Source organism: Variovorax sp. V93 (assembly GCF_041154485.1).
Taxonomy (GTDB): Bacteria; Pseudomonadota; Gammaproteobacteria; order Burkholderiales; family Burkholderiaceae_C; genus Variovorax; species Variovorax beijingensis_A.
On sequence record NZ_AP028669.1, the window covers coordinates 2,391,556 to 2,611,574 of the forward strand.

Annotated in this window: 217 protein-coding genes, 3 tRNA genes, 1 other RNA gene and 1 riboswitch (2 of these 222 only partly in view); of the genes, 119 read left to right on the plus strand and 102 right to left on the minus strand. The window is 66.8% G+C overall.

All coding sequences use genetic code 11. The features are described 5' to 3' along the window. A protein-coding gene (locus ACAM54_RS11295; protein ID WP_369650735.1) for an esterase-like activity of phytase family protein crosses the window boundary here: on the plus strand, positions 1-295 show its final stretch. Its footprint begins 1,814 nt before the window's first position; only the last 295 of its 2,109 coding nucleotides appear in the window; the start codon falls outside the window, past its left edge; the stop codon is at positions 293-295. 30 nt (positions 296-325) lie between these two features. Here ACAM54_RS11295 and ACAM54_RS11300 read toward each other — a convergent pair whose 3' ends face one another. After that, on the minus strand, positions 326-1,204 hold the full coding sequence (locus tag ACAM54_RS11300) for a CoA transferase (RefSeq protein ID WP_369650736.1): 879 nt from the start codon (positions 1,202-1,204) through the stop codon (positions 326-328). A gap of 148 nt (positions 1,205-1,352) precedes the next feature. Here ACAM54_RS11300 and ACAM54_RS11305 point away from each other — a divergent pair, with 148 nt between their 5' ends. Continuing rightward, positions 1,353-2,255, plus strand: a complete 903-nt coding sequence (locus ACAM54_RS11305) for an SDR family oxidoreductase (RefSeq protein WP_145743485.1) — start codon at positions 1,353-1,355, stop codon at positions 2,253-2,255. Between the two features lie 41 nt (positions 2,256-2,296). Further along, complete coding sequence (locus ACAM54_RS11310) at positions 2,297-2,905, plus strand: glutathione S-transferase (protein WP_145743487.1); 609 nt, start codon at positions 2,297-2,299, stop codon at positions 2,903-2,905. Positions 2,906-2,910: 5 nt separating this feature from the next. Here the strand turns inward: ACAM54_RS11310 and ACAM54_RS11315 are convergent, their stop codons facing one another. Together ACAM54_RS11315 and ACAM54_RS11320 are read right to left on the minus strand one after the other, a co-directional pair. Then, the gene (locus ACAM54_RS11315) at positions 2,911-3,300 is read right to left on the minus strand and encodes a DUF488 domain-containing protein (protein ID WP_369650737.1); all 390 of its coding nucleotides are present in this window, start codon (positions 3,298-3,300) and stop codon (positions 2,911-2,913) included. Positions 3,301-3,331: 31 nt separating this feature from the next. Continuing rightward, positions 3,332-5,191 carry a PhoX family phosphatase gene (locus ACAM54_RS11320; RefSeq protein WP_369650738.1) on the minus strand — a complete coding sequence of 620 codons (1,860 nt, stop codon included), beginning with the start codon at positions 5,189-5,191 and terminating at the stop codon, positions 3,332-3,334. Positions 5,192-5,283: 92 nt separating this feature from the next. Between ACAM54_RS11320 and ACAM54_RS11325 the strand changes: the two genes are divergently transcribed. Both ACAM54_RS11325 and ACAM54_RS11330 read left to right on the plus strand, forming a co-directional pair. Then, positions 5,284-6,111, plus strand: a complete 828-nt coding sequence (locus ACAM54_RS11325; RefSeq protein WP_369650739.1) for a crotonase/enoyl-CoA hydratase family protein — start codon at positions 5,284-5,286, stop codon at positions 6,109-6,111. Positions 6,112-6,368: 257 nt separating this feature from the next. After that, positions 6,369-6,680, plus strand: a complete 312-nt coding sequence (locus ACAM54_RS11330; RefSeq protein ID WP_145743494.1) for a hypothetical protein — start codon at positions 6,369-6,371, stop codon at positions 6,678-6,680. Between the two features lie 39 nt (positions 6,681-6,719). Here ACAM54_RS11330 and ACAM54_RS11335 read toward each other — a convergent pair whose 3' ends face one another. The 3 genes from ACAM54_RS11335 to ACAM54_RS11345 form a co-directional block, all read right to left on the minus strand. Then, entirely contained in the window at positions 6,720-7,865 is a 1,146-nt protein-coding gene (locus ACAM54_RS11335; RefSeq protein WP_145743496.1) for a DSD1 family PLP-dependent enzyme, read from the minus strand. Between the two features lie 81 nt (positions 7,866-7,946). Further along, positions 7,947-8,243 (minus strand): hypothetical protein, encoded by a 297-nt coding sequence (locus ACAM54_RS11340; RefSeq protein WP_225613244.1) that lies wholly within the window; start codon positions 8,241-8,243, stop codon positions 7,947-7,949. A gap of 74 nt (positions 8,244-8,317) precedes the next feature. Then, positions 8,318-9,745 (minus strand): amidase family protein, encoded by a 1,428-nt coding sequence (locus ACAM54_RS11345; RefSeq protein WP_369650740.1) that lies wholly within the window; start codon positions 9,743-9,745, stop codon positions 8,318-8,320. Between the two features lie 140 nt (positions 9,746-9,885). Between ACAM54_RS11345 and ACAM54_RS11350 the strand changes: the two genes are divergently transcribed. Genes ACAM54_RS11350 through ACAM54_RS11405 form a run of 12 tightly spaced genes read left to right on the plus strand, consistent with a single transcriptional unit; the run spans position 9,886 to position 20,872 of the window. Next, complete coding sequence (locus ACAM54_RS11350) at positions 9,886-10,893, plus strand: ABC transporter substrate-binding protein (RefSeq protein ID WP_145743500.1); 1,008 nt, start codon at positions 9,886-9,888, stop codon at positions 10,891-10,893. A 14-nt stretch (positions 10,894-10,907) separates the two neighbouring features. Further along, a complete protein-coding gene (locus ACAM54_RS11355) occupies positions 10,908-11,762 on the plus strand; it encodes an ABC transporter ATP-binding protein (RefSeq protein ID WP_192327311.1) in 855 nt (284 codons plus the stop codon). Beyond that, the gene (locus ACAM54_RS11360; RefSeq protein WP_369650741.1) at positions 11,759-12,517 is read left to right on the plus strand and encodes an ABC transporter permease; all 759 of its coding nucleotides are present in this window, start codon (positions 11,759-11,761) and stop codon (positions 12,515-12,517) included. The genes ACAM54_RS11355 and ACAM54_RS11360 overlap by 4 nt, the downstream gene beginning before the upstream one ends. Continuing rightward, a complete protein-coding gene (locus tag ACAM54_RS11365) occupies positions 12,496-13,254 on the plus strand; it encodes an ABC transporter permease (protein WP_369650742.1) in 759 nt (252 codons plus the stop codon). The genes ACAM54_RS11360 and ACAM54_RS11365 overlap by 22 nt, the downstream gene beginning before the upstream one ends. Before the next feature lie 2 nt (positions 13,255-13,256). After that, positions 13,257-14,027 carry a class II aldolase/adducin family protein gene (locus tag ACAM54_RS11370; RefSeq protein WP_369650743.1) on the plus strand — a complete coding sequence of 257 codons (771 nt, stop codon included), beginning with the start codon at positions 13,257-13,259 and terminating at the stop codon, positions 14,025-14,027. Positions 14,028-14,072: 45 nt separating this feature from the next. Continuing rightward, a complete protein-coding gene (locus tag ACAM54_RS11375; protein WP_369650744.1) occupies positions 14,073-14,912 on the plus strand; it encodes a TauD/TfdA dioxygenase family protein in 840 nt (279 codons plus the stop codon). A gap of 59 nt (positions 14,913-14,971) precedes the next feature. Next, the gene (locus ACAM54_RS11380; RefSeq protein ID WP_369650745.1) at positions 14,972-15,718 is read left to right on the plus strand and encodes a GntR family transcriptional regulator; all 747 of its coding nucleotides are present in this window, start codon (positions 14,972-14,974) and stop codon (positions 15,716-15,718) included. Positions 15,719-15,766: 48 nt separating this feature from the next. Next, positions 15,767-16,600 (plus strand): SDR family oxidoreductase, encoded by an 834-nt coding sequence (locus ACAM54_RS11385; protein ID WP_192327305.1) that lies wholly within the window; start codon positions 15,767-15,769, stop codon positions 16,598-16,600. Further along, complete coding sequence (locus ACAM54_RS11390; protein ID WP_369650746.1) at positions 16,597-17,772, plus strand: pyridoxal phosphate-dependent aminotransferase; 1,176 nt, start codon at positions 16,597-16,599, stop codon at positions 17,770-17,772. The genes ACAM54_RS11385 and ACAM54_RS11390 overlap by 4 nt, the downstream gene beginning before the upstream one ends. 9 nt (positions 17,773-17,781) lie before the next feature. Next, a complete protein-coding gene (locus ACAM54_RS11395; protein ID WP_369650747.1) occupies positions 17,782-18,663 on the plus strand; it encodes an alpha/beta fold hydrolase in 882 nt (293 codons plus the stop codon). Beyond that, on the plus strand, positions 18,663-19,937 hold the full coding sequence (locus tag ACAM54_RS11400; RefSeq protein ID WP_369650748.1) for a hydantoinase/carbamoylase family amidase: 1,275 nt from the start codon (positions 18,663-18,665) through the stop codon (positions 19,935-19,937). Before ACAM54_RS11395 ends, ACAM54_RS11400 begins: the two co-directional genes overlap by 1 nt. Before the next feature lie 23 nt (positions 19,938-19,960). Further along, entirely contained in the window at positions 19,961-20,872 is a 912-nt protein-coding gene (locus ACAM54_RS11405; RefSeq protein WP_369650749.1) for a cupin domain-containing protein, read from the plus strand. 27 nt (positions 20,873-20,899) lie between these two features. Here ACAM54_RS11405 and ACAM54_RS11410 read toward each other — a convergent pair whose 3' ends face one another. Then, the gene (locus ACAM54_RS11410) at positions 20,900-21,178 is read right to left on the minus strand and encodes a hypothetical protein (protein WP_369650750.1); all 279 of its coding nucleotides are present in this window, start codon (positions 21,176-21,178) and stop codon (positions 20,900-20,902) included. A gap of 169 nt (positions 21,179-21,347) precedes the next feature. Next, on the minus strand, positions 21,348-21,551 hold the full coding sequence (locus ACAM54_RS11415; RefSeq protein WP_145743522.1) for a hypothetical protein: 204 nt from the start codon (positions 21,549-21,551) through the stop codon (positions 21,348-21,350). Between the two features lie 394 nt (positions 21,552-21,945). On the opposite strand from ACAM54_RS11415, the gene ACAM54_RS11420 reads away from it, so the two are divergent. Further along, positions 21,946-22,773 carry a class I SAM-dependent methyltransferase gene (locus ACAM54_RS11420; protein ID WP_369650751.1) on the plus strand — a complete coding sequence of 276 codons (828 nt, stop codon included), beginning with the start codon at positions 21,946-21,948 and terminating at the stop codon, positions 22,771-22,773. Positions 22,774-22,823: 50 nt separating this feature from the next. On the opposite strand, the gene ACAM54_RS11425 is transcribed toward ACAM54_RS11420, so the two are convergent. Both ACAM54_RS11425 and ACAM54_RS11430 read right to left on the minus strand, forming a co-directional pair. After that, positions 22,824-23,243, minus strand: a complete 420-nt coding sequence (locus ACAM54_RS11425) for a thermonuclease family protein (protein ID WP_369650968.1) — start codon at positions 23,241-23,243, stop codon at positions 22,824-22,826. Further along, positions 23,153-23,371 carry a hypothetical protein gene (locus ACAM54_RS11430; protein ID WP_369651021.1) on the minus strand — a complete coding sequence of 73 codons (219 nt, stop codon included), beginning with the start codon at positions 23,369-23,371 and terminating at the stop codon, positions 23,153-23,155. Before ACAM54_RS11430 ends, ACAM54_RS11425 begins: the two co-directional genes overlap by 91 nt. A gap of 13 nt (positions 23,372-23,384) precedes the next feature. Here ACAM54_RS11430 and ACAM54_RS11435 point away from each other — a divergent pair, with 13 nt between their 5' ends. Further along, positions 23,385-23,807, plus strand: a complete 423-nt coding sequence (locus ACAM54_RS11435) for a hypothetical protein (RefSeq protein ID WP_369650752.1) — start codon at positions 23,385-23,387, stop codon at positions 23,805-23,807. A gap of 81 nt (positions 23,808-23,888) precedes the next feature. Here the strand turns inward: ACAM54_RS11435 and ACAM54_RS11440 are convergent, their stop codons facing one another. Further along, positions 23,889-25,127 carry a tyrosine-type recombinase/integrase gene (locus ACAM54_RS11440; protein WP_369650753.1) on the minus strand — a complete coding sequence of 413 codons (1,239 nt, stop codon included), beginning with the start codon at positions 25,125-25,127 and terminating at the stop codon, positions 23,889-23,891. A 340-nt stretch (positions 25,128-25,467) separates the two neighbouring features. Here ACAM54_RS11440 and ACAM54_RS11445 point away from each other — a divergent pair, with 340 nt between their 5' ends. Together ACAM54_RS11445 and ACAM54_RS11450 are read left to right on the plus strand one after the other, a co-directional pair. Next, positions 25,468-26,625 carry a tyrosine-type recombinase/integrase gene (locus ACAM54_RS11445; RefSeq protein WP_369650754.1) on the plus strand — a complete coding sequence of 386 codons (1,158 nt, stop codon included), beginning with the start codon at positions 25,468-25,470 and terminating at the stop codon, positions 26,623-26,625. A gap of 182 nt (positions 26,626-26,807) precedes the next feature. Further along, positions 26,808-27,230, plus strand: coding sequence for a hypothetical protein (locus tag ACAM54_RS11450; protein ID WP_369650755.1), 423 nt, complete (start codon positions 26,808-26,810; stop codon positions 27,228-27,230). Between the two features lie 254 nt (positions 27,231-27,484). Here the strand turns inward: ACAM54_RS11450 and ACAM54_RS11455 are convergent, their stop codons facing one another. Both ACAM54_RS11455 and ACAM54_RS11460 read right to left on the minus strand, forming a co-directional pair. Beyond that, positions 27,485-28,084 carry an NADPH-dependent F420 reductase gene (locus ACAM54_RS11455; protein WP_369650756.1) on the minus strand — a complete coding sequence of 200 codons (600 nt, stop codon included), beginning with the start codon at positions 28,082-28,084 and terminating at the stop codon, positions 27,485-27,487. 32 nt (positions 28,085-28,116) lie between these two features. Continuing rightward, entirely contained in the window at positions 28,117-28,899 is a 783-nt protein-coding gene (locus tag ACAM54_RS11460) for a 3-oxoacyl-ACP reductase family protein (protein ID WP_369650757.1), read from the minus strand. A gap of 115 nt (positions 28,900-29,014) precedes the next feature. Here ACAM54_RS11460 and ACAM54_RS11465 point away from each other — a divergent pair, with 115 nt between their 5' ends. After that, positions 29,015-29,938, plus strand: coding sequence for a LysR substrate-binding domain-containing protein (locus ACAM54_RS11465; protein ID WP_369650758.1), 924 nt, complete (start codon positions 29,015-29,017; stop codon positions 29,936-29,938). Positions 29,939-30,278: 340 nt separating this feature from the next. Here ACAM54_RS11465 and ACAM54_RS11470 read toward each other — a convergent pair whose 3' ends face one another. Further along, positions 30,279-31,013 (minus strand): helix-turn-helix domain-containing protein, encoded by a 735-nt coding sequence (locus ACAM54_RS11470; RefSeq protein ID WP_369650759.1) that lies wholly within the window; start codon positions 31,011-31,013, stop codon positions 30,279-30,281. A 272-nt stretch (positions 31,014-31,285) separates the two neighbouring features. Here ACAM54_RS11470 and ACAM54_RS11475 point away from each other — a divergent pair, with 272 nt between their 5' ends. The 3 genes from ACAM54_RS11475 to ACAM54_RS11485 are packed head-to-tail and all read left to right on the plus strand — an operon-like array spanning position 31,286 to position 33,047. Beyond that, positions 31,286-32,134, plus strand: coding sequence for a pentapeptide repeat-containing protein (locus ACAM54_RS11475; RefSeq protein ID WP_369650760.1), 849 nt, complete (start codon positions 31,286-31,288; stop codon positions 32,132-32,134). Then, positions 32,131-32,754, plus strand: coding sequence for a hypothetical protein (locus ACAM54_RS11480; RefSeq protein WP_369650761.1), 624 nt, complete (start codon positions 32,131-32,133; stop codon positions 32,752-32,754). Before ACAM54_RS11475 ends, ACAM54_RS11480 begins: the two co-directional genes overlap by 4 nt. Beyond that, positions 32,751-33,047, plus strand: a complete 297-nt coding sequence (locus tag ACAM54_RS11485) for a hypothetical protein (RefSeq protein ID WP_369650762.1) — start codon at positions 32,751-32,753, stop codon at positions 33,045-33,047. The genes ACAM54_RS11480 and ACAM54_RS11485 overlap by 4 nt, the downstream gene beginning before the upstream one ends. A 112-nt stretch (positions 33,048-33,159) precedes the next feature. Here ACAM54_RS11485 and ACAM54_RS11490 read toward each other — a convergent pair whose 3' ends face one another. From ACAM54_RS11490 to ACAM54_RS11555, 14 genes are all read right to left on the minus strand, one after another. After that, positions 33,160-34,383 carry a CAP domain-containing protein gene (locus tag ACAM54_RS11490; protein ID WP_369650763.1) on the minus strand — a complete coding sequence of 408 codons (1,224 nt, stop codon included), beginning with the start codon at positions 34,381-34,383 and terminating at the stop codon, positions 33,160-33,162. 59 nt (positions 34,384-34,442) lie between these two features. Then, on the minus strand, positions 34,443-34,769 hold the full coding sequence (locus ACAM54_RS11495) for a hypothetical protein (RefSeq protein ID WP_369650764.1): 327 nt from the start codon (positions 34,767-34,769) through the stop codon (positions 34,443-34,445). 13 nt (positions 34,770-34,782) lie between these two features. After that, complete coding sequence (locus tag ACAM54_RS11500; protein WP_369650765.1) at positions 34,783-35,028, minus strand: hypothetical protein; 246 nt, start codon at positions 35,026-35,028, stop codon at positions 34,783-34,785. A 34-nt stretch (positions 35,029-35,062) separates the two neighbouring features. Continuing rightward, complete coding sequence (locus ACAM54_RS11505; RefSeq protein ID WP_369650766.1) at positions 35,063-35,770, minus strand: hypothetical protein; 708 nt, start codon at positions 35,768-35,770, stop codon at positions 35,063-35,065. A gap of 765 nt (positions 35,771-36,535) precedes the next feature. After that, positions 36,536-38,836 (minus strand): DotA/TraY family protein, encoded by a 2,301-nt coding sequence (locus ACAM54_RS11510; protein ID WP_369650767.1) that lies wholly within the window; start codon positions 38,834-38,836, stop codon positions 36,536-36,538. Between the two features lie 65 nt (positions 38,837-38,901). After that, positions 38,902-40,218, minus strand: a complete 1,317-nt coding sequence (locus ACAM54_RS11515; protein WP_369650768.1) for a hypothetical protein — start codon at positions 40,216-40,218, stop codon at positions 38,902-38,904. Next, positions 40,215-40,874 (minus strand): hypothetical protein, encoded by a 660-nt coding sequence (locus tag ACAM54_RS11520; protein ID WP_369650769.1) that lies wholly within the window; start codon positions 40,872-40,874, stop codon positions 40,215-40,217. The genes ACAM54_RS11515 and ACAM54_RS11520 overlap by 4 nt, the downstream gene beginning before the upstream one ends. A gap of 826 nt (positions 40,875-41,700) precedes the next feature. Beyond that, the gene (locus ACAM54_RS11525) at positions 41,701-42,114 is read right to left on the minus strand and encodes a hypothetical protein (protein ID WP_369650770.1); all 414 of its coding nucleotides are present in this window, start codon (positions 42,112-42,114) and stop codon (positions 41,701-41,703) included. Between the two features lie 239 nt (positions 42,115-42,353). Next, positions 42,354-44,240 carry a DNA-primase RepB domain-containing protein gene (locus ACAM54_RS11530; RefSeq protein ID WP_369650771.1) on the minus strand — a complete coding sequence of 629 codons (1,887 nt, stop codon included), beginning with the start codon at positions 44,238-44,240 and terminating at the stop codon, positions 42,354-42,356. Positions 44,241-45,448: 1,208 nt separating this feature from the next. Further along, positions 45,449-45,525 (minus strand) — tRNA-Arg (locus ACAM54_RS11535). A gap of 67 nt (positions 45,526-45,592) precedes the next feature. Continuing rightward, a complete protein-coding gene (locus ACAM54_RS11540) occupies positions 45,593-45,841 on the minus strand; it encodes a hypothetical protein (protein WP_192324466.1) in 249 nt (82 codons plus the stop codon). A gap of 133 nt (positions 45,842-45,974) precedes the next feature. Further along, positions 45,975-46,051 (minus strand) — tRNA-Pro (locus ACAM54_RS11545). 35 nt (positions 46,052-46,086) lie between these two features. Then, positions 46,087-46,791 carry a glutathione binding-like protein gene (locus ACAM54_RS11550; protein ID WP_369650772.1) on the minus strand — a complete coding sequence of 235 codons (705 nt, stop codon included), beginning with the start codon at positions 46,789-46,791 and terminating at the stop codon, positions 46,087-46,089. Positions 46,792-46,892: 101 nt separating this feature from the next. Continuing rightward, entirely contained in the window at positions 46,893-48,572 is a 1,680-nt protein-coding gene (locus ACAM54_RS11555; protein WP_369650773.1) for an FAD-dependent oxidoreductase, read from the minus strand. A 144-nt stretch (positions 48,573-48,716) separates the two neighbouring features. On the opposite strand from ACAM54_RS11555, the gene ACAM54_RS11560 reads away from it, so the two are divergent. From ACAM54_RS11560 to ACAM54_RS11580, 5 genes are all read left to right on the plus strand, one after another. Further along, positions 48,717-49,577, plus strand: a complete 861-nt coding sequence (locus tag ACAM54_RS11560; RefSeq protein ID WP_369650774.1) for a GNAT family N-acetyltransferase — start codon at positions 48,717-48,719, stop codon at positions 49,575-49,577. 176 nt (positions 49,578-49,753) lie between these two features. Further along, the gene (gene ppk1 / locus ACAM54_RS11565; protein WP_309933935.1) at positions 49,754-51,892 is read left to right on the plus strand and encodes a polyphosphate kinase 1; all 2,139 of its coding nucleotides are present in this window, start codon (positions 49,754-49,756) and stop codon (positions 51,890-51,892) included. A 19-nt stretch (positions 51,893-51,911) separates the two neighbouring features. Further along, positions 51,912-52,373 carry a histidine phosphatase family protein gene (locus ACAM54_RS11570; protein WP_018906136.1) on the plus strand — a complete coding sequence of 154 codons (462 nt, stop codon included), beginning with the start codon at positions 51,912-51,914 and terminating at the stop codon, positions 52,371-52,373. Positions 52,374-52,518: 145 nt separating this feature from the next. Further along, positions 52,519-53,301, plus strand: a complete 783-nt coding sequence (locus ACAM54_RS11575) for a hypothetical protein (protein WP_369650775.1) — start codon at positions 52,519-52,521, stop codon at positions 53,299-53,301. Between the two features lie 169 nt (positions 53,302-53,470). Continuing rightward, entirely contained in the window at positions 53,471-54,325 is an 855-nt protein-coding gene (locus ACAM54_RS11580; protein WP_369650776.1) for a hypothetical protein, read from the plus strand. Positions 54,326-54,331: 6 nt separating this feature from the next. On the opposite strand, the gene ACAM54_RS11585 is transcribed toward ACAM54_RS11580, so the two are convergent. Then, a complete protein-coding gene (locus tag ACAM54_RS11585) occupies positions 54,332-55,852 on the minus strand; it encodes an exopolyphosphatase (RefSeq protein ID WP_369650777.1) in 1,521 nt (506 codons plus the stop codon). A 255-nt stretch (positions 55,853-56,107) separates the two neighbouring features. Here ACAM54_RS11585 and pstS point away from each other — a divergent pair, with 255 nt between their 5' ends. The 7 genes from pstS to phoR all read left to right on the plus strand — a co-directional run bounded on the left by pstS (position 56,108) and on the right by phoR (position 62,759). Continuing rightward, the gene (gene pstS / locus ACAM54_RS11590; RefSeq protein WP_145743568.1) at positions 56,108-57,145 is read left to right on the plus strand and encodes a phosphate ABC transporter substrate-binding protein PstS; all 1,038 of its coding nucleotides are present in this window, start codon (positions 56,108-56,110) and stop codon (positions 57,143-57,145) included. Positions 57,146-57,176: 31 nt separating this feature from the next. After that, entirely contained in the window at positions 57,177-58,256 is a 1,080-nt protein-coding gene (gene pstC / locus ACAM54_RS11595; protein ID WP_369650778.1) for a phosphate ABC transporter permease subunit PstC, read from the plus strand. After that, on the plus strand, positions 58,253-59,137 hold the full coding sequence (pstA, locus tag ACAM54_RS11600; RefSeq protein WP_192324476.1) for a phosphate ABC transporter permease PstA: 885 nt from the start codon (positions 58,253-58,255) through the stop codon (positions 59,135-59,137). Before pstC ends, pstA begins: the two co-directional genes overlap by 4 nt. A gap of 20 nt (positions 59,138-59,157) precedes the next feature. Beyond that, positions 59,158-59,937, plus strand: coding sequence for a phosphate ABC transporter ATP-binding protein PstB (gene pstB / locus ACAM54_RS11605; protein ID WP_021007056.1), 780 nt, complete (start codon positions 59,158-59,160; stop codon positions 59,935-59,937). A gap of 16 nt (positions 59,938-59,953) precedes the next feature. Beyond that, the gene (phoU, locus tag ACAM54_RS11610) at positions 59,954-60,655 is read left to right on the plus strand and encodes a phosphate signaling complex protein PhoU (RefSeq protein ID WP_012747426.1); all 702 of its coding nucleotides are present in this window, start codon (positions 59,954-59,956) and stop codon (positions 60,653-60,655) included. Between the two features lie 29 nt (positions 60,656-60,684). Beyond that, positions 60,685-61,377 (plus strand): phosphate regulon transcriptional regulator PhoB, encoded by a 693-nt coding sequence (phoB, locus tag ACAM54_RS11615; protein ID WP_012747427.1) that lies wholly within the window; start codon positions 60,685-60,687, stop codon positions 61,375-61,377. Between the two features lie 86 nt (positions 61,378-61,463). Next, positions 61,464-62,759 (plus strand): phosphate regulon sensor histidine kinase PhoR, encoded by a 1,296-nt coding sequence (phoR, locus tag ACAM54_RS11620; protein WP_049809346.1) that lies wholly within the window; start codon positions 61,464-61,466, stop codon positions 62,757-62,759. Here phoR and ACAM54_RS11625 read toward each other — a convergent pair. The 3 genes from ACAM54_RS11625 to ACAM54_RS11635 form a co-directional block, all read right to left on the minus strand. Continuing rightward, the gene (locus ACAM54_RS11625; protein WP_025569353.1) at positions 62,748-64,091 is read right to left on the minus strand and encodes an MATE family efflux transporter; all 1,344 of its coding nucleotides are present in this window, start codon (positions 64,089-64,091) and stop codon (positions 62,748-62,750) included. The two genes, phoR and ACAM54_RS11625, sit on opposite strands and share 12 nt — an antisense overlap. 3 nt (positions 64,092-64,094) lie before the next feature. Continuing rightward, complete coding sequence (locus ACAM54_RS11630) at positions 64,095-65,822, minus strand: hypothetical protein (RefSeq protein WP_025569354.1); 1,728 nt, start codon at positions 65,820-65,822, stop codon at positions 64,095-64,097. An 84-nt stretch (positions 65,823-65,906) separates the two neighbouring features. Next, positions 65,907-66,176: a type B 50S ribosomal protein L31 gene (locus ACAM54_RS11635; protein ID WP_007836661.1), complete on the minus strand. Its 270-nt coding sequence runs from the start codon at positions 66,174-66,176 to the stop codon at positions 65,907-65,909. 158 nt (positions 66,177-66,334) lie between these two features. Between ACAM54_RS11635 and ACAM54_RS11640 the strand changes: the two genes are divergently transcribed. Further along, on the plus strand, positions 66,335-67,408 hold the full coding sequence (locus ACAM54_RS11640) for an oxidoreductase (RefSeq protein ID WP_025569355.1): 1,074 nt from the start codon (positions 66,335-66,337) through the stop codon (positions 67,406-67,408). 54 nt (positions 67,409-67,462) lie between these two features. On the opposite strand, the gene rho is transcribed toward ACAM54_RS11640, so the two are convergent. Both rho and trxA read right to left on the minus strand, forming a co-directional pair. Continuing rightward, on the minus strand, positions 67,463-68,728 hold the full coding sequence (gene rho / locus ACAM54_RS11645) for a transcription termination factor Rho (RefSeq protein WP_021007063.1): 1,266 nt from the start codon (positions 68,726-68,728) through the stop codon (positions 67,463-67,465). 182 nt (positions 68,729-68,910) lie between these two features. Further along, entirely contained in the window at positions 68,911-69,243 is a 333-nt protein-coding gene (gene trxA, locus ACAM54_RS11650) for a thioredoxin TrxA (RefSeq protein WP_012747433.1), read from the minus strand. 158 nt (positions 69,244-69,401) lie between these two features. Between trxA and ACAM54_RS11655 the strand changes: the two genes are divergently transcribed. The 6 genes from ACAM54_RS11655 to ACAM54_RS11680 all read left to right on the plus strand — a co-directional run bounded on the left by ACAM54_RS11655 (position 69,402) and on the right by ACAM54_RS11680 (position 79,562). Next, on the plus strand, positions 69,402-71,996 hold the full coding sequence (locus ACAM54_RS11655) for a PD-(D/E)XK nuclease family protein (RefSeq protein WP_369650779.1): 2,595 nt from the start codon (positions 69,402-69,404) through the stop codon (positions 71,994-71,996). Beyond that, the gene (locus tag ACAM54_RS11660; protein ID WP_369650780.1) at positions 71,993-75,256 is read left to right on the plus strand and encodes a UvrD-helicase domain-containing protein; all 3,264 of its coding nucleotides are present in this window, start codon (positions 71,993-71,995) and stop codon (positions 75,254-75,256) included. The genes ACAM54_RS11655 and ACAM54_RS11660 overlap by 4 nt, the downstream gene beginning before the upstream one ends. Continuing rightward, a complete protein-coding gene (locus ACAM54_RS11665) occupies positions 75,253-76,491 on the plus strand; it encodes a TIGR03862 family flavoprotein (protein WP_025569358.1) in 1,239 nt (412 codons plus the stop codon). The genes ACAM54_RS11660 and ACAM54_RS11665 overlap by 4 nt, the downstream gene beginning before the upstream one ends. An 81-nt stretch (positions 76,492-76,572) precedes the next feature. After that, positions 76,573-78,486, plus strand: a complete 1,914-nt coding sequence (locus tag ACAM54_RS11670) for a galactose oxidase-like domain-containing protein (RefSeq protein WP_369650781.1) — start codon at positions 76,573-76,575, stop codon at positions 78,484-78,486. 6 nt (positions 78,487-78,492) lie between these two features. Continuing rightward, a complete protein-coding gene (locus tag ACAM54_RS11675; protein ID WP_261380292.1) occupies positions 78,493-78,966 on the plus strand; it encodes a hypothetical protein in 474 nt (157 codons plus the stop codon). Further along, positions 78,963-79,562 carry an SCO family protein gene (locus ACAM54_RS11680; protein ID WP_049809347.1) on the plus strand — a complete coding sequence of 200 codons (600 nt, stop codon included), beginning with the start codon at positions 78,963-78,965 and terminating at the stop codon, positions 79,560-79,562. Before ACAM54_RS11675 ends, ACAM54_RS11680 begins: the two co-directional genes overlap by 4 nt. Positions 79,563-79,668: 106 nt before the next feature. On the opposite strand, the gene ffs is transcribed toward ACAM54_RS11680, so the two are convergent. After that, an RNA gene (ffs, locus tag ACAM54_RS11685) (signal recognition particle sRNA small type) lies at positions 79,669-79,765 on the minus strand. A gap of 180 nt (positions 79,766-79,945) precedes the next feature. On the opposite strand from ffs, the gene dnaX reads away from it, so the two are divergent. The 7 genes from dnaX to ACAM54_RS11720 all read left to right on the plus strand — a co-directional run bounded on the left by dnaX (position 79,946) and on the right by ACAM54_RS11720 (position 86,283). Then, a complete protein-coding gene (gene dnaX / locus ACAM54_RS11690) occupies positions 79,946-81,805 on the plus strand; it encodes a DNA polymerase III subunit gamma/tau (protein WP_025569362.1) in 1,860 nt (619 codons plus the stop codon). Between the two features lie 97 nt (positions 81,806-81,902). Beyond that, positions 81,903-82,235, plus strand: coding sequence for a YbaB/EbfC family nucleoid-associated protein (locus ACAM54_RS11695; protein ID WP_012747441.1), 333 nt, complete (start codon positions 81,903-81,905; stop codon positions 82,233-82,235). Between the two features lie 7 nt (positions 82,236-82,242). Continuing rightward, positions 82,243-82,833 (plus strand): recombination mediator RecR, encoded by a 591-nt coding sequence (gene recR, locus ACAM54_RS11700; RefSeq protein WP_025569363.1) that lies wholly within the window; start codon positions 82,243-82,245, stop codon positions 82,831-82,833. A gap of 51 nt (positions 82,834-82,884) precedes the next feature. Then, positions 82,885-83,277, plus strand: coding sequence for an MAPEG family protein (locus ACAM54_RS11705; protein WP_369650782.1), 393 nt, complete (start codon positions 82,885-82,887; stop codon positions 83,275-83,277). 170 nt (positions 83,278-83,447) lie between these two features. Beyond that, entirely contained in the window at positions 83,448-84,482 is a 1,035-nt protein-coding gene (locus ACAM54_RS11710) for an ABC transporter substrate-binding protein (RefSeq protein ID WP_025569365.1), read from the plus strand. A 74-nt stretch (positions 84,483-84,556) separates the two neighbouring features. After that, positions 84,557-85,453, plus strand: coding sequence for an ATP-binding cassette domain-containing protein (locus ACAM54_RS11715; RefSeq protein ID WP_025569366.1), 897 nt, complete (start codon positions 84,557-84,559; stop codon positions 85,451-85,453). Beyond that, the gene (locus ACAM54_RS11720) at positions 85,453-86,283 is read left to right on the plus strand and encodes an ABC transporter permease (RefSeq protein WP_186454177.1); all 831 of its coding nucleotides are present in this window, start codon (positions 85,453-85,455) and stop codon (positions 86,281-86,283) included. The genes ACAM54_RS11715 and ACAM54_RS11720 overlap by 1 nt, the downstream gene beginning before the upstream one ends. Before the next feature lie 37 nt (positions 86,284-86,320). Here ACAM54_RS11720 and ACAM54_RS11725 read toward each other — a convergent pair whose 3' ends face one another. Both ACAM54_RS11725 and gloB read right to left on the minus strand, forming a co-directional pair. After that, positions 86,321-87,931 carry a transglycosylase SLT domain-containing protein gene (locus tag ACAM54_RS11725; RefSeq protein ID WP_025569368.1) on the minus strand — a complete coding sequence of 537 codons (1,611 nt, stop codon included), beginning with the start codon at positions 87,929-87,931 and terminating at the stop codon, positions 86,321-86,323. Continuing rightward, on the minus strand, positions 87,928-88,707 hold the full coding sequence (gene gloB / locus ACAM54_RS11730) for a hydroxyacylglutathione hydrolase (RefSeq protein WP_025569369.1): 780 nt from the start codon (positions 88,705-88,707) through the stop codon (positions 87,928-87,930). The genes ACAM54_RS11725 and gloB overlap by 4 nt, the downstream gene beginning before the upstream one ends. Here gloB and ACAM54_RS11735 point away from each other — a divergent pair. Together ACAM54_RS11735 and rnhA are read left to right on the plus strand one after the other, a co-directional pair. After that, complete coding sequence (locus tag ACAM54_RS11735; protein WP_029689450.1) at positions 88,706-89,482, plus strand: methyltransferase domain-containing protein; 777 nt, start codon at positions 88,706-88,708, stop codon at positions 89,480-89,482. The genes gloB and ACAM54_RS11735 overlap by 2 nt on opposite strands. 35 nt (positions 89,483-89,517) lie before the next feature. After that, positions 89,518-89,967, plus strand: a complete 450-nt coding sequence (rnhA, locus tag ACAM54_RS11740; protein ID WP_012747450.1) for a ribonuclease HI — start codon at positions 89,518-89,520, stop codon at positions 89,965-89,967. A gap of 11 nt (positions 89,968-89,978) precedes the next feature. Here rnhA and glp read toward each other — a convergent pair whose 3' ends face one another. The 5 genes from glp to ACAM54_RS11765 all read right to left on the minus strand — a co-directional run bounded on the left by glp (position 89,979) and on the right by ACAM54_RS11765 (position 95,199). Then, on the minus strand, positions 89,979-91,295 hold the full coding sequence (glp, locus tag ACAM54_RS11745; protein ID WP_025569464.1) for a gephyrin-like molybdotransferase Glp: 1,317 nt from the start codon (positions 91,293-91,295) through the stop codon (positions 89,979-89,981). Next, the gene (mobA, locus tag ACAM54_RS11750) at positions 91,292-91,942 is read right to left on the minus strand and encodes a molybdenum cofactor guanylyltransferase MobA (RefSeq protein ID WP_369650783.1); all 651 of its coding nucleotides are present in this window, start codon (positions 91,940-91,942) and stop codon (positions 91,292-91,294) included. Before mobA ends, glp begins: the two co-directional genes overlap by 4 nt. Next, a complete protein-coding gene (moaA, locus tag ACAM54_RS11755; RefSeq protein WP_025569466.1) occupies positions 91,939-93,090 on the minus strand; it encodes a GTP 3',8-cyclase MoaA in 1,152 nt (383 codons plus the stop codon). The genes mobA and moaA overlap by 4 nt, the downstream gene beginning before the upstream one ends. A gap of 100 nt (positions 93,091-93,190) precedes the next feature. Then, positions 93,191-94,624: an aldehyde dehydrogenase family protein gene (locus ACAM54_RS11760; RefSeq protein ID WP_025569467.1), complete on the minus strand. Its 1,434-nt coding sequence runs from the start codon at positions 94,622-94,624 to the stop codon at positions 93,191-93,193. Between the two features lie 20 nt (positions 94,625-94,644). Beyond that, complete coding sequence (locus ACAM54_RS11765; protein ID WP_025569468.1) at positions 94,645-95,199, minus strand: peroxiredoxin; 555 nt, start codon at positions 95,197-95,199, stop codon at positions 94,645-94,647. A 44-nt stretch (positions 95,200-95,243) separates the two neighbouring features. On the opposite strand from ACAM54_RS11765, the gene ACAM54_RS11770 reads away from it, so the two are divergent. The 8 genes from ACAM54_RS11770 (at position 95,244) to ACAM54_RS11805 (ending at position 102,793) form a co-directional block, all read left to right on the plus strand. Then, positions 95,244-96,818, plus strand: a complete 1,575-nt coding sequence (locus ACAM54_RS11770) for a phospholipase D family protein (RefSeq protein WP_025569469.1) — start codon at positions 95,244-95,246, stop codon at positions 96,816-96,818. A 9-nt stretch (positions 96,819-96,827) separates the two neighbouring features. Beyond that, on the plus strand, positions 96,828-97,616 hold the full coding sequence (locus tag ACAM54_RS11775; protein WP_025569470.1) for a sterol desaturase family protein: 789 nt from the start codon (positions 96,828-96,830) through the stop codon (positions 97,614-97,616). Then, on the plus strand, positions 97,600-98,556 hold the full coding sequence (locus ACAM54_RS11780) for a fatty acid desaturase (protein ID WP_369650784.1): 957 nt from the start codon (positions 97,600-97,602) through the stop codon (positions 98,554-98,556). Before ACAM54_RS11775 ends, ACAM54_RS11780 begins: the two co-directional genes overlap by 17 nt. 3 nt (positions 98,557-98,559) lie before the next feature. Further along, positions 98,560-100,503 (plus strand): beta-ketoacyl-ACP synthase III, encoded by a 1,944-nt coding sequence (locus tag ACAM54_RS11785; protein WP_369650785.1) that lies wholly within the window; start codon positions 98,560-98,562, stop codon positions 100,501-100,503. Further along, positions 100,487-101,386 (plus strand): hypothetical protein, encoded by a 900-nt coding sequence (locus ACAM54_RS11790; protein WP_369650786.1) that lies wholly within the window; start codon positions 100,487-100,489, stop codon positions 101,384-101,386. The genes ACAM54_RS11785 and ACAM54_RS11790 overlap by 17 nt, the downstream gene beginning before the upstream one ends. Positions 101,387-101,403: 17 nt before the next feature. After that, a complete protein-coding gene (locus ACAM54_RS11795; RefSeq protein WP_369650787.1) occupies positions 101,404-101,772 on the plus strand; it encodes a hypothetical protein in 369 nt (122 codons plus the stop codon). After that, complete coding sequence (locus ACAM54_RS11800) at positions 101,759-101,989, plus strand: hypothetical protein (protein WP_012747462.1); 231 nt, start codon at positions 101,759-101,761, stop codon at positions 101,987-101,989. The genes ACAM54_RS11795 and ACAM54_RS11800 overlap by 14 nt, the downstream gene beginning before the upstream one ends. A gap of 222 nt (positions 101,990-102,211) precedes the next feature. Next, the gene (locus tag ACAM54_RS11805; protein WP_369650788.1) at positions 102,212-102,793 is read left to right on the plus strand and encodes a hypothetical protein; all 582 of its coding nucleotides are present in this window, start codon (positions 102,212-102,214) and stop codon (positions 102,791-102,793) included. Here ACAM54_RS11805 and ACAM54_RS11810 read toward each other — a convergent pair. Then, positions 102,787-103,623, minus strand: coding sequence for a metal-dependent hydrolase (locus ACAM54_RS11810; protein WP_369650789.1), 837 nt, complete (start codon positions 103,621-103,623; stop codon positions 102,787-102,789). The two genes, ACAM54_RS11805 and ACAM54_RS11810, sit on opposite strands and share 7 nt — an antisense overlap. Positions 103,624-103,735: 112 nt before the next feature. Here ACAM54_RS11810 and ACAM54_RS11815 point away from each other — a divergent pair, with 112 nt between their 5' ends. Continuing rightward, a complete protein-coding gene (locus tag ACAM54_RS11815) occupies positions 103,736-104,368 on the plus strand; it encodes a TetR/AcrR family transcriptional regulator (RefSeq protein ID WP_369650790.1) in 633 nt (210 codons plus the stop codon). A gap of 8 nt (positions 104,369-104,376) precedes the next feature. Here the strand turns inward: ACAM54_RS11815 and ACAM54_RS11820 are convergent, their stop codons facing one another. Then, on the minus strand, positions 104,377-104,745 hold the full coding sequence (locus tag ACAM54_RS11820; protein ID WP_369650791.1) for a nuclear transport factor 2 family protein: 369 nt from the start codon (positions 104,743-104,745) through the stop codon (positions 104,377-104,379). Then, entirely contained in the window at positions 104,745-107,273 is a 2,529-nt protein-coding gene (locus ACAM54_RS11825; protein WP_369650792.1) for a sodium-translocating pyrophosphatase, read from the minus strand. The genes ACAM54_RS11820 and ACAM54_RS11825 overlap by 1 nt, the downstream gene beginning before the upstream one ends. 254 nt (positions 107,274-107,527) lie before the next feature. On the opposite strand from ACAM54_RS11825, the gene ppa reads away from it, so the two are divergent. After that, positions 107,528-108,055, plus strand: a complete 528-nt coding sequence (gene ppa / locus ACAM54_RS11830; protein WP_021007095.1) for an inorganic diphosphatase — start codon at positions 107,528-107,530, stop codon at positions 108,053-108,055. 9 nt (positions 108,056-108,064) lie between these two features. Here ppa and ACAM54_RS11835 read toward each other — a convergent pair whose 3' ends face one another. Together ACAM54_RS11835 and ACAM54_RS11840 are read right to left on the minus strand one after the other, a co-directional pair. After that, the gene (locus ACAM54_RS11835) at positions 108,065-108,817 is read right to left on the minus strand and encodes a hypothetical protein (RefSeq protein ID WP_369650793.1); all 753 of its coding nucleotides are present in this window, start codon (positions 108,815-108,817) and stop codon (positions 108,065-108,067) included. A 78-nt stretch (positions 108,818-108,895) separates the two neighbouring features. Further along, positions 108,896-110,077 (minus strand): GNAT family N-acetyltransferase, encoded by a 1,182-nt coding sequence (locus tag ACAM54_RS11840; RefSeq protein ID WP_369650794.1) that lies wholly within the window; start codon positions 110,075-110,077, stop codon positions 108,896-108,898. 19 nt (positions 110,078-110,096) lie between these two features. Between ACAM54_RS11840 and ACAM54_RS11845 the strand changes: the two genes are divergently transcribed. Further along, positions 110,097-111,791: an NAD+ synthase gene (locus ACAM54_RS11845; protein ID WP_369650795.1), complete on the plus strand. Its 1,695-nt coding sequence runs from the start codon at positions 110,097-110,099 to the stop codon at positions 111,789-111,791. Further along, positions 111,788-112,126, plus strand: a complete 339-nt coding sequence (locus ACAM54_RS11850) for a P-II family nitrogen regulator (RefSeq protein WP_012747471.1) — start codon at positions 111,788-111,790, stop codon at positions 112,124-112,126. Before ACAM54_RS11845 ends, ACAM54_RS11850 begins: the two co-directional genes overlap by 4 nt. A gap of 121 nt (positions 112,127-112,247) precedes the next feature. Here ACAM54_RS11850 and ACAM54_RS11855 read toward each other — a convergent pair whose 3' ends face one another. From ACAM54_RS11855 to ACAM54_RS11880, 6 genes are read right to left on the minus strand one after another with little or no spacing between them, the layout of a single operon-like run. Beyond that, entirely contained in the window at positions 112,248-112,838 is a 591-nt protein-coding gene (locus tag ACAM54_RS11855; protein ID WP_309933896.1) for a TIGR00730 family Rossman fold protein, read from the minus strand. A 31-nt stretch (positions 112,839-112,869) separates the two neighbouring features. Beyond that, a complete protein-coding gene (locus tag ACAM54_RS11860; protein ID WP_369650796.1) occupies positions 112,870-113,277 on the minus strand; it encodes a diacylglycerol kinase in 408 nt (135 codons plus the stop codon). Next, on the minus strand, positions 113,274-113,840 hold the full coding sequence (locus tag ACAM54_RS11865) for an RDD family protein (RefSeq protein WP_369650797.1): 567 nt from the start codon (positions 113,838-113,840) through the stop codon (positions 113,274-113,276). Before ACAM54_RS11865 ends, ACAM54_RS11860 begins: the two co-directional genes overlap by 4 nt. 14 nt (positions 113,841-113,854) lie before the next feature. Then, positions 113,855-114,751, minus strand: a complete 897-nt coding sequence (locus ACAM54_RS11870; protein ID WP_369650798.1) for a DUF3106 domain-containing protein — start codon at positions 114,749-114,751, stop codon at positions 113,855-113,857. A 20-nt stretch (positions 114,752-114,771) separates the two neighbouring features. Continuing rightward, positions 114,772-115,194 carry a DUF3619 family protein gene (locus ACAM54_RS11875; RefSeq protein ID WP_369650799.1) on the minus strand — a complete coding sequence of 141 codons (423 nt, stop codon included), beginning with the start codon at positions 115,192-115,194 and terminating at the stop codon, positions 114,772-114,774. Then, the gene (locus ACAM54_RS11880) at positions 115,191-115,757 is read right to left on the minus strand and encodes an RNA polymerase sigma factor (protein WP_012747477.1); all 567 of its coding nucleotides are present in this window, start codon (positions 115,755-115,757) and stop codon (positions 115,191-115,193) included. Before ACAM54_RS11880 ends, ACAM54_RS11875 begins: the two co-directional genes overlap by 4 nt. Before the next feature lie 285 nt (positions 115,758-116,042). On the opposite strand from ACAM54_RS11880, the gene ACAM54_RS11885 reads away from it, so the two are divergent. The 8 genes from ACAM54_RS11885 to ACAM54_RS11920 all read left to right on the plus strand — a co-directional run bounded on the left by ACAM54_RS11885 (position 116,043) and on the right by ACAM54_RS11920 (position 125,632). Then, a complete protein-coding gene (locus tag ACAM54_RS11885) occupies positions 116,043-117,827 on the plus strand; it encodes an acetolactate synthase 3 catalytic subunit (RefSeq protein ID WP_145743647.1) in 1,785 nt (594 codons plus the stop codon). Between the two features lie 128 nt (positions 117,828-117,955). Further along, positions 117,956-118,447 (plus strand): acetolactate synthase small subunit, encoded by a 492-nt coding sequence (ilvN, locus tag ACAM54_RS11890; RefSeq protein WP_012747479.1) that lies wholly within the window; start codon positions 117,956-117,958, stop codon positions 118,445-118,447. A gap of 55 nt (positions 118,448-118,502) precedes the next feature. Then, entirely contained in the window at positions 118,503-118,775 is a 273-nt protein-coding gene (locus tag ACAM54_RS11895; protein WP_145743648.1) for a DUF4282 domain-containing protein, read from the plus strand. Positions 118,776-118,828: 53 nt separating this feature from the next. Then, a complete protein-coding gene (gene ilvC, locus ACAM54_RS11900) occupies positions 118,829-119,845 on the plus strand; it encodes a ketol-acid reductoisomerase (protein WP_093054428.1) in 1,017 nt (338 codons plus the stop codon). Positions 119,846-120,029: 184 nt separating this feature from the next. Continuing rightward, positions 120,030-120,854, plus strand: coding sequence for a CDP-diacylglycerol--serine O-phosphatidyltransferase (gene pssA / locus ACAM54_RS11905; protein WP_021007106.1), 825 nt, complete (start codon positions 120,030-120,032; stop codon positions 120,852-120,854). Positions 120,855-121,039: 185 nt separating this feature from the next. Next, positions 121,040-122,743 (plus strand): 2-isopropylmalate synthase, encoded by a 1,704-nt coding sequence (gene leuA, locus ACAM54_RS11910; RefSeq protein ID WP_369650800.1) that lies wholly within the window; start codon positions 121,040-121,042, stop codon positions 122,741-122,743. A gap of 50 nt (positions 122,744-122,793) precedes the next feature. Then, positions 122,794-124,332: a 2-isopropylmalate synthase gene (locus tag ACAM54_RS11915; protein ID WP_369650801.1), complete on the plus strand. Its 1,539-nt coding sequence runs from the start codon at positions 122,794-122,796 to the stop codon at positions 124,330-124,332. 115 nt (positions 124,333-124,447) lie between these two features. After that, on the plus strand, positions 124,448-125,632 hold the full coding sequence (locus ACAM54_RS11920) for a serine hydrolase (RefSeq protein ID WP_369650802.1): 1,185 nt from the start codon (positions 124,448-124,450) through the stop codon (positions 125,630-125,632). A 70-nt stretch (positions 125,633-125,702) separates the two neighbouring features. Here ACAM54_RS11920 and ACAM54_RS11925 read toward each other — a convergent pair whose 3' ends face one another. The 3 genes from ACAM54_RS11925 to aat are packed head-to-tail and all read right to left on the minus strand — an operon-like array spanning position 125,703 to position 128,080. Further along, positions 125,703-126,548, minus strand: coding sequence for an IclR family transcriptional regulator (locus ACAM54_RS11925; protein WP_145743656.1), 846 nt, complete (start codon positions 126,546-126,548; stop codon positions 125,703-125,705). Positions 126,549-126,578: 30 nt separating this feature from the next. Next, entirely contained in the window at positions 126,579-127,328 is a 750-nt protein-coding gene (locus tag ACAM54_RS11930; protein WP_192324529.1) for an arginyltransferase, read from the minus strand. Then, complete coding sequence (gene aat / locus ACAM54_RS11935; protein ID WP_145743660.1) at positions 127,325-128,080, minus strand: leucyl/phenylalanyl-tRNA--protein transferase; 756 nt, start codon at positions 128,078-128,080, stop codon at positions 127,325-127,327. Before aat ends, ACAM54_RS11930 begins: the two co-directional genes overlap by 4 nt. Positions 128,081-128,299: 219 nt before the next feature. Between aat and ACAM54_RS11940 the strand changes: the two genes are divergently transcribed. From ACAM54_RS11940 to ACAM54_RS11955, 4 genes are read left to right on the plus strand one after another with little or no spacing between them, the layout of a single operon-like run. After that, positions 128,300-130,630, plus strand: a complete 2,331-nt coding sequence (locus tag ACAM54_RS11940) for a xanthine dehydrogenase family protein molybdopterin-binding subunit (RefSeq protein WP_369650803.1) — start codon at positions 128,300-128,302, stop codon at positions 130,628-130,630. Between the two features lie 36 nt (positions 130,631-130,666). Continuing rightward, positions 130,667-131,578: a helix-turn-helix transcriptional regulator gene (locus ACAM54_RS11945; RefSeq protein WP_369650804.1), complete on the plus strand. Its 912-nt coding sequence runs from the start codon at positions 130,667-130,669 to the stop codon at positions 131,576-131,578. Next, positions 131,557-131,916, plus strand: a complete 360-nt coding sequence (locus ACAM54_RS11950) for a VOC family protein (protein ID WP_369650805.1) — start codon at positions 131,557-131,559, stop codon at positions 131,914-131,916. Before ACAM54_RS11945 ends, ACAM54_RS11950 begins: the two co-directional genes overlap by 22 nt. Before the next feature lie 15 nt (positions 131,917-131,931). Further along, the gene (locus ACAM54_RS11955; RefSeq protein ID WP_369650806.1) at positions 131,932-132,333 is read left to right on the plus strand and encodes an SRPBCC family protein; all 402 of its coding nucleotides are present in this window, start codon (positions 131,932-131,934) and stop codon (positions 132,331-132,333) included. Here ACAM54_RS11955 and pobA read toward each other — a convergent pair. After that, entirely contained in the window at positions 132,330-133,511 is a 1,182-nt protein-coding gene (gene pobA / locus ACAM54_RS11960) for a 4-hydroxybenzoate 3-monooxygenase (RefSeq protein WP_369650807.1), read from the minus strand. The two genes, ACAM54_RS11955 and pobA, sit on opposite strands and share 4 nt — an antisense overlap. Positions 133,512-133,641: 130 nt before the next feature. On the opposite strand from pobA, the gene ACAM54_RS11965 reads away from it, so the two are divergent. The 5 genes from ACAM54_RS11965 (at position 133,642) to ACAM54_RS11985 (ending at position 138,343) form a co-directional block, all read left to right on the plus strand. After that, the gene (locus tag ACAM54_RS11965; RefSeq protein WP_145743670.1) at positions 133,642-134,412 is read left to right on the plus strand and encodes an IclR family transcriptional regulator C-terminal domain-containing protein; all 771 of its coding nucleotides are present in this window, start codon (positions 133,642-133,644) and stop codon (positions 134,410-134,412) included. A gap of 54 nt (positions 134,413-134,466) precedes the next feature. After that, positions 134,467-135,126, plus strand: a complete 660-nt coding sequence (locus ACAM54_RS11970; RefSeq protein ID WP_028256376.1) for a response regulator — start codon at positions 134,467-134,469, stop codon at positions 135,124-135,126. Continuing rightward, complete coding sequence (locus tag ACAM54_RS11975) at positions 135,123-136,451, plus strand: ATP-binding protein (RefSeq protein WP_369650808.1); 1,329 nt, start codon at positions 135,123-135,125, stop codon at positions 136,449-136,451. Before ACAM54_RS11970 ends, ACAM54_RS11975 begins: the two co-directional genes overlap by 4 nt. 93 nt (positions 136,452-136,544) lie before the next feature. Continuing rightward, positions 136,545-138,020, plus strand: coding sequence for a DegQ family serine endoprotease (locus tag ACAM54_RS11980; RefSeq protein ID WP_369650809.1), 1,476 nt, complete (start codon positions 136,545-136,547; stop codon positions 138,018-138,020). 20 nt (positions 138,021-138,040) lie between these two features. Beyond that, on the plus strand, positions 138,041-138,343 hold the full coding sequence (locus tag ACAM54_RS11985; protein WP_369650810.1) for a hypothetical protein: 303 nt from the start codon (positions 138,041-138,043) through the stop codon (positions 138,341-138,343). A gap of 15 nt (positions 138,344-138,358) precedes the next feature. On the opposite strand, the gene ACAM54_RS11990 is transcribed toward ACAM54_RS11985, so the two are convergent. The 3 genes from ACAM54_RS11990 to ACAM54_RS12000 form a co-directional block, all read right to left on the minus strand. Beyond that, positions 138,359-138,568, minus strand: coding sequence for a hypothetical protein (locus tag ACAM54_RS11990; protein ID WP_145743677.1), 210 nt, complete (start codon positions 138,566-138,568; stop codon positions 138,359-138,361). A gap of 226 nt (positions 138,569-138,794) precedes the next feature. Then, entirely contained in the window at positions 138,795-139,043 is a 249-nt protein-coding gene (locus ACAM54_RS11995) for a hypothetical protein (protein ID WP_369650811.1), read from the minus strand. Positions 139,044-139,148: 105 nt separating this feature from the next. After that, positions 139,149-139,556, minus strand: a complete 408-nt coding sequence (locus ACAM54_RS12000) for a hypothetical protein (RefSeq protein WP_369650812.1) — start codon at positions 139,554-139,556, stop codon at positions 139,149-139,151. A gap of 267 nt (positions 139,557-139,823) precedes the next feature. On the opposite strand from ACAM54_RS12000, the gene ACAM54_RS12005 reads away from it, so the two are divergent. After that, positions 139,824-140,108: a hypothetical protein gene (locus ACAM54_RS12005; protein WP_369650813.1), complete on the plus strand. Its 285-nt coding sequence runs from the start codon at positions 139,824-139,826 to the stop codon at positions 140,106-140,108. Positions 140,109-140,229: 121 nt separating this feature from the next. Here ACAM54_RS12005 and ACAM54_RS12010 read toward each other — a convergent pair whose 3' ends face one another. The 7 genes from ACAM54_RS12010 to ACAM54_RS12040 form a co-directional block, all read right to left on the minus strand. Beyond that, positions 140,230-141,144, minus strand: coding sequence for a hypothetical protein (locus tag ACAM54_RS12010; protein ID WP_369650814.1), 915 nt, complete (start codon positions 141,142-141,144; stop codon positions 140,230-140,232). Positions 141,145-141,847: 703 nt separating this feature from the next. Then, positions 141,848-141,923: transfer RNA gene (locus ACAM54_RS12015), tRNA-Asn, on the minus strand. Positions 141,924-142,013: 90 nt separating this feature from the next. Further along, positions 142,014-144,182, minus strand: a complete 2,169-nt coding sequence (locus ACAM54_RS12020; protein WP_369650815.1) for a TonB-dependent siderophore receptor — start codon at positions 144,180-144,182, stop codon at positions 142,014-142,016. Continuing rightward, positions 144,179-145,123 carry a thiamine phosphate synthase gene (gene thiE, locus ACAM54_RS12025; RefSeq protein ID WP_369650816.1) on the minus strand — a complete coding sequence of 315 codons (945 nt, stop codon included), beginning with the start codon at positions 145,121-145,123 and terminating at the stop codon, positions 144,179-144,181. The genes ACAM54_RS12020 and thiE overlap by 4 nt, the downstream gene beginning before the upstream one ends. Further along, complete coding sequence (locus tag ACAM54_RS12030) at positions 145,120-145,944, minus strand: thiazole synthase (protein ID WP_369650817.1); 825 nt, start codon at positions 145,942-145,944, stop codon at positions 145,120-145,122. Before ACAM54_RS12030 ends, thiE begins: the two co-directional genes overlap by 4 nt. 36 nt (positions 145,945-145,980) lie before the next feature. Further along, positions 145,981-146,184 (minus strand): sulfur carrier protein ThiS, encoded by a 204-nt coding sequence (thiS, locus tag ACAM54_RS12035; RefSeq protein WP_369650818.1) that lies wholly within the window; start codon positions 146,182-146,184, stop codon positions 145,981-145,983. Further along, the gene (locus ACAM54_RS12040) at positions 146,181-147,272 is read right to left on the minus strand and encodes an FAD-dependent oxidoreductase (protein WP_369650819.1); all 1,092 of its coding nucleotides are present in this window, start codon (positions 147,270-147,272) and stop codon (positions 146,181-146,183) included. Before ACAM54_RS12040 ends, thiS begins: the two co-directional genes overlap by 4 nt. A 140-nt stretch (positions 147,273-147,412) precedes the next feature. Between ACAM54_RS12040 and thiD the strand changes: the two genes are divergently transcribed. Continuing rightward, positions 147,413-148,276, plus strand: a complete 864-nt coding sequence (gene thiD / locus ACAM54_RS12045) for a bifunctional hydroxymethylpyrimidine kinase/phosphomethylpyrimidine kinase (RefSeq protein WP_369650820.1) — start codon at positions 147,413-147,415, stop codon at positions 148,274-148,276. Here thiD and ACAM54_RS12050 read toward each other — a convergent pair. Continuing rightward, entirely contained in the window at positions 148,224-149,564 is a 1,341-nt protein-coding gene (locus ACAM54_RS12050) for a cytosine permease (RefSeq protein ID WP_192324543.1), read from the minus strand. The two genes, thiD and ACAM54_RS12050, sit on opposite strands and share 53 nt — an antisense overlap. Before the next feature lie 76 nt (positions 149,565-149,640). After that, a riboswitch (TPP riboswitch) is annotated at positions 149,641-149,748 on the minus strand. A gap of 116 nt (positions 149,749-149,864) precedes the next feature. Between ACAM54_RS12050 and ACAM54_RS12055 the strand changes: the two genes are divergently transcribed. Then, positions 149,865-151,172 carry an aspartate aminotransferase family protein gene (locus ACAM54_RS12055; protein WP_369650821.1) on the plus strand — a complete coding sequence of 436 codons (1,308 nt, stop codon included), beginning with the start codon at positions 149,865-149,867 and terminating at the stop codon, positions 151,170-151,172. On the opposite strand, the gene ACAM54_RS12060 is transcribed toward ACAM54_RS12055, so the two are convergent. The 15 genes from ACAM54_RS12060 to ACAM54_RS12130 all read right to left on the minus strand — a co-directional run bounded on the left by ACAM54_RS12060 (position 151,159) and on the right by ACAM54_RS12130 (position 167,837). Continuing rightward, positions 151,159-152,229, minus strand: coding sequence for an NAD(P)/FAD-dependent oxidoreductase (locus tag ACAM54_RS12060; RefSeq protein WP_369650822.1), 1,071 nt, complete (start codon positions 152,227-152,229; stop codon positions 151,159-151,161). The genes ACAM54_RS12055 and ACAM54_RS12060 overlap by 14 nt on opposite strands. Then, the gene (gene fdxA, locus ACAM54_RS12065; protein WP_021007139.1) at positions 152,187-152,516 is read right to left on the minus strand and encodes a ferredoxin FdxA; all 330 of its coding nucleotides are present in this window, start codon (positions 152,514-152,516) and stop codon (positions 152,187-152,189) included. The genes ACAM54_RS12060 and fdxA overlap by 43 nt, the downstream gene beginning before the upstream one ends. A 43-nt stretch (positions 152,517-152,559) precedes the next feature. Then, positions 152,560-153,897: a sulfate adenylyltransferase subunit 1 gene (locus tag ACAM54_RS12070; protein WP_369650823.1), complete on the minus strand. Its 1,338-nt coding sequence runs from the start codon at positions 153,895-153,897 to the stop codon at positions 152,560-152,562. Further along, positions 153,897-154,850 (minus strand): sulfate adenylyltransferase subunit CysD, encoded by a 954-nt coding sequence (gene cysD / locus ACAM54_RS12075; RefSeq protein WP_021007141.1) that lies wholly within the window; start codon positions 154,848-154,850, stop codon positions 153,897-153,899. The genes ACAM54_RS12070 and cysD overlap by 1 nt, the downstream gene beginning before the upstream one ends. Positions 154,851-154,894: 44 nt before the next feature. Further along, positions 154,895-155,530: a phosphoadenosine phosphosulfate reductase family protein gene (locus tag ACAM54_RS12080; RefSeq protein ID WP_145743885.1), complete on the minus strand. Its 636-nt coding sequence runs from the start codon at positions 155,528-155,530 to the stop codon at positions 154,895-154,897. A gap of 21 nt (positions 155,531-155,551) precedes the next feature. Further along, the gene (locus tag ACAM54_RS12085; protein WP_369650824.1) at positions 155,552-155,947 is read right to left on the minus strand and encodes a DUF934 domain-containing protein; all 396 of its coding nucleotides are present in this window, start codon (positions 155,945-155,947) and stop codon (positions 155,552-155,554) included. Beyond that, positions 155,944-157,722, minus strand: a complete 1,779-nt coding sequence (locus tag ACAM54_RS12090) for a nitrite/sulfite reductase (RefSeq protein WP_369650825.1) — start codon at positions 157,720-157,722, stop codon at positions 155,944-155,946. Before ACAM54_RS12090 ends, ACAM54_RS12085 begins: the two co-directional genes overlap by 4 nt. Positions 157,723-158,552: 830 nt before the next feature. Next, the gene (locus ACAM54_RS12095) at positions 158,553-159,371 is read right to left on the minus strand and encodes a M55 family metallopeptidase (RefSeq protein ID WP_369650826.1); all 819 of its coding nucleotides are present in this window, start codon (positions 159,369-159,371) and stop codon (positions 158,553-158,555) included. Then, a complete protein-coding gene (locus ACAM54_RS12100) occupies positions 159,368-160,444 on the minus strand; it encodes a P1 family peptidase (RefSeq protein WP_369650827.1) in 1,077 nt (358 codons plus the stop codon). Before ACAM54_RS12100 ends, ACAM54_RS12095 begins: the two co-directional genes overlap by 4 nt. A 16-nt stretch (positions 160,445-160,460) precedes the next feature. After that, a complete protein-coding gene (gsiD, locus tag ACAM54_RS12105) occupies positions 160,461-161,381 on the minus strand; it encodes a glutathione ABC transporter permease GsiD (protein WP_027730556.1) in 921 nt (306 codons plus the stop codon). A gap of 10 nt (positions 161,382-161,391) precedes the next feature. Further along, positions 161,392-162,312, minus strand: coding sequence for a glutathione ABC transporter permease GsiC (gsiC, locus tag ACAM54_RS12110; RefSeq protein ID WP_369650828.1), 921 nt, complete (start codon positions 162,310-162,312; stop codon positions 161,392-161,394). An 80-nt stretch (positions 162,313-162,392) separates the two neighbouring features. After that, complete coding sequence (gene gsiB / locus ACAM54_RS12115; RefSeq protein ID WP_369650829.1) at positions 162,393-163,946, minus strand: glutathione ABC transporter substrate-binding protein GsiB; 1,554 nt, start codon at positions 163,944-163,946, stop codon at positions 162,393-162,395. Between the two features lie 70 nt (positions 163,947-164,016). Next, positions 164,017-165,894, minus strand: coding sequence for a dipeptide ABC transporter ATP-binding protein (locus tag ACAM54_RS12120; RefSeq protein WP_369650830.1), 1,878 nt, complete (start codon positions 165,892-165,894; stop codon positions 164,017-164,019). A 24-nt stretch (positions 165,895-165,918) separates the two neighbouring features. Next, positions 165,919-166,875: an isoaspartyl peptidase/L-asparaginase family protein gene (locus ACAM54_RS12125; protein ID WP_369650831.1), complete on the minus strand. Its 957-nt coding sequence runs from the start codon at positions 166,873-166,875 to the stop codon at positions 165,919-165,921. Next, positions 166,872-167,837, minus strand: a complete 966-nt coding sequence (locus tag ACAM54_RS12130) for a MurR/RpiR family transcriptional regulator (protein ID WP_369650832.1) — start codon at positions 167,835-167,837, stop codon at positions 166,872-166,874. The genes ACAM54_RS12125 and ACAM54_RS12130 overlap by 4 nt, the downstream gene beginning before the upstream one ends. A gap of 241 nt (positions 167,838-168,078) precedes the next feature. On the opposite strand from ACAM54_RS12130, the gene ACAM54_RS12135 reads away from it, so the two are divergent. Next, positions 168,079-168,537 (plus strand): MerR family DNA-binding protein, encoded by a 459-nt coding sequence (locus ACAM54_RS12135; RefSeq protein WP_369650833.1) that lies wholly within the window; start codon positions 168,079-168,081, stop codon positions 168,535-168,537. A 2-nt stretch (positions 168,538-168,539) separates the two neighbouring features. Here the strand turns inward: ACAM54_RS12135 and ACAM54_RS12140 are convergent, their stop codons facing one another. The 3 genes from ACAM54_RS12140 to ACAM54_RS12150 all read right to left on the minus strand — a co-directional run bounded on the left by ACAM54_RS12140 (position 168,540) and on the right by ACAM54_RS12150 (position 170,329). After that, positions 168,540-168,998, minus strand: a complete 459-nt coding sequence (locus ACAM54_RS12140; protein ID WP_369650834.1) for a GNAT family N-acetyltransferase — start codon at positions 168,996-168,998, stop codon at positions 168,540-168,542. A 99-nt stretch (positions 168,999-169,097) separates the two neighbouring features. Then, entirely contained in the window at positions 169,098-169,661 is a 564-nt protein-coding gene (locus ACAM54_RS12145; protein ID WP_369650835.1) for a hypothetical protein, read from the minus strand. Then, on the minus strand, positions 169,658-170,329 hold the full coding sequence (locus ACAM54_RS12150) for an N-acetylmuramoyl-L-alanine amidase (RefSeq protein ID WP_369650836.1): 672 nt from the start codon (positions 170,327-170,329) through the stop codon (positions 169,658-169,660). The genes ACAM54_RS12145 and ACAM54_RS12150 overlap by 4 nt, the downstream gene beginning before the upstream one ends. 265 nt (positions 170,330-170,594) lie before the next feature. On the opposite strand from ACAM54_RS12150, the gene ACAM54_RS12155 reads away from it, so the two are divergent. After that, positions 170,595-171,623 carry an aldo/keto reductase gene (locus ACAM54_RS12155; protein ID WP_369650837.1) on the plus strand — a complete coding sequence of 343 codons (1,029 nt, stop codon included), beginning with the start codon at positions 170,595-170,597 and terminating at the stop codon, positions 171,621-171,623. Here ACAM54_RS12155 and ACAM54_RS12160 read toward each other — a convergent pair. Beyond that, positions 171,620-172,513 carry a LysR substrate-binding domain-containing protein gene (locus ACAM54_RS12160; protein WP_369650838.1) on the minus strand — a complete coding sequence of 298 codons (894 nt, stop codon included), beginning with the start codon at positions 172,511-172,513 and terminating at the stop codon, positions 171,620-171,622. The two genes, ACAM54_RS12155 and ACAM54_RS12160, sit on opposite strands and share 4 nt — an antisense overlap. Before the next feature lie 87 nt (positions 172,514-172,600). Between ACAM54_RS12160 and ACAM54_RS12165 the strand changes: the two genes are divergently transcribed. Both ACAM54_RS12165 and ACAM54_RS12170 read left to right on the plus strand, forming a co-directional pair. Continuing rightward, entirely contained in the window at positions 172,601-173,773 is a 1,173-nt protein-coding gene (locus tag ACAM54_RS12165; RefSeq protein ID WP_369650839.1) for an NAD(P)/FAD-dependent oxidoreductase, read from the plus strand. A gap of 57 nt (positions 173,774-173,830) precedes the next feature. Beyond that, entirely contained in the window at positions 173,831-174,862 is a 1,032-nt protein-coding gene (locus ACAM54_RS12170) for a class I fructose-bisphosphate aldolase (RefSeq protein ID WP_369650840.1), read from the plus strand. Position 174,863: 1 nt separating this feature from the next. Here the strand turns inward: ACAM54_RS12170 and msrA are convergent, their stop codons facing one another. The 5 genes from msrA to ACAM54_RS12195 form a co-directional block, all read right to left on the minus strand. Next, positions 174,864-175,568, minus strand: a complete 705-nt coding sequence (gene msrA, locus ACAM54_RS12175) for a peptide-methionine (S)-S-oxide reductase MsrA (protein WP_369650841.1) — start codon at positions 175,566-175,568, stop codon at positions 174,864-174,866. A 274-nt stretch (positions 175,569-175,842) separates the two neighbouring features. After that, positions 175,843-177,357 carry an alpha/beta hydrolase family protein gene (locus ACAM54_RS12180; protein WP_369650842.1) on the minus strand — a complete coding sequence of 505 codons (1,515 nt, stop codon included), beginning with the start codon at positions 177,355-177,357 and terminating at the stop codon, positions 175,843-175,845. A gap of 183 nt (positions 177,358-177,540) precedes the next feature. Further along, entirely contained in the window at positions 177,541-178,449 is a 909-nt protein-coding gene (locus tag ACAM54_RS12185; RefSeq protein ID WP_145743739.1) for a transglutaminase family protein, read from the minus strand. Between the two features lie 24 nt (positions 178,450-178,473). Further along, on the minus strand, positions 178,474-180,333 hold the full coding sequence (gene mnmC, locus ACAM54_RS12190; protein ID WP_369650843.1) for an FAD-dependent 5-carboxymethylaminomethyl-2-thiouridine(34) oxidoreductase MnmC: 1,860 nt from the start codon (positions 180,331-180,333) through the stop codon (positions 178,474-178,476). 7 nt (positions 180,334-180,340) lie between these two features. Beyond that, entirely contained in the window at positions 180,341-180,613 is a 273-nt protein-coding gene (locus ACAM54_RS12195; RefSeq protein WP_012748083.1) for an oxidative damage protection protein, read from the minus strand. 136 nt (positions 180,614-180,749) lie between these two features. On the opposite strand from ACAM54_RS12195, the gene ACAM54_RS12200 reads away from it, so the two are divergent. From ACAM54_RS12200 to ACAM54_RS12260, 13 genes are all read left to right on the plus strand, one after another. Continuing rightward, complete coding sequence (locus tag ACAM54_RS12200; RefSeq protein ID WP_369650844.1) at positions 180,750-181,790, plus strand: sulfate ABC transporter substrate-binding protein; 1,041 nt, start codon at positions 180,750-180,752, stop codon at positions 181,788-181,790. A 51-nt stretch (positions 181,791-181,841) separates the two neighbouring features. Then, a complete protein-coding gene (ssuE, locus tag ACAM54_RS12205; protein ID WP_369650845.1) occupies positions 181,842-182,426 on the plus strand; it encodes an NADPH-dependent FMN reductase in 585 nt (194 codons plus the stop codon). Between the two features lie 120 nt (positions 182,427-182,546). After that, positions 182,547-182,681, plus strand: coding sequence for a hypothetical protein (locus tag ACAM54_RS12210; RefSeq protein WP_012748080.1), 135 nt, complete (start codon positions 182,547-182,549; stop codon positions 182,679-182,681). A gap of 35 nt (positions 182,682-182,716) precedes the next feature. Then, positions 182,717-183,673 carry a sulfonate ABC transporter substrate-binding protein gene (locus tag ACAM54_RS12215; protein ID WP_145743747.1) on the plus strand — a complete coding sequence of 319 codons (957 nt, stop codon included), beginning with the start codon at positions 182,717-182,719 and terminating at the stop codon, positions 183,671-183,673. After that, positions 183,673-183,822 (plus strand): hypothetical protein, encoded by a 150-nt coding sequence (locus ACAM54_RS12220; protein WP_369650846.1) that lies wholly within the window; start codon positions 183,673-183,675, stop codon positions 183,820-183,822. Before ACAM54_RS12215 ends, ACAM54_RS12220 begins: the two co-directional genes overlap by 1 nt. A 22-nt stretch (positions 183,823-183,844) precedes the next feature. Then, on the plus strand, positions 183,845-185,014 hold the full coding sequence (gene ssuD / locus ACAM54_RS12225) for an FMNH2-dependent alkanesulfonate monooxygenase (RefSeq protein ID WP_145743749.1): 1,170 nt from the start codon (positions 183,845-183,847) through the stop codon (positions 185,012-185,014). A gap of 8 nt (positions 185,015-185,022) precedes the next feature. After that, on the plus strand, positions 185,023-185,877 hold the full coding sequence (gene ssuC / locus ACAM54_RS12230) for an aliphatic sulfonate ABC transporter permease SsuC (protein WP_369650847.1): 855 nt from the start codon (positions 185,023-185,025) through the stop codon (positions 185,875-185,877). Between the two features lie 11 nt (positions 185,878-185,888). Continuing rightward, positions 185,889-186,863: an aliphatic sulfonate ABC transporter substrate-binding protein gene (locus ACAM54_RS12235; RefSeq protein ID WP_369650848.1), complete on the plus strand. Its 975-nt coding sequence runs from the start codon at positions 185,889-185,891 to the stop codon at positions 186,861-186,863. Next, positions 186,860-187,690 carry an ATP-binding cassette domain-containing protein gene (locus ACAM54_RS12240; RefSeq protein WP_369650849.1) on the plus strand — a complete coding sequence of 277 codons (831 nt, stop codon included), beginning with the start codon at positions 186,860-186,862 and terminating at the stop codon, positions 187,688-187,690. The genes ACAM54_RS12235 and ACAM54_RS12240 overlap by 4 nt, the downstream gene beginning before the upstream one ends. Positions 187,691-187,729: 39 nt before the next feature. Beyond that, complete coding sequence (locus tag ACAM54_RS12245; protein WP_369650850.1) at positions 187,730-189,016, plus strand: O-acetylhomoserine aminocarboxypropyltransferase/cysteine synthase family protein; 1,287 nt, start codon at positions 187,730-187,732, stop codon at positions 189,014-189,016. A 62-nt stretch (positions 189,017-189,078) separates the two neighbouring features. After that, a complete protein-coding gene (locus tag ACAM54_RS12250; protein ID WP_007829250.1) occupies positions 189,079-189,294 on the plus strand; it encodes a molybdopterin-binding protein in 216 nt (71 codons plus the stop codon). A 114-nt stretch (positions 189,295-189,408) separates the two neighbouring features. Further along, positions 189,409-190,323, plus strand: coding sequence for a serine O-acetyltransferase EpsC (gene epsC / locus ACAM54_RS12255; RefSeq protein ID WP_369650851.1), 915 nt, complete (start codon positions 189,409-189,411; stop codon positions 190,321-190,323). Positions 190,324-190,396: 73 nt separating this feature from the next. After that, positions 190,397-191,764 (plus strand): tryptophan 7-halogenase, encoded by a 1,368-nt coding sequence (locus ACAM54_RS12260; RefSeq protein WP_369650852.1) that lies wholly within the window; start codon positions 190,397-190,399, stop codon positions 191,762-191,764. A gap of 4 nt (positions 191,765-191,768) precedes the next feature. Here the strand turns inward: ACAM54_RS12260 and ACAM54_RS12265 are convergent, their stop codons facing one another. Then, entirely contained in the window at positions 191,769-192,446 is a 678-nt protein-coding gene (locus ACAM54_RS12265) for an Asp/Glu/hydantoin racemase (protein WP_369650853.1), read from the minus strand. A gap of 13 nt (positions 192,447-192,459) precedes the next feature. Continuing rightward, positions 192,460-193,395, minus strand: a complete 936-nt coding sequence (panE, locus tag ACAM54_RS12270; RefSeq protein ID WP_369650854.1) for a 2-dehydropantoate 2-reductase — start codon at positions 193,393-193,395, stop codon at positions 192,460-192,462. Between the two features lie 186 nt (positions 193,396-193,581). On the opposite strand from panE, the gene ACAM54_RS12275 reads away from it, so the two are divergent. Continuing rightward, a complete protein-coding gene (locus ACAM54_RS12275) occupies positions 193,582-194,139 on the plus strand; it encodes an NADPH-dependent FMN reductase (RefSeq protein ID WP_209535447.1) in 558 nt (185 codons plus the stop codon). 69 nt (positions 194,140-194,208) lie between these two features. On the opposite strand, the gene ACAM54_RS12280 is transcribed toward ACAM54_RS12275, so the two are convergent. Then, entirely contained in the window at positions 194,209-194,856 is a 648-nt protein-coding gene (locus tag ACAM54_RS12280) for an FMN-dependent NADH-azoreductase (RefSeq protein ID WP_124957836.1), read from the minus strand. 130 nt (positions 194,857-194,986) lie between these two features. Here ACAM54_RS12280 and ACAM54_RS12285 point away from each other — a divergent pair, with 130 nt between their 5' ends. The 8 genes from ACAM54_RS12285 to ACAM54_RS12320 all read left to right on the plus strand — a co-directional run bounded on the left by ACAM54_RS12285 (position 194,987) and on the right by ACAM54_RS12320 (position 201,802). Next, the gene (locus tag ACAM54_RS12285; RefSeq protein WP_369650855.1) at positions 194,987-195,901 is read left to right on the plus strand and encodes a LysR family transcriptional regulator; all 915 of its coding nucleotides are present in this window, start codon (positions 194,987-194,989) and stop codon (positions 195,899-195,901) included. 113 nt (positions 195,902-196,014) lie between these two features. Continuing rightward, a complete protein-coding gene (locus ACAM54_RS12290; protein ID WP_145743771.1) occupies positions 196,015-196,656 on the plus strand; it encodes a peroxiredoxin in 642 nt (213 codons plus the stop codon). A 20-nt stretch (positions 196,657-196,676) separates the two neighbouring features. Continuing rightward, positions 196,677-197,252, plus strand: coding sequence for an alpha/beta hydrolase (locus tag ACAM54_RS12295; protein WP_012748064.1), 576 nt, complete (start codon positions 196,677-196,679; stop codon positions 197,250-197,252). Continuing rightward, the gene (locus tag ACAM54_RS12300) at positions 197,249-198,265 is read left to right on the plus strand and encodes a sulfate ABC transporter substrate-binding protein (protein WP_192324587.1); all 1,017 of its coding nucleotides are present in this window, start codon (positions 197,249-197,251) and stop codon (positions 198,263-198,265) included. The genes ACAM54_RS12295 and ACAM54_RS12300 overlap by 4 nt, the downstream gene beginning before the upstream one ends. Continuing rightward, on the plus strand, positions 198,266-199,153 hold the full coding sequence (gene cysT / locus ACAM54_RS12305; RefSeq protein WP_145743775.1) for a sulfate ABC transporter permease subunit CysT: 888 nt from the start codon (positions 198,266-198,268) through the stop codon (positions 199,151-199,153). It begins immediately after the preceding gene. A gap of 130 nt (positions 199,154-199,283) precedes the next feature. Beyond that, positions 199,284-200,186 carry a sulfate ABC transporter permease subunit CysW gene (gene cysW / locus ACAM54_RS12310; RefSeq protein ID WP_369650856.1) on the plus strand — a complete coding sequence of 301 codons (903 nt, stop codon included), beginning with the start codon at positions 199,284-199,286 and terminating at the stop codon, positions 200,184-200,186. Positions 200,187-200,204: 18 nt separating this feature from the next. Further along, positions 200,205-201,302 carry a sulfate/molybdate ABC transporter ATP-binding protein gene (locus ACAM54_RS12315; RefSeq protein WP_145743779.1) on the plus strand — a complete coding sequence of 366 codons (1,098 nt, stop codon included), beginning with the start codon at positions 200,205-200,207 and terminating at the stop codon, positions 201,300-201,302. Then, positions 201,299-201,802, plus strand: coding sequence for a disulfide bond formation protein B (locus tag ACAM54_RS12320; RefSeq protein WP_278874385.1), 504 nt, complete (start codon positions 201,299-201,301; stop codon positions 201,800-201,802). The genes ACAM54_RS12315 and ACAM54_RS12320 overlap by 4 nt, the downstream gene beginning before the upstream one ends. Here ACAM54_RS12320 and ACAM54_RS12325 read toward each other — a convergent pair whose 3' ends face one another. The 4 genes from ACAM54_RS12325 to ACAM54_RS12340 form a co-directional block, all read right to left on the minus strand. After that, entirely contained in the window at positions 201,803-202,495 is a 693-nt protein-coding gene (locus tag ACAM54_RS12325; RefSeq protein WP_012748058.1) for a mobilization protein, read from the minus strand. Between the two features lie 65 nt (positions 202,496-202,560). Continuing rightward, positions 202,561-203,859, minus strand: a complete 1,299-nt coding sequence (locus ACAM54_RS12330; protein WP_369650857.1) for a type II toxin-antitoxin system HipA family toxin — start codon at positions 203,857-203,859, stop codon at positions 202,561-202,563. Further along, positions 203,856-204,185 carry a helix-turn-helix domain-containing protein gene (locus ACAM54_RS12335; RefSeq protein ID WP_369650858.1) on the minus strand — a complete coding sequence of 110 codons (330 nt, stop codon included), beginning with the start codon at positions 204,183-204,185 and terminating at the stop codon, positions 203,856-203,858. The genes ACAM54_RS12330 and ACAM54_RS12335 overlap by 4 nt, the downstream gene beginning before the upstream one ends. A 60-nt stretch (positions 204,186-204,245) precedes the next feature. Continuing rightward, positions 204,246-205,007, minus strand: coding sequence for a hypothetical protein (locus tag ACAM54_RS12340; protein WP_369650859.1), 762 nt, complete (start codon positions 205,005-205,007; stop codon positions 204,246-204,248). Between the two features lie 113 nt (positions 205,008-205,120). Between ACAM54_RS12340 and smc the strand changes: the two genes are divergently transcribed. From smc to def, 5 genes are all read left to right on the plus strand, one after another. Then, the gene (gene smc, locus ACAM54_RS12345) at positions 205,121-208,636 is read left to right on the plus strand and encodes a chromosome segregation protein SMC (protein ID WP_145743802.1); all 3,516 of its coding nucleotides are present in this window, start codon (positions 205,121-205,123) and stop codon (positions 208,634-208,636) included. A 12-nt stretch (positions 208,637-208,648) separates the two neighbouring features. Beyond that, positions 208,649-209,758 (plus strand): cell division protein ZipA C-terminal FtsZ-binding domain-containing protein, encoded by a 1,110-nt coding sequence (locus ACAM54_RS12350; protein WP_369650860.1) that lies wholly within the window; start codon positions 208,649-208,651, stop codon positions 209,756-209,758. A gap of 22 nt (positions 209,759-209,780) precedes the next feature. Beyond that, positions 209,781-211,865: an NAD-dependent DNA ligase LigA gene (gene ligA / locus ACAM54_RS12355; protein WP_192324601.1), complete on the plus strand. Its 2,085-nt coding sequence runs from the start codon at positions 209,781-209,783 to the stop codon at positions 211,863-211,865. A 106-nt stretch (positions 211,866-211,971) separates the two neighbouring features. Further along, entirely contained in the window at positions 211,972-212,403 is a 432-nt protein-coding gene (locus ACAM54_RS12360) for a hypothetical protein (protein ID WP_192324603.1), read from the plus strand. Between the two features lie 34 nt (positions 212,404-212,437). Beyond that, positions 212,438-212,977: a peptide deformylase gene (gene def, locus ACAM54_RS12365; protein ID WP_145743809.1), complete on the plus strand. Its 540-nt coding sequence runs from the start codon at positions 212,438-212,440 to the stop codon at positions 212,975-212,977. A gap of 48 nt (positions 212,978-213,025) precedes the next feature. Here the strand turns inward: def and ACAM54_RS12370 are convergent, their stop codons facing one another. Next, positions 213,026-213,421, minus strand: a complete 396-nt coding sequence (locus ACAM54_RS12370) for a DoxX family protein (protein ID WP_209535453.1) — start codon at positions 213,419-213,421, stop codon at positions 213,026-213,028. A gap of 172 nt (positions 213,422-213,593) precedes the next feature. Here ACAM54_RS12370 and ACAM54_RS12375 point away from each other — a divergent pair, with 172 nt between their 5' ends. From ACAM54_RS12375 to ACAM54_RS12385, 3 genes are read left to right on the plus strand one after another with little or no spacing between them, the layout of a single operon-like run. Continuing rightward, positions 213,594-214,628 carry an amino acid ABC transporter substrate-binding protein gene (locus tag ACAM54_RS12375; protein ID WP_369650861.1) on the plus strand — a complete coding sequence of 345 codons (1,035 nt, stop codon included), beginning with the start codon at positions 213,594-213,596 and terminating at the stop codon, positions 214,626-214,628. Beyond that, entirely contained in the window at positions 214,625-215,626 is a 1,002-nt protein-coding gene (locus ACAM54_RS12380) for an amino acid ABC transporter permease (protein ID WP_369650862.1), read from the plus strand. The genes ACAM54_RS12375 and ACAM54_RS12380 overlap by 4 nt, the downstream gene beginning before the upstream one ends. After that, positions 215,623-216,681, plus strand: a complete 1,059-nt coding sequence (locus tag ACAM54_RS12385) for an amino acid ABC transporter permease (RefSeq protein WP_369650863.1) — start codon at positions 215,623-215,625, stop codon at positions 216,679-216,681. The genes ACAM54_RS12380 and ACAM54_RS12385 overlap by 4 nt, the downstream gene beginning before the upstream one ends. A gap of 15 nt (positions 216,682-216,696) precedes the next feature. Here ACAM54_RS12385 and pgm read toward each other — a convergent pair whose 3' ends face one another. Both pgm and ACAM54_RS12395 read right to left on the minus strand, forming a co-directional pair. Continuing rightward, a complete protein-coding gene (gene pgm / locus ACAM54_RS12390) occupies positions 216,697-218,349 on the minus strand; it encodes a phosphoglucomutase (alpha-D-glucose-1,6-bisphosphate-dependent) (RefSeq protein ID WP_369650864.1) in 1,653 nt (550 codons plus the stop codon). 102 nt (positions 218,350-218,451) lie between these two features. Further along, a protein-coding gene (locus tag ACAM54_RS12395) for a [protein-PII] uridylyltransferase (RefSeq protein ID WP_145743822.1) crosses the window boundary here: on the minus strand, positions 218,452-220,019 show its 3' portion. 1,039 nt of this gene lie beyond the right edge of the window; 1,568 of the gene's 2,607 nt are visible here — the last part of the coding sequence; the start codon falls outside the window, past its right edge — the gene reads right to left on this strand; the stop codon is at positions 218,452-218,454.

Here is a 220,019-nt window from a genome sequence, read left to right on the forward strand (position 1 = left end):
ACTGGGCTGGCTGGCCGAGAAGGCGGAGGGCCTGACGATCGTGGACGACCGGACACTGGCGCTGGTGAACGACAACGACTTCGGCCTGGGTACGGTGCTGCTCGATGCCGACGGCAAGGCCCTGGCCGGCAGCGTCGAGGACTGCACGGCCGATGCCAGCGGCGTGCTCAGCGGCTGCCCCGCGGGCGCCACCGGCGCGCGCATCACGCGCGGCTCCGATCAGGAGCGGCCGACCCGCATCTGGCTCATCAGGCTCGACCGCAAGCTCGGCGAGCTGCGCCTGCCGGCGTCCTGAGGACGCAGGCCGCGCTGGCCGGCCGCTGCGTCAGCCGGCCAGCGTGAGCAGCGGTACGTCGCGCTCGCGGCCCATGGCGTCGAGCTCGGCGCGCGTGCGCGTTGCGAGCCAGGCGGCCAGCGCGGTGTGCGTGGCCGGCGCCATCATGTCGGGCGGCGACACGCCCGCGGCCTCGCAGAGCCGGGCCGCGAAATGCGGCTCCAGCGCCGCCACCGCCACGCGGCCGTCGGCGCAGGTATAGACGCGGTAGCCCGCGTGCGCGCCGCCCACTGCGCCCGTGGGCTGCGTGAGGCCCCAGGTGCGCGGCAGCGCCAGCCAGTCGGCCGAGGCGTTGAGCGCCACTTCGAGGTACAGCCCGTTCGCGCCGGGCGCCGTTCGCGCGTGCAGGGTGGCCTGCAGCACGGCCTCGCTCGCGAGCAGCGCGCCGCCCATGTCGGCAAAGAGCGTGGGCGGCAGCTCGGTGCCGGTGACGAGGCCGCTTTCGGCGAGGTAGGTCAGGTCGTGGCCCGGTTCCTCGGCGCGTGCGCCGGGCGCGCCGACGATCGCGACCTGCGACAGCCGCGAATGCCGCTCCTGCAACTCGGCCCAGCCGAGTCCGAGCTTGGCCAGCGCCGAGGGGCGGAACGAGGTCAGCAGCACGTCCGTCTGCGCGAGTTCCGCGTGCAGCTGCTGCCGTCCCGCCTCGGTCTTGAGGTCGGCGGTGCGGACCGCGATGCCTTCGTGCAGCGCGGCATAGGCAAGCTTGTTGTAGTGCGCCATCGGGTCGCCGGCAGGCGGCTCGAGCTTCACGCAGATAGCCCCCATGGCCCGGCAGCGCAGCAGCGCCGCGGGTCCAGGAAGGTTGAGCGCAAGGCTCAGCACGCGCACGCCCGCAAGCGGCTGGAAGGGGGAGGCTTTGGAAGTTGGCATGGGCGGATTTCCAGGGAACAGGTCGGCTGCCATTCTGACTCGGCGCGGGGAGCCGGATTTCGCAAGCCGCAGCACGGCAGCGCGCGTAGCATGTGCGATGGCGGCGCTCCCTGCCTTGGCGCTGCCGCAACGACCAAGGAGACCCACCATGTTCGAACCTTCCCTCATGAGCGGCCAGCGCATTCTCGTGACCGGCGGCGGCACCGGCCTGGGCCGGGCCATGGCCGAGCGCTTTCTGGGCCTGGGCGCCGACGTGGCCATCTGCGGCCGGCGCCAGTCGGTCTGCGAGGAAACCGCGGCCGAGTGGCGCCAGCAGTTTCCCGGGCGCCGCATCGACACCTTCGGCGTGGACATCCGCGTGGCCCAGAGCGTCGACGAGATGGTCGAGAGCCTGTTCCAGAGCGGCGGGCTCACGGGGCTCGTCAACAACGCCGCCGGCAACTTCGTCGCGCCGACCGAGAGCCTTTCGCCGCGCGCCTTCGATGCCATTGCGAACATCGTCTTCCATGGCAGCTTCTACGTCACGCAGGCCGTGGGCAAGCGCTGGGTGGCCGAGGCCAAGGCCGGCAAGTGGAAGCAGGGCGATGCGATGCGCAGCGTCATGAGCATCATCGTGACATGGGTCGACAACGGCAGCCCCTACGTCGTGCCGTCGGCCATGAGCAAGGCCGGCATCGAGGTCATGACCAAGTCGCTCGCGGTGGAGTGGGCGCGCCATGGCATTCGCCTGAACGCCGTCGGGCCGGGCGAGATCCCGACCGAGGGCATGAGCAAGCGCCTCAATCCCGGCGAGGAGCCCGGCGCGCGCAGCAAGAAGAGCAACCCGATGGCGCGCACCGGCCGCATGAGCGAGCTGCAGAACCTCGCGGCCTTCCTCATGGCGCCCGGCCAGTGCGACTGGCTCACCGGCCAGAGCATCATGATGGACGGCGGCAACGCGTTGGCCACGGGCGGCAACTTCTACGAGCTGCGGCAATGGAGCGACGACGACTGGCAGGCCGCGCGCGAGCGCATCGAGGCGCAGAACCAGAAGGACAAGGCGCAGCGCTGATTGGCGTTATCGTTGCGCCTCATCTCCCAGGAAAAAACAAGATGCAACTCATCGGCATGCTCGATTCCCCCTACGTGCGCCGCGCGGCCATTTCGCTGCGTTTGCTGGGGCTTGCGTTCGAACACCGGTCGATCTCGGTCTTCAGCACTTTCGAACAGTTCCGGGCGATCAATCCCGTGGTCAAGGCGCCGACGCTGGTGTGCGACGACGGCACGCTGCTGATGGATTCCACGCTGATCATCGACCATGCGGAAACCATCGCGGGCCGCAGCCTCATGCCCGCGGGCGGCGCCGAGCGGCTGCGTGCGCTGCGGGTGCTGGGGCTCGCGCTCGCGGCCTGCGAGAAGACGGTGCAGATCGTCTACGAGCGCAAGCTGCGCCCGCCAGAGAAGCAGCATGCGCCCTGGGTCGACAGGGTGCGGGGCCAGCTGGCCGCCGCCTATGCGGGGCTCGAGGCCGAGATTGCGAAGCTGCCCGCGGTGGCCGATGAAGCCGCCCTTGGCCAGGCCGGGCTGACCAGCGCCGTGGCATGGGGCTTCACGCAAATGATGCTTCCCGAACTGGTCGCGCCAGCCGACTGCCCGTCGCTCGCAGCCTTTGCAGCCGCTGCGGAAAAACTGCCGGCCTTCGTGGCCCTGCCGCCGGTCTGAACGGATCAGTTCGCGATGTCCGCCCCGCGCTCGGCCAGCAGGCCGCGCAGCAGCGAGCGGTGGCAGCGCGATTCGTCCTCGCAGTAGCAGCCGACCGAAAACGCCGCCGTGTGCGACAGGGCGGCCAGCAGGTCGATGCTGCGGCTCGCGTCGGCCTCGGCCATCTCGGCCTTGTACTTGCGCATGAAGGCGTTCCATTGCGCAGGGGTTTCCGCTTCCTGGCCCAGCTTCATGGTCTCCGCGGAAGGCGCGAGGTTCGGGTACCACACGTCGTACCAGTCCTGCGATGCGAACTCGGTCTTCGGAACGCCGCGCGGCGGGCGGCGCACGGTGCCGATGCGCAGGCCCTCGCCGGCCGTGCGCGGCGTGCCCAGGCGAACGATGCGGATGCTCATGCAGGGTCTCCTTTCTCTCTCTCAGTTGGCTTCAGGTGCCGACGATAGCGCCATCGCGCCGGCGGATCGCAAGCGTGGCCGAGCGCGGCCGCGCGCTGCCGGGCACGGTGCCGTCGGGCCAGGCGCTGTTGGGTGCGGCGCTGCCATCGTCGCGCGATTCGCCCGGGTGCTGGATGTTGACGAACAGCGTGCGCCGGTCGGGCGTCACCACGCAGCCCGTGACCTCGCTGCCACTCGGCGCCGTGAGGAAGCGCTTGATGCGGCCCGTGGCCGGATCGGCGCACAGCATCTGGTTGTTGCCCAGCGCGGCATAAGGCGGCTTGCCGATGAGCTGGCCGCTCATGTCGGTCTGGATCCAGAGCAGGCCGCCGCTGTCGAAATGCAGGCCGTCGGGGCTGCCGAAGACATCGGCGTCGTCCGATGGATAGCGCGCGCCGCTGCCCGCCTGCGCGGGATCGCCGGCCAGCGCGAAGTGGTCCCAGCCGAAGCTCGCGCTGCCGGCATCGCCGCCGTCCTCGCGCCAGCGCAGGATGCCACCGAAGAGGTTGCCGGCACGCGGGTTGGCCGCATCGGGCGCGGGCTTGCCCGGCTCGCCGCGCTGGCTGTTGTTGGTGAGCGTGACGTACACCTCGCCGGTCTGCGGATGCACTGCGATCCATTCGGGGCGGTCCATCTTGGTGGCGCCCACTGCGTCGGCGGCCAGCCTGGTGTGGATCAGCACCTCGGCCTGGCCGGCGAAGCCGCTGTCCGCGTCGAGGCCGTTGCGGCCGTGCACGAGTTCGAGCCACTGGCCGCGGCCGCCGGCATCGAAGCGTGCGGCGTAGAGCGTGCCTTCGTCGAGCAGGCGGCTGTTGGCGGAAGCCCGGGAGCCGTCGCCGGCCATCGAGACCTTGCCGTGGCTCACGAACTTGTAGATGTATTCGAACCTGGCGTCGTCGCCCATGTAGACGACGACGCGTCCGTCCCTGGCGAGCGTGCAGGTCGCGCTTTCCTGGCGCTTGCGTCCGAGCGCGGTGCGCTTGACCGGTTTGGCCGCGGGGTCGAAGGGATCGATTTCCACCACCCAGCCGAAGCGGTGGGGCTCGTTCGGATGCCGGCTCATGTCGAAGCGTTCCTCGAAGCGCCAGTACTCCACCCACTGCGAGCCCGGCACCGTGCCGTAGCGGCGCTGCGCGGACGTGGCGTCCTTTGCCGCTTCCTTCGGCCCGCCGAAGTAGCCGTGGAAGTTTTCTTCGCAGCTCAGGTAGGTGCCCCAGGGCGTGACGCCCATCGCGCAGTTGGCGAAGGTGCCGAGCACTTCGTCGCCGGCCGGATTGGCGGCGGTGCGCATCGGCGCCGCGCCCGCGGCGGGGCCGGCGATGCGCATGGGCGTCTGCCCGTGCACGCGCCGCGCGTAGGGCGAGGGCCGCACCTGGCGCCAGCCATCGCGCGTGCGGCGGATCTCGATGACCGAGACGCCCATCGCATGCAGCGACTTGCGCACCTTCTCGGCGGTCCACTCCTTGCTGCCGTCGGCATGGAGCAGTTGCTCGTCGGTGTACTCGTGGTTCATCACGAGCAGGCCGCGGTCCGATGACGCGAGCGGAAAGAAGTGCATGCCATCGTGATGCATGCCGGCCTGCAGCGCCTGGTCGGCGGCGCTGTTGCTGCCGTCGGGCGCGAAGGCCGGCATGGGATGCCCCGCGATGCCGGTGGGCGTGCCCCAGGGATAGAGCAGCTGCCATTCGTATTCGGGCGGCACCACCACCGCATCGCGCAGCGACGCCGGCACCGCGGTGAAGCCGAGCACGGGCCGGGCCGGGCCGGCGGGCGCGCTGGCACCGTGAGAGTGAAGCAGCGCCACCATGGCGGCGGCACCCGATTGCAGAAAGATCCGGCGGTCCAGGGGCATGGGTCCAGGGGTGTTGGGTAGGCGACAGGCGCCATCATCGCCGAGCGCCCGTGCCGGGCGATACTGGCGCGAAGACCGAAGGAGACATTGCCATGGCCGAACGAATCGAATGGACCCGCCACCCCGACGGCGTGGTGCAACTGCAGCTTGCACGTGCGGACAAGATGAACGCGCTCGATCCCGCGATGTTCGACGCGCTGATCGAAGCGGGCGAGGCCCTGCGCGGCGACGCCGCGGCGCGCGCGGTGGTCATCTCGGGCCAGGGCAAGGCGTTCTGCGCGGGGCTGGACATGGCCTCCTTCGAACGCATGGGGCAGGGGGCCGCCAGCGCGGTGCTGGGCGCGGCCGCGGGTGGCACCGACCTGTCCGCGCGCACGCACGGCATCTCGAACGCGGCGCAGTACGTGGCCATGGCCTGGCGCGAGGTGCCGGTGCCCGTCATTGCCGCCGTGCACGGCGTGGCTTTCGGCGGCGGCCTCCAGGTGGCGCTGGGGGCCGACATCCGCATCGTGGCGCCCGACACCAAGCTGTCGGTGATGGAAATCAAGTGGGGCCTGGTGCCCGACATGGGCGGCATGGTGCTGATGCGCGAACTCGCGCGCAGCGACGTGGTGCGCGAACTCACCTTCACGGGCCGCATCTTCTCGGGCGAGGAAGCCCTGCAGCTCGGCTTTGCCACGCGGCTGGCGGCCGATCCGCTCGCCGAGGCGCTTCAGATGGCGCACGGCATCGCGGTCAAGAGCCCCGACGCCATCCGGGCGGGCAAGCGCCTGCTCAATGCGGCGCTGTCGCACAGCGCGGCCGAGCTGCTGATCGCCGAATCGGTGGAGCAGCAGGCCTTGATCGGAAGCGCGAACCAGAAGGAGGCCGTGCAGGCCAACATCGAGCGGCGGCCGCCGCGATTCAGCTCGCCGGCCTGAGCCCCGCCCCAGGGAGGACCCCCAAAGGCCGGATTCCGGTCTTTTTTTTGCCTTTTTGGTGCAGAAAACAAGCAAATCGACACACCCAGCCGGCGATATGTAAGAATTAAGTATCCTTGTAGGTGTGCGATCTTCACCACAAAGCTTCACTTTGTGTGAGGAAGGTCACGTCTCGCAAAGGAAAAAGGGCCGGGAAAGGTGGATGTCTTGGTCACATTCCCTAACAATTAATCCTTTTGATTGCGACGGCGCTCTGCATGTCGACCACTTTTTTCTGCAACCTCAGTTTGCCTGTGCTGGTGGGCGAGGATCGCTACAGGTACTTGCCCGTCGTCGCGGTGTTCCGCAGCATTCCGTTCGACCAGGTGGACGAGTGGGTGATGCATCCCGACGGCCAGCCGCGCAGCGATCGCGAATTGGCGGCAGAAGTGCTGGTGGAAATCCGCGAGCCGGCCGGCGGGAGCGTACGCAATGCGCCGCACTCCTTGGAGGTGGCCGATGTCCTCCAGTTGGACCGTGCGGCCGCCATCGTCGTAGCGACCTTTCTTGCAGCCTTGCCGCGCGCCTGACGAGCGCGGGAAACCGGCCGCACGCCCCGGATGCGGGCTTCAGTGCCTGCCGCGCGCATCCACCGGCCAGATGGCGACCAGCGTGTCGCCGTCGACCACATGGTAGGCATCGTGCAGGTTGACGGTCGGGTCGCAATGCGGCGTGATGAACTCCACCCGGTCGCCGAGCGCGGGCCGCTGCCCGGCGCAAAACAGCTTGCCGTGCTCGTCGCCGAAGAAGGCGTAGCGGCTCGCCGGATCGGCACCGCGTGCCACCAGCGGCACGCCGCAGTCGGTGGCAAAGCACTTGGTGCCGCCGTCCACGGTGACCCATTCCGCCGCATTGGTGCTCACCACCGCCGTCTGCACGAACAGCGACACCTCGAACGGTGAAGGCTGCCCCGGGCTGCCCTGCAGCACCTGCGCATATTCCGCGTCCATGAACACATAGGAGCCGGCCTGCAATTCGGTGAAGGCGTCCCGCTGCGCGTCGAGGTCGTGCGTGCCGGTACCCGCGCCCGTGACGATCTCGAAGTGAATGCCGCTGCGCTCGGCGTCCGCGACGATGCGCGCGATGGCTTCGCGCAGGCCGGCCGCGGCGGCGCTGCGCTGCTGCCGGTCGACGATGTGCTGCAGGTTGCCGGCGTAGGCCTGCAGCCCGCGCAGCTTCAGGCGCGGCTCGGCCGCAATGCAGCGCGCGAGCTCGAGCACCTGCGCCTCGCTGGCCGCGCCCGTGCGGTTGTAGCCGGCGCCGTAGTCGACCAGCACTTCGAGAGGATGCGGCAGGCCGAGCGTGGCGGCGGCCAGGTCGGCGGCATTGCGCGGGTCGTCCACCACCACCATCATTCCGCCGGGGCCGGCCAGCCTGGCCAGCCTGACCACGCGCGCGATCTTGCTCGGCGTGACGGCCGGCGAGGTGATCAGCACGTCCGGAATGCCGGCCTTGACCATGACCTCGGCCTCGCCCAGCGTGACGCAGCTCACGCCGATGGCACCCGCGGCCACCTGGCGGCGCGCGATCTCCACCGACTTGTGCGTTTTCACATGCGGCCGCAGGCCGACGCCGCGCGCCTTGGCAAAGGCGGCCATGCGCTCGATGTTGCGCGTCAGCGCGCCAAGATCGAGCAGCAGCGCCGGCGTGTCGAGCGACTGCCGACCGCCGGCAATTCCGATCAGCGGTTTGTTGACTTGTGAATCAGGAAGCATGGGAAACCTTTGCGGGGCGCGCGTCGGCGCGATGAACGAATGGCGAAATGATCGCACCGAAAGGCCTTCGGCGATGCGTCGTCAGTCGTCCTGCGCCGGCAGCCGATGCGCCGGGCGCCGCAGCGCCAGCCACCAGAAGAGTCCCGCGTTGACGGCCCAGCCTCCGGTCAGCAGGAGCAGTGCGGTCCGCGCCACGCCCGGCGCAAGGTCGAGCGTCAGCAGGGCGAGCGACCATGGCAGGGCCCCGGCGATCGCCACCAGCATGGCCATCTCGCTGTCCGGAAAGGCCGCGCTCGAAACAACGCACACCACGCCCGCGGCCGTATAGGCGAGCGCGCCGACGCGCCACCAGGAAGGAAAGATCGGTCGGGTGTCCATGGTGTGCATGGTGCAACGATTGCAGAGGGCGCAGGCATGCCGCGACAGCCGCCCGCGCGAAGCGATGTAAGCCTTCAGGCGATGGCGGGCGCTACCGGCGCGGGTGGAAGAACGGCTTCGATGGCGAGCGCCAGCGCGAGCAGCGCACTGTCCGATCCGGCCGGGCCTGTCAGTTCCATTCCCGCGGGCAGGCTGCCGCGCGCGAGGCCCATCGGCAGGCTCAGCGCGGGCAGTCCCGCCATGCCGGCCGGACCCGTGTTGCGGATGTAGGCGGAGAAGGCCGATACCGGCCGGCCGCACAGCATGACCTCCACGTCTTCGCCGATGCGCGCCGCGCAGAGCGGGCTGGTCGGGAACACCAGCGCGGCGATGGCGTTCTGCGCGAAGCAGCGGCGATACGCCTCCTGCATGCGCGGGCGCAGCACGCCGAGCGCGTGGCGGTAGGCCGGCGTGCCGATCGCACCCGGTCCGAACAGGCGCCCGAACAGCGGCCGGACGTCGGGGCTCACGACGGCATCGGCGAGTGCGCGGGCATCGAAGGGGCGCTCGTGGCGCGCGAAGTAGGCCTGCAGCGCAGGCAGGATCTCGTAGAGAGAGATCGACATGGAGCCCTGCTGGAACAGCGCGCCGGCTTCGCCCAGATCGCAGGGCACCAGCACCGCGCCAGCGCTGCGCAGCCGCTCGAGCGCGTCCTGCGCCAGTGCAGCCACCGGCGGATCGATCTCGTCCCAGAAGTAGCGCTGCGGCACGCCCAGGCGCACGCCAGCGAGCGGCGCCGGCGCCAGCCGGAGCGGGCCATCGGCGATGGCATGGTCGATCAGCACGCAGTCGTCCACGTTGCGCGCCATGGCGCCTGCGGTGTCGAAGGTGGGCGAGATCGGCACAAGTCCGTCCCCAGGCCAGCGGCCGATGGTGGGCCTGAAGCCGACCAGGCCGCACAGCGCGGCGGGCACCCGGACCGAGCCGCCCGTGTCCGTGCCGATGGCCGCGGGAACGGCGCGCATGCCGAGCAACGTTGCGTTGCCACCGCTCGAGCCGCCTGAAATGCGCGAGGGATCGAAGGGGTTGCGCGACGGGCCGAACGCGTGGTTGTGGCCGGTGACGCCTTGCGACCACTCGTGCAGATTCGTCTTGCCAAGCACCAGCGCACCCGCAGCCAGCAGGCGCTGCGTCACGCCCGCCGCGCGGCGCGGACGGTGGTCCGCCATCCACGGGCTGCCGGCGGTGGTGGGAAAGCCGACCACGTCGATGTTGTCCTTGAACGCGAGCGGCACGCCATGCAGAGGGCGCGCGCCGGCGGCAGGCCGGGGCGCTGCGTCGAGCGCCAAGGCCTCACTGCGAAGGCGCTGCGCGTCCTGGTGCAGCAGGCCACCGAGGGAGGCGGCTGCGGCACCGCGTCGCAGCAGCGCATCCACATAGTCTGCGGCGCGGAGCTCGCCTCGCGCCATCTGCTCTGCGGCTTCGCGGGCGGAGAGATCGGTGAGCGCATGGATCCGGTTCATGGAGGATTCAAATTGGGGCGGAGGCCATGCGGGAGTGCATGTTCCGGGCCAATTCGCCGCTCCGGAGGCCGTAAAACCGCCTGAAATTACATGGCATGGATACTGCTTAACGAGTTTTTTGTATCCATGAGGCCTTCCACATGTCTTTCAAGTCCTTGCGTTTCCTGACTCTCGCCGCAGCGTCGATGGCGCTTCTTGCGAGCCTGCCGGCATCCGCTGCGGAGAAGGTGTCGCTGCGCCTCAAATGGCTGGCGCAGGCGCAGTTCGCCGGCTTCTACGTGGCCAAGGCCAAGGGCTTCTACGACCAGGGTGGCCTCGACCTGACGATCAATCCGGGCGGGCCCAACCTCAACGTGGAGACCCTCGTCGCCTCGGGCAACGACACCTTCGGCCTCGCCGGCGGCACGGAGACGGTGCTGCTGGCGCGCGAGAAAGGCCTGCCGCTGGTGTGCATCGGCGTCACGGTGCAGACCACGCCCTTCACCTATGTCACCTACAAGGATTCGGGCATCACCCAGGTGAAGGACTTCGCGGGCAAGAAGGTGGCCACGTGGTTCACCGGCACGCAGTACACGCTCTATTCGATGCTCGCTTCGGCCGGCATGAAGCAGGGCGACCTGACCATCGTGCCGCAGTCGGGCTCGATGGCGCCTTTCGTCGAGAAGCAGTTCGACGTGGCCGCCGCCACCTACTACAACGAACTCAACGTGCTCAAGGCGCAGGGCCTGGGCGACAAGCTCACGCTCATCAAGCCCGATGACTACGGCGTGATCGTGCAGCAGGACACGGTGCTCGTGTCCGAGAAATACCGCAACGAAAAGCCGCAGCAGGTGCAGGCCTTCATGAACGCGACCATCAAGGGCTGGAAGTACGCGCTGCAGAACAAGAAGGAAGCCATCGACATCGTCATGGCCGCATCGCCCAGCCTGAACCGCGCGCACCAGGAAGCGATGCTCGACGAGTTCGAGAAGCTCGTGAAGGCCGGCAAGGGCACGACCGACGGCATCCTCGCCATCGACCTGCCGACGGTCGAGAAGATGCAGACCCAGTTGGTGGGCTACAAGGCGCTGAAGGCGCCGGCCGACCTGTCGAAGGCCTACGACCCGAGCTTCTGGACGCAGGTGCCGGCCACCGACAAGAAGTTCTGAGCCGCCGCACGATCATGAAGTTCATGCCTCACGAAGTGATGCCGCCCGCCGCCGCAGGCACGGCCGCACCGCCGATGCTCGAGCTCGTCAACGTGTGGAAGCGCTTCGGCGACGGCCAGGCGCAGACGGTGGCGGTGTCCGGCGTCGACCTGCGGATCGCGAAGAGCGAGTTCGTCACGCTCGTGGGCCCTTCAGGTTGCGGCAAGTCGACGCTCTTCAACATGATTGCGGGGCTGCTGCCGCCCGACGACGACGGATCTCTGCTGTTCGGCGGCACGCCGCAGCGCGACGGCCAGTTGCTGGGCAAGGTGTCGTTCATGCCGCAGCGCGACCTGCTGTTTCCGTGGCGCACCGTGCTGGACAACGCCATCCTCGCGCTCGAAGTGGAGGGCGTGCCGCGCAAGGAGGCGCGCGAGCGTGCGCGCGCCATGCTGCCGGAGTTCGGCCTCACCGGTTTTGCCGACCACTACCCGCACCAGCTCTCGGGCGGCATGCGCCAGCGCGTGGCGCTGATGCGCACCTTCCTGTTCGAGCGCGATCTGCTGCTGCTCGACGAGCCCTTCGGTGCGCTCGACGCGCTCACGCGCAGCCGCATGCAGCACTGGCTGCTCGAGATCTGGGCGCGCCATCGCCGCACGGTGCTCTTCATCACGCACGACATCGACGAAGCCATCGTGCTCGGCGACAGGGTGCTGGTGATGACGGCGCGGCCCGGCACGGTCAAGAGCGAGACGGTGGTCGACCTGCCGCGCCCGCGCGATCCGTCGATCGTGCTGTCGCCGGAGTTCATCGGCCTCAAGCAGCGCCTGCTCGCGGAGATCGAGGAGGAAAGCCGCAAGACCTTCGCCCAGGAGGAGCGCGCCTCGTGAGCTTGCCGATGCAACGCATGCTGCGCTCGCCCGTGCTGGCCTTCGTCGGGCTCGCCGTCGTCTGGGAGATTGCGGTGCATGCCTTCGCGCCTTCGCCTCGCTACCTGCCGGCGCTGAGCGCGATTGCGCAGGACGCGTGGTCGGTGTGGCCGCAGCTCCTGCGCGGCTTTGGCCGCACGCTGCTCGAAACCGTGCTGGGCTTCGCGATGGGCGCGGTGTTCGGCTGCCTCTGCGGCACCGTGTTCACCTACTCGCGCTGGATGGAGCGTTCGGTGTTTCCGCTGTTCGTGGTGTCGCAGACCGTGCCGGTGGTGGCCTTCGGTGCGTTGATCGTCATCTGGTTCGGCAACTCGCTGCTTGCCAAGGTGATGACCGCGTTCTTCCTCACCTTCTTCCCGGTGACGGTGAACACCTTGCGCGGCCTCAAGTCGTGCGACCCGCAGCGCATTGCGCTGATGAAGAGTTTTGGCGCCGGTCGCTTCGTCATGTTCTTCAAGCTGGCCGTGCCCTCGGCGCTGCCGAAGATCATGGTGGGCCTGCGCGTGGCCATCGGCCTGAGCCTGATCGGCTCGGTGGTGGGCGAATGGTTCGGCGAGACCGTGGGCCTGGGCGTGATGCTGATGGAGGCGATGAACGCCGACCTGGTGCTGCGCCTGTGGGTCGTGATGTTTGCCTGCGGGCTGATGGGGGCGCTGCTCTACGGCGCGCTCACTTTCGTGGAAAGGAGGCTCGTATGGTGGCGCAGCGAAAGCTGAGCGCATCGCCCGTGGTGCCGGTGGTGCTGAGCGTCATCGTGCTGCTCGCGGTGTGGGAAGGCGCGATCCTGCTCTTCAGGATTCCGCCCTTCGTGCTGCCGAGCCTGGGCGCGATCGTGCAGCATGCCTTCACCGACACCGGCCGTCTCATGGCGGCGTTGCTGGCCACGCTCGGCGAGGCGCTTGGCGGCTATGCGCTGGGCAGCGTGCTCGGCCTGCTGGTGGCGGTGGCGCTGCTGCTCGCGCCGCCGCTCGAGCGCGTCGTGATGCCGCTGGCCGTGGCCGTGAACGCGGTGCCGACGGTGGCCTATGCGCCGCTGTTCCTGATCTGGTTCGGCCTTGGCGCCGCATCGAAGATCGCACTGGTGGCGCTGGCCGTCGGCTTCACGATGCTGGTCAACGCGCTGCATGGACTCAAGCAGGCCGACCTGGCCGCCGTGAACCTGATGCGCAGCTTCGGCGCGGGGCCGCTCAAGATCGTGTGGCGGCTGCGCCTGCCGGTGGCGATGCCGTCGGTGGTCACGGCGCTGCGCATCGGCGTGCCGCGCAGCATGATCGTGGCCATCGTCGGCGAGATGCTCGGCGCCTATGCGGGGCTCGGGCGAATGATCTATGAATCGACCCAGCAGGTCGACCTGCTGAGCGTGTGGTCGGCGGTGCTGGTCGCTTCGGTGGCGAGCATGGTGTTCTACGGCGTGCTCGTTTGGATCGATCAGAAACTGGTGTGGTGGCGTTGATGATGACGAAGACGAATCCCGCGGCCTATCCGGCGACCGAAGCCGCGCTGCGCGTGCAGCTCGCGGCCTGCTACCGGCTGGTGGCGCACTTCGGCATGGACGACCTCATCTACAACCACATCTCGGCGCGCGTGCCGGGGCCGGCGCATCACTTTCTCATCAATCCTTACGGGCTGCTGTTCGCGGAAGTGACCGCTTCGTCATTGGTGAAGATCGATCTCGACGGCAACAAGGTGGACGATACCGATGCAGAGGTCAACCAGGCCGGCTTCGTGATCCACAGCGCCATCCACGCGGGACGGCCCGACGCGCTGTGCGTGCTGCACACCCACTCCGAGGCCGGCACCGCGATCGCGGCGATGCCCAACGGCCTGGCACCGCTGAGTCAGTTCGCGATGCGCTACCAGGGCCACACGGCCTTCCACGACTACGAAGGCGTGGCGCTGGAGACCGGAGAGCGCGAGCGGCTGGTACGCGACCTGGGCCCGCACAACACGCTGGTGCTGCGCAACCACGGCATCCTGACCGTGGGCCGCACGATCCCGGAGGCCTTCATCCTCATGTACTACTTCGAGAAGGCGGCCAAGGTGCAGCTGCTGGCCCAGGGCGGACTCGCGCCCGGCGAAGCGCTGGTGCTTCCGCAGCCCGAGGCGAGCGCGCTGGCCGCGCGCCAGTTCACCGAATTTGCCGGCGACATCCTGCCGCCCGGCACGCGCGAATGGCCTGCGTTCCTGCGCATGCTGGAGCGCACCCAGCCGGACTACAAGCTCTGAGGCTTGCTTCATTTTTTCTTCAATCCCGCAGACACGTTTCCTCCCATGCAACTCGAGAATCTCACCTCATTCATCGGCACCGAAGTGAAGGGCATCGACCTGCGCGAGCCGATGGGCGACAGCGACTTTGCCGTGCTGCGCGATGCGCTCAACCAGCGCTCGCTGCTGCTGTTCCGCGGCCAGCGAATCAACGAATCGCAGCACGTCGCGTTCTCGCGCCGCTTCGGTCCGCTGCTGGGCCATGTGCTCACCCAGTTCCTGAAGAAGGAGCATCCCGAGGTGTACGTGCTGTCCAACGTGTCGGAGAACGGCAAGCCCATCGGCAACCACAAGGAGGGCTGGAACTGGCATTCCGACCTCTCGTACAAGGCCGAGCCCTCGATGGGTGCGCTGCTCTACGCGCTCGAAGTGCCGCCCGTGGAAGGCGACACCTTCTTCGCCTCGATGCATGCCGCCTACGACGCGCTCGACGACGGCATGAAGGCGCGCATCCGCCACCTCACGGCCACGCACAGCTACGCCAACTACTACGGCAAGGCCTTTGCAGACCGCAACCCGCTCACGCCCGAGCAGCTCGCCGCCACGCCCGACGTGGTGCATCCGCTGGTGCGCACCCATCCCGAGACGGGCCGCCTGTCGCTCTACGTGGGCGAGGACGTCGTCAAGCAGATCGACGGCTTGCCCCCGGAAGAAAGCGCCGCGCTGCTGGCCGAGCTCAATGCCCACGCCATCTCGCCCGAGTTCAGCTATCGCCACAAGTGGCTCGCCGGCGACCTGCTGATCTGGGACAACCGCTGCACCATGCACCGCGCCACGCCCTACGACGACACGGCCTACCGCCGCGTGATGCACCGCACCACCGTGGCTGGCGACCGTCCCTTCTGAAGCCGGCGATGGCAAGCGGTCCGGCGGCATCTCCCGACGACAACCACAAGAAAGATGACATGAGCAGCATGGAACCCGACGAATCCGATACCACCCAGCCCGCGGCGCTGCGCGGCCGCGACCGGCAGCGCGTGAAGGGCGGCGCCACGCTGTCCGACGAGCTCAAGGACACGCTCGAAGACCTGATCGTGAGCGGCGTGCTCAAGCCCGGAACGCGGCTCGACGAGGCCGAACTGTCGGAGCGCTTCAAGGTGTCGCGCACACCGGTGCGCGAGGCGCTCAAGGCGCTGGCCGCCACCGGCCTGGTGGACCTGCGCAGCCGGCAAGGCGGCGTGTGCGTCGCGCGCATCTCGCTGCCGATGCTGATCGAGATGTTCCAGATGATGGCCGTGATGGAAGGCCTGTGCGCCAAGTTCGCGGCGCGCCGCGCCACCGAGGCGCAGAAGGCGCGCATGGGCGGGCTGCACGACGAGCTCACGAGCATTCTTGCTTCGGGCGACCACTCGCGCTTCTACGACGTGAACCAGGATTTCCACGATGCGCTGTACGAGGCTTCCAACACCCACTACCTGGCCGAGCAGACGCGCGCACTGAGAAAGCGCGTGCGCGTCTACCGGCGCTACGTGACCTTCCAGCCCGGCCGCATGACGGCCACCATCGGCGAGCACGGCGCCATCCTCGACGCGATCCGCCGCAACGATCCGAAGGCCGCATTCAACGCCGCCATCGATCACGTGAGCCTGCTCGAGGACGACATCGTCGACCTGATCGCGGCGCTGTCCGAGCAGGACGCCGGCGCGAGCTGACCCACCTCTCCAACCTATTTCTCCGATCGCATCCCAGGACCCGAATCCATGAAACTCGAACTCGAAGGCAAGACCGTTCTCATCACCGGCGCCTCCAAGGGCATTGGCCTTGCAGCCGCGCACGCATTTGCCGCCGAAGGCTGCCACCTGCACCTGGCGGCGCGCGACGGCGTCGCGCTCGCGGCCGCGAAGGAAGAAATCGAGAAGATCTATCCGATCAACGTGAAGGTCCATCCCATGGACCTGGCGGCGGCCGGCGCCATGAACCAGCTCGCCGAGGCGGCAGGCCACGTTGACATTCTCGTGAACAATGCGGGCGACATTCCCTCGGGCCCGATCGAGTCGCTCGACTTCGCGGCCGTGCGGCGCGGCTTCCAGCTCAAGGTGCTGGGCTACATGGAATTGAGCCAGATCTACTACGCACGCATGAAGGCCGCGGGCGGCGGCGTCATCGTCAACGACATCGGAAACTCCGGCGAGAACTGGGACGCCAACTACATCGCCGGCTCCACCGGCAATGCCGCGGTCATGGCCTTCACGCGCGCGCTCGGCGGCGTGAGCCTGGACGACGGCATCCGCGTGGTGGGCGTGAACCCCGGCCCGGTGGCGACCGACCGCATGGTCAAGCTCATGAAGCGCCGCGCGCTCGACACCCATGGCGACGAAGGCCGCTGGGAAGAGCTGTTCGACAACTACCCCGGCGGCCGCCCGGCCACGCCCGAGGAAGTCGCGGAACTGATGGTGTTCCTGGCTTCGCCGCGCGCGGGTTACATCACCGGCACGGTGGTGACCATCGACGGCGGCATTGCGGCGCGCGGCTCGATCATCAAGACCAGCAAGAAGGTGATCGAGGCCGAGCAGGCCCGGAGGATTGCGGCATGAATGCGGCGCTGAACCCCGTGGCGGTCGTGCCTTCGGTGACCAGCGATGCGGAAACCCGCAACCAGTACTTCGACCGCCTGTTCACCAACCCGGACCTGATGTGGCTGGGCCAGAACACCAACCACTTTCCGCTGCATCCCGCCGTGCGCAAGGCGCTGCACGACGCCATCGACGACGAGAGTTTTCACGCCTATGCGCCGCCGCTGGGCATGGAAGCGCTGCGCGCCGCCATCGTGGCCGACCTGGGCGTGCCGGATCAATCGGCGGTGGTGACCGACGGTGCGGTGTCTGCGCTGGCGCTGGCCTGCCGTGCCTTTTGCAAGGAAGGCAAGGGCTTTATCACCACCGACCCCGGCTGGAAATGGCCGCTGCAGTTTGCGGCCAGGGCCGGTTCGGTGGTGACCGAGATTCCGATCTACGGGCCCGAGTACGGCTTCAAGCTCTCGGCCGACGCGCTCGCCGCATCGACCGACGAGAACACCGCGGTCATCTACCTGGTGGACCCGAACAACCCGCTCGGCACCACCTACACCGAGGACGAGATCCGTGCGTTTGCAATGCGTGCGCGAGAAGTCGGCGCCGTGCTGATCCACGACTGCACCTACCGCGACTTTGCCGACAGCCACACGCTGGCTTCGCGCTTCTATCCCGAAGGCACGGTGACCATCGTGAGCTTCTCGAAGTGGCTGGGCCTGGCCGGACTGCGGCTGGGCGCGCTCGTCGCCTCGCCCGAATTGCTCGCACGCATCCTGCCGCACTCGCAGGCGCCGCTGGGCGCCAGCGTGCTCGCGCAGCACGCGGCCATCGCAGGCCTTGCCGTGAAGGATGAGTGGATGGCCGATGTCATTGCGCAGCAGCGCGAGAACCAGCGGATGATCGTCGACGCTTTTGCAAGACTGCCGGGCTTCGAGGTGCCGGTGTTCCCGTCGCAGGCCAACTTCATCGTGGTCGAGTGCAGCGGCGCAGGCGTGACGCCCGAGGCGCTGGTCACCGCGCTGGGCGAGCACGACATCATGGTGCGCCAAGGCACGTACCACACGCCGCGCTTCGGCCATCGCTTCGTGAAGATCTCGACCACCGTGCCCAAGGCCTGGGCGCAGGCCTTGTGCGACGTGCTGCCGCAAGCCGTGGAGCGTGCGCGCAGCCTGCCCGCCACCGCGGCGCTTTTCTGAGGGGACGCCATGAGCTTCGCCACCACCGCGGACGGTCTCCGCCTGTACTACGAAACCGCCGGCAGCGGCACACCCATCGTGTTCGTGCACGAGTTCGGCGGCGACCATCGCAGCTGGGAGCCGCAGATGCGCTACTTCTCGCGCCGCCACCAGTGCGTGACCTTCGGCGCGCGCGGCTATCCGCCCTCGGACGTGCCGAAGGACATGGAACGCTACTCGCAGGCCATTGCCGCGGACGACATCGCAGCCGTCATGGATGCGCTGCAACTGCCGCGCGCGCACATCGTCGGCCTTTCGATGGGCGGCTTCGCGACGCTGCACTTCGGCCTGCGCCACAGCGGGCGCGCGGCGTCGCTGGTGATTGCCGGCGCGGGCTACGGCGCCGAGAAGGAACACGAAGAATATTTCCGCGGCGTCTCGCTGGAAGTGGCGAAGCAGTTCGAACTGCAGGGCGCGGAGCGTTTTGCACGCACCTATTCGCTCGGCGCGAGCCGCGTGCAGTTCCAGAACAAGGACCCGCGCGGCTGGCAGGAATTTGCGACCTGGCTCGGCCAGCATGACGCGGTCGGTGCGGCCAACACCATGCGCGGCGTGCAGGCGCGGCGTCCGTCGATCTACGACCTGGAGGCCGAGCTGCGCGCAATGGGCGCGCCTTCGCTGGTGGTCGTCGGTGACGAGGACGATCACTGCCTGCAGCCCGGCATCTTCCTCAAGAAGACCATTCCGGCCTGCGGCCTGGCCGTGATGCCGAAGACCGGCCACACGCTCAACCTCGAGGAGCCGGCCGCGTTCAACGGCTTGCTGGCGGAGTTCTTCGCGCAGGTCGAGGCCGGCCAGTGGAAGCCGCGCGATCCGCGCGCTCTGCCCAGCCAGATCATGAAGACCGACTGATGGCGCAGGCAACGTCGCAGCAGGCACCGGCCGCGTGCCGCGTCAATGCCGACCGTCTCTGGCAGCGGCTCATGGCGCTCGCGCGCTGTGGCGCCACCGCCGGAGGCGGCGTCGATCGGCAGGCGCTCAGCGCGGAAGAGATCGAGTCCTGGCACGTGATGATCGGCTGGGCCCGCGCGGCGGGACTGGAACCCGCGACCGATGCGGCGGGCAATCTCTTCATTGCGCTGCCCGGCCTCGATCGAGAGGCGCCGCCGGTGCTCGCGGGCAGCCATCTCGACAGCCAGCCCGGCGGCGGCCGTTTCGATGGCGTGTACGGCGTGCTCGCGGCGCTCGAGGTGCTGACCGTGCTCGCGGAGCAGGGCGTGCGCCCGCCGGTGGACATCGCCTGCGTGGCGTGGATGAACGAAGAGGGTTCGCGCTTCGCGCCCGGCATGATGGGCTCCGAAGCTTTCGCTGGCGTCCGCACCCTCGAGGCCGTGCGCGCGGCGCGCGATGCCGACGGCGTCCCGGTGGCCGAGGCACTCGATGCCTTGCATGCCGCGTTCCCGTCGCTGCGACGCAGGCCGCTCGGCTTTCCGTTGAAGGCCTATTTGGAAGCGCACATCGAGCAGGGCCCCATGCTCGAGGCGGAAGGCCGGGTGATCGGCATCGTCACCGGCATCCAGGGCAAGAAGACATTCGACGTCGTGATCGATGGCGAGCGGGGCCATGCGGGCACGCTCGCCATGGCCGGCCGGCGCGACGCGCTCGCCGCCTTCGCGCGCATCGCAGCGGCGTGCTACAGCGAGATCGGCGGGCATGACGATGCGGTGAAGTTCACCATCGGACGGCTCCAGGTCGAGCCGAATGCGCCCTCGGTGGTGCCCGAGCGCGTCACGCTGCGCATCGATCTGCGCCACCCCGACAACGGCGTACTCGAGTTGCTGAGCCAGCGGCTGGCCGCGCTCTGCGGCATGCATGCCGCGCCTTGCACGGCCACGGCGACGCGGCTGGTCGATGCGCCATCCAATGCCTTCGATCCCGCGCTGCAGGCGGCCATTGCAGCCGCGGCGCAACAGCTTGGGGAACCGCACATGCCCATTCTTTCCGCCGCGGGCCACGACGCGCGCCATATGGCGGCGCTGTGCCCGAGCGCGATGATCTTCATTCCCTGCCGCGGCGGCGTGAGCCATGCGGAGCACGAGTGGGCCGAGCCGGCGCATGTGGCGGCCGGTGCCGATGTGCTGCTGCGCGTGCTGCTGCCGTTTGCGGGTTGCGGGGAGGGCGCTTGAAGAGGAACGAGCCGATCACCGACATGGCAGACCTGCCGGCGCAGCGGCCCTCGGCGCCCGCGACCGCTGCGCAGGCCCGGGCACGCTACTTCAACTCCGGCAATGCATTCAACGTGAAGCTGCCCGAAGTGCCCGCACGGCTCTTCGCGCCACCGCGCGCAGATGCGTTCGGCGTTTTCGATTGCGACCAGTCCGAAGCGATGGGCTGTGGGTTTGCGGCCACCACGCCGCTCATGCTCGCGCGCTACATGCGCGTTGCGCCCGGCGGGGTGCTGCCGCTCGATGTGGACGCCACCGGCTCGGTCTGGTACGTGATTTCAGGGAGCGGGGAGCTTGGCGGCATGGCCGAAGATCTTGCATTCGGCGCGGGCGACGTCTTCCTGCTGCCCGCGGCACTGGGCTCTCGGCTCAGCGCCGGTTCTGCAGGCGCATTGCTGTGGACCGTGGGCAACGAGCCGCAGCTGGCCTTCGACGGGTCGCAGCCACCTGCGACTTCGAGCGCGCCTATCGATACAGTGCACTATCCCGCCGACGAGATCGAACGGCAGTTCGAGCTGATCTTCTCGATGGCCACGAGCGATGCAACCTCGGGTCGTGCGCTGATTTTTTCGTCCGACCGGCAGGAGGCCGCACGCAACCTGACGCCCACGCTGACCTTGAGCTTCAACACCCTGGAGCCGCATACGCACCAGCGATCGCACCGCCACAATTCCGCGGCCGTCACGCTGGTGGTGCGGGGCGAGGCATGCCATTCGATGGTCGGCGGAGTGCATTGCCCATGGATGCCATGGGCGACCCTTGTCACGCCACCGGGCGCGCCGCATTCGCATCACAACGCGGGCATGAAGGGCGCGCGCTTCCTGATCGTGCAGGACGGCGGATTGCACTATCACGCGCGGACCATGGGCTTCGAGTTCCTGGAGGCTGTGGCCTAGGCGAGCGCGGCCCGCATCGCCAGGCGATCAACTGGCCGGGCTGCGCGGGGAAGGAAGCGCGAAGGCGACCGAAGGCAGATCGGGACGCGGCCCGTAGGTCGATCCGAAGTAGCGCGCGGCAGCGCGGCCGAGATTCGTGATCTCGTGCACCGTTGCGCAGGGTGGCACCTGGCCTTGCTGCGGCGAGAACGCCACCTTGATGTATCCGGCATCCCGCAGGTCCTTGAGCCGGTCTATCTCAGACGGACTGTAGAACCGCGTTGGCAGCCGCGTCATGAGGATCTGCTTGAAAAGCGCATGCGCCACGTTACGTCTCCCGACCTGAGGGTGATTGGGGTGACAAGGGCGCGCATCGTCCCGCGTGCCGGTCCGGTTCCGGAAGATACCCCGGTCGACGCTGCCTATCGATTCCACGTTCGGCATAGGCCTGGGCATGCGGGTAGCGGGGAGCCGGCCCTCGAAAGCAGCCTTCTTCCTAGCGGGATCTGGGTGGGCTGGCGTTCTCCTGGGCCGGCGCCACGGCGCCGCTTGCAGGAACGTTGCCCGGCCCTTTCGATGGATCGGTGATGCCGTAGAAGAAAAGCACCGCCACGACGATGACCGCAATCACGGCCAGCAGGATCCACATCAGCCGGCGGCCGATGTCGCCTTGCTTGTGGTGCTCTTGTTTGGTTGCCATGGAACCGAGCCTGAACCCGCAAGGCGACGGTGCCATGTCGTTTTGGCGCCTCTTGTTGACGGTGGATTTCCTACGTTGCCTCGCGTCGGGGGGAGCGTGGGACCACAAAATGGCCCCCGGAGCGTGTCGCGGATCGATCCGCAGTCCTCGCGGCCATGGCTGCTCGAGGTCGAGAGCTACTTGAGCGAGGTCGACTCGTTGTTGAAGGGCGAGACAACGAAGTGCAGCTTCTGCTCGGCACCGTGAGGAACGACCGCGCGCTGCTGGCGCCGCCATAGAGTCGGCTCATCCCCGCAATCGAAGCACCCCCAGCCTTCGCGCTTGGGGGGCTTTCGTCGTTTAGCATCTGGCGATGCAAGAAACCTGTCGCCTCTGCGGATCGAAGTCCCGGTTCATGTTCACGCACGAAGTACTGGGTCGCCATCAAGTCAACTATTTTGAATGTGAGAGCTGCGCAAGCCTACAAACAGAAAAACCCCATTGGCTTGACGAGGCATACGCGATTCCCGGTGTGCACGTTGATGTTGGACAGGCTGCGCGAGTCGTGCAAACCTGGGTACGGCTTTGCTTTCTCCTGGAGACGATCGGTTTCGACAAGCAACGCGAATGCATCGACTACGGTGGATCGGCGGGCCTGCTGACTCGCTTGATGCGGGACAGCGGGTATAGGTACTTGGCTTACGACACCTACGACGATTCGAAATACGCGAACTACTTCAAGGTTAGCCGCCTGGAGAACGTCTCTCCGGGCTTGGTGTCTGCCTTCGAGGTTTTTGAACACTTTCCACAGCCGGCAGAATCCATCGGCGAACTGTTTGCGATAAAGCCCGACCTGATCGTGTTTTCGACAGTTTTCTACGAAGGCCAAGGACCCGACTGGGAATACCTCGTCCCCTACTGCGGCCAACACATATTCTTCTATCGAGAGCAGGCGCTTAGAGCGTTCGGGGAGCGGCACGGATATGCGCTTCGTCGCAGTCAAGATTTCTGGCTGATGATTCGAGAGACAAGTCCCTATCTCGCGGCATTCGATGCCAAACACACGGCGACATTGGACGCCGCATTTGTTGGAGAGCTATTTCTGCGCGTCGGGCATGGCACCGAACAGACCCTTCAGGACTACTCCTATGCAAAGGACCGTTTCATAAGCGAGCTCGGCGCGGTTCGGAGATCGGCCGCCAAGCCTAAGAATCTGTTGCGTCGATTTTTGGGCCTTGCGTAGGAAGACACCCCCCAGCCTTCGGGCTGGGGGGCTTTTCCCGTTTCTGGTACCTACAGATTCGCCTCGCGTTTTGCCTTGCGCCAGTCCCACGGCGCCATGGGTTCATCATCCCGCCACAGGCCCACATGTTTGGCCTTTGCCTCGGACTCCGCGAACTCGTACTGCCCACGCTCCTGCGGCGTTTGCTCGCGCGAGTAGGCGCGGTACCACCAGGCCATCCCCACCGTGACCATGGCCAGACCTGCGTCGCGCGTCTTGGGACCGTTGGGCGCGGATGCCGGAGCCACCATCACCTTGCAGACACAGCGGCCGTAGCGGTCTGTCTTCGGGTAGTCGAGCTGCGCGTCCTTCATGTAGACCAGGTCGGACAGCGCTTCCTTTACACGCTGGCCGAACGGCTGCTTCTTCTCCGGCGCGCGATGCCGTTGAAGCGCGCCTTGATCTGGTCGTAGGCACGCTCGGTGCCGCAGCGCGCGGTTAGCGTGTCGCCGTCGCTGACGCCGACCACGAGGCAGATCTGGGACTCGGCCTTGGCGAGCTGTATGGCCGGGTAGCGGCCCGGGAGACCACGGTGGATATAGTCGCGCTGAACAAGCACTCAGCAAGTCACCATGGATCTCTCGCTCCTCAGCTTCATCGTCGGCACAATCATCGCGCTCATAGGCCTTTCGATACCTATTGCCGCCCTTGAGGAGAGCAAACGCGACAACCTAGTTCGGTTCTGGAGGCGATGGATAAAGATCGTTTTTTTGATCGTGCTCTTAGTCAACTCCACCTTCGGCATTTGGCTGTTCTGGCATACCGCCGGCGCACCTACGCGCGGTGAAGTGTTGGTCCTGTTGATGCACATATTCAACTTGTTTGGAGTGCCGTTCATTTTGTTCATGGCAGCGATGGACAACGTTCTCGATGCACGAAACGCAAAGAGGAACGAGTTGGAGCAGAAGGTCAGGAACCTTGAGCTCCAAGTTCAGGCATTGACATCGTTCAAAGCACTCTCTCCTGTGGCAACAACCGTTAGCAAACCAATCTGACTCGGACGCTGGATCGGCAGATCAACGAGTGCCCATAAAAAAGCCGCCTCAAGGGCGGCCCGTGGTAGAACAATTAGATGCTCACGCAGCCTTGAAAGCCAGGATTTTTGCTCCCTGGCGCAGCTCGTCGAGATGGTCTGCCCACAGCTGCATCATCTTGCGGCGCTTGACCACGAACTCCGCGCGATCGTAGGCGGCGCCGAGCGGGTCGCTCTTTCCGTGCGCGAGCTGCGCCTCAATGACCTCGGGCTCGACGTCCATCTGCTCGACCATGATCGTGCGCGCCATCGCGCGGAAACCGTGGGCCGTCATCTCGGTGTTGTCGAAGCCCATGCGGCGCAGCGCTGTGTTCACGGTGTTGTCGCTCATCGGCCGCTCGCCGGTCAGCAGGCTCGGGAAAACGTACTGGCCGTGGCCAGTGAGCGGCTTGAGATCGACAAGGACTTCGACGGCCTGCTTTGGCAGCGGCACCAGGTGCGGGCGCCCGTTGATCTTTGCGGTCTTCGTGCGCTTCATGTCCGCCGCCGGGATCGTCCACAGCGCCTTCTCGAGGTCGACGTCCGACCAGCGCATTTGCCGGATGTTGCCGGGCCGCTGAAAGAGGAGGGCAGAGAGGTGCAACGCTGCGCGCGTTGCAGGTTGGCCAGCGTATGCAGCGATTGCGCGCATCAGCTCGCCGGCCTTCACCGGCTCGAGCACCGCGGCCATGTGCTTGACCTGCACGGGCACGAGCGCGCCCTGCAAGTCGGGGGCTGGGTTGCTGGTGCACCGGCCGGTGGCGATGCCGTGACGGAACACCTGGCCGGACCATTGGCGCAAGGTGTGCGCAGTCTCGTGCGCGCCGCGGGCCTCGATGCGGCGCAGTACCTGCAACAGCATCGGTGCGGTGATGCTGGATAGGGGCAGGCTGCCGAGCCAGGGGAACGCATCCTTCTCCATGATGGAGATCCAGCGCTCCGCGTACCGCGGGCTCCACGCCGAACTCTTGGTCTTGTGATACTCGCGCGCCACGGCCTCGAAGCTGGCGTTGGTGTCGGCCTTGCGCTCGAGCTTCTCAAGTTGTCGGCGCTGCGCGGGATCGATGCCTTGCTGTTGGATCTTGCGGGCGTCGTCGCGGCCGGTGCGCGCCGCCTTGAGCGTCACCTCTGGATAGCTGCCCAATGCCAGGCGCTTTTCCTTGCCGTCGAAGCGGTACTTCCAGAACCAGCGCCTCGAGCCGCTGGGCTCGATCTGCAGATAGAGGCCTCCGGAATCTGCGAGGCGCAGCCGTAGCTTGTCGGCAGGGCAGAGGGTCTTCTTGCAGGCGGTGTCGGTGAGCACGGGGGAACAATTTCGGCGACTGGGCCTGAAACTGTACCTGTTTCCCCGTTTGTTCCCCTAAATTCGACGAACCTCAGCGGTTTTTTGTGGTTGCTCGTGGAGTAAAACCAGCTGCTTCTACAGAGGAGAAATGGCTGCTTGCGGCTCTTCGTGGGGGAATGGGGAGCAACAAAATGGCCTGCCCGGAGGGGATCGAACCCCCGACAACCTGCTTAGAAGGCCCAAAAGCTAGAATCATTTGATCCCACTCTGCGTTGGCTTCCCGGGAAATTGGATCTATTTTTTGGTGCTCTTGGGGGCAGTATGGGGACACTAACTTTTTGCGGAGCCGAGACAGCGGATGGCGATTTTTTCCCTACGAGCGAGCGGAAATTGGCAGGCCAGGATCAGGCGCGACGGCTGGCCACCGCAGTCGAAGACGTTCCCGAACAAGACCGATGCCATTGCATGGGCCCGGAAGATCGAGCGGGAGATGGACACGGAGTCCTTCTTGCCGAGTGACGAGGCTGCCCGTACGACACTCGAGCAACTGGCGAAGCGATACCGCGAGGAGGTCCTGCCAAAACTGCGGGCCCGTGAACGAGACAAATACCTCCTCTCTCGCATCGAGGAGGAGTTCGGTAAGTACGCTCTCTCTGTCATCACGCCGGCCATGTTATCGGCGTATCGCGACGAGCGCCTTAAGGCAGTTTCGGCACAGTCCTGCCTACACGAGCTGGGGATGATCTCAAGGCTCTACAACAAGGCGATCAAGGACTGGAAGATCAAGATCCCGCGCGGCAATCCTATCGCTGAGGTCACGAAGCCGTCGGTGTCAAACGAGCGCGATCGCACGCTGCGAGACGGCGAGGAGGATCTCCTTCTTGCCGTCTTAGGCGAGCGTGAGAACCCATGGCCGCGGGCAGCCTTCGTGCTTGCGCTGGAGACAGCCGGGCGCTTGTCGGAACTGCTCGCTTTGCGCTGGTCTGACGTCGATGTACGGGCCCGTGTGGCCCGTCTTCGGGGTGTCGATGGTGGGATCACCAAGAATGGTGATGCATTCCGCGACGTGCCTCTCACTTCTCGCGCGGTGAGACTCCTCGAAAGCCTGCCGCGATCCACCAAGGGGAAGGTCTTGCCGATGACGGCAAACGCCTTGAAGCTCGCGTGGGCCCGAGCGATCGCGCGCGCCCGTCGCATGCACCTTCACTCACGGCTGTGCGAGCAGCTCGCAGAGCTTGGGTTCGACCAGGTCGACCGGGATCGCGAGGTTCGGGCGTTGATCTACAAGAAGCGCCAGCCACAGCCGATCACGCGTAAGTTGCTGGACAAGCTGGAAAAGGAAGATCACACGCTGGTTGATCTCCATTTTCATGATCTTCGCCACTGCGCAACGACCATGCTCGCCTCGCAGTTGGAGATGCATGAATTGATGAAGGTGACGGGCCACAAGAGCGCACGACTGGTGCTCAGGTATTACCACCCAAAGGCTAAGGACCTGGCCTTAAAACTGGCTTAGGCTCAGCGCCACCGAAGTAATAGCGCCCTCAGAGCGCCCTCGCGGTGCCCTCAGAGCGCCCATGACTCGACGTGCATCGCACACACTTCGAGCGACTGCCCGCAGGTCTAGCCGGTTCATCTCCCCGGTGCCCCTCCTTTCGAGGGCTGCGAGGCGGTCATCTCCTCGAAAGGAACTTCTAAATGAAGATGAAACCATTGGTCGGCGCTGCGCTGGCCCTCGCACTCTGCCTCAGCGCACACGCGCAGGGCATTTCCTTTGCTGTGGCCGACAGCACTGGCGGTCGCCAGATCGCCGGCGTAGGCATTGACCAGGCGGCGATTTACAACGGGATCAGCGACGCCCGTGGACGAGCGCAGAACGCCCAAGGCATGGCCGAGTGGGCAGGCCAGACTGCCCAGAGCGCCAGCCAAGTTGCTTCGGCCGCGCAGGGCACGGCGAGCTACGCCGTAGGTCGTGCAGCCGATGCCCGAGCTCGTGCCGACTACACGGCCTGGTACAACTGGAACTACACACGGGCGACTGCGATTTCAAATTGCATGGCCACGGGTGGCAATCCTGTTTACTGCAGCGCCATGGCGGACACCATGTATCCGGCGCCCTGAGTCGATGCAATGCCACTACAGAAAAGCGCCTTCGGGCGCTTTTCCTCTGGTGCGCGCAGTACGGGCGATCTGGGAGGTCAGGAGCGGCGCACTACTGCGTGGCTAGACGCTCCGCAATCTCACGCGCACCGAGATCTCGGACTGATGCAAGAGTCTTCGTCCGGAAGTGCGTCTCACCCATCCAGTGCTTGAGCGTGCAGAACACGTGCTCCCCGGTACTCTTCGCAGCGTCATGGCAAGCCATTGGACGCCGACTACCCTTGCCTGACGAGGTTCAACGCCGGTAGAGGTCCGCCCGGAAACTGCTGCATCGCGCCGCCAGTGGCAAGCCCACCCAAGTCCACCACAGCGAAGCCCAACGATTCGAAGAGCCGCGCCACTTCGGCCTTGGCCTGCGCGTCGTCGCCTGACATGAAGAGCACGCGGCGCCCGCCGTTCGTGCGCGGATCGGCCGCGAGCAGGGGCGGCGGCAGCGTGTTGGCGATCTTCACCAAGCGCGCACCCGGCACGTGGTCGCCCACCACCTGGCTCGACGTGCGGCCACCGAGTTCGGCGAGGCGAAAGCCTGGCATCTCGACCGGGTTCATGGTGTCGATCACGATGCGGCCGTCCAGTGCAGGCAGGCCAGCAGTGGCGCTGTCCAGGTGCGGCCAGGGCACCGAGAGAACGAGCATGTCGGCCTGCGCTGCTTCGGCGCGCGTGCCGGCGCGGGTCTTGCCGCCAGTGCTGCGCACCGCGTCGGCAAGCGATTCGGGACCTCGGCTGTTCGACAGCACGATGTCGTGGCCGGCATTGGAGAACTGCTTGGCGAGCGCGAGGCCGATGCTGCCGGCGCCGATGAATCCGATCTTCATGGTAAAGCTCCTTGTGTGGATAAACGAGGGGGTCAGGCCGAATAGCCGCCGTCAACCGCGATGCTTGCGCCGGTGACGAAGCTCGCTGCGGGGCTGGAGAGCCAGGCCACCGCGTTGGCGATCTCGTCCACGTGTGCATAGCGGCCCAGCGCGATGTAGGTGCGCGCCTGTTGCGCGAAATCGCTGGTCGCGGGGTTCATGTCGGTATCGGTCGGGCCAGGCATCACGTTGTTGACCGTGATGCCTCGCGGGCCAAGGTCGCGCGCCAGCGCCTTGGTCAGGCCTGCCACGGCGGCCTTGGTCATCACATAGAGAGCCCCGCCGGCGTAAGGCACGTACTGGCTGTTGATGCTGCCGATGTTCACCACCCGGCCACCCTCGCTCATGTGCTTGAGCGCTTCCTGCGTGGCAACGAACAAGCCCTTGAGGTTGACGTCCACCATGCGGTCGAAGTCGTCAAGGCCGATGTCCTGCACCGGCTTGCCGATGGCGATGGCGGCGTTGTTCACGAGGATGTCCAGGCGCCCGAAGGTGGCGACGGCCTGCGCCACCGCAGCGCGCACTTCGTCGGGCCGGCTGGCATCGGCGGCGATGGCGAGCGCTTTGCCGCCTGCGGCTTCGATGGCGGCGACCACGGCTTGCGCTGGTTCGGGCGAGGCGACATAGGTGATGACGACCGCCGCACCGTCGGCAGCCAGCCGACGGGCGATGCCGGCGCCCATGCCGCGCGAGGCGCCGGTCACGAGAGCCACCTTGCCTGACAGCGCAAGCGTGGCGGTGGAAAGAGAAGAGACAGAAGAAGACGAGAAGGTCATGGTGTTTCCTTGGTGAAAGGGGTTGGACATGGCGCAATGGTCGGGCCTGGACTCATTTCTCGGTAGTCAGCAATAGCTGGAATCTTTTTCAAGCAATGCTTGAAAATAGGAGGCCATGGAAACACTCGCCAATCTCGAATCCTTCGTTCGCAGCGCCGAGTCGGGCAGCTTCTCCGAGGCGGCGCGCCGGCTGGGTCTGACGCCCGCAGCCGTGAGCCGCAACGTGGCGAGGCTTGAGGCCAACCTCGGCGTGCGGCTGTTTCAGCGCAGCACACGACGCCTCACCCTCACCGAGGCGGGCGAGCGCTTCTTGCAGTCGGTGTCAGGCGGACTGGAGGACATTCAGACCGCCATTGCTGGCGTCTCGACCGAGGCTGGGCAGCCGGCCGGCGTCCTCAAGGTGAGCATGGCGCCAGGCTTCGGCGTGGACTATGTGGTGCCGCTGCTGCCGGCATTCATGCAGCGCCACCCCGCTGTGCGCCCCGACTGGCATTTCGACAACCGGCACGTGGACCTGATCGCGGAGGGCTACGACGCGGCCATTGGCGGCGGTACCGAACTCACGCCCGGCGTCGTGGCGCGTGAATTGGCACGTGCGCACATCGTCGCGGTGGCCTCGCCGACCTACATGGCGGGGCGCAAGGCACCACGCGAGCCGGCCGACCTCGCAACGCTCGATGGCATCGTGATGCGATCAGTGCACAGTGGCCGCTTGCGCGACCGGATGATGCGTGACCGTGGCGGGGCGCAAGCTCCTGTCGAGTTGCAGCCGCATATCGTGCTCAGTGACCCTGATGCACTGTGCCGAGCAGCGCTGCTCGGCCTGGGCGTCGGGCTGGTCGCAATGCCGCATGCGCTGCCTCACCTCGAAAGCGGGGCGCTGCTGCGCGTGCTGCCGCGCTGGTATGCCGACGGCGGGCCCATCTCACTCTACTTCGCTGGCGGGCGGCTGCTACCGGCCAAGACGCGCGCCTTTGTCGACTTCGTGGTCGAGGCCTTTGAGCGGGAGCGGCTGGCCGAGCGCTTCTCGGCGGTCTGAGGCGGCGTGGGCTAGCGGCGCTGACTCAATCGGCGCCAGATCTACTGCCACTAAATGCGAATCGTGTCCGTCCGGTCAAGTTATTTGGACGTGCCGCTCTGCGCAAAGGTGGCGAGCGCGCATGAAGTGAAGAAGGCGATGCATCTGCGTCCCAGTGTCGGCTGTCGAAGTCTTGCTGCGCGTTCTAAACGCAGTTTGGCTACAGCCACGTCATCTCAACAAGGCTATTCGCATTTTTCGAGCACGCTTACAACTGGGCAGGGCAGGCGTCGTACGACAGCTTCAATGGCGTGTGGCGCGAGCCGATGCCGTTGGCTGAGTCCTGATGGACCACTAGTTTTTAGTTCTGCCCGAAGATATTGGCGCTTGGCTGAGGCGCGTGGACGCGGGTCATGAGCAGGCTTTGCGAACCTAGCGTTGTTAGGAAATATCGTCTTTGGCCCGAGGCGTTTCTAGTTTCCGAGACCCAGCCCAACTCCTCCAGTCCGCCAAGAACCGCACGAGCTGCTGCGGTGTCAAGCCCTGTGTCCGCCTTGATTCCAGAGAGCGACCTCATGGCGAACTTACTTTCACCAAGCGCCCTTAATACAGCCAACCTTGAGCCCGGGCTGTCACCAGGAAGTCCTGCGCCGTGCAATGGTGCGCCATCGTCTGCTTCCCCAACTTCTGGTTCGACCGAAACACCTTCCCCGCCAAAAGCCGGTGGACGCTGACCTGCGGTCGTCACTGGCGTCAGTATCGCGGGCTCATCCAATTTGTTGATCGCTGCCGTCGCTGTATCTTTAGCGCTTTCAACCTCTTTTTTAATCTGGGCGAGCTCGAATCTGACAGGGCCTGCCTCGAATTTTGTGATTTGGGGCAGCAGGCTACGAATCTCGGCCCTGAGGGCGAATGCTCCGATAACTAGGGCAAGTGGCCACGCGAGAAACTCGATGAGCTTTGTGATAAATGTGAGGCAGTCCATCGGTGTAGCTTGCCACACTTTGTTGCAAATTTGTTGAACAGCAGCCCACACTGGGCTGCGCCCGCGCAAGGGCAACTGGGGCAGGTCGGTGGTGTAGGAGGCTCGAAACATCGTCACGCGCCGAGACAGCGAAGTGGAGGCGTTGAAAGCGTAGGTCGACGTTGACAGGGCCCGTGATTGCCGAGTATGCCAACACGCTCTGTGAATGGCTTTGTGTATTCATCAGTCGACGGCATCAATGCGTGGTGAAAGCTCGGAGGAGAATCACGTACGAGATCAAAGCTGCGGAGAGATAATGGGGTATCTGACCCACTTGGTCGTTAGCCGCTTGCCATAAGACTTGGCCCAGGCGGGCGTGGGCCACCCCTAATTGCGAGCCCACAATGGCAGACGATCTCTTGCCTGCAATCCCACCTAATTTTTCTCCTGGCAATAGACAGCTCATCACCGACTACTACGTCCCAAAAAACGTTGTGGACGAGGCTGTTGCGTTCAAGTTCAAGGTCTTCAACCGCCTCAACGCGCGCAAGATCACGTTCAAAAACGTGTCGTTTGAGCATAGCGTGTTCGACGGGTGTTATTTGCGCAGTTGCGTCTTTGACTCTTGCAACTTCACGGGGTGCCGATTCATTGGTTCTAACCTCCATCAGTCGAGCTTCCCCGGATCCAGATTCGACTACGCGACCTTCGAGCGCTGCCAAATCGACTCAGACATCCTGATGGCTTGGACCCCTGCAGAAGAGAACCTCAAGATGCGCTTCGCGCGTTCCTTGCGGATGAACTTCCAGCAGATTGGCGATGCTAGGGCAGTGAATGAGGCGATCACGCTTGAGCTCCATGCCACGGCACGTCATCTGCTCGAATCATGGCGATCCGAGGACGAGTTCCACCGCAAGAAGTACCCCGGCCTTCGGCGCGTCCGCCAGTTCCTGGCCTGGGTCGAGTTCTGGGTGCTTCATTTCGTTTGGGGAAATGGTGAGAGCGTTCCTGCGCTGTTGCGGACGATCGCCATCGCGATGGTGCTCATCGCGGTCTACGACGCCAATGCATTAAAGGGCTCGGCGACCATCCTAGACTACTGGGAAAGCCTGAAGGACGCCCCTGCAATTTTCTTGGGTACCCTTTCCCGCCCCTTCCACACGACTACAGCAGCGTCGATGATCGTCGCCGCGAGGCTAGTCGCCTTGTCGCTGCTTACTGCGCTCTTGGTGAAGCGCTTCGGTCGTCGATGACCACGCATTTTTACGCCTTTGGCTCGATTTGCCGTGGTGAGGTCGATAGGTCATCCGACGTTGACCTGCTTGCCTGCATCACTGGACCCAATCCTGACCTCGACACTGACAAGTTTTCGGTCTATCAGCACGAGCGACTGCGCAGTTTGTGGACGGAAGGGAACCCTTTTGCATGGCACCTTCATCTCGAGTCTAGGCTCCTGTTTTCGTCTGACGGTGTCGACTTCATCGCGTCGCTGGGCGCTCCCGCAGCTTACAAGGCAGGTGCGGAGGACTGCGACAAGTTCGCTCGGCTCTTTCGCGAATCGCTCGATCAGCTGTCCCAGACCCGCGTGAACGCCACGTTCAATCTGTCTTGCATGTTTCTGGGTACGAGGAACTTTGCCACCTGCTATTCGCTCTGGCGTGGCCGTCCCGTCTTCTCCAGAAAGTCGCCCATGTTGATTGATGACCCTCTACGCGTGGACGAAGAAGCCTTTGGTGTGCTCACGCGCGCAAGAGTGTTGTCGACGCGCGGGATTGGCGATGCGTTGTCGGACGAAGAAGTTATGCTTGCCCTCAGAGCTGTTCCTGTCATACAAGCCTGGATGTCTCAGCTGCTCGCCGAGGTACATAGATGACTGAGTTCAACAATCGGATTGCTGCACAGCGAGAAATTCTTCTCGCTGTGAATAGCGCGCACTGGCGCGAGGAGCTCTACGGTATGTCCAGCGGAGCGCTCGACCGCTGGGTGCGAGCTAACAGCCTCGACAGAAGCTCAAGATTGGTCAATCTGCTCTTGGAAGCCGCGGGGAAGCTATTCTTTCTCGCCAATAAGAGCCAAGAGCAAGTAACTGCCGAGTATCGGCTCCGCTCCTCCGAAGTGTCCGGACTTACCGAAGAAATCCGACTCGAGCTTCGGCGGAAAACTTGAGACTTCTCGGCACAGAGACCGTCTTTCCACGGCACTTCGGGGGAAATCCGGAGCGAAGGAGCAGGGATTCATCTAGAAGCCCGCGCCCGCTGCTTTCAAGAGAGATTGCCGATCAGACTCCCGTTTTGAACGTGAATGTCTTCGTGAAGCTGCCGGTCGCGTTCGACGTGATCGCCGGATTCGTTCCCGTGCTGATCGGGTTGCCGTTGTTGAAGTCTTTCATCGTGGTGTTCGTCCCCTCGATCGTCACGGTGTATTCCGTGCTCGGCTCGAGCGGCTGATCCGGCAGGATGATGGCGCGGCTCGGGTCGACCAGGAAGTTGGGATCATTCGCGCGCACCATCGGCGCCCGCAGGATGACCGGTGAGCCATCCGACTTCTTCACCATCGTGGCCGAGCTGATGGTCAGTAACTGGCCGACGCGCACGGCCACAACGATCGGTTGGCCCACGGGAGCGGTCGACAGATCGCGGCCTGGAACTGGGTTCGGCTGCTCGTTCTTGAGCTGGTAGGCCGTACCGGTGGTGCCATCGCACGGATAGGTCTGCACCGCGGCACCATCAGGCTTCTGAGAAAACTGCCCCTGTGCGATAGCCAGATTGAACTGGGAGATCGCGCGAGGGCCAAAGTTTGCGGTGGCGGTTCCGACCTGGTCGGAGCTCATGATCGAGATGCCCACGTCGATCTGCGGAGACAGCAAGTCGAGAGCGTGATACGGCGCACTCAGGAGACTTCGAACTGCCGCAACGCCGCGCCCCTGCGGGGCGAATTCCGTAGGGCCAAGCACGTTGGCCTTCGCGCCGGTCGCGTCTGCGAAATCGTCGAGCACCAGGCCGCGGCCATAGCCTGCCGCATTGGCGCGGTCGGTGGGCGTCACGCCTGTGAATGCGGGTTTGGCGTCGTCCTGGAAGTGGCCCACCAGGTTGTTGACCAGTTGAAAATTGGCGTGGCCAGCCGCGGCAATGTCCAGGTGGGCGTTCTGTGCCAGCAGCCCGAAGCCGCAGCGGCCGCGCTCGGCGTTCAACAGATTGAAGGCGGCCAGTTCCTCGGAGCCCACGGCATACGTCGGCGCCGGGACCGAGGTGACGATGGTCGAGGCGGTCTCGCCTGCAGTGGGGTCATCCGTGCCCGGCTGCGACGGAGGCGGGGCAACGGGCGGCTGCACCGGTGGGGGAGCGCCGGTGTCCGGCGCCGGCGGCGGGGCAATGCCGATCAGCGGAATGCCACCACCGCCGCCACCTCCTCCACCACCACCGCAGGCCGAGAGTATAACGAGGGCTGCAGCAGCAAGCGCGATCGCGCTGGGGAACTGGGGGAATTTGTTTTTGGTTTTCATGATGAGTTGAAAATTCAGGAATAGAAAAGCCGGTTGTTGAAATTGATTGGGGCCCGGGCTCAATCGAGCTCGCGCAGGCCGGCGGGGTGGCGCATCGAGGCCCCAGACACAACGGTGGCCGCGCCGAACGAGAAGGCCGTGGCCAGGCCGGCTGCCATGCGCTGCCGGCGCACCGCCTGAGCAGACTCGTATTCGCGCTGGCGAGCTGCCGCGGCTGCTCGTGCGGCCTGAGCCTGTGCGCGCCGCCGCTGCCGCTGCTCGGCTTCCAAGGCACCCACGGCGCAGTCGATGCGAGCCAGGCGTGCGTCGAGGTGAGCAAGCTGCGCCTGGAACTCGAGCCAGGCCTGCCGGCGGGCCGCCCGCTCGTTGGGGGTCAGGGGGGTCATGATGTTGGTGTCCTCAAAGGAAGGGGACTTGGGTCTGGTTGGCCACGTCCTGCCTGGCCGCCAGCCAGGCGTACGCCAGGCCGCGGCTGAAGGCGTTCGGAGCGGTCTTCGCAAGCTCCTCGAGCTCGGCACGGGTCATGTTCCAGGGGCCGGCCTCGAAGGTGTCGTACCACCGGGTATGACGAGCCTCGAGCTCCGCCCAGTCAGCCCCCGTCCCGCAGGTCGCGTCCAGGCTGTAGCTTCCGTTGCTGTTGTCCATGTCGTTCTCTCCTCGTTGTCGTTGTGTTCACGCTTCAGTTGAAGCCGGCGGCCATCTGAACGATGCGCGCTGAAGTGCTGGCCACTTCCCTGCGGTACGCCAGATACGCGAGGTAGTCGGGCCAGCCGCAGATCACCGTCGTCTGGCCACGCCAGCCAACCCACTTGTTGGCCGCTCCCCTGTCCATACCCTGCTTCACCGTGAGGGCCGCTCTGATGCGATCGGTCGAGCCTCGCAGTAGTCCCTCAACGTTGGAGCTGATTTCCTCGACCTTGCAGTCCAGGTGCTTGCCTGCGGCGTGACACCAGTTTGCAAAGGCTTGTTGCCCCTGTGGAGTTCCCAGTTCGGCGAACAAATCGCACTCGAACTTCAGCGCCGCATCGTCGTGGCCCCAGCGCTCTTGCGCGAGCGCTTCGAGCTCGGCCGCCTCTTCCTTCTTCCGCTCAGCAGTACAGAAGGCGTGGTAGTCCTTGGCCCATGCAGCCAGCAACTCCAACTCCGCCGCCATCGAGCGCAAGGCGCTTGCCGCCGCTTTAACTGCCAGCTCGTGTTCTGGCCTCACCACATTGCTGAACTGCTCGCAGGCCTTCCGCATCGATGTCGCGGTGCGCTTGGCGTTGGACGCTTGGTTCTTTATGTTCTTGTCGCCGTGAAAACGGGCGTCCCACTCCCAGCGACGGACTAGTTCGAGGTCGGCCTTGCGCCTCGTTTGCGCCTGGAATCGATTGAGGTAGTCACGCATGAACTGGCTTCCTTTCGTGCGCCCCTGAGGGGCGGGTTGTTTGCGGCAAAGCCGCGGCTGTTTCAACTACGTCCCCCGGGGCGGGGGGCCGGCGGGGGGCGAGGCATGGGTGGTTCGCGGTGGCCTGTGGAGTGCCGCCGCGCGGAAGTCGCAGCCCCGGCCGCAGGCCGGGGACCGAGTGAGCACGGCGGAGCGCAACAGGACAAGGCCGTAGGCCGCCCGAGAACAACACTTGCCGAAAGACCCCCGACCGGGCCACCCGGCCCGGGGCACCTTTCTCCGCCGTCGCGCAGCAGGCGGCGGAGGAACTGATTGCGCGCAGCGCATCGAGCGCGAAGGCGAGCTGCCGGGCGCAGCACCGGCGCGCTTCCGCGCAGCGGTAGCGCTCTCCTGGGGCGCCTTGCGGCGGGGCAGTCCGCAGGACGGCCCCTGGAGCGTGCGCGAGGGATCGTTAGTCGCGGCATGGCCGCGATCGAGACGCCATTGGCGGCTTGACCCGAAGGGCCAGAGCCCGGTCGGCGAAGCGACGCGCCCAGAAGAGAGTTCGGACAACCTTCGTCCTTCTGCGGCCCATTCTTCGTACAACGTTGCCGACGTGGCCCACCACCACGCAATCCAAATTCAAGATGGCCGAGACTTCGGACGTGGATCGGCCAAGTTAAGGCCAACTGGAAAGTTGGACAAAAGTTGTTGTGGACCAGATCGGACGATCTTCGGACGTACTTCGGACAAGTACATCCGCGACCCCAAGCGAACTCGACCACCTCACGCCCCTGGCTCGCGCGAAGCGCGCGAGCCAGGGGCGCCGCCTTTGCCCTTCGGCCGCGGTGCCACCGTAGCCGCCGCTTGACCGACCCGCCCGAACGCCATGAACTGGCCACGCATTCCGTGTTCCGAATCCCGCCCCAGTTGCGCGCCGATCGCGCGGCCCGCCCAGGCGAGCGCCTGGTCCGGCAGCACCACCGACAGGTTGCTCAACGTGGTGACCAGCGTGTGCATCAGGATCCAGAAGATCAGCAGGAAGCCGAGGACCGAGAAGATGCCCGTAATGGAGTTGCCCTGCACGTTCGACATCACCGAGGGGTAGAGCCAGAACAGGAAGCTGCCCATCACCATCATCAGCGCCGCGGCGGCAACGAAGCCGAGCAACATCAGGAAGGGCCGGAACAGCATGTTGATGATGAACAGGTAGCCTGTCTCCGTTCGCTGCCCCATCCCCTCGCCATTGGCGTCCAGGTGCACGAAGGCCCAGATGGGCGCCGCAGCGATGCCTTCGAAGAAGATCGTGAGGTACTGAACCAAGCCGCCCCACCAGTTCACGAAGGGGATCATCGGGATCCACAGACTCATGATCAGACCGATGACGAACATCCCGCCCACGATCATGGGCAGGAGGGAGGCGAGGCCTGCCAGCGGCGCCATCAGCGTGTTCATCGTGCCGCCGATCACACCTTTCACGGGGTTCTTCACGGCACGCGTGGCGGCGTCGAGGACACCCGCGTCGGGGTCGGGCTTTTCCTCAGTCAGGTACGAATAGGCGACGTACAGCGATTCCGCGGCGACCATCAGGTAGTCGCCCATGTTCTTCATCGCGATGATCGGATCGATCATCCGCAGCTCGCCGCCGGAGGTCGACGTTGCGCCGCCCGCGCCAGCGGTGGACATGTTGATCAGCTGCATAGCGAACGCTTGGCCCAGCGAGCAGTTGCCCGTGCCTGTGGGCGTTGCTCCCCCTGGCGAGATGGCGCTGGCCACGATGCGGCACAGGCCCTGCCAGGACGATTCCGAGGCGCCCGAGCCCGCGTTGATGGGGTCCTGGGCAGAGAGCGCCGTCGAGCTGGAAAGGGCGCGCAGCACCTCGCCCAGCTCCTGGTTTGCGAGCCCAGCTCCCGTGTCCGAGACGCCCATCGGAATGGCCGCGAAGTTCACCGACTGGGCAGCCTGTGCAACCGCGGCGTTCACCTCTGCCAACGTGGCATACCAGGAGCCCGCGCCGAACCAGCCGAACTTTTTCATCGACTCCACCGCCTGGCTGGACAGGGCCTGCGCGTTCGCATCAGCCTCGCCTCTCGCGGGCTGGATGGCGGTGTAGTACGAGGTGGCGAGTCCCTCGAGCTGCAGCACCGGCACGGTGGGCCGCTGGCCACCCGTCGTCTGGTAGGTCTGGTAGTTGCGGTACCAGTCGTCGGCAAGCTGGGCGATGCCGTTCACGTACTGGTTGAAGTTTCCGGTGGCGCGCGTCTGCACCGCGCGCGCGATGCCCTCGTAGTTGACCGAGGCCACGCGGTAGCCAACTGCGGAGCTGCTGTTGCGCCCGCCTTCCACGGCATTGGCCGTGACCTTGATGCCGCCGCAGAACGCGCGGTTGTCCGGCTTGCCGTACTGAACGCCCGTGAGACCCGCCGGAGAGGTGGCGCTGATGGTATCCGCGGACATGTCCACGCCCAGGGCCTGCTGCTGGCGCACGTAGTCGTTCTGGGCCTGCATACACACACGGGCACGGAACAGGGTGAAGGCCGCTTCCTCGAGCGAGGAGCCGCCCTGCGCCTTGGGCGAAACGAAGGACGGCGAAACCACCGTGGTCAGGTTGTTGGTGCCCTGCACCATGGCCTCGTAGCCCAGGTTGGCGGCGCCGATCCCGATTGTGGTGGCGAAGACGAGGACGGCCTGCGAGAGCGAGAAGCCGCCGAACGCCGGGATCAAGCTGGCCACGCCGGTGACCATGCGGATCGGCAGCCAAACCTGCGACAAGCGCTTGCCCATGAGCTGCCCCTCGTGGGCCGTCTGCACGATGGCCACGCCGATGCCGTAGGTCGCCCAGATCGTGCCGGCCACCAGGATGAAAGTGTTGAAGACCAGGAACATCGAACCCAGCAGCGTCGAGGCGCTACCCAGCGCCGCGAAGGGGTTCGTGAAGAATTGCCCCAGCAGCGCCGTGAAGGCCTGCGTGGACATGTCGTTCCTGCCCGTCGCATCCAGGTAGGGCTGCACCAGGTTGCCGGCGTTGGAGCCCTGGGCTCTAGCCTGGCCCGCTGCGAGCAGGGCCGGAATCAGCAAGATCCACATGGCCAAGCGTTGGGCAATGGAGATTGCCCAGAACACCAAAGACAACGTGCCCAGGCCGACCGGGATCATCGCGGCCGCTCCTGCTGCTCGTAGCTTGCCTCTGCCTGGTCGGCGTCGCCATCCGCGTCGCTATCGTCAAGGCCGACCGGCCAGAGCAGGGCGGCTGCCTGGTTTCGGGCGAGCGCCGCATCCTGAATTGCCTCCTCCAGCTGAGCCTTTTCACGCTTCACAAGCTCTTGGTGGTCCTTTAGGAACTGCATACGCTCGGCGCCCAATGGCAGAGCCTGGAAAGCCTCTTGTTCCTGAGGCGGCACGTGGTGAATCTCGTGCGCATGGAGATGGAGGAGCCTCAGGCGGCGAGATGCTGCCAGGTACTGTGCCCGGAGCTCATTGGCCCGCTTTGCGTCGGAGACGTCGAGCAGCGACGGCGCCCGCTCAGGGCCGATGTCCAGCTCTTGGGCGGTATGTTCGCGATCGGAGATCGATTGCTGTTCTTGCTCGTCAAGCACCTCGCCAATGGCCTTCTGAAGGAACAGTTGCTCTCCCACGAGAGCGTGCGCGATTGACCCCGCCGCCCCGACGGCTTTCACCGTCGACCAGGCCTGCGCGTCGTTCGCGGCGGCCACGGCTTCCTCGCCCAGCGCCACCACGTCATCACGCCCGTGCTGCGCGTGCGCCAACTTGAAGTTCGCGCTCGCCAGCCTGGCCAGCTGAGCGTCGCCAGGCAATGCCGCCTTGCTTTCCTTCTCATTCCGGAGACGGTCCCGCTGACGGTCCAACTCCAATGCCCTTGCACCTCGATCCAGCGCCTTCTCGGTCACGTCTTGCGCTTCGAGCGCGTTGTCCAGGCTGAGGCCTGCGGCCTCGGCTGCTGAGCGGTAACGGACGAGTGTTTGCTTGAGCTGTTGAACCTCTTCGCGCAACGCGCGAAGCTCGTTTTCGCGCGGGTCGGTATCGGCATCGAGGGTCTGCATGGCGCCGGCCGGGGCCGGGGTCGGTCGACTCACAAAGAACGACGCGATTTTCTGCAACACCCGACGGCAGGCCTCGATCAACTTCGAGAGGAAATCGTCCGGCCACGCGTCAGGCGCGGCGAGTTCGGCCTCGGTCTTGAGCGCGGGCGGACGCGGTCGGTCGGCGTCGACACCGCTGCTGCTGGTGCCGGTTGTGGCCGCGGCAACGGCGGTCTTTTTCATAGGAGTGAGGCGAAGCGAGTCGCGCAGCAGACTGGGGCGCGGCGCCGGCGTTGGTGCGGGTGCGGCGGCTTCGGGCGGAACGGGGGGCGTGGTGGTCATCGTGGGCTCCAGGTTGATGCCGGCTGCTCGCCGGCGGGCTTCTAAAAGAATTTGGTCGACCTCGCTGCTCGCAGCGCTGGTGCTCATCGGCTGGCCTCGCTTGCCGCGTCGCGCGGCCGACAACTCTTGCGGCCGGCGGGCGTCAGGCAAAAGGTTCTCGTCAGCTCTTGGGTGCGCGCTTCGAGTTGAGCGACCTTGGTTCGAGCCGTGCTGATCTGGCTGGTCGACCACCAAGCCGCGCCGACCACGACCAACAGAGTCAGCACGATCACGATGGCGCAAGGGGCCGCCAGCGCTACCAGAAGCGATTTGCGGGCTTTCGCCAGATCGTTGGTCCACTGGACCTCCGCGATCCGGATTGCGGCTTGTAGGGCCTTCTGGTGGCCGGCCATCGTGTGAACCATCGCCCTGGACGTCGAGTCCAGATCCACTGACAACTGGCGCCCCTGACTGCGCGCGCTGCGCAGGACCGTCTGAATGGCGGCCAGGTCCGTCTGCGCTTGGGCCAAGCTCTCGATCGTGTCGGTCTTCGACGGGGATGGGCTCGATGCCAGGCCGGTCGAGGTGGTATCGCTTGGTGTTCCAGGCGAGTCTGCTGGCGACCAGCTTGTCGGATGCTTCGAGCGCTCGCCGATAGGCGTGATGATTGACATCGCCCCCGCGGCTTGAACTGCCAATGGCGTTGCCGTGGCGGGTTCCCAATCGAGGTAGGACAGCGTCTGCGCCAGCTCCTCGGTCACCATTTTTTTGGATGTAGGAGGCGGCATCAAACGCCCCCGAGAACAGTTCGCCACGAAGCCTGATCGGCTTTGAATTTGGCTCCAGGCGCACGCTCACAAAATCCTTCGAGACGCGACTGATTTCGCCGACGCGGGCTAACGCCCGGACCACATCGGCCTGCGTGCCCAGTTGGCCCTTCATCACGCCCGCGTGGATCCAGCCGGCGAGGAGCTGGCGCTGGTCTGGCTCGACGGCGAGCCCAGCGCGCAGTTGGGCTGAGTCCACGTACTCCTTGAAGCCGGTCTGCACTGGGTTGGCTCGCCGTGCGTCCGCAGGATCCGCTAAACCGAGTCTGTGCACCCAGGTCCCGGCCCACGCTGTGAAATACGCTTCCCAGCCTGGCGGCGCCGCGTTCAGGCTTCGCCCCTGGTAGTCCGCCGCCACCAGCACATGAAGATGTCGGGCGCCACTCGCATCGCCATGGAGATACGCGCAGGCGGCAATTTGATTGTGATCCAGACCTGGAAAACTGACTCGGAAAAAGTCCTGGAGGATCGAGTTCAATTCGCCGTTCTCGACTCTTTCCTCTGCTCCGAACGCGATTACTGCCGAGCTCCATCGCATTTTTCGCGCAATCGAATTCGCTCTCGCAGCAAAGATGGCCGGATTTCCATAGACACATGCCACTTCGTGCCTTTTGATTCGGCCACTGTCGTATTCCCCAGAAAGATACCGAACCGCGGCCCAGGCGTTCGCATTTCTTTTTCCTTGTCCGTGCTTTCCAGAAAACCCGACGTACATGATATTGACCCACGGCCTTCTTCTTCGATGCTATGAAGGGGCGCATGATCATTCCCCTTTGATTTTCAAAGCCCACTTCGGCATGGGTATTGCCCGGTGAAGAATCTCTTGGATTGCTACGAGCTCTTCGAGCAGCGCAATTTCGTTCAATTGCTGATTGGCTAGCCGCTGGATGTGAACGGCCTTGGCCAACTGGTTGAGGTTGTTCAAACCGCCAGTAATTGCGCGGAGCAATTCGCCGTCGACCGCACAGCTGGGGCGCCGCTGAGGCGCCGCGCGAGGTGCGGCGCGGCTGCGTTGCGTGGCAACGCCAGCGCCGGCTTCGATGGCCCCGCGGGCCCAATCCGACAGGCAGGCGCTCTGGGCCGAGGCCGCAGCCTTGTAGGTCGCAGCCTCGCCCGGCGTGAGCCTCAGGCGCACGTAGGTCGTCCGAGGGACGTCAGCTTTCAGCGGGCGCGGCATGGCAGGAACGGCGCGCGCAGCGCGCCGGGTTTTGGGGGGGTCGAAGGGCGCAGCCCTCGCCAGTGGCCGGCACACGTTTCATCAGCCCGAAGGGGCTGATGAAACGTGGGTCGGCATACACTGGCCTTCTGCGGGAACTCATGCCTCGATGGTGCCCAGACCACGGCGAAGCGGGGTCTTCGCGAGGGCGCTTTGAGGGCGCTCTGAGGGCGCTCTGAGGCGCTATTTGCAGGCAGGTGTCAGGGCCTTGATCCGCGCGGGAAGCTGCTCAGGTCACCGCCGTGCGCGAGCGCCCAAGCTGCTTTGGATACGGTCAGTGAAGCCCAGGCAGCGGGGTCCTGCTTCCCCCTCGCCGCCACCTCGGCGGCGAGGTCGGCGAGGATGTCACCTTCGGGCTCGCCTCGCTGCAGCCGCCGCATCGTTTCTGAAAACGCCCGCCCCGACGGGGTTTCATCGCGCCGGCCGGCGCGATGAGCGCGCTGAGCTGCGGGCAACTTCCCGGCCAGCAGGGCCTTGGCCGCAGGCGATAACGCGACCCCTGCGGATCGCAGCAGCAGTTCGTCGACCCGGATCCTTTTGCCCTCGCAAACCGGAATAGCTGCAAGCCTCGTTTCAAATCGATATTTCCCGTTTTTCAAATTGATCGAGCCAGGGAACCGGTGAAGCTGGAGCCCACTGGTGGCTCCGGGATCGCCACCGGCCTGAGTGGTGATGATTTTTTGAATCTGGTGGCGCTCCGAATTAGAAAGCGGGCGATCCGCTGCATAGAAATGCTGATAGTTATTCTCCGACGTTTCCAGTGCGGCGAACATGTGCCCCTCGAATTCGGGGATTGGTGCTGGCGTTTTAACGTCGTCGACAAGAATGACGTGTGAACCATCGAGTGGGCCAGCGAAAAGAGATTCGCCGATCCATGGATATTCGGAATCTTTTTCTCTTTTCCTGAAATGCGCCATTGAGCGGGCGATCACCTGATTCTTTAATTTTGCGAAATTTAGAAGCATCAAACCGCCTCGGGGCGATGGATCGAGAACCAGATTATTGAAAAGCTCAAATTGCCCGCCGCTTGGTGCACCAGTCACGTCAATGCGAAGGGCGGCAAGTTTTAAAAGGCAATCTCTGTGACTGACCTTCCAGATCCAATGGGCGAAACGGCGCGCGTCCGCTGCTGCATCCCAGGGGCGCTGTTCTCCAACAGCTGGCGCAACCCCTGGAAACCTGAGTCCGCGAGGTACGGGTCCTTCTAGGCTGCCCACTCCCGCAGCCTGCGGCATCGGCGTGGACAACCTGAAACTGGTCCCGGGCGGAACAGAAAAGTTGTCCACCCCGCCGTCCGGGTAAATGAAAGTCCCGGCGGCGTGGACAACCTTGTCCGCTTCGATGCTCGGTTCACCCGGAACTGAACACGCCCCCCCGCCCGCTGGCGCGGGCTCGGCACACCCTACGGGCGTGCCAGGGAAGACAGCACCGGGCGGTTGCCCGGTGCCCGTGGGATCGGGCCCGCCCCCCTCCGTCCACGGGCAGGGGGGTGTGTTAATACAGTCCCACCGATTTCCGGCTACTGGAGTGACCGATTTCCGGCTACTGGCTCCTTCGGAGCCCGCATGGATACTGGGTTTGCCGTGGGGGGGCTGCGTTTTGGGCGTGTTTTGGTTTTGCATGTTGGCTGTTCCTGGATGGGTGCCAAATGGCTCGGGAAGGGGGAGCGTGATCGGCATTGGTGGCGGGTAGGCGCCAGCGCCGCGCTTGCCTGCAGCACGCAATGCGGCGCGGCGCGCCTGCCAAGCCATGGCCATCTCAATCAAGGCTGGGTTGACCCATGTGAGCGCCACGTCCTCATGGACTTGGACGCCTATGCACGGGCGGGCGCCAAGCTCAGGCCGGCGCCGTTCGCGCCGGATCACGCGCAGCGCGGTGAGCTGCGCCAGCGCCGCTGAAAGCGTTGATTCGGCGCAGGGCTTGCCACGCAAGCGCGCAGCAAGAAACCGGCGCCCGGCGATCACTGGCGCGCCGTCGCGGTTCTGCGTCCTGTCGGCCAGTTCCATGAGCAACGCCGCGGCAGTGGGCGTCAAGCGAGCGCCCTGCCACGTCACTCCACGAGTGAAGAAGTTGACAAGGGCTTCCATGATGGAAGCCGGAGTCCTTGCAGGCGATAACCTGGGCCGTAGAATGAGGCCTCGCCCGTCGAAAAGCGAACCCTTCGAAGCCGGTGTGCCCTGCAAGGCACGCCGGCTTTATCCTTTTTGGCCCTTGACCTCGAGTTGCAGCAGGCAGCCCCGCGCGCCGAAGTACTCCAACATCTGTGGCACGTCGACCCACCACTCCCGGGAGGGCCGGCCCTCCGGGCTGACCTTCGACAGCCAGACGACACGGCCCTCACGCGCCATTCGGTGGATGCTCCGTCGCTCGAAGGGCAGATGGCCCTCCACGGCGGTCAGGGCCACACGAGGCGGAACTATGAGGGGCCGGTTCATGCTGCACCCCCTGCGCTGGTCGACGCCGCCTTGCGGGGGCGCCCGCGTCGACGGGAAGGGGGAGGGGGCAGAACGGCGTGCGCGGCGTTCGGCACGAGACCACCAAAGGTGGTCGCGGCCTCGATGCCTGCGTGCGTTTCGATGTATTGATGAATGTGCAGGCCGAGGAAACGGAGCGTTCGGCCCAAGCGTGTCACTTTAGGGAGCGGGAACCTCTTGAACCCTCCGGCCGCCTGGTAGACAGTTTGCTCGGAAACCCCGAGCAGGCCCGCAAGAAATGGGACGTCATAAAAGCGGTGCCGCTCAATGAGGGATGAGGTAAGTTGAGTTTGAAGTGAACCAGACACGGTACACCCTCCAAAAATGGTGGATGTGCGTGGTCGGGTTTTACTTCCTTCCCTAGGCCGTCTCTAAAGTACCTACAGATCAGACCTCTGCCCCACGACGGGAATGACCTCCTGGCCCAAGGGCTGGCGCTCTATGCGCCGACGGAAGTTCATGTATCTGCTGATTCGCCACAGTCTCCGCCCGGGCCCCACCCAGCGACTTGCCGGTTTGGTTTTCACCGCTTGGCTTGCGAGCCAAGTGGATAAGGAGGTGCAACTTGTCGTGAACTTTACCGCTGTTTCCTGCTGACTGACAAGGTTTCACGCTCAACGCTCAGTTTTGCTCCCCCTCGGCTTCACTCGTTCTCGTCCGTGCATGGCGGGGGCATGACGGGGGCATAACAACGGGAAACTCGGGAACAAAGCGGAATATTCGGGGGCACCACGGGGGCAGTAAGGTCCCACAGAAAGCACAAAGTCCGACGAATTTTGTCGGACTTTGTTCTTCTAAGCCATTGATTTAGAAGGATTTTTTGGCCTGCCCGGAGGGGATCGAACCCCCGACAACCTGCTTAGAAGGCAGGTGCTCTATCCAACTGAGCTACGGGCAGATTCCGGGCCGAACGGAGCCCCGGATTCTACCCACATCCACCTTGGAGCCCGGGGCGCGCAGGGCGCTCAGATCTGGACGAAATCGCCGACCGGCTCGAAGTTCTCTGTGGCCCATGCGCGCAGCAGATCGAGCGTCTGCGCTTCCGAGGGCCCGTAGGTCTGATGCTGCGCCAGCGGCGTGGAATTGATCTCTTCCGTGGCGCGCAAGGGGCGGCGGCGGGGCATCCAGTACAGGGTGGCGGTGTGGGAGACGAGATCCTGCGTGACCTGGACCAGGCCCGTCTGGTTGCCAATCTTCAGTTCGTAGTAGGACACGGCCAACCCCGGTCAGTGATGATGTTGAATTCGACTGTACGCGAGGAATTCACCGCAGGCGTTGTTTTTGGCGCGGGCTGAAAAACAAGATGCCTGCAACAACGTGAGTCATTGCAGGCATTCGTATTTTTCTTGGTCGGGGCGAAAGGATTCGAACCTTCGACCCTCTGGTCCCAAACCAGATGCGCTACCAGGCTGCGCTACACCCCGACAAGCCTTCTATTCTAGCCCGGATATCGGGGCTCTCAGCGTTTCTCGTATTGGGTCTTGCCGAAAAGGATCTCGCGCTCCTTGTCGCCGGTGATCGGCTGGCGCAGGTCGGCCAGCACTTTCACGCCGCGCTGCACGGCGGGGCGGGCGGCAATGCCGTCGAACCAGGCCTTCAGGTGCGGGTAGTCGGTGAGGGTGATGCCCTGGTTTTCCCAGCTGCGCAGCCACGGGAAGATCGCGATGTCGGCAATCGAATAGGTCTTGCCGGCAATGAATTTGTTCTTCGACAGCTGCTTGTCGATCACGCCATAGAGGCGCTTGGCTTCGTTGCTGTAGCGCTCGATGGCGTAGCCGATCTTTTCAGGGGCATACATGCGGAAATGATGCGCCTGGCCGAGCATGGGGCCGACGCTGCCCATCTGGAACATGAGCCACTGCAGGACGTCGTAGCGTTCGCGGTCGGTGCTGGGCAACAGTTTGCCGGTCTTGCCGGCCAGATAGACGAGGATGGCGCCCGATTCGAACAGCGAGATCGGCTTGCCGTCCGGACCATCGGGGTCGGTGATGGCGGGGATCTTGTTGTTGGGGCTGATCTGCAGGAACTCGGGCGCGAACTGGTCGCCCTTGCCGATGTTGATCGGACGGGCGTTGTACGGCAGGTCGCACTCCTCCAGCATGATGTGAATCTTGTGGCCGTTGGGCGTGGGCCAGGAATAGACCTCGATGGGCGATGCAGGCATGTCGCGGGCTCCGGTGTTGGGGTTGGTTGTGATGCGAGGCAGGCAGCATATACGCGGCCATCCGCACGTGTGCAGCGCCGGGAATTACGGACGGAGCACGCTCAGGCAACGGCCGAGTTGGACGACAGGTGCTGGTGGATCAGCGCGACCACGGCCGCGCCTTCGCCGATGGCGCCGCCCACGCGCTTGACCGAACCCGAGCGCACGTCGCCCACGGCAAAGACGCCCTGCACGCTGGATTCGAGCGCAGTGGAGGGCCGCGCCGGAAAGCCGCTGCTGGCGGCATCGCCCGTCAGCACGAAGCCATGCTTGTCGACCGAGACGCCGCAGCCGTCGAGCCAACTTGTCTCGGGCTCGGCGCCAACGAAGAGGAAGATGTTGCGCGCGTCGCAGTCGTGCTCGTTGCCCGTGGTCTGGCAGCGCCAGGTTGCACCCGTCAGTCCTTCGCCGGAACCGCCGTTGAGCTTCACCAGCTGGGTGTGGGGGTGCAGTTCGATGTTGGGCGTGGCCTCGATGCGATCGATCAGGTAGCGCGACATGCTGGCCGCGAGCGAGGGGCCGCGCACCAGCACGTTGACCTTGGCCGCGTGGCGCGACAGGAACACCGCGGCCTGTCCGGCCGAATTGCCGCCGCCGACCAGCGCAACCTCCTGCTGCGCGCAGAGCTTGGCCTCGATGGCCGAAGCCCAATACCAGATGCCGCGGCCCTCGAACTCCGACAGCCTCGGCACGTCGGGCCGCCGGTAGCGTGCGCCGCTTGCAATCACCACTGTGCGCGCGTTGATGGCGCGGCCGTCGGCCAGCGCGATGCGCAGGGCGCCCATGGGGTTGTCGCGCGAGCAGTCCAGGGACATCACCTTGGCCGGAATCAGCATCTCGACGCCGAACTTCTGGGCCTGCACGAAGGCCCGGCCCGCGAGCGCCTGGCCCGAGATGCCGGTGGGAAAACCAAGGTAGTTCTCGATGCGCGCACTCGCCCCGGCCTGGCCGCCGAAGGCGCGGCAGTCGAGCACGATCACGCGCAGCCCTTCGGAGGCCGCATACACCGCGGTCGCGAGGCCGGCGGGGCCGGCCCCAACCACCGCCACGTCGAACAGTTCGTTGTGCTCCGCGGTGTCGACCATGCCCAGGCAGCGGGCCAGCGCCTCTTCGGCAGGGTTGACCAGCACCGAGCCGTCGGGGCACACGGCAAGCAGCTTGCAGGTGCCGTACTGCTCCAGCAGCGCGGCGGCGCCGGGATCTTCGGCCGCGTCGACCAGGTGGTAGGGATGCCCGTTGCGGCGCAGGAAATTCTCCAGGCGCGCCATGTCGGGCGACTCCGGCCGGCCGATCAGCACCGGCCCGCTGGCGCCGGATTCGATCAGCGCCACGCGCCGCAGGATCAGCGCGCGGGTGATGCGCTCGCCCAGGTCGGCTTCTGCCACCAGCAACGCGCGCAGTTGCGCGGGCGGCACGATCAGCGCTTCCACCTCTTCCTCGGCATGGCCGTCGACCAGGGCAGGGCGGCCGCTCAGCTGGCCGACTTCGGCAAGGAACTCGCCGGGGCCCTGGCGCACGATCGGCACCACGTGCCCGAGCCCGTCGCGCTGCGTGACCGCCACCACGCCCTTGAGCAGGACGAACATGCCGGGGCCGGTTTCGCCGGCGGTGAACAGCCGTTCCCCGCGGGCGAAGCGCTGCACGGTTCCGAAGTGCGCGATGCGCGCGATTTCGGTATCGCTCAGGACAGGAAAGGTCTGGTGAAGGCGGTTGTCGAAATTGCTGCTTGCGGCTGTGGCCATTGAGAAAACTCCATGTCGCGGACCCACCGCATTAGACATCCAGGAAGCCCCAAAACACGCGGTAACACCGTCATGCAACTGCAATAGCGCTGACATACCCGTTTCACTGCGGGTGCCGAGACTCCTTCAGCAGAAAGGGTCCCCATGAAAGAACTGCCCAACCCGACGTTCCCGCTGTCGCAGCTCGGACTGCGCGCCGCCCTGTGGCCCGTCCCTGCAGCCGCGCCCGCGTCGGTGCCCGCTGCCGTTGCGGTGCCGCCGGTCGTCATCGACGCCAGGCAAGGCATCACCGTGAGCTGGGCCCGCCACCTGGACGACGTGCGCGCCGCGCAGCGCCTGCGCCATGAGGTGTTCGTCGGCGAAATGGGCGCCCGCGTGAGCACGCCGCTGGCCGGCCACGACATCGATTTGTTCGACGACTTCTGCGAGCACCTGCTGGTGCGCGAAGAACGCACCGGGCAGGTGATCGGCACCTACCGCGTGCTCACGCCGGCCCAGGCCCGGCGCGTGGGCAGCACCTACAGCGACACCGAGTTCGACCTGACCCGCCTGCGCGACCTGCGCGAGCGCATGGTCGAGCTGGGCCGCAGCTGCGTGCACCCCGACCACCGGCAGGGCGGCGTGATCCTCGCGCTGTGGGGTGCGCTCGCTGGCTTCATGCACAGCAACAAGCTCGACACCATGATCGGCTGCGCGAGCATTCCGATGTCGCACAACGGCGTGACCAGCGGCGACGCGGCCGCCAGCATCTGGCGGCAGCTGTCGGCCAGCCACATGGCGCCGATCCAGTACCAGGTGCAGCCGCGCCTGCCGCTGCCGGTGGAGCGGCTCGACGGTGCGCTCGACGTCGAGCCTCCCGCGCTCATCAAGGGCTACCTGCGCCTGGGTGCCAAGGTGCTGGGCGCGCCGGCCTGGGACCCGGACTTCAACACGGCGGACCTGCCGATGCTGATGCGCATCGACGACCTGCCGCCGCGCTACCGCAAGCACTTTCTCGGCGCATGAAGCCAGCGGCCGCCCGGCCCGGTGCCGGGCCGTCCGCCCCTTCGCTCGGCACGGGGCTGCCCAAGGGCGGCCCGCAGGCGTCACACGGCGGTCACGAAAACGTCACAAACGAGGGTGACACTGTCATATTTCAGCCTACATGTGCTCCCGTGCCGCTTGCTCCAGAATCAGTGCCCATGCAACCTGCTCCCGCTGACCGCACGCCCGCGGTCGCGGCAACGGCCCTCACGCTGCTCGACCGCGATCACAGCATCCTGTCGTTCAACGAGCGCGTGCTCGACTGGGCCCGCAGGCCTGAAGTGCCGCTGGTCGAGCGTCTTCGCTACCTTTGCATCGTTTCATCGAATCTCGACGAATTCTTCGAAGTGCGCGCCGCGCCGCACCTGATTGCCAGCAGTGCCGGCGACCAGAAGGGCGCCTACACGATCGAATCGTTCGAGCGCCTTGCCGAGGCCGCCCATGCGCTGGTGGCGCGCCAGTACGCGCTCTACAACGACGATCTGATGCCGACCTTCGCCAAGCACGGCATCCACATCATTTCGCACGGCGAACGCAATCCGGCGCAGCGCAAGTGGGTCAGCGAATATTTCGAGCGCGAAGTGCGCCCGCTGCTGATCCCGGTCGGGCTGGACCCGGCGCACCCGTTTCCGCAGGTGGCCAACAAGTCGCTCAACTTCATCGTGCGGCTCGGCGGCAAGGACGCCTTTGGGCGGGAGAACCCGATCCAGATCGTGAAGGTGCCGCGCGTGCTGCCGCGCGTGATCCGCATGCCGGCCAAGGTGTCGGACGGCAAGACGCTGTTCGTGGCGCTGTCGAGCGTGGTGCGCGCCCATCTTTCGAGCATGTTCCCGGGGCGCGAGGTGGGCGATTTCTCGCAGTTCCGCGTCACGCGGCATTCCGACCTGGCGGTGGACGAGGAAGACGTCAAGAACCTGCGCACCGCATTGCGCCAGGGGCTGCAGCACCGGCACTACGGACAGGCCGTGCGGCTCGAGGTGTCGGCCAGTTGCGCGGAGTCGCTCGCGAGTTTCCTGCTGGCGCAATTCAACCTGCCGGCGCAGGCGCTCTACCGGGTGCACGGCCCCGTCAACCTGGCCCGCCTGACCCAGCTGATCGATCTGCTGGAGGAGCCGCAGCTGCTGTTTCCGCCGTACTCGGCCTCCTACCCGGTCACGCTGTCGCCGGCGCAGTCGTTCTTCGAGCGGCTGCAGCATGGCGACGTGCTGATCCACCAGCCCTTCGAGAGCTTCGACGGCGTGCTCGCATTCCTGCGCGAGGCCGTGCAGGATCCGCAGGTGCTGGCCATCAAGCAGACCATCTACCGCACGGGCACCGATTCGGAGCTGATGGACCTGCTGCGCGAAGCCGTGCGCCGCGGCAAGGAAGTGACGGTGGTGGTGGAGCTCAAGGCCCGCTTCGACGAAGAGGCCAACATCAACTGGGCCGAAATGCTCGAGTCGATCGGCGCGCAGGTGGTGTATGGCGTGGTGGGCCTGAAGACGCACGCCAAGATGCTGCTGGTGACGCGCCGCGAGGGCAAGCAGATGCGCCGCTACGGCCACCTGTCCACCGGCAACTACAACCCGCGCACCGCCAGGCTCTACACCGACATCAGCCACCTGACGGCCGACCCGCTGCTCACGGCGGACATGGAAGCCGTGTTCGTGCACCTGGCAAGCCAGAGCCGCCTGCCCAAGCTCAACCGCATGTGGCTCGCGCCGTTCGACCTGCACCGGAACCTCATCGCGCAGATCGACGCGCTGAGCCTGGCCGCCGCCACCGGCGAGCCGACCCGCATCGTTGCCAAGATGAATGCGCTGACCGACGATGCCCTGGTGGCCGCGCTGATGCGCGCCGGCCAGAACGGCGTGAAGATCGACCTCATCGTGCGCGGCGCCTGCACGCTGCCCGCGCAGGTGCCGGGGCTCACCGACAACATCCGCGTGCGCTCGGTGATCGGGCGTTTTCTCGAGCACTCGCGCGTCTTCTACTTCCGCAATGGCGAGGACGAGTCGCTCTACCTGTCGAGCGCCGACTGGATGAACCGCAACATGATGCGGCGCATCGAGCTGGCCTGGCCGGTGACCGACCCCAGCCTTCGCCAGCGCCTGATCGACGAATGCCTGGTCGCCTACCTGCACGACGGCCGCGACGCCTGGGACCTGGGCGGCGACGGCATCTACACGCGCGTCGACCACGACACCCATGCCGCCGAGGCGGGCGCGTCGCGCGCCATCGAGGCGCACGGTGCCCAGGCTGCACTCATGAACCGGTATGCATCGCGAGGCCATCACCCCGATGCACCCAGCAACTGACGACCGAAAGACGACAACCATGGACTTGATCTTCTGGCGCCATGCCGAAGCCGAGGACTGGACCGAAGGCTGCGACGACCTGCAGCGTTCCCTGACCGCGCGCGGCGAGAAGCAGGCCAAGCGCATGGCCAGCTGGCTCGACCGGCAGTTGCCGGATGGCACGCGCATCATCTGCAGCCCCGCGCGGCGCTGCGAGCAGACCGCGCTCGCGCTCGGCCGCAAATACAAACTGCGCGCCGAACTCGCCCCCGACACCACCGCCGAGGCCATGCTGGCCGCGGCCGGCTGGCCCAACGGCAAGTCGGTGGTGCTGATGGTCGGGCACCAGCCTTCGGTGGGGCAGGCGATCTCGCTGCTTCTCGGCCTGAAGCAGGACAGCTGTCCGGTGCGCAAGGGTTCGCTCTGGTGGATCCGTACGCGCGAACGCGACGGCGACGTGCAGACCGTCGTGGTGACTGTGCAGTCGCCCGAGCTGCTCTGACGGGCGATCCGCAGGCTGAAAATCTGCCCGGATCTGTAAACTAATTGACGAAATCCGATGGGGTGCGATAGCGGTTTGTAGGCACAATAGTTGCATCTGATGCATTTAGATGCAAATTGAAACTATGGCTTACGTTCACGCCTCCGTGAGGACGCTTGTTTCGCTGCTGATCTCTGCGGCCCTGCTGGCCGGCTGCGCGACGAGCGCGCCCGAGCCGGCGCCGCAAGTTCGCCACGATGCGACCCGGTCGATCACGAAGATCGAACTCGTCTACAACGAGCCGGACCAGCTGTCCGTGATGGATGGCGGTGGGTCCGCGATCATGGGCTGGGCCGGGGTTTTCGGCCCTGTCGGCACGCTGGTGGCCCTTGGCGTCGAGGTCGGCACCCGGATGACGCTGGCCAGCCGCATCGAGCGGCGCAGCAAGGAGTTCACGGCCGTCGTGAAAAGCAGCGGCGCGATGCCTCTCAACAGGCAGTTCGCGGAGCAACTGGCGGCGCGCCTGCGGGCCGGCGGCCGCGAAGTGAAGCTGACACCCGCCGCGCGCATGGACGGCGAGCTCGCCCAGATGAAGGCGCCTGGATTCGAACCCACCCCGGGCTACAGCACCTTGCTCGTGCGGGTCACCACGACCTACGGGGCACCCGACATGACGTCGAGCTTCAAGCCCTTCGTGGCAATCGAGCAGTTGCTGCGGGACGAGCAGCAGGCCGTTCTCCACCAGACCACCCATACCTCCGACCTGGAGGAGCCGGCCTACCTGGCGTACGACGGCCTGCTGCAGGACCCGGCCAGGGCGCAGGACGGCCTGCGGCAAGGCCTTGCCCGGATCGTCCAGCCTGCCTATGCCGGCATGTTCGGCGAAGACGGGCCGCCGCGCCTCGCCGGTTCGGAAACCACCCGGACCGCCAGCTTCCACGCCAGGTGAAACGGCCCGGATAGCCGCATCCGGGGGCCGGCGCGCAGGCGCTTTGTCATGGCCGCGGGCAGAGGTGGCGGGGCGCTTGTCTCCCTGGAGAAAGTGCGCACCGCTCATGTGCGCGGGCGGCGCGATTCCTACAGTGGCTTCACATCGGCCATACCACTGGGGAATACGCATGAAACTGCTCAACCCGCTGCCAAGAAGCTTCATGGATCTGCTGCGCCTGGACGCGGGCATGTCGTTGCAGAAGCTGACGTCCCTGCTCGTCGCCACCGCCCTCCTGGCGGGGTGCGCGGCCGAAGCGTCCAAACCCGCGCTGCAGGCGCGCCAGGATGCCGCCACCCGTTCGGCCGCGAAGGTCGAGCTGATCTACAACGAGGAAGACCAGCTGATCGTCACCGATGGCGGCGGTTCGGGACTCACGGGCTTTGCCGGGCTGCTCCTGGGACCCATCGGCGCACTGCTGGCCCTGAGCATCGACACCAACAGCCGCATGACCATGGCCGCCCGGACCGATCAGCGCAGCAAGGAATTCACGGCCGCGGTGAAGAACAGCGGCGCGGCCATGACGCTCAACCGGCAGTTCGCGGAGCAGTTGGCGGCGCGCCTGCGCGAGAGCGGCCGCGAAGTGAAGCTGACGCCTTTCATGCGCGCCACCGGACCGGCCAGCGAGATGAAGGTGCCGGAGCTCCAGCCCACGCCCGGCTACAGCACATTGATCCTGCGGATCACCACGGCGTACGGCGCGGCCGACGCGACCTCGAGCTTCAAGCCCTTCATTTCGGTGGAGCAACTGCTCAGGGACGAGCGGCAGTCCGTCGTGCACCAGACGGCCCATACCGCCGACGTGAGCGAGCCCACCTATTTCAGCTACGACGGCCTGCTCAAGGACACCGCGGTGGCCCATGGGGGGCTGAAGCAGGGGCTGGACCGGGTCGTGCAGCCCGCCTATGCCGGCATGTTCGGGGGCGACCAGCCGCGCCTGCTGCCTGCGGAAAGCACCCGCACCGCCGGCCTCGACGCGAAGTGAGGCGGCTCAGGCCCCGCTGAGCTCCACGCGCCAGCTGCTGGTCTTCTGCCAGGCCAGCACTTCCTCGCGCAGCAGGTGCGCGGACTGCGGATAGGCCTCGGCCCAGTCGGGCGCGCAGGCGATCGTGAAGGCCCTGGCGCCCAGTGCCGCAAGGTGCAGCGCCCGCGGATCGGGATCGCGGCGCGCATGGCACAGGATCACCGACAGGCGCAGCGACAGCAGCTGCATCACGAAGGTCTCGTCCTCGAGCGCGGCGTCGAGCTTGCGCAGCTTTCCGCGCTGGCCCAGCACCAGCTGGCCGAGCGCATGCAGTTCATTGACGGCAAAGCCGGGGGCGTCGGTGTTGTCGAGGATGTAGGCGCCGTGCTTGTGATAGTCGCTGTGCGAGACCAGCGTGCCGATCTCGTGCAGCTGCGCTGCCCAGCCGAGCTTGCGCAGCGCCCGCCCGGAACGGCTGCCGGGGCTGCCGCCGCGCGCCGCCGGAGTGAGCTGCACGAACAGGGCGGCCGCGGTTTCGCCCACCCGCCTGGCCTGCGCCGCATCGACTGCGAACCGGCTCGCCAGCCGCGCCACGGTGGCGGTGCGCATGTCGGCCACGCTCTCGTCGCGCTCCAGCAGCTCATAGAGCACGCCGTGGCGCAGCGCACCCTGGGCCACCCTCATTTCCTCGATGTCGAGCAGGTCGAACACCGCGCGCAGCACGCTCACGCCGCCGCCGATGACAGGCTTGCGGTCTTCGCGCATGCCGTCGATGCGCAGCTTGTCGGTGCTGCCGGCCTTCAGGAGGCGGTCGACCAGCCAGTCGAGGCCGTCGCGGGTGATGAGCCCCGGCTCGCCGCCCGCCGCGGCCAGCACGTCGCCGACGGCACCGATGGTGCCGGAGGCGCCATAGGCCACGTCCCACTGGTCGCGGGTGTAGCTGGACAGTGCGTCGTCGAGCACCGCCTTGGCGGCCACCTCGGCAGCGCGGAAGGCGTTCTGGGTGAAGAGGCCTTCCCCAAAGTGCTTCATCGACCAGGCAACGCTGCCCACGCGGTAGGACTCCATCAGTTCGGCGTCGAGCGCGCGGCCGATGATCATTTCGGTGGAGCGCCCGCCGATGTCCACCACCAGGCGGCGCTCGCGGTCGGAGGCGTCGGTGTGGGGCAGCATGTGCGCCACGCCCTGGTAGATGAGGCGGGCTTCTTCCCGGCCCGGGATCACGTCGATGCCGAAGCCCAGGATGGTGCGCGCGCGCAGCAGGAATTCTTCGCGGTTGCGTGCCTCGCGCAGTGTCTGGGTGGCGACGGCGCGCACCTGCGAGCGCTTGAAACCGGCCAGCCGCTCGCCAAAGCGGGCAAGCGCGTCCCAACCCCGCTGCATGGCCTCGGCCGTGAGGTTGCGGGCGCTGTCCAGGCCGTTGCCCTGGCGCACCGTTTCCTTCAGGTACTCGGTGCGGTGGATCTGGCCGTGGTCGACCTGTCCGATTTCGAGCCTGAAGCTGTTCGAGCCGAGATCGACGGCGGCGAGGCGGGTGCCGTTTTGCATGTAGTTGTCGTGGAAGAAGGCGGGTGGCTTCGATCGTAGCGCCGTGGCGGGCGCGCGGCCTTCCGAATCGCCGGTGGCGAGGTTCGCAAGGCTAGGTGCGGCGCATGACGGTTGTGTGACAGCGTCACACGATCCGAAGGGGAAAGAGCGGCATTTTCCCTCGACAGCGGGGTGTCACACCGATGTCACACAAGCTTTCTAGAGTCCGTTCCAAGCCCGAAAGGGACTACTTCTTACTTCTAAAAGGAAGCCTCCATGAAAACGACTTTCAAATTTGCAGCTGCCGGCCTCGTGGCCGCGGTCTTCGCCCAGGTTCCCGCCTTCGCACAAGACGTGACCGGCGCCGGCGCCAGCTTCCCGGCACCGCTGTATGCCAAGTGGGCCTCCGATTTCAACAAGGCCACCGGCGTCAAGATCAACTACCAGTCGGTCGGCTCGGGCGCCGGCCTCAAGCAGATCGAAGCCAAGACGGTCGATTTCGGCGCTTCCGATGCGCCCCTCAAGGACGACGAGCTCCAGGCCAAGGGCCTGATGCAGTTCCCCACCGTCATCGGCGGCGTGATTCCCGTGGTGAACATTCCCGGCATCAAGCCCGGCGAGCTGAAGCTCAACGGCCAGGTCCTGGGCGACATCTACCTGGGCAAGATCACCAAGTGGAACGACCCCGCCATCAAGGCGCTCAATGGTTCGCTGGCCCTGCCTGACGCCGCCATTGCACCGGTTCGCCGCGCCGACGGCTCGGGCACCAGCTTCCTGTTCACCAACTACCTGAGCAAGGTCAACGCCGAGTGGAAGACCAAGGTCGGCGAAGGCACGGCCGTGAACTGGCCCACCGGCGCGGGCGGCAAGGGCAACGAAGGCGTCGCCGCTTTCGTGAACCGCCTGCCCAACTCGATCGGCTACGTCGAGTACGCCTACGTCAAGCAGAACAAAATGACCTACGCCCAGCTGCAGAACGCGGCCGGCAACTTCGTCTCGCCGGACGACAGCGCCTTCAAGGCCGCCGCTGCCGCCGCCGACTGGAACAAGAGCTTCTACCAGGTGCTGACCAACCAGGCCGACAAGGGCGCGTGGCCCATCACCGGCGCCACCTTCATCCTGATGCACAAGGTGCAGGACAAGCCCGCCAACGCCACGACCGTGCTCAAGTTCTTCGACTGGGCCTACAAGGGCGGCGACAAGACGGCCGATGAGCTCGACTACGTGCCGATGCCCGACGGCGTGAAGGCCACGATCGCCAAGGCATGGGGCGAAGTCAAGGACGCATCGGGCAAGCCGGTCGCGTTCAAGTAAGCAACCCCCTCAAGCCCAGGACGGCGCAGCCATGAGCAGCACTTCGCTCGAGGATGCGCCGCTTTCGTCATTGCCGGAGCGACCCGTGTCATCCACCTATCCTGCCTCCGCATCCTCGCTCGACCTCGCGGCCGAACGCGGCCGCGTCACCGCACCACCGCCCGCCAAGGCGCCGCGTTCGGGCCCGATGGCCGACCGCCTGTTCGGCTGGGCCGCCAAGGGCGCCGCGCTGCTCACGCTCGCGATGCTGATCGGCATCCTGCTGTCGCTGATTGCCGGCGCATGGCCCGCCATCTCGAAGTACGGCCTCGGCTTTCTGACCAGCAGCGTCTGGGACCCGGTGCAGAACGAGTACGGCGGCCTGGTCATGATCTACGGCACGCTGGCCACCTCGGTCATCGCGCTGGTGATCGCGGTGCCGGTGAGCTTCGGCATCGCGCTGTTCCTGACCGAGCTCTCGCCCAGCTGGCTCAAGCGCCCGCTGGGCACGGCCATCGAACTGCTCGCCGCCGTGCCATCGATCGTGTACGGCATGTGGGGCCTGCTGGTGTTCGGCCCGATCCTTTCCACCTGGGTCCAGCAGCCGCTGCAGAAGCTGCTGGCCGGCGTGCCGTACCTTGGCGCGCTGGTATCGGGCCCGCCCGTGGGCATCGGCATTCTCTCGGCCGGCATCATTCTCGCAATCATGATCATTCCGTTCATCGCCTCGGTGATGCGCGACGTGTTCGAAGTGACGCCGCCGCTGCTCAAGGAGTCGGCCTACGGCCTGGGCTCCACCACCTGGGAAGTGGTGTCGAAGGTCGTGCTGCCCTACACCAAGGCCGGCGTGATCGGCGGCATCATGCTCGGGCTGGGGCGCGCGCTGGGCGAGACGATGGCGGTCACCTTCGTGATCGGCAACATGAACCAGCTCAACTCGCTTTCCGTGTTCGAGGCGGCCAACAGCATCACCTCGGCACTTGCCAACGAATTTGCCGAAGCCGGCGCGGGCCTGCACCAGGCCGCGCTGATGTATCTCGGCCTGGTGCTGTTCTTCATCACCTTCGTCGTGCTGACGCTGTCGAAGGTGCTCCTGGCCCAGATGAAGAAGAGCGAAGGAACCAAGTCATGAGCACGGCTCAAAACCTGCTGAATGCGAAGGCGCTCGCCGAAACGCGCCAGGCCAAGTTTGCCGCGCGCAACCGCGTCAACAAGATCGCGCTCACGCTGTCGCTCGCGGCGATGGTGTTCGGCGTGTTCTGGCTCATCTGGATCCTGTGGGAAACCCTGCGCCTGGGCCTGGGCGGCCTGGCGCTTGCCACCTTCACCGAGATGACGCCGCCGCCGAACGAGGCGGGCGGCATTGCCAACGCGATCTTCGGTTCGTTCGTGATGGTGATGCTCGCGACCTTCGTGGGCACGCCGATCGGCATCATGGCCGGCATCTACCTGGCGGAGTACAACCCCAAGGGCTGGCTGTCGTCGGTGACGCGCTTCGTCAACGACATCCTGCTGTCGGCGCCGTCGATCGTGATCGGCCTGTTCGTCTATGCCGTGGTGGTGGCCTACTTCAAGACCTTCTCGGGCCTGGCGGGTGCGCTGTCGCTTGCGCTGATCGTGATTCCGGTGGTCATCCGCACCACCGAGAACATGCTGCAGCTGGTGCCGCCGGGGCTGCGCGAAGCGGCCTATGCGCTCGGCACGCCGAAGTGGAAGGTCATTTTGAGCATCACGCTGCGCGCCGCGCGCGCCGGTGTGGTCACAGGCGTGCTGCTGGCCGTGGCGCGCATCGCGGGCGAAACCGCGCCGCTGCTCTTCACCGCGCTCAACAACCAGTTCTGGACCGCCGACATCAGCCAGCCGATGGCCAGCCTGCCGGTGACGATCTTCAAGTTCGCGATGAGCCCGTACGAAAACTGGCAACAGCTGGCCTGGGCCGGCGTGTTCCTGATCACCGTGGCCGTGCTCGCCCTCAACATCCTGGCGCGGGTCCTCACGCGCAACAAACTCTGATTCAAGAAGAAGTAGCAACCATGCCAAACACCGTCGCACAACCGTCGCGCTCGAAGATCTCGGTCAAGGACCTGAACTTCTACTATGGCAAGTTCCATGCGCTCAAGGGCATCAACCTCGAGATCCCCGAGAACAAGGTGACGGCCTTCATCGGCCCGTCGGGCTGCGGCAAGTCGACCCTGCTGCGCACCTTCAACCGCATGTTCGAGCTCTACCCCGAGCAGCGCGCCGAGGGCACCATCGCCCTGGACGGCGAGAACCTGCTCACCTCCAAGCAGGACGTGGCACTGATCCGCGCCAAGGTCGGCATGGTGTTCCAGAAGCCCACGCCGTTCCCGATGTCGATCTACGACAACATCGCCTTCGGCGTGAAGCTGTTCGAAAATCTCAGTGCGAGCGAGATGGACGACCGCGTCGAGTGGGCGCTCAAGAAGGCGGCGCTCTGGACCGAAGTGCGCGACAAGCTGCAGCAAAGCGGCTCGGGCCTTTCGGGCGGCCAGCAGCAGCGCCTGTGCATCGCACGCGGCATTGCCATCAAGCCTGAAGTGCTGCTGCTCGACGAACCGTGCTCTGCGCTCGACCCGATCTCGACCGCAAAGATCGAAGAGTTGATCGCCGAGCTCAAAAACGAGTACACCGTGGTCATCGTGACGCACAACATGCAGCAGGCTGCACGCTGCAGCGACTACACCGCCTACATGTACCTGGGCGACCTGATCGAGTTCGGCGCGACGGAACAGATGTTCTTCAAGCCGCAGCGCAAGGAGACCGAGGACTACATTACCGGCCGTTTCGGCTGATGCCAAGGAGGCACACATGACTGAAAAACATCTCTCCAGCCAGTTCGACAGCGAACTCAACGGCGTCTCGTCGCGCGTGATGGAACTCGGCGGCATGGTCGAGGCGCAGATCCACCAGGCGGTGTACGCACTGCTGCAGTTCGATCCCGACGCTGCCGACCGCGTGATGGAAACCGAGACGCGCGTCAATGCCATGGAGATCGAGATCGACCGCGAGCTGTCGTCGATCATCGCGAGGCGCCAGCCGACCGCGCGCGACCTGCGCCTCCTGATCGCCATCTCCAAGACCACGGCCAACCTGGAGCGCGTCGGCGACGAGGCCAACAAGATCGCGCGCATGGTCAAGTCGATCATCGAGAGCGGCTCGGCCCGCGCGCTGCCCTCGAACGAGCTGCGCATCGCCGCCGACCTGGCCTCGGGCCTGCTGCGCACCGCGCTCGACGCGTTCGCGCGCCTGGACACGGCCGCGGCGCTGTCGATCCTGAAGGACGACGACCTGATCGACAAGGAGTTCGACGGCTTCGTGCGCAAGCTGGTCACCTACATGATGGAAGACCCGCGCACGATCTCGGCCAGCCTCGACCTGCTGTTCCTGGCCAAGGCCATCGAACGCATCGGCGACCACGCCAAGAACATCGCCGAATTCATCATCTACATCGTCAAGGGCGCCGATGTGCGGCACACTTCGATGCAAGAGATCGAATCGGCGCTGCAGTAACAGAGCGAGCCCAAGTCTCCCAAGAAAGCATGAAGAAACCCCGAGTCCTGATCGTCGAAGACGAGTCCTCGATCGCCGAGCTGATCGCCGTCAACCTGCGCCACAACGGCTTCGAGCCGATCTGGTCGGAAGACGGCGCGGCGGCACAACGCGAGATCGACGCCTTCCTGCCGGACCTGATCCTGCTCGACTGGATGCTGCCCGGACAGAGCGGCCTGCAGCTCGCGCGCCAATGGCGCAAGGACCCGCGCACCAAGGCCATCCCGATCCTGATGCTCACCGCGCGCGGCGACGAGCCCGACAAGGTGGCCGGCCTCGACGCAGGTGCCGACGACTACATCACCAAGCCATTCTCGACGCAGGAAATGCTCGCGCGCATCCGCGCCGTGCTGCGCCGCCGCGCGCCCGAAGTGGTGACCGAACGCGTGGAGATCGGCGAGCTCGCACTCGACACCGCCACGCACCGCGTCACCTGGCAGGGCAATGCGCTCAAGGTGGGGCCGACCGAATTCAAGCTGCTGGCCTACCTGATGCAGCATGCCGAGCGCGTGCACAGCCGTGCGCAACTGCTCGACAAGGTCTGGGGCGACCACGTCTACATCGAGGAGCGCACGGTCGACGTGCACGTCAAGCGCCTGCGCGAATCGCTGGGCGCCGCCTCGCCCATGGTCGAGACGGTGCGCGGCGCCGGTTATCGCCTGACGGCCCAAGTCACGGTTTGAGCCCCGCTGCTTTCACGGGCCGCGGGCGCGGATAATCGCCCGCCATGCCTTTCCGTATCGCTACATTTCTAATAGCGTCCCTCCTAATGGGAGCGGGCGCTGCAGCCATTTTCGGCTGGAAATTCGGATGGCTGGGCGCCTGGCTGGGCGCGGTGTTGTGGCTCGCGCTCGACGCGTGGCGCGCCGAGCGCCTGCTCAAGGTGCTGCGCAACAATGCGGCGGGCCTGCCGACCCGCGGCGCCGGTGTCTGGGGCGAACTTTCTGAACGCATCCGCAAGCTGCTGCGCGACCGCGAACAGCAGACCCGCCAGGCCGAGGACCGCCTGCAGGAATTCCTGGCCGCCATCCAGGCGTCGCCCAACGGCGTGATCTTGCTCGACGAACAGGGCCGCATCGAGTGGTGCAACCAGACGGCGGCCAGCCAGTTCGGCATCGACGCCGAGCGGGATCTGCTGCAGCATCTTGCGAACCTGGTCCGCGACCCCGCCTTCGTGGCCTACCTGGCCTCGTGGAACTACAGCCGCGACGTGGTCATCGATGCTTCCGGCCCGGGGCAGGGGCACCAGCGCAGCCATCCGGTGCGCCTGTCGGTGCAGGTGCATCCCTATGCGGGCAACCGCCGCATGCTGCTGACGCGCGACATCACGGCGGTCGAGCAGGCCGAAGCCATGCGGCGCGACTTCGTCGCCAACGTTTCGCACGAGATCCGGACCCCGCTCACCGTGCTGGCGGGCTTCGTGGAAACCCTGCAGAACCTGCCGCTCGATGCGGACGAGCGTGCGCGCTATCTCTCGCTCATGAGCCAGCAGTCGCATCGGATGGAAACCCTGGTCAACGACCTGTTGACGCTCTCGCGGCTCGAGGGCAGCGCCGCGCCTTCGGGCAACCAGTGGATCCGCATCCGCGCGCTGCTCGCGCAGTGCGAAGACGAGGGACGGGGCCTGTCGGGCCGGCTCACGCCGCAGGGCCACCGCCTTTCCTTCACGATCGAGGCTGAATCCGAGATTTCGGGCGCGCCGACCGAACTGCAAAGCGCCATGTCGAACCTGCTGAGCAACGCCATCCGCTATACGCCCGGCGGCGGCGAGGTGGCGGTGAGCTGGCGGCTGCTGCCCGACGGGCGCGGCGAATACGCGGTGCGCGACACCGGCCCCGGCATTGCCGCCGAGCACATTCCACGCTTGACCGAACGCTTCTATCGCATCGATCGCAGCCGCTCCCGCGAAACCGGCGGCACCGGCCTGGGCCTGGCCATCGTGAAGCACATCGCGCAGCGGCATGGCGCTGAACTGCGGATCCAGAGCACGGTGGGCAAGGGCTCGCGTTTCGCGCTGGTGTTCCCGGCAACCCGTGTGCGGGAAGCGCGGCTGCTAGCGAAGTGAGCGGCGCATCGTCCAGCGCAGCAGCGCGCCGAACAGCAGGGCCGTGACTGCGAGCGCTCCGGCGCTCATGAGCCAGAAGGCGAGCGGCGACTGCATCGCAGGCCAGGGCCCCAGCCCGCGGTAGGCCAGCAGGTAGCTGCCACCCAGGCCCACTCCCCAGAGCAGCGTGCAATAGACGACCAGCGGCACCAGCGTGACGCGGTAGCTGCGCAGCACGAACACGCACAGCGTCTGCAGCGCATCGGCAAAGTGATAAGCCGCCACCACCAGCAGCAGCGCCGCGGCCACTGCGATGACGGCCGGGTTGTCGGAATACACGTGGGCCAGCCTGAAGCGCAGCGCCACCATGGCGCCCGCGAAGAACAGCGCGCAAAGGGCGGTGAGCTCGAAGCCCATGCGGCAGGCGCGGCGAGCCTTGGCGGCCTTTCCGGCGCCGAGCCAGAAGCTCACGCGCGCGCTGGTGGCAATGGCCAGCGAGAGCGGCACCATGTAGGCCACCGCCAGCAGGTTCGAGGCGATCTGGTGCGCGGCCGCCGCGGCCGTGCCCAGGCGCGCAATGAACAGCGCCATCAGGGTGAACGAAGTCACTTCCACCAGCACGGCCAGGCCGCCGGGAATGCCCAGGCTCGCGAACTGGCGGATCTGGCGCCAGTCGGGCGCTTCGATGCGTTCCCAGAGCCGATAGTCGCGGTAGAAGGTGCTGCTGCGCAGCAGCCACACGGCGCAGGCCAGCATGGCCCAGTTCACGCACAGCGTGGCCCAGGCGCAGCCCACCAGGCCCATGGCCGGCAGGCCCGCGCCGCCGAAGGCGAACCAGATCGACAGTGGCAGTTTCACGCACAGCGAGCCCAGCTGGAGCCAGGTCACGACCTGCGGCTTGCCCAGGCTCTGGTTCAGGGTGCTGAACAGGCGGAACAGCAGGGCCGGTGGCAATGCGAAGGCGAGCACCCCAAGATAGGTTTCCACCTCGCCGCGCATCGCGGGCGGCACCTGGGTCCAGCGCAGCACCGCACCGGGCAGCAGCAGCACGGCCATGCCGACGGCAATGGCGATGGCAGCCAGGTAGAGCGACTGCCGCACCGAGCGGCCGACTTCGCTTCTACGGTCCGCGCCGTGCAGTTCCGCCCAGACCGGCAGCAGCGCCTGCAGCACGCCCATCAGCGAGACGAACACGCTGATGAAGACGGCCGCGCCCACAGAGAGCGCGGCGAGCGCGTTCTCCGAATAGCGGCCGGCCACGATGGTGTCGGTCACGCCGAACGCCATCACGGCCAGCTGGCCCACCAGCACCGTGCCGGCGTGCCGCGCAATCAGGCCTCGTTCGCCGCTCACTTGCTAGGGCGCGATCTTCTGGTAGAGCAGCAGGTCGTCGGTCGCGCTGCTGGGCCGGCGCAGCGTGCCGCTGAAACGCCAGTGCTCCAGGCGAATGATGGTGTGCAGCCGCTCGATGGTTTCAGGGCTGACCAGCAGCCAGGGGCAATCGGTGCCGAGCAGCAGCGGTTGCAGGTTGAACTGGCCGTGGTGCCGCAGCGCCGCGATGTGCGCGCGGCTCAGCGCAAGCTCGGCAATGCAGCTCGGCTGCCCGACGCGCTCGGCCACCGCCCGCACCTGGGGGGCATAGCTGCGCGCATAGTCGATGGGAGGCAGCCACAGCGTCATCAGCAGCATCCAGCACAGCGCGGTGCCGCCGGCCGGCAGCACCAGCGTTTTCCAGAGCGCCGCGCGGTGGCGCCCGGTGCGCCAGCGCACCACCCAGCACCAGGTGATGGTGGCGGCCAGCGCCAGGACGAACGGGATGGCCGAGAACTCCGGCACGAACCCCGGCACCAGCCGCGCCACGCTGGCCGCCGGCTTGGGCGGCACGCCGGTCTGCATCGCGATCCAGTAGATCCATCCCAGCACCGCCAGCCCGCTGAAGAACAGCACGTTGAACCAGTCGATCAGCGCCGCCGCGCTGCGCCGGAAGGTGGGCAGGGCAAAGGCCGCCAGCGTGGCGAGTGCGGGCAGCGCCAGCAGCAGCGAACGGTCGGAATAGTCGGTGGTCCAGGTCGCGGCCAGCGGCACCAGTGCAAACCAGAACGGCAGCGCCACATGGCGCGCCGTGAGCTGGCGGCGCCAGCGCCACAGCGTCCAGATCGCGAGCGGCCAGACCGGCCAGGTGAACCACACCAGCAGCTTGGCCTGGCTGCGCACGTCGCTCAGCGCCGAGGTGCTGCTCGGATGATGGCCCGGCAACTGGATCTTCCATTGCAAAAGGCCCAGCCCGAGCGCCAGTGCGGCGGCCGCCAGCGCGGCCGCGATCATCGTGGCCAGCGCGCCCCGGGTATAGCCGGGGCTTTCGTCGGAGGCGGCGCCGGCGGTGCGCCGCTCGTAGGCGATGAACAGCGCGCTGCCCACCGCCAGCGCCAGGCCGACGGTTGGACCGCCACTCAAGGTCATGCCGATGGTGCCGACCAGCAATGCGATGACCGGGCCGACGCGGCGGTAGGGCAGTGCCGCCACGCCGTAGAACAGATGCGACGCGAAATACAGCTGCGCCAGCGCCGGCGTGGTTTCATGGCCCAGCTGGGCCAGGCCCAGGCAGGCGATCAGCGCCAGCAGTCCGCCATCGGCAATGGCGCGGGCGTAGTCGGTGGGCCGTGCTTCGCCTCCGAAGGCGAAGGCCACCGGCTGGGCCCGCGAAGTGCGCGCGAGGTAGTAGACGGCGTACCAGGTGGCGGTGAAGGTGCCCCAGAGCAGCAGCGCGAAGGCGATGCGCACCGCCAGGTCGGGGTTCACCCAGGATGGCGCGATCTTGATGGCCCAGGCGCCGATCCAGTAGGGAAGCAGCGCCGGCGTTTCAGGGCGCAGGCCCAGCAGCAGGGGATCGAACCAGCGGGCGATGCCTTCGGTGTTGCGCGCCAGTTCGGCCATGTAGCCGAAGGAGGTGATGTCGGCGCTCTTCCAGGGGCCGCGCCCCAACAGGCCCGGCAGGAGATAGGCGGCACACAGCAGCAGCAGTGCCAGGCGCGGCAGCCGGCGCACGGCGCTCTGGGCAACGATCGCGGGAGTGGGCTGATTCACAGGGTGGAAACGAACGTCGGTCTTGGGAAAGAAAAAAAGGGCAGCGCGGTAAACCGGGCTGCCCTCGATGCGAAAGCGCGTGCTTTACTTGGAAGCAGCGCCGGTGGTCTTGCCGAAGCGGTTGCGGAACTTCTCGACGCGACCGCCCATGTTGTCGACCGACTTTTGCGTGCCCGTGTAGAACGGATGCGATTCGCTCGTGGTGTCGAGCTTGAACAGCGGCAGTTCGCGGCCGTCGTCGGTCTTGCCCATTTCCTTGGTGTTCGCGCACGAACGGGTCACGAACTTGAAGCCGTTCGACATGTCGACGAACAGGATTTCGCGGTAGTTCGGGTGGATGCCTTCTTTTGCCATGGTCTTTCCTTTGGGGTCGATGCGAGAGCCACAAGCGCGCCCAAGGGGACACGCCGTTCCGGGGAGGGAAATCGCAGGGCAAGACGCCCGGCTGCACTTTTCGCGGAGCCGCCGATTATCGCATACTGTCCCGATTTGAGCGAAGGACGGCCCTCCAGATGACCTCCAGAACCCTGCGCGCCGGCCTCGTCGGCTATGGCTTCGCCGGCCAGACCTTCCATGCGCCGGTGCTTTCGGCCGTGCCGGGGCTCGAACTGGCGGCCGTGGCGAGCTCCCGCCCGCACAAGGTCCACGCCGACTGGCCCGGCGTGGCCGTGGTGCCCGATGCGGCCGCGCTCGTGGGCCGGCCGGACATCGACCTGGTGGTGGTGGCGACCCCCAACGCCCAGCACCATCCGGTCGCCAAGGCCGCCCTGGAGGCCGGCAAGCACGTGGTGGTGGACAAGCCGTTCACGCTCGACGTGGCCGAGGCCAGAGAGCTCGAATTGTTGGCTCGGCGCAACAATTGCCTGCTGGCGGTCTATCAGAACCGGCGTTTCGATGCCGATTTCCTCACGCTCAAGGACGTGCTGGCGAGCGGGGAACTCGGCCGGCTGGTGTACCTGGAATCGCACTTCGACCGCTTCCGCCCCGAGGTGCGCGACCGCTGGCGCGAACAGAAGGTGCCGGGCGCGGGCCTCTGGGTCGACCTGGGCTCCCATCTGGTCGACCAGGCGGTCCAGTTGTTCGGAACGCCCGACACGCTGCAGCTCGACACCGCGGCCTTGCGCGAGGGCGCGCAGGTCGAGGACTATTTCCACGCCGTGCTGCGCTACGAAAGCGGCCCGCATGCGCCGCTGCGCGTGGTGCTGCACGCCACCACGCTCGCGGCCCATGCCGCGCCGCGCTACATCGTGCACGGCACGCGCGGCAGCTACATCAAGCATGGCGTCGATCGGCAGGAAGACGCGCTGCGCGCCGGCCAGCGGCCCCCGATGGCGGGGTGGGGCGCCGATCCGAAGGACGGCGAACTCGTGGTGCCCGCCAGCGACGGCGGCGAGCCGCAGCGCCGGACCTGGCCCACGCGGGCCGGCAACTACGTCGAGTACTACGCCGCGGTGCGCGATGCGATCCTCGGCAACGGCCCGAACCCGGTGCCGCCCGAGCAGGCCGTCGCGCTGATGGAACTGCTCGACATCGGCCAGCAGAGCGCGGCCGAGGGCCGGGCGATCCGCCTCATCGGTCGCCCATGAAAAAAGCGCGTTGGCCCGGGGGCCAACGCGCTTTTTTTGCGGCGAGCGTGGTGCTCAGCCGCCGCGACGCATCATGTCGAAAAATTCGACATTGGTCTTGGTCGCCTTCATGTTCTTGAGCATGAGCTCCATCGACTCGATCTCGTCCATGTTGTACATGAGCTGGCGCAGGATCCGGGTCTTCTGCAGGATCTCGGGTGCCAGCAGCAGCTCTTCGCGGCGGGTGCCGCTGCGGTTGAGCTGGATCGAGGGGAACACGCGCTTTTCGTAGAGGCGGCGGTCCAGGTGGATTTCGGAGTTGCCGGTGCCCTTGAACTCTTCGAAGATCACTTCGTCCATGCGGCTGCCGGTGTCGATCAGCGCGGTGCCGATGATGGTCAGCGAGCCGCCTTCTTCGACGTTGCGCGCCGCGCCCAGGAAGCGCTTGGGACGCTGCAGCGCGTTGGAGTCGACACCGCCGGTCAGCACCTTGCCCGACGAGGGCACGACGTTGTTGTAGGCGCGGGCGAGGCGGGTGATCGAGTCGAGCAGGATCACCACGTCCTTCTTGAGTTCGACCAGGCGCTTGGCGCGCTCGATCACCATCTCGGCCACGTGCACGTGGCGCGCCGCGGGTTCGTCGAAGGTCGAGGCAATGACCTCGCCCTTCACGGTGCGCTGCATTTCGGTCACTTCTTCAGGCCGCTCGTCCACCAGCAGCACCATCATGTGCACTTCGGGGTAGTTGGCGCTGATGGCGTGGGCAATGTGCTGCATCATCACCGTCTTGCCGCTCTTGGGCGGCGCCACCAGCAGGGCGCGCTGGCCCTTGCCGATGGGGGCGATGATGTCGATGATCCGGCCCGTGATGTTCTCGTCGCTCTTGACGCCGTCGCGTTCCAGCTTCATCTGTTCCTTGGGGAACAGCGGCGTCAGGTTCTCGAACATCACCTTGTGCTTGTTCTGCTCGGGCGGACCGTCGTTGACCTTGTCGAGCTTGGTCAGCGCGAAGTAGCGCTCGCCGTCCTTGGGCGTGCGCACTTCGCCTTCGATCATGTCGCCGGTGTGCAGGTTGAAGCGGCGCACCTGGCTCGGCGAGATGTAGATGTCGTCCGTGCTGGCCGTGAAGCTGGTGTCGGGGCTGCGCAGGAAGCCGAAGCCGTCGGGCAGGATTTCGAGCACGCCGTCGGCAAAGACCTGTTCGCCGGCCTTGGCGCGCTTCTTGATGATCGCGAACATCAGCTCCTGCTTGCGCATGCGGCCGACGTTTTCGATCTCAAGCGCTTCAGCCTGCTTGAGGACTTCAGACACGTGGAGTGCCTTGAGTTCGTTTAAGTGCATGGAATGACCCCTTGCGGGGCAATCGATCGGAAAAACGGGGGGAGGTTTGATGTGAGGCGAGAGCTGCCTCACAAACCGGGGAACTCGAACCGGTTACCTCGAAGGGGCCGGTGATCTGTGGGAGATTATGACAGCAAAAATCCGTCCGGCCAACGCATTGCGCGCTGGCCGGGTGAAATGCCTTACGCGAGCTGCTGGTCGATGAAGGCCGTGAGCTGCGCCTTGCTCATGGCGCCGACCTTGGTGGCGGCCAGCTGGCCGTCCTTGAACAGCATGAGCGTGGGGATGCCGCGGATGCCGAACTTGGCCGGGATGTCGCGGTTCTCGTCGACGTTGAGCTTGGCGATCTGCAGCTTGCCTTCGTAGGCGGTCGACACTTCATCGAGGATGGGGGCGATCATCTTGCAGGGGCCGCACCATTCGGCCCAGTAGTCGACCAGCACAGGCTGGCTGGACTTGAGCACGTCGGCTTCGAAGGAAGAATCGGAGATGTGTTTGATCAGGTCGCTGGCCATGTGATGTGTCCTTGTGCGCAGAGAGTTTCGGTGCAGCTAAAGTGCTGGTCATTGTGACAGAAACCAAGGGGTGGGGTGCCATGCGGGAACGCTATGGCGCCGATAGCAAAAGCCCTTTGCGCGTTGCGCCTCCACGCCCTCCAACCCCTCGATAGAACATGAACGAAGGCCACCCCGTCCAGGCCCTGTGGTGCGACCCCGCCGGCGGCGTCGTCGCGCGTATCGCTGGCGCCATTGCGCAGCACGGGCTGCATGCGGCGCGCACCGTGGTGCTGGTGCCGTATGCGCAATTGATGGGTGTGGCCCACGGCATGTGGTCGCGCTGCGGCAGCCCGGGCTTCGCGCCGCGCTTCGAGACCACGCGCAACTGGGCGCGCAGCGCGGGCGGCTTCCTGCCCACGGGCTACGACATTGCTTTCGACATGGCGCGCGACCTGGTCACGGCCCAGGCGCTGCTGTCGCAGGCCGGCTTTGCCGCCGAACGCTTCGCGCTGGCCGGGCGTGTGGTCGAGTTGGCCTACCAGCTGGCGCCCCTGGCGGCGGCCGCGCTGCCCGGGGTACGCGGCAGCGAATGGGCGCAGCGCGCGGCCCAGGTGGCCGATGCGGGCAGCGAGTCGGAATGGTTCCGCATCGAGAGCGCGCTGATCCGCGTCGCGATGGCCTGGGCCGCCAATTCGGGCTATGCCACCGACGTGCTGCTGCGCGACACGGTGCGTGCGCAGGTCGATGCGCTGATCGTGCTCGAAGGCTTCCAGGCCGATCCACTCACGCAGACACTCTGCAGCCTGTGGGGCGATCGCGCCATCCATCTCTCGCTGGTGCCCACAAGCCCTGCGGCCGCTACGGCAGCCGCGCATGTCGCCGCCGATCCGGAAGACGAAGCCGAACTGGCGGCCGCCTGCGTGCTGCGGCACCTGGCCGAAGGCCGCGCGCCGGTGGCACTGATCGCGACCGACCGGGCGCTCACGCGGCGCATCGGCGCGCAGCTGCAGGCGCAGGGTGTCACGGCGCACGACGAAACCGGCTGGAAGCTTTCCACCACGCGCGCCGCCGCCACCGTGATGAGCGCGCTGCGCGCCTGCGCGCACGACGCCGGCAGCGACCAGGTGCTCGAATGGCTCAAGAGCGGCGCCGACGGCGATGCGCTCGCCGTCCAGGCGCTCGAATCCCGGCTGCGGCGCGAAGGCGTGCGCGAGTGGTCCGCCTGGTGCGGCCGGGCCGCGCGCAGCGAGAAGCCGCAGGACATCGCGCTGCTGCCGTTCACCGAAGCCATCGAAGGCCGCCGCATGGCCATGGCCCGCTCGAGGCCCCTGGCCGAATGGCTGCGCGCCGTGCGCGAACTGCTGGAGGCCGGGGAGCAATGGGAACCGCTCGCAGCCGACATGGCCGGCGCCAAGGTGATCGGCGCCTTGTGGCTCGATGCCGATGTCCATGGCGAAGACGACGAATTTCCCGGCGGACGCCACACGCTGGCCGAGTTCACGGCCTGGGTGCGCGACGTGCTCGAAGATGCGAGCTTCGTGCCGCCCGCCGGCGGCGAGGCGCCGCAGGTGGTGGTGCTGCCGCTGCATCAATTGCTGGGCCGCGCGTTCGGCGCGGTGGTCATTCCCGGTTGCGACGACCGGCGCCTGCCCGCATCGCCCGAGCCGCCCGGCAATTGGAGCGCCGCGCAGCGCGCCGAACTGGGCCTGCCCGCGCGCGAGACGCTCGAGGCCGCGCAACGCTCTGCATGGGCCGCGGCCCTGTGCAATCCGAATTGCGAAGTGCTGTGGCGCCAGTCCGATGCGAGCGGCGAGCCGGTCCGCCCCAGCCCGCTGGTGCAGGCGCTGCAGCTCGACCACGCCCTGCAAATGATGGCGGACCCGCGCACGCCGCGCGAGGTGGCGCTGCAGCCGACCGCCTACCCGACGCCGTCGGGGGCGCTGCTGCCATTGCGCAACATCTCCACCAGCGTCTACGAAGACCTGCGCCGCTGTCCCTACCGCTTCTTCGCGCTGCGGCAACTGGGCCTGCGCAGCGCCGACGAGCTCGATGCCGAGGTCGACAAGCGCGACTTCGGCAACTGGCTGCATGCCGTGCTGGGCCATTTCCATGAGGCGCTGCAAGAGAAGCCAACCAGCGATGCCGCTGAGCGTGCAGCGTACATCAGCGCGGCGGCCGAGCGCGCCACGCGCGAGTTCGGACTGTCCGATGCCGAGTTCCTGCCGTTCGCGGCGGCATGGCCGGCGGTGCGCGACGGCTACCTCCAATGGCTTGCCGGGCACGAGGCGAGCGGCGCCGTGTTCGCTGAATCCGAACCCTGGATGGAACAGCCGCTGGGCAACCTGCAACTGGTCGGCCGGCTCGACCGCATCGACCGCATGCCGGACGGCCAGGCCTTCGTGATCGACTACAAGACCGAATCGGCCGCGGTGACCAAGGAGCGCGTGAAGGATCCAACCGAGGACACGCAGCTCGCCTTCTATGCCGCGCTGGTGGCCGACGACACCTTGCGCGCGGCCTACGTCAACGTCGGCGAGAAGTCGTCCGGCACGCAGACCGTCGAGCAGCCCGTGGTGGTGGAGGCGCGCGATGCGCTGGTGGCCGGCATCCTCGACGACTTCACCCGCATTGCCCAGGGCGCGGCGCTGCCGCCGCTGGGGGAGGGCGCAGTCTGCGACTACTGCGCGGCACGCGGGCTTTGCAGAAAAGATTTCTGGGAGATCGAACAGCCTGTACTTTCGTCTCCGACCGAGGGAGGGCCTGCGAAATGAACGGCGCCGCCTACGAACACAACGGCCGGCACGTCACGCGCGAGGCCTTCTACACCGTCGCCTGCGATCCGCGTCGCTCGGTGGCCGTCGAAGCCTGCGCCGGCGCGGGCAAGACCTGGATGCTGGTGTCGCGCATCCTGCGTGCGCTGCTCGAGGAAGGCGAATCCGCCTGCGAGCCGCACGAGATCCTGGCCATCACCTTCACCAAGAAGGCCGCCGGCGAAATGCGCGAGCGGCTCGACCAATGGCTCGAGCAGTTCGCCGAGCGCAGCCCCGAGGAGCTGGTGCGCGAACTCGTGATCCGCGGCGTCGAGCCCGATGCCGCGCTGGCCGCCGTGCCGCGCCTGCAAGGCCTCTACAGGCGCCTGCTCGAAGGCGGCCGGCCGGTGCAGTTCCGCACCTTCCACGCCTGGTTCGCGGGCCTGCTGCGCAACGCGCCGCTGGCGGTGCTGCGCGAGCTCGGCCTGCCCGCGAACTACGAGCTGCTCGAGGACGATGCCGAGGCGCGCTCGCGCACCTGGCGCCCCTTCTTCGAAGCGGTGACGGCCGACAAGGAGGCGCTGGCCGACTACTACGCCGTCGTCGCCACCTATGGCCGGTCGCAGACCGCCAAGGCCCTGGGCGAAGCGCTCACGCGCCGGGTCGAGTTCTCGCTGTCCGACCCGGTGTCGGCGGTGCAGCATTTCAGCGCGCTTCATCCCTCGCTCGAGGGACTGGACGAACCGACCGGCGCATTGCGCGGGGAGCAGGTTCGGCGCCGCTGGCTCGACCGTGCCGCCGCACTCGGCCGCGAAGCCAACAAGACGCCGCAGAAAGCGGCCGAGGCGATCATCGACGTGTTCGGCAATGGCGAACCGCCGCAGGAGTCGCTCCCTGCCGCGCTCGCGCACCTGCGCAAGAACTTCTTCGTCGCCACCGAAGACCGGCTCAACAAGAACCTGCAGAAATACCCCGCCGCACAAGAAGCCGAGGCCGAGCTCCAGACTCTGTGCGCCGCGCAGGCCCAGCATGCGGCCTGGCTCTACCAGCAGCGCATGACGCGCCTCACGCGCCTTCTGATCTCCGCCTTCGCCGAGGTCAAGCGTGCCCACGGCTGGGTCGACATGAACGACGTCGAACAGGCCGCGCAATTGCTGCTGGGCCAGTCGGCGCTGTCGGGCTGGGTGCAGGAGCGGCTCGATGCGCGCATCGCGCACCTGCTGATCGACGAGTTCCAGGACACCAATCCGCTGCAGTGGCAGGCGCTCTACGGCTGGCTCAGCGCCTACACCGGCGCGGGCGGCAAGGCGCCGCGCGTCTTCATCGTGGGCGACCCGAAGCAGAGCATCTACCGCTTCCGCCGCGCCGAGCCGCAGGTCTTCATCGCCGCGAAGAGATTCGTGCGCGAAGGGCTGGGCGGCGAGCTGCTCAATTGCGACCACACCCACCGCAACGCGCGCGCGGTGGTCGGCCTGGTCAACCAGTCCATGCTGGCCGCGCAGGACGCCGGCGAGTTCGACGGCTACCGCGCGCACACCACCGAGCGCAGCGACGCGGGCGATCTGCTCAAGCTCCCGCCCATCGACCGCGGCGCCCTCGATACCACAGCCGAGGCCGCGCCCGCGGACGACGGCATGCTGCACTGGCGCGACAGCCTCGTCACGCCGCGGGTGCTGCCCGAAGAGCAGTTGCTGCAAAAGGAATGCGAGCAGGCCGCGCGCTGGGTCGCGCAGCGCATTGCCGACGGCACGCCGCCGCGCCAGATCATGGTGCTGGCGCGCCGCCGCAACCGGCTGTCCGCCATGCAGGACGCGCTGCGCCAGCGCCACATTCCCGTGCAGCAGCCCGAGAAGAACGAACTGCACGACGCCCCCGAAGTGCAGGACGTGGTGGCGTTGATCGATGCGCTGGTGTCGCCCGCGCACGACCTTTCTCTGGCGCGCGCGCTCAAGTCGCCGCTCTTCGGCATCAGCGACGAGGCGCTGGTGCAGCTGGCGCTGCGCCAGCGCGAGCACTCCTCTTCAAGCTGGTTCGCGCTGATCCAGAAAGGCGAGGGCCTGCCGGCGGAACTGGCCGAGGCCGGCGTCAGGCTCAGGCAGTGGCAGCGCTGGCTCGCCGCATTGCCGCCGCACGATGCGCTCAGTGCGATCTTTCACGATGGCGACGTGCTGGCCAGGTTCGGCGCCGCCATGCCTTCGGCCATGCGCCAGAGCGCGCTGGCCAATCTGCGCGGGTTGCTGGCGGCTTCGCTCGAGATCGAGGGCGCGCGCTTTGCCACGCCCTATGCGCTGGTGCGTGCGCTGCGCGCCGGCGGCGTCAGGGCGCCTTCCGTCGCCGTGCCCGATGCGGTGCAACTGCTCACCGTGCACGGTGCCAAGGGCCTGGAAGCCGACACCGTGCTCATGCTCGACTGCGACGCGCCGCCGCCGCGCGCCCAGACCATGGGCGTGCTGGTTGAATGGAAGGGCAGCGACAGCGCGCCCACGCGCTTCGTGTTCCTGGCAAGCGAAAAAACGCCGCCGGGTTGCGCGGCCACCCTGCTCGAGGAAGAACAGCGCGCGCGCCATCGCGAGGAGCTCAACGGCCTCTACGTCGCGACCACGCGGGCGCGCGAGCGCCTCGTGCTGTCGTCGGTGCAGCCGGCCCGGGCCAACGAGGGCAGCTGGTGGTCGCGGCTCGAATCGATGTGCGAGCCCGTTGAAGCCGACGAGCCGCTGCTCGCGCTGCCCGTGGAGACCGGGGCCGGAAATTTCTCGATGAAGAAGATGCCCGTCCTCGCATCTGCGGCCAAGGAAGCACCGGCCACCAGGCAAGCCGCAGGCGCTACCGTCGATGCGCGGGCTGCGGCCTTCGGCCAGGCGATGCACCGGCTGCTCGAATGGGCCCTTCCGGGCGAGGCACTGCCGCCCGCGCACGTGCGCGCCGCGGCCCGCGAATTCATGCTCGACGCGCAACAGGCGCGCGGCGCTGCAGTGCTGGCCGAGCGCATCCGCGCGGGCGCCGGCGCCTGGGCGTGGGATGAGCGCATGATCGACTGGCACGGCAACGAAGTGACGCTGGTCCACGAAGGCGAGACGCTGCGCATCGACCGCCTGGTGCGCGAGCGCGCCAGCGGTGCCTGGTGGATCCTCGACTACAAATCCGCTACGCGCCCCGAACGGGACGCGGAATTGATCGCACAGATGCAGCGCTACCGCGCGGCCGTGCAACATGCCTATCCCGGTGCCTTGGTGCGCGCCGCGTTCCTGACCGGGCAGGGCGAACTGGTAACTCTCGAATGACTCTTTCCCAAACCGTCGCCGTGATCGGCGGCGGACCGGCCGGCCTGATGGCGGCCGAAGTCCTGAGCGCGTCCGGCGTGCAGGTGCACGTCTACGACGCCATGCCCTCGGTGGGCCGCAAGTTCCTGCTGGCCGGCCGCGGCGGGATGAACCTTACGCACTCGGAGCCCTTCGACCTGTTCATGAGCCGCTTCGGCGAGCGCCGTGCGCAGCTCGAACCGATGCTCGCGCGCTTCGGTCCGCAGCAGGTGCGTGAATGGGCGGCCGGCCTCGGCATCGAGACCTTCGTCGGCACCTCGGGCCGCGTGTTTCCGACCGACATGAAGGCCGCCCCGCTGCTGCGCGCCTGGCTGCACCGGTTGCGCGCGGCGGGCGTGCAGTTCCATATGCGCCACCGCTGGCTCGGTGACGCATCGCCCGACACCGCCTCGCTGCGCTTCGCCACTCCGACGGGCGAGGCCATCGCGAAGGCCGATGCGGTGGTGCTCGCCCTGGGTGGTGCGAGCTGGGCGCGGCTGGGCTCGGATGGGGCGTGGGCGCCGTGGCTGCAGGCGCGCGGGATCGACGTCGCGCCGCTGCTGCCTGCCAACTGCGGTTTCGACGGGACAGGGTGGAGCGAACATTTCGCGAGCCGTTTCGCGGGCCAGCCCTTCAAGTCGGTTGCGATTGCGTTCACCGACAGCCAGGGGCGTCGCTTTGCGCGCAAGGGCGAATTCGTGGCAACCGCGACCGGCATCGAAGGCAGCCTGATCTATGCGGCATCGGCCTTGCTGCGCGACGAGATCGCCGCGCACGGCAGCGCGACGCTGCTCCTCGATCTGCTGCCCGACCGCAGCGCCGAGCAGGTGCTGGCCGCTGTGAAGCATCCGCGCGGCGCCCGCTCGCTCAGCAGCCATCTGAAGAGCCGGCTCGGGCTGGAAGGCATCAAGGCCGGCGTGCTGCACGAGGCGCTCAGCCGCGAAGCCATGCAAGACCCCGTGCAGCTGGCGGCAACGATCAAGGCCGTGCCGCTGCGGCTGGTCGCGACCCGGCCCATCGACGAAGCCATCAGCACCGCAGGCGGCGTGCGCTTCGAGGCGCTCGACGAACGGCTCATGGCCAGCGCGGCGCCGGGCGTGTTCGTGGCAGGAGAAATGCTCGACTGGGAGGCGCCGACCGGCGGCTACCTGCTGACAGCCTCGATGGCCAGCGGGGCGGCTGCGGCGCGCGGCGCGATCGAGCGGCTGGGTCTTTGAGGGTATAACTGAATACTTTTGTATTGTTTATTGCGCGCACAAGGAATAAGCTGCAACCAGACAAAAAATAAAGGAGCAGCGATGACCAGCGTTCCATCGCCGCGCGCCGCGCGCGGGCTTGCTTATGCATCCCTGGTGTTCCTGGTTTGGTCCGGCGGTGACGCAGGAAGCGGCGCCCGCGCGCAGGGCGCGAATCCGACGCTGGCGGGCACGTCCGCATCGGCAAGCAAGCCGGTGCCGCCAGACGGACAGCCGGCCTCCCTCACCAGTCCGTCCCCCGGCACCAAGTTCGCCAGCCGCAGCGCGACCTTCGTCTGGACCAACACGGGTGCCAACCAGTACGGCTTGACGATCCTGTCGGCCTCTTCGGCGACACCCGTGGTGGACACATCGACCAGCGCGACAACGCTGACGGTGACAAACCTTCCCATAGACGGCGCGGGACTCGTGGTCCGGCTGCGCTCCCGATTCAAGGGAAAGTGGCTGCCGGCCAACGAGTACCTGTTCACGGCGGCCGGCTACACCGCGGCGCAATCGACCGCCGCAGTGAAGCCCTGGTCCGATCCGATCGCATTGCCGCTCGTGCCCGCGTCGGCCGCGAACCTGCCGGACGGCAAGCTGCTGCTGTGGGCTGCCCGCTCGCCCAACAGCTTCAGCACGAGCAGCAGCGAGGCCTACACCTACACCACGGTGTTCGATCCTGTCACGCGAAGCTCCAGCCCGTTGTCGATCACGGCGACCGGCCACCAGATGTTCTGCCCCGGCCTGAGCATGCTGGCCGATGGCAGCGTGCTGGTCAGCGGCGGCAGCGATGCGACCAAGACCTCGATCTACGACCCGGCGCTGGGCGGCTGGGCGGCGGGGGCGCAACTCGGTATCGCACGTGCCTACCAGGCGAGCACGACGATGTCCGACGGCTCTGTGTTCACAGTCGGCGGGTCGTGGAACGGCGGGCAGGGCGGCAAGTACGGCGAGGTGTGGTCGGCCGCCACCAGGACCTGGCGCACGCTGTCCGGCGTACCGGCCAACATGCCCGATGCGAGCAATGTCGCGAACCCGCCGCTGGCCGGCCCGGACGCGGCCGGGGTCTACCGGGGCGACAACCACATGTGGCTGTTCGGCGCCGCCGACGGCTGGGTATTCCACGCCGGTCCCGCGGCGGCAATGCATTGGATCGACACACGCGGCAGCGGCGCGATCCTGCAGGCCGGTCCACGCAGCGACGACCCCTATGCCATGACCGCCAGCGCCGTGATGTACGACATCGGCAAGATCCTCAAGCTCGGCGGCGCGCCCAACCACGACAGCGGCGACGCCTTCAAGACCGCCTACATCATCGACATCAGCGCGGGCGCGCCGACGGCACCCACGGTGCGCAAGCTCTCGCCGATGGCCTATGGCCGAACCTTTGTCAACAGCGTGGTGCTGCCTAACGGCGAGGTGTTCGTGATAGGCGGGCAGACGCAGCCCGTTCCGTTTTCCGACTCCTACAGCGTGCTGGCCGCCGAGCTGTGGAGCCCGGGGCTGGAGAGCTTCATCACGGTGCCGCCGATGCAGAAACCGCGCAACTATCACAGCGTGGCCCTGCTGCTGCCGGACGGACGCGTGCTGGCGGGCGGCGGCGGGCTGTGCGACTGCGTGGGCGACCACCCTGATGCGGAGATCTACACGCCACCGTACCTGCTGACGAGCGACGGTTCGCCCGCCTCCCGCCCGGCCATCACGGCCGCGCCGGCCAGCGCCACATGGGGGAGCCAGATCGCCGTGGCGACCGACCGTGCGGCGGCCCACTTTGCGCTGGTGCGCATGGCATCGGCCACTCATTCGGTCAACACCGACCAGCGCCGCATCCCGTTGGCGTTCACGGGCACGGCAGGCAACTACCAGTTGGGCATTCCGGCCGACCGCGGCACGGTGCTGCCGGGCAACTACATGCTGTTCGCGCTCGACAGCAGTGGCGTGCCGAGCGTGGCGCGGACCATCAACATCCGGTAGCGGCCGGTGCGCTTCGCGAAGCCGAGGCCGTCGATGATGATGCTGGCGCTGGCCTTCGGAACCGCACTGGCTGTTGGCCCGGCGTGGTCCGAAGAGCCTGAAGCGGCCGTGCCTTCCTCGGTGGCGCGCGGCGTGCGCCTGTTCGATGGCGCCGAGCCGCTCGCCGGCACACTGTCCGGCCACAACGCGCCGCTGCCGAGTGCAGCGACGCGCTGCATCCAATGCCATGCGGGGCCCGGCAGGTCCGCCGCCGCGGTCCCCGGATTCGCGCCGCCGCTCGACCGGCGCCAGTTGCGCGAAACCCTCCCGCGGCGCGGCGGCCCGCCCGTCGCGTACGAGCGCGCATCCTTCTGCCGCACGCTGCGCACCGGCGTCGACCCGGCCCACGTCACGCTGCCCCGAGCCATGCCGCGCTTCGATGCCGACGATGGCCAGTGCGCGGCGTTGTGGGACTACCTGACGCAGGCTCCCTCCGAATGAACGCGCCTCGCCGCCTCCTAACCTGCCGGGCTGCATCCCTCGGGCGCCGGCGCCTGCTTGCCGCGAGCGCGCTGGCGTGGCTGGGTGTGCCTCCGGCCCGCGCGAACGACAGCACCGGCCCGGTGATGCCGGCGGTGGCGGCCCCGGCCCTGCCGCTGCGGCGCCATGATGGCGCCGCGCCGATGCTCGCGGCGCAGCTCCAAGGCAGCCTGACGGCCGTTCAACTGATGTTCACCGGTTGCAGCACGGTCTGCCCGATTCAGGGGGCCTTGTTCTCGACGCTGCAGGCGGCATTGCTGACCGAGCGCAATGCAGCGGTGCGTCTGCTGTCGCTGAGCATCGATCCGCTGGCCGACGACCCCGCGGCATTGAGCGCTTGGCTGCGGCGTTTTGGCGCAAGACCGACGTGGAGCGCGGCGGCGCCAGCCCCCGAAGCACTCGACTCGATGTTCAGGCTTTTCACGGGAGGCGCGGCAGCGGGCGACCGGCATACCGGCCAGGTTTATCTGTTCGATCGCCGCGCCCGCCTGGTCTGGCGTACCAGCGAACTGCCGCCTGCCGAAGAGGTCATGGCCGGCTTGCGACAGATTGGATAGCGGGGGGCAGCTGTGCGAAAGTCTGCAGGCAGGTTCTGCGGACCGGGACTCGTGGCCCCTGTTCAGCGCGCAAGTTCTTGAGAGCTCACGGCTTCCTGGATGTTAGGTTGACGAGCCTTACCCCTGGCACTGACTACGCAGTTAGGGCTGCTTGGTTCCCCACCTGACCCGGTTGGCCACTTCACCATGCAGGGAGGCCCGTCAAAGGCTATTGTAACCCCCCAGGCTGCGCGCACTTCGTGTCGCTTCGCCCACCCCCCTGCTGGGGGCGATACCAGCGGCCCGGCGGAGCTGGTTCCGCGGTATCCCGCGAAAAGACAGGGGCCTTTTTTGATTGCGGGGTGGGGCCGAGGACCCGCCTCGCGCCTTTTAGAATGCCCGCAATGTCTTATCTCGTGCTCGCTCGCAAGTTCCGTCCGAAAACCTTCGGTGAGATGGTTGGCCAGGGGCACGTGGTGCAGGCGCTCGAGAACGCGTTGACCACGCAGCGCCTGCATCACGCCTATCTTTTCACCGGGACGCGGGGCGTGGGCAAGACCACCGTCTCGCGTATCCTGGCCAAGTCGCTCAATTGCCAGGGGCCGGACGGGCAGGGCGGCATCACGGCCACGCCTTGCGGGGTGTGCCAGGCCTGCAAGGACATCGATTCGGGCCGTTTCGTCGACTACACCGAACTCGACGCGGCATCGAACCGCGGCGTGGACGAGGTGCAGTCGCTGCTCGAGCAGGCGGTCTACAAGCCGGTGCAGGGGCGCTTCAAGGTCTTCATGATCGACGAAGTGCACATGCTCACCAACACCGCGTTCAACGCGATGCTGAAGACGCTCGAGGAGCCGCCGGAATACCTCAAGTTCGTGCTCGCCACCACCGATCCGCAGAAGGTGCCGGTCACGGTGCTGTCGCGCTGCCTGCAGTTCAACCTGCGGCCGATGGCGCCCGAGACGGTGCTGGAGCACCTCACGGGCGTGTTGCAGGCCGAGCAGGTGCCGGCCGAGCCGCAGGCGCTGCGCCTGCTGGCACGTGCGGCGCGCGGCTCGATGCGCGATGCGCTGTCGCTCACCGACCAGGCCATCGCGTTCGGCAACGGTGAACTGCTCGAAAGCGGCGTGCGCCAGATGCTCGGCAGCGTGGACCGCGGCCATGTGTTCAAGCTGATCGAGGCGCTGGCACTGGGCGATGGCAGGACGGTGGTCGACACCTCCGAGGCGCTGCGGCGCGACGGCATGTCGGCCGCGTCCACGCTGGAAGAAATGACCGCCGTGCTGCAGGCCATGGCCGTGCTGCAGGCAGTGCCCTCGCGGGCCGAATCGGCCGATTCGGCGACCGATCCCGACGCCGCCGACACGGCGCGCCTCGCGTCGCTGATGCCGGCCGACGAAACCCAGCTGCTCTACAGCCTGTGCCTGCACGGGCGCGGCGAACTGGGCCTGGCGCCCGACGAATACGCGGCGCTGACCATGGTGCTGTTGCGGCTTCTGGCTTTCAAGCCTTCCAACGCGGCCGCTGCTTCGGCCTCCGCGGAAAAAAAAACTCTGAATGAAGCCGCCCGGGCGGTTTCGGTCCCTGCGGCCGTGGCACCGGCTCATCAGCACACGGCGGTGATCGCCGCGCCGCCAGCGTCGAATCCCCCCGCTGCGCCGGTACCTCGATCCAACCCGGCGCCGGCCGGCCAGCGCCTGGCCGTGGTCAGCGAGCCGGTGCGGCAGGGCGGGGCCCGGGCTTCCGCCGAGGCCGAACCCTCGCCGGCTGCGGAAGCGCCGCGGGTGCTTGCCGTTCCGATGCGCGTGCAGCCGCCGCCGAGCCAGCGCGACGCGCCGCGCCCCGACGAGCAGCGCGGCCCGGCGCCGCCCATTCCGCCGAGCGAGGACGGCGACTTCTGGCACGCCACGGTCACGCAGATGATCGCGGCCGAGAGCATCAACGCGCTGGCGCGCGAGCTCGCGCTCCAGTCGCAGCTGGTGGCGCGCGATGTCGACCAGTGGATACTTCGCGTCGAGCGCGAGCTGCTCAACCAGCCTTCGGCCCGCGAGAAGCTCACCGATGCGCTGGCGGCGCTCGGCCACGGCGTGAAGCTCGCGATCGAGATCGGCGCCGTGGTCGACAGCCCCGCGCGCCGCAACAAGCAGGCGGCCGACGAGCGCCAGCGCGTGGCCGAGGAGGCCATCCGCAGCGATCCCGAAGTACAGATGCTGATGCGCGAATTCGATGCGAAGATCGTGCCCGGAACACTCAAGCCCGCCTGACTGAACGCCACTGAAAAACCGTGCCGGCTCTTGCGGCATTCGGCATCGGCCGCCATCTCTCTTATCCTTCATCCATCTCAACCAATCAGGACCAACGATGTTCAACAAAGGACAACTGGCCGGCCTCATGAAGCAGGCGCAGGCAATGCAGGACAACCTCAAGAAGGCCCAGGAAGAACTGGCCACCATCGAGGTCGAAGGCGAGTCGGGTGCGGGCCTCGTGAAGGTCGTGATGACCTGCAAGCACGACGTCAAGCGCATCACCATCGACCCGAGCCTCCTGGCCGATGACAAGGACATGCTCGAAGACCTCGTGGCCGCCGCCTTCAATGCCGCGGTGCGCAAGGCCGAGGAAACCAGCGAACAGAAGATGGGCAAGCTCACCGCGGGCATGCCGGGCCTTCCGCCCGGCATGAAGCTGCCGTTCTGAGCCATTGATGGCCGACGCCAGTTCGCTTGACGCCCTGGTCGATGCGCTGCGCCGCCTGCCCGGCGTCGGCGTCAAGTCGGCCTCGCGCATGGCCTTCCACTTGCTGCAGCACGACCGCGAGGGCGCACAGCTGCTTGCGCGCGCCTTGCAGCAGGCGGCCGGCAACGTGCGGCATTGCGAGCGCTGCAACACCTTCACCGAAGCACCAGTCTGCAACGTGTGCCTGGACACGCGCCGCGACGCAGGCAAGCTCTGCGTGGTCGAGACGCCGGCCGACCAGGCCGCGCTCGAGCGCACCGGGGCCTTCCGCGGCTACTACTTCGTGCTGATGGGCAAGCTCAGCCCGCTCGACGGCATCGGGCCCAAGGACATCGGTTTGCAGAAGCTCTTCGACCGCGCGCTGGACGGCACCGTGAGCGAGGTGATCCTGGCCACCAACTTCACGGCAGAGGGCGAAGCCACCGCGCACGTGATCGGCGAAGCGCTCCGGCAGCGGGGCCTGAACGTGACGCGCCTCGCGCGCGGCGTGCCCGCGGGCAGCGAACTCGAATACGTGGATCTCGGGACCATCGCGCATGCCCTGGTGGACCGCCGATAGCGCGCAGCGGCCGCTGCAGCCGCTGCGCTGAACGCAGACAAGCAACCCCCCATGACTTTTTCCTTGCTCACCGTCGCTTATTGGTGCGTGTTCATCGCCTGCGGCCTGCCGTATTTCGCGGCATGGATCGCCAAGGCCGGCAGCTTTGGTCCGCGCGACAACGTGCAGCCGCGCGACTGGGCCGCAAGGCAAAGCGGCTGGCGGGCGCGCGCCAACAGCGCGCAGGCCAACAGCTTCGAAGGCCTTCCGTTCTTCATCGGCGCGGTGATCATTGCGCATCAGCTCGGCGCCAATCAGGCGCGGCTCGACATGCTGGCGGTGGCCTATGTCGTACTGCGTGTGATCTATATCGCGGTCTATATCAAGGGCATCGGCTCCGTGCGCAGTGCGGTCTGGGCGCTCGGTTTCGTGGTCAATATCGCGATCCTTTTTCTCGCGCGCTAAGAGCGAAAAAAGCCTCTGTGCCAGCGCGCAGCAGGCCGTTTGGCACAGGCCTCGCGGAGGTCTTCATGCTTACGTGGAAACCCGCACGGGATGACCCCGATGCAGGCAACGGGGGCGCACCCCTAAGCTCGATTCAGTCCACCAGAATCAAGCGCCCGCAGGATTGCTCCATGCTCCACCGCAGAACCCTCATGACAGTCTCCGCAGTCGCTGCGGCAACCATCGCGCTGCCGCGGGTTTTTGCGCAAGCCAAGCTCGAGAAGACGAAGATTTCCATCGCAGTGGGCGGCAAGGCGGCGTTCTACTATTTGCCGCTCACCATCTCCGAACAGCTCGGCTACTTCAAGGCCGAAGGCCTCGACGTCGAGATCTCCGATTTCGCCGGCGGCGCACGCGCGCTGCAAGCCGTGGTGGGCGGATCGGCGGACGTATGCTCCGGCGCCTACGAGCACACCATCAACCTGCAGGCCAAGAACCAGTTTTTCCAGGCCTTCGTGCTCCAGGGCCGCGCGCCGCAGATCGCGGTGGGGGTGTCGACCAAGAACATGGCGGGCTACACCGGCATTCCCGATCTCAAGGGCAAGAAGATCGGCGTCTCGGCGCCGGGCTCCTCGACCAACATGGTGGCCAACCTGGTGCTGTCGCGCGGCGGCCTCAAGGCCAGCGACGTGAGCTACATCGGCGTGGGCGTGGCGGCCGGCGCGCTCACGGCGCTGCGCTCGGGCCAGATCGACGCCATCAGCAACACCGACCCCGTCATGACCATGCTCGAGCAGAAGGGCGACGTGAAGATCATCAGCGACACGCGCACGCTCAAGGGCACGCAGCAGGTGTTCGGCGGGCCGATGCCTGCCGCCTGCCTCTATGCGCCGGTCGACTTCATCCAGAAGAATCCCAACACCTGCCAGGCGCTGGCCAATGCGATCGTGCACGGCCTCAAGTGGCTGCAGACCGCCGGCCCGGGCGACATCATCAAGACAGTGCCCGAAACCTACCTGCTCGGCGACCGCGCGCTGTACCTCGCGTCCTTCGACAAGGTGCGCGAATCGATCGCCACCGACGGCCTCGTGCCGGCCGACGGTCCCAAGACGGCGCTCACCGCGATCTCGAGCTTCGACACCGCAGTGAAGCCCGACAAGATCGATCTCACGAAGACCTACACCAACGATTTTGCAAGGCGCGCGAAAGACAGGTTCAAAGCCTGATTCCGAACGTCCCCGCGACCCGGCTTCGGCCGGGTTTTTTCTTGTGGCGGCCAATGCCAGAATTCTCGCCAGACATGTCCGACTACGCACTCGAGCTTCTCTCCATCAGCTGCACCTTCCATTCGAAGGACGACCCGGGCCAGCGCTACACCGCGGTGGCCGACACTACGCTGCGCGTGCGGGCCGGAGAATTCGTCTCGGTGGTGGGCCCCACGGGCTGCGGCAAGTCGACCCTGCTGAACGTGGGCGCGGGCCTGCTCGAGCCGTCGTCGGGTGCCGTCAAGGTCTTCGGCCAGACGCTCGCGGGCGTGAATGCGCGCGCCGGCTACATGTTCCAGACCGAGGCACTGATGCCGTGGCGAAGCGCCATCGACAACGTGATGGTGGGGCTGCAGTACCGCGGCGTGCCCGATGCCGATGCGCGCGGGCAGGCCGAGGCCTGGCTCTCTCGCGTGGGCCTCTCGGGCTTTGGCGACCGCTATCCGCACCAGCTCTCGGGCGGCATGCGCAAGCGCGTGGCGCTCGCGCAGACGCTGGTGCTCGACCCCGACATCATCCTCATGGACGAGCCCTTCAGCGCGCTCGACATCCAGACGCGCCAGCTGATGGAGAACGAGGTGCTCGAACTCTGGAGCGCGCCGAGCGAGGGCCGCCGGGCCGCCCCAAGGCAGGAGCTCACCCCCTCGGGGGGTGGGCGCACAGCGCCCGGGGGCTCGCACGGACGGAAGGCAGTGCTCTTTATCACGCATGACCTCGACGAGGCCATTGCGATGAGCGACCGCGTGGTGGTGCTGTCGGCCGGGCCGGCCACGCATCCGATCGGCGAGTTCGCGATCGATCTTGCGCGCCCGCGCGACGTGGCCGAGGTGCGCACGCAGCCGCGCTTCGTCGAGCTGCACACGCAGATCTGGGAGGTGCTGCGCGACGAAGTGCTCAAGGGCTATGCGCAGCAGCTGAGGAAGGCCGCATGATGCCGCGCCTGAACGAACGCAACGCGCGCTTCTGGCAGCTGGTGCTGCTCGCGATCATCCTGGTGGGCTGGCACCTGGCTTCGCGCAACCAGCAGGTGGCTTTCTTCCTGGGTGAGCCGATCCAGGTGGCGGGGCGCATCTGGAGCTGGTTCCTGCCGTTCGAGGTGCCGCCGAACCTGCTGTTTCCTGAAGGCCTGAAAGGCAATGCCGACATCTACCGGCACCTGGGCACCACGCTGCTCGAGACGGTGCTGGCCTTCGGCATCGGCACCGTGCTCGGGCTGGCCTGCGGGCTCTGGCTGGCGCTGGCACCCACCGCGAGCCTGATCCTCGACCCCTACATCAAGGCCGCCAATTCCATGCCGCGCGTGATCCTCGCGCCCATCTTCGCGCTGTGGTTCGGCCTGGGCATCTGGAGCAAGGTGGCGCTGGCCGTCACGCTGGTGTTCTTCATCGTGTTCTTCAACGTCTACCAGGGCGTGCGCGAGGTGAGCCCGGTGGTGCTGGCCAACGCGAAGATGCTCGGCGCCAACCAGCGGCAACTGCTTCGCACGGTCTACCTGCCGAGCGCGACGAGCTGGGTGTTCTCGAGCCTGCACACCTCGGTGGGCCTGGCCTTCGTCGGCGCGGTGGTCGGTGAGTACCTGGGCTCGGCACGCGGCGTGGGCTACCTGATCCTCCAGGCCGAGGGCACCTTCGACGTGAACACCGTCTTTGCCGGCATCGTGGTGCTGACAGGCTTTGCGCTCTTGCTCGACGGCCTGGTCGGCCTGATCGAGAAGCGGCTGATGAAGTGGCAGCCGCGCAGCGGCGAAACCGAAAAGCTCTAGCGCAGCGCCTCGGTTGCCGCCGGCTCGCAGGCAAGGCTCAGCGCTTTTTCTTCGACGGCGTGCCGCCGCGCTTCTCGCGTACCACCTGCTTGCTTGCCGGCGTCTTCACCACCACGTTGCGGCCGCGCGCGGCAACCGCTTTCACCTGGCTGCCGCCGCGCTTGTCGGCAACGGCGGCTCGGCCGTGCGCCCGTGCCGCGCCCGATCCGACGCGCGCTTCGGGCGCAGCACGAACCGGCAGATACACCACCACGCTGTAGCCGCGCTTGAACGCGTGGTTGAGCTTGACGTCGTTCCACTCGGCCACGCTGTCGGGCTTGAGCTTGTAGCGGCGCGCGATGCTGGCCACGCTGTCGTTGCGTCCGGCCTTGACGGTGGTGCGGCGATTGACGATTTCGGGCTGGAAGCTCAGGTGGCCGCTGTCCGCCACCAGTGCCGTCACGTCCTCCTTGACGCGGGCGCTGCGCGGCACGATGAGCGTCGAGCCGGCCTTGATGAGCATGCGCGGCGGGATGCTGTTGAGCGCGCGCAGGTCGGCCTCGCTCATGCCCGAGCGCTGGGCCGCATCGGCCACCGTCATCGTGTTGGGAACCACCCATGCCGTCCAGCTGGCGTACTGGCCTTGCGAGTACGCATCGAAGTTGCGCTGGAACACGGCCGCGTTGTCCCAGGGCAGGAGGATCTGCGGCGTGCCGGCCGCCAGCAGCACGGGCTTGTGCGCGGCCGGATTGAGGGCGCGGAAGTCTTCGAGGCGGATGTCGGCCAGCTTGGCGGCGAGTTCGACGTCGAGGTCGCGCGTGAGCGTCACGGTCTGGAAGTACGGGTGGTTCGCGATCAGCGGCAGCTCGGTGTTGAACGCCTGCGGATTGGCCACGATGTTCTTCACCGCCTGCAGCTTGGGCACGTAGAGCCGCGTTTCGGCCGGCATGGAAAGATCGCTGTAGGTGGTGGGCAGGCCCAGGCGCTGGTTCTTGGCGATCGCGCGGCTCACGCTGCCTTCGCCCCAGTTGTAGGCGGCCAGGGCGAGCTGCCAGTCGCCGAACATGCCGTAGAGCTTTTGCAGGTAGTCGAGTGCGGCGCGCGTCGAGGCCACCACATCGCGCCTGTCGTCGCGGAAGATGTTCTGCTTGAGGTCGAAGTCGGTGCCGGTGGCGGGCATGAACTGCCACATGCCCGCGGCGCGCGCGCTGGAAATGGCCTGCGGGTTGAACGCGCTCTCGATGTACGGCAGCAGCGCGAGCTCGGTCGGCATGTTGCGCCGCTCGAGTTCCTCGACGATGTGGAAGATGTACTTGTTCGAGCGCTCGGTCATGCGCTGGATGTAGTCGGGCCGGCTGGCATACCACTGCTCGCGGTCGCGCACCAGGTCGCTCTCGAGGTTCGGCATCTTGAAGCCGCGGCGGATGCGGTCCCACATGTCGGCGGGCGGCGCCAGCGTGACGACGCTCTGCGAATGGGCTTCGCTGCTGGTGATGGGAGTGAGCGGGCCACCCGGGTAGACCGGCGCGGCGCTGCCGGAGGCCTTGGCGCCGGTGCCGCCGGCGGAGGATGGCGCGGATGCGGCGGTGGAGGAAGACGAGCTGGTGGTGCCCGCGCAGCCCGCGAGCAACAGTGAGCCTGCAAGGCAGACAGCAGCGATAAGTTTCATCGGAAGTCGTTTTTCCATTGGCGCAGCGCAGCAAACACGTCGGCTTCGGCCGCATCGGCGGAAAGCTCGGCGTGCTCGCGCACCGCTCTAAGGACAGTGGCTTCGCGGCTGCGAAGAAAGGGGTTGATCCGGCGTTCGGTGGCCAGTTGCGAGGGCAGTGTGGGCCGCCCCTGCGCGCGCAGGCTTTCACAGTGCGCGCTGTACTGAGTCAGATCGGCATTGCCGGGTTCCACCGCGCGGGCGAAACGCAGGTTAGCAAGTGTGTATTCGTGCGCGCAGCATACGCGTGTGTCGCCCGGCAGCGCGGCGAGCGCATCGAGCGAAGCCAGCATTTGCGCCGGCGTGCCTTCGAACAGCCGGCCGCAGCCGCCGGAGAACAGCGTGTCGCCGCAAAAAAGAAGCGGCGTCCGGCCGGCGTTTGCGGGCAGGAAGTACGCGATGTGGCCGGCCGTGTGGCCCGGCACGTCGATGACCGAAAAGCGCAGCCCGAGCACCTCGGCCGTGTCGCCGTGCGACAGCGGCTTGAACGGCTCCGGAATGCGTTCGCGCGCCGGACCGAAGACCGGTGCGCCGGTGGCCGCATGGAGCGCGGCCACGCCGCCCGTGTGATCGGGGTGATGATGCGTGACTAGAATCGCGGCGAGCTGCAGCTTGTCGCGCGCCAAGGCGTCGAACACGGGTTGGGCGTCGCCCGGGTCCACCACGATCGCGTTGGACCCGTCCTGCAGCATCCAGATGTAGTTGTCAGCGAAGGCGGGCAGCGGAACAAGGGTCATGAGCGGTCAAATTATAGGTTTGCAGGATTGGTTCGCGACCCCCCCCGGCCGCTACCTGCTCGCGTGGGAGCAGGCCCAGTTCGACGAGGCCGTGGCGGATGTTTTTGGCTACCACGCGCTGCAGCTCGGCGCCGCCGGCGTCGACGGCCTGCGCACCAACCGGATGCCGCATCGCTGGCTGGCCCTGCCCGACCCGGGCCAGACGTCCGGCAGGGCGGCGCTGTTCACCGATTTTGCGGCGCTGCCGTTTGCTGCCAACAGCCTCGACCTGGTGGTGCTGCCGCATGCGCTGGAGCTCAGTGAGGACCCCCACGCGGCCTTGCGCGAAGTGGAGCGGGTGCTGGTACCCGAGGGCCGCGTGGTGATCTGCGGACTCAATCCGGCCAGCCTCTGGGGCATGCGGCAGCGCCGCGCGCACCTGTACCGCAGGCTTGGCTTCGGCGACCTCTTCCTGCCCGAGGGCGGCGAGTTCATCGGCTACTGGCGCATGCGCGACTGGCTGCGGCTCCTGAGCTTCGAGGTGGAGTCGGGGCGCTTCGGCGTCTACCGGCCCGCGGTGCGCAGCGAGGCGTGGCTCGAGCGCTGCCGCTGGATGGATGCCGCCGGCGAGCGCTGGTGGTCCATCTTCGGCGCGGCGTACTTCCTGGTGGCCGTCAAGCGCGTGCGCGGCATGCGCCTGCTGAGCGCCGACTGGCGCCGCGCAGCGGCGCGCGCCACCGCGCCGGTACCCATTGCAGGCAAGATGCACAAGGCCAAGGCCGACCGCGCCGATTGATATTGAAGTATTGAAAGAAGAAGGAAAAGAGCGTTTTGAACGAAGTCGTGATCTACACCGATGGTGCGTGCAAAGGCAATCCCGGCCCCGGCGGCTGGGGCGCGTGGCTCAAGTCGGGCGCCACCGAAAAGGAACTGTTCGGCGGCGAACTCAACACCACCAACAACCGGATGGAGCTCACCGCCGTGATCGAGGGACTGGCCGCGCTCAAGCGGCCCTGCAAGGTCATCCTCTACCTGGACAGCCAGTACGTGCGCATGGGCATTACCGAATGGATCCGCGGCTGGAAGGCCAAGGGCTGGCGCACCTCGACCAAGCAGCCGGTCAAGAACGTCGAGCTCTGGCAGAAACTCGACAAGCTGGTGGCCGAAGGAGGTCACGTGATCGAATGGCGCTGGGTCAAGGGCCATTCGGGCGACGTCGGCAACGAACGCGCCGACATGCTCGCCAACAAAGGCGTGGACAAGGCGCTGGGCCGGATCTGAGCCTTGGCCCTCTAAGCCTCCAGCATCATCACGTCGACCTCGTCGCCCGCGGCCACATTGCCCTGGTCGTGGTGCAGCACCACGAGCCCGTTGGCTTCGACCATCGAACTCAGCACGCCGGAGCCCTGGTTGCCGGCGATGCGGACCTCAGGCAGCGCGCCGGCCACGGCCTGCACGAAGCCGCGCTGGTATTCGGTGCGGCCCGGTTTCTTGCGGATGGCGCTCGCGGCCCGCGCGCGCAGCAGGGGCGGCGGCGCCGCGGCAATCTCGTGGCAGCCCATCATGCGCAGCAAGGCCGGCCGCACGAAGGCGAGAAAGGTGACCATGACCGCCACCGGATTGCCGGGCAGGCCGAAGAGCACGGCCGAGCCTGGCTGCGGGGAGGCCTGCTGGCTGCGGGGAACGAGCCCGACGGCCATCGGCCGGCCGGGGCGCATGGCCACGCGCCAGAATGCCATGTCGCCGAGCTGCTGCATCACGGCCCGCGTATGGTCGGCGGCGCCGACGCTCACGCCGCCGCTGGTGATGATGGCGTCGGCCTGGCCCGCGGCCTGCTGCAGCGCGGCGCCGAGCGTGGCCGGGTCGTCGCGCACCAGGCCCAGGTCGACCACCTCGCAGCCCAGCCGCGTGAGCAGGCCGAACACCGTGTAGCGGTTGCTGTCGTACACCGCGCCTTCGCGAGGCGGCTCGCCGAGGCTCAGGATCTCGTCGCCGGTCGAGAAATAGGCCACGCGCAGCCGGCGCAGCGCCGGCACCGAAGGCAGGCCCAGGCTGGCGACCATGCCCAGCGCGGCGGGCGACAGGCGTTCGCCGCGGCGCAAGGCCGGCTGGCCCTGCATGAGGTCTTCGCCGGCGAAGCGGCGGTTGTCGCCGCGGCGGAGCACCTTGGCGGGAAAGCGCACGCGGTCGCCGTCGACCTTGCAGAATTCCTGCGGAATCACGGTGTCGAGCCCTTCGGGCATGACCGCGCCCGTCATGATGCGAACCGCGTCGCCGGCAGCCAGCGTGCCGCGCCACGCCGCGCCCGCCAATGCGGTGCCCACCACGCGCAGCTCGATGGAAGCGTCGGTGGGCGAATCGTCTCGCAGGATCGCGCCGTCGAAGGCAAAGCCGTCCATTGCGGAGTTGTCGTGCGGCGGCACGCTGACCGGCGAGATGATGTCTTCGGCCAGCACGCGGCCCAGCGCTTCGCGCAGCGCGACTTCTTCGCGCTCGGCCACCACGGCGGGCGCCACGAGCTGCGCCAGGAAGGCCTGGACGCCCTGGACGCTCAGCGCCTGGGGGTCATAGCCGGCAAGGGCGGCGGCAATGTCGGCGATGCGGCTCATCGGTTTTCCAGCGCGTGCAATTCGGCCAGCGTGTTGGCATTGAAGAAGGCGTCGGACGCGTCGCCGGGGCGGTCGAAGGGCACGAGCACGGTACGGTGCTGCGCGGTCCAGGCGTCGATCTTGCGGCCGCCGGACTGGGTGAAGTTCACCAGGCTTTCGAGCAGCGTGGTGCGCAGCAGGCAGAACACCGGCTGCGGCCGCAGCACCGGCGCCGCGCCGGGTTCGGCGGCGGCCTCGGGGGCGCTGACCATGGCGATTTCCGCGTCGTTGGCCATCAGGGCCTCGGCCAGCCGGCTCGCCAGATCGAGCGGAAACAGCGGCGTGTCGCAGGGCACGGTGAGCAGGTAGGGCGTTTCGCAGCGTTCCAGTCCTGTCAGGAAGCCTGCCAGCGGGCCGGCATAGTCAGCCAGGCTGTCGGGCCAGACCGGAACGCCGAAGGATTCGTAGGCCGCCAGGTTGCGGTTGGCATTGATCATGACCTCGCCCACCTGCATGCCCAGGCGCAGCACGGCATGCATGGCGAGCGGCGAGCCATTGAAGTTCTGCAGGCCCTTGTCGATACCGCCCATGCGCGAACCGCGGCCGCCGGCCAGCAGCAGGCCGGTGGTCTCGCTGGGGGAAATGGAATCTTGTGTTTTTGGGGTCATCCGCCGATATAGCTCATTTCGACGCGGCGCGGCGCGGGGTCGTTGGGGTCGTGCTCGCCGCTTTCGGGGCCGCGCAGCGCACGCAGTTCGGAATAGCGGTCGGCGCGGCCCTGCCAGATGTGGCCGATGGCGGAGCCGATGTCCTCGTCGGTGGCCGTACCGCGCAGCAGGGGGCGCAGGTCATGGCCCGCACTTGCGAAGAGGCAGAGGTAGAGCTTGCCCTCGGTGGAGAGGCGGGCGCGGCTGCAGTCGTGGCAGAAGGCCTGGGTGACGCTGCTGATCACGCCGATCTCACCGCCGCCATCGGCGTAGGCCCATCGCTGGGCGGTTTCGCCCGGCGCGCTGGGCTCGAGCGGCACCAGCGGAAACTCGGCACCGATGCGCGCAATGACCTCGGCCGAGGGCAGCACCTCGTCCATGCGCCAGCCGTTGGTGGCGCCCACGTCCATGTATTCGATGAAGCGCAGCACCACCTTGCCGCCGTGGTGGTCGCGGAAGTAGCGCGCCATCGGCAGGATTTCCTGCTCGTTGGTGCCGCGCTTGACCACCATGTTCACCTTCAGCGGGCCCAGGCCCGCGGCCAGCGCCGCCTCGATGCCGGCGAGCACGTCGGCCACCGGAAAATCGACGTCGTTCATGTGGCGGAACACCGCGTCGTCCAGGCTGTCGAGGCTCACGGTCACGCGCTGCAGGCCGGCAGCGGCCAGCGCGGCCGCCTTGCGCTGCAGCAGCGAGCCGTTGGTGGTGAGCGTGAGCGCGAGCGGTTCGCCACCCGGGGTGCGGATTTCAGACAGCTGCGCGACCAGCGCCTCGATGTTCTTGCGCAGCAGCGGCTCGCCGCCGGTCAGGCGGATCTTGCGCACGCCGTGGCCCGCGAACAGGCGCGCGAGCCGCGTGATTTCCTCGAAGCTCAGCAGCGCGCTGTGCGGCAGGTACTGGTAGTCCTTGTCGAACACATCCTTCGGCATGCAGTAGCTGCAGCGGAAGTTGCAGCGGTCGGTCACGCTGATGCGCAGGTCGGTCAGCGGCCGGCCCAGGCGGTCGAGCAGCCGCCCGGTGGCGGGCACGGCCACCTCCGGAACCGCCACGGCGGGGCGCGCGCGGCCGATTTCGGAGAGCGGAATGACGGTGGTGCTTTTGCGGTTCATGGACAGCGGCCAATTTACTCCATCGGGCGCGGGCCGATCCCGAAAGGGCTACTCCTCGGCGAGTGCCGCTCGGAACCCGGCCCCGCACGCAGCGCGCGCCTCAGCCGTGCTTGACGGCGACGGTCTTGAGCGTGGTGAAGCCGTAGAGCGCCTCGAAGCCCTTCTCGCGCCCGTAGCCCGACGACTTGACGCCGCCGAACGGCAGTTCCACGCCGCCGCCGGCGCCGTAATTGTTGATGAACACCTGGCCGCTGCGCACCCGCTTGGCCATGCGGAACTGGCGCGCACCGTCGGTCGTCCAGACACCGGCCACGAGGCCGAACTGCGTGGCGTTGGCGAGCGCCACCGCTTCGTCCTCGTCGGCGAACTGCATCGCGGCGAGCACCGGGCCGAACACCTCTTCCTGCGCCAGTCGGTGGTTCACCGGCACGTCGCGCAGCAGGGTGGGGGCCTGGTAGAAGCCGGTTTCGGGCGCCTCGTCGACCACGATGCCGTGGGCCACCATGGGGATTCCCGCCACCTGGGCATCGCTCAGGAAATCCCACACGCGCTGCTGCTGCGTCTGGCGGATCAGCGGGCCGACGTCCAGGTCCATGGCCGCGGGGCCGACGCGCAGGGCCTCGAAGGCCCGGCCGAGGCGCTCGAGCAGCGGCTCGTAGATGCCGCGCTGGATCAGCACGCGCGAGCCAGCCGAACAGGTCTGGCCGGCGTTCTGCACGATGGCGTTGATGATCACCGGAATGGCCGCGTCGAGATCGGCGTCGGCAAAGATGATCTGCGGGCTCTTGCCGCCGAGCTCGAGCGTGACCGGGCAATGCCGCTCGGCCGCCACCTGCTGGATCAGCGTGCCGATCTTGGGGCTGCCGGTGAAGCTGATGTGGTCGATGCCTTCGTGCCGCGCAAGCGCGTCGCCCACTTCATGGCCGTAGCCCGTCACGATGTTGAGCGCGCCGGCCGGAAAGCCGACTTCGGCCGCGAGCTGCGCCACGCGGATGAGGGAAAGGCAGGCATCTTCCGCCGGCTTCACCACGCACACGTTGCCGGCCGCCAGGGCGCCGCCCACGCTGCGCCCGAAAATCTGCATCGGGTAGTTCCACGGAATGATGTGGCCGGTGACGCCGTGCGGCTCGCGCCAGGTGAAGACGCTGTAGCCGTCCTGGTAGGGAATGGTTTCGCCGTGCAGCTTGTCGCAGGCGCCGGCATAGAACTCGAAATAGCGCACCAGCGCGAGCGCGTCGGCGCGGGCCTGCTTCACCGGCTTGCCGCAATCGCGCTGCTCGATAAGCGCGAGCTCGTCGACGTGCTCGGCGATCTTCTGCGAGAGCCTGTAGAGCAGGCGGCTGCGGTCGGCCGCGCTCACCTTGTGCCAGACGCCCTCGAAGCAGTCGCGCGCCGCGCGCACGGCGGAGTCGATGTCGGCGGCATTGCTGCGCTGGATTTCGTCGAAAGGCTGGCCGTCGGAGGGGTCGAGCACCTGCAGGGTGCGGCCGGAGGATGACGGGACGTCGGCGTTGGCGATGAAGTTGAGTTGCATGGGACGGGATTTTGCACCCGCTACCTGGGTGTGCCTGACCGCGGCAGCGCCCGGATCGCGTTGAGCATGCGCTCCACGTGCTTGTCCGGATTCAGGTTCTGGTAGTAATAGGCCACCCTGCCGTTCGGCGCGATCACGTAGGACAGGCGATTGGCAAAGTCGGGCCGGGTCTGCATCAGCGCGTCGAAGCCGTTGATCACGGATTTCGATTCGTCCGAGGCCACGGGAAAGCGGCTCTGGCACGACTTGACCGAAAACTTCGAGAGCGTGTCGATGTCGTCGGCCGACACGCCGATGACGGTGGCGCCGAGCGCGGCGAACTGGTCGATGGCTTCGGCGAAGGCATGCGCTTCGATCGAACAATCGCTGGAGTCGGCCGCCGGAAAGAAGTACACCACCACCGGGCCCTTGGCCAGCGCCTCGGCCAGTGAATAGCGGAAGGTCTTGCCGCCGAGCGCGGCGTTGGCGGTGAACCTGGGCACCGGGTCGCCGATGTCCAGTGCGGCCCCGGCGGGGAATGCCAGCCCGGCTGCGATCGACATCAGGGCGATGCGTGAGAGGATCGGTCTTGCCATGGTGTAACTCCGAGCAGGGGTGAAACGAATTCTAGGATGCCATCATGAACCTCTGGACCCTACTTCTGCGTATCTGTCTTGCCGGCGCCGTGGCCGCGGCGCTGGCGGCGTGCGGCTCGCTGCCGCCGGCGCGCGAGCGGGCGGCAGTGAATGCCGCAGCGGCCGATCCGTCCACCACGCTGGCACGCATCGCGGCCGCCTCGACGCCGCCCGGCGAGCACTCGGGCTTCCGGCTGATGCCGCTCGGCGTGTATTCGCTCGACGCGCGCGTCCAGCTGGCGCAGCGCGCCCAGCGCTCGCTGGTGGTCCAGTACTACCAGTTCGAGAACGACGCCACCGGCCGCCTCTTGATGCGTGCGCTGCGCGAGGCGGCCGGGCGCGGGGTGCAGGTGCGGCTGCTGGTGGACGATCTCTATACCGTCAAGAGCCAGCAGCCGCTGCTCGCGCTTTCCGCCACGCCCAACATAGAGGTGCGGCTGTTCAATCCGTTCTGCTGCGGACGCAACGGTTTTCTCTCGCGCTTCGTGGCCTCGCCGCACGAGATCGGGCGGCTCAACCACCGCATGCACAACAAGCTGTTCATCGCCGACGGCGTCATGGCGGTGGTGGGGGGGCGCAACATCGCCGACGAGTATTTCGTCCTGAGCGAGGCGCAGAACTTCATCGACATGGACGCGCTCGTCGTGGGCAAGGTGCTGCCGCAGCTCGAATCGATCTTCGATGCCTACTGGAACAGCGAGCAGGTCTGGCCCATTGCCGACATCGTGCGCGGCGAGGGCGGCCGCAAGCCCACGGTCGCCGACTTCGACGCCTGGATCGGCATGGCCGCGCCGCCGCCAAAGATCGTGCTGCCGCCGTCCGACGTGCTGGGCTACGGGCCGATCGCGGAAGAGCTCGACGGCGGGCGCATGGGGCTGTTGTGGGGCGAGGCTCGCGCCATTGCAGATCCGCCCACCAAGCCCACCACGATGACCGAGGACGAAGCCATTGCCACCAGCGTGACGATGAAGGTCTGGACGCTGCTGATGGACGCCAAGTTCGAAGTCGACCTGACCTCCCCCTACCTGGTGCCGGGCGAACGCGGCATGGCGGCTTTCGAGGACCTGGCCAGGCGCAAGGTCAAGCTCACGCTGCTGACCAATTCGCTGGCCGCCAACGACGAACCGCTGGTGCACACCGGCTATGCGCGCTACCGCGAGCGGCTGCTCAGGAGCGGCGCCGACCTGTACGAGCTGAGCCCGCAGCGCACCACCGCGGGCGAGCGCTTCGGCATGTTCGGCAAGTCGCTGGGGCGGCTGCACTCCAAGACCGCCGCCATCGACAAGACGCGCATCTTCATCGGCTCGATGAACCTCGATCCGCGCTCGGCGAGCCAGAACACCGAGATGGGCGTGGTGGTCGACAGCCCGCAGCTGGCGCGCGAGATGCTGCGCGTCATCAACATCAGCAAGCTGCAGAACTCGTACCGGCTGCGCATTGCCAAGGAGACCGGCACGCTGCAGTGGCTCACGACCGATGGCGAAAAGGAAGTCATCCTCACCTCGGAGCCGGAATCGAGCTTCTTCCAGCGGCTTCACAACCTGATCATTGCGCCCCTGGTTCCCGAAATGCTGCTGTAGCCTCGGGGGATGGCGCAAAGCTTCATTTCGTTGTCGGCCCTGCAGGTGATGTTCTGGGGGCTGATTTTTTTCGGCGGCATCTACCTGGCATTCGGCGCCTTCAACTGGCTTCTGACCCGGCGGGTGCTGCCCGCGCTCGGCATCGGGCGCGTGCTCGACCCGCGGCCGCTGCAGCCGGGGCAACTGCGCCGCGAAATGGCGCAGTCGGGCGTGTCGGTGCTGGTGTTCGGGCTGGGCATGGTGTTTCCGTGGGGCTTGCTCCAGCTGGGCTGGGCGCGGCTCGATGCCGACGCCGGCTGGCGCCAGGTCGCCATCGAAATCCTGGCGCTCGCGATCTGGAACGACGTTCATTTCTGGTTCAACCATCGGCTGCTGCACACGCGCTGGCTGCGGCGCTTTCACGGGCCGCATCACCGCTCGGTCGTGACCACGCCGTGGGCCACCTACAGCTTCCATCCGATCGAGGCGGCCATGCTCGGCAACGTGATCCTGCTGCCGATGCTGCTGCATGACTTCAGCTTCTGGTCGCTCGCGTCGGTGCCGCTGTTCAGCCTGTTCTTCAACAGCATCGGGCACTCGAACTACGACTTCTTTCCCCGGGCGCCGTACAGCCACTGGTTTGCCGCGAGCCGCCGGCACCATTTGCACCATGCCTGCCACGGCGGCAACTACGGCTTCCAGTTCACGTTCATGGACCGGTTGTTCGGCACGCGCATTGCCGCCGATGCGGCCGAGCCGCAGTTCCTGGCCTTCCGCGAGAAGCAGCAACGCCAACAGCAGCATGGCACGCCGGCCTGAGGCGCCGCGCCGGCCGGCGCGCCTTCGCCATGGGCGCGACTGGCAGAGCCTGGCGTACCTGGCGGCGCTCCCGGCGCTGGCGGCCTGGCAGTGGGTGCATGGCTTTGCCGTGCTGCTCTACGCGCCGATGCTGTTCCTGACGCTGGGCGTGGGTGTGATCCACCACAACCATGTGCACCTGCGCATGTGGCGCGGGCGGCGCATGAACCGGATCACCGACTTCTGGATCACGCTGTTGCAGGGTCACCCGACCTTCGTCTTCTGGCCGGCGCACGTGGTCAACCACCATCGCCACCGGCATGGGCCGCAGGACGTCGCGCGCACCTACCGCTTCGGCGGCGACACCAACCATCTGCGGGGCTACCTGCTGCATCCGTTCCAGGCCGTGTGGGTGCTGATGCCGGTGTTCTTCGGCTGGCTCGGCCGGCTTCGCAGCTACCGGCGGGGACCCTGGCGCTACTGCATGGCGCAGTACGCCCTGTGGCTCGGCAGCTGGGGCGCGCTGTTGCTGCTCGACTGGCGCAAGGCCCTGCTGTTGGTGATCGTGCCGCAACTGCACGGGCTGCATTGGCTGCTGGCGACCAACTATCTGCAGCATGCGCATGCCGACGGACGCCGGTCCGGGCCGGACGAGGAGGCGCGGCGCGATACCGCGGGTACCCGACTGAACTACGCGCGCAATTTCGAGGGGCTGGTGAACCCCTTGCTGTTCAACATCGGCCTGCACACCGCACATCACGAGAACCCGCATGTCCACTGGTCCGAGCTCACGCAGCTGCACCGCACGCGCTACCGCGCGCAGGTCGACCCCGCGCTCAACGAGCAGGGGCTGGTGCCCTACATGGTTCGCGTGTTCGTGCTCGGAGCGCTGTGGCCGCGTTTTCGCAGCCGCCCGCTGATGCCGTCCGTGCCCGTGCCGCCCGAGTCTTCAACCCACTGAACCATGCCCGTCCCATTCCAACGCGTCTACATCGAGAGCGCCGGCTACTTCATGCCCGGCGAGCCCATTCCCAACGAGCGCATGGACGCCTACATCGCGCCGCTCAACCGGATGTCGGAGCGCATCAAGCGGCGCATCCTGGCCGAGAACGGCATCCTCACGCGGCACTATGCGATTGACGACGAGGGTGTGACGCGCCACACCAATGCCCAACTGGCGGCAGGTGCGATCCGCGACTGCCTGCGGCGCGGCGGTGCCGAGCTGTCGCGCGTGTCGCTGCTGGCCAGCGGCTCTTCGGGCGGCGACGCGCTGATGCCCGGCTTCGCCAACATGATCCAGGGCGAACTGGCGGCCCCGCCCATGGAAACGCTGTCAGTGCACGGCATCTGTGCCGCCGGCGTGTCGGCCATCCAGTCGGCCGCGCAGGGCATCGAGCTGGGCGCGCACCGCAGCGCGCTCGCGGTGGCCAGCGAAATGCCCTCGCGACTTTTCAAGCGCTCGCGCTTCGCGGCGCGCGGCTACGAAACCGACTTCGATTCGCACTTCCTGCGCTGGATGCTCTCCGACGGCGCGGGCGCGCTGCTGCTGTCCGACGGCACGCCCGCGCTGGCCGGCAGCCCCGGCCTGCGCCTGCGGCTGAAGTGGGTGCACCAGCGCGCGTTCTCGGGGGACTATCCGGTCTGCATGCAGCTGGGCCTGACCGAGGATCGCGCACGCGGCCATCTCGACTTCGGCTCGTGGGCCGAGGCGGAGGCGGCGGGCGCCTTGTCGCTGCGGCAGGACATTCGCCTGCTGCCGCACCTTTTCGACATCGGCATTCATGAATACGCAACGCTGGTGCAGGGCGGATGGCTCGATCCGAAGCGGGTCGACCACTTCCTGTGCCACTACTCGTCGGAGAAATTCATTCCCGTGGTGGAGGACCTGATGGCCAAGGCCGACCTCGCCATTCCGCGCGAGCGCTGGTGGAGCAACCTGGCCTGGCGTGGCAACACGGGGGCCGCGTCGATCCTGATCATGCTGTCGGAGTTCCTGCACACCAAGGCGCTGAAGCCCGGGGAACAGATCTTCTGCTACGTGCCGGAATCGGGGCGTTTCATGGCCGCCTACATGCTGCTGGAGGTCGAGGCTGTCGAGGCGCCCGCCGGGGCGTTGGCCGGGCCGCGCATGACGGCCGAAGCGGCCCTGGACGACGAAGCCGCGATCGCGCCGCCTCACGATCCGGCCGCCGCGCCCGAAGGCCTTGGCGCACTGCTGACCGAACTGGCCGGCATCTGGCACGACTACCGCTCGCGCGCCTGGCGCACGCCGCTGATCCGCCAGATCCGCGAGCGCCGCCTCACCTTGCCCGACTACCTGAACTGGATGGAACAGTGGGTCCCGCAGGTCCGCGAAGGCAGCCGCTGGATGCGCGAGGGCGCCGCGTCGCTGACCGGCCCGTACCAGGCGCTGGCCGCGCTGATCGACGTGCATGCGGGCGAGGAGCAGGACGACTTCAACATCCTCTTCAGCGACTACCGGAAGGCCGGCGGCACCGTGGTGCGGATCGACGATCTGCGCCGCAATCCCGGCGGGGAGGCGCTCAACGCCTACCTGCACGGCCTGGCCGCCACGCGCAACCCGATCGGCCTGCTGGGCGCGATCTACATCATCGAGGGCACGGGCCAGCGCATCGTTCCCGCGCTGCTGCCGCTGATCAAGGCCGGCCTGAAGCTGCCGCCCGACGCCTTCCGCTTTCTCGAATACCACGGCCACAACGACGAGAACCACCTGAACCGCTGGCTCGCCGCGGTCGAGATGGTGATGGCCGTGGAAGGCGGCGAGGGCGCCGAGGGCCGGGGCCGGGCGGCCCGCCAGATCATCGATACGGCGCGCCACACGGCCGCGCTGTACCTGATGCAGTTTCAGCACATCACGGAGCGGATGCCACATGAGCCAAACGCCTGATTTTCTTGCGAAGGAGCACGACGAGCGCGATCCCAGTCCCTGGCTCGCGCTCTACCTGGACCAGAGCACGCCGCTGCCCGACGAGGTCAAGGCAGCGTGGCTGGCCGACTCGAGCTCGGGCTCGCGCCAGTACCTGCTGCCGTTCCTGCGCCCGGTCGCGCGGCTCACGATCATCCTGATCCAGGTGGTGAAGGTGTTCGTGCCGCGCAACTGGTCGCATTCGAAGCTGCTGCACCGGCTGCTGGCCTGGGGGCTGAAGCGCTTCGTCTCGCCGGAAGCGAACTGGCTGATCCTGCGGCATTTCCACCTGGGCTCGCAGGTGCTGGGCTTCATCGGCCGCAATTCGCCGGCGCCCGTGGGCACGTCGCCGCTGGAGCCGGCCGACATCGATGCGCTCAAGGACGAGACCTTCCTGAAGCACGACCTGAATCTCTTCAATTTCGTGATCCGGCTGAACCAGGCGCTGCGCGACAAGGGGCTGGTGCTGGGCAAGGCGCCCCAGGTCGATTTTTCGATGATCAAGGATCCGGGCCTGCGGCTTTCGGACATGCCGCGCGGCAGGCTCAATTTCCTCGACCTGCAGAGCGCCATCGAGCTTTTCACGCCGCTGTACCAGCTGATGCTGACCGACAACGACTTCTGGCGCGCCGCCAATTCGCTGCAACTGGATGAAACCATCGGCATCTACGTCGCCACCTTGCTGGGCGCTCCGGAATACCTCATCCTGGTGAACAACAAGCATCCGCTGGTGCCGCTTTCGACCCTGCGGGCCGGGCACCGGCTGGTCATTCACGGGTTGTCGACGGAGATGCTGCACAGCCTGCTGCGGCGCATGCAGGCTGCGCACGGGGCAACCCCCATGCCAGAGCAGCCACTTGCATAAGCGTATGCTGCCCCCAGATGCAATCCATGAACACGACCCATAATCCGTCTCCCAAGACCGATCTGGCAGTGACCCACGTGCTGGCTCAACTGCTTGAGCGGCTTGAGCACAGTGCCGTCCCCGTAGGCGCCGAGCAATACCGCTCGGTGGTAGAACACTTGGTGTACGAATTCAACGACGTCGAACCGGGCGCTGACCTCGGCCGTCTGCTCGACGCCTATCCTGCTGCCGCCGAGGTCTACGAAAACCTCAATTACCAACATGCCGGCCTCTGCCGCTCGGCGCTCGACACGGCGCTTGCAGCCGAAGTCAGCGCGAGAGAAGCCATTGCACGTGCCATGCGCAACACTGAACCGAAAAAGGACAAAGCCGATGGCCAAAGCTGAGGTCAAGACCGCCGTCGTGGCCGATGGCCTGCGTTACAAATCGAAGGCGCCGGGCTCTCCGTTCCGTGCCTCGGCGTCGTTCAGCGGGGCGACCATGTCCTGCTTCATGTGCGGAAAGCACCGTGTGCGGTCGCAATTGCGCACCCGCCAGGTGCTGGGCAAGTCGCAAACCGTTTGTGCACCCTCGTGCAAGGCGCTCGACGAATCCCTTGAATAAACCGGATTCGCCGGCCTAGCAGGGCCGGGCGACGCCTTGGCGACATGGCCGAGCGCGCGCATTGCAGATTTTCTTTCCAAATCCCCTGCAACCGATATACAGTTGGACACAATTGATGCATTTATTGCATCAGTCAAAAGTTCTAATTTGTAGTCGATGGCAAATGATTTTGTGTATATGCAATAACGCCCGAGGCCGGGCGATTTGCGGAAGGAATCTGCAATGAACAAGTCGCGCCACGTGGTCATGCAGGTGGTCAAGCGTTCCTCCGGCAGTGCGACGCACCATGTGGAATTCCTCATGGACAACATCTTTGCGGAGCGCCTGCGCCAATTGCGCTCGCTGGTTCCACCGCTGGGCAGCCTCAACAAGCAGCGCGACCTGGTGATCGACAAGGTGCGCGCGCGCCTTCCGAACGCCGTCTGGCGCACCGGAAGCCAGGTCGATGATGGCGTGGAGGGCTCCTGCATCGTCATTGCGGCAGAGGGCTCGTTCAATTGCGGCGGCAAGGACCGCAATACGCGCGAAAAGCTGGTGACCTACAACTTTTCGATTTCGCGCCTGATCGAATTGCACGCCGAACGCCCCGATGGCGAAACCCTCTACATCCGCGACGGCACCTTTGCCAACGACGAGCCCGCCGAGTCGGCCGCGGGCCTGTGGGTGGCTTCGCTGACCGAACAGGAAACCGTGATGCGCGTTCCGGATGCCCCTTCGGACTTCGACACCCTGCACGACCTGGCCATGCGCCCCGAACAGCGGCCGGCTGTCAGCCCTCCCACCCACCGGGCCAGTTTCTACTGAAGAGCCTCGGCCGCCGCGCCCACAGGCGTGTATTGCACGCGGTTGTTCTCGAGCCAGCGTGCCGACAGGCTGCTGTCCTGCTGCGCCGGATGGAAATCGGCGCGAAAGTAACTGCGCCAGGACCGCCAGTTGCCGCTGAACAAGCCGCCTCTGCCGAGCAGGATGCGCGCGGCGCTCTTCCAGGTCGCCCATTTCCACAGCTGGCCTTCGCGGCGCAGGTTGTCGGCGGTCTGGCGCATCAGGTCGCCCAGGAACATCAGGGTCACGCGCCGGAACCAGCGCTTGCGCCAGGCGCCGGACCCTTGCGCAGCCTGGTAGATGTCGAAGGCCACGGCCTTGTGCTCCAGTTCTTCGGCGCTGTGCCAGAGCCACATGGTGCGCAGCCGCGGCTCGGCGCCGTCGAGCACCTGGGGATGGGCGAGCAGCCACTCGGCGAACATGGCGGTGAAGTGTTCGGTGGCCGCGGTGGCTGCCAGCGCATGGCGTGGATCGGCGCCCTCCAGCAACTGCATGCGCCTGGAGGCACGGGGCGTCCAGCCGTCCACCAGACCCTGGTCCTGCAGATGGGTGTTGAAAAGCGAATGAATGCGCCGGTGCGTGGCCTCCTGGCCGATGAAGCCGCGCACGTCGGCACGAAGCGCTTCCTGCGCTTGCGCCGGCAGCGTGGCGGCGGCGTCGCGCACGGCGTCGATGAAGAACTGCTCGCCGAATGGAAAGCTCATCGACAGCGCATTGAAAAAGGCGGTGGAGAATGCGTCGCCGCCGCACCAGTTGCGGTCGAATGGGGTCTGCAGGTCGATCAGAAGGCGGCGCACCACAAGATCGGTCATGGCGGATTTTCCTTGGAAAATGCAATGTGGTACATATTCGTACCAATTTCCGGCATGGTGCGCCCCACGGCTGGTACCGTCAAGTACCAATGCGGAGGACAATGTCTTCTCCATGAGCATCGCGATCGAAAAACCAGCCCTTGCCGCCCCCTCTGCAGAACCGGCCCCTGAGCACTACGCCCGGTTGCTGGAAGGCATGGCGCGCGCCGTGGCCGCGAAGGGCTACGCGGACTCCACCATTGCCGACATCGTGCGCGAGGCCGCTGTTTCGCGCCGCACCTTCTACGAGCACTTCACGACCAAGTCGGAGTGCCTGATTGCGCTGTACGAGGCGGCCAGCAAGCTGGCGCTGCGCGCCGTGAGCGAGGCCTTCGATCCGGCGCAACCCTGGCATGCGCAGGTGGAGCGGACGATCACCGCGTATTTCGACTACCTCGCGCAGGACCCGGCGCTGCTGCGCACGCTGTTCGTCGAGATCCTCGGCCTGGGCATGCCGGGGCTGGCGGCGCGGCGCCGGGTGAACGGCGAAATCGCCGGCTTCATCCAGGCTGCCATCAACAGCGGCGGTGGCGGGCACGGCGGCCTTGCGGCGCACCTCACGAGCGAAATGGCGATGACCGTGGTGGGCGGCATCAACGAACTGGTGCTGCAGGCCATCGAGCAGGACCGCGTGGGTGACCTGGGCCAACTGGTGGCGCCGGCCACGCGCCTGGTGCGCGCGGTGGCGGCCGAGAGCGCCAGGTAGCGAGAGCGTCAGGCGGGCCTGGCCTGCGCCGGATCGTAGAAGAACTCTTCCTGGGCGATGCGCTCGCCCTCCCAGCGCTGCCAGGCGAGCTCTTCCATGCGCATGGCCTTGCCGTCCTTGAAGCGGAAATCGAAGACCCAGCGGATCACCACGTGTTCGCCGTTCACGAACACCGGCCGCACACAGGTCGAAACCACCGAGGCGGTGCGGTCCAGCGTCGCCTGCTCGCGGGCAACCAGCGCGCTGCGGCCGCGCCGGGGCTCGGCCTGGTTCTCGCGCATGGTCGCGTCCTCGGTGTAGTAGTCCTCGATGGCCTGGGCGTGCGCGCCGCTTTCCACGGCGGCAACGAAGGCCTCGAGTCTTTCCGTGGTGGGCATCAGGCCTTGACCTTCACTTCGACGCGGCGGGCTTCGCTCGCGGGCCCGTCCGCCTGGGTCTGCTCGGGCTTGGCAAGCTCGATCTTGTCCGCAGGGGCGCCGGCGGCCTTCAGCGCATCGCCCACGGCCATGGCGCGCTGCTTGGCGAGCTCGGCGTTCTTGGCCGGATCGCCGCTCGCATCGTGGTAGCCGCTCACAAGCAGGACGCTGCCGCTCTGCACGGCCTTGATGACGTCGGCAAGCGCCTCCTTGGCATTGGGCGCGAGCTCGGCCTTGCCGCTCTCGAAATAGAACTTCACCACGCCGTTCTCGACCTTCACGGCCGCGGCGTCGGCGGCTGCCACGGCGCCGGAGGCCACCGCCGCCGTCGGCGCTGCGGGCGCAGAGGGCGGGGCAGCGGCGGCCGGCGCAGTCGCTGCCGGCGGCGTCTCGACCTTGTGCGGCACGGCCGCGGCCGCGTCGCCGGCATGGAACTTGACCACCAGCGGCACGATCAGCAGCGCCACGATGTTGATGATCTTGATCAGCGGATTCACCGCCGGGCCAGCCGTGTCCTTGTAGGGGTCGCCCACGGTGTCGCCGGTGACGGCCGCCTTGTGCGCCTCGGAGCCCTTGCCGCCGTGGTGGCCGTCCTCGATGTACTTCTTGGCGTTGTCCCAGGCGCCGCCGCCCGTGCACATCGAAATGGCGACGAACAGGCCCGTGACGATGGTGCCCATCAGCAGGCCGCCGAGCGCCTTCGGCCCCAGCACCAGCCCGACCAGGATCGGCACCACCACCGGCAGCAGCGAGGGAATCATCATTTCCTTGATGGCCGCGCCGGTCAGCATGCCCACGGCCTTGCCGTACTCGGGCTTGCCGGTGCCTTCCATGATGCCGGGAATCTCGCGGAACTGCCTGCGCACTTCCTCGACCACCGCGCCGGCCGCCCGGCCCACGGCTTCCATGGCCATGGCGCCGAACAGGTAGGGAATCAGCCCGCCGATGAAGAGGCCGACGATCACCATCGGGTCGCTCAGGTTGAAGCTGATGTTCAGCCCGAAGCTCTCCAGCTTGTGGGTGTAGTCGGCAAAGAGCACCAGCGAGGCGAGGCCGGCCGAGCCGATCGCATAGCCCTTGGTCACGGCCTTGGTGGTGTTGCCCACGGCGTCGAGCGGGTCGGTGATGTCGCGCACGCTCGCGGGCAGCTCGCTCATTTCGGCGATGCCGCCGGCGTTGTCGGTGATCGGCCCGTAGGCGTCCAGCGCCACCACGATGCCCGCCATGCTGAGCATGGCCGTCGCGGCCACCGCAATGCCGAACAGCCCGGCGAGCGCATACGAGGCCATGATCGCCACGCAGACGCAGATCACCGGCCATGCCGTCGAGCGCATCGAAACGCCCAGGCCCGCGATGATGTTGGTGCCGTGGCCGGTGGTGGAAGCCTGCGCGATGTGCTGCACCGGCTTGTACTGCGTGCCGGTGTAGTACTCGGTGATCCACACCAGCGCGGCCGTGAGCGCCAGGCCCACGAAGCAGGCGCCGAACAGCTTGAGCTGGCTGCCGCTCGGGGCAATGGCGTTGTCGGGAATGAGCCAGCCCGTGACGAACCAGAACGCGATCAGCGAGAGGATGCCCGCGACCGCCAGGCCCTTGTAGAGCGCCGGCATCACGTTGGTCATGCCCGGCGAGGCCTTGACGAAGAAGCAGCCGATGATCGAGGCGATGATCGATACGCCGCCCAGCGCCAGCGGATAGAGCACCGCATTGAGCGGTGCCGCCGTGACCATGAGCGCGCCCAGCACCATGGTGGCGATCAGCGTGACGGCATAGGTCTCGAACAGGTCGGCCGCCATGCCGGCGCAGTCGCCGACGTTGTCGCCCACGTTGTCCGCAATGACGGCCGGGTTGCGCGGATCGTCTTCGGGGATGCCCGCTTCGACCTTGCCCACCAGGTCGGCGCCCACGTCGGCGCCCTTGGTGAAGATGCCGCCGCCCAGCCGCGCGAAGATCGAGATCAGCGAGGAGCCGAAGGCAAAGCCGATCAGCGGATTGAGGATGGCCGAGAGGCTGCGGTCCGGCGTGAGGTTGCCGTTGCCCGCCAGGAACCAATAGAAGACCGAGACGCCAAGGAGGCCCAGCCCCACCACCAGCATGCCCGTGATGGCGCCGCCGCGGAACGCGACGTCGAGCGCCGGGCCGATGCCTTGCGTGGCCGCCTGCGCGGTGCGCACGTTGGCGCGCACCGACACGTTCATGCCGATGAAGCCGCAGGCGCCCGAAAGCACCGCTCCCACCACGAAGCCGACGGCCGTGGTCGCGTCCAGGAAGATGCCGATGAGAATGGCCAGGACCACGCCGACCACCGCGATGGTGGTGTACTGCTTGGCGAGGTAGGCCGATGCGCCGGCCTGGATGGCGGCCGCGATTTCCTGCATCCGCGCGTTGCCCGGATCCTTGGCGAGAATCCAACTTCGAGCCCAGAAACCGTAGCCGACGGCCACGAGGCCGCAGACGATGGCGAGTATCAGGGGGGTGTTGCCGATCATGCTTTGCTTCTCCATTCGTTCGTTGTGACTAGTGGAGACGGACAGCATGGGTCCTGCGCGCAACGCGTACGGGACCCAGGTTTTCCGTCGCGTTGCTTCCTCGAAGCTCGCAGCACCAAGGTGCGGAGCCGATTGGCCAACGGGTGCAATTTACAGGCAAAAACCAGAACGTGTGCGACCGGGCCGCGACACGGAAAGTAAACTCCGGGTTTGTCCCCATCTCCCTCTCATACTTTCAACTACTCGAAAACGTCATGTCCTTCGACAAAGTCTCCCCCGGCAAGAACATCCCCGACGCCTTCAATGTCGTGATCGAAATCCCGATGAACGCCGACCCGATCAAGTACGAAGTCGACAAGGAATCGGGTGCGATCTTCGTGGACCGCTTCATGACGACCGCGATGTACTACCCGGCCAACTACGGCTACGTGCCGCAGACCCTCTCCGGCGATGGCGACCCGGTCGACGTGCTGGTGATCGCGCCGTATCCGCTCTTGCCCGGCGTCGTGGTGCCGTGCCGTCCGCTCGGCATCCTGATGATGGAAGACGAAGCCGGCGTCGACGGCAAGGTGCTGGCCGTGCCCACCGACAAGGTGCTGCCGATCTACAGCCACTGGAAGTCGGTCGACGACGTGAACCCGATGCGCCTGAAGGCCATCAGCCACTTCTTCGAGCACTACAAGGACCTGGAAGCCGGCAAATGGGTCAAGGTGCTGGGCTGGGAAGGCATCGACGCGGCCAAGAAGGAAGTCGTCGACGGCATCGCTGCCTACAAGAAGTAATCGGCTGCCTCAGCGCTGGGCCGCGTCGCCGGCCAGCCGCATCCACTCGCGATTGACGGAGCGGGCGTGCGAGTTCCAGTGGCGCGCGGCCTGCTGGAGTTCGCTCCATTGGCGCTGTGCGCCGGTGGCGTCGCCTTGTTCGGCCAGCCAGGCAATGTAGCGGGCGCGGGCCTCGACCGTGTTGTACTGGCTCAACGCGGCCTCGAAGGCCTCGCGTGCCTCTGCATGGCGCCCATCGGCAGCGAGCGCGCGGGCGCTGAGCACGGCGACTTCGTCCCGGCGGTAGTCGTCGCGCGAGGCGCGCAGGGCCTGGAGCGCCTGCAGCGCTTCGCGGCCTGAAGCCGCGCCGCCCGCGGCCAGCAGTGCGCTGGCCAAGCCAAATTGCAACTCGGGATCGGATGCGAGCGGGCCCTTCAGGGCGTCGCGATAGTGTCCGACCGCATCGCCAGCCTGGCCCCTGCCGAGCGCGGCCTTGGCGAGGCGCAGCTTGTTCTGGGCGGTGGGGGCCAGATCGTAGGCCTCGGTGGCCGCGCGGTACTCGCGCTCGGGGTCGATGAGGCCGATGGCTGCGCTTGCCACCTTGCCGGCGGTACGCTGCATGCGGGAAGCAGGCAGGTACTCGACCACAAAGTACACGATGCTGCCCAGCAGGGGGAAGCTGAAAAGAATGATGAGCCAGTACATCTGCTTGCCATGGCGCATCGCATGCACGGCGAAGAACAGCGCAATGAGGATGTGCAGCCCCAGTCCGACGAACGGCATCGGTTTCTTTCTGTTGTTGTACCGGGCGCGTTTATAGCAGCCCCCGATTGCAGCGAACCGGCCGCAATCCGCCGCGCCTCAGCCGGCCTTGAACGGGCTGCGTTCGCCCAGGTGGTCCATGTAGTTCTCGATGCCTTCGCCCTCGCGCTCGAGAAAGCGCTCGACCGCGTCGGCGAAGCCGGGGTGCGCGAGCCAGTGGGCGCTGGTGGTCTTTACCGGCATCAATGCGCGCGCCATCTTGTGCTCGCCCTGCGCGCCGCCTTCGAAGCGCCTGGCGCCATGCGCAATGCACCAGGCCAGCGGCTGGTAGTAGCAGGCCTCGAAATGCAGGCAGTCGACGCGCTCCACGGCGCCCCAGTAGCGGCCGTAGGCCACCAGCGCGTCCTCCCCGTGCGTGGACAGCGCGATCAGGCTCGCGGCAATCGGCTTTCCCTCGCGCTCGGCGATGAACAGCAGCCAGGCTTCGGGCATGGTGTCGGCCATGCGCTGGAAGAAGTCGCGCGAGAGGTAGGGCGGGTTGCCATGCTCGCGATAGGTGCGCGCATAGCAGCGGTAGAAGAAGTCCCAGTCCGCGCGGGCGATGTGGGCGCCGCGCGACCAGCGAAAGGTCACGCCGGCTTCGGCCACCTTGCGGCGCTCCTGGCGGATCTTCTTGCGCTTGTCGTGGGACAGGCTGGCGAGAAAGGCCTCGAAGTCCGCGTAGCCGGCTGTTTCGCCCGACTCTCCCGGGGCGGCATTCGTCCAGTGGAACTGCACCGTGTTGCGCAGCATCAGGCCCGCTTCGGTGCAGGCGGCGATGTCCGCCTCCGCGCCGAACAGCAGATGCAGCGACGAGAGTTCTTCCTTCCTGCACCAGGCCACCAGCGCCTGCACCAGCAGCGTGCGGTCTTGCGCATCGCGCGCCAGCAGGCGTGCGCCGGGCACCGGCGTGAACGGCACGGCCACCACCGCCTTGGGATAGTAGGCAAGCCCGTGCTGCTCGTAGGCATTGGCCCAGGCCCAGTCGAAGACATACTCGCCATAGGAGTGGGTCTTGATGTAGGCCGGGCAGGCTGCCCGCAGTTCGTCGCCGCGCCACAGGGTGATGAACTGCGGCATCCAGCCGCTTTCGGGCGAGGCGCTGCCGCTGTCGTGCAGCGCCGAAAGGTATTCATGGCGCATGAAGGGCGAGGGCTGCGCCTCGGCTGAGAGGAGGGCGTTCCATGCTTTCGGGTCCAGGTCCGACAGCGACGCCACCACCCGGATGACATAATCGTTCAAGCCTTTTTCTTCCTTCCGTATGACGCTCAAGCTCGCCATCGCGCAACTCAATTTTGTGGTGGGCGACCTCGCCGGCAACGCGAAAAAAATCGTCGATGCCGCGCGCCAGGCCCATGCCCAAGGTGCGCGTCTTCTGCTGACGCCCGAACTCTCGATCGCCGGCTATGCGGCGGAGGATCTGTTCCTGCGTCCCGCCTTCACCGAAGCTTGCGATGATGCCGTGAAAGGCATTGCCGCCGCGCTGGCCGATCTCAAAGACATGGTCGTGGTGGTGGGGCATCCGACGGGCGGCAGCCTGCGCAGCCGTTCGGTGGCGGTGCAGATGCGCTACAACGCCGCCAGCGTCATCAAGGAAGGCCGCATCCTCGAGACCTACGCCAAGCGCGAACTGCCGAACTACCAGGTGTTCGACGAGCGCCGCTACTTCACGCCGGGGCAGGGCACCAGCGTGTTCGAGGCCGGCGGCGTCTCGGTGGGCGTGCTGATCTGCGAGGACGCCTGGTTCGACGAGCCGGCCGAACTGGCCCGCGCTGCGGGCGCCGAAGTGCTGGCCGTCATCAACGCTTCGCCGTACCACGTCGGCAAGGAGGGCGAGCGCGTGGCGCGGATGGCCGATCGCGCCCGCGCCGTCGGGCTGCCGCTGGTCTACGCGCATCTGGTGGGTGGGCAGGACGAAGTGGTCTTCGACGGCGCCTCCTTTGCGCTGCAGGCCGACGGCGAGCTGGCCATGCAGGCCGAGAGTTTCAAGGAGAGCCTGGTCTTCATGCAGCTGGAGCGCTCGCCCCAGGGCGTGGATGTGGTGGCGGCGCCTTCGGCCATCGCTGCGCCGCGCGAAGCGGAAGCCCAGCTGTGGGATGCACTGGTACTGGGCGTGCGCGACTACATCGGCAAGAACGGCTTTCCCGGCGCCATCCTGGGGCTCTCGGGCGGCATCGACTCCGCATTGGTGCTTGCCGTCGCGGTCGATGCGCTCGGCAAGGACAAGGTGCGTGCCGTCATGATGCCTTCGCCTTACACCGCCGACATCAGCTGGATCGACGCGCGCGAGATGGCCACGCGCCTGGGCGTGCGCTACGACGAGATCTCGATCAAGCACACCTTCGAGTCGTTCAAGGGCGCACTCGCTGATGAGTTCAAGGGCCTGCCCGAAGACACGGCCGAGGAGAACCTCCAGGCCCGCATCCGCGGCACGCTTTTGATGGCGCTGTCGAACAAGTTCGGCTCGATCGTTCTCACCACCGGCAACAAGAGCGAGATGGCCACCGGCTACTGCACGCTCTATGGCGACATGGCGGGGGGCTTCGCGGTCATCAAGGACCTGCTGAAGACCACCGTCTTCGCGCTGGCCCGCTGGCGCAATGCCCACGACCCGTACGGCACCGGCGCCTCGCCGATTCCCGACCGCATCATTACGCGGCCCCCGAGCGCCGAGCTGCGGCCCGACCAGACCGACCAGGACAGCCTGCCGCCCTACGACATCCTCGACGGCATCCTGGCACGCTACATGCAGGACGACGAGGGCATCGACGAGATCATCGCCGCCGGCTACGAGCGCGCGGTGGTCGAGCGGGTTGCGCGGCTCATCAAGATCAACGAATACAAGCGGCGCCAGGCGCCTGTGGGCATTCGGGTGACCCATCGAAGCTTCGGCAAGGATTGGCGTTACCCTATCACCAGCAAGTTCAACGAAACCGCCGGAGCGCAAAAACCATGAAGCAGATCACCGCCATCGTCAAACCCTTCAAGCTCGAGGACGTACGCGAAGCCCTGGCTGAGGTGGGCGTTACCGGGCTCACAGTGACCGAGGTCAAGGGCTTCGGGCGCCAGAAGGGGCACACCGAGCTCTATCGTGGTGCGGAATACGTGGTCGACTTCCTGCCGAAGATGAAGGTGGAAGTGGTCGTCAACGAAGGCGACGTGGAGCGTTGCATCGAAGCCATCGTCAATTCCGCGCGCACCGGCAAGATCGGCGACGGCAAGATCTTCGTCACCGGCGTGGAGCGCATCGTGCGCATCCGCACCGGCGAGGAAAACGAGAACGCAGTGTAGAAGGCTCTCCCCCAGTCTTCGCGCACTTCGTGTCGCTTCGCCCACCCCCTCACCGGGGGAATACCAGCGGCCCGGCAAAGCCGGTTCCGCGGTATTCCTGGAAAAATCCTCGCTTTTTGGACTACAGGTTTTCGGCCAGGCGGTCGTCTCGGGGGTGCAGGGGCACTTCGGCGCGCAGCGCGCTGAGCAGTTCGGTGGGGTTGGTGCCGGTGCGGATCAGTTCCATCTGCCAATCGCCCATGAAGCCCTCGCGCACGCTGTGCGCCAGGAATCCCAGCAAACCGTCGTAGTAGCCCGCGGTATTGAGAATGCCGGTGGGCTTGTCGTGGTAGCCGAGCTGGCGCCAGGTCCAGATCTCGAACAGTTCCTCGAAGGTGCCGATGCCGCCCGGCAGCGCGACGAAGGCATCGGCGCGCTCGCCCATCATGGCCTTGCGTTCGTGCATGGTGTCGACCACGTGGAGCTCGTCGCACAGGGGGTTGGCCAGCTCCCGGTCGACCAGCGCCTTGGGAATGATGCCGACCACGCGGCCGCCGGCGTTGCGGGTGGCTTCGGCCACCGTGCCCATGAGGCCGGTGCGTCCACCGCCGTAGACCAGCTGGCCGCCGTGCTGGCCGATCCACTGGCCGACTGCTTGCGCGGCCCTGGAAAACTCGACTCGCTCGCCGGGGCGCGAGCCGCAATATACACAGATCGAAAATTCAGGATTCATGCCGCCATCATGCCTCGTGCGGCGGGCGTCTTCATGACGCGAAGCGATGCCACAGCGCCGCCAGCCAGATGCCGCCGCACAGGGTGAGCGACAGCAGCACGGCGGCGCTGCCCATGTCCTTGGCGCGCTTGGAGAGGTCGTGCCATTCGGGCCCGATGCGGTCGATGGCGGCTTCGACCGCGGTGTTGAGCAGCTCGACGATCATCACGAGGATGGCACTGCCGGCGAGCAGGGCCACTTCGACCCAGCTGCGGCCAAGCCAGAAGGCCGCCGGGATCATCACGATGGCCATGATGGCTTCCTGGCGGAACGCCGGCTCGCTCCAGCCCGCGCGAAGGCCGTGCAGCGAGATCAGCGTGGCATGCCATACGCGCTCCAGGCCCTTGCGGGCCTTTTGCGGGTTCACGGCGGGGTCGGGCAGCTTGGGCAGGGCACTCATCGGCGGCTCATCGGCTTGGAGGTTATGAGCCGCGTACCGGCCCAGGCGTCGTGCCAGAACTGGCGCTCGGGGTGAAAGCGCGCCAGCAATGCCCAGACGGCGACCCATCCGAAGATCAGCACCGTGGATTCTCCCCCCGAAAGCTTGAAAGGCGCGATGGCGGCCAGCGGCGGCAAAAACCAGATCCAGCTGAGCAGGTAGCGCGCGAGCGCCCGGGCCTGGGTGATGGGGCGCCCGTACACATCGACGATGCGGATGTTCCAGGTCTTCATGGCCAGCGTCTGGCCCCGGGTCCAGAACCAGACGAAATAGACGCCGAACACCACGAACAGGAAGGCCTGGAGCAGGTGCCGGCGGGAATCCATGGCGTCCCGCATCTGGCCGAGCGTGCTGAACAGCCAGCCTGCAACGAACACCACCGCGAACAGCAGCATGCCCTCATAGAGCCAGCAAGCCATGCGCCGCCACAGGCCGGGCACTATCAGAAGAGGAGCGCTGGGGGGATTGTCTGCGAGCGGAGAGGAGGGATTCGATTCCGGTATGCCGGAAGAATTTGAAGCCATCGAAGCCTTGGGAATCAGGGGGGCGTGACCTGCTCGGCGGCACGGCCCGCGGCATTGGAAGCGGATGCTGGCGGTGAAACCTGCACCGCAGCCGAAGGCATGGGCACTTGCGCTTCGGCCGGAATCGGCTGCAAGGCGGAGGTTGCGGCGGGCGCACCGGATGTGACGGATGCGCCGGACGGGGAGGGCGTGGACACGATAGGCGGAACGCGCTCCGGCGGCGAGGCCACCATGATGGCCGCGGAAGGTGCCGCCGCTGGCGAGGCGGGCGGGGCCAGCATGATGCGCGGCGTGTGCTGCCCGGCCGGCGTCACGGCCGGCACCGTCACGAGCTTCTGGGCGGGTACGGGGCGCACCGGAATGGCAGCGCCGCGCGGCTTGGCGGGGGCGCGAGCCGCCAGCCGGCGCTTTTCGTCCTCGCTCAAGGCCTGGTACTGCTCCCACTTGGCCTTGCGTTCGTCGGCAGGGACACGCTTCACCTCGGCGAAGTTCAGGCGCGCCTGGGCCCGCTGCTGATTGCTCAGGGCCGCCCATTCGATCATTCGGCTGTGCAGGGTGCTTTGGTCATCGGCCGACATGTTCGCGTAGTTGCGTGACAGTGCCAGCCATTTGCGCTTGTGGCCCGGATTCAGGGCGTGCCAATGCGACGCGAGCGGCCGCAGCGCCTGCTGCTGCTCCGCGGTGAGTTCGCTCCAGTAGGGCTTGGTGGCCGGGGCGGTTTTCGAGGCCGAAGACGGCGACGCCGCCTGCGCGCCGCTGCCGGCGGATTTGGGCTCCGAATGCGTCTGGGCGTCGGCGAGCGTCAGGCCGAACAACGCAGCGGCAAGGACGCCCGCCCAAATGACAGCGCCCGACGTGGGCGGGCGCAGCGGACGAGGCGTATCGGTGCGGGAAACGGGAGGGCGTCGCATTCGTTCAACAGAAAGATGGCTCAGTCGGAAGCGCCATCAGCCTTGAGAAACTGGGCAAAACCAGGGTCGGTGTAGGCGGCCGGGGGAAGATCGTCCGTCAGCAGGGCGGAATCGACTTCGGCCAGTTCGCTGGCGCGGTCCTCGTCCTGCATCACGCTGATGGTGATCAGCCCTGCAACCAGCGCAATCAGGGGCACCACCGAACCGATGCGGGTCCACCAGCCACCGCCCATCGTTGCCACGTGCCCGGACTGCATGACCACCGAAGCCGACCGCAACTGGGGCGCCTGCTTGCGCATGGCGACGGCTTGCGCGCGCGCCACCCGCAGCCGCTCGCCGATGTCGTGCGGCAGCTTCTGGCTGCCGTCGGACAGCCGCGCAGCGACGCGCTGGCCGAATTGATCCTCGGCAGCAAAAGAAGAGGTTGGAACCTTAGTGTTCATAGCGAAATTCCCTTGGCTTTGAGCGCCTTGCTCAGGGCGTGCACGGCCCGCGAACAATGGGTTTTGACGCTGCCTTCGGAGCAGCCCATTGCAGCGGCCGTCTCCGCCACATCCATTTCTTCCCAGTAACGCATCAGGAAAGCCTCGCGTTGACGACCAGGCAAAGCCGCGATCTGTTCTTCGATCTCATGGAAGATCTGGGCGCGACGGGTCGTGTCCTCGGCACTCTCCGTTTCTCTGGAGTCGGTTGGCGAGACGAAGTTCTCCAGCAGATCGAAATCCCCGTCGTCGCCGGCAGATTCGAAGTCGCCAAGGTTAGAGAACAGGGCGCGGCGGGTCTTCTGCCGGCGGAACCAGTCGAGCGTGCAATTCGAAAGAATGCGCTGGAACAGCATTGGCAGCTCTTCCGGCGGCTTGTCGCCGTAGTGCTGCGCCAGCTTCATCATGCTGTCTTGCACGATGTCGAGCGCCGCCTCCTCGTCCCGCACGTGGTAGACCGAGCGCTTGAAAGCGCGCCGTTCGACGCTCTTCAGAAAGTCGGAAAGTTCTTGTTCAGTGGCCAAGCGAGAGGGGGCGCCGCGGGCGCCGCATGGGAAATGGGGATGTCGGGAAGCGCTTGTGTTTTTCTGCCGCGGATTATGCCCCCGTGCCTTTTCACGGGGATTTTTGCGCGGCGGCGGGCTCATCAATGTCATAATCCGCGCTGCAAGTCAAAAGGCAAACGGGTCAAGGTCCGGCGGAACATCAGTCCGCCCATGGCTTTGGCCTCAAGTCCTGGCGCGGCCCCACAAGGGCTGGCAAGGGGCACCCAAGGTTTTTCGTTCCCGAAAAAACTCCAAAGGTTGATCATGGAAATCTCGAAGGCGGAACTCGCTTCCGCAGCAGCCGCGTCCTCTGGCGCCGGCAACCCAACGCAAGAACTCATGGGCGCTGAAGTGCTGGTCAAGGCACTGCAGGCCGAAGGCGTCCAGTACATCTGGGGCTACCCCGGCGGCGCGGTTCTGTACATCTACGACGCGTTCTACAAGCAGGACACCATCCAGCACGTGCTGGTACGCCATGAGCAGGCAGCCGTCCACGCGGCTGACGGCTATGCGCGCGCCACTGGCGAGGTCGGCGTGGCGCTGGTTACCTCGGGCCCTGGCCTCACCAATGCCGTCACCGGCATCGCCACGGCGTACATGGACTCGATCCCGATGGTGATCATCTCGGGCCAGGTACCCACCGCCGCCATCGGCCTGGATGCCTTCCAGGAATGCGACACCGTGGGCATCACCCGCCCCATCGTGAAGCACAACTTCCTCGTCAAGGACCCGAAGGATCTGGCCATGACGATGAAAAAGGCCTTCCACATCGCACGCAGCGGCCGGCCCGGCCCGGTGGTGGTGGACGTGCCCAAGGACGTTTCCTTCAAGAAGGTGGCCTACGCCGGCTATCCCGACAAGGTCGAGATGCGCTCGTACAACCCGGTGCGCAAGGGCCACGGCGGCCAGATCCGCAAGGCGCTGCAGCTGCTGCTGAACGCCAAGCGTCCCTACATCTATACGGGCGGCGGCGTGCTGCTGGGCAACGCCTGCAACGAACTGCGCACGCTGGTCGACATGCTCGGCTACCCGGTCACCAACACGCTGATGGGCCTGGGCGCCTACCCGGCGAGCGACCGCAAGTTCCTGGGCATGCTGGGCATGCACGGCACCATCGAAGCCAACAACGCGATGCAGAACTGCGACGTGCTGCTGGCCGTGGGCGCGCGCTTCGACGACCGCGTGATCGGCAACCCCAAGCACTTCGCGACGAACGAACGCAAGATCATCCACGTCGACATCGATCCGTCGAGCATCTCCAAGCGCGTGAAGGTCGACATCCCGATCGTCGGCGACGTGAAGGACGTGCTCACCGAGCTGATCTCGATGATCCGCGAGAGCACCACCAAGCCCGACGCCGGCGCATTGGCCGACTGGTGGAAGACCATCGAGGCCTGGCGCTCGCGCGACTGCCTCAAGTACGACCGCGGCAACAAGGACGTGATCAAGCCGCAGTACGTGGTCGAAACCCTCTGGAACATGACCAAGGACGCCGACGCGTACATCACGTCGGACGTGGGCCAGCACCAGATGTGGGCCGCGCAGTACTACCGCTTCGACGAGCCGCGCCGCTGGATCAATTCGGGCGGCCTGGGCACCATGGGCGTGGGCATTCCGTATGCCATGGGCATCAAGCTCGCGAAGCCCGATTCGGAAGTGTTCACCATCACCGGCGAAGGCTCGGTGCAGATGTGCATCCAGGAACTCTCCACCTGCCTGCAGTACAACACGCCGATCAAGATCTGCTCGCTCAACAACCGTTACCTCGGCATGGTGCGCCAGTGGCAGGAGATCGAATACTCCGGCCGCTACAGCCACAGTTACATGGATGCGCTGCCCAACTTCGTGAAGCTGGCCGAGGCCTACGGGCACGTCGGCATGCTGATCGAGCGCCCGCAGGACGTGGAGCCGGCGCTGCGCGAAGCACGCAAGCTCAAGGACCGCACGGTGTTCATGGATTTCCGCACCGACCCCACCGAGAACGTGTTCCCGATGGTCAAGGCCGGCATGGGCATCACCGAAATGCTGCTGGGTTCCGAAGATCTCTGATCCGCGGAACATTCGCTCAACTCTTTACTGACGAATCTATTGCCCGCCGAGCCCGCGCATTACCGTGCGCGGGGGAGGGCGGCGAAAGCAAAAGCTTCCGCGCAGGCGAAAAGAGGAGTCACGCAAACATGAAACACATCATCGCAGTGCTGCTGGAAAACGAGCCGGGTGCTCTTTCCCGCGTGGTGGGCCTGTTCTCGGCCCGCGGCTACAACATCGAATCGCTGACCGTCGCACCGACCGAGGACGCGAGCCTCTCGCGCATGACGATCGTCACGGCCGGCTCGGACGACGTGATCGAGCAGATCACCAAGCATCTGAACCGGCTGATCGAAGTAGTGAAGGTCGTCGACTTGACCGAAGGCGCGTATACGGAGCGCGAACTCATGATGGTGAAGGTGCGCGCAGTCGGCAAGGAGCGCGAGGAAATGATGCGCATGGCCGAGATCTTCCGCGGCCGCATCATCGACGTCACGGACAAGAGCTACACCATCGAACTCACCGGCGACCACGGCAAGAACGACGCTTTCCTGGAAGCGATCGACCGTAGCGCTATCCTCGAGACTGTCCGCACCGGTGCCAGCGGCATTGGGCGCGGCGAGCGCATCCTGCGCGTGTAGGGGGTGAAGATCCCCTCAGTTCCACTGTTCTAAACCAACGCACGAGGAGAAGGTAATGCAAGACTTGCTGGGCTTCGAGAAGATGGTCACCCCGATCGTCATCCGGATACTGTATTTCCTGGGGTTGCTGGTGGTATTGATTTCCGGCGTGGGCGCGCTCTTCAGCGGCGGCTTCAGAGGCATTCTTTCCGGCTTCGCCATCTTGATTTTTGGCGCGATCATGGTTCGCGTCTACAGCGAATTGCTGATCCTGCTGTTCCGCATTCACGACAACCTCGTGTCCATCAACCAGCAAATGAAGGACCGGAATCCCTCCGGCCAACTGTGAGTGAACGCACCCCCGCGCAGGGGGTGCCAGAGATTAAATAGGAAAGACGCATCATGAAGGTTTACTACGACAAGGACGCCGACCTCAGCCTCATCAAGGGCAAGACGGTCGCAATCATCGGTTACGGCTCGCAAGGCCATGCGCATGCGCAGAACCTGAACGACAGCGGCGTCAAGGTCGTGGTCGGCCTGCGCAAGGGCGGCGCCTCGTGGCCCAAGGTCGAGAAGGCCGGCCTCAAGGTCGCCGAAGTGGCCGACGCCGTGAAGGCCGCCGACGTGGTCATGATCCTGCTGCCCGACGAGCAGATCGCGAACGTCTACAAGAACGACGTCGCACCGAACATCAAGGAAGGCGCTTCGCTGGTCTTCGCGCACGGCTTCAATGTGCACTACGGCTTCGTTCAGCCGCGCGCCGACCTCGACGTGTGGATGGTCGCTCCCAAGGCCCCCGGCCACACCGTGCGCAGCACCTACACCCAAGGCGGCGGCGTGCCCCACCTCGTGGCCGTGCACCAGGACAAGACCGGCAAGGCGCGTGACCTCGCGCTGAGCTACGCTACCGCCAACGGCGGCGGCAAGGCCGGCATCATCGAGACCAACTTCCGCGAAGAAACCGAGACCGACCTGTTCGGCGAACAAGCGGTTCTGTGCGGCGGCACGGTCGAGCTGATCAAGGCCGGTTTCGAGACGCTGGTGGAAGCCGGCTATGCGCCCGAGATGGCGTACTTCGAATGCCTGCACGAGCTCAAGCTGATCGTCGACCTGATCTATGAAGGCGGCATCGCCAACATGAACTACTCGATCTCGAACAACGCCGAGTACGGCGAGTACGTCACCGGCCCGCGCGTCGTGACCGAAGAGACCAAGAAGGTCATGAAGCAAGTGCTCAAGGACATCCAGACCGGCGAATACGCCAAGAGCTTCGTGCTGGAAAACGCTGCCGGCGCCCCCACGCTGATCAGCCGCCGCCGCCTGAACTCCGAGCACCAGATCGAAGTCGTCGGCGAGAAGCTGCGCGCGATGATGCCGTGGATCAAGAAGAACAAGCTGGTCGACCAGACCCGCAACTGATCCGCCAATGAAGCGGGTGCCGCGGCACCCGTTTTCCGAGGGCCACCCGACGGGGTGGCCTTTTTTCATGAGGGGGCGAACCATCCCCCTGAACTACACTGCGAACCCATGCGATTTACAGATCAAGAAGCTATCGGATGGATGGCTGTTCGCGCAGTGCCCACGAGGGACGGAGGCAAATTCAATGCATGACGACACGGTTCCCGACGAAGTGCCGCCGCGCAAGCGCCGCAAGGGCATCTACATACTGCCGAACCTGTTCACGCTCGCCGCGCTGTTCGGCGGTTTCTATTCGGTCGTGATGGCGATGAACGCGCGCTTCGATCTTGCGGCGCTGGGCGTCTTCGCGGCAATGATCCTCGACAGCCTGGACGGCCGGGTGGCCCGCATGACCAACACGCAGAGCGCGTTCGGCGAGCAGATGGATTCGCTGTCCGACATGGTGTCGTTCGGCGCCGCTCCTGCACTCATCGCCTACGAATGGTCGCTCAAGGGCCTGGGCCGATGGGGCTGGATTGCGGCCTTCGTGTACTGCGCCTGCGCGGCGCTGCGGCTGGCGCGCTTCAACGTCAATACCGGCGTGGTCGACAAGCGCTGGTTCCAGGGGCTGCCGTCGCCGGCCGCGGCCGCATTGGTGGCCGGCTTCATCTGGCTCATGACCGAGTGGGGCAAGCGCGGCGGCGAGGTGCTGTATCTCTCGTGGACGCAGATCACGTGGATCACCTTCGCGTTCACACTCTATGCCGGGCTTTCGATGGTCACCAATGCGCCGTTCTACAGCTTCAAGGACGTCCAGATGAAGAAGAGCGTGCCTTTCGTGGTGATCGTGCTCATCGCGCTCGGCATCGCGGTCATCAATATCCATCCGCCCACGGTGCTTTTCGGCCTGTTCGTGGCCTATGGCCTGAGCGGCTATGTGGTCTACGCCTGGCGCAAGGCCAAGGGGCAGCAGGCGAGCGTGATCAGCACTTCGACCGAAGAGCCCGACGAGCGGGGCTTGCATAACTGAAGCCGGCTTGTGCTACATTCACAACCCTCATGACCAAGATTTCGCTGCTGGCCCTACTAGCCCTCCCTCACGGGCGGAGACGGTAGCGCACGCGCAAATCCCTCACCACGGCCCGTTCGCACCAGCAACGGGCCGTTTGTCTTTTGGGGTTGCTGGTTGATTCCAACCATCACAGAGAAATCGACATGCTGAAGCAACCTCAAGCCAAATACCGCGCATTCGCCCCGATCGGCCTCAAGGACCGCACCTGGCCCGATGTCGTGCTGACCAAGGCCCCGATCTGGCTGTCGACCGACCTGCGCGACGGCAACCAGGCGCTGGTCGAGCCGATGGACATCGCCCGCAAGATGCGGATGTTCGAGACGCTCGTGGCCATCGGCTTCAAGGAAATCGAGGTCGGCTTTCCCTCCGCCTCGCAAGTCGAGTTCGACTTCGTGCGCAAGCTGATCGAGGAAGACCGCATTCCCGACGACGTGACGATCCAGGTGCTGACGCAGGCGCGCGACCACCTCATTGCGCGCACCTTCGAATCACTGCAGGGCGCGCCGCGCGCCATCGTCCACCTCTACAACGCCGTGGCGCCGGTGATGCGCCGCGTGGTGCTCGGCATGGACGAAGACCAGATCGTCGAACTCGCGAGCAGCCATGCGCGCATGTTCAACGAATTCGCCGCCAAGCAGCCGGGCACGCAGTGGACCTTCCAGTATTCGCCCGAAATGTTCTCGGGCACGGATGTCGTGTTCTCCAAGCGCGTGGTCGATGCCGTGACGCAGGTCTGGGCGCCGACGCCAGAGCGCAAGTGCATCGTCAACCTGCCCACCACGGTCGAGCATTCCACGCCGAACATCTTTGCCGACATGATCGAGTGGATGCACCGCAACCTTGCGCGCCGCGATTCGATCGTGCTGTGCGTGCACCCGCACAATGACCGCGGCACCGGCACGGCGGCCGGCGAACTGGCGCTGATGGCAGGCGCCGAGCGCATCGAGGGCTGCCTGTTCGGCAACGGCGAGCGCACCGGTAATCTCGACCTCGTGAACGTCGCGCTCAACCTCTACACCCAGGGTGTTTCGCCCGAACTCGACTTCTCGAACATCGACGAGATCCGCGCGACGGTCGAGCACTGCAACCAGATCCCGGTGCATCCGCGCCACCCGTATGTGGGCGACCTCGTCTACACCTCGTTCTCCGGCTCGCACCAGGATGCGATCAAGAAGGCCTTCGCGGCACGCAAGGACGGCGATATCTGGGACATGCCCTACCTGCCCATCGACCCCAAGGACGTGGGCCGCAGCTACGAGGCCGTGATCCGCGTCAACAGCCAGTCGGGCAAGGGCGGCATGGCCTACCTGCTCGAGAGCGAGTACGGCCTCGAGATGCCGCGCCGCCTGCAGATGGAGTTCATGCAGACCGTGCAGCGCGTGATGGACGTGGCCGGCAAGGAACTCACCGCCGCCGACCTCTGGGAACTGTTCGTGCGCGAATACGGCCTCGAGGCCGCGCATTCGCTGCAGCACCGCGTGATCGAGGAAGAAGGCGAGGGCGCCAGCGCCTCGGTGGTGCTGCGCGGCGACCTGCCCTGGAACGGCGAGATCCGCGCCATCGAAGGCCGCGGCAACGGGCCGATCGACGCCTTCACGCAGGCGCTGAGCAAGGCCACCGGCCATTCCGTGCGCGTGATGGACTACCACCAGCACGCCATCGGCGCGGGCGCCGATGCCAGGTCGGTAGCGTACCTCGAGCTGCGCGTGGACGAGGCCCAGACGCTGTTCGGCGTGGGCATCGACGCGAACGTGATCTCCGCTTCGCTGAAGGCCATCGTCTCGGGCGTGCAGCGCGCGCGGACCCGCGGCGCGCACAGCGCACAATCGGTGGTTGAGCTCGCCTGACGCCGTCCCCGCCGTACGCGCAAGGTGTAAATGAACCAAGGAGATCCACGATGACCGACCAACTCATTATTTTCGACACCACCTTGCGCGACGGCGAGCAGTCGCCGGGCGCTTCGATGACGCGCGACGAGAAGATGCGCATCGCCAAGCAGCTCGAACGGCTCAAGGTCGACGTCATCGAAGCCGGCTTTCCAGCCAGTTCGAACGGCGACTTCGAGGCCGTCAGGGCCATTGCCAACGCCATCAAGGATTCGACGGTGTGCGGCCTGTCGCGCGCCAACGACCGCGACATCTCGCGCGCGGCCGAGGCGCTCAAGGGCGCGGCGCGCGGGCGCATCCACACCTTCATCGCGACCTCGCCGCTGCACATGGAAAAGAAGCTGCGCATGTCGCCCGACGAAGTGCACGAGCAGGCGAGGCTCGCCGTGCGCTTTGCGCGCAACCTCGTGTCCGACGTGGAGTTCAGCCCCGAGGACGGCTACCGCAGCGATCCCGACTTTCTCTGCCGCGTGCTGGAGACCGTGATCAACGAGGGCGCCACCACCATCAACGTGCCCGACACCGTGGGCTACGCCATTCCCGAGCTCTATGGCAACTTCATCAAGATGCTGCGCGAGCGCGTGCCCAACAGCGACAAGGCCATCTGGTCGGTGCACTGCCACAACGACCTCGGCATGGCGGTGGCCAACTCGCTGGCGGGCGTGAAGATCGGCGGTGCGCGCCAGGTGGAGTGCACGATCAACGGCCTGGGCGAGCGTGCGGGCAACTGCTCGCTCGAGGAAGTGGTGATGGCGGTCAAGACGCGCAGGGACTACTTCGGCCTCGACATCAATATCGACACACGGCACATCGTGGCCGCGAGCCGCATGGTGAGCCAGACCACCGGCTTCGTGGTGCAGCCCAACAAGGCCGTGGTGGGCGCGAACGCCTTCGCGCACGCCTCGGGCATTCACCAGGACGGCGTGCTCAAGGCCCGCGACACCTACGAGATCATGCGGGCCGAAGACGTGGGCTGGGCCGCCAACAAGATCGTGCTGGGCAAGCTCAGCGGCCGCAATGCATTCAAGCAGCGGTTGCAGGAACTGGGTGTGACCATGGCCAGCGAGGCCGACATCAACACGGCCTTCATGCACTTCAAGGAACTGGCCGACCGCAAGTCCGAAATTTTCGACGAGGACATCCTTGCGCTGGTCAGCGCGGAAGAGCACTCGAACGTTGACGAACAGTTTGCTTTTGTCTCGCTCTCGCAGCACAGCGAAACCGGCGAACGTCCCCAGGCCAAGGTTGTCTTCACCGTTCAGGGCAAGGAAGTCACCAGTGAATCCGACGGAAATGGCCCGGTTGATGCTTCTCTCAAGGCCATCGAATCGCACGTCAAGAGTGGCGCGGAAATGGTGCTTTACTCGGTCAATGCGATAAGTGGCTCGACAGAAAGCCAAGGAGAGGTTACAATTCGGTTACAAAATGCGGGGCGGGTGGTCAACGGTGTCGGGGCAGATCCGGACATCGTGGTTGCGTCGGCAAAGGCTTATTTGAGTGCGCTCAACAAGTTACAGAGCCAAGCTGAGAAAGTGGCGGCACAAGGTTAGGTGACAGGCGGTTCTTGTTATTCGATTGAAGAACAGGTCGCAAGTAACTGATATTGCGTGCCTTTTTTGATTTGGATACACTGCGGTTCTCATTTTCGCCGCTGGAGATTTAATAATGTCTGAAACCCGCCCCCGCCGAGTTTCCAGCCAGCGGTTCTTGCCCGCAGTCAAATTCGTCGCCGTCGCGCTCTGCGCCACGGCGTTTTTGCTGTCCGGTGCACAGGCCGCCAAGAAGGAAAAAACAACCGCAGCCAAGACCGCCGTGGCCAAGAAGGCCGCAGGACCGGTGCCGGTCGAAGTCAAGCGTTCTGCCAAGGCGCCGCGTGGCGCCAAGGTCGCCGATCGAAGCGAGAAGGTCGTCCGTGGCGGCCGCAACGTGGTGGCTTCCATTCGCCAGAAGAACGGCAAGACGGTGGTTGCCGTGCAACGCCGTTCGGTGGTCCGCGTCGAGACGCCGGCACGCCAGTCCTTCGGGCAACTGGCCGGCCTGCACGGAACCGATGACGCACTCGACCTGAAATCGAGCGTGGCGCTCGTGATCGACCAGGACACGCATGAAGTGCTGTTCAGCAAGAACGACCATGCGGTGCTTCCGATCGCGTCGCTCACCAAGCTGATGACCGGCCTCCTGATCAGCGAAGCGCATCTTCCGAACGACGAGCTGATCACCATCACCCAGGACGACGTGGATACCGAGAAGGGCAGCCGTTCGCGCCTGACGGTCGGCACCACGCTGTCGCGCGGCGAGCTCCTGCACCTGGCCCTGATGTCGAGCGAAAACCGCGCGGCGCATGCACTGGGCCGCACCTATCCCGGCGGCCTCGCAACCTTCGTGAGCATCATGAACGCCAAGGCAAAGATGCTCGGCATGAAGGACACGCGCTACGTGGAACCCACCGGCCTGTCGAGCCGCAACCAGTCGAGCGCGCAGGACCTCGCCCTGCTCGTCAATGCCGCCTATTCCGACGCCACGGTGCGCTCGCTGTCGACCTCGCCTGAATACCAGGTCGAGGTGGGCAACCGCGTGCTGCAGTTCAACACGACCAACCGTCTCGTGAAGAGCCCGGATTGGGAAATTGGCGTGCAGAAGACGGGCTACATCTCCGAAGCCGGCCAGTGCCTCGTGATGCAGGCCAAGGTGGCGGGGCGCAAGCTGATCATGGTGTTCCTGGATTCGGCCGGCAAGTTCAGCCGCATTGCCGATGCGGAACGCGTTCGCCGCTGGGTCGAGGCCACGCACGCTTCGACGGGCTCGCCGGCTGCATCGCGCAGCACGTCGGCCTACCAGGTCGCCGGTTGATCGGCTGGCCGCCCTGAGCAGGGCGCGTTGGCAGGCAGCAGGGCCGCGGCGCGGCCCGCTGGCGGGGTCGTCAGCCTGCCACGGAGCCTGAAGTGCCGCTTGTGCTGGCCGCCGCGGAACCCGTCGAGGCCGCCGCTCCAGCATCCTTGTAGCCAAGCGCCCCCGAGATTTCGTTGGCCGTGGCCTGCAGCTTGGGCAGCCATCCTTCGTCGAGCCGGTCCGCAGGTGCGGAAATCGACAATCCCGCCACCAGTTTGCCCTGGTCGTCGTAGATGCCGGCGGCCATGCAGCGCACGCCCAGTTCGAGCTCCTCGTTGTCGCGCGCAATGCCGTACTGGCGCGCCTTCGACAGCTCGCGCTCGAGTGCGGGCAACTGCGTGATGCTGTTGCGCGTGTGGCCGGCCAGGCCGGTTCGCGTGGCGTAGCTGCGCACGCGCTGCGGATCATCGGCCGCCAGGAACAGCTTGCCGGTGGAGGTCAGGTGCAGGGCAGCCCGCCCGCCGATGGCGCGCACCACCTGCATGCCCGAACGCTCGCTGTACGAGCGCTCGATGTAGACGATTTCGTCGCCCTGGCGCATGCTGAGGTTGACGGGCTGCTGGGTGAGCTTGTGCAGCTCGCGCATCGGCCCCAGGGCGGCGTCGCGCACGTTGAGCCGGCCCTTGACCAGGTTGCCGAGTTCCAGCAGCCGCATGCCGAGCCGGTAGCTGCCGGCCTCGGGCCGATCGACAAAACGGCCGACCGCCAGGTCGTTGAGGATGCGGTGGGTGGTGGAGGGGTGCAGGCCCGTCTTCTCGCTGATTTCCTTCAGCGAAATGGCCTCCTCGCGCGAGGCGAGCACGTCGATCAGCGCGAACATGCGCTCGATCACCTGGATGACTGGAACGGCAGGAACGTCGGATTGGTTTTTTCTCATGGCGCGATGCGGTGTGGACCGGGCGCCATTTTACCTTGTGAAATCAGATGGTGCTTGCCAGCGTCCGTCGATCAGCAGTTCGTGCGGCGCAAAGCGCGCCTTGTAGTTCATCTTGGCGCTGCCTTCGATCCAGTAGCCGAGATAGACGTGCGGCAGGCCGAGCTTGCGCGCCTGCTCGATCTGCCACATCACGCTGTAGGTGCCGTAGCCTGCGCTGCTGTCGGGTTCGTAGAAGGTGTAGACCGCAGAAATGCCGTCGTTCAGCACATCGAGTATCGACACCATCTTGAGCGCGCCGGCCGTGCCGTCGGGCAGTGCCTCGCGGAATTCGACGAGCCTGGAGTTGACGCGGCTCTGCAGCAGGAACTGGGTGTACTGGTCGATGCTGTCGTGGTCCATGCCGCCGCCGGCGTGGCGGCCGGTCTGGTAGCGCAGATAGAGCTTGTAGTGCTCTGGCACGAAGCACAGCTTGAGCACGCGCGCCAGCAGGTTCTGGTGCTGCTTCACGGCGCGGCGCTGGCTGCGGCTGGGGTGGAAGCTGTTGACCAGCACGCGCAGCGGTATGCAGGCGCGGCAACCGTCGCAGTAGGGCCGGTAGGTGAACATGCCGCTGCGCCGGAAGCCGCTGAGCACCAGGTCGGAGTAGGCGTCGTTGTGGATCAGATGGCTGGGCGTGGCCACCTGCGAGCGGGCCTGGCGGTCCGGCAGGTAGCTGCAGGGGTAGGGCGCCGTCGCGTAGAACTGCAGCGTGTGAAGCGGAAGATCCTTGAGGTGCGTCACGTCGGTCCGGAAGGTCGCGCGGAAAGGAGTTCTGCCCAGTATACGGGCTCGAAATGCCACTGTGGCCCCTGTTGTTCCCGGGCCCTCGCGACGTGCGCGACGAAGCGGCTGCGCGATATTTCGCGGGCTCCCAGGCTGGCCAGATGGGAGGTGTTCTGCTGGCAGTCGATCATCTTCACCTGGAAGCGGCGGCACAGGCACACCAGCGCGGCCAGCGCGATCTTGGAGGCGTCCGGACGGCGCGTGAACATTGATTCGCCGAACACCGCGCGCCCCAGCCCCACGCAGTAGAGGCCGCCCGCGAGCTTGCCGTCGATCCAGGTTTCCACGCTGTGCGCGTGGCCGGCCCGGTGCATCGCCATGTAGGCCTGCACCATGTCCGGCACGATCCAGGTGCCCGATTGGCCGGTGCGCGGCGATTGCGAGCAGGCCGCGATGACCGAGGCGAAGTCATGGTCGATCCGCACCTCGCAGCCGGCGGTCTGCGTGAAGCGGGCCAGGGTCTTGCGCAGCGACCTGTGGAGCCTGAATTCGGCCACCTGCAGCACCATGCGGGGGTCGGGGCTCCACCAGAGAATCGGCTGGTCTTCGCTGAACCAGGGGAACACGCAGCGGCCGTAGGCGTGCACCAGGGTGTCGACGTCGAGCGCGCCGCCGGCGGCGAGCAGGCCGGGTACGGGGTCGTGCTCGCCCCAGGCGGAGGCGGGGTCGGGCAGCGCGTCGCCGGGTTCGAGCCAGGGCAGTTGTTGCATGGCCGTAGGTATACACGGCTTCGCCCGCGCTTCGGCCGAGGCCGGAAAAATGCCCATCCTGCAGCGGGAAGGCAAACGATTGCAGCCCGCGCGCCACAGGCGCCGCCCGTGAAGCGCACAAGACTATCCGAAGCCCATATAGTGCTGCTTCCCATTCGCACTCCATACGGACCCGCCGGGCCAGCGTTGCCCGGTACCGGCCTGCCCAAGAGGACCACGTTGACCACTGATTCCATCCCCACCCGTTTCGGCAGCGGCCAGGCAGTGCGCCGCCTCGAGGACGAGAGCCTGCTGTCCGGCGCAGGCCGCTACACCGACGACGTTGCGCTCCCCGGCCAGACGCATCTCGTCTTTCTTCGGTCGCCCTATCCGCATGCACGCATCGTGTCGATCGACACGGCCGCCGCCGCCGCCATGCCCGGCGTGCTGCGCGTGATCACCGGCGCCGAGCTGGCCGAGGCCGGCGTCAAGCCGATGCCGGGCGCCGTGGGCTTCAAGCGGGCCGACGGCAGCGACTGCGCCAGCCCGCCGCGCCTGGCCCTGGCGCATGGCAGAGCCCGCTTCGTGGGCGAGGCCGTGGCCGCGGTGGTGGCCGAAACCGTCCAGCAGGCACGCGATGCCGCCGAGGCGGTGGTGGTCGACTACGAGGCGCTTCCCATGGTGGTCGACCTCGCAAGCGCCACCGCCGACAGTGCGCCGCTGCTGTGCGATGAAGCCACCGGCAACGTCGCCGCCGAAATGCGCCATGGCAGCAGCGACGCCGCAACAGCCGCCTTTGCCAAGGCGAAGCACGTGGTCGCGCTCGACGTGGTCAACCAGCGCGTGGTGGCGCTGACCATCGAGCCGCGCTCGGTGCTCGCGGCGCCCGACGCCGAATCCGGCCGCCTGACCATCCGCATGAGCACCCAGATGCCTTCGGGCGTACGCGATTCGATCTGCGCCGCCATCGGCCTCGCGAAAGAAAAGGTGCGCGTGGTGGTGGGCGACGTGGGCGGCGGCTTCGGCATGAAGACCGGCGCCTATCCCGAAGACATCGCCGTGGCCTTTGCCGCGCTGCAGGTCAAGCGCCCCGTGAAATGGGTGGCCGACCGCAGCGAAGAGTTTCTTTCGAGCGCGCACGGCCGCGACATCGAAGCCAAGGCCGAACTCGCACTCGACGCCGACGGAAAGATCCTTGCGCTGCGCATCAAGACGCTGGCCAACGTCGGCGCCTATGCCACCGGCACCGGCGTGGCGATCCAGCTCCTGATCGGCCCCTGGGTGCAGACCAGCGTCTACGACATCCAGACCATCGACTTCCATTTCAAGGCGGTGCTCACCAACACCGCGCCCACCGGCGCCTACCGTGGCGCGGGCCGTCCCGAGGCGATCTTCACCATCGAGCGATTGATGGACGAGGCCGCCCGTCAGACCGGCATCGACCGCGTCGCGCTGCGCCGCCGCAACTTCATCCGCCCCGAGCAGATGCCCTACAGGAACCCGATGGCGCAGACCTACGACACCGGCAAGTTCGAGTCGGTGATGGACCAGGCACTGGCATTGGCCGACTGGCATGGCTTCGAGGCCCGCGCCGCCGAGTCAGCGCGGAACGGCAAGCACCGCGGCCTGGGCATTGCCACCTTTCTCGAATGGACCGGCGGCAACGTGTTCGAGGAGCGTGTCACGGTCTCGGTGCAGGCCGATGGCGTGATCGAGGTGTTCTCGGCCGTCAACGCCATGGGGCAGGGCATTGCCACCTCGCTCGCGCAGCTGGCGGTCGATGCCTTCGGCGTGCCGATCGAGAAGGTGCGCGTGGTGCTCGGCGACACCGACCGCGGCGACGGCTTCGGCAGCGCCGGTTCGCGCTCCCTGTTCACCGGCGGCTCGGCGGTTCGCATCGGCGCCGAGCGCACCATCGACAAGGCGCGCACGCTCGCGGCCCAGGAGTTCGAAGCCGCCATCGACGACATCACCTACACCCGCGGCGTCTTCACCGTGGCCGGCACCGACCTGGAACTCGACCTGTTCGCGCTGGCGGGCAAGCAGCCCGGGCGCGAGATCTTCGTCGACTCGACCAGCACCGTGGCCGGGCCGACCTGGCCCAACGGCTGCCACGTCTGCGAGATCGAAATCGATCCGCCCACAGGCGAGATCAGCGTGGTGGCCTACAGCTCGGTCAACGACGTGGGCCGCGTGATCAACCCGATGATCGTTCGCGGCCAGCTCGAAGGCGGTGCAGTGCAAGGCATCGGCCAGGCGCTTTACGAGCAGGTGGTGTACGACAACGAAACCGGCCAGCCGCTCACCGGCAGCCTCATGGACTACGCCGCGCCGCGCGCGGACATCGTCCAGGCCATGTTCCACATGGAAATGGACGAGTCGACCCCGTGCGCCAACAATCCGCTCGGCGTGAAGGGCGTGGGCGAGCTGGGCACCATTGGCGCCACGCCGGCCATCGTGAACGCCGTGGCCGACGCCTTCGCGCGCAACGGTCTTGCGGCCAGCGCTCCGCACCTGCACATGCCGCTGAGCCCGGCGCGCGTGTGGCAGGCCATGCACACCGTCGACTGAGCGTCTCCAGGCCGGTGATCGAAGGGCGCACGCACCATGCTCGTCACCACCGAACTGCAGACCGATGCGATCCGCGTGTCGAGCTACCGCTGCGACGCCCGGCCCGGCGCGCGGCCGTTCACCGAGATGCACACCGAGCATTCGGTTTCGTACGTACGCAAGGGCAGCTTCGGCTACCGCACGCGCGGCAACGCCTACGAGCTGGTGGCCGGGTCCGTGCTGGTGGGCTGTCCGGGCGACGAGTACGTCTGCACCCACGATCACCATGTCTGTGGCGATGAATGCCTGGCGTTCCATCTGTCGCCGGGCTTCGTCGACCTGATCGGCGGCGACCAGCGGGCCTGGCACACGGCAGGACTTCCGCCGCTGCCCGAACTGATGGTGCTTGGCGAGCTTGCGCAGGCCGCGGCGGAGGGGCGCAGCGATGCGGGACTCGACGAGCTGGGCATGTGGTTCGCGAGCCGTTTCGTCGAGGTGGTGGAAGGGCGCGGCAAACCCGCGCCGCCATCCGCCGCCGCACGCGACAGGCGCCGTGCGGTCGATGCAGCGATGTGGATCGACGCGAATTCGCAGGACGACATCGGCCTCGAAACCGCGGCCTCCGAAGCGGGACTGAGTCCGTTCCATTTCCTGCGCCTGTTTTCGCAGGTGCTCGGCGTCACGCCGCACCAGTACCTGGTCCGCTCGCGCCTGCGCCACGCGGCGCGGCTGCTGGTGGACGACGACCGGCCCGTGACCGACGTGGCCTTCGAGGTCGGCTTTGCCGACCTGAGCAACTTCGTTCGCACCTTCCACCGCGCGGCCGGCGTGTCGCCGCGCGGCTTTCGCCAGGCTGCCAAGGGCGATCGCAAGATTTTCCAAGACCGCCTGGCCGCCCTGTTCAATGATGACCGCCTGATTCATTCATCGAGCAGAAAGTCATCGCCATGTACGACCACATCGGACTGAAAGTCAAAGACCTTGCCGCGAGCCGGCGCTTCTACGAGGCTGCGCTCGCGCCGCTCGGCCATGTGCCGGGCTCCTACGACGACAGCTATGCCGGCATAGGTCCCGCCGGCGAGCCCGCGCTCTGGCTCTATGCGGCCGAGGGCGCCAAAGGACCGGGAACACACATCGCATTCCGTGCGGCCGATCACAAGGCTGTCGAGGCCTTCCACAAGGCGGGCTTGAAGGCTGGCGGCACAGACAATGGCGGCGCCGGCCCGCGTACCGACTACAGCCCGACCTACTACGCGGCCTTCCTGATCGACCCGGACGGCAACAACGTGGAGGCGGTCTGCCCCTGAAGGCGCGCACAACCCATGGCAACGATCTACAAGGAATTCATCGTGGAAGCCGATGCGGCGCGGATCTGGGACGCGTTGCGCGACTTCGGCGCCGTGCACACGCGCCTTGCGCCCGGCTTTCTCACGGGCTGCAAACTGGACGGGGAGGGCGCGCGCATCGTCAGTTTTGCCAACGGCCTGGTGGCGCGCGAGCTGCTCGTGGGCATCGACGAGCCGAACCGCCGGCTGGCCTACACCGTCACCGACGGCAAGGCCAGCCACCACCACGCATCGGCCCAGGTGTTCGCGCTGGGTGAAGGCCGCTCGCGCTTCGTCTGGATCACCGACGTGCTGCCCGACGAACTCGCGGCCTACATCGAGCCGATGATGGCGCAGGGCGGGCTGGCGATGAAGAAGACGCTGGAAGCGGCCGGCTAGAAGTCTTCGAGCGGCAGGCCCACGTAGTTCTCCGCCAGCGCGGTGGAGGCCGCGTGCGAATGCACGAGGTAGTCGAGTTCGGCTTCCTGGATCTTCTGGCCGAAGGCGCCGGTTTCGGGAAAGCGGTGCATCAGCGAGGTGAACCACCACGAGAAGCGTTCCGCCTTCCAGACGCGGCGCAGGCAGAGGTCGGAATACCGGTCGAGCGCGGAGGCCGATTTCTCGCCGTAGAAGATCTCGAGCGCCCGTGAGAGGTAGCCCACGTCGGCCGTTGCCAGGTTGAGGCCCTTGGCGCCGGTCGGCGGCACGATGTGCGCGGCGTCGCCGGCCAGGAACAGTGTGCCGAAGCGCATCGGTTCGGCCACGAAGCTGCGCAGCGGCGCAATGCTTTTCTCGAGCGAGGGGCCGGTCACCAGCCGCTCGCGGGCTTCGGGGTCGAGCCGTGCGCGCAGCTCGTTCCAGAAGGCCTCGTCGCTCCAGCTCTGGACCTTCTCGTCGGCCGGCACCTGCACGTAGTAGCGGCTGCGATGCGCGCTGCGCATGCTGCACAGCGCAAAGCCGCGCTCGGTGTTGGCGTAGATCAGTTCGTGCGACACCGGCGGCACGTCGGCCAGCACGCCGAGCCAGCCGAAGGGGTAGATCTTCTCGTAGGTCTGGATGGCGCCGGCCGGCACGCTGGCGCGGCTCACGCCGTGGTAGCCATCGCAGCCGGCGATGAAATCGCATTCGATCTCGTGCGTCTGCCCGTCCTTCTCGTAGCGCACGCGCGGGCGCGGCGAATCGAAGCCGTGCAGGCTGACATTGGCGGCGCTGTAGATGGTGGCGAGGCCTTCGGCCGAACGCGCTTCCATCAGGTCGCGCGTCACTTCGGTCTGGCCGTAGACCGTGACCTGCTTGCCGTCTGTCAGGCCGTGCATGTCGATGCGGTGCCGGGCGCCCTTGAACAGCAGTTCGATGCCTTCGTGCGGCAGCCCTTCGGCCTTGGCGCGCGCATCGACGCCCGCGCGCGCCAGCAGGTCCATGGTGACCTGTTCGAGCACGCCGGCGCGGATGCGCCCGAGCACGTAGTCGCCGCTCTGGCGCTCGACGATGACGTTGTCGATGCCGGCCTTGAAAAGCAGCTGCCCGAGAAGCAGGCCTGCCGGGCCCGCGCCGATGATCGCGACCTGTGTGCGCATGTTCGTGTCTCCAATGGTTTTCCGAGAGCGTAGGACGTGTGCGACCGGATGTCGCGGCGTGCGGCAAGGCTCTGTGCGATCATGCGAATGGCTGCGCGATCATCGCGCAACACTTCGCACATTGAACCAGATGACCATCGCCAAGGCCGACTTCATCGAGGGCATCGCCAAGGGAATGGCGGTGCTCGAAAGCTTCGACACCGAGCGCCAGCGCCTCAACGCCACGCTGGCCGCCGAGCGCGCCGGCCTCACGCGTGCCGCCGCGCGCCGGCATCTGCTCACGCTGGCCCACCTGGGCTACCTGGAGACCGACGGCAGCTATTTCTGGATGGCGCCCAAGGTGCTGCGCTTCTCGGGCAGCTACCTGGCGTCGTCGCGCCTGCCGCGCGCGCTGCAGCCCACGCTGAACCGGCTGGCGGCGCAGACCGGCGAATCGTTCTCGGCCGTGGTGCTCGATGGCGAAGAGGCGGTCATCATCGCGCGCAGCGGCGCCTACGGCACGCCGACCCGCGTGCTGGCCTATGGCCTGCACTTGGGCGCCCGCTTGCCGGCCCATGCCACCTCGACAGGCCGGGTGCTGCTCGCGGCCATGGCGCCGGCCCAGTTCACGCAGTGGCTCAAGGGGCGTCACCTTGCGCGGCTCACGCCGCACACCACCACCCAGGCGCGCGGCCTGCGACAGCTGATCGCCCGCGTGCGCAAGGACGATTACTGCTTTGCCAGCGAAGAGCACGAGCTCGGCGTGCAGGCGCTCGCGGTGCCGCTGCGCGACATGCAGGGCCGCACGGTGGCCGCGCTCAACGTGGTGCTGTCCGGCACGCGCTACCAGGAGGAGACGCTCCAGCGCGAGATGCTGCCGCTGCTCTTCGAGGCGGCGCGCGAAGTCCGGTCGCTGCTGTGAGATGAACTTCCACGCGGCCGCCGCCTCGAATCCCGAAACGGACAAGACAACACCATGCGACTCCTGCTTCTCGAAGACGACGTGATGATCGGCGAGGCCGTGCTCGACCTGCTGCGCGCCGAGCAGTACGCGGTGGATTGGGTGAAGGACGGCGAGGCGGCCGAGTCCGCACTGCGCACCCAGCAGTACGACCTCGTGCTGCTCGACCTGGGCGTGCCGCGCCGCGACGGGCTCGAGGTGCTGCGCAGCCTGCGCGCCCGCAAGCAGCGCATGCCGGTGCTGATTGCCACCGCGCGCGACTCGGTGCAGCAGCGCATCGAAGGGCTCGATGCGGGGGCCGACGACTACGTGCTGAAGCCCTACGACCTCGACGAGCTGCTGGCCCGCATCCGCGCCCTGCTGCGCCGCGCCGCGGGGCGCGCCGAGCCGGTGTACGAGCACATGGGCGTGAGCATCAACCCCGCCACGCGCGAGGTCGCGGTGGATGGCCAGCCGGTGGTGCTTTCGGCGCGCGAATGGGCCGTGCTCGAACCGCTGATCGCGCGGCCCGGCATGGTGCTGTCGCGCGCCCAGCTCGAGGAAAAGCTCTACAGCTGGAAGGATGAAATCAGCAGCAATGCGGTCGAGGTCTACGTGCACGGCCTGCGCAAGAAACTCGGCGCAGAGCTGATCCGCAACGTGCGAGGCGTCGGCTACATGGTGCCGAAGGCATGATCCGCACGCTGACCGGATCGCTGCGTGCGCGCCTGCTGTGGTTTTTGCTCGCGGCCATCGTGCTGGCCGCCGGCGCGCAGGCGCTGGTGGCCTATCGCACGGTGCTGAAGGAGGCCGACGAGATCTTCGACTACCACATGCAGCAGATGGCGCTGTCGCTGCGCGCGGGCTTGCCGCCGAGCGCGGCCGTGGGCGGCCTGGGCAGCGGCGAGCAGAACTTCGACTTCGTGGTGCAGGTGTGGACCGCCGACGGCGTGCGTATCTTCGAATCGGCCGAGCAGGCCGCGCTGCCGCAGCTGGCGGTGCTGGGCTTTGCCGACGTGCGCGCGCGCGGCACCACCTACCGCGTGTTCTCGATGCAGACGAGCGGGCTGGTGATCCAGGTTGCGCAGGACATGGCGGCACGCCGCAACATGGCCGGCGCACTGGCCCTGCGCACCATCGCGCCGGTGGCGCTGATGGCGCCGCTGCTCATGCTGGTGGTGTGGTGGGTGGTGAGCCGGTCGCTCGCGCCGGTGGCGCGCGTGCGGGGGCAGGTCGCGTCGAGGCAGGCCGACGATCTTTCTCCCGTGAGCGAGGAGAACCTGCCCGACGAGGTGCGTCCTCTGGTGCAGGAGCTCAACCTCCTGTTCGACCGGGTGCGGCACGCCTTCGATGCGCAGAAGCACTTCGTGGCCGATGCCGCGCACGAGCTGCGCTCGCCGCTGGCCGCGCTCAAGCTGCAGGTGCAAGGCCTGCAGCGCGCCTCCGATGCCGCGTCGCGCGAACTCGCGGTGAGCCGGCTGGTGGCAGGCATCGACCGCGCGACGCGTCTGGTCGAGCAGATGCTCGCCCTGGCCCGGCACGAGGCCAGCATGGCTGCGGGGGCCAAGCCGGAACCGGTCGACCTCAGCGAAGTGGCGCGCCTGGCCATCTCGGACGCAGTCGCGGCCGCGCAGGCCCGGCGCATCGACATCGGCATCTCGCATGCCGACCCGGCCGTGGTGAACGGCCAGCCCGAGGCGCTGCGCATGCTGCTGCGCAACCTGATCGACAACGCCGTCAAGTACACGCCAGAAGAGGGACGGGTCGACGTCGGCATAGCAAGCCTGGGCACGGCGGTCGAGCTGAGCGTGGACGACAGCGGCCCCGGCTTGCCCGAGGACGAGCGCGAACGCGTGCTCGACCGCTTCTACCGCTCGGGCGAGCCGCAGGCGCCGGGCAGCGGCCTCGGGCTGGCGATCGTGAAGTCGATCGCCGAGATGCACGGCGCCACGGTCGCGCTCGCGGCTTCGCCGACGCTGGGCGGCTTGCGGGTACTGGTGCGCTTTGCTGCCAAGGCCTGAACCGCCGTCCGCGGTTTAAGCCGCGCTTAAGCCGGCGGGCCGACATTCCTTCCATCGTGTTTGCGTGCAGACGCATTGAAAGGAAAGCTAGAAATGAACACCCGCCTGACTTCTCCCCATGCCCTGGTTCTTGCCCTGGCGACCGCCGGGGTGATCGGTGCCGTCGGTGCCGGCGCCTACACCAGTGCCCGCGCCGTGAATGCGCCGACCACCAATGCCACGAGCGTGGCGCCCGCGGCCATGGTGACGCTGCCCGACTTCTCCACCATCACCTCGCGCGACGGCCCTGCGGTGGTCAACATCAGCGTGACCGGTACCGCCAAGGCGTCCGAGGACCAGGCCGCAGCCGAGATGCAGGGCATCGACCCGGACGATCCGATGTTCCAGTTCTTCCGCCGCTTCCAGGGCCAGATGGGCCCGCGCTCCCAGCAGCGCGAGGTGCCGGTGCGGGCGCAGGGCTCGGGCTTCATCGTGAGCCCCGACGGCATCATCATGACCAACGCACACGTCGTGAAGGATGCCAAGGAGGTCACAGTCAAGCTGACCGACCGGCGCGAATACCGCGCGAAGGTGCTCGGCGCCGATGCCAAGACCGACATCGCGGTGCTCAAGATCGACGCCAAGAACCTGCCCACGCTCGCGCTCGGCAACACCAAGGACCTGAAGGTCGGCGAATGGGTGCTGGCCATCGGCTCGCCCTTCGGCTTCGAGAGCACAGTGACGGCCGGCGTGGTGAGCGCCAAGGGCCGCTCGCTGCCCGACGACAGCTACGTGCCGTTCATCCAGACCGACGTGGCGGTGAACCCCGGCAACTCCGGCGGCCCGCTGCTCAACACGCGTGGCGAAGTGGTCGGCATCAACTCGCAGATCTACAGCCGCAGCGGCGGCTATCAGGGCGTGTCCTTTGCCATTCCGATCGACGTGGCGGTACAGGTGAAGGACCAGATCGTCGCGACCGGCAAGGCCACGCATGCGCGGCTCGGCGTGGCGGTGCAGGAAGTGAACCAGGCCTTTGCCGATTCCTTCAAGCTCGACAAGCCCGAGGGTGCACTGGTCTCCAACATCGAGAAGGGCGGCCCCGGCGACAAGGCCGGCCTGAAGGCGGGCGACGTGATCCGCAAGGTCGACGGCCAGCCCATCGTCTCGTCGGGCGACCTGCCTGCGGTCATCGGGCAGCAGACGCCGGGCAAGAAGGTCACGCTCGAAGTCTGGCGCCAGGGCGAGCGGCAGGAGCTTTCGGCCAAGCTCGGCGATGCGAGCGACAAGCCGGTGCAGGTTGCCAAGAACGACAGTGCGGCGGGGCAGGGCAAGCTCGGCCTTGCGCTGCGGCCGCTGCAGCCTCAGGAAAAGCGCGAAGCCGCCATCGAGAACGGGCTGCTCGTCGAGGATGTGGCGGGGCCGTCCGCCATGGCCGGGGTGCAGGCGGGCGACGTGCTGCTGGCCATCAACGGCACGCCCGCCAGGAGCCTGGAGCAGGTGCGCGAGGTGGTGGCCAAGGCCGACAAGTCGGTGGCGCTGCTGATCCAGCGCGGCGAGGACAAGATCTTCGTGCCGGTGCGGATCGGCTGAAGCCCGCGCCAGGACAAAAGATGGCTTCATCCGAGGGCGGCCTTTCGGCACACATCCTGCCCACGTCGGCCACCATGATCGGGGTGTGCATGACCGTGATGTCGATCGGCCACCTGGGCCCGCGCGACGACCTGCGGCTGCTGATCGACCGCCTGCTGGCCATCGACGCACTGGTCTTCCTCGCCAGCGCACTCCTGTCTTTCATCTCGATGCGCTCGCGCAGTTCGGGCGTACGGCTGGAGGCCTGGGGCGAGATGGTCTTCATCGCGGGCCTCGCGCTGCTGGCCCTGGGCGCGGTGACGCTGGCGTTTGCGCTGCGCTGAGGCCGGCGCCCCGGCTCAGGATTCCTTGTTGCCCGGATCCTTGTCGGGAGCCTGCGCGTCGAGTTCGTCCTTGACGGACCGGTTTCCTCGAAGGACCAGGAAGAGCACGGCGCCCAGGCCAATGGCAACAATCACGGCAATGAATCCGCCGCCGGAGGCCCACCACCAGAACAGACCGCCTGCAACAAGCAGCAGCGCGGTGATGAGTAGAGATTTCAAGTGCATGGCGCGAGGCGATAGTACGTTGGCGCTAATGTACGCGTCGTTACCGTTCGGCGCCCAATTTGTATTCTGGGATATACCCTCTTTTTTGCTTTGCCGCAGGGACGTAGCACTCCATCGATGGGGCTTGTGCTGCCCGTTCCACCGTGTCGGTGAGCAGGCGAACTCGAAGGAAGGGATGAGCCACTCGTCCCAGGCTGGAAGAACCTGAAGCGAGCGAAGGGGGCGGTCACCCGTATGCCAGTGCGAGTTCCGTGATTCCTTCCGATGTGATCTTCACGACCACCGCGGATTCGTAGTTCCTGAACGAACTGCGAAGATCGAGCGGCGGGGAGATGTCCGCCTCGACGCAGCCCAGGGCCTTGAGCGTCGCGATGGCCTGGATCAACTCCGGATCCCGGACATGAACCGGGAACCTGGCATGTTCGAGTTCGAGCAGGTACTCAATGGGTGTCGCTGGCACGATGGGGAACATCATGGCCCAACCGTGTCGGCTTGTGTTCAGCCTGCGTTGATGAGATTCGTGCGGATCACCCTACAGGCGTCGGACCGGGTGCACGACCACAACAGGCCCGATGCTCACTCAGACTGGCCGCACGTCGAAGAACGCTTCATCGGTGTCCCCAAGGTCGCGAAAGCCGGCAGTTCGGGCCGCGTCGTAGGCCTTCATCCATCGCCTGGCGAGCGCCATCTCTTCTCTCGTGAGATCGGCTTCGCTGGACTCGCTGGCATTGTGGAAGGCGCGCAATGCACGCATGACGTCGCCGCCGAGATGCCGGTCGAGCTCGCGCCGGAAGCGCTGCTCCGAGACCTTGACGGCGTCCGCTGCCGGGTGCGGGTAGTCGGCAAGCCGCACGGTGTAGGCAACCCGGGGTTCGGGCTCGATGTCTTCGAACCTGAAAGGCGGGTCTTCCGAGGCATCGATCTGCCGGATCGTGGCCTCTTGCGTTGGAGCCGCAGCCTGGGGGTAAAAAAGTTCGGCTTGGTTCATGTTCATTTCTCCTGCGTCTTCTTGCTGGAAAGCGCCTGACCTTCGAACGGGTATCTCGACCCTCCGCATCAAGACTGTATGAATATACAGTAATATTGCGCTTGAACCCACTTTTGCAGTTGCCCCCGAATCTTGGTTTTGCGGGGCCCTTGGCGACATCGCCGAGGATTCCGCCCAGCCGTGTGCTGGGCGTTTTTTTATCTGATGCGACCGGACAGTCGAGGTTGTCCGACATGCCGAAGCGCGGATCCGGACGAGCATCGCGCCATGCAGCCACTCCGCCGGATTGCAGTCACTGTGATCGAAGAGGAAGAGGGCGCCTACCGCTGGCGCCTGATCGAGTTCGAGGGCAAAGGCTGGCATGTTCTCAGCCAGCAGTCGAGGTCCATGAAGACCTACAAGGCCGCGATGGCCGCCGGGCTGCTCGAGTTGCAGAAGATGGTCGACGATCTTGATGCCGGGCCGCGCGAGGATGAGCCCGAGCCCGCGAAGGCCAGAAAGAAGAGCGGCTCTGTCTTCGGTTTCGGATTCGGGCTGCCGAAGATAGGGTGAGGCGCCTCAAAAGGAAATGCCCGCTACCTTTTGAGCAGTGGGTCCAGAGGCCTAGCAGTCGGCAGTGGCCCCAGCACCCGCAGAAGCACGAATGCTCGGTCTCATTGAACCTGGGGCATCCTTAGAGCGATTCAGCAGCCTGTTTTTCAACTTCATAAACAGGCAATCCTTTGATCATGTCAAGTCGCTTGTTTGCCGTTACATATGAAAGATTGCCGTATTCATCTCTGCTTTCACGGTAGTTGGATGGCGAATATGCGGCTTCAACTGACAAGACTTCAACCCTGTCGTTTAATAAATCTTTGCGAACATAGAAAGCATTGTTGCCAGCCGCGTTTGTCCCAACCAGTGCATAGCCTTTCTTGTCTGCAAGATAAGTCATGGCTGCGAGTGAGGCGCCCCAATACAGATTCGAATGATGGATATTGGTCCTGTAAAAGTCGGCTTGGTAGGGAATGGTAATTTTTCTATTTGCCCCAAATACAGGATTGTATTCGCAAATAAGTATGCGTGGCTTGAAGCTTTTTATTGCTTCGAGTATGAAAAAATCGTTGCCGTCCAGGTCTATGGACAGTATCCCTAAATCTTCTTCGAAGCCGCTTGCTGCGAGTATGTCTTCAATATTTTCCTTTGTAATGAATCTGTCGACTGAATTCAAGTGGTGTTTCCAGTAGAAGTATGAGTTTTTTAATCGCTGGATGTTGGACGTAGAGCCGTCGATTACGAAGCCTTTCCAATCGTCCTTCATTAGCAAGAAGCGGCAGTTGGACTCGAAAAAATCTTCCACCCCAAACTCAATGAAAGTTTTATTTTTTATTTCTATTGACTTTGTCAGGTGCTGGATGATTCCATCCTCACCCCATTGTGAAAAAACCTTGAACTCGTAGTCTTTAAGATTTTTGGTTGTCCTGCCATCATTCAGGCTGGAGAGTATGATGCCTTGATTGATCTTTATCTCATCGAATCTCTGATTGATGTTGGCGAGGGTCGACAAAGCTTGTTTAAGCCTGGCGATTGCTTTTTTCAAGTAGTTCATGTTGGCTCTTTTGCTGATGAGTGCGTTGGTTCCAGGCGACGCACGTTTGTCGGGTGTTGCGCAACAATTCGCGCCATTGAGTGATAAACATCAACCCAGCCGCCGTACCCAGCAAATGATCCTGAGGGTTCAAGACAATTCGAAGTGCAGTCCGGAACCTGGCGATAAAAGCAGGTTAGGGGTGCCAGAAGCCTGCGCAAAGTGACATTTGTCCTTTTTCATATGAGTGAAACGCCCCGGTTCTTCGTCTTCGATGGCGATCACCCGTGATCGACCGCGACCGTAATGACGAAGACGGGCTATCAGGACGTGCTGACTTGTGCAACCCTGGCAATCGGGCGGGGTTTGGGAGGCGATCGGACACACGCTATCGGCGAACCTGATTCAGCTGTGGCTGATGCAGTACGACCGGGGCGAGCTCAGCACCAAGGAGGCCGAAGCATCGGGCATCGCGGAGTAAGAAGCCAAGGTCACGGCCTCGGGGTGGCCGGCTTCACCTGCATCCGGGTTGCCACGGGCGGTGGCGGGCGCGATCGACGGGTTGATCTCCCCGAGGATGCGGCGGCCACGGGCTGTGGCCAGCCTCGCGGGGCATGCCTCGGCGACTACTGGATATTTGGCGATTGCCAAACAAGACGCCCCAAAAGGAAATGCCCCGCTACCTTGTGAGTAGCGGGGCATCCAGAGGCCTTGCGGCTTGTAGTGGCTCCTCGACCTGGGCTCGAACCAGGGACCTACGGATTAACAGTCCGGCGCTCTACCGACTGAGCTATCGAGGAACAAGCCTCAGATTATAGCGTGATTTTTTGGGCCTTTCGAGCGCACCAATGCGGACGCAATAAATTTCTGAAAATTTTTGGGGCCCGCGCTCAGAGCGACACGCTCAACCCCAGGCGCAGCGTGCGCGGCGCACCTGGAAAGAGATAGACGTGGCCGAACTGGTAGGGCGATTCCTTCCAGTAGCGGCGGTCGAACAGGTTGTCGATGGCGATGCTCCAGCTCGTGTTCACGCCGCGCAACCGCGTGTCGTAGCGCAGCACCGCATCGACGCGTGTCCATGAGGGCAGCGCGATCGAACCATCGGGCAGCACGTTGCGGCGGCCTTCATGCGAGAGCTGTCCGAGCAGCTCGAGACCCGGCACCGAAGCCACGCGGTAGCCGGCCTGCGCGCGCAGCACCTGCTTGGGCACGTTGGTGGGCGACTGGCCGTTGGTGACGGGCTCGGCCGTGCTTCCGCGGCGCTTGGCATCGATCAATGTCAGGCTGCCCGCAAGGCGCCAGGGCCCCGTGTTCCACTGCGCGCCCGCTTCGAGTCCGCGGTGCACGGCGCTGCCGTCGTAGCGTCCGTCGCAGGGCGTGGTGCCGAGCCGGTTGCAGGCATCGAGGTTCGTCATCGGGCGCTTGATGTCGAACCATGCGAGCTGCCAGGCGAAGGCGTCGCTGCCGCCCTTGAGCCCGAGCTCCCATTGGCGCGAGGTCAGCGCGGGCAGCGCCTCGCCGGCATTGGTGTATTGCGAGCTCTTGTTCGGCACCACCTGCGACTCGACGCCCTTGCCCCAGCTCGCATAGGCCAGGAGACCTGGCTGGATGGCGAAGCTGGCGGCGATCCATGGGGTGGTGATGCCGTCCTTGTAGCCGGTGGGGCGCGTGCCATCGGTGCGGATGCTGTCGCGGTCCAGCCGCGTGTGGCGCACGCCGAGCCAGGTGGTGAAACGGCTGTTCCAGCGGATCGCGTCCTGCACCGAGAGCTCGGTGGAACGCTCGTCGCGGTTGGTGTTGGCGTCGGTCAGCGTGGGGTCGGGCGGCACGATGGCCGTGGCCCAGACGTTGCCGGTGCCGACGTAGTTGTAGGCCTGGTCCTGGAAGCGGTTGCGCACGCGGCTCGCGAGCAGGCCGAAGCCGAGCTCGTGCCGCACGCTGCCGGTCATCACGTTGCCCTTGAGATTCAGGCTGCCGGCCGTTTGCGTGCGCCGCTCGTTCTCGCTGCGGAAGTCGTAGAAGTCGAAGGTGCCGTCGGAGCAATAGCGGTCGTAATTGCCCTCGGCACCGCAGCCGAAGGCATAGGCCAGCCGGTCATTGGTCTTGAGCCTTTGCTGGCCGATCTGCGCGCTCCAGCGCCAGTCGGCATTGAGCGCCTGGCTGAAGCGCACGCTGCCTGTGAGCGCGTTGAACTCCGAAGGCTGCGACCACGGCTGGTTGTTGAGGTTGATCTTGGGGTCCACCGGCGCGGGCAGCGTGCTCCCCAGCAGGCTGAAGCCGTTCTGGCTTGGCTGCGTCTTGTGGCTGCGCTCGATCTCGAACTCGAGCACCGAATCGCGCGTGATGCGCCAGTCGCCAGCCAGCGAGAACAGGTTGCGGTTGCCGTCGAGGTTGTGCACGAGCGGCTTGAGGTTTTCGTTCGCCACGTTGAGGCGATAGCCGAACTCGCGGTTCGCACCGAAGCGCCCGCCCAGGTCGAGCGCGCCGAGCACGCTGCCGCGGCTGGTGGTTTCGATGCGCAGCGTGCGCAGGTCCTGCTCGGTGGGCCGCTTGACCACGTAGTTGACCAGGCCGCCCGGCGCGCTGGTGCCGGCCTGGATTCCACTGGTGCCGCGCAGGATCTCGATGCGCTCCTTGTTGTCGAGCGGGATCGATGTCTCGGCGCTGATCGGCAGGCCCTCGCGCCGGTAGTTGAAACGGTTGTCCAGCACGAAGCCGCGCACCGTGAGGTAGTCCCAGTAGCCGGCCGAGTTGTAGGCGTCGGTCACCGAGGAATCGAACTGTGTGAGGTCGGCGAGGCGGCGCGCACCGCTCGCGCGAAGCTGCGTGCTGTCGACCACCGTGGCCGAGAGCGGCAGTTCGCGCAGCGGCACGTCGCCGAAGCCGCTCAACTCGGCTTGCGGGGCTGCGCTGCTTTCGTTCACCGTGACGGCGGGCAGATCGGTTGGCTGCTGGGCCTGCGCGCCGCCGGCCGCCAGAAGAAGGGCGATGCCCACTGCATGAGAGATCGGCGACAGCGGCCAGGATCGGGATTGCTTTTGTGTCATTGGTTCATTCATGCGGAGGCGGCGCCCATGGCCGCCATCCATTGCGCGGCCGTGGCCTCGGGATCTTCTGCGGCGACGAGCGCGCGCACCACGGCGACCGAGCCGACGCCGGTGGCCAGCACCTCGGGCAGCCGCACCGCATCGATGCCGCCGATGCCCACCTGCGGATAGCCGTGCAGCAGGCGCGCATAGGCCGCAAGACGCGCCACGCCCTGCGGCGCGGTCGCCATCTTCTTGAGGGTGGTCGGATACACCGCGCCCATCGCGATGTAGCTCGGGCTCACCGCATCGGCGCGCACCATCTCGGCATAGCCGTGGGTGCTGACGCCCAGCCGCAGGCCCGCATCGCGGATCTGCCGCACCTGTTCGGGCGAGAGCGCGTCGAGGTCTTCCTGGCCCAGGTGCACGCCATAGGCACCCGCGGCGATGGCCGTCTGCCAGTGGTCGTTGATGAAGAGCAGCGCGCCCGTGCCGCGCACGGCATCGACGGCCGCGTGCACTTCTTGTTCAGTGGCTGCCGCGTCGTCGGACTTGAAGCGCAGCTGCACTGTGGGAACGCCGGCGCGCGCCATGCGGCCGACCCATTGCGCATCGGGCAGCACGGCGTAGAGGCCGAGCCGTTCGGGGCAGGGCGCGAAGGCGTCGGCGCGCGCGGTGGGCGGAAACGCGCGCAGGCCGAAATCGGCGGGCGTCTCGGGCCATTGGTTCGCATCGAACGCACCGGTGCGCACCGTCTGCGCCTGCCACGCCCGTGCCAGGCATTCGGCATCGATCTCGATGAAGCCGAGCGCCGTGCAGGCTTGCTTCGCGCCGCGATACACCGGGTCGTCCGAGGAAAAGCGGCCCGCCGAAATGGCCGCGGCCGTGGCGGCGCCGAAGCGCAGCCCGTGGGCTGCGACGATGGCGTGGGAGACGGCGCGGGAATCGGCGTGGGAGTCGGTTGAAGCGTTCATGCTGCGTGATGCCAGAAGGGCGTGCCGAGCACCGGCGTGCTGGGCTGCGCCGAGTCCTGCGCGGCCATGGCACCGGCGCGGTGGGCCGCGCGGCCGGCCTGCACGGCGTCGGCAAATGCGCCGGCCATCGACACCGGGTCCTGCGCCAGCGCCACGGCGGTGTTGAGCAGCACGCCGTCGTAGCCCCATTCCATGACCTGGCAGGCATGCGATGGCAGGCCCAGGCCCGCATCGACCAGCATCGGCACGTCGAGCCGCTCGCGCAGCAACTGCAGCGCGTAGGGATTGACAGGCCCGCGGCCGGTGCCGATGGGTGCCGCCCAGGGCATCACGGCCTGGCAGCCGACGTCGACCAGCCGCTGGCACAGCACGAGGTCCTCGGTGCAATAGGGCAGCACCTGGAAGCCGTCGCGGATCAGCTGCGATGCGGCGTCGACGAGGTTCAGCGTGTCGGGCTGCAGCGTGTAGTCGTCGCCGATGAGTTCGAGCTTGATCCAGGGCGTGTCGAACAGCTCGCGCGCCATCTGCGCGGTGGCAATCACTTCCTGCACGCTGTGGCAGCCGGCGGTGTTGGGCAGCACGGGCACTGCGAGCCGGCGCAGCAGCTCCCAGAAGCCGTTGCCGCTGTCGCTTGCGCCGGGGCTGGCGGACTGGCGGCGCAGCGAGGCCGTCAGCATGGCGGGCCTGGCGCGCTTCACCGCGGCTTCGAGCAGGTCCGGCGAGGGATAGCGCGCGGTGCCCAGCAGCAGGCGGCTCTGGAAGGTCTGGCCGTAGAGGACCAGCGGGTCGTTGTCCGGATTGGAAGATGCGGTCGTTGTCATGGTGCGTGTTGTCTCCATCTCTGTGGGGTGCCTGGCTCAGCCGCCGGTCACGGGGCGGATCACTTCGATACGGTCGTCAGGCTGCAGCCCGCGCGCCGCATGGGCCGAGCGCGGCACGAACTCGCGGTTCACGGCCACCGCGAACGGCGGCACGGCATCGAGTGCGGCCAGCGCGTCGATCACGGTGGCGCCGTCCGGCAGCGCGAAGGGCTTGTCGTTGATCAGGACGTTCATCGTCATGCTTGGGAGGTCTCCAGGCCGAGCTTCTGCGCCAGTGCCGAGCGGCCGTCCACGAGCAGCTCCATGGCCGAATCGAGCACCGCGGGCGCGATCATGAAACCGTGGCGGTACAGGCCGTTGATCTGCAGCACGCGCGGTTGCGGCTGCCGGATGGCGGGCAGGTTGTCGGGCAGCGTGGGCCGGCATTGGGTCGCGATCTCGAGGATGCGGGCTTCGGCGAAGCCGCTGTGCACCGCGTAGGCTGCGCTGAGCAGTTCGAGCGTGGAGCGCACGCTGGCGGGTGACATGTCGTCCGACTCGATCTCGGTCGCGCCGATCACGAACACGCTGCCCGGCTTGGGTGCGATGTAGAGCGGATAGCGCGGATGCACCAGCCGCGTGGGCCGCTGCAGCGCCACCTCGGGCGCGTGCACGCGGATGACCTCGCCGCGCACGCCGCGCAGCGCGTTCCACTGCGGCTTGGCACCGAGGCCGCGGCAGTCGATCACCCAGTCGGGCTGGCCCGGCGTGCCCGGAGAAAAATCGCCGGGTTCGCGTGGCGACTGCCAATGCAGCTTCACGCCTGGGCAGGCTTGCAGCGTGGCAAGCAGCGAAGCCAGCAACGCACGGTTGTCGAGCTGGCCTTCGCCCGGAAGGAACAAGCCCTGTGCGAAGCGCTGGCCGAGCGACGGCTCGAGCGCGGCAATCCCGCTGCCGTCGAGCGTGCGCATCGGCGCGAGTTCGGACACCTGCGTGCCGGTGCGCGCCAGTACGCGCGCGAGCCGCGCGGCCTCGGCGGCGTCCTGGCGGTGCCACAGCACCAGCGTGCCTTCGCGCTGGAAGAACACAGGCTGCGCCAGCGGCGCCAGCAGCGCGGGCCAGCGGTCCAGCGCGTACTGCCCCATGCGCACGACCGGCACCGGCGCGACGGCCGATTCGGCCAGCGGCGCGAGCATGGCGGCCGCCACGCGCGCGGCGGCGCCTTCGGCCTCGGGGCTGCCCGCCTCGAACAGCTCGACCTTGCAGCCGGCTTGCGCGAGCGTGACCGCGAGCAGCCGGCCCATGAGGCCCGCGCCGAGGATGGCGGCCGATTGGAATGGGAGGCTCATGGCCTTGCTCCTTCCCCCGCTGGGGGAAGGTTGGGATGGGGGCGGGCAGAGCGCTCGGTAGACACGCCGCTTGCCCCCACCCCAGCCCTCCCCCGGGAGGGGAGGGAGAAAGGCAGGGCCGGTCGCCGATAATTTTCAGCATGACCCAAGCACTTTCCGACGCGCCCCAAGCGCCCCTGCGCTACGCACGCGTGCTCTCGATCGCCGGCTCTGACAGCGGCGGCGGTGCCGGCATCCAGGCCGACCTGAAGACCTTCGCGGCGCTTGGCTGCTATGGCATGACAGCCATCACGGCGCTCACCGCGCAGAACACGCTCGGCGTCGCGGGCATCCACGGCGTGCCGCCGGCTTTCCTCAAGGCACAGATCCAGGCGGTGGTCGAGGACATCGGCGTCGATGCGGTCAAGCTCGGCATGCTGCATGCACCCGAGGTGGTCGAGGTGGTGGCCTGGGCCATCGATCACTACCGGCTGCCCAACGTGGTGCTGGACCCGGTGATGGTCGCCACCAGCGGCGACCGGCTGATAGCTTCGGAAACCGTGCAGGTGCTGGTGCGCGAGCTGTTCCCGCGCGCCGTGGTGGTCACGCCCAACCTCGACGAGGCAGCCTTGCTGATCGGCCATGCGATCGACGGCATCGATGCGCTCGACGATGCGGCCAGCGAACTGCTGGCGCTCGGCGCGCAGGCCGTGCTGCTCAAGGGCGGCCACCTGCCGGGCGACGAGGTGGTCGACGTGCTGCTGCAGTCCGACGGCACGCGCAAGCGGCTGGCCTCGCAGCGCATCGCGAGCCGCAACCTGCATGGCACGGGCTGCACGCTGTCGTCCGCCATTGCCGCGCACCTGGCGCTGGGGCTCGTATTGCCCGAGGCCGTCGAGCGCGCGCGCGCCTACATCCTCGGCGCGATGGCCGCCGGCGCGCATGTGAAGACCGGCGCGGGACACGGTCCGCTCAACCACGGCTTTGCGCCAGTGCCGACGCACCGCCTGCCGTCGTCGGCGTAGCCTTGGGCCGGCTGGCCCAGGCCAGCAGGAAGGTCGCGGCCAGCGTCGGCAGTGCCGAGCCGAACTGCGGCGCCCACCCGGCGAGCGCATGGTAGGCCGCGATGCCCGCAATCCAGATCAGCGCCGCGCCCAGGTCGACCCGACGCATGCCCACCGACGAAACCGCCTGGCCCGTACCCAGCCGCCCCAGGATCACGCCGTAGAGCGGCACGAACACCGAACTCAGCATCAGCAGGAACGGCTCGAGCGTATGCATCGGCAGCACCAGCGCGAGCGCGGTGCACAGCGCCGCGAGCAGGAGGCCCCAGCGCCGCACGCTCCAGCGCGGCAGCAGGCTGTGGGTGGACACCGAGCCCGAATACACATCGCCGTAGGCGTTGTCGAGTTCGTCGATCAGGATCAGGCCCAGCGCCACCAGCCCGCCTTGGGCGAGCAGCAGGGCGGTGACCAGGCCTGTGCCCGGTTCCGCCACGCTCACCACCATCACGCCGAGCGCATAGCACCAGACGTTGGCCAGCGCATAGCCGATCCAGGTGCCGCTGAAGGCGCTGCCCAGGCCGCCCGCGCTGCGCTTGCCGTGGCGCGCGTAGTCGGCCACCAGCGGCAGCCATGAGACCGGCATGGCAATCACCAGGTCGAGCGCGCCGAACATGCCCATGCCGCCATCGCCCGGCCGGGCCCAGAAGGCGTCGAGGCCCTTGGCTTGCAGGCGGGTTGCGAACTGCCAGCTCAGCCAGAGCAGCGACAGCACCACCAGCGGCAGGCCGAAGCGGCTCACGAAGCGCCGCACCAGCTTGACCATGGAGCCGGCCAGAAGCGCCAGCAGCACCGCGCCCCAGAGCAGCGTGGTGAGGGCGCCGCCCAGCGGTCCGCCGAGCGCCAGGCCGAAGGCCTGCTGGCCGATCGCCTGCGTACCCTCGCGCATGATCACGAGCTCGAAGGTGGTCCAGCCCACCAGCTGCACGATGTTGAGCAGCACCGGCAGCCGCGCGAAGGCGCTGCCGTAGGTGGCGTGCATCAGCCCGGCGCTCGCCAGGCCGCTCTCGCAGCCGAGCCGTGCGGTCCAGGCCAGCAGGCCCGCGCCGAGCAGCGAGCCCAGCACGATCGCGATGGCCGCGTCCCGCGTGCCCACCGCCGGCACCAGGTAGGCGCCGATCTGCATCACCAGCAGCCCGACGCCCAGGCTGAACCAGAGCGATGCGTGGTCGTGCCAGCCGAACGCGCGCTGCGACGCGGGCAGGGGCGCCAGCGCCTCGTTGGCGGAAGAAGGTTCGTCGTCGTGTGCCATCCAGTTGCTCCAGTGCAAAAGGTTTGGCAGGTGGGCGAGGCTCCGGCGGTGGGGCCATCGCGCGAGACAACGCGACAGGCCGCCGGACCAGCTTCCCTGCGCGAGGATTACCTCAGTCAGGTTCAAAGGGACTCTCTCAGTCAGCCCCGGAACGGATTCCGGTTCGACACCCCTAGCGTGGTGCTCCGCGCCGTGGCGCAGAGCGGAAACTATTGTACGAGCCTGCGCGCCCAGCCTCCAAACCATGGATGATGGTCCGGATATGGCAACCCGCGTGCCGCCACTTCGAGGATGTGTCCCATGAGCGATCCTGCAATCGACCAGTCCCTTGCCCGGGCCTTCCAGCGCTTCACCGAGGCCAACCCCGCGAGCCTGCGCCAGTTCGAGGCGCAGGCGCGCTACATGCCGGGCGCCAACAGCCGCTCGGTGCTGTTCTACGCGCCGTTTCCGCTCACCATTGCCAAGGGCGAGGGCGCCGCGCTCTGGGATGCCGACGGCCACCGCTATGCCGACTTCATCGCCGAGTACACGGCCGGCGTCTATGGCCACTCGGCACCCGAGATCCGCGATGCGGTGCTCGAGGCGATGCAGGGCGGCATCAACCTCACGGGCCACAACCTGCTCGAAGGCCGGCTCGCGAAGACCATCTGCGAGCGCTTTCCGCAGATCGAGCAGGTGCGCTTCACCAACTCGGGCACCGAGGCCAACCTGATGGCGCTCACGGCCGCGCTGCACTTCACGGGAAGGCGAAAGATCGTGGTGTTCTCGGGCGGCTACCACGGCGGCGTGCTCGGCTTCGGCGCCAAGCCGCTGCCGACCACGGTGCCCTTCGACTTCCTGGTGCTGCCCTACAACGATGCGCAGGCTGCGAGCGAGCAGATCGAGAAGCACCGGCCGGAGATTGCCGCGATCCTGGTCGAGCCGATGCAGGGCGCGAGCGGCTGCATTCCGGGGCGTCTCGACTTCCTGCAAGCACTTCGCGATGGCGCGGCGAAGGTAGGTGCGCTGCTGATCTTCGACGAGGTCATGACCTCGCGCCTGGGGCCGCAGGGCCTGGCCAACAGGCTCGGCATCCGTTCCGATCTCACCACGCTCGGCAAGTACATCGGCGGCGGCATGTCGTTCGGCGCCTTCGGCGGGCGTTCGGACGTGATGGCGCAGTTCGATCCGCGCACGGGATCGCTCTCCCATTCGGGCACCTTCAACAACAACGTGATGACCATGGCGGCCGGGTACGCGGGCCTCACGAAGCTGTTCACCCCTGAAGCGGCCGGCGCGCTGGCCGAGCGCGGCGAGGCGATGCGTGCGCGGCTCAATGCGCTGTGCACGAAGGAGGGCGTGGCCATGCAGTTCACCGGCATCGGCTCTCTGATGAACGCGCATTTCGTGCGCGGGGAGGTGCAGTGCGTGGACGACCTGGCGGCGGTCGACGGGCGGCTGCGGCAGCTGCTGTTCTTTCACCTGCTGGGCGAAGGCATCTACGCCTCGCCGCGCGGCTTCATCGTGCTGTCTTTGCCGCTGACCGACGCGGACATCGACCGATTCGCCGCCGCCATCGGCAGCTTCATCGGCGAATACCGCGCGCTGCTGCTGCCTAGCGCGAACTAGCCACGCCCAGCAGCTCGTGCAGCCGCGTGCTGGTGGTCGTGTACTGCAGCGGCACGGCCTTGCCCGGGAACACGATGGCGGTGGCGCCCCAGGCTGCCAGCGTGGCCTCGTGGAAGCCGCAGACGATGAGCTTCTTCTTGCCCGGATAGGTGTTGATGTCGCCCACCGCGAACACGCCGCGTTCGCGGGTTTCGTACTTCTCGGTGTCGACCGGCACCTGCTTGCGCTCGAGTTCCAGGCCCCAATCGGCAATGGGGCCGAGGCGCGGGGAGATGCCCAGGCAGGCGATCAGCGCGTCGAGCGGCAGGTCGACCGTGGCCGCATCGGGCGTGGTGATCTGCAGTTGCCTGCCGTCGAAGGCGGTGGGCTGGCCGACCTTGAAGGCCAGCTTGCCCTCGGCCACCAGCGCGCGCATCGAAGCGACGAGCGCCTCGCCGGCCTGGAAGCCGTCGCGGCGGTGGACCAGCGTGACCTGCCTTGCAATGGCCGTGAGCGCGACGGCGGTTTCCAGCGCCACGTCGTCGCCGCCATTCACCACCACCGCCTGTCCGGCAAAGCGGTCCAGCGAATCGGGGTGATAGAAAAGCGAGCGGCCTTCGAACTGCGCAATGCCTTCGATCGCGATGCGCTTGGGCACGAAGGCGCCAACGCCGGCCGCGATGAACACCGTCCTGGCGAGAAAGGCCGTGCCGGCCGACGTGGTCAGCAGCAGCCGCTCGTCGGCCTGCCTTTCGAGCGTGGCCACCTGCTCGCCGAAATGGAACCGGGGCTTGAAGGGCTCGACCTGTTTCAGCAGCGACTGCGCGAGTTCGCTTCCGCTGGTGACGGGCGTGCCGGGAATGTCGTAGATCGGCTTGCCGCCGTAGAGCGCCACGCACTGGCCGCCCGCGGCGGGCAGCGCATCGACGATGTGGCAGGAGATCTCGAGCAGGCCGAGCTGGAAGGCCTGGAACAGCCCGACCGGGCCGGCGCCGATGATGAGGGCGTCGGTCTCGATCGGAGCGGCTTGCGTGCTCAGCGCACCAACTCCCCGATCTTGTCGGTCTTGTCTTTCCACTCTTCGGCGTCGGGCAGCGCGGGCTTGCGCTTGGTGATGCTCTTCCAGCCGTCGGCCAGCGAGAGCTCTGCGTTGAGCTTGATGAAGGCGATCTGGTTGGCCGGAAGGTCTTCCTCGGCATAGATCGCATTGACCGGGCATTCGGGGATGCAGACTGCGCAGTCGATGCACTCGTCCGGATCGATCACCAGCATGTTGGGGCCTTCGCGGAAGCAATCCACGGGGCATACGTCCACGCAGTCGGTGTATTTGCAGCGGATGCAGGCTTCGGAGACGACGTGGGTCATTTGTCTTCTAACGTCAGTGTGAGGTCGGGGAAAACCCCAGATTTTAGGCCTTTGCGGCGGCGGGCTGCACGAGCACGGCAGCGGAGGTCTTGTGGGAGGCCGTATCGACCAGCACCAGGGAGCCCAAGGCACGCGATTGCGTGAAGGGCAGCACGGCCAGCGGCTGCTGCAGCGACAGCACCACATCGCCGATGGAATTGGCCTCCAGCTGCGTCGCGGGCTCCGATTCGAGCGTGGTGATGTTCACCCGGTCGACGATGCGCGCCACCTTGGCCTTGACCCAGCGGTGGCCCTGCAGCGCCCAGTACACGCGGCCCGCGACCAGCGGCTCGTCGTCGAGCCAGGCCACGGTGGCGGTGATTTCGCGCACCGGCTCGAAGGCGCCGGGCGCCAGCAGCCAGTCGCCACGCGACACGTCCACTTCGCGGTCGAGCACGATGCCGGCGCTGTGGCCTGCATGCACCACCTTCGGCTGCCGCGTGTGGCTCAGCACCTGCGCGACCGTGGCGGTCTGGTTGCTGGGCAGCACGGTCACGCGCTGGCCGGGTTCGACATGGCCGGCAGCCACGCGGCCCCAGAACACGCGGCGGCCCTGCGAGGTGTCGGCCGAGGACGAGAACTTCTCGACCCACTGCACCGGGAAGGCGAAAGGCACGGCCTCGTCCTGCACGGTGACCGGCAACTCTTCGAGCAGCTCGAGCAGGCTCGGGCCCTCGTAGCCGACCCAGTCGGCGTGGCGCGTGGCCACGTTCCAACCCTTGAGGGCTGAGATCGGCACGATGGCGGCCACCTGCACGCCGGCCGCTTCGGCAAAGGCGTTCAGCGCGGTCGAGATGCGTTCGAAGGCGAGGCCCGCGTCATCGATGGCGTCGAGCTTGTTGACTGCGAACACCACCGACTGCACGCGCAGCAGATGGCACAGCAGCGTGTGGCGGCGCGTCTGCGGCAGCAGTTCGCGTTTGACCACGGTGCCGTCTTCCACCTCGGCGGCCCAGGCCAGCTTGGTGGCATCGACCAGCACCACGGCGGCATCGGCGGCCGAGGCGGCCGTGACCATGTTGCGGGTGTACTGCTCATGGCCCGGCGCGTCGCCGATGATGAACTTGCGCTTGGCGGTCGAGAAGTAGCGGTAGGCCACGTCGATCGTGATGCCCTGTTCGCGCTCGGCCGAGAGGCCGTCGGTCAGGAGGGCGAGGTCGGTTTCGCCGCCGCGCTGCACGCCGGCGAGCTGGTCCTGCAGCACGGTCTTGCTGTCGACCAGCAGGCGGCCGATCAGCGTGCTCTTGCCGTCGTCGACCGAGCCGCAGGTGATGAAGCGCAGGGCGGTGCCGGTGTCGCCGTGGAGGGCGGTGTTGTCGAGGGTTGCCGTCGTCGTGCTCATCAGAAATACCCGTCTTTCTTGCGCTTCTCCATCGAAGCTTCCGAAGTCATGTCGTCCATGCGCGTCGCGCCGCGCTCGCTGACGTCGACCGACAGCGTTTCGAGCACCACATCGCCCGCATCGGCCGCGAGGCTCTCGACCGGGCAGGTGGTGGTGATGTCGCCCACGGTGCGAAAGCGCACGTCGCGCACCTGCACCGTTTCGCCGTCGCGCGGCGGGGTCAGTTCGGTCACCGGCACCAGCAGGCCGCGGCGCTCGACCACTTCGCGCTTGTGCGTGTAGTAGATCGACGGCAGGCCGACATGCTCGCGCTCAATGTATTGCCACACGTCGAGCTCGGTCCAGTTCGAGATCGGGAACACGCGGAAGTGCTCGCCCGGAGCCAGGCGCGTGTTGAACAGCGTCCACAGCTCGGGGCGCTGGTCCTTGGGCTGCCATTGGCCGAAGCTGTCGCGGTGCGAGAAGATGCGCTCCTTGGCGCGCGCTTTTTCCTCGTCGCGGCGGGCGCCGCCGATCAGCGCGTCGAAGCGGAATTCCTCGATGGCTTCGAGCAGCGTGACCGACTGGTGCGCATTGCGCGATTCGCCGGGGTGCGCGAGGCGCACGGTGCCTCGCGCCATCGAGTCCTCCACGCTGCGCACGATCAAATCGGCGCCCAGTTCCTCAGCGCGCTGGTCGCGGTAGGCCGTCACTTCGGGGAAGTTGTGGCCGGTGTCGATCATCAGCAGCGGATACGGAATGCGGCCGGCACCGAAGGCCTTCTCCGCGCACTTCAGCAGCACCAGCGAATCCTTGCCGCCCGAGAACAGCAGAGTGGGGCGCTCGAAGGCGGCCGCCACTTCGCGCAGGATGAAGACGGTTTCCTCTTCCAGCGCATCGAGGTGGGTGTTGGACAGGCGCGCGGGAGAGTGCATGGGCGGCAGCAGCAGTTCGGTTTCGGTGCGGGCGTTCATCGGGGTGGGGTGCTGAATGCGGAGGATCGGTGCGGCGCGGACTCTCAGTGAGAGAGGTGCAGTCCGCACTCGCGGTTGTCTTCGCCCTTGGTCGGGTCCACGTAGTCGAAGTTGTTGGGCAGGCCGTGCGCCTCGCAGTACGCGTACAGGTCCTTGGACGACCAGTGCAGGAGCGGCGCGACCTTGATCAGGCCGTCGGGGTTGACGCTGACCGGGTCCATCTGCGCGCGCACGGCCGTGTCGGTGGCCCGCAGCGCGGTGAACCAGACTTTCGGCGCCGTCTCGCGCAGTGCGCGGGCAAAGGGCTCCAGCTTCACCTCTTCCGTGAAGGCGGCATGGCGCGGATCGTCGAGCGCCGGGGTCGGGCCTTCCACCGCTTCACGATGCGCACGCGAGCGGCGCGGCAGGTAGATGTGCAGATCCAGGCCCAGTTGCTTGGTCACCTCGTCGGCAAAGCGGTAGGTGGCCTCGGTGTTGTAGCCGTTGTCCATCCAGACCACGGGAACGTCGCGCCTGGCGCGCGTGACCATGTGCAGGATCACGGCCTCGAACGGGCGGAAATTGGTGGTGACGATCGCGCGCTGGCCCAGGCCGATGGCCCAGTCCACCAGGCCCTCGGCGTTGCGGCCGAGCTCGGCGTTGATGCGTGCGAAATCGATGTCCGTGGTGGCGATGCTCATGTCGATGGTTCCCATGCGGGCTCAGGTGCCGGCCGCGAAGTGCGGCGCGGGCTGCACCGCATCGCCCTGGTAGAAGGCCGAGAAGCGGTCGAACTGGCGCTGTGCATCGGTGGCGTCCACGCCTTCCTTCAGCACGGCGCTGGAGAAGCCGGTGCGTTCCATCTGCACCAGCTGGTCGATCAGCACGTCGCCGGTGGCGCGGATGTCGCCCTTGAAGCCGAGCCGGCGGCGCAGCAGAAAGGCCTGGCTGTAGGCGCGGCCATCGGTGAACTTCGGAAAGTTCAGGTCGATGCGCTCGATGTCTTCCAGGCACACCTCGATGGCGAGCGGATCTGCATCGTTCGGCAGCTGCAGGACCTTCGGGTCGCCGTCGTCGATGTGCTCTTCGGCGGAAAGAATGTGCAAGGTCTTTTTCATGCCGCTTCCTCCACCTTGAAGCGCGCACCGTTGGCCGCGGCCTTGAACGGGTCGTGGCCGACGCGACGCAGGGTGTCGATGAAGGTCTCGCCGCCTTCGCGGGTGTCGCGGTAGGTGGTGAGCACGGCCTCGATCACGCCCGGCACTTCGGCCGCCGAGAACGAGGGCCCGACCACCTTGCCGGCCTGCGGCGCGCCGCTGAGGGCCGAGCCGTCGGAGCCGCCAAGGGTGACCTGGTACCACTCCTTGCCGTCCTTGTCGACGCCCAGGATGCCGATATGGCCGCTGTGGTGGTGGCCGCAGGAGTTGATGCAGCCGCTGATGTGCAGGTCGATCTCGCCCAGGTCGTCGAGCTCGTCGAGGTCCTGGTAGCGCTCGGTGATGGCTTCGGCGATGGGAATGGAGCGTGCATTGGCCAGCGCGCAGAAGTCGCCGCCGGGGCAGGCGATCATGTCGGTCAGCAGGTGCACGTTGGCGCTCGCAAAGCCGGCCGCGCGGGCGGCGAGCCACAGCGCGTGCAGGTCTTCGGCATGCACCCAGGGCAGCACGATGTTCTGGTCGTGCGTGACGCGGGCTTCACCGGCCGAGAAGCGGTCGGCCAGTTCGGCGAGCGTGTCGAGCTGGGCGGCCGATGCATCGCCGGGCGCCTGCTTCAGGCGCTTGAAAGAGAGCGTGACGGCGCGCAGCGCGGGGTTTTTGTGCGCGGCCACGTTGCGGGCCAGCCAGCGCGCGAACATCACGTCGTCGGCGGCGTGGGCACGCAGCTCGGCATCGGTCTTCTCGGCGCTTTGCAGCACGCGGGTGGCGAGCGTCGGCGGCACGAAGGAGGCGGCCACGCGGTCGAACTCTTCCTGCGTGATGGTGTGCGGCGCACCGTCGTGCTCGATGATCTGCTTGTACTCGGCCTCGACATCGTCGATGTAGCGCTGGCCTTCGGCCTTCACCAGGATCTTGATGCGCGCCTTGTAGATGTTGTCGCGGCGGCCATAGCGGTTGTAGACCCGGATCACCGCTTCGAGGTAATTCATGATCTGCTGCCACGGCAGGAACTCGCGCAGCACGGTGCCGATGATGGGCGTGCGGCCCATGCCGCCCCCCACCTGCACGCGGAAGCCGATCTCGCCCGCCTCGTTCTTCACGAGCTTCAGGCCCACGTCGTGCCAGCCGGTGGCGGCGCGGTCTTCGGCGGCGCCGGTGATCGCGATCTTGAACTTGCGCGGCAGGAAGGCGAATTCAGGGTGCAGCGTGCTCCACTGGCGCATGATTTCGGCGTAGGGGCGCGGATCCGCGATTTCGTCGACCGCGATGCCGGCGCGCTCGTCGCTCGTGATGTTGCGGATGCAGTTGCCGCTGGTCTGGATGCCGTGCATGTCGACCGAAGCCAGCAGGTCCATCACGTCGGCCGACTTCGACAGCGGAATCCAGTTGTACTGGACGTTCTGGCGGGTCGAGAAGTGGGCGTAGTGCGTGGGGAGCTTGTGGCTGCCGAGCAGGCCCTGCGTCTCGATGGCCTTGCGGTAGACCTCGGTTTCGGGCTCGTCGTACTCGCGGGCGATCTTGGCCAGCACGCGCAGCTGGCGGCTCGAAAGCTCGCCGTACGGCACGGCCACGCGCAGCATCGGCGCGTAGCGCTGCACATACCAGCCGTTTTGCAGGCGCAGGGGACGGAATTCGTCTTCGTGCAGGCGGCCCTTTTGCCAGCGTTCGAGCTGGTCTCTGAACTGGGCAGCCCGCTGATGGACGAACTGGCGATCGAATTCTGTGTATTGGTACATCGTGCGTGTGTCTTGAAGAAGTGCGGTGCCGCACGTACAACGGGGCGCCCCAGCAAGAAGCCGAGATTCTGAAAGCGCGCCTTATGGAAGCAAACTATTTTTTGGTTCGTGCCTTATGCGGATAAGCTTATTCCTCAATGCCCATGCGGGTTTCCGGGCGGTTGAATGCTTATTCTGGATAAGGGGGGAGGGGTTTGGTGGAGGTGGATGAGGGGTTTTGGGGGGCGGGTGTTTTTGGGTTCCGGGGCCGGGATTCCGCCCGGCGGCCGCCTCACTTTCTTTTGCTTCGCCAAAAGAAAGTAAGCAAAGAAAAGGCGACCCCACTGTCTGGGACCCCTGCGCTGCGCTACGGGGCAACCTGCGGTGCTCGGGTTTCGCGGGGTCTCGCAGAACTCGCTTCGCTCAAACAGCTGCGAGCCCTGATCCGCGAAACCCTGCGCTCCTCGGCGCAGCCAGAGGGGAGGGCAAACCGAACGGGCCTTTGCTTCGCTCGGCCGCCAAGCCACCGCAGGCGCGCAGCGCCTGCGGTGGTTGGGCTGTTGGTATTGAGTTGGGCTGTTGGTATTGGGGCCGAGCGAAGCGAAGGCCACCCGCTCCCACCCCTTCTGTATGCGCCGAGGAGCGCAGATGGAGGCGGGATCAGGGCCGCAGCTGTTTGAGCGAAGCGAGTTCTGCGGACCCCCGCCGGAATCGAGCACCGCAGGTTGCCCGTAGCGAAGCGGAGGGACGCAGACAGTGGGGTCGCCTTTTCTTTGGCTACTTTCTTTTGGCGAAGCAAAAGAAAGTAGCTCGCCCGCCGGGGCGAGACCCGGCCCCCGTCCCCAAAAAATTCAACGCAACATCGAAGACATCGCCGAACAGCAGTTCAGCATGCGCACCGCAGCCTCCACCGTGTCCGCGGTGAAACGCAAAGTCACACCGTCGATGCGTTCGAACGACGGCCATTGGCAGAAAAGATCGGCCATGGCCGGCGACTGGGTGCGCAGCGTCACCACCTGCGGCCCCTTGAAGACCAGCGCAGCGGCGCTGTCCCTGCCGGCCAGCCCTTGGACCACCCCGGCGCGGATGGCCGCGCGCGACTGCTCGGGCGAGAGCGACACGCCGCTGCTGAACCCAGTGGCGCGCTTGGTCTGCACGAAGGTGGCATGCGGAAAGATCGGACGGTTCTCTGCGATGAACACGTCGTCCCCGCTGGCCATGACGACCGGCGCGCCGTATTCGCCGGCCAGCGCGCCGTAGAGCCCGGCCTCGCCCAGCTCCTGCTCGCCGAGCCGGATGCCGGCAAAGGCGAAGCTGTTGATCGTGTGCGCGAGGATGCCGCGCCCCTGCGCGCGCGAGTGGTAGCCGACCATGCAGACGGCGTCCACGCCTTCCTCCACGCCCGCCACCATGCTCAAGTAGCGCGGCTTGCCCTGCACCACGCGGGCGCGCGCATCGAGCACGTCGGGCGGCATGTTGCGAAAGCCGCCATGCGAATCGTTGACCAGCACCTCGGTGGCGCCGGCCTCGAAGGCGCCGGCAATGGCCGCGTTGGCTTCGTGCGCCATCAGCAGGCGGGCGCGTTCGTACTCGGGGTTGCCCGGCCGGGCCTGCTCGTGGTGGTAGACGCCCGCAACGCCTTCGATGTCGGTGGAGATCAGGACTTTCATGGGGAGGAACGCGATCCGGCAAAGGAAGAGTGGAAGGATGAGACCGGCAGCAGCTCGGAAAGAGCGGGCCGGTGGTGGCCGTCGCGGCCCGTGACGGCCGTGGCGCGCCAGAGCGCATGGACGATGGCCTGTTCCGTGCTGTCGGCCGCGGCCTGGAAGATATCGTCGAGCAGGCCGTCGTGCAGCATCGCCACCGCGGGCATCGGGCGTTCGACCCGGTCGGGCACCGTGTAGGCGGTGGAAAAAGCCAGTGCGATGTCGCCGCTGCCATGGCCGAAGACCGAGCCGGTGCGCGCCAGCCCGGCACCCGCGCGCAGCGCCAGCCGGCGAAGCTGCCGCGCGTCCAGCGGCGCATCGGTGGCGACGAGCATGATGATCGAACCCTTTTCCGGTTCCTGGACCGCACTGCGAGATGCCAGCTGCGTTGCCAGGTGTCCGCCGACCGCATGGCCGGCCAGCACCAGCTGCGGCAGCCGGCCGTAGTTGGCCAGCACCAGCGCGCCCACGGTGTGCACGCCGCCGTGGCGCGCCGGCACGCGGCGCGATGCGCTGCCGATGCCGCCCTTGAGCTGGAAGCTGGACATCCCGCGGCCCGCGCCCACCGAGCCTTGCCCGAAATCGGCGCCGGCGCTTGCCAGCGCCTGCAGGTAGTCGGCTTCGGTCACCGCCAGCCGCTGGATGTCGTTCAGGAAGCCGTCGTTGCACTCGAAGACCAGCGGATTGACCGTGGGCAGCGAGCGCCCGGATCCGGGGTTGGCCGCCACGCAGCTGCGGATCTGCGCCGTTGCCACGGTGCCGACCGAAAAGGTATTGGTCAGCGCGATGGGCGTTTCCAGCACGCCGAGCTCTTCGACCTGCACCAGCCCCACGCTCTTGCCGAAGCCGTTGAGCACCACGGCCGCGGCCGGTACCTTGTCGCGAAAGGGATCGCCGGCGTGCGGGCGCACGACGGTCACGCCGGTCTGCACGCCGTGGTCGTCGAGCGTCCTGTGCCCGACAGCGACGCCTGGCACGTCGGTGATGGCGTTGCGCTGGCCGGCCGGCAGGCTGCCGATGTGCGGAATCGATGGCATGCGTGCAGAGGGCCGGCTACTCGCGGTCGATCTTGGGATCGAGCGCATCGCGCAGTGCATCGCCGAGCAGGTTGAACGCCAGCACGGTGAAGAAGATGGCCAGGCTCGGGAACAGCGCCACGTGCGGCGAGGTCACCATGTCGGCACGGGCTTCGCTGAGCATGGCGCCCCATTCGGGCGTGGGCGGCTGCGCGCCCATGCCGAGGAACGAGAGGCTGGCGGCCGTGATGATCGAGGTGCCCACGCGCATCGAGAAGTACACGACGATCGAAGAGATCGTGCCCGGCAGGATGTGCCGCACGATGATGGTCCAGTCCGACGCGCCGATGCTGCGTTCAGCCTCGATGTAGGTCTGCTGCTTGAGCACCAGCGTGTTGCCGCGCACGAGCCGCGCGAAGGCCGGCACGCTGAACACCGACACCGCCACCACCACGTTGGTCATGCTGCTGCCGAGGATGGCGACCACCCCCAGCGCCAGAAGAATGCCGGGGAAGGCAAAGAGCACGTCGGAGATGCGCATCACGATGCGGTCCCACCAACCTTCGTAGTAGCCCGCGAGCAGGCCGAAGGCCGTGCCGACGAAACCGCCCACCAGCACCGAAAGAAAGCCCGCCATCAGCGAGATGCGCGCCCCCATCAGGATGCGGCTGAAGATGTCGCGGCCCAGCGGATCGACGCCGAACCAGTGCGTGGCCGAAGGCCCCGTGTTCAACATGTCGTAGTCGAAGAAGTTCTCCGGGTCGAAGGGCACGATCCACGGCGCGAACACCGCGACGAACACCAGCAGCAGCACGAACAGCGCGGCAACGATGCCCACGGGCTGCTTCTTGAAGCGGCGCCAGCATTCGCCCCAGGGCGTGCGGACCTTGCCCGCGGTTTGAACCGCCACCACGGGCGGAGTGATCGATTCGGCGGTCACGCCGGTGGCTTGCGTCATGTCGGCTGCCTCACTTGTAGCGGATGGTGGGATTGATGTAGCCGTAGAGCACATCGACCACGAGGTTGATCAGGATGAATTCGAGCGAGAACAGCAGCACCAGCGTCTGGATCACGGGGTAGTCGCGCATCTGCACGGCATCGACCAGCAGGCGGCCGAGGCCCGGCCAATTGAAGACCGCCTCGACCAGGATCGAGCCACCCAGCAGGAAGCCGAACTGCAGGCCCATCATCGTGACCACCGGGATCAGCGCGTTGCGCAGGCAATGCTTGATGATGACGGTGCGCTCGCGCACGCCCTTGGCACGCGCGGTGCGAACGAAATCTTCCTGGATCACTTCGACGAACGAAGCGCGCGTGAAGCGCGCCATCACCGCGGCCACTGCGGCGCCCAGCGTGACCGAGGGCAGGATGTAGTGCTTCCAGCTGCTGGCCCCCACCGTGGGCAGCCAGCCGAGCTGGACCGAGAAGATCTGCATCAGCAGCATGCCGAGTGCAAATGCGGGAAAGGAGATGCCCGACACGGCCAGCGTCATGCCCAGCCGGTCGGGCCATTGATTGCGGAACACCGCAGAGACGATGCCGATGCCCATGCCGAAGATCACGGCCCACACCATGCTGGTGATGGTCAGCATCACCGTCGGGAAGAAGCGCTCGCCGATCTCCATCGACACCGGCCGCCGCGTGCGGATCGAGGTGCCGAAGTCGCCCTGCAGCATGTGGGTGAAGAAGCTCACGAACTGCTGGGGCAGCGGCTTGTCGAGGCCGAGTTCTGCGCGGACCATGGCCACGGTCTGCTCGTCGGCGTCCTGGCCGGCGGCGAGGCGCGCCGGATCGCCGGGCAGCATGTGGACGAACAGGAACACCAGCACCGCCACGATGAGCAGCGTGGGGATCAGGCCCAACAGTCGTTTGAGGAAGTAATTCAGCATGGGGTGCGGTTGCCGCGAGCGGGCGATGGCGCAGTGCCACCGCCCGCCGGGCAGTCAGTCAGGAAACGAAGGAGCCGGGATCAGTTCGACACGGCGATGGCGTCGATGTTGATGTTGCCGTCAGGCATCACGAACACGCCCGAGAGACGCTTGGCGTGTGCCGACAGGTTCTGCTCGGTGATCATCGGCACGCGCGGCAGGTCCTTGCGGATCTCTTCCTGCGCGGTCTTGTACAGCGCAGTGCGTTCCTTCTCGTCCGTGGTCACCAGCGCCTTGGCCAGCGCGTTGTCGACCACCTCGCTCTTGTAGAACGACATGTTGTTCAGCTTCGGCGCCCAGGCTTCCGAGGCGAACAGCGGGCGCAGGCCCCAGTCGGCTTCACCGGTCGACGACGACCAGCCGGTGTAGTACATGCGGACCTTGGCCGTCTTCGGATCGGGCCATGCATCGACCTGCTCGGTGCGCTGGCCCACTTCGAGCGCCTGCACCTGCAGCTTGATGCCGATCTGCGCGAGCTGCTGCTGCACGAACTGGATCGTCTTCTGGCTGGTCGTGTTGTTGTAGGCGCTCCACAGCACCGACTCGAAGCCGTCGGGGTAGCCGGCTTCCTTCATCAGTTCCTTGGCCTTCTTCAGGTCGTAGGGAATGGGAGCCATCTTCTCGGCGTACTTCACGCCCTGGGGCAGCACGCCCTGAGCGGGAAAGGCATAGCCGCCGAAGGCGACCTTGGCCAGCGCTTCCTTGTTGATGGCGTAGCCGATGGCTTCGCGCACCTTCGGGTTGTCGTAGGGCTTCTGCAGCATGTTGAATGCCAGGAAGCGCGTGATGATCGAGGGGGTGGCCACCACTTCGAGCTTCTCGCTCTTCTTCAGCAGGTCGGCCTGCTCATAGGGAATGGGGAATGCGAAGTCGGCCTCGCCGGTCTGCAGCATCGCGGCGCGCGTGTTGTTCTCGAGCACCGGCTTCCACGAGACGTTGTCGACCTTCGGGTAGCCCTTCTTCCAGTAGCCGTCGAACTTCTTGGCCTTGACGGCTTCGGTCTGCTTCCACTCGACGAACTCGAAGGGGCCCGTGCCCACGGGGTGGAAGGCGATGTCCTTGTTGCCCCACTTCTTCAGCGCGGTGGGCGAGATCATGGCGGCCGATGCGTGGGCCAGCGAGTTGATGAAGGGGCCGAAGGGCTCCTTCAGCGTGATGCGAACGGTGCTGGGGTTGACCACGTCGACCTTGCTCACGCGGTTGAACTGGTTGTAGCGCAGCAGCTTGTTGTCCTGGTTCAGCACGCGGTCGAGCGTGAACTTCACGGCCTCGGCGTTGAAGTCGGTGCCGTCGTGGAACTTGACGCCGGTGCGCAGCTTGATGGTGTAGACCAGGCCGTCCTTCGAGACGTCGTAGCTCTCGGCGAGCACGTTCTGCACCTTCAGGTCCTTGTCGAACTGGAACAGGCCTTCATAGAAGGTCTTGGTCACGGCCGTGGTGATGGTGGTGTTGGTGTTGTACGGGTCCAGCGTTTCCGGCTGGTAGCCGATCGACAGCACCACGTCTTTCGCGGCCAGTGCCGTGCCCGATGCAGCCAGTGCGGCCAGGCCCAGCAGTGCCGATGCCCATCGCAGGGAGGAAGAAGATTGCTTCATGGAAAGAAACTCCAGTCGGTTCGAGAAAAAAAGCAGGAGGGCCTGCGGGTTGAAAAAATCTGCCGGTCGCTCAGAAGGCGCCGCCGATGGCGTGCCGCGCCACGAAGTGGCCCGGCGCCACCTGCACCAGCGGCGGCACATCGGGCTCGTCGCCCACGGCGCGGATCGGGCTGGGGATCTCGCCTTCGAGCAGCGCGCGCGGCTTGTGGCGGCGCGACGGGTCGGCCACCGGCACCGCCGCCATCAGCTTGCGGGTGTAGGCATGCTGCGGCGCTTCGAACACGGCGCGGCGCGGGCCGATCTCGACGATCTGTCCCAGGTACATCACGGCCACGCGGTGGCTGATGCGCTCCACCACCGCCATGTCGTGCGAGATGAAGAGGAACGCCACGCCCAGCTCGCGCTGCAGGTCGAGCATGAGGTTGACGATCTGTGCCTGGATCGACACGTCCAGCGCCGACACCGATTCGTCGGCCACCACCACCTTGGGGTTCAGGGCCAGCGCGCGTGCAATCGCGATGCGCTGGCGCTGGCCGCCCGAGAACTCGTGCGGATAGCGCTGCGCCACCTCGGGCGGCAAGCCCACCTTCTGCAGCAGCCAGTCGACGCGCTGCTGCGCTTCCGCGCCCTTGGCGATGTTGTGGATCAGCAGCGGCTCCATGATCGAGAAGCCGACCGTGACGCGCGGATCGAGCGAAGCGAACGGGTCCTGGAAGATGAACTGGATGTTGCGGCGCAGGGCTTGCAGCTCGCGCGTGGGCAGGTCGCGGATGTTCTGGTCGCCGAACTCGATCGCGCCGCTCTGGCTCTCGACCAGGCGCAGCAGCGAGCGGCCGGTGGTCGACTTGCCGCAGCCCGATTCGCCGACCAGCGCCAGCGTCTCGCCGGGGTACAGGTCGAAGCTGATCTTCTCCACCGCATGCACGCGGCGCTTCACGCGGCCGAACAAGCCGCTGCGCACGTCGAAGCGCGTGACGAGGTCGCGCACGCGCAGGATCGGGCCGGCGCCTTCGCGCACGGTGCTCTGCGGCGTGGTGCTTGTGCAGGGCACGGTCTCGGGCGTGCCTTCGGTGCGCAGCAGCTCGAACTTGGCGGGCAGGTCAGTGCCCTGCATCGCGCCGAGCTTGGGCACGGCCGACAGCAGCGCTTTGGTGTAGGGGTGCTGCGGCGAAGCGAACACCGTATCGGAGCTGCCTGCTTCGACCTTGTCGCCGCGGTACATCACGAGCACGCGGTCGGCAATCTCGGCCACCACGCCCATGTCGTGCGTGATGAAGAGCACGCCCATGCGCATCTCCTTCTGCAGCTCGCGGATGAGCTGGAGGATCTGCGCCTGGATCGTCACGTCGAGCGCGGTGGTGGGCTCGTCGGCAATCAGCAGCTGCGGCTTGCACGAGAGCGCCATCGCGATCATCACGCGCTGGCGCATGCCGCCCGAGAGCTGGTGCGGAAAGCGGTCGAGCACGTTGCGCGCTTCGGGAATGCGCACCAGCTCCAGCATGCGCAGCGCCTCGGCGCGTGCGGCCGCGTTGCTCTTGCCCTGGTGGATGCGGATGGCCTCGGCGATCTGTTCGCCCGCGGTGAACACCGGGTTCAGCGAGGTCATCGGCTCCTGGAAGATCATCGCGATGTCGGCGCCGCGGATGTTGCGCATCTCGGCGTCGCGCGCCTGCGCGAGGTCGAGCACTTCGCCGCTGCGGCGGCGAAACGCCATGCGCCCGCCCAGGATGCGGCCGCCGCCGTGTTCCACCAGCCGCATCAGCGCGAGCGAAGTCACCGACTTGCCCGAGCCCGACTCGCCCACCACCGCGAGCGTTTCGCCATGGTCGACGTGGAAGGAAAGGTTCTTGACCGCATCGACGGTGCGCTCGGAGGTCGAGAAGCGCACGGTGAGGTCGTCGACGGCGAGAACGCGGCCGTCTGGCAGGGCGAGGGCAGGGGAGGACATGGTGCGAGAAAAAACGTGTGCGTGTCAGGCGAAGATGGCGGTGCGGGGTGCTTCGTCGCCGCGCGCGTGGCCGCGGTACATGCCTTCGGTGTTGAAGGCGAGGCTCAGGTTGCCGTAGCGGTCGATGGCGATCAGCCCGCCGGTGCCGCCGATGGCGGGCAGCGACTGATGCACCACGGCGTGCGTGGCGGCTTCGAGTGTGGCGCCGCCATAGGCCATGCGCGCACAAATGTCGTAGGCGGCAGCGACGCGGATGAACATTTCGCCGCTGCCGGTGCACGAGACGGCAGCGGTGCGGTCGTCGGCATAGGTGCCGGCGCCGATCAACGGCGAATCGCCGATGCGGCCGACGCGCTTGTTGGTCATGCCGCCGGTCGAGGTGGCGGCGGCGAGGTGGCCGTGCATGTCGAGCGCGACCGCACCGACGGTGCCGAACTTCTTGTCTTCGTCGAGCGGCGGCGTCATGGCCGCGCCTTCGTGGTCGGTCACCACGCGGCCGGTGTCGCGCACGCGGTAGAGCTGCTGGCGGCGCGCCTCGGTGGAGAAGAAGAAGGGCTCGACCATTTCGAGGCCGTGCTCGCGCGCGAAGGCTTCGGCGCCCGCGCCGGCCAGCAGCACGTGGGCGCCGTCCTCCAGCACGGCACGCGCGGCGCGCACCGGGCGGCGGATGTGGCAGACGCCGGCAATGGCGCCGGCGGCGAGCGTGGCGCCGTCCATCACGGCGGCATCGAGCTCATGGGTTTCCTCGTGCGTGAAGACCGCGCCGTGGCCCGCGTTGAAGAGCGGGCACTCTTCGAGCAGTTCGACCGCGAGGCAGGTGGCGTCGAGCGCGGATGCGCCCTTGAGCAGCTGTGCCTGTGCAGCCTGCACGATGCCCTGCAACGCGTCGTGGTAGGCCTGCGCCTGCGTCGCACTGGTGGTGGCGGCGCTGATGGTGCCGGCACCGCCGTGGATGGCGATGACGGGTGTGATGTTCTTCATCGGGAAGCTTTCTTCTTTTTCTGGCGAACGCCGGCCGGTAACGCGCCGACGGGCAGTGCCGAGGAGACTTCCGACCGCGGCAGGCCCTGCGCGCCGTGCAGCCAGGGCCGCACCGCCTGCAGGATGCGGCTCGCGGACTGCACCGCGCGCGGCGCACGCAGCGCCACCGCGCTGGTCAGCGCCTCGATCAATGCCAGCACGCTGGTTTCGCAGTTCGGCCGGTAGCTGGTCTCGGTCTGGCAATAGAGCGCCACGTCCGCCAGCGGCGCCAGCGGCGAACTCGGGCGGTCGGTCAGCGCCAGCACGGCGCAGCCCTGGCCCCTGGCGATCTGAGCCAGCGCCACCGTGTCGGTGAGGTAGCGCGGAAAGGTCAGGCCGATGAACAGGTCCTGCGGGCCGGCATGCATCAGCGTGCGTGCCGCATGCGTGACGCCGCTGACGCTCGACAGCATCCGCACGTCGCTGCAGCTGCCGTCCAGTCCGTGTTGCAGCAGCCCGGCGAGCCAGGCGCTGGCGCCAAAGCCACCGATGTAGATCGAGCGCGCCTTCAGGATGCGCTGCACCGCGGCTTCGCAGGCGGCGTAGTCCAGCGACTGGCGCGTGGCTTCGATGTTGCGGCGGCTCTCGTCGAGCGCGGTGGCGAACACCTCAGCCACCGTGGTCGGGTGCTCGAGGTTGCCGCGCAGGCGCTCCACTGGCGCCACCAGCGATTCGAAGCCGCGCACGAGTTCGGCACGGAAGGTGGCGTAGCCGTCGAAGTCCAGCGCCCGCGCAAAGCGGTTGGCCGTGGCCACCGACACGCCCACCGCGGCGGCGAGTTCGTCGATGGGCAGCGTGGCCACCTGCAACGGGTGCTCCAGCACGAAGTCGGCCACCTGGCGGTGCGAACGCGTCAGCCGCGGCAGCGCCTGCGCAATGCGCTGGGCCACGGTGGTGCCATTGGTGTCGACGTTGGTGCTCATGGGGCGGGCGTGCACCTCGAAGGGTGCGCGCAATGAAAATGAATTTACAAATATATGTCAGTTAAGAAAATTTTCTGTCATTTTCGGACGATATTGCAAGTAGCGGGCCAGGAACGAGCGGCTTTGGCGCAAAACCAAGGGATTACCCTGATGCCGCCTTTGAGGCCCGCCGTGCGGCTTCTTGACTCTCCCACGGTGTGAAGGCCAAGACTCCGTTCTTTGGCTTTCGAAGGAGAACTCCATGGAACACCGCATGGCACTGGCTGTTGGGGCGCGCTTGTCTGTTGCCGAGGTTGTTGCCCGGTCCGGCGCGTCCGCGCAATTGCTGCGCGACTGCGAGTCGCTCGGATTGCTCGACGGCATGGCGCGCAACGAAGAGGACGGCCGCCGCTATGACAAACGCGCAGTGTCGACACTGCGCTTCGCGCGAAGGGCGCACGCGCTGGGATTCGAAACACCGGAAGTCGCCGAGTTGCACGCGCTGTGGCGCGACGGGCATCGCGCGAGCTTCGATGTGAAGCGCATCGCGCTCGAACGGGCGGACGATCTGGCCCAGCGGATCGAGGAACTCGCGCACATGCAGCGATTGCTGGAGCGCCTGGCCCACTGCTGCGACGGCGATGGCCGCCCGGAATGTCCCATCCTGGATGAGCTGGCCGGCCTCGAGGGGTTCGCCGGCTGCGAGGCGCGACGCGGGTAAGGTTACGTCGCGGCCTTTTCCTTCTGCATGAAGACGCTCAACGGATCGTTGGGATAGTCGCCGAAGCGCTCGCGCCGTGCATACCCCGCACGCGCATAGAACGCGAGCGCCTTGGGCTGGCGCACGCCCGTTTCCAGCCGGAACACGGCGCATCCGCGCGCCGCCGCTTCGACTTCGAGAAAGTCCAGCACCTTCGCGGCCACGCCTTGCCCGCGGTTCTCGGGCCGCACGTACATGCGCTTGAGTTCGCCATAGCCGGGGTTCATGACGAGGGCGCCGCAGCCGATGGCCGTGCCCGCCTCGTCGCGCGCGACCGCGAACAGTACGTGGGCCGTCGACAGCGCCGCAATGCCGATGCCGTAGTGGCTCTCGGGCGGGTACAGCGGCTTCTGGTACGCATCGAGGTCAGCGATGAGCTGGATGACGTCGAGCTGGTCGGGGCGTTCGAGGGCAACGTTCATGCGGAGGGATTCCGTTGGTTCGCGGAATCTTATGGTGCTCCTGGGGCCAAAAGAAAACCCGCCGAGGCGGGTTTGGGAGGTTTTGCCGTGGTTGGCGCGTCAGGGCTTTTCGCGGCTGGCCCGGAACCACTTCAGCCGGCGCTCCACCTCGTCAGGCGGAAACTTCCCTTCAGCCGCCAGTTTCCTTAGTGCTCGCTCGTGCGCTCGATACTGCGCGTCCTTCAGGAGTGCCATCTTGCGCTCACCGCAAGGAGCGCAATCGTAGAAGCCCGGTGGACTGGCCGCGAGCTTCATCTTCGCGTCGTACTCTTGGGTGTTGATCCGCCCTGTGGGTTCAACGCCCATGGCGAGGATCTTCCCGTTCTGGAAGGTAACGAGCGCGCTCCCTTTACACCCTGTGGTGTCGGTGTTTTCGGGGTTGTAGGCCTTCCATGGAACCCTGCGCATGTGCTGCAAGGCATAGCGGACATCCTCTTCTGTCAACACGACGTCGTCGCAATCCAGGACATCCTTGTTTTCCCAGGCAGTTTGGCCTGAAGGTTCTGTAATCTCCACTTTCTGCACATATGCGAGGGGATAGCGCCTGTCGGCTGCCTGCGCCGGAGATGCGATCGCGGCCAGGATCAGCGCCGCCACGGTCACGCGAATGTGGGTCTTGTTCATGGCGTTGGTACGGGCAGATTCCAATTCGCACCCTGGGCTTCCGTTGGATTCTTTCTGCTGACTACGGGATGACGAAAGATTTCACTCGAAGGAATCTGCATGGAATCTTCGAGCGCCTTGACAAGCCACGAGAGAGATAGATTTTGAGCTGCAGTCGGGGTACCGAATATGCCGAACTCACCTCGTTGTTTTTCGAGCGGCCACTTTGCTGTTTCACCTGGTGGCTTGAATCCTACCGGCAGCGTTGCCCTGCCAACCATCTCTATCCCGATGGCCTCCATGTTGCTCGGATAACGATCACTGGGCGGCTTGCGCATTTCAATGCGATGCATTCCTTCCACTCCCGCATTCGCATAGTCGCGCAGGGTGCACGGCATTGCGGCCCCTACGGCCAAGCATCTCGCCTTCAGCGGCCCCACGTGATTCGTGCGCTGATAGATCGCCGCGGTCTGATAGATCGTCCCATCCGTATCGATGAGAAAGTGTGCGCCGTTCGCCTTAGGGCGCTTGTAGCTGTTCAGTGAAGACGCAGAGGTATCGGCGTCGGTTTGATGCACGACGATGCCCGTGATTGCACTGGTCCGCCTGCCTCGTTCGATTTCGGGGCTGCGAGCATTTCTGACTCGCGCGTGATTAATCATTCCGTTTGCGTCAATTTCGACAAGCATGCGGTTCCTCCTGAAAATTTATTAGTTGTCGATTCTCTTGAGAGGCGTTTCTTGCGGGATCAGATGCCACACAGATCACCACCTCGCGGCACATGCTACAGGCCACCGAAGGGGTTTCTGTGAAGGCTTTGTCAACTACTCCTGGCCAATGCTGCAAAGCCCATTCGCTCGGATGGGTTCATCGCTTGATCCAACAATGGCCGCCGACAAGCCGGTCAACCTTTCGGCTTTCTTCCTGAATCTGCAATTGCGAAGGAGCAGCACCTTGGAATACCGTCACCTCGGCAAATCGGGCCTCAAGGTCCCCGTATTGAGTTTTGGCACCGGCACTTTCGGCGGCAAGGGCGAGCTTTTCAGCGCCTGGGGCCAGACCGACGTGGCCGAGGCGCGCAAGCTGATCGACATCTGCCTGGAAGCGGGCGTCAACATGTTCGACAGCGCGGACATCTATTCGGCCGGCGCGGCCGAGTCGGTGCTCGGCGAGGCGATCAAGGGCCGCCCGCGCGACCAGCTCCTCATCTCGACCAAGGCCACCTTTCGCAGCGGCGAGGGGGCGAACGAGGTGGGTTCGTCGCGCTACCACCTGGTGCGCGCGGTCGATGGCGCGCTCAGGCGGCTGGGCACCGACTACATCGACCTGTTCCAGCTGCATGGCTTCGACGCGAGCACGCCGGTGGAGGAGACGCTGTCCACGCTCGACGACCTGGTGCGCGCGGGCAAGCTGCGCTATGTGGGCGTGTCGAACTTCTCGGGCTGGCACCTGATGAAGTCGCTGGCGGTGGCCGAGCGCTACGGCTACGCGCGCTACGTGGCACACCAGGCCTACTACTCGCTGGTCGGGCGCGACTACGAATGGGAGCTGATGCCGCTCGCGCAGGACCAGGGCGTGGGCGCGGTGGTCTGGAGCCCGCTGGGGTGGGGCCGGCTCACCGGCAAGATCCGCCGCGGCCAGCCGCTGCCGGCCACCAGCCGCCTGCACGTGACGGCCGACATGGGGCCGCCGGTGCCCGACGAGCTGCTTTTTCGCGTGGTCGATGCGCTCGAGAAGGTCGGGGCCGAAGTCGGCAAGACGGTGCCGCAGGTGGCGTTGAACTGGCTGCTGCAGCGGCCGACGGTGTCCAGCGTGGTGATCGGCGCGCGCGACGAGGCGCAACTGAGGCAGAACCTCGGCGCGGTAGGCTGGAACCTCAGGCCCGAGCAGGTCGCCGAGCTCGATGCGGCCAGCGCCACGACGCGCGCCTATCCGTACTGGCACCAGCAGGGCTTTCTGGAGCGCAATCCCAATCCCGTCTAGGACGGCGCGAGCCCGAGCACCCAGCGCTCGAAGTGCTCCAGCGCCCCGGAAGCCGGGCGGCCCTCGGGGTAGGCGAAGTAGTAGCCCTGGCGCACGTCCAGGTGCCGGTCGATCGGGATCACGAGCTCGCCGGTGCGCAGTTCGCGCTCGATCAGGATGCGCGGCGCCAGGCCCACGCCCATGCCGGCAGCCGCGGCGGCGGTCACCATGGTGAAGAGCTCGTAGCGCGGCCCGCGCGAGGCGTGCACCGTGTAGTCCCAGCCCTGCTGCGCATACCAGTCGCGCCAGGCATGGGCGCGCGTGCCCAGGTGCACGTGTCGGCAGCGCTCGAAGGCGGATTCGTCCCACGGCCCGTTGGCGTCGCGGAAGGCGGGGCTGCAGACCGGCACCATCTGGCCTTCGGAAAAGATCAGCCCGCCCTGGGTGCCGGGCCAGAACTGGTCGCCGAAATAGATGGCCGCGTCGTAGGCGTTTTCCTGGAACGAGAAGGGCTGCGAGCGCGCCGAGAGGTTGACGGTGATGTTGGGATGCCGCCGGCTGAAATCGGGCAGCCGCGGGATCAGCCATTGCGTGGCGAAGGTGGGCACCACGGCCACTTCGAGCACGAAGCCCATGTCGTGGCCGGCGCTGATCTCCTGCGTGTCGCGCCGGATCTGGTCGAGGTGGCGGCGGATGCGCGCCGCGTACTCGCGCCCGGTGTCGGTGAGCGTGAGGCGCCGCCGCACGCGCGAGAACAGCGCCACGCCCAGCCGCTGCTCCAGCGTGGCCACCTGCCGCCCGACGGCGCTCTGCGTCAGCGCGAGTTCGGCCGCCGCGCGGGTGAAGCTCCCCAGGCGCGCCGAGGCCTCGAAGGCCTGCAAGGCACCCAGGTTGGGAATGTCTTTTCTCATCGTTGCTATTCTGCGTGCCGGGCTCGCGGTTTTTTGCGGCGGCTTGCGCGGATTGGACCTGTCGGCGAACAGCAAGAAAGGAATTTCATGCGTCGTGTGGTGATCATCGGCGGCGGTGCCATCGGCTCCGCCATCGCCTATTTTCTCAACCGGGATCCGCAGGAGGAACCGTTCGACGTCACCGTGGTCGAGCGCGATTTTTCGTACACGCAGGCTTCGTCGGCCTTGTCGGCCAGTTCGATCAGGCAGCAGTTTTCGAGCGCCATCAACATCGAGATGTCGCTCTACGGCATCGACTTCTTCCGCCACCTGGGCGAAAACCTGCGCGTCGGCGACAACGTGCCCGACATCGGGCTGGTCGAGCCGGGCTACCTGTACCTGGCGCCGCCGGAGGGCCTCGACGTACTGCGCGAGAACCACTCGGTGCAGAAGGCGCACGGCGTCGACGTGGTCCTGCTGGCGCCCGACGCGCTGCAGGCGCGCTTCCCGTGGATCTCGACCGAGGGCATTGCCCTGGCCTCGCTGGGCCTTTCGGGCGAGGGCTGGTACGACGGCTACAGCCTGTTGCAGGCCTTTCGCAAGAAAGCCATTTCGCAGGGCGCGCGCTATGTTCAGTTGCAGGCCACGGGATTGAAGCGCAGCGGCCGCGCGGTGGCGGGCGTGGAACTGGACATCGGCAACGTGCTGGAGGCCGACGTGGTGGTCAACGCCGCCGGCGCCTGGGCTTCCAGGGTGGCGGGCTGGGCCGGCATCGACCTGCCGGTGCGCGCGCGCCGCCGCATGGTGTTCAGCTTTTCGTGCCCCGAGACCCTGCCGGGCTGCCCGCTGGTGATCGACACTTCGGGCATCTGGCTGCGCCCCGAAGGCCGGCGCTTCATCTGCGGCTTTGCGCCGCCCCAGGACCGCGACCGCGACGACGCGCCGCTCGAAGTCGACTACCGCGTCTTCGACGATTTCATCTGGCCCGCACTGGCGCACCGCGTGCCCGCCTTCGAGGCCATCCGCATGACCGGCGCATGGGCCGGCTATTACGAGATGAACCTGTTCGACCACAACGCGATCCTCGGCCTGCATCCGGACTGCGACAACCTGTTCTTCGCCAACGGCTTCTCCGGGCACGGGCTCCAGCAATGCCCGGCTGCCGGGCGCGGCGTGGCGGAACTCATCCGTTATGGCGAGTACCGCAGCCTCGACCTGTCGCCGGTGTCGTTCGCCCGCATTCTCGAGAACCGGCCGCTGGTCGAGAAGAACGTGATCTAGCCTCGGCGCGGGTGGAGGCGTACGATCTTTTGCCAAGCAAGCGAGGGTCTCAGCATCATGACTGCACAGGCATTGGTCGACACCGCCCGGGCGCTGGTCGCCGGCGACAAGGGCTTGCTCGCGATGGACGAGAGCAACGCCACCTGCCACAAGCGCTTCGCGAAGCTGGGCATTCCCCAGACCGAGGACGCGCGGCGCGACTGGCGCGAGCTGATCGTCACTGCGCCGAACCTCGGCGCCTGCATCAGCGGCGCGATTCTCTTCGATGAAACCATCCGCCAGCGAACCAGCACGGGCGCATCCTTCGTCTCGGTGCTCAGCGGCGCGGGCATCGTTCCCGGCATCAAGGTCGACACCGGCGCGAAGCCGCTGGCGGGCCATCCCGGCGAGACGGTCACCGAAGGCCTGGACGGCCTGCGCGAACGGCTGGCCGAATATGCCGGCATGGGGGCTCGCTTCGCCAAATGGCGCGGCGTCATCACGCCCGGCCCCGGCCTGCCCAGCCGCGCATGCATCGAGGTCAACGCCCATGCGCTGGCCCGCTACGCGGCCCTGTGCCAGGAGGCCGGACTCGTTCCCATCGTCGAGCCTGAGGTGCTGATGGAGGGCGACCATTCCCTCGCGCGCTGCGCGGAAATCACCGAGGAGACGCTGCACGCGGTGTTCGCCCAGCTGCGCCTGCAGGGCGTGCTGCTCGAAGGCATGCTGCTGAAGCCCAACATGGTGCTGCCGGGGCAGGCCTGTCCGATACAGGAGAGCGTGGACGAGGTCGCCGACGCCACGGTGACGTGCCTGCTGCGGGTCGTGCCCGCGGCCGTGCCGGGCATCGCATTCCTTTCGGGCGGCCAATCGGCGCAGCTCGCCTCCGCCCGGCTGAACGCCATGAATGCGAGATCCGGGGCGCGCGTGCCGTGGGCGCTGGCGTTTTCATATTCGCGCGCCGTCCAGCAACCGGCGCTGGACGCCTGGAAAGGCGACGCCGCCAACGCCGCATCGGCGCAGAAGGCGCTGGTGCACCGTGCCCGCTGCAACCAGGCCGCGCGCCGCGGCGCCTACGACGGGCTGGCGGACGCGCCGGAACCCGGCTGAGTCAGCCGCCTTTTGCTGCATTCACCAGCACGGGCGTCGATCGATAGCTTTCCGGGAACAACTTCTTCAGGTCTTCGATCTTCGGCAGGTCGTTGAACACGATGTAGCCGTGGTTCGGGTGGCGTGTGAGGAAGTCCTGGTGATAGGCCTCGGCCGCATAGAACGGCTTCCCCATCTCGATGGTGGTCGCCAGCGGCTTGCCGAAGGTCCTGGCCTGGTTCAGCTGCACGATGTATGCCTTCGCGATGTGGGCCTGTTCGGCGTTCTCGGCAAACACGGTGGAGCGGTATTGAGGCCCTGTGTCCGGTCCTTGCCGGTTCAGCTGGGTCGGGTCGTGCGCCACCGAGAAATAGATCTGCAGCAGCTTGCCGTAGCTGATCTGCCGCGGGTCGTAGGTGATGCGCACCGCTTCGGCGTGGCCGGTGCGGCCCGAGCCCACGTGCTCATAGCGCGCCGTCTTGGCGCCGCCGCCGGCATAGCCCGACACGGCGTTGTTCACGCCCTTGACGCGCTGGAACACGCCTTGCACGCCCCAGAAGCAGCCGCCGGCGAACACGGCCGTGTCGTACTTCATGGTGGGCGAGGCCGGCAGGTCGATCGCGGGTGCCGGCACGCGCCGGGCCGGCTCTGCGAACGAAGGCACGGCGGGCCAGGCCAGCGCCGCGGCGGCAGCGAACATGCCTGCAGTGAGTGCGGGGAATCTCATGGGCTGTCCTTGAAGAAGGCTGGATGCCAGGCCGATGGGAGCGACATTGCCGCTGATTCCAGCCCACGTCAATGTTCGGGGCCGACGTGCCGGTTCAGCCGCTCGATGAGCCCCGGCATGTCGAAGCCCTGCGACGCCACCGACTTGGGCTCTCGCCATGCGGGGCGCGAACATCGGCGTGACGAAATGCAGCGCTCGTGGGCGGCCTGTGGGTGGAGGCGATGCTACAGCGCGGCCGCCGGGCACCTGCCTATCCACCTGCCGATCACATCGCTCAGGGCGGGCAGGGGCGTGCGGCGGCCGCCCCTGGACGCGTGGCCTTGCTGGTGCTGCTTTCGTCCACCGTGCCGAGCGGGCGCGTGAACGTGCAGCCATAGGCCGGGTCCGCCACCGTGGCGGCGGTGACCACGTCGTCGCCCGCCGGCTTCACGCCGTCGCGCTCCCACTTGACCATGGCATCGAAGGCCTCGACCTGTTCGGCGATCGTGAAGTCGCAATGCGAGATGCCGCGCACTGCGCGCTGCACCAGCCAGCCGCCGTTGCCCTTGGCCGCCACGCGCTGGTGGTAGATCTGCTCCATGCTGAAGGGCACGTACAGGTCGCCCAGCGTGTGCAGCGTGACCACCGGGATCCTGAACTCGCCGTTGGCCTTGGGAATCCAGCGCAGGCCATCGGTGCGCAGGCGGTTGGCGTCGGCCGCCGCGCTGAGCTTGAGCACCGAGGCATTCAGCGCCGTGGTCCCCGGCACATCGCCGTCGATGGTGTAGGTGAAGCGGTTGGTGTCGAGCGTGCTCCGGTTCAGGATGCCGTTGACCGTGCCGTCGCTGCCGAACACGCCCCATACCGCCGCGAACGAGCCGCCCTGCGTGAAGCCGAGGTCGAACATCGGCCGTTCGCCGCCCGTGAGGTTCTTCACCACCGAACCGAACTTCAATCCGGTGGCCGTGGGCGTGCCCGGGAAGGCGGTGTACAGCGCGCCGGTGACCTGCGCCTTGATGTCCGCCCAGTTGACCGTCGGGTACTTCGGCAGCCCCGCGAGCGCCTGCGCGGCGACCTGCGCGCCCGCGAAGTAGTCGAACAGCTCGGTGTCGCCCATCACGCCGCACATCGGCACCGCGCCGTGGTACTTCATCTTGTGATTTTCGGTGGCGAAGGCCTCGTCCTCGATGGCTGCCGCCGTGATGTGGCCGCCCATCGAATGGCCCGTGATGTAGATCCTCGAGGGCGCCGCGAGCTCGCGGCCGTTGGCCTTGGCGATGGCGTTGAACTGCAGGGCCAGCGCGTTAGTGTCTTCCACGCCCGCGCGCACGTCGTAGAAATTCTTGCTGTAGCTCGAGGCGGCCCAGGCGTAGCCGTTCTGGATCAGGTGGCGCCGGATGGAGGGGTTGTTTACCTGCAGCAGGTTGCTTTCCCCGGCGTAGCCGTGCGCGTACATCACGAGCTTGCCGTTCCAGTTGGCGGGCACCTCGACGTGGTACTGCGCGCCGCCGAGCATGCCGGCCCAGCGGCTGGTGGTGGTGTTGTCGACGGTGTCGCCTGCATCGGGAGCCAGCGCCGCGAAGGTGGTGGCCGCGGGGTCGGCGGGGGCGAAGGAGTTGCGGCTGTCCTGCAGCCGCGTTTCTTCGGGCGGCGGGGGTGGCGCAGGTGGAGGAGGCGGTGCCGGCGGCGCGGGTGCCGGCGCCGGCGGCAGTGGCGTGAAGGCAAAGCCGTTGCCGCCGCCGCCCCCGCCGCAGGATGCGACGGCAAGGCTGGCTGCAAGGGCAAGAAATGTCAGGCGCGCGGAATGCATGGGATGTCTCTCTCCGTTCTTGTGTTGTTGGGAAGAAGCCCGGCGCAGCGCAGCCTCGCGCGGCCGTAGAGAACGACCGTGCTATTTCGCTGGACCGGCGGCGCAGCGTAGGGGCGTTGCCGGGCGCACCGGCCCGGGCTTTCCCGTAGCAGCTATCTCCTGCGCGACACCGCGCGCGGCGTGTCAGCCCTTGCGGCGCGTCACCACCACCGTGGCTTCGAGGCCGTCATAGGCCTCGGCATCGCCATACCAGCTGCCCGAGATCGGCGCGGCCTGCGCCGGGTCGCGCGTGACGCCGACGCGGATCAGCTGGCCGCTGCCCATGAGGTTGTTGGTGGGGTCGAAGGCGAGCCAGCCGATGCCCGGCAGGTAGGCCTGCAGCCAGGCATGCGTGGTGCCGGCGCCGGTCATCGATTCGCCGGGGGCCTGGGCCGCGCGGTCGAGCGCGGCGTCGTACAGGTAGCCCGAGACGAATCGGGTGGCAATGCCCAGGCGCCGCGCGGCCTCCATCATCAGCAGCGCGTAGTCGCGGCAGCTGCCGCTGCCGAGCGCCAGCGTCTGCAGCGGCGTCTGCGTGCCTTCCTCGTCGCGTGCCTTGTATTCGAGGCTCTGGCCGATGTGCGCGTTCATGCGCGCGAGCACTTCGCGCGTGCTGTTGGGCTGGTCGATGTGCAGGAACTGGTGGGCCCAGCGGATCAGCGTGCCGTTGGCATCGTCGTCGTGGTGGGGGCGCAGGTAGTGCTCGAGGTCGAGGCGCTCCTGCACCGAATAGGCGAAGGGCAGGAACTCGGCGGCCGGATCGAGCGCGAGCTGGTCCTGCTGCGCCGGCACGTGCTCGATGGTGAAGGAGCACACGATGCGCAGCTCCGTGGCCTCGCCCATGGGCTGCACCAGCGCGACCGAGTTCGAATGCGGGTCCTGGATCAGCCGCGTGAACGACTCGGGGCTCACCTGCAGGTCGGTGGCGAGCACGCGCAGGTCGTGGCTGTCGCGCGGACGGAACATCACCCGGTGCAGGCCGAAGGTGACCGGCTTCCTGTAGCGGTAGACGGTGGTGTGGATGATGTCGTATTGGATGGCCATGCGCTGCATTCTGGGGCCTTGGCGCGGCAGCGCCTACGCTTGCGTTCGATCGGTCGCGAGCGCCTTGGCCAGATTGGCCGGCAGCGGCAGCGGCTCGCCATGCCATTGCGCGGCCAGCAGCTCGGCGCACAGGGCCGCGAAGCTCAGGCCGCGCGAGCCCAGCGCGGTGCAGGCCCAGGGAGCGGGTGCACCGGACGCGCCATCGGCATCGAGCGGGCCGACCAGCGGCCGGCGGTCGCCCGATGCGCAGCGCACGCCGACCCAGGCGCGGGCCTCGCCGCGGTCGAGGCTCGCGGCCAGCGCGGCGGCCGCGGCGGGGTGCAGCCGCTCCAGGCGCTCGCGGTTGGCGCCGGCATCGGCGCCGTTCGGTTCGAGGTTGGCGCTGTCGCGGTCGAAGGTGGCGCCCGCCAGCCAGAGCTGGGCGCCATCGTCGGTGGGTACATGCGCGATCAGGTGGCCGTCGCCATTGATGGGGGTCGCAGGAAGCCCCTCATCCGCTGCCATGGCACCCCACATGACCTGGCCGCGCACGGGCTGCAGCGGGAGCCCTGGCGCGAAGCGGCCCGATTCGAAGCCCGCGGCGACCACCACGCGGTCCGCCTCGGCCAGCAGCCGGTCCGCCGCATCGAACAGTCGCCATGCGCCGTCGCCGTGCGCCATGCGTGCCACCCGTGCGTTGCCGCGGAACTCGATGCCCGGCCCGCGCAGCCAGGCCGTGATCAGCCGATGCGGCCGGACCCAGCCTGCGCGCGCATGCCAGAGGGCCGGCGCATCGGCCGGCAAGCGGGCCTCTGCCAATTGAGCGGCGCTCGCGGGCCACGATTCGTTGGGGCCGCTGTCGCTCCAGCCGGCGGGCACGCGCGTGCCGCCCTCGGGCCGGCGCTCCAGCACGCCGCTGGCGCGCCAGTCGCGGCCTTCCTCCAGCAGCCGTTCCAGTTCATGCCAGGTCGCGCGGATGCCGGCACGCGTGAGCCGCGACAGCAGGGCATCGTCGGGCGAGACATGCGGTGCCATCACGCCGGCCGGCAGCCCGGAGGCACCGGCGGCGGGGTGGCCCGCCGCGTCGAGCACCGTGACCTGCCATCCGCGCCGCGACAGGCTGGCGGCCACCGCCGCGCCGGCCAGCCCGGCACCGATCACGGCGCAGCGGCCCGGCGTTTCGACGTGCCCGGGTGCGGGGCCGCGGCGGCGAACCGTCCAGGCCGGCGCGAACACGCCGCCCAGGCAGTCGCGCTTGGGCGGCAGGCCCGGCCGCCTTTCGAGCTGGAAGCCGTTCTGGGAGAGCGCATCGCGCACCGCACGTGCATAGGTCCAGGTGGCCAGGCCGGTGCCCTGGCGCGCAAAGCGCGACACCGCCTTCAGCGTGTCGGGCGACCACATGGCGGGGTTCTGCTGCGGGCTGAAGCCGTCGAGGAAGATGCTGTCGGCCTCGAAGCGCTGCGCCCGCAGCATCGGCTGCACGTCGCCGATGCACAGCGTGAGCAGCACGTGGCCGGCGTCGAAGGCCAGCCGGTGAAAGCCCGGCAGCAGCCCGTGCCACTGCGCGGCCAGTTGTTCGGCCAGCGGCATCAGCTCGGGGTAGGCCCCGGCGGCGCGCAGCAGGTCTTCGGGCCCGACCGGATGGGCCTCGATGGAGACGAAGTGCAGCATCCGCGGCCGGTTTGCGTCGGCGCGCCAGGCCTGCCAGCTTGTCAGGAAATTGAGCCCCAGCCCGAATCCGGTTTCGAGAATCCGCCATTGAGGGCGTCGGGACCAGGCTGCGGGCAGGCCGCAGCCACCCAGGAACACGTGGCGCGACTGCGCCAGTGCCCCGGTTTCGGTGTGGTAGATGTCGCCGAAGCGCTCGCTGTGTGGCACGCCGTCGGCGCGCCAGGCGACGGGCTCGGCGGCCAAGGCGGGCTCAGTTCGAGGGGGGAACGTAGCCCTGCGCGACGTCCGCGCCTTCGCCGAAGAAGTGCTTTTCCATTTGCCGGGCCAGGTACTGGCGGGCGCGCAGATCGGCCAGATTCAGCCGGTTCTCGTTGACCAGCATGGTCTGCTGCTTGAGCCAGGCGGCCCAGGCTTCCTTGCTGACGTTTTCCCACAGGCGCTTGCCCAGTTCCCCGGGATAGGGCGGGAAGTCGAGCCCTTCGGCCTCTTTGCCGAGCTTGATGCACTGAACCATGCGTGCCATTTTGATTGCCTCTGGTGGGGAAAGCGGTTGCTTAGTTGATTTGGCTATTTAGAACTGAGAACTCGGTCGTTCCAGTTTCCATATGTCGTATTGAGAATACGCAGCTTCATTGATATGCCTTTTTGAACAAGACACCATGAGCCTTCGCCGCGACTTTATCAAGCTTTCCCTGGGGGCCGGCGTGGCCGGCGCCATGGCCCTGACGGCATTGCCGTCGTTCGCGCAGCAGGGCGCGGCGCCCGTGACGTTGCTCAACGTGTCGTACGACCCGACCCGCGAGCTCTACGTCGACTACAACCGCGCGTTCGCCAAGTACTGGAAGGGCAAGACCGGGCAGGACGTGACGATCAAGCAGTCGCACGGCGGCTCGGGCAAGCAGGCCCGCTCGATCATCGACGGCATCGATGCCGACGTCGCCACGCTGGCGCTGGGCGGCGACATCGATGCGCTCGCCACGCACGGCGGGCTTGTCAAGCCCGACTGGCAGAAGCGCCTGCCGCAGAACTCGGCGCCCTACACCTCGACCATCGTGTTCCTGGTGAAGAAGGGCAACCCCAAGGGCCTGAAGGACTGGGACGACCTCGTCAAGCCCGGCGTGCAGGTGATCACGCCCAACCCCAAGACCTCCGGCGGCGCGCGCTGGAACTACCTGGCCGCCTGGGAATTCGCCAAGCGCAAGTACGGCAGCGACGCCAAGGCCAAGGAATACATCGGCAGCCTGTTCAGGAACGTGCCCGTGCTCGACACCGGCGCGCGCGGCTCGACCATCACCTTCGTGCAGCGCGGCGTGGGCGACGTGCTGCTGGCCTGGGAGAACGAGGCCTTCCTGGCGCTGAAGGAATTCGGCGCCGAGAAGTTCGAGATCGTGGTGCCGTCGATTTCGATCCTGGCCGAGCCCACCGTGGCGGTGGTCGACAAGGTGGTCGACAAGAAGGGCAGCCGCGCGGTGGCCGAGGAATACCTCAAGTACCTGTATTCGGACGAAGGCCAGGACATTGCAGGCCGCAACTTCTACCGCCCGACCTCGGAGAAGGCCAAGGCCAAATACGACAAGCAGTTTCCCAAGCTCACGCTGGTGACCATCGACCAGGCCTTCGGCGGCTGGGCCAAGGCCGACAAGGCGCACTTTGCCGACGGCGCTTCGTTCGACCAGATCTACACCGCCAAGCAGAAGTAATTCGCCTCGCTCCCTCGAAGCGCACTCCCGAAGAAAAACCGAAAGCCTCCTGTGTCCGTTCTCCTGATTGCCGGCAGTCCCTCCGCACCTTCTCGTTCCACCGCCTTGCTCGAGGCCGTGGGCGAGCGGCTGGCCGGCCGCAAGGCGCACATCGAGCGGCTTGCGATCCGCGATCTGCCGGCCCAGGCGCTGCTGCTGGCCGACTGGAACCATCCGGCCATCGAGCGCGCGATTGCGCAGGTGGCGCAAGCGCGCGTGGTCGTGGTGGCCACGCCGGTCTACAAGGCCGCCTACAGCGGCGTGCTGAAGGTCTTCCTCGATCTGCTGGCGCAGAACGCGCTCAAGGGCAAGACCGTGCTGCCGCTGGCCACCGGCGGCAGCCCGCACCACATGCTCGCGCTCGACTACGCCTTGCGGCCGGTGCTGCATGCGCTCTCGGCGCGCCATATCCTGCCGGGTGTCTATGCGACCGATTCGCAGATCACGCTGACGCCCGAGAACGCCTACCAGGTGCATGCCGACCTGGCCGAGCGGCTCAACGAAGCCGTCGAGGTGCTCACTACCGAAGGACTGAAGCTGCCGGCCACGCATGGCTTCGAGCCCGTGCCTTTCTCCAGGGTGCGATGTAGCGTCTAGAACGGGTTCCTGATCGAACCCGAGTCCGGCCAGCCCCATTTCCTGTTCCCGTTTTTTCAAGTCGCCGCTGCGCGTCGAGGGCGCAGCTTTGCCTGAAGTTCTTGCACAAGGAATCCACCCATGAACCCCGTTGCCACCGAAGACTCCGCGCTCGACGCGCAGCCGCGCTCCATCTGGAAGGCGCTGCGGGACCTGGCCATCAGCACGATCGTGGTGACCGCTATCGCGCTCATCGTCGGCTTCATCTCGGCCTGAGGCCGCCTCCACCCGCATTCGAAAAGGACGAGCCCATGACTTTCCTCTCCCTCCCGCGCCGCCGCCTGCTGCAGGGTGCCGCCGCCGCCATCGCAGTGCCTTCCTTCGCCGCGCTGGCCCAGGCGCCGGCGCGCCAGTTGCGCATCGGCCACCAGAAGGGCGCGCTGAGCATCCTCAAGGGCCGCGGCACGCTCGAGAAGCGCCTGGCCCCGCTCGGCGTGGCCGTGAAGTGGACCGAGTTCACCGCGGGCCCGGTGCAGCTCGAGGCACTGAACGTCGGCTCCATCGACTTCGGCGACGTGGGCGAGGCGCCGCCGATCTTCGCGCAGGCCGCCGGCGCGCCGCTCGCCTACGTGGCCACCACGCTGCCGCGGCCCCAATCGGAAGCGGTGCTGGTGCCCAGGGGCTCGGCCATCCGGACCGTGGCCGAGCTGAAGGGGAAGAAGGTTGCACTCAACAAGGGCTCGAACGTCCACTACTTCATCGTCAAGCTGTTCGAGAAGCATGGCCTTGCCTACAGCGACCTGAACCTCGTCTTCCTGCCGCCGGCCGATGCGCGCGCAGCCTTCGAAAAGGGCTCGGTCGATGCATGGGTGATCTGGGACCCGTTCCTTGCCGCCGCCGAAAAATCGCTCGAGGCCCGCGTTCTGGCCGACGCGACTGGCGTGGTGGGCAACCGCGGCTACTACTTCTCGTCGCTCGGCTACGCCGCAAAGAATGCCGACGTGCTGGCCATCGCGATCGAGGAGATCAACAAGGTCGACGTCTGGGGCACCGCCCACAGGAACGATCTTGCCGCCGAGTTCGCTGCCCTGTGGGGCCTGCCGAAGCCGGTGGCCGAACTGACGGTGGCGCGCGCGGCCTATGGCACCAGTCCCATCAGCAAGGCTGTGCTCGCCGAGCAGCAGAAGATCGCCGACACCTTTTTCGACCTGAAGCTGATCCCCCGAAGGATCAGCGTGCTCGAGGCCGCTGCGGCGGGCATCGCGTGATGCAGGAAGCCTTGCGCCATCGCGCCGCCCGCGTGCTCGCCACGACCACGCGCGCCTGGGGCATTGCGGAGCCGCGGCGCCTGCGGACTGCATCGCCGCGCTCGCGCTGCGCGCTGCCCCGCGTGCGCGGCGTCTTCTTCGCCATTTGACGCAGCACCACCGAAAGACGACATGCAGATATTCTGGTTTCTCCCCACCCATGGCGACAGCCGCTATCTCGGCACCAGCGAAGGCGCGCGGCCCATCGACCTGGCCTACCTGCAGCAGATCGCGGGCGCGGCCGACAACCTCGGCTACGAAGGCGTGCTGATTCCCACCGGCCGCTCCTGCGAAGACCCGTGGGTGATTGCTTCGAGCCTGATCGGCGCGACGAAGAAGCTCAAGTTCCTGGTGGCGGTGCGGCCCGGCCTGCACCAGCCCAGCCTGGCCGCGCGCATGGCCGCGACCTTCGACCGCCTGTCGGGCGGCCGCCTGCTGGTGAACCTGGTCACCGGCGGCGACCAGGCCGAACTCGAAGGCGACGGCGTGTACCTGGACCATGCGGCGCGCTACGAGCAATCGGCCGAGTTCATCCGCATCTGGCGCGAGATCCTCGCGCGCAGCCATGGCGGCCAGGCCTTCGACTACGAAGGCCGGCACCTGAGCGTGAAGGGCGCGAAGCTGCTCTATCCGCCGGTGCAGGAACCCTATCCGCCGGTGTGGTTCGGCGGCTCGTCGGCTGCCGCGCACGAGCTTGCGGCCGAGCAGGTCGATGCCTATCTCACCTGGGGTGAGCCGCCCGCCGAGGTGGCCAGGAAGATTGCCGATGTGCGCAACCGCGCCGCGCGCAAGGGCCGCACGGTGGAGTTCGGCATCCGGCTGCACGTGATCGTGCGCGAGACCGACGACGCCGCATGGAAAGCCGCCGAGGAACTGATCAGCCGCGTCGACGACGAGACCGTGATCCGCGCCCAGGCCGCCTTCGCGCGCATGGATTCCGAAGGCCAGCGCCGCATGGCCGCGCTGCATTCAGGCGGCGCGAGGCGCTCGCGCGCCGAGCTCGAGATTTCTCCCAACCTCTGGGCCGGCGTCGGCCTGGTGCGCGGCGGCGCGGGCACCGCGCTGGTGGGCGACCCGCAGACGGTGGCGGCGCGCATCGAGGAATACGCGGCGCTCGGCCTGGACAAATTCATTCTCTCGGGCTACCCGCATCTTGAAGAGGCCTACCGCTTCGCCGAGCTGGTGTTCCCGCTGCTCTCGCGCAAGGCACAGGCACGGCTTGCGGGCGGATCGCTGAGCGGGCCGTTCGGCGAAGTGGTTGCCAATCTCGATGCGCCTTCGCGCCTCGTTTCCCAAAGCTGAGGAATTTCATGACGGAACAAGTACAGGAACTGCCGGCGGTCGCGCCTTCTTCGGAAGAAAACGCCGGCGGCGCGCTCAAGGCCTTCGGCGCCAGCGTGGCGGCTCGGCTGGTGCCGTGGCTGGTGCCGGTGGGACTGATCGTCTTCTGGCAGATCGCTTCGTCGCTGGGCTGGCTCTCCACGCGGGTGCTGCCGGCGCCGGTGGACGTGGTCAAGGCCGCCTGGGCGCTGGCCGTATCGGGCGAGCTCTGGACGCACGTCAAGGTGAGTGCGGGCCGTGCGCTCGCGGGCCTCGCCATCGGCGGCGGAACGGGGCTGGTGCTGGGCCTCTTGACGGGCTCGGTGAAGTTCTTCGAGACGCTGCTCGATTCGACCATCCAGATGGTGCGCAACATTCCCGCGCTGGCACTCATTCCGCTCGTGATCCTGTGGTTCGGCATCGACGAGTCGGCCAAGCTGTTCCTGATCTCGGTGTCGGTGTTCTTCCCGATCTACCTCAACACCTTCCACGGCATCCGCAACGTTGATCCGCAGCTGATTGAGATGGGGCGCACCTACGGCCTCTCGCGCTGGCAGCTGTACCGCGAGGTGATCCTGCCCGGCGCGCTGTCGTCGATCCTGGTGGGCCTGCGCTTTTCGCTGGGGCTGATGTGGGTGATCCTGATCGTGGCCGAAACCATCTCGGCGCAGGCCGGCATCGGCTACCTCACGATGAACGCCCGCGAATTCCTGCAGACCGACATCGTGCTGGTGGGCATCCTGCTGTATGCGCTGCTCGGCAAGCTGGCCGACCTGTTCGCGCGCGGGCTGGAGCAATGGTGGCTGCGCTGGCATCCCGGCTATCAGAAAAAGACGGCGAAGTGAGGGCCGGGCACATGAAGAACATCATTTCGCGACGCGCGGCCATCGCCACGTTGGGCGCACTGGGCTCCGGTGCCGTGTTCGCGCAGGGCGGGGCCGCGCGGCCCGTCACCGTGCGGCTCGGCTACCAGAAGTCCTCGACGCTGATCGCCCTGCTGAAGGTGCAGGGCACGCTCGAGAAGCAGCTTGCCCCGCTCAACGCCACGCTGAGCTGGCACGAGTTCACCAGCGGGCTGCCGCTGCTCGAGGCCCTGAACCTCGACAACCTGGACATCAGTGCCGACGTGGCCGACACCGTGCCGGTGTTCGCGCAGGCTGCCGGCGCCGACCTGACCTTTGTCGCGCAGGAAGCGCCTTCGCCCGCAGCACAGGCCATTCTCGTGCGCGAGGACTCGCCGCTCAGGTCGGTGGCCGATCTCAAGGGAAAGAAGGTCGGCTTCGCCAAGGCGGCCGGCGCGCACTACCTGCTGATCGCGGCGCTGGAGAAGGCCGGCCTGTCCTTCAGGGACATCGATCCTGCCTACCTGACACCGGCCGACGGCCGTGCCGCCTTCGAGCGCGGCGCCATCGACGCCTGGGTCGTGTGGGATCCGTTCCTGGCGGCTGCGCAGCGCCAGGCCAGGGTGCGCGTGCTGGCCGATGGCACGGGCATCGCCTCATACCAGCGCTACTACCTCGCCAGCACCAAGTTCTCGAAGGCGCGCCCGGACGTGCTGCGCGTGGTCTATGCCGAGCTCGAGAAAACCGGCCGATGGGTCAAGCAGAACCCGAAGGATGCCGCGGCGCTGCTGTCGCCCGTCTGGGGCCTGGACGCGGCAACGATCGAGCAGGCCAACGCCCGCCGCAGCTACGCGGTGCGCCCGGTGGTGGCCGAGGCGCTGGCCGAACAGCAGCGCATCGCCGATGCCTTCTTTGCGGAAAAGCTGCTGCCGAGAAAGATCAACGCGCTCGACGTGGCGCTCTTCCAACCGGGCCTCAAATCATCATGAATGCCGTTCTGAAAGACACACGGCCGCTGGCCATCTCGGGCGGCGTTCGCCTGGAGGCGCGCGGCCTGCACAAGCGCTATGGCGAGCGCGAGGTGCTGCGCAACACGCAACTCGCCATCGAGCCGGGGCAGTTCATCGCCATCGTCGGGCGCAGCGGCTGCGGCAAGAGCACGCTGCTGCGGCTGGTTGCCGGGCTAGAGAAGGCCAGCGCCGGCGGGCTCTACACGGACGGCAAGGCCATCGACGGCCTGCACGACGACACCCGGATCATGTTCCAGGAGGCGCGCCTCCTGCCGTGGCGCCGGGTGCTCGACAACGTGACGCTCGGCCTGCCCGACGAAGCCAAGGCACGGGGCAAGGAGGTGCTCGCGCAGGTGGGCCTGGCCGACCGCGAGAACGAATGGCCGGCGCGGCTGTCGGGCGGCCAGCGCCAGCGCGTGGCGCTCGCACGGGCGCTGGTGCATCACCCGCGGCTGCTGCTGCTCGACGAGCCGCTGGGTGCGCTGGACGCGCTCACGCGCATCGAGATGCATCGCCTCATCGAGAACCTGTGGCAGCGCCACCGCTTCACCGCGCTCTTGGTGACGCATGACGTGCAGGAGGCCGTGGCGCTCGCGGACCGCGTGATCCTGATCGAGGACGGGCGCATCGCGCTCGACGAGAACATTGCGCTCGCCAGGCCGCGCTCGCAGGGCGATCCGGCGTTCGCGGCCATCGAGAAACGCATTCTCGACCGCGTGCTGCAAAAGCCCGGCGAGGCCGAATCCGCCGCCACGGACGCCAGCTGGCTGCAGCCCTCCGCGCACACGCTGCGCTGGGCGATCTGAATCCATCGTTCATCCAATCACAACGAAAAAGGCAGTCGCATGTCGCAGAACTGGAAATTCGAAACCCTGTCGGTGCACGCCGGCTATTCGCCCGAGCCGACCACGCGCGCCGTGGCGCCGCCCATCTATCAGACGGTGGCCTATGCCTTCGACAGCGCCCAGCACGGCGCCGACCTGTTCGACCTGAAGGTGCCCGGCAACATCTACACCCGCATCAACAACCCGACGCAGGACGTGCTCGAGCAGCGCGTGGCGGCGCTCGAAGGCGGCATTGCGGCGCTCGCGCTGGCCTCGGGCCAGGCGGCCGTGACCTATGCGATCCAGACCATCGCCGAGGCGGGTGACAACATCGTCAGCAGCACCGCGCTCTACGGCGGCACCTACAACCTGTTCGCGCACACGCTGCCGCAGTTCGGCATCACCACGCGCTTCGCGGACCACCGCGATCCAGCGAGCTTCGAGAAGCTGTTCGACGAGAAGACCAAGGCCGTGTTCGTCGAATCGCTCGGCAACCCGGCCGGCAACGTGACCGACATCGCGGCCATCGCCGAGATCGCGCACCGCCACGGTGTGCCGCTGATCGTGGACAACACCGTGCCTTCGCCGTACCTGAGCCGGCCCATCGAGCATGGCGCCGACATCGTGGTGCACTCGCTCACCAAGTACCTGGGCGGCCACGGCACCAGCATCGGCGGCGCCATCGTCGATTCGGGCAAGTTCCCGTGGGCCCAGCACAAGCAGCGCTTCCGGCGCCTGAACGAGCCCGACGTCAGCTACCACGGCGTGGTCTACACCGAGGCGCTGGGCCCGGCCGCCTACATCGGCCGTGCGCGCGTGGTGCCGCTGCGCAACACCGGCGCGGCGATCTCGCCGTTCAACGCCTTCCTGATCCTGCAGGGCATCGAGACGCTGGCGCTGCGCATGGACCGCATCAGCAGCAATACGCTTTCGGTGGCCCAGCACCTGAAGACGCACAAGGCCGTCAACTGGGTCAACTACGCGGCGCTCGAAGACCATCCCGACCATGCATTGGCGAAGAAGTACTTCGGCGGCCGCTCCAGCGGCGTGCTGACCTTCGGCATCGGCGCCGGCCGCGAGGGCGGGGCGAAGTTCCTCGATGCGCTCAAGCTCTTCACGCGGCTCGTGAACATCGGCGACGTGCGCTCGCTCGCTACGCACCCGGCCTCCACCACGCACCGGCAACTCTCGCCAGAAGAGCTGGCGCGGGCCGGCGTCACGGAAGACACCGTGCGCCTGTCGGTCGGCATCGAGCACATCGACGACCTCGTTGCCGACCTCGACCAGGCGCTGGCTGCCGCCGGGTGACCGCCTTGCCCTTGTTTCTCCTGCCCGAACCCTTCCTTCAACCCCAAAGAGAAAGAAACACCATGTCCATCCAAGCCATCAACGTCCGCAACCAGTTCAAGGGCAAGGTCCGCGAGATCATCCGCGGCGACGTCGTCTCCGAAGTCGACGTCGAAACCGCCTGGGGCATCGTGACCTCGGTCATCACCACGCGCTCGGTCGACGAACTGCAGCTCAAGGTGGGCTCCGACGTGGTCGCGCTCGTGAAGTCGACCGAGGTTTCGATCGCGAAGCTTTGACGATCCCGGGGCTTGCGAACAACCCAGGTGCCACCGTGGCGCCGGGTTTTCAGTTCTTGGCACATCGGCCATGGGCTTCTACAGTGTGATCTGCACAACGCCCGGAGAGAAGCCATGGCCAATTTCGAAGTAGGCGACATCGTCCGCGCGCTGCACGCCGCGCGCGATGAATGGCGCGATTCGCAGCGCCGCTCGCGCGAGCCCGGCACGCGCGAGTTTCCGTCGCGCGATGCGCTGGCGCAGGTCATCGAATCGCTCAAGGGCGCGCTGTTTCCGATGCGGCTCGGCCCGCCCGACCTGCGCCACGAGAGCGAGGATTTCTACGTCGGCCACACGCTGAACACCGCCCTGCAGGCGCTGCTGGTGCAGGCGCGGCTGGAACTCAACTACAACGCCCGCCACGAGCCGCGCCCCGCGAGCGAAGTCGAAGGCCTCGCCACCGAGGCCATCCGCCAGTTCGCGAACGCGCTGCCGGGCCTGCGCCGCCTGCTCGACACCGACGTGCTCGCCGCCTACCAGGGCGACCCGGCGGCGCGCAGCGTGGACGAGGTGCTGCTGTGCTATCCCGGCGTGCTCGCGATGATCCACCATCGGCTGGCGCACGAGCTCTACAAGCTTGAATTGCCGCTCCTGGCGCGCATCGTGGCCGAGCTCGCGCATGCGCAGACCGGCATCGACATCCACCCCGGTGCGCAGATCGATGCGGGCTTCTTCATGGACCACGGCACGGGCGTGGTGATCGGCGAGACGGCGATCATCGGCAAGCGCGTGCGCCTGTACCAGGCCGTCACACTCGGCGCCAAGCGCTTTCCGACCGATGCCGAGGGCAACCTGCAGAAGGGCCTGCCGCGCCATCCGGTGGTGGAAGACGACGTGGTGATCTATGCCGGCGCCACCATCCTCGGGCGCGTGACGCTGGGCAAGGGCGCGGTCATCGGCGGCAACGTGTGGATCACCGACGACGTGCCCGCGGGCGCGAGCGTGACGCAGGCGAGCCTGCAGAACGCGCCGAAGGCGAACGCGCCATAGGAACGGCACCGAGGAGCGGGCGGCTTCGGCCGCGCTATGCTTGGCCGTTGTCAACTATGTAGCTTGCCTTCGCATGTCATTGCCTCAAGCCACTTCCTCCATTTCTTCCGCGCCCCCGGCGGCCGACGCGTCCTGCGACGTGCTCGTGATCGGCGGCGGCCCCGCGGGCTCCACGATCTCCGCGCTGCTCGCGCAGCAGGGCCGCAAGGTGGTGCTGCTCGAGAAGGCGCATCACCCGCGCTTTCACATCGGCGAATCGCTGCTGCCCGGGAACGTCGAGCTGTTCGACAGGCTCGGCGTGCGCGACCAGGTCGACAAAATCGGCATGCCCAAGTTCGGCATCGAATTCGTCTCGCCCGAGCACGAGCACCGCAGCTATGTGGAATTTGCCGAAGGCATGGACAAGTCGCTCGACTCCGCCTGGCAGGTGCGCCGCTCGGAACTCGACGAACTGCTGTTCCGCAATGCCGCCACGCGCGGCGCGCAGACGCTCGAAGGCTGCCAGGTGCGCGACGTGGCCTTCGACGCCGATGGCGCCACGGTGCAGGCCGAGATGGACGACGGTGCCAGGCGCAGCTGGCGCGCCCGCTTCGTGGTCGATGCCACGGGACGCGACACGTTGCTGGCCAACAAATTCCGCTGCAAGGAAAAGAACCCCGACCACAACAGCACGGCGCTGTTCGGCCACTTCACCAACGCCGAGCGGCTCGAGGGCAAGAAGGAAGGCAACATCAGCATCTGCTGGTTCCCGCACGGCTGGTTCTGGTTCATTCCGCTGGCGGACGGAACCACCAGCGTGGGCGCGGTCTGCTGGCCGTACTACCTGAAGACGCGCGACAAGCCGCTGAAGGAGTTCTTCTACGACACCATCGCGTTGTGCCCGGTGCTGGTGGACCGGCTGAAGCACGCGACGCTGGTCGATGACGCGGTGCACGCCACCGGCAACTTCTCGTACTCGAGCACGCACGCCACGGGCGACCGCTACCTGATGCTGGGCGATGCCTTCACCTTCATCGACCCGATGTTCTCGTCGGGCGTGTACCTCGCGATGCACAGCGCCTTCGACGGCGCCGAGCTGGTGGCCACTGCGCTCGACCGGCCGGCCGAGCTGGAGCCGGTGCGAAAAAGCTTCGAAGCCATGATGCGCAAGGGACCACGCGAGTATTCGTGGTTCATCTACCGCGTGACCAACCCGACCATCCGCGACATGTTCATGCACCCGGGCAATCCGTTCCGCGTGAAGGAGGGGCTGATGTCGCTGCTGGCCGGCGACATCTACCGCGGCACGCCGATGTGGCGCGCGCTCGGCATGTTCAAGTTTCTCTACTACTTCATCTCGATCACCCACCTGCGCCGCACCTGGGCCGGCTGGAAGCGGCACCGCTTCAACATCCGCGACATGGGCGCACTGAAGGGCGAGACGATCCTCAAGTCGGAGTAGCGACTCAGGTCGCCCACGCCGAGCGCGAGGCGCGCAGCGTGGCCACGGCATGCGCCACGCCCGGGCCGGGGCTGCCGAGCACCTCGATGCCGAGGTCTGCGAGCTCATCCGCAACGGGGGCCATCGAGGCCTGCGCCAGCACCACCACGTCGGCGCCGGTGGCGGCGCTTCGGATCGCACTGGCGAGCATCCCGATGTAGCGGGCTGTATCGCCGGCCTCGAAGTGCGGCCAGGCCCCGGCGACCAGGAGCGTGCTCGGCCGGACGCCGACGCCGGCCTGCGCAGCGGCCGAAAGAAGCAGCGCGGTGGTCGGCTCCAGTGTGCTTTCGAGCGCCGCTGCAATCAGCACGCGCGGGCCGGCGCGCACGGCGCGGTCGGCCATCGCGCGGTCGATGCGCTGGGCTGCGAAGGCGCCGCCTGTCGGGGTTTTTTCCGCAACTCCGCCGATGGTCGAGCAGGTGCATGCCACCACGGCGGCGCCCTCGGATGCCGCCTCGCGCATGGCCTCGTGCACGCGCGCGGCCAGCATCGGGTTGTCGATGCCTAGGGTGCGGGCTTCGTGCAGCAGTTCCTCCATCACCAGGTGGCGCACCTCCAGTTCGGGCGCGATCTCGCGGGCCAGGCGCTCGAAGGTCGGCACATGGATCTGCGCCGTGTGGAGGAAAGCGATGGCGTCGTTCATCGAGACGAAAGGCTCAGGCCGCTTCGCGCGCGCGCCGCGCCTCGTAGGCCTTCAGGTGGACGTAGGCCGTGCGCAGCACCGAAGGCACCGAGGAAGAAGAGGCGGCAGGCGCGCGGCCGAGCAGGTCGCCGACGATGTGGTCGGCCTCGATCGGTGCGCCGCGCACAATGTCCTTGTACATGGAGGCGGTCATCGGGGAGCCCGGCGCCGTCATCATGGCGCGGCCGCGCTCGACGGCGGCCGGGCGCGGCGCGAAGCCGTTGTGCGCGGCAATGGCGCAGCATTCGTCGAAGATCGCGAGCGCCACGTCCTGTCCGCCCGCGCTCGCGATGTCGCCGATGGACGCGCGCATCAGGCTCGTGAGCCCGGCCGCCGAGGCGATGAAGACCCACTTCTCCCACATGTCCTGCGAGATGTTCTCGCTCGGCGTGGCATCGAACTTCGCGCCCGCGAACTGGGTGGCAATGGCATCGACCCGCGCCGAGCGTCCGCCCGCGCGCTCGCCGAAGGCAAGGCCGTGCATGTCGTTCAGGTGCAGCACGCGGCCTTCGTCGTCCAGCGTGGCGGAGATCATGCACAGGCCGCCGAGCACGCGTTCGCTGCCGAAGCGCTCGGCCAGGCGGTCGATGTGGCTCATGCCGTTGAGCAGGGGAAGAATGACCGTGCCGGGGCCGACGGCCGGCGCGAACGACGCCATGGTCGCGTCGAGGTCGTAGGCCTTGCTGCCGACCACGACCACGTCGAAGGGCGCCTTGATGTCCTCGGCCAGCAGGTGGGGCGGCGAGGGCAATTGCAGGTTGCCGAACGGGCTTTGAACCACCAGTCCGGTCTTCGCGATCTGTGCCGCGCGTCGCGCTCGCAGCAGAAAGGTGACGTCGCGTCCTGCCTCCAGCAGCCGGCCGCCGAAATAACCACCGAGTGCACCGGCACCCACCACTAGAAATCGCATCGTGAACTGCTCCTGGGATCAAAGGTCTCGGGCGATGATGCCCGCGATTGCGCAAGCCTGCTGCGCATGCCGCAAAGCCGGGGCGGGGCCGAAGAGCTTTTCTGGAAAAGGTCTTGGGCGCTTCGCATAATCGCCCCGGTCATTCCTTTCCGTTCGTGTTTTCCCCACTTCAAAGGAGCTTTATCCATGAGCCAGACCCGAATTGCCGTGATCGTCGGCAGCCTTCGCAAGGATTCGTTCAACCAGAAGCTGGCCCTTGCGCTGGCGCACCTCGCGCCCTCTGACTTCACGTTCGAGCATTTGCGCATCGACGATCTGCCCCTGTACAACCAGGACGACGACGGCAACCAGGCGCCTTCGGTGAAGCGGCTCAAGACCGAGATCGCGGCGGCCCAGGGCTTGTTGTTCGTCACGCCCGAATACAACCGTTCGTTCCCCGGCGTATTGAAGAACGCGATCGATCACGCTTCGCGTCCCTATGGCCAGAGCGCCTGGGCTGGCAAGCCGGCGGGCGTGCTGGGCATTTCGGTAGGCGCCATCGGTACCGCGGTGGCGCAGCAGCATTTGCGCACTGTGCTGGCCTACCTCGATGTCCCCACGCTCGGGCAGCCCGAGGCGTTCCTTCAGGTCAAGGAAGGCCTGTTCGATGACAAGGGCCACATCGGCAACGAAGGCACGAAGAAGTTCCTGCAGGGCTGGATGGACAAGTACGTGGCCTGGGTCAAGAGCCACGCGGCCGCCTGAGGCAGCCGGATCCGCCAATGAAAAATGCCGCCCCTGGGGGCGGCATTTTCATTGGGGTGGAACCGAGGCTCAGGCAGCCTGCGCCACGTCCTTCTGGTTGGCGGCTTCGGCTGTTGCCGCCCGGATGTCGACGCGTGCCGCGGCCAGTGCGGCGGCCTTGGTGGCATCGCCCATGGCCACGCCTTCGGCACGCACGAAGCGCACGTCGGTGATGCCGAAGAAGCCGAACACCACCTTCAGGTAGCTCTCCTGGTGCTCCGCGGCCTGGCCGCCTTCGGTGGTCGAGTAGATGCCGCCGCGGCTGGACGCCACGATCACGGTCTTGCCGCCGGCCAGGCCCACGGGGCCCTTGTCGGTGTACTTGAAGGTGCGGCCGATCTGCGCGAGCCGGTCGATCCAGGCCTTGAGCTGGGTCGGCACCGAGAAGTTGTACAGCGGTGCGCCCACCACGATGACGTCCGAAGCCAGGAACTGGCTCACGAGCTGTTCCGAGAGCGCGTTCTCGCGCTGTTGGGCTTCGGTCGGCTGGGCCTGCACGCCGGTCTTGATGCCCAGGGCATCGGCGCCGAAGTGCGACGGGGCGTTGGCGGCGAGGTCGAGGTACTCGACGGTGGTGTCGGGATGCGCGGCTTTCCAGGCCGCCACGATCTCGGCCGTGAGGAGGCGGGAGGTCGAATTGGCACTCAGGATGCTGGAGTCGATATGGAGCAGCTTCATGGTCGATCACTTTCGTGTGGAGGTCGGCGCTCAAAGGTGGCCGGCGATGGCGTAATTCTATTTTTGATGCGAGTGGGTGATAAGTAGCCAAATTTTGACTAAATCGTCCTGTATGCGGGACAATCGCCGCATGCAAGACCTCAACGACATGGTTTTCTTCGCCGAGGTGGCAGAGCGCGGCGGCTTTGCCGCGGCCAGCCGCGCGCTCGGCATTCCCAAGTCGCGCCTGTCGCGCCGTGTGGCGGAACTGGAGGATCGGCTCGGCGTGCAGCTGATGCAGCGCAGCACGCGGCGCCTGTCGCTCACGCCTGCGGGCGAGATCTTCCTGCGGCATTCGGCCGCCGTGCGGGACGCGGCGCAGGCCGCGACCGAGGCGGTGGCGCAGGTGCACACCGAGCCCTGCGGCACGGTCCGCCTGAGCTGCCCGATCACCATCGCCCACAGCGGGCTCGCGCAGCTGCTGCCGCGCTTCATGGAGCGCTACCCGGCGGTGCGCGTCGACCTGCGCGTCATGAACCGGCCCGTGGACCTGATCGAGGAGGGCATCGACATCGCGCTGCGCGTGCGCCCCGCCATCGAAGACAGCACCACGCTCGTGGCCAAGGTGCTGGGCACCAGCCGCGCCGTGCTGGTGGCCCGGCCAGACCTGCTGCAGCGCCTGGGCCCGGTCCGCACGCCGGCCGACCTGGCGCGGCTGCCGACGACGGCCATGTCGGCCAACGGCGAGGGGCGCAGCGAATGGCGGCTCGAGGGCCCGAACGGCGAGATTCACGTGCACGTCCACACGCCGCGCTGCGTGGCGGACGACCTGGCGACGCTGCAGCTGGTCGCGCTCGAAGGCGTGGGCGCGGCACTGCTGCCCGGCTACATGTGCCGCGCCGACGTGGAGGCGGGCCGGCTCGCGCAGGTGCTGCCTGGCTGGGGGCCTGCGCCGGTGATCGCGCACATGGTTTTCCCGCCGCGGCGGGCCCTGGTGCCGGCGGTTCGCCAGCTGATCGATTTCCTGACCGAGCACATGAGCGGGAGCCAATCGGGCATGTATTAGCCGGATCGGAGCTGCTTATGCGAAAAACGCCATAACCAAACAAGTAGATATTCGTTTGGCATTGAAGCTGTGCTTCGCACAATCCCAGGCTCCCATCCATCCAAGGAGCGACCATGGCGACCCTGCGACTCGGCGACACAGCCCCCAATTTCACCCAGGACTCCAGCGAAGGCCCCCTCGACTTCTACCAGTGGGCCGGCGATTCGTGGGTGGTGTTCTTCTCGCACCCGGCCGATTTCACGCCCGTGTGCACCACCGAGCTCGGCAAGACCGCGGCGCTGTCGGGCGAATTCGCCAAGCGCGGCGTGAAGCCGATCGCGCTGAGCGTCGACCCGGCCACCAGGCACAAGGAGTGGATCGGCGACATCAACGAGACGCAGAACACCACCGTCAACTTCCCGATCATCGCGGACCATGACCGCAAGGTGGCCGACCTGTACGACCTGATCCACCCGAACGCATCGGCCACGGCCACGGTGCGCAGCGTGTTCATCATCGATCCGAAGAAGGCGATCCGCGCGACCATCACCTACCCGGCATCCACCGGCCGCAACTTCGACGAGATCCTGCGCGTGATCGACTCGCTGCAGCTCACCGACAGCCACAAGGTGGCCACGCCCGTGAACTGGAAGGATGGCGACGACGTGGTCATCATCCCGAGCATCCAGGACCCGGCCGAACTGGCCGAGCGCTTCCCCAAGGGCTTCAAGGCCGTGAAGCCCTACCTGCGCATCACGCCGCAGCCCAACAAGTAAGCGGGCAGGGCAGCGCCTTCATGCAGACTTCCGTGATCATCGTGCCCGGCTGGCGCGACTCCGGGCCCGGCCATTGGCAGAGCCTGTGGGAAGAGCGCATTCCGGGTGCGGCGCGCGTGGTGCAGGACGACTGGGCTTCGCCCAAGCGCGAGGCCTGGGTGGCCACGCTCGCCAGGCTGGTGCTCGAAAGCCCCGGGCCGGTGGTGATTGCCGCACACAGCCTGGGCTGCATTGCCACGGCGCACCTGCCGGCCGAGGCGGCGGCGCGCATCCGCGGGGCGCTGCTGGTGGCACCGGCCGATCCGGAGCGCCGGGCCGTGCTGTCGGACTTCGCGCCCGTGCCCTATGCGGCGCTGCCGTACCGCAGCATCGTGGTGGCGAGCAGCAACGACCCGTATTGCCCGATCCGCCTGGCCGGCGCCTATTCCCGCGCCTGGGGCAGTGAGTTTGTCCGCATGCAGAATGCGGGCCATATCAACATCGATTCGGGGCATGGGGACTGGCCGCTCGGCCTCGCCTTGCTCCAGTCGCTGACCGACGAGCCCGCCGCCTGGCCGGCAGGCCGTGAATTTTCAGAAAACTTGGCAACCACATGACTTCCAGATTCAAGACCTTCGCCGCCGTGCTCGCGCTGGCGTCTTCCGCACTCGCCGGCGGCAGCGCCTTCGCGCAGGGCAGCACGCTGCTGAACGCCTCGTACGACGTGGCGCGCGAGTTCTACAAGGACTACAACGCGGCGTTCGTGGCCAACTACAAGAAGACCACCGGCAAGGACGTGAAGATCGACCAGTCGCATGGCGGCTCGAGCGCCCAGGCGCGCGCGGTGGCCGACGGTCTCGATGCCGACGTGGTGACCATGAACACCTCCACCGACATCGACTTCCTGGCCAACGCCGGCGTGGTCGCGAAGGACTGGAACAAGAAGTTTCCCGAGAACGCATCGCCCACCACCTCGACCATGCTGTTCCTGGTGCGCAACGGCAACCCCAAGGGCATCAAGGACTGGGAAGACCTGGTCAAGCCCGGCGTGCAGGTCGTGATCGTCAACCCCAAGACCGGCGGCAACGGGCGCTACGCCTACCTGGCGGCCTGGGGCTACGTCAAGAAGAAGGGCGGCACCGACGCCCAGGCGGCCGAGTTCGTCGGCAAGCTGTTCAAGAACGTGCCGGTGCTGGCGCGCGGCGGCCGCGACGCGACCACCGCCTTCCTGCAGCGCAACATCGGCGATGCGCTGATCACCTTCGAATCCGAAGTGGTGTCGATCGACCGCGAGTTCGGCTCCGGCAAGGTCGATTCGGTCTATCCGTCGATCAGCATCGTGGCCGAGAACCCGGTGGCCGTGGTCGAGCGCACCACCAAGAAGAAGGGCACCGGCGAACTCGCCAAGGCCTACCTCGACTGGCTCTATTCCGAAGAGGCGCAGGAAATTGCCGCCAAGCACGCGCTGCGCCCGCGCTCGCAGGCCGTGCTCAAGAAGTACGCCGCCACCTTCAAGCCGCTGCAGCTGTTCACGGTGCAGGAACTGTTCGGCAGCCTCGGCGACGCCCAGAAGGTGCACTTCAACGACGGTGGCCAGTTCGACAAGCTCTACACCCCTGGCGCGAAGTAAATGAGCGGCGCTGTTTCTTCGGCGCTCCCGTCCGCGGGAGCGCCGCTTTCGCATGTGAACCGGGCAGGGGGCTCCAAGCGGGTGCTGCCCGGTTTCCACATCACGCTCGGCTTCTCCATTCTCTACCTGAGCCTGATCGTGCTGATCCCGCTCTCGGCGCTGGTCTTCAAGACCTTCACGCTGAGCTGGGAACAGTTCTGGGTGGCCGTGACCGCGCCGCGCGTGATGGCCTCGTACCGGCTCACCTTCGGCGCCTCGCTGATCGCGGCCGTGGTCAACGCGGTGTTCGGCCTGCTCGTGGCCTGGGTGCTGGTGCGCTACAAGTTCCCGGGCAAGCGCATCGTCGATGCGCTGGTCGACCTGCCGTTCGCGCTGCCCACGGCGGTGGCCGGCATCTCGCTCACGGCGCTGCTCGCGGGCAACGGCTGGATCGGGCAATTGCTCGAGCCGCACGGCATCAAGCTGGCGTTCACGCCGGCGGGCATCGTGATTGCGCTGATCTTCATCGGCCTGCCCTTCGTGGTGCGCACGGTGCAGCCGGTGCTGGAAGACGCCGAGAAGGAACTCGAGGAAGCCGCCACCTCGCTGGGCGCGACGCGGCTGCAGACCTTCACGAAGGTGATCTTCCCGTCGATCGCGCCGGCGCTGCTCACGGGCTTTGCCATGGCCTTTGCACGCGCCATCGGCGAGTACGGCTCGGTGATCTTCATCGCCGGCAACATGCCGATGATTTCGGAGATCACGCCGCTCATCATCATCGGCAAGCTGGAGCAGTACGACTATGCGGGCGCCACCGCGGTCGCGCTGGTGATGCTGGTCCTTTCATTCGTCCTGCTGCTGGTCATCAACGGCCTGCAGGCCTGGCAGCGTCGCCGCGCAGGAGCCTAGGAATGTTGCACTCCCCCAGTCTTCGCGCACTTCGTGTCGCTTCGCCAACCCCCTCGCCGGGGGCAACACCAGCAGCCCGGCAAAGCCGGTTCTGCGGTGTTCCTTCGCGCAGCCTCATCGAGAGTTCGCTATGAGTGCGCCTTCCAAGATCATTCGCCGCGCACAGGCCGGCACCACCGAATCGGCCTGGGTGCGCTGGACGCTGATCGGCATTGCGCTCGCGTTCATGTTCCTGTTCCTCGTGCTGCCGCTGGCCGCCGTGGCGACGGAAGCGCTGCGCAAGGGCCTCGATGCCTATCTCGAAGCACTGAAGGAGCCCGACGCCTGGAGCGCGATTCGCCTCACCCTGATCACGGCCGCCATCGCGGTGCCGATGAACCTGGTGTTCGGCGTGGCCGCAGCCTGGGCCATCGCCAAGTTCGAGTTCCGCGGCAAGGCCTTCCTGACCACGCTGGTGGACCTGCCGTTCGCGGTGTCGCCGGTGGTGGCGGGGCTGATCTACGTGCTGGTGTTCGGCGCGCAGGGCTGGCTCGGCCCGTGGCTCGCGGAGCACGACATCAAGATCATCTTCGCGGTGCCGGGCATCGTGCTGGCGACGGTGTTCGTGACCTTCCCGTTCATCGCGCGCGAACTCGTGCCGCTGATGCAGGCGCAGGGCACCGACGAGGAGCAGGCCGCCATCGTGCTTGGCGCGACCGGCTGGCAGACCTTCTGGCGCGTGACCCTGCCCAACATCAAGTGGGGCCTGCTGTACGGCGTGATCCTCTGCAACGCGCGCGCCATGGGCGAGTTCGGCGCGGTGTCGGTGGTGTCGGGCCACATCCGCGGCCAGACCAACACCATGCCGCTGCATGTGGAGGTGCTCTACAACGAATACCAGTCGGTGGCGGCCTTTGCCGTGGCCTCGCTGCTCGCCATCCTGGCGCTGGTCACGCTGGTGATCAAGTCGGTCATCGAATGGCGCCACGAACGCGAAATGAAGGCCATTGCCGAGCTGCCGCCAGAGCGGCCACCCGAGCCCTCGACGGCCTGAGAGAGAAAGAACAAGACCATGAGCATCGAAATCCGCAACATCAGCAAGCAGTTCGGCGACTTCCGGGCGCTGAACAACGTGAACCTCGACGTCGAGTCGGGCGAACTCGTCGCGCTGCTCGGCCCCTCGGGCTGCGGCAAGACCACGCTGCTGCGCATCATCGCGGGGCTGGAGACGGCCGACACCGGCAGCATTCTCTTTTCGGGCGAGGACACCACCGACGTGCACGTGCGCGAGCGGCAGGTGGGCTTCGTGTTCCAGCACTACGCGCTGTTCCGCCACATGACGGTGTTCGAGAACGTCGCGTTCGGCCTGCGCGTGAAGCCGCGCAAGGAGCGCCCGAGCGACGCGCAGATCAAGCAGAAGGTGACCGACCTGCTCAAGCTGGTGCAGCTCGACTGGCTGGCCGACCGCTACCCGTCGCAGCTCTCGGGCGGCCAGCGCCAGCGCATCGCATTGGCGCGCGCATTGGCGGTGGAACCCAAGGTGCTGCTGCTCGACGAACCCTTCGGCGCGCTCGACGCCAAGGTGCGCAAGGAGCTGCGGCGCTGGCTGCGCCGGCTGCACGACGAGCTGCACGTTACCTCGATCTTCGTCACGCACGACCAGGAAGAGGCGCTCGAAGTGGCCGACCGCGTGGTGGTCATCAACAAGGGCCGCATCGAGCAGGTCGGCTCGCCGCAAGAGGTGTGGGACCAGCCCGCGAGCCCCTTCGTCTACGGCTTCCTGGGCGATGTGAACCTGTTCCATGGCCGGGCCGACAATGGCGCGGTGCAGCTGGACGGCATGCGCCTGGACTCGCCCGAACACAGCGGCGCGCGCGACGCCAAGGCCATGGCCTACGTGCGCCCGCACGATCTCACGGTGGAGCGCTACACCGCCGGCGCCACCGGCATCGTGGCCACCCTGTCGCGCGCCATCGTGGTCGGCCCGATCGCGCGGCTGGAACTTGAGCCCACCGAAACGAATCCAGATAATCCGGGCTCCGGAACCATCATCGAGGCGCAACTCCCTGCGCAACAGTTCCGTGAACTGGGCCTGCACGAGGGCGACACGGTTGTCGCCACGCCACGCAAGGCCCGGGTGTTCGTAGAAGAAGATTGGGTGTCCCCTTGATCGATTGGTACTTCGGCGCGCCGCGCCGCGCGTATGGGCTGATCTGCCTGGCCTGCGTCCTGATGCTGGCCTTCGGGCTCTACCTGCAGCACGTGGTCGGCCTCGAGCCTTGCCCCATGTGCATCGTGCAGCGCTATGCGCTGGTGCTGGTGGCGCTTTTCACCGGGCTGGCCGGCGTGTTCAGGAGCCGCGGCCTGCAGGCAACGGGCGGCGTGCTGGCGCTGGTGGCGGCCGCGGGCGGCGCCTACACCGCGGCGGCGCAAAGCTGGCTCCAGTGGAACCCGCCCGAGGTCGTGACCTGCGGGCGCGACCTCTACGGAATGATCGAGACCTTTCCGCTCAAGCGGGCGCTGCCGATGATCTTCCGCGGCGGCGGCGATTGCTCGAAGGTCGACTGGTCGCTGTTCGGCCTGACGCTCGCGAACTGGTCGTTCATCGCCTTCGTGGTGCTGGCGGTGCTGCTGCTCGTGCTGCTTTTTCGCCGGCCCGCGGCGCGCTAGCTAGAGCGGCAGGGTGTCGAAGGCTGCGTAGGCGGTCGCCAGCCAGGACTTCACGCGCTGGCGCTCCAGCAGGCCGAGCGCATGCGGCCCTTCGCGGTCGTTCACGGCCTTCCAGAAACTGGTGTTCTGCGCATCGATCTTGCGCATGCTCGCCTCATGCAGGCGCGGCAGCGTGATCACGCGGGCGCCGTTCGCGGTGGCCTTGGAAAGCGACTGCGACGCCAGCAGCATGCCGAAGTCGCTGCCGCGGCCGTAGTTCTGCACCACGATGTAGTTGGGCCGGTTGCCGAAGGTGTCGATCAGCGTGCCGAGCAGGTCGGTGGAGTCCTTGCCGTCGTCCAGCACGTGCCAGAAGTTCACGGCCACGCCCAGTTCGTCGAACACGTCGAACAGGTCCGATTCCTTGATCCAGCGCGACAGCGGCGCGAGCGTCTGGGCCGCGAGGTCGACGATGACGCTTTGCTGCGGATTCGTCTCGAAGCCGTTCACCACGGTGTCCAGGCCCTCGAAGCTGTCGACCACGATGGGCGAGGCAAAGCCTTCGTAGAAGCGCGTGAACGAGCTGTGCGAGCGGTCGGTGTCGAAGCCCGTGAAAGGCTTGCTGTGGTCGATGAAGTACTGCGCCAGCACGCGCGCCGTGACCGACTTGCCGACACCGCCTTTTTCGCCGCCGATGAAATTGATGGAGCTCATGAGTTGCTGCTGCCTCGAAAGGGTGGAGGAGTGAAGGGCCGGATCATTCTAGGGGCCGCGTTTTTCTATTTGCCGCGCCTGGCCATGCCCTGCAGCAAGGGATGTGCCTGCAAGCGCTGCTGCAGCCGTTTTTTCCAGGCGGCCGGCAGCGTCGAGGCCTCGATCATTTCGGGCCAGCGGCTGCGCGCGAGCCGCGTCGTGTCCGCAACGGCGCGCCGCATCAGCGGTTCGTGCAGCCCCGTCGAGAAACAGAAGGCGCGCACGTTGGCGGGCGTGAAGAGGGCGGTGCGTCGGGGGGCAGCCTCGCCCGGCGACGCCGGCAGAAGAGGCAGGGCATGGCCGTCGACGCCCTGGAGCGCGGCATAGGCCACGATGTCGTAGGCCGGGGCCAGCCGCGGTGCGATGCCGTCGGGGTACAGCACGCCGAAGTTCTTCAGATGCGCATCGGGGTTGCCGAGCAGGTCGTTCACCGCGAGGCGCCGCACGAGTTCGAGCACCGCTTCCTCGCCGAGCGATGGAAAGGCGCGCATGGCCAGTGCCATGTCGAGGTAGCTGGCGCTGTACTTGTGCATCGGGTCGACCGCGAGCACCTGCGCGAAGTCCTCGAAATGGATGCGGCGCGCGCCCTCGCGGTCGAAGCGCGTGACGGCAAGGAAGTCGGGCTCGTCGGGCAGCGCGTAGCTGTGCTCGGCCGCAATGGCCGAGAGCGGCGCGAGTTCGGCGTGGCAGACCTCGACGCCGGCCGCCCGCGCCAGCTGGAGCGAGAGCATCTCCAGCTGCGGCATGTGGGGGCGCCCGGCCACGGGCAGCTTGGCGATCACGCGGGTGCTCGCGCCGGCGCGGGTGCGGGCCACGTAGCGCCCGCCCTGCCGGCGCAGGCCGAGCTTGGGCTGCACGCCCGACACCGAGATGCCCTGCGGCATCGGCAGCTCGACCACCGACATCTCGAGCGCGTCCTGGTCCTGCGTGATGAGCCGCTGCAAGGTGCCGCGGTCGACCGCAACCGGCCGGGCGCTCACCGCGCCGGGCAGGTCGCCGCCGCAGGCCGCAAGAAGCTCGAAGTGATCGTTGTCGCGGCAGCCGCGCAATTGCGCGATGTGGCTGCGCAGGACGCCTTCGGGCAGCAGGTTCTGGAAGAAGCGCGGCAGCTGCCCGCCCTGCGCGTTGAAGAGCGGGTTCTTGACGTCGCTCCACAGGGCGGCCTGCGCCGAGGGGTCGCTGGCCACCATCGAAAGCGAAAGCACCTCGGGCGGCGGCGCGGCCACCAGTTCGGGCTCCGCCACGAAGCGGCAGAGGTCGGCGTACTGGAACAGCTTGCCGAAGCGGCGCGCGCCGAGCGAGATCTCCAGGATCTTGACGTTCATGGCGAACGCTTCCTCGCATGGGGCCCGGAAGCCGGAGCCGGCGACGCAGCCACAGCGCCGACGGCATTGCCGATGCGCGTGGGAACCGGGCGATAGCCGGGCTCGGTGTCCGCACGTTCGCCGAAACCCTTGGGCGCGAGCTGCAACTCGAGGCCCAGGGCATCCACCAGCGCCAGCAGCGAGGACAGCTGCGGATTTCCCTTCAGGCTCAGCGCATTGCGCACCGAGCGCTCGGTGAGGCCCGAGCGCAGCGCGATTTCTGCGTTGCCGAGGCCCGCGGCCTCGCGCCGGGCTGCCAGGGCTGTGATGAGTTCCTGCTTGTTCACGGAAATATATTACCGCAAACCGGAGTTTTGGAAATATGTTTCCTCGACCGGCCGCGATCCCTACCGGGGGATGAGCGTGAAAAACGGCATCACGACGCCCATGACCCAGTTCTGGCCGAAATCGAGCGCCGCGCGCCGGTATTTCTCGTCGGCCTGGGCGGCCAGCAGGTCGAGCCGCGCCACCACCTTGGAGAGTTCGCGGTCGGCCACGAGGTTGCGCCCGCGCTCGCTGATCTCGGTGGCCAGCAGCAGCGGCTGGCCGTCGGGGCCGGTCTTGGAGGCGATCAGCCAGAGCGATATCTCGAAGTTGCGCGCGGCCCGGAAGCTGTTCTCGGCGTTGACGCCGTCGAGCATGGTCTGGTCCCAGGTGTCGCCGTTGGCCTGCTTGAGCATCGTGGCCCAGCCGACGACCAGCGCCGCCACCCGGTCGCCCTGGTAGCCTTGCGGGCCGGTGTCGAAGGCCATGCGGATGGCGTCGATGCCGGTGGCGCCGCGCAGCTCGGGCAGGGCGGGGCCGGTCAGCACCGCATCCCAGGCGCGCTGGGCAGCCGCCTCGACGCTGGCTGCCGACTTGCGCCATTCGCGCGGGTTGCGCCGGTAGAGCGTGGTCTGCACGCGCCGGATCGATTGCAGGTTGTCGCGCAGGGAGAGGTTGGCCATGCGGTTGGCGCTGGACTGCAACCATTCCTGGTTGGTATAGGGTTCGGCGCGGTCGGTGGAACGCACGGCCGCACAGCCGCCAAGGCCCAGCAGGGCGGCCGCACCGGCCAGCACGTAAGCGCGGCGTACGGCAAGGGGGGATGAAACCAGGGAATCGCTCATGCCCTGACGTTATCATCCACGGCTGGGGCGGCGGCCTGTCTCGAACGGCAGGTCCGTGCAATTTTCCTTACAAATCAACACCTTGGCGTCGTGCCAAGGCAGGCCGACAAGTCGTGCGTCTCAATTCCATCAAGCTTTCGGGCTTCAAGTCGTTCGCCGAACCCACCAACTTCCTGCTGCCGGGCCAATTGGTCGGCGTCGTCGGGCCCAACGGTTGCGGCAAGTCGAACATCATGGATGCGGTGCGCTGGGTGCTGGGCGAGTCGCGCGCGTCGGAGCTGCGCGGCGAGTCGATGCAGGACGTGATCTTCAACGGCACGACCACGCGCAAGCAGGCCAGCCGTTCGAGCGTGGAACTGGTGTTCGACAACGCCGACCACCGCGCAGGCGGCCAGTGGAACCAGTTCGGCGAAATTGCCGTGCGGCGCGTGCTCACGCGCGACGGCACCAGCAGCTACTACATCAACAACCAGCCGGTGCGCCGCCGCGACGTGCAGGACGTGTTCCTGGGCACCGGCCTCGGCCCGCGCGCCTACGCCATCATCGGCCAGGGCACGATCAGCCGGATCATCGAATCCAAGCCCGAAGAGCTGCGCCTGTTCCTCGAGGAGGCGGCAGGCGTCTCCAAGTACAAGGAGCGCCGGCGCGAAACCGAGAACCGCCTGGGCGACACGCGCGAGAACCTCACGCGCGTGGAAGACATCCTGCGCGAACTCAACGCCAACCTTGAAAAGCTCGAGAAGCAGGCCGAGGTGGCCGCGCGCTACAACGCGCTGCAGGGCGAAGCCACGAAGAAGCAGCACCAGCTGTGGTTCCTCAAGCGCAGCGAAAGCGATGCCGATCAGGCCAGGATCAAGGCCGACTCGGAAAAGGCGATCAACGACCTCGAGTCGCGCACCGCCGACCTGCGCCGCATCGAATCCGAACTCGAAACCGTGCGCCAGGCCCACTACGCGGCCGGCGACCAGGTCAACCAGGCCCAGGGCAAGCTCTACGAAGCCAGTGCCGAAGTGGGCCGCCTCGAAGGCGAGATCCGCTTCGTGGTCGAGGGCCGCCAGCGCGTGGAGCAGCGGCTGGTCCAGCTGCGCGAGCAGATGGGCCAGTGGGGGCGCCGCCGCGAAGAGGCCGAGGCGGAGATCGAAACCCTGGCCGGCCAGGGCGTCGACGCGGAAGAGCAGGCCGTCCTGCTGGCCGCGCAGCTCGAGGAACACGACGCGCGCATGCCCGAGCTCGAGGAAGCCGTGCAGCGCGCCCAGGACGAGGCCAACGCCCAGCGCAGCACCGTCTCGCAGGTGCAGCAGCAGATCCAGGTGCTGGCCGCCGACCAGCGCAACATCGAAGAGCAGAGCCGCCAGCTCACGCAGCGCAGCGAACGCCTGCGTGCCGACCAGAACGCGCTGGCCGCGCCCGACGAGGCACGCCTGCAAGCCCTGCAGGAAGAGCACGCGGCCGCGCAGGAAAGCGCGAGCGAGGCCGACGCCCGCCTGCATGAGCTGCAGGAATCGGTGCCGCAGCTCGATGACGACCGCCGCGCGAAGCAGCAGGCCGTCAACACCGAAGGCGCGCGCCATGCCGAGCTCTCGGCACGGCTCGAGGCGCTGCGCGCGCTGCAGGAAAAGGTCAAGACCGACGGCAAGCTGGCGCCCTGGCTCGCCAAGCACGGGCTCGAAGGCATGCAGGGGCTGTGGAGCCGCATCCACATCGAGCAGGGCTGGGAAAACGCGCTCGAAGCGGCGCTGCGCGAGCGCCTGGGTGCGCTCGAGGTCAGCCGGCTCGACATGGTGCGCGCCTTCGGCAACGATGCACCGCCCGCCAAGCTCGCGTTCTACAGCCCGCCCGAAGCCGGCGTGCCGCAAGGCGCTGCCGCGCTGCCGCGCCTGTCGAGCCTGCTGCGCCTGAACGATGCCGGCCTGCAGGCCCTGCTGACCGACTGGCTGCACGGCTGCTACACCGCGCAGAGTTTCGAAGAGGCGCTCGCGCAGCGCGCGACGCTGCAGCCGGGCGAAGTCATCTATGTGCAGAGCGGCCACGCCGTGTTCTCGCACAGCGTCAATTTCTATGCCCCGGATTCCGAGCAGGCCGGCCTCCTGGCGCGCCAGCAGGAAATGGAAAACCTCGAGCGCCAACTGCGCGCCCAGGCCCTCATCAGCGAAGAGGCGCGCACCGCGCTGGTCCGCGCCGAAGCCGCCTACGCCGATGCCGCGCAGCGCCTCGTCACGGCACGCCGCGAAGCGGCCGAAACGCAATCTCGTGCGCATGAACTGCAGGTCGAGACGCTGCGCATGACGCAGCTCGCCGAGCAGACGCGCGCGCGCAGCCAGCAGCTGGCCGCCGACCTGGCCGAGGTCGACGCCCAGCTCGAGGAACTGCAGGAAAAGCGCATGGCCGCCGAAGGCCGCTTCGAAGAACTCGACATGCAGCTGGCCGACAGCCAGGAACGCCACGCGCAGCTCGACGAACGCGTGATCGAAGCCGGCCGCGCGCTGGCCGCGAGCCGCGAGCAGCACCGCAGCCTCGAACGGCAGGCGCAGGAGGCCACCTTCTCGCAGCGCACGCTCGAAGCCCGCCGCGGCGAGCTGAACCGCGCGATCGAGACCGCATCGCAGCAGGTGCTGTCGCTCACCGACGAAGACGAGCGCGCCCGCGCCGAACTCGGCCGCCTGTCGGACGCCGCGGCCCAGGCCGGCCTGCAGGACGCGCTGGCGCTCAAGCTCGAGCGCGAGGCCGCGCTGGGTGCGGCCCGCAGCCAGTACGACGACCTCACGCTGAAGCTGCGCGCCAGCGACGAGCGCCGGCTGCAGCTGGAGCGCGAACTCGATCCGCTGCGCCAGCGCATCACCGAATTCCAGCTCAAGGAGCAGGCCGCGCGCCTGGGTGTCGAGCAGTACCAGCAACTGCTCGACGACGCCGGCGCCGACCTCGAGGCCGTTGCCCAGTCGATCGAAGCCGACAAGGTCCGCCTCACCGGCCTGCAGGGCGAGATCGACCGCCTGAACCGCGAAGTGGTGGCGCTGGGCGCGGTCAACCTGGCCGCGCTCGACGAACTTGCCGTGGCCAGCGAGCGCAAGACCTTCCTCGATGCGCAGTCCGCCGACCTGAACGAAGCCATCGGCACGCTGGAAGACGCCATCCGCAAGATCGACGCCGAGACGCGCGACCTGCTGGGCGGCACCTTCAAGATCGTCAACGAGCACTTCAGCCGCATGTTCCCCGAGCTGTTCGGCGGCGGCAATGCACGGCTCGTGATGACCGGCGACGAGATCCTCGATGCCGGCGTGCAGGTGCTGGCGCAGCCGCCCGGCAAGAAGAACCAGACCATCCACCTGCTCTCGGGCGGCGAGAAGGCGCTCACGGCCATCGCGCTGGTGTTCGCGATCTTCCAGCTCAACCCGGCGCCTTTCTGCCTGCTGGATGAAGTGGACGCGCCGCTGGACGACGCGAACACCGAACGCTATGCCAAACTCGTGACCGCCATGAGCCGCGAAACCCAGTTCCTCTTCATCAGCCACAACAAGATCGCCATGGAAATGGCCGAGCAGCTGATCGGCGTCACCATGCAGGAGCAGGGCGTCTCGCGGATCGTCGCGGTGGACATGGAAGCGGCCGCCTCCATGGTCGAAGCTGCTTGAGCCGGGCAGCGCATGAGCAATCTCACTCTCGCCCTGGCCATCCTCGGCGGCCTCGTCCTCGCGGCCGTCGTTGCCTACAACACCGTGACCTCGCGCCGCAACGCGCCGCGCCAGCCCGACGCCGCTGAGCGCGACCCGTCCGAAGCGGACCATCGGCCATCGTCCTCGTCCTCGTCCGACGGCGTGGAGCCGACGTTGCACGTCGATCCGCACCAGTTGCCGAGCCACGAACGCCACGAGCCTCTGTTCGACCCCGACCTGCCCGCGCCCAGCGCGAGCCCGGTGCCCACGGCCGAGCGGCGCGGCGGGCTCGATCCGCTCATCGACGTGATCGCGCCGGTGTCGCTGGACGGGCTCGCGTCGGGCGATGCAGCCATTGCCGCCATGCCGCCCACGCGGCGTGCGGGCAGCAAGCCCGTGGCCATCGAAGGCCTGAACGAGCACACCGGCCAGTGGGAGCCGCCCGTGCCGGGCCAGCGCTACAGCGCCTTCCAGGTGGGTGTGCAGCTGGCCAACCGCACCGGGGCGCTCAACGAGATCGAGTATTCCGAATTCGTCGTCAAGGCGCAGGCCTTTGCCGATGCGGTCAACGGCGCGCTCGAGTTTCCCGAAATGCTCGACGAGGTGGCGCGCGCCCGCGAGCTCGACCAGTTCGCCAGTGCGCACGATGCCCAGCTGGGCTTCGTGCTGCGCGCACTGCATGCGGCCTGGAGTCCCGGCTACGTGCAGCAGAACGCCGCCCGCCTGGGTTTCGTGGCCGGCATCATTCCGGGACGCATGGTGCTGCCGACGAGCGAGGCCGGGCTGCCGCCGATCCTCGGGCTTTCGTTCGACACGCAGGCTGCGCTGGCCGACGATCCGGCGCAGTCGGCCATCCGCGAGCTCAGCCTGAGCCTGGACGTGCCGCAGGTCGACCGCGCCGAGCAGCCGTTCCGCCGCATGCGCGAAGCCGCCGCCACGCTGGCGCGCGAGATGGACGGCGTGGTCACCGACAGCGACGGCCAGCTGCTGCGCGAAGAAACCATGGACGTGATCGGCGCCGATCTCGAGCAGCTCTACGACACGCTCGAATCACGCGACCTGGCCGCCGGCTCGCCGCTGGCGCGCCGCCTTTTCAGCTGATCCGATCGTTCGGGAGACACCCATGACCACGCGCGACGAAGCGGCACGCGAAGCCGCCGCACTGAGCGAACAGCTTCACCGACACGCTCATCTCTACTACGTGCTCGATGCCCCCGAGCTGCCCGACGCCGAGTACGACCGGCTGTTCCAGCGGCTGCAGGCGCTGGAAGCCGAATACCCTGAACTGCGCACGCCCGATTCGCCCACGCAGCGCGTCGGCGGCAAGGTGCTCGAAGGCTTCGTGAAGGTGCGCCACAAGGTGCCGATGCTGTCGATCCGCACCGAGACCGACATCTCGCCCGGCGGCGCCAGTGCCTTCGATGCCCGCGTGCGCAAGGAACTGGGCCTGGCCGAGGACGGGCCGCAGGTCGAGTACGTCTGCGAACTCAAGTTCGATGGCCTGGCCATGAACCTGCGCTACGAGAACGGCGTGCTGGTGCAGGCCGCGACGCGGGGCGACGGCGAGGTCGGCGAGGAGGTCACGCAGAACATCCGCACGGTGCGCGAGATTCCGCTGCGGCTCAACGGCAAGGCGCCGCCGGTGGTCGAGGTGCGCGGCGAGATCTACATGAAGCGCGCCGACTTCGAGGCGCTCAACGAGCGCCAGCGCGAGAAGATCGCGGCCGGGCAGAAGAACGAGAAGGTCTTCGTCAACCCGCGCAATGCCGCGGCCGGCGCGGTGCGCCAGCTCGACCCGGCCATTGCGGCGGCGCGGCCGCTGAGCTTTTTTGCCTATGGCCTCGGCGAGGTCACGCCGGCCAGCGAAGGCGGGCCGGATTTTCCGACCCAGTTCGAATGGCTGCAGCAGTTCCATGCCTGGGGCTTTCCGGTGGCCACGCAGACCGCCCGCGCGACCGGTGCCATCGAACTGATTGCCTTCCACGAGAACATCGGACGCCAGCGCGATGCCTTGCCCTACGACATCGACGGCGTGGTCTACAAGGTCGACAGCATCGAGCTGCAGCGGCGGCTGGGTTTCGTGTCGCGCGAACCGCGCTGGGCCGTGGCGCACAAGTACCCGGCGCAGGAACAGATCACCGAGGTGCTGGGCATCGAGGTGCAGGTCGGGCGCACCGGCAAGCTCACACCGGTGGCCAAGCTGGCGCCGGTGTTCGTCGGCGGCGTGACCGTGACCAATGCCACGCTGCACAACGAGGACGAGGCACGCCGCAAGGACGTGCGCGTGGGCGACAAGGTCATCGTGCGGCGTGCCGGCGACGTGATCCCCGAAGTGGTCGGCGTGGTGCCCGAAAGCCTCGCCAGGCCCGACGGCGAGCGGGGCCCGCTGTTCACCATGCCGCACCAATGCCCGGTGTGCGGATCGGAGGCGCTGCGCGAAGAAGGCGAGGTCGACTACCGCTGCACCGGCGGCCTGTTCTGTGCGGCGCAGCGCAAGGAGGCCATCCTGCACTTTGCGGCGCGGCGCGCGGTCGACATCGACGGGCTCGGCGACAAGCTGGTCGAGCAGTTGGTCGACGCCAACCTGATCCGCACCTTGCCCGACCTCTACAGGCTCGGGTTCACCACGCTGGCGGGGCTGGACCGCATGGCCGACAAGTCGGCCAGGAACCTCGTCGACGCGCTCGAGGCCTCGAAAAAGACCACGCTGCCGCGCTTCCTGTTCGGGCTGGGCATCCGGCACGTGGGCGAGAGCACCGCCAAGGATCTCGCCAAGCACTTCGGCAAGCTCGACGCGATCATGGATGCGACCGAGGAGCAGCTGCTCGAGGTCAACGACGTCGGCCCGGTCGTCGCGCAAAGCCTGCGCACCTTCTTCGATCAGCCGCACAACCGTGAAGTGGTCGAGCAGCTGCGCGCATGCGGGCTGGCGTGGGAAGAGGGCGAACCCGCCGCCCGGGCGCCCAAGCCATTGGCGGGACTGACCTTCGTGATCACCGGCACCCTTCCTACGCTGAGCAGGGACGAAGCGAAGGATAAATTGGAGGCAGCCGGAGCCAAGGTGGCGGGCTCGGTCAGCAAGAAAACCAGCTACCTCGTGGCTGGCGAGGAGGCCGGCAGCAAGCTCGACAAGGCGCGCGAGATCGGTGTGGAGGTGATCGACGAGGCGCGTATGCTGGAGCTGCTCGCCAGCGGTGTGCCGGGTTGAAGGGGTGAAGCGCGGTTCTTACCGGCAGTTACGCGACTTCACACCCGCGCAGTCAACAGGGTCTACAAGCCGGCGTTGAAAACAGAAGGCTGACAAGGAGTCCCTCATGCAGAAAATTCGTGTTCTCGGTATCTGTGTCGCCGTTGGCGGCTTCGCGCTGCTCGGCGGCTGCGTGGCTGTTCCTGGCGACCCCTATTACAGTGGGGGCTATTCGCAGCCGTACTACGCGGACCCGGTGGTGGTGAATCCGGCGCCAGTCTATATCCAGGGTGGCGGCTATTACGAAGGCGGACGCCGCTATTACGACCGTCCCTACTACGACGGACGCTACTACGGGCGTCCGGGCTATCCGGCGGCGCGCCCGGTGCCAGTGCCGGTCCCTGTGCCGGTGCCTTCTCGTCCCGGCTGGGGCGGCGGCGGACGGCCGTCGGGCAATGCCGCCGGCGTGTCGCCGCTTCCGCAGTACCGGTCACAGCCGCCGCGCGGCTCGGAGCGGTTGTGGACGTCGCCGGACTCCAAGGGGCAAACCCCTCCATGACCGAACGGCGGGGCCGCTCGCGATAATCCCCGCCATGGCCATCCGCGAAATCCTGAAAATGGGCGACCCCCGGCTGCTGCGCATTGCGCAGCCGGTGGCTGCCTTCGACACCGACGAGCTGCACCTGCTGGTGCGCGACATGTTCGAGACCATGCTGGCCGCCAACGGCGCCGGCCTGGCCGCGCCGCAGATCGGTGTCGACCAGCAGCTCGTGATCTTCGGCACCGATGTCGTCAATCCCCGCTACCCCGATGCGCCGCCGGTGCCTCGCACCGTGCTGCTGAATCCGGTTATCACGCCGATCGGCGACGAGGAAGAAGAAGGCTGGGAAGGCTGCTTGTCGGTGCCGGGCCTGCGCGGCGTGGTGCCGCGCTTCGCCAACATCCGCTACACCGGCTTCGATCCCTACGGCGATCCGATCGACCGCATCGCAAGCGGCTTTCATGCGCGCGTGGTGCAGCATGAAGTCGATCACCTGCTGGGCAAGCTCTATCCGATGCGGGTGCGCGACTTCTCGCGCTTCGGCTATACCGACGTCCTGTTTCCAGGGCTGGACGCCAACGACGACGATTGACGGAAGAACGGCCGGTACACCGCCGGCCGCGTGCCTTCTTTCTTTCTTTCAGTTGTACTTGCCGCCCAGGCCGAACCGGCCGCCGCCGAAGAACGCGATCGCGATCGCCGAGAACATGAACATGCCCTGCAGTTCCAGCGCCCAGCCGCCCTGGCCGTTGAGCGCGCCCAGGTCCTTCTGATGAACGAGCCAGATCGCCACCAGCATGTTGAGGGCGACGATCAGCGCCGCCGGACGGGTGAACAGCCCCACGATGAGCAGCACCGGCGCAAGGATCTCTCCGACATAGACCAGGTAGGCCAAAGCCGCCGGCAAGCCATGGGACGCCAGCATGCCGCCGATGCCGTCGACGCCTTTGCCGACCTTCGCGATGCCGTGCAGCAGGATGAGGATGCCGAGTGCAACGCGCAGAACGAGCTTGCCGGTGTCATCGGATTTGGTCATGTGCAGATTCCTGGTGAAGTTGTTGGAGGCCCGTATGTTAGTGAATGCAGCCGGCAAGAAAAACCCGTGGACAGCGGCGCACGCAGCATATGCATTCAACTGCTGGTTCCTTGGCAGGGCGGCGCGCAGCCTCGTACACTGCCTTTTGCTTGTTGTTGAGGAGAACACACCAATGAAGAATCGATTCCGTCCCGCGCTGGCCGCTGCCGCAACCATTGCCGCGCTTGCCACTGCCGCGCCTGCCCTTGCCGGCAAGACCCTCGATGCCGTCAAGCAGCGCGGCACAGTCAAGTGCGGCGTGACCAATGGCGTGGCCGGCTTTTCCGCGCCCGACACGCAGGGCAACTGGTCGGGCCTGGACGTCGACACCTGCCGCGCCATTGCGGCGGCCGTGCTGGGCGATCCGAAGAAGGTCGACTTCGTGCCGCTCAATTCGCAGCAGCGCTTCTCGGCCCTGCAGGCCGGCGAGATCGACATCCTCGCGCGCAACACCACCTGGACGCTCACGCGCGATGCGTCGCTGGGCTTCAACTTCACCACCATCACCTACTACGACGGCCAGGGCTTCCTGGTGCCGAAGAAGCTCAAGGTCACGAGCGCCAGGCAGCTCAAGAACGCGACCATCTGCACGCAGTCGGGCACCACCAACGAGAAGAACGTGTCCGACTACTTCCGCGCACAGAACATCCCGGTCAAGACGGTGGTGTTCGAAAGCTTCGAAGCTTCGTTCAAGGCCTTCTTCTCGGGACGCTGCCAGGCCTTCACCACCGACGCCTCCGCGCTGGCGGGCCTGCGCAACAAGGAAGCGCCGAACCCCGACGACTACATCATCCTGCCCGAGCTCATTTCCAAGGAACCGCTCGCGCCGCTGGTGCGCCGCGGCGACGACGAATGGTTTGCCATTGCCAAGTGGGTGCCCAACGCGCTCATCGAGGCCGAAGAATTCGGCGTCACGCAGGCCAATGCCGACGAGCTCAAGGCCAGCAGCAAGGACCCGGCGCAGCAGCGCCTGGTCGGCACCGGCGAGGACCTGGGCAAGCTGCTGGGCCTGGACAAGGACTGGTCGTTCCGCGCGATCAAGGCCGTGGGCAACTACGGCGAGATGTTCGAGCGCAACGTGGGCCCCAAGTCGGTGCTCAAGCTGCCGCGCGGCTCGAACAACCTCTGGAACAAGGGCGGCCTGATCTACGCACCACCGGTTCGATGAGCAGTCAAGCCTCGCGCCGCGGCGCCTGGCTGGCCTGGGTCGTCCAGGCGCTGCTGGTGCTGGCCGTCGTGGCCGGCGCGGCCTGGGTCGTGAACCATGCGCTCGAAGTGCTGCGGGCGCGGGGCGTGCGCTCGGGCTTCGACTTTCTCGCCGAGCCTGCAGGCTTCTCCATCAGCGAAGGCTGGCTCGATTTCGATGCCAGCCAGCCGTTCTGGCGCGCCTTTCTCGCGGGCCTGGTCAACACGGTGCGCGCCTCGGTGCCCGCCGCCATCTTTTCGGTCGTGCTCGGTACCCTGATCGGCATCGGCCGGCTCGCACCGCATGTGCTGCTGCGCGGCATCTGCACCGCGTATGTCGAACTGCTGCGCAACGTGCCGCTGCTCGTGCAACTGCTGATGCTGGCCTTTGCGATTGCCAACCTGCTGCCCGATCCCACCGAGCCTGTGCGGCTGCTGCCGGGCGTGTGGCTCAGCAAGGGCGGCCTCAGCGTGCCCTGGCCGGCGTCGGGGGAGGGCGGTGGCTGGTGGCCCACGCACCTCGAATGGCCCGAACGCGGCGACTTCGGCGTGAGCGGCGGCGCGGCGCTGAGCCCGGAGTACGTGACCATCGTCGCGGGTCTGTCCTTCTATTCGGCCGCGTTCGTGGCCGAGATCGTGCGCGCCGGCATCCTGTCGGTGCCGCAGGGGCAGGTGCTGGCCGGGCAGGCGCTCGGGCTCGCGCCGGTGCAGCAGCTGCGCATCGTGATCCTGCCGCAGGCGCTGCGGGTGATCGTGCCGTCGCTCACCAACCAGCTGCTGAGCCTCGTCAAGAATTCATCGCTTGCGGTGGCCGTGGGCTATCCGGAGCTGGTGTCGGTGGCCAACACCACCATCGGCTCGAACGGCCGCGCCTTCGAGTGCATTGCCATCATCATGGCGGTCTACCTGCTGCTGTCGCTCGTGATCTCCTTCGGCATGAACCGCTACAACGCGCGCGTCGCGCTCAGGGGCTGGCGATGAGGAACGCGGCCCAGGGCCCTGTTGCGTGGCGCAGCGAACTCTGGGGTTCGCCGCTGCGGGTGCTGGCCACCGTGCTGCTGCTCGCGCTGCTGGCGTGGGGCGGCGTCCACGCCATTGAATGGGGCGTGCTGCACGCGGTGTTCCGGCCCGATGCAGAAGCCTGCCGCGCGATGCAGCATGGCGCCTGCTGGGGCGTGGTGGCCGAGAAGTGGCGGCCGATGCTGTTCGGGCGCTTCCCTTATGAAGAGCAATGGCGTCCGGCCATTGCCGTGGCCGTGCTGTCGGCCGTGACCATGCTGAGCGCCTGGCCGCGCAGCTGGCGCTGGTGGCTGGCGCCGCTCTGGCTTGCGGCGCTGCTGTTGTTCGTGCTGCTGATGCGCGGCGGCGTGGCGGGACTGGCCCCCGTGCCGACCAGCCGCTGGGGCGGTCTGCCGCTCACCATCGGCCTTGCCGTGGTGGGCTTGGCATTGGCCTTTCCGCTGGCGCTGCTGCTTGCGCTGGGGCGCCGCTCGGGCTGGCCGGTGGTTCGCACGCTCTGCGCGAGCTACATCGAGCTGGTGCGCGGCGTGCCGCTGATCTCGGTGCTGTTCATGGCGTCGTTCCTGCTGCCGCTGCTGTGGCCCGCGGGCTGGCAGCCCGACGTGCTGGTGCGCGTGCTGGCGGGACTCACGCTGTTCGTGGCGGCCTACCTGGCCGAGATCATCCGCGGCGGGTTGCAGGCCGTGCCGCGCGGCCAGACCGAAGCGGCGATGGCGCTGGGCTTCGGCCGCTGGCCGGTGCAGCGGGACATCGTGCTGCCGCAGGCCCTGCGGCTCGTGGTGCCGGCGTTGACCAACAGTGTGGTCGGCACGCTGAAGGACACCTCGCTGGTCACGGTGGTGGGCTTGTTCGAGCTGACCGGTGCGCTCGGCCTCGCGCTCGGCGGCGACCCGACCTGGCGGCCGTTCTATCTCGAGGGCTATCTCTTCATTGCGGCCGTGTACTGGCTGCTGTGCTTCGGGCTGTCGCGCTACAGCGTGTGGCTCGAGCGGCGGCTGGGAGAGGGCGCGCGCTGAGCGCGCCGGCCCTCATCAGCCCGCCAGTGCCTTGTCGACCAGCTGCTGCGCTTCCTCGAGGATGCGGCCCAGGTGCTCGGCACCGAGAAAGCTCTCGCCGTAGATCTTGTAGATGTTCTCGGTGCCCGAGGGGCGCGCGGCGAACCAGCCGTTCTCCGTGACCACCTTCACGCCGCCGATGGCCGCGCCATTGCCGGGGGCGTGGCTCAGCACGTTCTGGATCTTCTCGCCCGCGAGCTCGGTGGACAGCACCTGCTGCGGCGAGAGGCTCGAAAGCTTCTTCTTCTGCTCGACGGTGGCCGCTGCGTCCACGCGGTTGGCCACCGGCTGGCCCAGCGCCTGGGCGAGTTCGGCAAAGCGCTCGCCGGGGTCGCGTCCGGTGCGTGCGGCGATCTCGGCCGAGAGCAGGGCGGGAACGATGCCGTCCTTGTCGGTGGTCCAGACCGAGCCGTCGCGCCGCAGGAAGGTGGCGCCCGCGCTTTCCTCGCCGCCGAAGCCCAGCGACGAATCCACCAGCCCATCGACGAACCACTTGAAGCCCACCGGCACCTCGTACAGCGTGCGGCCCAGCCTGGCGGCCACGCGGTCGATCATCTGGCTGCTGACCACCGTCTTGCCGACCGCCGCATGCGCCGCCCATTGCGGCCGGTGCGTGAAGAGGTAGTCGACCATCACGGCCAGGTAGTTGTTGGGTGGCAGCAACCCCGCGCTGCGCGTGACGATGCCGTGGCGGTCATGGTCGGTGTCGCAGGCGAAGGCGATGCCGAAGCGTTCCCGCAGGCCGATCAGCTTGTGCATGGCATCGGGCGACGACGGGTCCATGCGGATGCGGCCGTCCCAGTCGAGCGACATGAAGCGGAAGGTGGGATCGACCTCCTGGCTCAGCACGTTGAGCCGCCCGAGCTTGTAGCGCTCGGTGATGGCCGGCCAGTAGCGCACGCCCGCGCCGCCCAATGGATCGACGCCCAAATCGATCTGCACGCCGCGGATCGCATCCATGTCGAGCACCTGCGCGAGGTCTTCGACATAGGTGTTCAGGTAGTCGTGGCGGTGCGTGGTCGGGGCGTGCAGCGCCTGGGCGAGCGGCAGGCGCTTCACGCCCTTGAGATCCGCCGCAAGAAAGGCGTTGGCCGCGGCTTCGACCGCCGACGTGATGTCGGTGCCCGCGGGGCCGCCGTTGGGCGGGTTGTACTTGAAGCCGCCGCTTTCGGGCGGGTTGTGCGAAGGCGTGATCACGATGCCGTCGGCCAGCCCCGCCGTGCGTCCGCGGTTGTAGACCAGGATGGCGTGCGAGACCGCGGGCGTGGGCGTGTACTCATCGTCCTTCGAAAGCATCAGCTCGACGCCGTTGGCCGCCAGCACTTCCACCGCGCTGTTGAAGGCGGGCGTGGAAAGCGCATGCGTGTCGATGCCGAGGAACAGCGGCCCGTCGATGCCCTTCTGGCGCCGGTAGTCGGCAATGGCCTGGCTCATGGCCAGCACATGCCATTCGTTGAATGCGTTGTCGAAGGAAGAACCGCGGTGGCCCGAGGTTCCGAAGGCCACGCGCTGCGAAGGCACCGAGGGATCGGGCCGGCCCGCGTAGTAGGCCGAGACGAGGCGCGGGACATTGACGAGCAGGTCCAGCGGTGCGGGCTGGCCCGCGAGGGGATTGGTTTTCTGGCTCATGTCGAGGGTTGCCGTTCGAGTTGAATCAAGTCGGCACCATCATGCCGCAGGATGTGCCTGCGGATGAAACAAGCGGCAAGCGTGCCTCAGGGCCTCAGGGCCTCAGGAGGCCAGCGCTTCCATCAGCTCGGTCTCGATGGCAAGCTGCGTCTTCTGGCCCTGCAGTTCCGGCCCGCTGATCAGGAAGGTGTCTTCCACGCGCTCGCCGAGCGTCGTGACCTTGGCGAGCTGCAGGTTCAGGTGATGCCGGGCGAGCACGCGCGCCACCGAATAAAGCAGCCCGGTGCGGTCGCTGGCCGAGATGTTGAGCAGCCAGCGCTGCGCCTTGTCGTCGGGCAGCAGGCTGATGCGCGGCTTGATCGGGAAGCTGCGCACGCGCCGCGACACGCGGCCCACGCTGGGTGGGGGCAGGGGGCCGGCTTCGGTCAGCGTCTGCGCCAGGCCCGACTCCACCATGCTGATGAGATCGCGGTAGTGGTCGGGCAGGAAGGTGGTCACCACCTGAAACGTGTCGAGCGCGTAGCCATTGCTCGTGGTGTGTACTTTCGCGTCAAGGATGCTGAACGACGACTGGTCGAAGTAGCCGCAGATGCGCGCGAACAGGTCGGGCTGGTCGGGCGTGTAGACCACCACCTGCAGGCCTTCGCCGACCGGTGAAAGATGCGCCCGCACGATCGGCGGCGCCTTCGGATCGACGGGAACGTTGGGCGGTGGCACGAAACGCGAGAGCTGCTTGGCGTGCCAGGCGATCTCGGTGGCATCGTGGCGCATGAAGTAGCCGACGTCGAGCGTGGCCCACAGCGCCTTGTGGGCCTCGAAGGGCTGCGCTCGGAGGGCGAGCTGCACCAGCGCCTCGCGCTTGCGCGATTCCACCTCTGCGTCGGGGTCGGGCATGCGGCCGCCGAGCGCGCGCAGGGTGAAGCGGTACAGGTCTTCGAGCAGCTTGCCCTTCCAGGCATTCCACACGCGCGGCGAGGTGCCGCGGATGTCGGCCACCGTCAGCAGGTAGAGCGCCGTGAGGTAGCGCTCGTTGCCCACGCGCTTGGCGAAGGCGCCGATCACCTCGGGGTCGCTCAGGTCCTGCTTCTGCGCGACCTGGCTCATCACCAGGTGCTCCGCGACCAGGAATTCGATCAGCCTCGAATCTTCGCGCGCGATGCCGTGCTGCTTGCAGAAACGCTGCACGTCGCGTGCGCCGAGCGTGGAATGGTCGCCGCCGCGTCCCTTGGCGATGTCGTGGAACAGCGCCGCCACATAAAGGATCCACGGCTTGTCCCAGCCTGCCGCGAGCTGCGAGCAGAACGGGTATTCATGCGCATGCTCGGCAATGAAGAAGCGCCGCACGTTGCGCAGCACCATCAGGATGTGCTGGTCCACCGTATAGACGTGGAACAGGTCGTGCTGCATCTGTCCCACGATGCTGCGGAACACCCGCAGGTAGCGCCCCAGCACCGAGGTCTGGTTCATGAGCCGGAACGCATGCGTGATGCCGTAGGGCTGCAGCAGGATGCGCATGAAGGTCTGGTGGTTGACCGGGTCGTTGCGGAACTTGCTGTCCATCACGTGGCGCGCGTTGTAGAGCGCGCGCAGCGTGCGTGCCGACAGGCCCTTCACGCCGATGGTCTTCTGGTAGAGAAGAAAGGTCTCCAGAATGGCATGCGGCTCGCGCT

What these genes read in the sequence shown, in the direction of transcription:
- ACAM54_RS11300 (WP_369650736.1), bottom strand. Translation starts at nt 1,204, where the DNA reads ATGCCAACTTCCAAAGCCTCCCCCTTCCAGCCGCTTGCGGGCGTGCGC.
- ACAM54_RS11305 (WP_145743485.1), top strand. Translation starts at nt 1,353, where the DNA reads ATGTTCGAACCTTCCCTCATGAGCGGCCAGCGCATTCTCGTGACCGGC.
- ACAM54_RS11310 (WP_145743487.1), top strand. Translation starts at nt 2,297, where the DNA reads ATGCAACTCATCGGCATGCTCGATTCCCCCTACGTGCGCCGCGCGGCC.
- ACAM54_RS11315 (WP_369650737.1), bottom strand. Translation starts at nt 3,300, where the DNA reads ATGAGCATCCGCATCGTTCGCCTGGGCACGCCGCGCACGGCCGGCGAG.
- ACAM54_RS11320 (WP_369650738.1), bottom strand. Translation starts at nt 5,191, where the DNA reads ATGCCCCTGGACCGCCGGATCTTTCTGCAATCGGGTGCCGCCGCCATG.
- ACAM54_RS11325 (WP_369650739.1), top strand. Translation starts at nt 5,284, where the DNA reads ATGGCCGAACGAATCGAATGGACCCGCCACCCCGACGGCGTGGTGCAA.
- ACAM54_RS11330 (WP_145743494.1), top strand. Translation starts at nt 6,369, where the DNA reads ATGTCGACCACTTTTTTCTGCAACCTCAGTTTGCCTGTGCTGGTGGGC.
- ACAM54_RS11335 (WP_145743496.1), bottom strand. Translation starts at nt 7,865, where the DNA reads ATGCTTCCTGATTCACAAGTCAACAAACCGCTGATCGGAATTGCCGGC.
- ACAM54_RS11340 (WP_225613244.1), bottom strand. Translation starts at nt 8,243, where the DNA reads ATGGACACCCGACCGATCTTTCCTTCCTGGTGGCGCGTCGGCGCGCTC.
- ACAM54_RS11345 (WP_369650740.1), bottom strand. Translation starts at nt 9,745, where the DNA reads ATGAACCGGATCCATGCGCTCACCGATCTCTCCGCCCGCGAAGCCGCA.
- ACAM54_RS11350 (WP_145743500.1), top strand. Translation starts at nt 9,886, where the DNA reads ATGTCTTTCAAGTCCTTGCGTTTCCTGACTCTCGCCGCAGCGTCGATG.
- ACAM54_RS11355 (WP_192327311.1), top strand. Translation starts at nt 10,908, where the DNA reads ATGAAGTTCATGCCTCACGAAGTGATGCCGCCCGCCGCCGCAGGCACG.
- ACAM54_RS11365 (WP_369650742.1), top strand. Translation starts at nt 12,496, where the DNA reads ATGGTGGCGCAGCGAAAGCTGAGCGCATCGCCCGTGGTGCCGGTGGTG.
- ACAM54_RS11370 (WP_369650743.1), top strand. Translation starts at nt 13,257, where the DNA reads ATGACGAAGACGAATCCCGCGGCCTATCCGGCGACCGAAGCCGCGCTG.
- ACAM54_RS11375 (WP_369650744.1), top strand. Translation starts at nt 14,073, where the DNA reads ATGCAACTCGAGAATCTCACCTCATTCATCGGCACCGAAGTGAAGGGC.
- ACAM54_RS11380 (WP_369650745.1), top strand. Translation starts at nt 14,972, where the DNA reads ATGAGCAGCATGGAACCCGACGAATCCGATACCACCCAGCCCGCGGCG.
- ACAM54_RS11385 (WP_192327305.1), top strand. Translation starts at nt 15,767, where the DNA reads ATGAAACTCGAACTCGAAGGCAAGACCGTTCTCATCACCGGCGCCTCC.
- ACAM54_RS11390 (WP_369650746.1), top strand. Translation starts at nt 16,597, where the DNA reads ATGAATGCGGCGCTGAACCCCGTGGCGGTCGTGCCTTCGGTGACCAGC.
- ACAM54_RS11395 (WP_369650747.1), top strand. Translation starts at nt 17,782, where the DNA reads ATGAGCTTCGCCACCACCGCGGACGGTCTCCGCCTGTACTACGAAACC.
- ACAM54_RS11400 (WP_369650748.1), top strand. Translation starts at nt 18,663, where the DNA reads ATGGCGCAGGCAACGTCGCAGCAGGCACCGGCCGCGTGCCGCGTCAAT.
- ACAM54_RS11405 (WP_369650749.1), top strand. Translation starts at nt 19,961, where the DNA reads ATGGCAGACCTGCCGGCGCAGCGGCCCTCGGCGCCCGCGACCGCTGCG.
- ACAM54_RS11415 (WP_145743522.1), bottom strand. Translation starts at nt 21,551, where the DNA reads ATGGCAACCAAACAAGAGCACCACAAGCAAGGCGACATCGGCCGCCGG.
- ACAM54_RS11420 (WP_369650751.1), top strand. Translation starts at nt 21,946, where the DNA reads ATGTTCACGCACGAAGTACTGGGTCGCCATCAAGTCAACTATTTTGAA.
- ACAM54_RS11435 (WP_369650752.1), top strand. Translation starts at nt 23,385, where the DNA reads ATGGATCTCTCGCTCCTCAGCTTCATCGTCGGCACAATCATCGCGCTC.
- ACAM54_RS11445 (WP_369650754.1), top strand. Translation starts at nt 25,468, where the DNA reads ATGGCGATTTTTTCCCTACGAGCGAGCGGAAATTGGCAGGCCAGGATC.
- ACAM54_RS11450 (WP_369650755.1), top strand. Translation starts at nt 26,808, where the DNA reads ATGAAGATGAAACCATTGGTCGGCGCTGCGCTGGCCCTCGCACTCTGC.
- ACAM54_RS11455 (WP_369650756.1), bottom strand. Translation starts at nt 28,084, where the DNA reads ATGAAGATCGGATTCATCGGCGCCGGCAGCATCGGCCTCGCGCTCGCC.
- ACAM54_RS11460 (WP_369650757.1), bottom strand. Translation starts at nt 28,899, where the DNA reads ATGACCTTCTCGTCTTCTTCTGTCTCTTCTCTTTCCACCGCCACGCTT.
- ACAM54_RS11465 (WP_369650758.1), top strand. Translation starts at nt 29,015, where the DNA reads ATGGAAACACTCGCCAATCTCGAATCCTTCGTTCGCAGCGCCGAGTCG.
- ACAM54_RS11470 (WP_369650759.1), bottom strand. Translation starts at nt 31,013, where the DNA reads ATGTTTCGAGCCTCCTACACCACCGACCTGCCCCAGTTGCCCTTGCGC.
- ACAM54_RS11475 (WP_369650760.1), top strand. Translation starts at nt 31,286, where the DNA reads ATGGCAGACGATCTCTTGCCTGCAATCCCACCTAATTTTTCTCCTGGC.
- ACAM54_RS11480 (WP_369650761.1), top strand. Translation starts at nt 32,131, where the DNA reads ATGACCACGCATTTTTACGCCTTTGGCTCGATTTGCCGTGGTGAGGTC.
- ACAM54_RS11485 (WP_369650762.1), top strand. Translation starts at nt 32,751, where the DNA reads ATGACTGAGTTCAACAATCGGATTGCTGCACAGCGAGAAATTCTTCTC.
- ACAM54_RS11490 (WP_369650763.1), bottom strand. Translation starts at nt 34,383, where the DNA reads ATGAAAACCAAAAACAAATTCCCCCAGTTCCCCAGCGCGATCGCGCTT.
- ACAM54_RS11495 (WP_369650764.1), bottom strand. Translation starts at nt 34,769, where the DNA reads ATGACCCCCCTGACCCCCAACGAGCGGGCGGCCCGCCGGCAGGCCTGG.
- ACAM54_RS11500 (WP_369650765.1), bottom strand. Translation starts at nt 35,028, where the DNA reads ATGGACAACAGCAACGGAAGCTACAGCCTGGACGCGACCTGCGGGACG.
- ACAM54_RS11505 (WP_369650766.1), bottom strand. Translation starts at nt 35,770, where the DNA reads ATGCGTGACTACCTCAATCGATTCCAGGCGCAAACGAGGCGCAAGGCC.
- ACAM54_RS11510 (WP_369650767.1), bottom strand. Translation starts at nt 38,836, where the DNA reads ATGTGGATCTTGCTGATTCCGGCCCTGCTCGCAGCGGGCCAGGCTAGA.
- ACAM54_RS11515 (WP_369650768.1), bottom strand. Translation starts at nt 40,218, where the DNA reads ATGAGCACCAGCGCTGCGAGCAGCGAGGTCGACCAAATTCTTTTAGAA.
- ACAM54_RS11520 (WP_369650769.1), bottom strand. Translation starts at nt 40,874, where the DNA reads ATGGTGACCGAGGAGCTGGCGCAGACGCTGTCCTACCTCGATTGGGAA.
- ACAM54_RS11525 (WP_369650770.1), bottom strand. Translation starts at nt 42,114, where the DNA reads ATGCCGCGCCCGCTGAAAGCTGACGTCCCTCGGACGACCTACGTGCGC.
- ACAM54_RS11530 (WP_369650771.1), bottom strand. Translation starts at nt 44,240, where the DNA reads ATGGAAGCCCTTGTCAACTTCTTCACTCGTGGAGTGACGTGGCAGGGC.
- ACAM54_RS11550 (WP_369650772.1), bottom strand. Translation starts at nt 46,791, where the DNA reads ATGCCTGCATCGCCCATCGAGGTCTATTCCTGGCCCACGCCCAACGGC.
- ACAM54_RS11555 (WP_369650773.1), bottom strand. Translation starts at nt 48,572, where the DNA reads ATGGCCACAGCCGCAAGCAGCAATTTCGACAACCGCCTTCACCAGACC.
- ACAM54_RS11560 (WP_369650774.1), top strand. Translation starts at nt 48,717, where the DNA reads ATGAAAGAACTGCCCAACCCGACGTTCCCGCTGTCGCAGCTCGGACTG.
- ppk1 (WP_309933935.1), top strand. Translation starts at nt 49,754, where the DNA reads ATGCAACCTGCTCCCGCTGACCGCACGCCCGCGGTCGCGGCAACGGCC.
- ACAM54_RS11570 (WP_018906136.1), top strand. Translation starts at nt 51,912, where the DNA reads ATGGACTTGATCTTCTGGCGCCATGCCGAAGCCGAGGACTGGACCGAA.
- ACAM54_RS11580 (WP_369650776.1), top strand. Translation starts at nt 53,471, where the DNA reads ATGAAACTGCTCAACCCGCTGCCAAGAAGCTTCATGGATCTGCTGCGC.
- ACAM54_RS11585 (WP_369650777.1), bottom strand. Translation starts at nt 55,852, where the DNA reads ATGCAAAACGGCACCCGCCTCGCCGCCGTCGATCTCGGCTCGAACAGC.
- pstS (WP_145743568.1), top strand. Translation starts at nt 56,108, where the DNA reads ATGAAAACGACTTTCAAATTTGCAGCTGCCGGCCTCGTGGCCGCGGTC.
- pstC (WP_369650778.1), top strand. Translation starts at nt 57,177, where the DNA reads ATGAGCAGCACTTCGCTCGAGGATGCGCCGCTTTCGTCATTGCCGGAG.
- pstA (WP_192324476.1), top strand. Translation starts at nt 58,253, where the DNA reads ATGAGCACGGCTCAAAACCTGCTGAATGCGAAGGCGCTCGCCGAAACG.
- pstB (WP_021007056.1), top strand. Translation starts at nt 59,158, where the DNA reads ATGCCAAACACCGTCGCACAACCGTCGCGCTCGAAGATCTCGGTCAAG.
- phoU (WP_012747426.1), top strand. Translation starts at nt 59,954, where the DNA reads ATGACTGAAAAACATCTCTCCAGCCAGTTCGACAGCGAACTCAACGGC.
- phoB (WP_012747427.1), top strand. Translation starts at nt 60,685, where the DNA reads ATGAAGAAACCCCGAGTCCTGATCGTCGAAGACGAGTCCTCGATCGCC.
- phoR (WP_049809346.1), top strand. Translation starts at nt 61,464, where the DNA reads ATGGGAGCGGGCGCTGCAGCCATTTTCGGCTGGAAATTCGGATGGCTG.
- ACAM54_RS11635 (WP_007836661.1), bottom strand. Translation starts at nt 66,176, where the DNA reads ATGGCAAAAGAAGGCATCCACCCGAACTACCGCGAAATCCTGTTCGTC.
- ACAM54_RS11640 (WP_025569355.1), top strand. Translation starts at nt 66,335, where the DNA reads ATGACCTCCAGAACCCTGCGCGCCGGCCTCGTCGGCTATGGCTTCGCC.
- rho (WP_021007063.1), bottom strand. Translation starts at nt 68,728, where the DNA reads ATGCACTTAAACGAACTCAAGGCACTCCACGTGTCTGAAGTCCTCAAG.
- trxA (WP_012747433.1), bottom strand. Translation starts at nt 69,243, where the DNA reads ATGGCCAGCGACCTGATCAAACACATCTCCGATTCTTCCTTCGAAGCC.
- ACAM54_RS11655 (WP_369650779.1), top strand. Translation starts at nt 69,402, where the DNA reads ATGAACGAAGGCCACCCCGTCCAGGCCCTGTGGTGCGACCCCGCCGGC.
- ACAM54_RS11660 (WP_369650780.1), top strand. Translation starts at nt 71,993, where the DNA reads ATGAACGGCGCCGCCTACGAACACAACGGCCGGCACGTCACGCGCGAG.
- ACAM54_RS11665 (WP_025569358.1), top strand. Translation starts at nt 75,253, where the DNA reads ATGACTCTTTCCCAAACCGTCGCCGTGATCGGCGGCGGACCGGCCGGC.
- ACAM54_RS11670 (WP_369650781.1), top strand. Translation starts at nt 76,573, where the DNA reads ATGACCAGCGTTCCATCGCCGCGCGCCGCGCGCGGGCTTGCTTATGCA.
- ACAM54_RS11680 (WP_049809347.1), top strand. Translation starts at nt 78,963, where the DNA reads ATGAACGCGCCTCGCCGCCTCCTAACCTGCCGGGCTGCATCCCTCGGG.
- dnaX (WP_025569362.1), top strand. Translation starts at nt 79,946, where the DNA reads ATGTCTTATCTCGTGCTCGCTCGCAAGTTCCGTCCGAAAACCTTCGGT.
- ACAM54_RS11695 (WP_012747441.1), top strand. Translation starts at nt 81,903, where the DNA reads ATGTTCAACAAAGGACAACTGGCCGGCCTCATGAAGCAGGCGCAGGCA.
- recR (WP_025569363.1), top strand. Translation starts at nt 82,243, where the DNA reads ATGGCCGACGCCAGTTCGCTTGACGCCCTGGTCGATGCGCTGCGCCGC.
- ACAM54_RS11705 (WP_369650782.1), top strand. Translation starts at nt 82,885, where the DNA reads ATGACTTTTTCCTTGCTCACCGTCGCTTATTGGTGCGTGTTCATCGCC.
- ACAM54_RS11710 (WP_025569365.1), top strand. Translation starts at nt 83,448, where the DNA reads ATGCTCCACCGCAGAACCCTCATGACAGTCTCCGCAGTCGCTGCGGCA.
- ACAM54_RS11715 (WP_025569366.1), top strand. Translation starts at nt 84,557, where the DNA reads ATGTCCGACTACGCACTCGAGCTTCTCTCCATCAGCTGCACCTTCCAT.
- ACAM54_RS11720 (WP_186454177.1), top strand. Translation starts at nt 85,453, where the DNA reads ATGCCGCGCCTGAACGAACGCAACGCGCGCTTCTGGCAGCTGGTGCTG.
- ACAM54_RS11725 (WP_025569368.1), bottom strand. Translation starts at nt 87,931, where the DNA reads ATGAAACTTATCGCTGCTGTCTGCCTTGCAGGCTCACTGTTGCTCGCG.
- ACAM54_RS11735 (WP_029689450.1), top strand. Translation starts at nt 88,706, where the DNA reads ATGAGCGGTCAAATTATAGGTTTGCAGGATTGGTTCGCGACCCCCCCC.
- gloB (WP_025569369.1), bottom strand. Translation starts at nt 88,707, where the DNA reads ATGACCCTTGTTCCGCTGCCCGCCTTCGCTGACAACTACATCTGGATG.
- glp (WP_025569464.1), bottom strand. Translation starts at nt 91,295, where the DNA reads ATGAGCCGCATCGCCGACATTGCCGCCGCCCTTGCCGGCTATGACCCC.
- mobA (WP_369650783.1), bottom strand. Translation starts at nt 91,942, where the DNA reads ATGACCCCAAAAACACAAGATTCCATTTCCCCCAGCGAGACCACCGGC.
- moaA (WP_025569466.1), bottom strand. Translation starts at nt 93,090, where the DNA reads ATGAACCGCAAAAGCACCACCGTCATTCCGCTCTCCGAAATCGGCCGC.
- ACAM54_RS11760 (WP_025569467.1), bottom strand. Translation starts at nt 94,624, where the DNA reads ATGCAACTCAACTTCATCGCCAACGCCGACGTCCCGTCATCCTCCGGC.
- ACAM54_RS11765 (WP_025569468.1), bottom strand. Translation starts at nt 95,199, where the DNA reads ATGGCAAGACCGATCCTCTCACGCATCGCCCTGATGTCGATCGCAGCC.
- ACAM54_RS11770 (WP_025569469.1), top strand. Translation starts at nt 95,244, where the DNA reads ATGAACCTCTGGACCCTACTTCTGCGTATCTGTCTTGCCGGCGCCGTG.
- ACAM54_RS11775 (WP_025569470.1), top strand. Translation starts at nt 96,828, where the DNA reads ATGGCGCAAAGCTTCATTTCGTTGTCGGCCCTGCAGGTGATGTTCTGG.
- ACAM54_RS11780 (WP_369650784.1), top strand. Translation starts at nt 97,600, where the DNA reads ATGGCACGCCGGCCTGAGGCGCCGCGCCGGCCGGCGCGCCTTCGCCAT.
- ACAM54_RS11785 (WP_369650785.1), top strand. Translation starts at nt 98,560, where the DNA reads ATGCCCGTCCCATTCCAACGCGTCTACATCGAGAGCGCCGGCTACTTC.
- ACAM54_RS11790 (WP_369650786.1), top strand. Translation starts at nt 100,487, where the DNA reads ATGAGCCAAACGCCTGATTTTCTTGCGAAGGAGCACGACGAGCGCGAT.
- ACAM54_RS11795 (WP_369650787.1), top strand. Translation starts at nt 101,404, where the DNA reads ATGCAATCCATGAACACGACCCATAATCCGTCTCCCAAGACCGATCTG.
- ACAM54_RS11800 (WP_012747462.1), top strand. Translation starts at nt 101,759, where the DNA reads ATGGCCAAAGCTGAGGTCAAGACCGCCGTCGTGGCCGATGGCCTGCGT.
- ACAM54_RS11805 (WP_369650788.1), top strand. Translation starts at nt 102,212, where the DNA reads ATGAACAAGTCGCGCCACGTGGTCATGCAGGTGGTCAAGCGTTCCTCC.
- ACAM54_RS11810 (WP_369650789.1), bottom strand. Translation starts at nt 103,623, where the DNA reads ATGACCGATCTTGTGGTGCGCCGCCTTCTGATCGACCTGCAGACCCCA.
- ACAM54_RS11815 (WP_369650790.1), top strand. Translation starts at nt 103,736, where the DNA reads ATGAGCATCGCGATCGAAAAACCAGCCCTTGCCGCCCCCTCTGCAGAA.
- ACAM54_RS11820 (WP_369650791.1), bottom strand. Translation starts at nt 104,745, where the DNA reads ATGCCCACCACGGAAAGACTCGAGGCCTTCGTTGCCGCCGTGGAAAGC.
- ACAM54_RS11825 (WP_369650792.1), bottom strand. Translation starts at nt 107,273, where the DNA reads ATGATCGGCAACACCCCCCTGATACTCGCCATCGTCTGCGGCCTCGTG.
- ppa (WP_021007095.1), top strand. Translation starts at nt 107,528, where the DNA reads ATGTCCTTCGACAAAGTCTCCCCCGGCAAGAACATCCCCGACGCCTTC.
- ACAM54_RS11835 (WP_369650793.1), bottom strand. Translation starts at nt 108,817, where the DNA reads ATGCCGTTCGTCGGACTGGGGCTGCACATCCTCATTGCGCTGTTCTTC.
- ACAM54_RS11845 (WP_369650795.1), top strand. Translation starts at nt 110,097, where the DNA reads ATGACGCTCAAGCTCGCCATCGCGCAACTCAATTTTGTGGTGGGCGAC.
- ACAM54_RS11850 (WP_012747471.1), top strand. Translation starts at nt 111,788, where the DNA reads ATGAAGCAGATCACCGCCATCGTCAAACCCTTCAAGCTCGAGGACGTA.
- ACAM54_RS11855 (WP_309933896.1), bottom strand. Translation starts at nt 112,838, where the DNA reads ATGAATCCTGAATTTTCGATCTGTGTATATTGCGGCTCGCGCCCCGGC.
- ACAM54_RS11860 (WP_369650796.1), bottom strand. Translation starts at nt 113,277, where the DNA reads ATGAGTGCCCTGCCCAAGCTGCCCGACCCCGCCGTGAACCCGCAAAAG.
- ACAM54_RS11865 (WP_369650797.1), bottom strand. Translation starts at nt 113,840, where the DNA reads ATGGCTTCAAATTCTTCCGGCATACCGGAATCGAATCCCTCCTCTCCG.
- ACAM54_RS11870 (WP_369650798.1), bottom strand. Translation starts at nt 114,751, where the DNA reads ATGCGACGCCCTCCCGTTTCCCGCACCGATACGCCTCGTCCGCTGCGC.
- ACAM54_RS11875 (WP_369650799.1), bottom strand. Translation starts at nt 115,194, where the DNA reads ATGAACACTAAGGTTCCAACCTCTTCTTTTGCTGCCGAGGATCAATTC.
- ACAM54_RS11885 (WP_145743647.1), top strand. Translation starts at nt 116,043, where the DNA reads ATGGAAATCTCGAAGGCGGAACTCGCTTCCGCAGCAGCCGCGTCCTCT.
- ilvN (WP_012747479.1), top strand. Translation starts at nt 117,956, where the DNA reads ATGAAACACATCATCGCAGTGCTGCTGGAAAACGAGCCGGGTGCTCTT.
- ACAM54_RS11895 (WP_145743648.1), top strand. Translation starts at nt 118,503, where the DNA reads ATGCAAGACTTGCTGGGCTTCGAGAAGATGGTCACCCCGATCGTCATC.
- ilvC (WP_093054428.1), top strand. Translation starts at nt 118,829, where the DNA reads ATGAAGGTTTACTACGACAAGGACGCCGACCTCAGCCTCATCAAGGGC.
- pssA (WP_021007106.1), top strand. Translation starts at nt 120,030, where the DNA reads ATGCATGACGACACGGTTCCCGACGAAGTGCCGCCGCGCAAGCGCCGC.
- leuA (WP_369650800.1), top strand. Translation starts at nt 121,040, where the DNA reads ATGCTGAAGCAACCTCAAGCCAAATACCGCGCATTCGCCCCGATCGGC.
- ACAM54_RS11915 (WP_369650801.1), top strand. Translation starts at nt 122,794, where the DNA reads ATGACCGACCAACTCATTATTTTCGACACCACCTTGCGCGACGGCGAG.
- ACAM54_RS11920 (WP_369650802.1), top strand. Translation starts at nt 124,448, where the DNA reads ATGTCTGAAACCCGCCCCCGCCGAGTTTCCAGCCAGCGGTTCTTGCCC.
- ACAM54_RS11925 (WP_145743656.1), bottom strand. Translation starts at nt 126,548, where the DNA reads ATGAGAAAAAACCAATCCGACGTTCCTGCCGTTCCAGTCATCCAGGTG.
- aat (WP_145743660.1), bottom strand. Translation starts at nt 128,080, where the DNA reads ATGCAACAACTGCCCTGGCTCGAACCCGGCGACGCGCTGCCCGACCCC.
- ACAM54_RS11945 (WP_369650804.1), top strand. Translation starts at nt 130,667, where the DNA reads ATGCTCGTCACCACCGAACTGCAGACCGATGCGATCCGCGTGTCGAGC.
- ACAM54_RS11950 (WP_369650805.1), top strand. Translation starts at nt 131,557, where the DNA reads ATGTACGACCACATCGGACTGAAAGTCAAAGACCTTGCCGCGAGCCGG.
- ACAM54_RS11955 (WP_369650806.1), top strand. Translation starts at nt 131,932, where the DNA reads ATGGCAACGATCTACAAGGAATTCATCGTGGAAGCCGATGCGGCGCGG.
- pobA (WP_369650807.1), bottom strand. Translation starts at nt 133,511, where the DNA reads ATGCGCACACAGGTCGCGATCATCGGCGCGGGCCCGGCAGGCCTGCTT.
- ACAM54_RS11965 (WP_145743670.1), top strand. Translation starts at nt 133,642, where the DNA reads ATGACCATCGCCAAGGCCGACTTCATCGAGGGCATCGCCAAGGGAATG.
- ACAM54_RS11970 (WP_028256376.1), top strand. Translation starts at nt 134,467, where the DNA reads ATGCGACTCCTGCTTCTCGAAGACGACGTGATGATCGGCGAGGCCGTG.
- ACAM54_RS11975 (WP_369650808.1), top strand. Translation starts at nt 135,123, where the DNA reads ATGATCCGCACGCTGACCGGATCGCTGCGTGCGCGCCTGCTGTGGTTT.
- ACAM54_RS11980 (WP_369650809.1), top strand. Translation starts at nt 136,545, where the DNA reads ATGAACACCCGCCTGACTTCTCCCCATGCCCTGGTTCTTGCCCTGGCG.
- ACAM54_RS11985 (WP_369650810.1), top strand. Translation starts at nt 138,041, where the DNA reads ATGGCTTCATCCGAGGGCGGCCTTTCGGCACACATCCTGCCCACGTCG.
- ACAM54_RS11990 (WP_145743677.1), bottom strand. Translation starts at nt 138,568, where the DNA reads ATGCACTTGAAATCTCTACTCATCACCGCGCTGCTGCTTGTTGCAGGC.
- ACAM54_RS11995 (WP_369650811.1), bottom strand. Translation starts at nt 139,043, where the DNA reads ATGATGTTCCCCATCGTGCCAGCGACACCCATTGAGTACCTGCTCGAA.
- ACAM54_RS12000 (WP_369650812.1), bottom strand. Translation starts at nt 139,556, where the DNA reads ATGAACCAAGCCGAACTTTTTTACCCCCAGGCTGCGGCTCCAACGCAA.
- ACAM54_RS12005 (WP_369650813.1), top strand. Translation starts at nt 139,824, where the DNA reads ATGCAGCCACTCCGCCGGATTGCAGTCACTGTGATCGAAGAGGAAGAG.
- ACAM54_RS12010 (WP_369650814.1), bottom strand. Translation starts at nt 141,144, where the DNA reads ATGAACTACTTGAAAAAAGCAATCGCCAGGCTTAAACAAGCTTTGTCG.
- ACAM54_RS12020 (WP_369650815.1), bottom strand. Translation starts at nt 144,182, where the DNA reads ATGAATGAACCAATGACACAAAAGCAATCCCGATCCTGGCCGCTGTCG.
- thiE (WP_369650816.1), bottom strand. Translation starts at nt 145,123, where the DNA reads ATGAACGCTTCAACCGACTCCCACGCCGATTCCCGCGCCGTCTCCCAC.
- ACAM54_RS12030 (WP_369650817.1), bottom strand. Translation starts at nt 145,944, where the DNA reads ATGACAACGACCGCATCTTCCAATCCGGACAACGACCCGCTGGTCCTC.
- thiS (WP_369650818.1), bottom strand. Translation starts at nt 146,184, where the DNA reads ATGACGATGAACGTCCTGATCAACGACAAGCCCTTCGCGCTGCCGGAC.
- ACAM54_RS12040 (WP_369650819.1), bottom strand. Translation starts at nt 147,272, where the DNA reads ATGAGCCTCCCATTCCAATCGGCCGCCATCCTCGGCGCGGGCCTCATG.
- thiD (WP_369650820.1), top strand. Translation starts at nt 147,413, where the DNA reads ATGACCCAAGCACTTTCCGACGCGCCCCAAGCGCCCCTGCGCTACGCA.
- ACAM54_RS12050 (WP_192324543.1), bottom strand. Translation starts at nt 149,564, where the DNA reads ATGGCACACGACGACGAACCTTCTTCCGCCAACGAGGCGCTGGCGCCC.
- ACAM54_RS12055 (WP_369650821.1), top strand. Translation starts at nt 149,865, where the DNA reads ATGAGCGATCCTGCAATCGACCAGTCCCTTGCCCGGGCCTTCCAGCGC.
- fdxA (WP_021007139.1), bottom strand. Translation starts at nt 152,516, where the DNA reads ATGACCCACGTCGTCTCCGAAGCCTGCATCCGCTGCAAATACACCGAC.
- ACAM54_RS12070 (WP_369650823.1), bottom strand. Translation starts at nt 153,897, where the DNA reads ATGAGCACGACGACGGCAACCCTCGACAACACCGCCCTCCACGGCGAC.
- cysD (WP_021007141.1), bottom strand. Translation starts at nt 154,850, where the DNA reads ATGAACGCCCGCACCGAAACCGAACTGCTGCTGCCGCCCATGCACTCT.
- ACAM54_RS12080 (WP_145743885.1), bottom strand. Translation starts at nt 155,530, where the DNA reads ATGAGCATCGCCACCACGGACATCGATTTCGCACGCATCAACGCCGAG.
- ACAM54_RS12085 (WP_369650824.1), bottom strand. Translation starts at nt 155,947, where the DNA reads ATGAAAAAGACCTTGCACATTCTTTCCGCCGAAGAGCACATCGACGAC.
- ACAM54_RS12090 (WP_369650825.1), bottom strand. Translation starts at nt 157,722, where the DNA reads ATGTACCAATACACAGAATTCGATCGCCAGTTCGTCCATCAGCGGGCT.
- ACAM54_RS12095 (WP_369650826.1), bottom strand. Translation starts at nt 159,371, where the DNA reads ATGAAAGTCCTGATCTCCACCGACATCGAAGGCGTTGCGGGCGTCTAC.
- ACAM54_RS12100 (WP_369650827.1), bottom strand. Translation starts at nt 160,444, where the DNA reads ATGCCATCGATTCCGCACATCGGCAGCCTGCCGGCCGGCCAGCGCAAC.
- gsiD (WP_027730556.1), bottom strand. Translation starts at nt 161,381, where the DNA reads ATGACGCAAGCCACCGGCGTGACCGCCGAATCGATCACTCCGCCCGTG.
- gsiC (WP_369650828.1), bottom strand. Translation starts at nt 162,312, where the DNA reads ATGCTGAATTACTTCCTCAAACGACTGTTGGGCCTGATCCCCACGCTG.
- gsiB (WP_369650829.1), bottom strand. Translation starts at nt 163,946, where the DNA reads ATGAAGCAATCTTCTTCCTCCCTGCGATGGGCATCGGCACTGCTGGGC.
- ACAM54_RS12120 (WP_369650830.1), bottom strand. Translation starts at nt 165,894, where the DNA reads ATGTCCTCCCCTGCCCTCGCCCTGCCAGACGGCCGCGTTCTCGCCGTC.
- ACAM54_RS12125 (WP_369650831.1), bottom strand. Translation starts at nt 166,875, where the DNA reads ATGAAGAACATCACACCCGTCATCGCCATCCACGGCGGTGCCGGCACC.
- ACAM54_RS12130 (WP_369650832.1), bottom strand. Translation starts at nt 167,837, where the DNA reads ATGAGCACCAACGTCGACACCAATGGCACCACCGTGGCCCAGCGCATT.
- ACAM54_RS12135 (WP_369650833.1), top strand. Translation starts at nt 168,079, where the DNA reads ATGGAACACCGCATGGCACTGGCTGTTGGGGCGCGCTTGTCTGTTGCC.
- ACAM54_RS12140 (WP_369650834.1), bottom strand. Translation starts at nt 168,998, where the DNA reads ATGAACGTTGCCCTCGAACGCCCCGACCAGCTCGACGTCATCCAGCTC.
- ACAM54_RS12145 (WP_369650835.1), bottom strand. Translation starts at nt 169,661, where the DNA reads ATGAACAAGACCCACATTCGCGTGACCGTGGCGGCGCTGATCCTGGCC.
- ACAM54_RS12150 (WP_369650836.1), bottom strand. Translation starts at nt 170,329, where the DNA reads ATGCTTGTCGAAATTGACGCAAACGGAATGATTAATCACGCGCGAGTC.
- ACAM54_RS12160 (WP_369650838.1), bottom strand. Translation starts at nt 172,513, where the DNA reads ATGAGAAAAGACATTCCCAACCTGGGTGCCTTGCAGGCCTTCGAGGCC.
- ACAM54_RS12165 (WP_369650839.1), top strand. Translation starts at nt 172,601, where the DNA reads ATGCGTCGTGTGGTGATCATCGGCGGCGGTGCCATCGGCTCCGCCATC.
- ACAM54_RS12170 (WP_369650840.1), top strand. Translation starts at nt 173,831, where the DNA reads ATGACTGCACAGGCATTGGTCGACACCGCCCGGGCGCTGGTCGCCGGC.
- msrA (WP_369650841.1), bottom strand. Translation starts at nt 175,568, where the DNA reads ATGAGATTCCCCGCACTCACTGCAGGCATGTTCGCTGCCGCCGCGGCG.
- ACAM54_RS12180 (WP_369650842.1), bottom strand. Translation starts at nt 177,357, where the DNA reads ATGCATTCCGCGCGCCTGACATTTCTTGCCCTTGCAGCCAGCCTTGCC.
- ACAM54_RS12185 (WP_145743739.1), bottom strand. Translation starts at nt 178,449, where the DNA reads ATGCAGCGCATGGCCATCCAATACGACATCATCCACACCACCGTCTAC.
- ACAM54_RS12195 (WP_012748083.1), bottom strand. Translation starts at nt 180,613, where the DNA reads ATGGCACGCATGGTTCAGTGCATCAAGCTCGGCAAAGAGGCCGAAGGG.
- ACAM54_RS12200 (WP_369650844.1), top strand. Translation starts at nt 180,750, where the DNA reads ATGAGCCTTCGCCGCGACTTTATCAAGCTTTCCCTGGGGGCCGGCGTG.
- ACAM54_RS12210 (WP_012748080.1), top strand. Translation starts at nt 182,547, where the DNA reads ATGAACCCCGTTGCCACCGAAGACTCCGCGCTCGACGCGCAGCCGCGC.
- ACAM54_RS12215 (WP_145743747.1), top strand. Translation starts at nt 182,717, where the DNA reads ATGACTTTCCTCTCCCTCCCGCGCCGCCGCCTGCTGCAGGGTGCCGCC.
- ACAM54_RS12220 (WP_369650846.1), top strand. Translation starts at nt 183,673, where the DNA reads ATGCAGGAAGCCTTGCGCCATCGCGCCGCCCGCGTGCTCGCCACGACC.
- ssuD (WP_145743749.1), top strand. Translation starts at nt 183,845, where the DNA reads ATGCAGATATTCTGGTTTCTCCCCACCCATGGCGACAGCCGCTATCTC.
- ssuC (WP_369650847.1), top strand. Translation starts at nt 185,023, where the DNA reads ATGACGGAACAAGTACAGGAACTGCCGGCGGTCGCGCCTTCTTCGGAA.
- ACAM54_RS12235 (WP_369650848.1), top strand. Translation starts at nt 185,889, where the DNA reads ATGAAGAACATCATTTCGCGACGCGCGGCCATCGCCACGTTGGGCGCA.
- ACAM54_RS12240 (WP_369650849.1), top strand. Translation starts at nt 186,860, where the DNA reads ATGAATGCCGTTCTGAAAGACACACGGCCGCTGGCCATCTCGGGCGGC.
- ACAM54_RS12245 (WP_369650850.1), top strand. Translation starts at nt 187,730, where the DNA reads ATGTCGCAGAACTGGAAATTCGAAACCCTGTCGGTGCACGCCGGCTAT.
- ACAM54_RS12250 (WP_007829250.1), top strand. Translation starts at nt 189,079, where the DNA reads ATGTCCATCCAAGCCATCAACGTCCGCAACCAGTTCAAGGGCAAGGTC.
- epsC (WP_369650851.1), top strand. Translation starts at nt 189,409, where the DNA reads ATGGCCAATTTCGAAGTAGGCGACATCGTCCGCGCGCTGCACGCCGCG.
- ACAM54_RS12260 (WP_369650852.1), top strand. Translation starts at nt 190,397, where the DNA reads ATGTCATTGCCTCAAGCCACTTCCTCCATTTCTTCCGCGCCCCCGGCG.
- ACAM54_RS12265 (WP_369650853.1), bottom strand. Translation starts at nt 192,446, where the DNA reads ATGAACGACGCCATCGCTTTCCTCCACACGGCGCAGATCCATGTGCCG.
- panE (WP_369650854.1), bottom strand. Translation starts at nt 193,395, where the DNA reads ATGCGATTTCTAGTGGTGGGTGCCGGTGCACTCGGTGGTTATTTCGGC.
- ACAM54_RS12275 (WP_209535447.1), top strand. Translation starts at nt 193,582, where the DNA reads ATGAGCCAGACCCGAATTGCCGTGATCGTCGGCAGCCTTCGCAAGGAT.
- ACAM54_RS12280 (WP_124957836.1), bottom strand. Translation starts at nt 194,856, where the DNA reads ATGAAGCTGCTCCATATCGACTCCAGCATCCTGAGTGCCAATTCGACC.
- ACAM54_RS12285 (WP_369650855.1), top strand. Translation starts at nt 194,987, where the DNA reads ATGCAAGACCTCAACGACATGGTTTTCTTCGCCGAGGTGGCAGAGCGC.
- ACAM54_RS12290 (WP_145743771.1), top strand. Translation starts at nt 196,015, where the DNA reads ATGGCGACCCTGCGACTCGGCGACACAGCCCCCAATTTCACCCAGGAC.
- ACAM54_RS12295 (WP_012748064.1), top strand. Translation starts at nt 196,677, where the DNA reads ATGCAGACTTCCGTGATCATCGTGCCCGGCTGGCGCGACTCCGGGCCC.
- ACAM54_RS12300 (WP_192324587.1), top strand. Translation starts at nt 197,249, where the DNA reads ATGACTTCCAGATTCAAGACCTTCGCCGCCGTGCTCGCGCTGGCGTCT.
- cysT (WP_145743775.1), top strand. Translation starts at nt 198,266, where the DNA reads ATGAGCGGCGCTGTTTCTTCGGCGCTCCCGTCCGCGGGAGCGCCGCTT.
- cysW (WP_369650856.1), top strand. Translation starts at nt 199,284, where the DNA reads ATGAGTGCGCCTTCCAAGATCATTCGCCGCGCACAGGCCGGCACCACC.
- ACAM54_RS12315 (WP_145743779.1), top strand. Translation starts at nt 200,205, where the DNA reads ATGAGCATCGAAATCCGCAACATCAGCAAGCAGTTCGGCGACTTCCGG.
- ACAM54_RS12325 (WP_012748058.1), bottom strand. Translation starts at nt 202,495, where the DNA reads ATGAGCTCCATCAATTTCATCGGCGGCGAAAAAGGCGGTGTCGGCAAG.
- ACAM54_RS12330 (WP_369650857.1), bottom strand. Translation starts at nt 203,859, where the DNA reads ATGAACGTCAAGATCCTGGAGATCTCGCTCGGCGCGCGCCGCTTCGGC.
- ACAM54_RS12340 (WP_369650859.1), bottom strand. Translation starts at nt 205,007, where the DNA reads ATGAGCGATTCCCTGGTTTCATCCCCCCTTGCCGTACGCCGCGCTTAC.
- ACAM54_RS12350 (WP_369650860.1), top strand. Translation starts at nt 208,649, where the DNA reads ATGAGCAATCTCACTCTCGCCCTGGCCATCCTCGGCGGCCTCGTCCTC.
- ligA (WP_192324601.1), top strand. Translation starts at nt 209,781, where the DNA reads ATGACCACGCGCGACGAAGCGGCACGCGAAGCCGCCGCACTGAGCGAA.
- ACAM54_RS12360 (WP_192324603.1), top strand. Translation starts at nt 211,972, where the DNA reads ATGCAGAAAATTCGTGTTCTCGGTATCTGTGTCGCCGTTGGCGGCTTC.
- def (WP_145743809.1), top strand. Translation starts at nt 212,438, where the DNA reads ATGGCCATCCGCGAAATCCTGAAAATGGGCGACCCCCGGCTGCTGCGC.
- ACAM54_RS12370 (WP_209535453.1), bottom strand. Translation starts at nt 213,421, where the DNA reads ATGACCAAATCCGATGACACCGGCAAGCTCGTTCTGCGCGTTGCACTC.
- ACAM54_RS12375 (WP_369650861.1), top strand. Translation starts at nt 213,594, where the DNA reads ATGAAGAATCGATTCCGTCCCGCGCTGGCCGCTGCCGCAACCATTGCC.
- ACAM54_RS12380 (WP_369650862.1), top strand. Translation starts at nt 214,625, where the DNA reads ATGAGCAGTCAAGCCTCGCGCCGCGGCGCCTGGCTGGCCTGGGTCGTC.
- ACAM54_RS12385 (WP_369650863.1), top strand. Translation starts at nt 215,623, where the DNA reads ATGAGGAACGCGGCCCAGGGCCCTGTTGCGTGGCGCAGCGAACTCTGG.
- pgm (WP_369650864.1), bottom strand. Translation starts at nt 218,349, where the DNA reads ATGAGCCAGAAAACCAATCCCCTCGCGGGCCAGCCCGCACCGCTGGAC.